Annotated in this window: 209 protein-coding genes, 5 tRNA genes, 1 other RNA gene and 3 riboswitches (2 of these 218 cut by a window edge); of the genes, 131 read left to right on the top strand and 84 right to left on the bottom strand. The window is 68.4% G+C overall.

Translation table 11 applies throughout. From position 1 onward, the window contains the following. Positions 1-81: 81 nt before the first annotated feature. From AC5RVV_RS13370 to AC5RVV_RS13390, 5 genes are all read right to left on the bottom strand, one after another. Positions 82-1,008, bottom strand: coding sequence for an alpha/beta hydrolase (locus AC5RVV_RS13370; protein ID WP_494001889.1), 927 nt, complete (start codon positions 1,006-1,008; stop codon positions 82-84). Further along, a complete protein-coding gene (locus AC5RVV_RS13375) occupies positions 1,005-2,126 on the bottom strand; it encodes an FAD-dependent oxidoreductase (protein WP_494001890.1) in 1,122 nt (373 codons plus the stop codon). The genes AC5RVV_RS13370 and AC5RVV_RS13375 overlap by 4 nt, the downstream gene beginning before the upstream one ends. A 125-nt stretch (positions 2,127-2,251) precedes the next feature. Further along, positions 2,252-3,205 carry a phosphotriesterase family protein gene (locus tag AC5RVV_RS13380; RefSeq protein ID WP_494001891.1) on the bottom strand — a complete coding sequence of 318 codons (954 nt, stop codon included), beginning with the start codon at positions 3,203-3,205 and terminating at the stop codon, positions 2,252-2,254. 48 nt (positions 3,206-3,253) lie between these two features. After that, positions 3,254-4,243 (bottom strand): phosphotriesterase family protein, encoded by a 990-nt coding sequence (locus tag AC5RVV_RS13385; RefSeq protein ID WP_494001892.1) that lies wholly within the window; start codon positions 4,241-4,243, stop codon positions 3,254-3,256. A 289-nt stretch (positions 4,244-4,532) separates the two neighbouring features. Next, entirely contained in the window at positions 4,533-5,276 is a 744-nt protein-coding gene (locus AC5RVV_RS13390; protein WP_494001893.1) for a GntR family transcriptional regulator, read from the bottom strand. A gap of 147 nt (positions 5,277-5,423) precedes the next feature. Here AC5RVV_RS13390 and AC5RVV_RS13395 point away from each other — a divergent pair, with 147 nt between their 5' ends. Then, positions 5,424-5,666 (top strand): DUF2630 family protein, encoded by a 243-nt coding sequence (locus tag AC5RVV_RS13395; protein WP_494001894.1) that lies wholly within the window; start codon positions 5,424-5,426, stop codon positions 5,664-5,666. 79 nt (positions 5,667-5,745) lie between these two features. Here the strand turns inward: AC5RVV_RS13395 and ku are convergent, their stop codons facing one another. Then, complete coding sequence (ku, locus tag AC5RVV_RS13400; RefSeq protein ID WP_494001895.1) at positions 5,746-6,600, bottom strand: non-homologous end joining protein Ku; 855 nt, start codon at positions 6,598-6,600, stop codon at positions 5,746-5,748. 82 nt (positions 6,601-6,682) lie between these two features. Between ku and AC5RVV_RS13405 the strand changes: the two genes are divergently transcribed. The 5 genes from AC5RVV_RS13405 (at position 6,683) to AC5RVV_RS13425 (ending at position 13,067) form a co-directional block, all read left to right on the top strand. Then, positions 6,683-9,226 carry an ATP-dependent DNA ligase gene (locus tag AC5RVV_RS13405; RefSeq protein ID WP_494001896.1) on the top strand — a complete coding sequence of 848 codons (2,544 nt, stop codon included), beginning with the start codon at positions 6,683-6,685 and terminating at the stop codon, positions 9,224-9,226. Positions 9,227-9,360: 134 nt separating this feature from the next. Continuing rightward, positions 9,361-10,440, top strand: a complete 1,080-nt coding sequence (locus AC5RVV_RS13410) for a LacI family DNA-binding transcriptional regulator (RefSeq protein ID WP_494001897.1) — start codon at positions 9,361-9,363, stop codon at positions 10,438-10,440. Positions 10,441-10,463: 23 nt separating this feature from the next. Continuing rightward, positions 10,464-11,249: an alpha/beta hydrolase gene (locus AC5RVV_RS13415; protein WP_494001898.1), complete on the top strand. Its 786-nt coding sequence runs from the start codon at positions 10,464-10,466 to the stop codon at positions 11,247-11,249. Between the two features lie 41 nt (positions 11,250-11,290). Next, positions 11,291-12,205, top strand: a complete 915-nt coding sequence (locus AC5RVV_RS13420; RefSeq protein WP_494001899.1) for a carbohydrate kinase family protein — start codon at positions 11,291-11,293, stop codon at positions 12,203-12,205. 37 nt (positions 12,206-12,242) lie between these two features. Then, the gene (locus AC5RVV_RS13425) at positions 12,243-13,067 is read left to right on the top strand and encodes an HAD family hydrolase (RefSeq protein WP_494001900.1); all 825 of its coding nucleotides are present in this window, start codon (positions 12,243-12,245) and stop codon (positions 13,065-13,067) included. A 20-nt stretch (positions 13,068-13,087) separates the two neighbouring features. On the opposite strand, the gene AC5RVV_RS13430 is transcribed toward AC5RVV_RS13425, so the two are convergent. Continuing rightward, a complete protein-coding gene (locus tag AC5RVV_RS13430; RefSeq protein WP_494001901.1) occupies positions 13,088-13,768 on the bottom strand; it encodes a hypothetical protein in 681 nt (226 codons plus the stop codon). A 48-nt stretch (positions 13,769-13,816) separates the two neighbouring features. Between AC5RVV_RS13430 and AC5RVV_RS13435 the strand changes: the two genes are divergently transcribed. From AC5RVV_RS13435 to AC5RVV_RS13445, 3 genes are read left to right on the top strand one after another with little or no spacing between them, the layout of a single operon-like run. Further along, positions 13,817-14,620, top strand: coding sequence for a glycerophosphodiester phosphodiesterase family protein (locus tag AC5RVV_RS13435; protein ID WP_494001902.1), 804 nt, complete (start codon positions 13,817-13,819; stop codon positions 14,618-14,620). Then, the gene (locus AC5RVV_RS13440; RefSeq protein ID WP_494001903.1) at positions 14,617-15,738 is read left to right on the top strand and encodes a glycerate kinase; all 1,122 of its coding nucleotides are present in this window, start codon (positions 14,617-14,619) and stop codon (positions 15,736-15,738) included. The genes AC5RVV_RS13435 and AC5RVV_RS13440 overlap by 4 nt, the downstream gene beginning before the upstream one ends. A 28-nt stretch (positions 15,739-15,766) precedes the next feature. Beyond that, on the top strand, positions 15,767-16,273 hold the full coding sequence (locus tag AC5RVV_RS13445; RefSeq protein ID WP_494001904.1) for a hypothetical protein: 507 nt from the start codon (positions 15,767-15,769) through the stop codon (positions 16,271-16,273). 24 nt (positions 16,274-16,297) lie between these two features. Here AC5RVV_RS13445 and AC5RVV_RS13450 read toward each other — a convergent pair whose 3' ends face one another. The 6 genes from AC5RVV_RS13450 to pgm all read right to left on the bottom strand — a co-directional run bounded on the left by AC5RVV_RS13450 (position 16,298) and on the right by pgm (position 22,321). Next, complete coding sequence (locus tag AC5RVV_RS13450; RefSeq protein WP_494001905.1) at positions 16,298-17,953, bottom strand: SulP family inorganic anion transporter; 1,656 nt, start codon at positions 17,951-17,953, stop codon at positions 16,298-16,300. Beyond that, on the bottom strand, positions 17,950-18,354 hold the full coding sequence (locus tag AC5RVV_RS13455; RefSeq protein ID WP_494001906.1) for an ArsR/SmtB family transcription factor: 405 nt from the start codon (positions 18,352-18,354) through the stop codon (positions 17,950-17,952). The genes AC5RVV_RS13450 and AC5RVV_RS13455 overlap by 4 nt, the downstream gene beginning before the upstream one ends. A 257-nt stretch (positions 18,355-18,611) precedes the next feature. Continuing rightward, positions 18,612-18,866: a hypothetical protein gene (locus AC5RVV_RS13460; RefSeq protein ID WP_494001907.1), complete on the bottom strand. Its 255-nt coding sequence runs from the start codon at positions 18,864-18,866 to the stop codon at positions 18,612-18,614. Positions 18,867-18,873: 7 nt separating this feature from the next. After that, positions 18,874-19,083 (bottom strand): dodecin, encoded by a 210-nt coding sequence (locus AC5RVV_RS13465; protein WP_494001908.1) that lies wholly within the window; start codon positions 19,081-19,083, stop codon positions 18,874-18,876. A gap of 135 nt (positions 19,084-19,218) precedes the next feature. After that, on the bottom strand, positions 19,219-20,544 hold the full coding sequence (locus AC5RVV_RS13470; RefSeq protein ID WP_494001909.1) for a uracil-xanthine permease family protein: 1,326 nt from the start codon (positions 20,542-20,544) through the stop codon (positions 19,219-19,221). 130 nt (positions 20,545-20,674) lie between these two features. After that, a complete protein-coding gene (gene pgm / locus AC5RVV_RS13475) occupies positions 20,675-22,321 on the bottom strand; it encodes a phosphoglucomutase (alpha-D-glucose-1,6-bisphosphate-dependent) (RefSeq protein WP_494001910.1) in 1,647 nt (548 codons plus the stop codon). A gap of 145 nt (positions 22,322-22,466) precedes the next feature. Between pgm and AC5RVV_RS13480 the strand changes: the two genes are divergently transcribed. Further along, entirely contained in the window at positions 22,467-22,910 is a 444-nt protein-coding gene (locus AC5RVV_RS13480; protein ID WP_494001911.1) for a DUF4190 domain-containing protein, read from the top strand. Positions 22,911-23,101: 191 nt separating this feature from the next. Here AC5RVV_RS13480 and AC5RVV_RS13485 read toward each other — a convergent pair whose 3' ends face one another. The 3 genes from AC5RVV_RS13485 to AC5RVV_RS13495 form a co-directional block, all read right to left on the bottom strand. Beyond that, complete coding sequence (locus AC5RVV_RS13485) at positions 23,102-24,595, bottom strand: peptide MFS transporter (RefSeq protein ID WP_494001912.1); 1,494 nt, start codon at positions 24,593-24,595, stop codon at positions 23,102-23,104. 103 nt (positions 24,596-24,698) lie between these two features. Further along, positions 24,699-26,081 carry an amidase gene (locus tag AC5RVV_RS13490; protein WP_494001913.1) on the bottom strand — a complete coding sequence of 461 codons (1,383 nt, stop codon included), beginning with the start codon at positions 26,079-26,081 and terminating at the stop codon, positions 24,699-24,701. Between the two features lie 51 nt (positions 26,082-26,132). After that, entirely contained in the window at positions 26,133-26,876 is a 744-nt protein-coding gene (locus AC5RVV_RS13495; protein WP_494001914.1) for a Type 1 glutamine amidotransferase-like domain-containing protein, read from the bottom strand. Positions 26,877-27,007: 131 nt separating this feature from the next. Here AC5RVV_RS13495 and AC5RVV_RS13500 point away from each other — a divergent pair, with 131 nt between their 5' ends. From AC5RVV_RS13500 to AC5RVV_RS13510, 3 genes are all read left to right on the top strand, one after another. Beyond that, positions 27,008-27,334, top strand: a complete 327-nt coding sequence (locus tag AC5RVV_RS13500) for a rhodanese-like domain-containing protein (RefSeq protein ID WP_494001915.1) — start codon at positions 27,008-27,010, stop codon at positions 27,332-27,334. Continuing rightward, positions 27,334-28,260, top strand: a complete 927-nt coding sequence (pheA, locus tag AC5RVV_RS13505; protein ID WP_494001916.1) for a prephenate dehydratase — start codon at positions 27,334-27,336, stop codon at positions 28,258-28,260. The genes AC5RVV_RS13500 and pheA overlap by 1 nt, the downstream gene beginning before the upstream one ends. Positions 28,261-28,342: 82 nt before the next feature. Further along, positions 28,343-28,672, top strand: a complete 330-nt coding sequence (locus tag AC5RVV_RS13510; protein ID WP_494001917.1) for a hypothetical protein — start codon at positions 28,343-28,345, stop codon at positions 28,670-28,672. A 97-nt stretch (positions 28,673-28,769) separates the two neighbouring features. Here the strand turns inward: AC5RVV_RS13510 and AC5RVV_RS13515 are convergent, their stop codons facing one another. Further along, the gene (locus tag AC5RVV_RS13515; protein WP_494001918.1) at positions 28,770-29,864 is read right to left on the bottom strand and encodes a diacylglycerol/lipid kinase family protein; all 1,095 of its coding nucleotides are present in this window, start codon (positions 29,862-29,864) and stop codon (positions 28,770-28,772) included. Positions 29,865-29,962: 98 nt separating this feature from the next. Between AC5RVV_RS13515 and serS the strand changes: the two genes are divergently transcribed. Together serS and AC5RVV_RS13525 are read left to right on the top strand one after the other, a co-directional pair. Further along, positions 29,963-31,252 carry a serine--tRNA ligase gene (serS, locus tag AC5RVV_RS13520; RefSeq protein ID WP_494001919.1) on the top strand — a complete coding sequence of 430 codons (1,290 nt, stop codon included), beginning with the start codon at positions 29,963-29,965 and terminating at the stop codon, positions 31,250-31,252. Positions 31,253-31,377: 125 nt separating this feature from the next. Next, entirely contained in the window at positions 31,378-32,283 is a 906-nt protein-coding gene (locus tag AC5RVV_RS13525) for an HAD family hydrolase (RefSeq protein WP_494001920.1), read from the top strand. 94 nt (positions 32,284-32,377) lie between these two features. On the opposite strand, the gene AC5RVV_RS13530 is transcribed toward AC5RVV_RS13525, so the two are convergent. The 3 genes from AC5RVV_RS13530 to AC5RVV_RS13540 form a co-directional block, all read right to left on the bottom strand. Next, positions 32,378-32,803: a DUF1761 domain-containing protein gene (locus tag AC5RVV_RS13530; protein WP_494001921.1), complete on the bottom strand. Its 426-nt coding sequence runs from the start codon at positions 32,801-32,803 to the stop codon at positions 32,378-32,380. Between the two features lie 101 nt (positions 32,804-32,904). Then, complete coding sequence (locus tag AC5RVV_RS13535) at positions 32,905-33,531, bottom strand: hypothetical protein (RefSeq protein WP_494001922.1); 627 nt, start codon at positions 33,529-33,531, stop codon at positions 32,905-32,907. A gap of 200 nt (positions 33,532-33,731) precedes the next feature. Beyond that, positions 33,732-34,217: an inorganic diphosphatase gene (locus AC5RVV_RS13540; RefSeq protein ID WP_494001923.1), complete on the bottom strand. Its 486-nt coding sequence runs from the start codon at positions 34,215-34,217 to the stop codon at positions 33,732-33,734. 166 nt (positions 34,218-34,383) lie between these two features. Between AC5RVV_RS13540 and dacB the strand changes: the two genes are divergently transcribed. The 21 genes from dacB to AC5RVV_RS13645 all read left to right on the top strand — a co-directional run bounded on the left by dacB (position 34,384) and on the right by AC5RVV_RS13645 (position 55,996). Next, positions 34,384-35,799, top strand: coding sequence for a D-alanyl-D-alanine carboxypeptidase/D-alanyl-D-alanine endopeptidase (gene dacB, locus AC5RVV_RS13545; protein ID WP_494001924.1), 1,416 nt, complete (start codon positions 34,384-34,386; stop codon positions 35,797-35,799). A 174-nt stretch (positions 35,800-35,973) separates the two neighbouring features. Continuing rightward, on the top strand, positions 35,974-37,137 hold the full coding sequence (locus AC5RVV_RS13550) for a zinc-dependent metalloprotease (protein ID WP_494001925.1): 1,164 nt from the start codon (positions 35,974-35,976) through the stop codon (positions 37,135-37,137). Continuing rightward, positions 37,134-38,246 (top strand): tRNA lysidine(34) synthetase TilS, encoded by a 1,113-nt coding sequence (gene tilS / locus AC5RVV_RS13555; RefSeq protein WP_494001926.1) that lies wholly within the window; start codon positions 37,134-37,136, stop codon positions 38,244-38,246. Before AC5RVV_RS13550 ends, tilS begins: the two co-directional genes overlap by 4 nt. A 15-nt stretch (positions 38,247-38,261) precedes the next feature. After that, complete coding sequence (gene hpt / locus AC5RVV_RS13560) at positions 38,262-38,813, top strand: hypoxanthine phosphoribosyltransferase (protein ID WP_494001927.1); 552 nt, start codon at positions 38,262-38,264, stop codon at positions 38,811-38,813. A gap of 156 nt (positions 38,814-38,969) precedes the next feature. Next, complete coding sequence (ftsH, locus tag AC5RVV_RS13565; RefSeq protein ID WP_494001928.1) at positions 38,970-41,009, top strand: ATP-dependent zinc metalloprotease FtsH; 2,040 nt, start codon at positions 38,970-38,972, stop codon at positions 41,007-41,009. A gap of 10 nt (positions 41,010-41,019) precedes the next feature. Next, positions 41,020-41,628, top strand: coding sequence for a GTP cyclohydrolase I FolE (folE, locus tag AC5RVV_RS13570; protein WP_494001929.1), 609 nt, complete (start codon positions 41,020-41,022; stop codon positions 41,626-41,628). A gap of 25 nt (positions 41,629-41,653) precedes the next feature. Next, complete coding sequence (folP, locus tag AC5RVV_RS13575) at positions 41,654-42,559, top strand: dihydropteroate synthase (RefSeq protein WP_494001930.1); 906 nt, start codon at positions 41,654-41,656, stop codon at positions 42,557-42,559. An 8-nt stretch (positions 42,560-42,567) separates the two neighbouring features. After that, positions 42,568-42,951, top strand: a complete 384-nt coding sequence (gene folB / locus AC5RVV_RS13580; RefSeq protein ID WP_494001931.1) for a dihydroneopterin aldolase — start codon at positions 42,568-42,570, stop codon at positions 42,949-42,951. Beyond that, entirely contained in the window at positions 42,948-43,457 is a 510-nt protein-coding gene (gene folK, locus AC5RVV_RS13585) for a 2-amino-4-hydroxy-6-hydroxymethyldihydropteridine diphosphokinase (RefSeq protein WP_494001932.1), read from the top strand. The genes folB and folK overlap by 4 nt, the downstream gene beginning before the upstream one ends. Positions 43,458-43,479: 22 nt before the next feature. Then, on the top strand, positions 43,480-43,977 hold the full coding sequence (locus tag AC5RVV_RS13590) for a DUF3180 domain-containing protein (protein WP_494001933.1): 498 nt from the start codon (positions 43,480-43,482) through the stop codon (positions 43,975-43,977). Further along, complete coding sequence (locus AC5RVV_RS13595) at positions 43,970-44,482, top strand: PH domain-containing protein (protein ID WP_494001934.1); 513 nt, start codon at positions 43,970-43,972, stop codon at positions 44,480-44,482. Before AC5RVV_RS13590 ends, AC5RVV_RS13595 begins: the two co-directional genes overlap by 8 nt. Beyond that, positions 44,479-46,122 (top strand): PH domain-containing protein, encoded by a 1,644-nt coding sequence (locus AC5RVV_RS13600; protein WP_494001935.1) that lies wholly within the window; start codon positions 44,479-44,481, stop codon positions 46,120-46,122. Before AC5RVV_RS13595 ends, AC5RVV_RS13600 begins: the two co-directional genes overlap by 4 nt. Further along, a complete protein-coding gene (locus AC5RVV_RS13605) occupies positions 46,106-47,023 on the top strand; it encodes a Rossmann-like and DUF2520 domain-containing protein (RefSeq protein ID WP_494001936.1) in 918 nt (305 codons plus the stop codon). The genes AC5RVV_RS13600 and AC5RVV_RS13605 overlap by 17 nt, the downstream gene beginning before the upstream one ends. Next, entirely contained in the window at positions 47,020-47,925 is a 906-nt protein-coding gene (panC, locus tag AC5RVV_RS13610; protein ID WP_494001937.1) for a pantoate--beta-alanine ligase, read from the top strand. The genes AC5RVV_RS13605 and panC overlap by 4 nt, the downstream gene beginning before the upstream one ends. Positions 47,926-47,991: 66 nt before the next feature. Further along, on the top strand, positions 47,992-49,509 hold the full coding sequence (gene lysS, locus AC5RVV_RS13615) for a lysine--tRNA ligase (protein WP_494001938.1): 1,518 nt from the start codon (positions 47,992-47,994) through the stop codon (positions 49,507-49,509). A gap of 2 nt (positions 49,510-49,511) precedes the next feature. Beyond that, positions 49,512-49,670 (top strand): hypothetical protein, encoded by a 159-nt coding sequence (locus tag AC5RVV_RS13620; protein WP_493978318.1) that lies wholly within the window; start codon positions 49,512-49,514, stop codon positions 49,668-49,670. A 224-nt stretch (positions 49,671-49,894) separates the two neighbouring features. Continuing rightward, positions 49,895-50,227 carry a histone-like nucleoid-structuring protein Lsr2 gene (locus tag AC5RVV_RS13625; protein ID WP_493978319.1) on the top strand — a complete coding sequence of 111 codons (333 nt, stop codon included), beginning with the start codon at positions 49,895-49,897 and terminating at the stop codon, positions 50,225-50,227. A gap of 165 nt (positions 50,228-50,392) precedes the next feature. Continuing rightward, positions 50,393-52,891: an ATP-dependent Clp protease ATP-binding subunit gene (locus AC5RVV_RS13630; protein ID WP_494001939.1), complete on the top strand. Its 2,499-nt coding sequence runs from the start codon at positions 50,393-50,395 to the stop codon at positions 52,889-52,891. Positions 52,892-53,045: 154 nt separating this feature from the next. Further along, on the top strand, positions 53,046-55,166 hold the full coding sequence (locus AC5RVV_RS13635) for a S9 family peptidase (RefSeq protein WP_494001940.1): 2,121 nt from the start codon (positions 53,046-53,048) through the stop codon (positions 55,164-55,166). Between the two features lie 9 nt (positions 55,167-55,175). Beyond that, positions 55,176-55,685 carry an amino-acid N-acetyltransferase gene (locus tag AC5RVV_RS13640; protein WP_493978321.1) on the top strand — a complete coding sequence of 170 codons (510 nt, stop codon included), beginning with the start codon at positions 55,176-55,178 and terminating at the stop codon, positions 55,683-55,685. A gap of 98 nt (positions 55,686-55,783) precedes the next feature. Then, positions 55,784-55,996, top strand: coding sequence for a hypothetical protein (locus AC5RVV_RS13645; protein WP_494001941.1), 213 nt, complete (start codon positions 55,784-55,786; stop codon positions 55,994-55,996). Between the two features lie 61 nt (positions 55,997-56,057). Here the strand turns inward: AC5RVV_RS13645 and AC5RVV_RS13650 are convergent, their stop codons facing one another. Then, positions 56,058-57,023 carry an HhH-GPD family protein gene (locus AC5RVV_RS13650; protein WP_494001942.1) on the bottom strand — a complete coding sequence of 322 codons (966 nt, stop codon included), beginning with the start codon at positions 57,021-57,023 and terminating at the stop codon, positions 56,058-56,060. Between the two features lie 86 nt (positions 57,024-57,109). On the opposite strand from AC5RVV_RS13650, the gene AC5RVV_RS13655 reads away from it, so the two are divergent. Beyond that, a complete protein-coding gene (locus tag AC5RVV_RS13655; protein WP_494001943.1) occupies positions 57,110-57,739 on the top strand; it encodes a hypothetical protein in 630 nt (209 codons plus the stop codon). Between the two features lie 16 nt (positions 57,740-57,755). Here AC5RVV_RS13655 and disA read toward each other — a convergent pair whose 3' ends face one another. From disA to AC5RVV_RS13670, 3 genes are all read right to left on the bottom strand, one after another. Then, complete coding sequence (disA, locus tag AC5RVV_RS13660; RefSeq protein WP_494001944.1) at positions 57,756-58,829, bottom strand: DNA integrity scanning diadenylate cyclase DisA; 1,074 nt, start codon at positions 58,827-58,829, stop codon at positions 57,756-57,758. A gap of 103 nt (positions 58,830-58,932) precedes the next feature. Then, positions 58,933-60,300, bottom strand: coding sequence for a DNA repair protein RadA (gene radA / locus AC5RVV_RS13665; protein ID WP_493978326.1), 1,368 nt, complete (start codon positions 60,298-60,300; stop codon positions 58,933-58,935). Positions 60,301-60,329: 29 nt separating this feature from the next. After that, a complete protein-coding gene (locus AC5RVV_RS13670) occupies positions 60,330-61,457 on the bottom strand; it encodes an FUSC family protein (protein WP_494001945.1) in 1,128 nt (375 codons plus the stop codon). A 313-nt stretch (positions 61,458-61,770) separates the two neighbouring features. On the opposite strand from AC5RVV_RS13670, the gene pstS reads away from it, so the two are divergent. The 4 genes from pstS (at position 61,771) to pstB (ending at position 65,879) form a co-directional block, all read left to right on the top strand. After that, a complete protein-coding gene (pstS, locus tag AC5RVV_RS13675) occupies positions 61,771-62,883 on the top strand; it encodes a phosphate ABC transporter substrate-binding protein PstS (protein ID WP_494001946.1) in 1,113 nt (370 codons plus the stop codon). A gap of 149 nt (positions 62,884-63,032) precedes the next feature. Continuing rightward, complete coding sequence (pstC, locus tag AC5RVV_RS13680; RefSeq protein WP_494001947.1) at positions 63,033-63,959, top strand: phosphate ABC transporter permease subunit PstC; 927 nt, start codon at positions 63,033-63,035, stop codon at positions 63,957-63,959. Continuing rightward, positions 63,959-65,074, top strand: a complete 1,116-nt coding sequence (gene pstA / locus AC5RVV_RS13685; RefSeq protein ID WP_494001948.1) for a phosphate ABC transporter permease PstA — start codon at positions 63,959-63,961, stop codon at positions 65,072-65,074. Before pstC ends, pstA begins: the two co-directional genes overlap by 1 nt. Positions 65,075-65,099: 25 nt before the next feature. Then, positions 65,100-65,879 carry a phosphate ABC transporter ATP-binding protein PstB gene (gene pstB, locus AC5RVV_RS13690; RefSeq protein WP_494001949.1) on the top strand — a complete coding sequence of 260 codons (780 nt, stop codon included), beginning with the start codon at positions 65,100-65,102 and terminating at the stop codon, positions 65,877-65,879. Positions 65,880-65,976: 97 nt separating this feature from the next. On the opposite strand, the gene AC5RVV_RS13695 is transcribed toward pstB, so the two are convergent. From AC5RVV_RS13695 to AC5RVV_RS13705, 3 genes are all read right to left on the bottom strand, one after another. Continuing rightward, on the bottom strand, positions 65,977-66,987 hold the full coding sequence (locus AC5RVV_RS13695) for an inorganic phosphate transporter (RefSeq protein ID WP_494001950.1): 1,011 nt from the start codon (positions 66,985-66,987) through the stop codon (positions 65,977-65,979). Next, a complete protein-coding gene (locus AC5RVV_RS13700) occupies positions 66,988-67,605 on the bottom strand; it encodes a nuclease PIN (protein ID WP_494001951.1) in 618 nt (205 codons plus the stop codon). A 450-nt stretch (positions 67,606-68,055) separates the two neighbouring features. Beyond that, the gene (locus AC5RVV_RS13705) at positions 68,056-68,703 is read right to left on the bottom strand and encodes a hypothetical protein (protein ID WP_494001952.1); all 648 of its coding nucleotides are present in this window, start codon (positions 68,701-68,703) and stop codon (positions 68,056-68,058) included. Positions 68,704-68,894: 191 nt separating this feature from the next. Between AC5RVV_RS13705 and AC5RVV_RS13710 the strand changes: the two genes are divergently transcribed. From AC5RVV_RS13710 to AC5RVV_RS13725, 4 genes are all read left to right on the top strand, one after another. Further along, positions 68,895-68,967, top strand: a tRNA-Lys gene (locus AC5RVV_RS13710). A 705-nt stretch (positions 68,968-69,672) separates the two neighbouring features. Next, on the top strand, positions 69,673-70,182 hold the full coding sequence (ectA, locus tag AC5RVV_RS13715) for a diaminobutyrate acetyltransferase (RefSeq protein WP_494001953.1): 510 nt from the start codon (positions 69,673-69,675) through the stop codon (positions 70,180-70,182). Positions 70,183-70,316: 134 nt separating this feature from the next. Further along, positions 70,317-71,588: a diaminobutyrate--2-oxoglutarate transaminase gene (ectB, locus tag AC5RVV_RS13720; RefSeq protein ID WP_494001954.1), complete on the top strand. Its 1,272-nt coding sequence runs from the start codon at positions 70,317-70,319 to the stop codon at positions 71,586-71,588. 51 nt (positions 71,589-71,639) lie between these two features. Then, positions 71,640-72,038 (top strand): ectoine synthase, encoded by a 399-nt coding sequence (locus AC5RVV_RS13725; RefSeq protein WP_494001955.1) that lies wholly within the window; start codon positions 71,640-71,642, stop codon positions 72,036-72,038. Positions 72,039-72,243: 205 nt separating this feature from the next. On the opposite strand, the gene AC5RVV_RS13730 is transcribed toward AC5RVV_RS13725, so the two are convergent. Beyond that, the gene (locus AC5RVV_RS13730) at positions 72,244-73,272 is read right to left on the bottom strand and encodes a LacI family DNA-binding transcriptional regulator (protein WP_494001956.1); all 1,029 of its coding nucleotides are present in this window, start codon (positions 73,270-73,272) and stop codon (positions 72,244-72,246) included. A 147-nt stretch (positions 73,273-73,419) separates the two neighbouring features. Here AC5RVV_RS13730 and AC5RVV_RS13735 point away from each other — a divergent pair, with 147 nt between their 5' ends. The 9 genes from AC5RVV_RS13735 (at position 73,420) to AC5RVV_RS13775 (ending at position 83,352) form a co-directional block, all read left to right on the top strand. Next, positions 73,420-75,066 carry an ABC transporter substrate-binding protein gene (locus tag AC5RVV_RS13735; protein WP_494001957.1) on the top strand — a complete coding sequence of 549 codons (1,647 nt, stop codon included), beginning with the start codon at positions 73,420-73,422 and terminating at the stop codon, positions 75,064-75,066. Between the two features lie 13 nt (positions 75,067-75,079). After that, positions 75,080-76,021: an ABC transporter permease gene (locus AC5RVV_RS13740; RefSeq protein WP_494001958.1), complete on the top strand. Its 942-nt coding sequence runs from the start codon at positions 75,080-75,082 to the stop codon at positions 76,019-76,021. Continuing rightward, positions 76,018-76,893, top strand: coding sequence for an ABC transporter permease (locus tag AC5RVV_RS13745; protein ID WP_494001959.1), 876 nt, complete (start codon positions 76,018-76,020; stop codon positions 76,891-76,893). Before AC5RVV_RS13740 ends, AC5RVV_RS13745 begins: the two co-directional genes overlap by 4 nt. Further along, positions 76,893-77,783 (top strand): ABC transporter ATP-binding protein, encoded by an 891-nt coding sequence (locus AC5RVV_RS13750; protein WP_494001960.1) that lies wholly within the window; start codon positions 76,893-76,895, stop codon positions 77,781-77,783. The genes AC5RVV_RS13745 and AC5RVV_RS13750 overlap by 1 nt, the downstream gene beginning before the upstream one ends. After that, on the top strand, positions 77,780-78,640 hold the full coding sequence (locus AC5RVV_RS13755; protein WP_494001961.1) for an ABC transporter ATP-binding protein: 861 nt from the start codon (positions 77,780-77,782) through the stop codon (positions 78,638-78,640). Before AC5RVV_RS13750 ends, AC5RVV_RS13755 begins: the two co-directional genes overlap by 4 nt. After that, complete coding sequence (locus AC5RVV_RS13760) at positions 78,633-79,751, top strand: C45 family autoproteolytic acyltransferase/hydrolase (RefSeq protein WP_494001962.1); 1,119 nt, start codon at positions 78,633-78,635, stop codon at positions 79,749-79,751. The genes AC5RVV_RS13755 and AC5RVV_RS13760 overlap by 8 nt, the downstream gene beginning before the upstream one ends. Next, positions 79,751-80,986, top strand: a complete 1,236-nt coding sequence (locus AC5RVV_RS13765; RefSeq protein WP_494002336.1) for a saccharopine dehydrogenase family protein — start codon at positions 79,751-79,753, stop codon at positions 80,984-80,986. The genes AC5RVV_RS13760 and AC5RVV_RS13765 overlap by 1 nt, the downstream gene beginning before the upstream one ends. Positions 80,987-81,211: 225 nt before the next feature. Next, positions 81,212-81,787, top strand: coding sequence for a hypothetical protein (locus AC5RVV_RS13770; protein WP_494001963.1), 576 nt, complete (start codon positions 81,212-81,214; stop codon positions 81,785-81,787). A gap of 107 nt (positions 81,788-81,894) precedes the next feature. Then, complete coding sequence (locus tag AC5RVV_RS13775) at positions 81,895-83,352, top strand: glycosyltransferase family 2 protein (protein ID WP_494001964.1); 1,458 nt, start codon at positions 81,895-81,897, stop codon at positions 83,350-83,352. Positions 83,353-83,390: 38 nt separating this feature from the next. Here the strand turns inward: AC5RVV_RS13775 and AC5RVV_RS13780 are convergent, their stop codons facing one another. Continuing rightward, on the bottom strand, positions 83,391-84,293 hold the full coding sequence (locus tag AC5RVV_RS13780) for a LysR substrate-binding domain-containing protein (RefSeq protein WP_494002337.1): 903 nt from the start codon (positions 84,291-84,293) through the stop codon (positions 83,391-83,393). Positions 84,294-84,475: 182 nt separating this feature from the next. Between AC5RVV_RS13780 and AC5RVV_RS13785 the strand changes: the two genes are divergently transcribed. Further along, entirely contained in the window at positions 84,476-87,904 is a 3,429-nt protein-coding gene (locus AC5RVV_RS13785) for a bifunctional proline dehydrogenase/L-glutamate gamma-semialdehyde dehydrogenase (protein ID WP_494002338.1), read from the top strand. A gap of 65 nt (positions 87,905-87,969) precedes the next feature. After that, positions 87,970-88,272 carry a GNAT family N-acetyltransferase gene (locus tag AC5RVV_RS13790; protein WP_494001965.1) on the top strand — a complete coding sequence of 101 codons (303 nt, stop codon included), beginning with the start codon at positions 87,970-87,972 and terminating at the stop codon, positions 88,270-88,272. Positions 88,273-88,313: 41 nt separating this feature from the next. Here the strand turns inward: AC5RVV_RS13790 and AC5RVV_RS13795 are convergent, their stop codons facing one another. After that, complete coding sequence (locus AC5RVV_RS13795; RefSeq protein ID WP_494001966.1) at positions 88,314-88,769, bottom strand: hypothetical protein; 456 nt, start codon at positions 88,767-88,769, stop codon at positions 88,314-88,316. A 276-nt stretch (positions 88,770-89,045) separates the two neighbouring features. Here AC5RVV_RS13795 and AC5RVV_RS13800 point away from each other — a divergent pair, with 276 nt between their 5' ends. Further along, the gene (locus tag AC5RVV_RS13800; protein ID WP_494001967.1) at positions 89,046-89,276 is read left to right on the top strand and encodes a hypothetical protein; all 231 of its coding nucleotides are present in this window, start codon (positions 89,046-89,048) and stop codon (positions 89,274-89,276) included. A gap of 208 nt (positions 89,277-89,484) precedes the next feature. After that, entirely contained in the window at positions 89,485-89,886 is a 402-nt protein-coding gene (locus AC5RVV_RS13805) for a hypothetical protein (protein WP_494001968.1), read from the top strand. A gap of 67 nt (positions 89,887-89,953) precedes the next feature. Here the strand turns inward: AC5RVV_RS13805 and AC5RVV_RS13810 are convergent, their stop codons facing one another. Then, positions 89,954-90,202, bottom strand: a complete 249-nt coding sequence (locus AC5RVV_RS13810) for a DUF6458 family protein (RefSeq protein WP_494001969.1) — start codon at positions 90,200-90,202, stop codon at positions 89,954-89,956. Between the two features lie 176 nt (positions 90,203-90,378). Between AC5RVV_RS13810 and AC5RVV_RS13815 the strand changes: the two genes are divergently transcribed. From AC5RVV_RS13815 to AC5RVV_RS13830, 4 genes are all read left to right on the top strand, one after another. Then, on the top strand, positions 90,379-91,314 hold the full coding sequence (locus AC5RVV_RS13815; protein WP_494001970.1) for a hypothetical protein: 936 nt from the start codon (positions 90,379-90,381) through the stop codon (positions 91,312-91,314). 68 nt (positions 91,315-91,382) lie between these two features. Beyond that, positions 91,383-92,204, top strand: coding sequence for a LamB/YcsF family protein (locus tag AC5RVV_RS13820; protein ID WP_494002339.1), 822 nt, complete (start codon positions 91,383-91,385; stop codon positions 92,202-92,204). A gap of 1 nt (position 92,205) precedes the next feature. Then, on the top strand, positions 92,206-92,814 hold the full coding sequence (locus AC5RVV_RS13825; protein ID WP_494001971.1) for a 5-oxoprolinase subunit B family protein: 609 nt from the start codon (positions 92,206-92,208) through the stop codon (positions 92,812-92,814). A gap of 3 nt (positions 92,815-92,817) precedes the next feature. Further along, entirely contained in the window at positions 92,818-93,792 is a 975-nt protein-coding gene (locus tag AC5RVV_RS13830) for a 5-oxoprolinase subunit C family protein (RefSeq protein ID WP_494001972.1), read from the top strand. 107 nt (positions 93,793-93,899) lie between these two features. Here AC5RVV_RS13830 and AC5RVV_RS13835 read toward each other — a convergent pair whose 3' ends face one another. Beyond that, complete coding sequence (locus AC5RVV_RS13835) at positions 93,900-95,105, bottom strand: DUF445 domain-containing protein (RefSeq protein ID WP_494002340.1); 1,206 nt, start codon at positions 95,103-95,105, stop codon at positions 93,900-93,902. Positions 95,106-95,361: 256 nt separating this feature from the next. Here AC5RVV_RS13835 and AC5RVV_RS13840 point away from each other — a divergent pair, with 256 nt between their 5' ends. The 4 genes from AC5RVV_RS13840 to AC5RVV_RS13855 all read left to right on the top strand — a co-directional run bounded on the left by AC5RVV_RS13840 (position 95,362) and on the right by AC5RVV_RS13855 (position 99,783). Further along, a complete protein-coding gene (locus tag AC5RVV_RS13840; RefSeq protein ID WP_494001973.1) occupies positions 95,362-96,228 on the top strand; it encodes a glycerophosphodiester phosphodiesterase family protein in 867 nt (288 codons plus the stop codon). Positions 96,229-96,271: 43 nt separating this feature from the next. Continuing rightward, positions 96,272-98,554, top strand: a complete 2,283-nt coding sequence (locus AC5RVV_RS13845) for a glycoside hydrolase family 15 protein (RefSeq protein ID WP_494001974.1) — start codon at positions 96,272-96,274, stop codon at positions 98,552-98,554. Positions 98,555-98,665: 111 nt separating this feature from the next. Continuing rightward, entirely contained in the window at positions 98,666-99,475 is an 810-nt protein-coding gene (locus AC5RVV_RS13850; protein ID WP_494001975.1) for an AzlC family ABC transporter permease, read from the top strand. Then, the gene (locus AC5RVV_RS13855) at positions 99,472-99,783 is read left to right on the top strand and encodes an AzlD domain-containing protein (RefSeq protein WP_494001976.1); all 312 of its coding nucleotides are present in this window, start codon (positions 99,472-99,474) and stop codon (positions 99,781-99,783) included. Before AC5RVV_RS13850 ends, AC5RVV_RS13855 begins: the two co-directional genes overlap by 4 nt. A gap of 139 nt (positions 99,784-99,922) precedes the next feature. On the opposite strand, the gene AC5RVV_RS13860 is transcribed toward AC5RVV_RS13855, so the two are convergent. Continuing rightward, positions 99,923-100,873: a zinc-binding dehydrogenase gene (locus AC5RVV_RS13860; RefSeq protein ID WP_494001977.1), complete on the bottom strand. Its 951-nt coding sequence runs from the start codon at positions 100,871-100,873 to the stop codon at positions 99,923-99,925. Between the two features lie 232 nt (positions 100,874-101,105). Here AC5RVV_RS13860 and AC5RVV_RS13865 point away from each other — a divergent pair, with 232 nt between their 5' ends. From AC5RVV_RS13865 to AC5RVV_RS13875, 3 genes are read left to right on the top strand one after another with little or no spacing between them, the layout of a single operon-like run. Then, positions 101,106-101,435: a thiamine-binding protein gene (locus AC5RVV_RS13865; RefSeq protein WP_494001978.1), complete on the top strand. Its 330-nt coding sequence runs from the start codon at positions 101,106-101,108 to the stop codon at positions 101,433-101,435. Continuing rightward, positions 101,432-102,139, top strand: coding sequence for an O-methyltransferase (locus tag AC5RVV_RS13870; RefSeq protein ID WP_494001979.1), 708 nt, complete (start codon positions 101,432-101,434; stop codon positions 102,137-102,139). The genes AC5RVV_RS13865 and AC5RVV_RS13870 overlap by 4 nt, the downstream gene beginning before the upstream one ends. Before the next feature lie 3 nt (positions 102,140-102,142). Next, complete coding sequence (locus AC5RVV_RS13875; protein WP_494001980.1) at positions 102,143-103,000, top strand: spermidine synthase; 858 nt, start codon at positions 102,143-102,145, stop codon at positions 102,998-103,000. A gap of 269 nt (positions 103,001-103,269) precedes the next feature. Here AC5RVV_RS13875 and AC5RVV_RS13880 read toward each other — a convergent pair whose 3' ends face one another. Continuing rightward, entirely contained in the window at positions 103,270-104,193 is a 924-nt protein-coding gene (locus AC5RVV_RS13880) for a LysR family transcriptional regulator (RefSeq protein ID WP_494001981.1), read from the bottom strand. A 158-nt stretch (positions 104,194-104,351) separates the two neighbouring features. On the opposite strand from AC5RVV_RS13880, the gene AC5RVV_RS13885 reads away from it, so the two are divergent. Beyond that, a complete protein-coding gene (locus AC5RVV_RS13885; protein WP_494001982.1) occupies positions 104,352-105,740 on the top strand; it encodes an MFS transporter in 1,389 nt (462 codons plus the stop codon). Between the two features lie 94 nt (positions 105,741-105,834). Here the strand turns inward: AC5RVV_RS13885 and AC5RVV_RS13890 are convergent, their stop codons facing one another. Both AC5RVV_RS13890 and AC5RVV_RS13895 read right to left on the bottom strand, forming a co-directional pair. Beyond that, positions 105,835-107,304, bottom strand: a complete 1,470-nt coding sequence (locus AC5RVV_RS13890; RefSeq protein WP_494001983.1) for an NCS2 family permease — start codon at positions 107,302-107,304, stop codon at positions 105,835-105,837. 288 nt (positions 107,305-107,592) lie between these two features. Next, the gene (locus AC5RVV_RS13895) at positions 107,593-108,240 is read right to left on the bottom strand and encodes an FAD-binding protein (RefSeq protein ID WP_494001984.1); all 648 of its coding nucleotides are present in this window, start codon (positions 108,238-108,240) and stop codon (positions 107,593-107,595) included. A 196-nt stretch (positions 108,241-108,436) separates the two neighbouring features. On the opposite strand from AC5RVV_RS13895, the gene AC5RVV_RS13900 reads away from it, so the two are divergent. Next, positions 108,437-109,453, top strand: a complete 1,017-nt coding sequence (locus AC5RVV_RS13900; protein WP_494001985.1) for a universal stress protein — start codon at positions 108,437-108,439, stop codon at positions 109,451-109,453. 69 nt (positions 109,454-109,522) lie between these two features. Here AC5RVV_RS13900 and AC5RVV_RS13905 read toward each other — a convergent pair whose 3' ends face one another. Next, positions 109,523-111,103 carry a C40 family peptidase gene (locus tag AC5RVV_RS13905; RefSeq protein WP_494001986.1) on the bottom strand — a complete coding sequence of 527 codons (1,581 nt, stop codon included), beginning with the start codon at positions 111,101-111,103 and terminating at the stop codon, positions 109,523-109,525. Positions 111,104-111,488: 385 nt separating this feature from the next. Continuing rightward, positions 111,489-111,860 (bottom strand): metallopeptidase family protein, encoded by a 372-nt coding sequence (locus tag AC5RVV_RS13910; protein ID WP_494001987.1) that lies wholly within the window; start codon positions 111,858-111,860, stop codon positions 111,489-111,491. A gap of 146 nt (positions 111,861-112,006) precedes the next feature. Here AC5RVV_RS13910 and AC5RVV_RS13915 point away from each other — a divergent pair. From AC5RVV_RS13915 to AC5RVV_RS13960, 10 genes are all read left to right on the top strand, one after another. Further along, a tRNA-Glu gene (locus AC5RVV_RS13915) sits at positions 112,007-112,079 on the top strand. An 85-nt stretch (positions 112,080-112,164) separates the two neighbouring features. After that, positions 112,165-112,238 (top strand) — tRNA-Asp (locus tag AC5RVV_RS13920). Between the two features lie 58 nt (positions 112,239-112,296). Continuing rightward, positions 112,297-112,372 (top strand) — tRNA-Phe (locus tag AC5RVV_RS13925). A gap of 96 nt (positions 112,373-112,468) precedes the next feature. Then, positions 112,469-113,239 (top strand): MBL fold metallo-hydrolase, encoded by a 771-nt coding sequence (locus AC5RVV_RS13930; protein WP_494001988.1) that lies wholly within the window; start codon positions 112,469-112,471, stop codon positions 113,237-113,239. Between the two features lie 221 nt (positions 113,240-113,460). Further along, positions 113,461-114,027 carry a hypothetical protein gene (locus AC5RVV_RS13935; protein WP_494001989.1) on the top strand — a complete coding sequence of 189 codons (567 nt, stop codon included), beginning with the start codon at positions 113,461-113,463 and terminating at the stop codon, positions 114,025-114,027. A 47-nt stretch (positions 114,028-114,074) separates the two neighbouring features. Continuing rightward, positions 114,075-114,605 carry an Asp23/Gls24 family envelope stress response protein gene (locus AC5RVV_RS13940; protein WP_494001990.1) on the top strand — a complete coding sequence of 177 codons (531 nt, stop codon included), beginning with the start codon at positions 114,075-114,077 and terminating at the stop codon, positions 114,603-114,605. Positions 114,606-114,636: 31 nt separating this feature from the next. Beyond that, on the top strand, positions 114,637-114,828 hold the full coding sequence (locus AC5RVV_RS13945; RefSeq protein WP_494001991.1) for a hypothetical protein: 192 nt from the start codon (positions 114,637-114,639) through the stop codon (positions 114,826-114,828). After that, complete coding sequence (locus tag AC5RVV_RS13950; protein WP_494001992.1) at positions 114,825-115,286, top strand: hypothetical protein; 462 nt, start codon at positions 114,825-114,827, stop codon at positions 115,284-115,286. The genes AC5RVV_RS13945 and AC5RVV_RS13950 overlap by 4 nt, the downstream gene beginning before the upstream one ends. Then, positions 115,283-115,897: a hypothetical protein gene (locus tag AC5RVV_RS13955; RefSeq protein ID WP_494001993.1), complete on the top strand. Its 615-nt coding sequence runs from the start codon at positions 115,283-115,285 to the stop codon at positions 115,895-115,897. Before AC5RVV_RS13950 ends, AC5RVV_RS13955 begins: the two co-directional genes overlap by 4 nt. Beyond that, positions 115,894-116,505 (top strand): hypothetical protein, encoded by a 612-nt coding sequence (locus AC5RVV_RS13960; protein ID WP_494001994.1) that lies wholly within the window; start codon positions 115,894-115,896, stop codon positions 116,503-116,505. Before AC5RVV_RS13955 ends, AC5RVV_RS13960 begins: the two co-directional genes overlap by 4 nt. On the opposite strand, the gene AC5RVV_RS13965 is transcribed toward AC5RVV_RS13960, so the two are convergent. After that, on the bottom strand, positions 116,502-118,355 hold the full coding sequence (locus tag AC5RVV_RS13965) for a glycoside hydrolase family 13 protein (protein WP_494001995.1): 1,854 nt from the start codon (positions 118,353-118,355) through the stop codon (positions 116,502-116,504). The two genes, AC5RVV_RS13960 and AC5RVV_RS13965, sit on opposite strands and share 4 nt — an antisense overlap. A 242-nt stretch (positions 118,356-118,597) precedes the next feature. Here AC5RVV_RS13965 and AC5RVV_RS13970 point away from each other — a divergent pair, with 242 nt between their 5' ends. From AC5RVV_RS13970 to AC5RVV_RS13985, 4 genes are all read left to right on the top strand, one after another. Then, positions 118,598-119,947, top strand: a complete 1,350-nt coding sequence (locus tag AC5RVV_RS13970) for an ABC transporter substrate-binding protein (protein WP_494001996.1) — start codon at positions 118,598-118,600, stop codon at positions 119,945-119,947. A gap of 97 nt (positions 119,948-120,044) precedes the next feature. Next, on the top strand, positions 120,045-121,010 hold the full coding sequence (locus tag AC5RVV_RS13975; RefSeq protein WP_494001997.1) for a carbohydrate ABC transporter permease: 966 nt from the start codon (positions 120,045-120,047) through the stop codon (positions 121,008-121,010). Beyond that, the gene (locus tag AC5RVV_RS13980; protein ID WP_494001998.1) at positions 121,007-121,963 is read left to right on the top strand and encodes a carbohydrate ABC transporter permease; all 957 of its coding nucleotides are present in this window, start codon (positions 121,007-121,009) and stop codon (positions 121,961-121,963) included. Before AC5RVV_RS13975 ends, AC5RVV_RS13980 begins: the two co-directional genes overlap by 4 nt. 7 nt (positions 121,964-121,970) lie before the next feature. After that, positions 121,971-122,981 (top strand): LacI family DNA-binding transcriptional regulator, encoded by a 1,011-nt coding sequence (locus tag AC5RVV_RS13985; protein WP_494001999.1) that lies wholly within the window; start codon positions 121,971-121,973, stop codon positions 122,979-122,981. A gap of 36 nt (positions 122,982-123,017) precedes the next feature. Here AC5RVV_RS13985 and AC5RVV_RS13990 read toward each other — a convergent pair whose 3' ends face one another. Both AC5RVV_RS13990 and AC5RVV_RS13995 read right to left on the bottom strand, forming a co-directional pair. Then, positions 123,018-123,842 (bottom strand): DUF8083 family protein, encoded by an 825-nt coding sequence (locus AC5RVV_RS13990; protein ID WP_494002000.1) that lies wholly within the window; start codon positions 123,840-123,842, stop codon positions 123,018-123,020. Position 123,843: 1 nt separating this feature from the next. Next, positions 123,844-124,647, bottom strand: a complete 804-nt coding sequence (locus tag AC5RVV_RS13995) for an exodeoxyribonuclease III (RefSeq protein ID WP_494002001.1) — start codon at positions 124,645-124,647, stop codon at positions 123,844-123,846. Positions 124,648-124,856: 209 nt separating this feature from the next. Between AC5RVV_RS13995 and AC5RVV_RS14000 the strand changes: the two genes are divergently transcribed. After that, complete coding sequence (locus tag AC5RVV_RS14000; protein WP_494002002.1) at positions 124,857-125,399, top strand: uracil-DNA glycosylase family protein; 543 nt, start codon at positions 124,857-124,859, stop codon at positions 125,397-125,399. A 116-nt stretch (positions 125,400-125,515) separates the two neighbouring features. On the opposite strand, the gene nadE is transcribed toward AC5RVV_RS14000, so the two are convergent. The 8 genes from nadE to AC5RVV_RS14040 form a co-directional block, all read right to left on the bottom strand. Next, on the bottom strand, positions 125,516-126,340 hold the full coding sequence (gene nadE, locus AC5RVV_RS14005) for an NAD(+) synthase (RefSeq protein WP_494002003.1): 825 nt from the start codon (positions 126,338-126,340) through the stop codon (positions 125,516-125,518). Positions 126,341-126,684: 344 nt separating this feature from the next. Then, positions 126,685-127,680: a sugar phosphate isomerase/epimerase family protein gene (locus AC5RVV_RS14010; RefSeq protein ID WP_494002004.1), complete on the bottom strand. Its 996-nt coding sequence runs from the start codon at positions 127,678-127,680 to the stop codon at positions 126,685-126,687. Then, the gene (locus tag AC5RVV_RS14015) at positions 127,670-128,863 is read right to left on the bottom strand and encodes a Gfo/Idh/MocA family protein (RefSeq protein ID WP_494002005.1); all 1,194 of its coding nucleotides are present in this window, start codon (positions 128,861-128,863) and stop codon (positions 127,670-127,672) included. Before AC5RVV_RS14015 ends, AC5RVV_RS14010 begins: the two co-directional genes overlap by 11 nt. Positions 128,864-128,950: 87 nt before the next feature. Beyond that, complete coding sequence (locus AC5RVV_RS14020; protein WP_494002006.1) at positions 128,951-129,799, bottom strand: sugar phosphate isomerase/epimerase family protein; 849 nt, start codon at positions 129,797-129,799, stop codon at positions 128,951-128,953. A gap of 206 nt (positions 129,800-130,005) precedes the next feature. Continuing rightward, entirely contained in the window at positions 130,006-131,181 is a 1,176-nt protein-coding gene (locus AC5RVV_RS14025) for a substrate-binding domain-containing protein (RefSeq protein WP_494002007.1), read from the bottom strand. Between the two features lie 61 nt (positions 131,182-131,242). Beyond that, positions 131,243-132,349, bottom strand: a complete 1,107-nt coding sequence (locus tag AC5RVV_RS14030; protein ID WP_494002008.1) for an ABC transporter permease — start codon at positions 132,347-132,349, stop codon at positions 131,243-131,245. After that, entirely contained in the window at positions 132,346-133,395 is a 1,050-nt protein-coding gene (locus AC5RVV_RS14035; RefSeq protein WP_494002009.1) for an ABC transporter permease, read from the bottom strand. The genes AC5RVV_RS14030 and AC5RVV_RS14035 overlap by 4 nt, the downstream gene beginning before the upstream one ends. Continuing rightward, a complete protein-coding gene (locus AC5RVV_RS14040) occupies positions 133,392-135,212 on the bottom strand; it encodes a sugar ABC transporter ATP-binding protein (protein WP_494002010.1) in 1,821 nt (606 codons plus the stop codon). The genes AC5RVV_RS14035 and AC5RVV_RS14040 overlap by 4 nt, the downstream gene beginning before the upstream one ends. 116 nt (positions 135,213-135,328) lie before the next feature. On the opposite strand from AC5RVV_RS14040, the gene AC5RVV_RS14045 reads away from it, so the two are divergent. The 4 genes from AC5RVV_RS14045 (at position 135,329) to AC5RVV_RS14060 (ending at position 138,820) form a co-directional block, all read left to right on the top strand. Next, positions 135,329-136,531, top strand: a complete 1,203-nt coding sequence (locus AC5RVV_RS14045) for an ROK family transcriptional regulator (RefSeq protein WP_494002011.1) — start codon at positions 135,329-135,331, stop codon at positions 136,529-136,531. A gap of 95 nt (positions 136,532-136,626) precedes the next feature. Then, entirely contained in the window at positions 136,627-137,046 is a 420-nt protein-coding gene (locus AC5RVV_RS14050) for a hypothetical protein (protein WP_494002012.1), read from the top strand. Positions 137,047-137,204: 158 nt separating this feature from the next. Beyond that, positions 137,205-137,783 (top strand): orotate phosphoribosyltransferase, encoded by a 579-nt coding sequence (gene pyrE, locus AC5RVV_RS14055; RefSeq protein ID WP_494002013.1) that lies wholly within the window; start codon positions 137,205-137,207, stop codon positions 137,781-137,783. Positions 137,784-137,809: 26 nt separating this feature from the next. Next, positions 137,810-138,820 (top strand): thioesterase domain-containing protein, encoded by a 1,011-nt coding sequence (locus AC5RVV_RS14060; RefSeq protein WP_494002014.1) that lies wholly within the window; start codon positions 137,810-137,812, stop codon positions 138,818-138,820. Positions 138,821-139,087: 267 nt separating this feature from the next. Here AC5RVV_RS14060 and AC5RVV_RS14065 read toward each other — a convergent pair whose 3' ends face one another. After that, entirely contained in the window at positions 139,088-139,579 is a 492-nt protein-coding gene (locus AC5RVV_RS14065) for a YciE/YciF ferroxidase family protein (RefSeq protein ID WP_494002015.1), read from the bottom strand. A gap of 376 nt (positions 139,580-139,955) precedes the next feature. Between AC5RVV_RS14065 and AC5RVV_RS14070 the strand changes: the two genes are divergently transcribed. After that, on the top strand, positions 139,956-140,618 hold the full coding sequence (locus AC5RVV_RS14070; RefSeq protein WP_494002341.1) for a TrmH family RNA methyltransferase: 663 nt from the start codon (positions 139,956-139,958) through the stop codon (positions 140,616-140,618). Positions 140,619-140,896: 278 nt separating this feature from the next. Here AC5RVV_RS14070 and AC5RVV_RS14075 read toward each other — a convergent pair whose 3' ends face one another. Then, positions 140,897-141,979: an NUDIX domain-containing protein gene (locus AC5RVV_RS14075; protein WP_494002016.1), complete on the bottom strand. Its 1,083-nt coding sequence runs from the start codon at positions 141,977-141,979 to the stop codon at positions 140,897-140,899. Positions 141,980-142,165: 186 nt separating this feature from the next. Between AC5RVV_RS14075 and fbaA the strand changes: the two genes are divergently transcribed. The 3 genes from fbaA to AC5RVV_RS14090 all read left to right on the top strand — a co-directional run bounded on the left by fbaA (position 142,166) and on the right by AC5RVV_RS14090 (position 144,548). After that, positions 142,166-143,188 (top strand): class II fructose-bisphosphate aldolase, encoded by a 1,023-nt coding sequence (fbaA, locus tag AC5RVV_RS14080; protein ID WP_493977221.1) that lies wholly within the window; start codon positions 142,166-142,168, stop codon positions 143,186-143,188. After that, positions 143,188-143,610, top strand: coding sequence for a DUF3151 domain-containing protein (locus AC5RVV_RS14085; RefSeq protein WP_494002017.1), 423 nt, complete (start codon positions 143,188-143,190; stop codon positions 143,608-143,610). The genes fbaA and AC5RVV_RS14085 overlap by 1 nt, the downstream gene beginning before the upstream one ends. A 191-nt stretch (positions 143,611-143,801) precedes the next feature. Beyond that, positions 143,802-144,548: a cyclodeaminase/cyclohydrolase family protein gene (locus AC5RVV_RS14090; RefSeq protein ID WP_494002018.1), complete on the top strand. Its 747-nt coding sequence runs from the start codon at positions 143,802-143,804 to the stop codon at positions 144,546-144,548. Between the two features lie 30 nt (positions 144,549-144,578). On the opposite strand, the gene AC5RVV_RS14095 is transcribed toward AC5RVV_RS14090, so the two are convergent. Both AC5RVV_RS14095 and AC5RVV_RS14100 read right to left on the bottom strand, forming a co-directional pair. Further along, complete coding sequence (locus AC5RVV_RS14095; protein ID WP_494002019.1) at positions 144,579-144,971, bottom strand: VOC family protein; 393 nt, start codon at positions 144,969-144,971, stop codon at positions 144,579-144,581. Beyond that, on the bottom strand, positions 144,968-145,261 hold the full coding sequence (locus AC5RVV_RS14100) for an ArsR/SmtB family transcription factor (RefSeq protein WP_494002020.1): 294 nt from the start codon (positions 145,259-145,261) through the stop codon (positions 144,968-144,970). The genes AC5RVV_RS14095 and AC5RVV_RS14100 overlap by 4 nt, the downstream gene beginning before the upstream one ends. 106 nt (positions 145,262-145,367) lie before the next feature. Here AC5RVV_RS14100 and AC5RVV_RS14105 point away from each other — a divergent pair, with 106 nt between their 5' ends. Both AC5RVV_RS14105 and AC5RVV_RS14110 read left to right on the top strand, forming a co-directional pair. Then, positions 145,368-145,796, top strand: a complete 429-nt coding sequence (locus AC5RVV_RS14105; RefSeq protein ID WP_494002021.1) for an SRPBCC family protein — start codon at positions 145,368-145,370, stop codon at positions 145,794-145,796. A gap of 204 nt (positions 145,797-146,000) precedes the next feature. Further along, entirely contained in the window at positions 146,001-146,621 is a 621-nt protein-coding gene (locus AC5RVV_RS14110; RefSeq protein ID WP_494002022.1) for a thymidine kinase, read from the top strand. Positions 146,622-146,708: 87 nt separating this feature from the next. Here AC5RVV_RS14110 and AC5RVV_RS14115 read toward each other — a convergent pair whose 3' ends face one another. Further along, positions 146,709-147,572 carry a DUF72 domain-containing protein gene (locus AC5RVV_RS14115; protein ID WP_494002023.1) on the bottom strand — a complete coding sequence of 288 codons (864 nt, stop codon included), beginning with the start codon at positions 147,570-147,572 and terminating at the stop codon, positions 146,709-146,711. Positions 147,573-148,080: 508 nt separating this feature from the next. Between AC5RVV_RS14115 and AC5RVV_RS14120 the strand changes: the two genes are divergently transcribed. From AC5RVV_RS14120 to AC5RVV_RS14130, 3 genes are all read left to right on the top strand, one after another. Continuing rightward, on the top strand, positions 148,081-149,370 hold the full coding sequence (locus AC5RVV_RS14120; RefSeq protein WP_493977214.1) for an adenylosuccinate synthase: 1,290 nt from the start codon (positions 148,081-148,083) through the stop codon (positions 149,368-149,370). Positions 149,371-149,659: 289 nt separating this feature from the next. Further along, entirely contained in the window at positions 149,660-151,057 is a 1,398-nt protein-coding gene (locus AC5RVV_RS14125; RefSeq protein WP_494002024.1) for a pyridoxal phosphate-dependent decarboxylase family protein, read from the top strand. 260 nt (positions 151,058-151,317) lie between these two features. Then, positions 151,318-152,124, top strand: coding sequence for a carbon-nitrogen hydrolase family protein (locus AC5RVV_RS14130; protein WP_494002025.1), 807 nt, complete (start codon positions 151,318-151,320; stop codon positions 152,122-152,124). Between the two features lie 279 nt (positions 152,125-152,403). Here the strand turns inward: AC5RVV_RS14130 and AC5RVV_RS14135 are convergent, their stop codons facing one another. The 3 genes from AC5RVV_RS14135 to AC5RVV_RS14145 form a co-directional block, all read right to left on the bottom strand. Further along, on the bottom strand, positions 152,404-158,259 hold the full coding sequence (locus AC5RVV_RS14135) for an Ig-like domain-containing protein (protein WP_494002026.1): 5,856 nt from the start codon (positions 158,257-158,259) through the stop codon (positions 152,404-152,406). 252 nt (positions 158,260-158,511) lie between these two features. Beyond that, positions 158,512-159,009 carry a CoA-binding protein gene (locus tag AC5RVV_RS14140; protein WP_494002027.1) on the bottom strand — a complete coding sequence of 166 codons (498 nt, stop codon included), beginning with the start codon at positions 159,007-159,009 and terminating at the stop codon, positions 158,512-158,514. Then, positions 159,006-160,481 carry an O-acetylhomoserine aminocarboxypropyltransferase/cysteine synthase family protein gene (locus tag AC5RVV_RS14145; RefSeq protein WP_494002028.1) on the bottom strand — a complete coding sequence of 492 codons (1,476 nt, stop codon included), beginning with the start codon at positions 160,479-160,481 and terminating at the stop codon, positions 159,006-159,008. Before AC5RVV_RS14145 ends, AC5RVV_RS14140 begins: the two co-directional genes overlap by 4 nt. A gap of 92 nt (positions 160,482-160,573) precedes the next feature. Then, positions 160,574-160,668, bottom strand: a riboswitch (SAM riboswitch). A 323-nt stretch (positions 160,669-160,991) separates the two neighbouring features. Here AC5RVV_RS14145 and malQ point away from each other — a divergent pair. Beyond that, positions 160,992-163,193, top strand: a complete 2,202-nt coding sequence (gene malQ, locus AC5RVV_RS14150) for a 4-alpha-glucanotransferase (RefSeq protein ID WP_494002029.1) — start codon at positions 160,992-160,994, stop codon at positions 163,191-163,193. A gap of 88 nt (positions 163,194-163,281) precedes the next feature. Continuing rightward, complete coding sequence (locus tag AC5RVV_RS14155) at positions 163,282-164,223, top strand: endonuclease domain-containing protein (protein WP_494002030.1); 942 nt, start codon at positions 163,282-163,284, stop codon at positions 164,221-164,223. 196 nt (positions 164,224-164,419) lie between these two features. Here the strand turns inward: AC5RVV_RS14155 and acs are convergent, their stop codons facing one another. From acs to AC5RVV_RS14175, 4 genes are all read right to left on the bottom strand, one after another. Then, positions 164,420-166,495, bottom strand: coding sequence for an acetate--CoA ligase (gene acs / locus AC5RVV_RS14160; RefSeq protein ID WP_494002031.1), 2,076 nt, complete (start codon positions 166,493-166,495; stop codon positions 164,420-164,422). Further along, entirely contained in the window at positions 166,471-167,394 is a 924-nt protein-coding gene (locus AC5RVV_RS14165) for an ABC transporter permease (RefSeq protein WP_494002032.1), read from the bottom strand. The genes acs and AC5RVV_RS14165 overlap by 25 nt, the downstream gene beginning before the upstream one ends. Next, entirely contained in the window at positions 167,394-168,437 is a 1,044-nt protein-coding gene (locus AC5RVV_RS14170; protein ID WP_494002033.1) for an aliphatic sulfonate ABC transporter substrate-binding protein, read from the bottom strand. Before AC5RVV_RS14170 ends, AC5RVV_RS14165 begins: the two co-directional genes overlap by 1 nt. A gap of 106 nt (positions 168,438-168,543) precedes the next feature. Further along, positions 168,544-169,383 carry an ABC transporter ATP-binding protein gene (locus AC5RVV_RS14175; protein ID WP_494002034.1) on the bottom strand — a complete coding sequence of 280 codons (840 nt, stop codon included), beginning with the start codon at positions 169,381-169,383 and terminating at the stop codon, positions 168,544-168,546. 361 nt (positions 169,384-169,744) lie between these two features. Between AC5RVV_RS14175 and AC5RVV_RS14180 the strand changes: the two genes are divergently transcribed. Next, the gene (locus tag AC5RVV_RS14180; protein ID WP_494002035.1) at positions 169,745-170,110 is read left to right on the top strand and encodes a VOC family protein; all 366 of its coding nucleotides are present in this window, start codon (positions 169,745-169,747) and stop codon (positions 170,108-170,110) included. Positions 170,111-170,279: 169 nt separating this feature from the next. On the opposite strand, the gene AC5RVV_RS14185 is transcribed toward AC5RVV_RS14180, so the two are convergent. Then, positions 170,280-170,822: a helix-turn-helix domain-containing protein gene (locus AC5RVV_RS14185; protein ID WP_494002036.1), complete on the bottom strand. Its 543-nt coding sequence runs from the start codon at positions 170,820-170,822 to the stop codon at positions 170,280-170,282. A 66-nt stretch (positions 170,823-170,888) separates the two neighbouring features. On the opposite strand from AC5RVV_RS14185, the gene AC5RVV_RS14190 reads away from it, so the two are divergent. Then, complete coding sequence (locus tag AC5RVV_RS14190) at positions 170,889-172,241, top strand: alpha/beta hydrolase (RefSeq protein WP_494002037.1); 1,353 nt, start codon at positions 170,889-170,891, stop codon at positions 172,239-172,241. Between the two features lie 138 nt (positions 172,242-172,379). Further along, positions 172,380-172,796: a CoA-binding protein gene (locus AC5RVV_RS14195; RefSeq protein ID WP_494002038.1), complete on the top strand. Its 417-nt coding sequence runs from the start codon at positions 172,380-172,382 to the stop codon at positions 172,794-172,796. A gap of 63 nt (positions 172,797-172,859) precedes the next feature. Here AC5RVV_RS14195 and AC5RVV_RS14200 read toward each other — a convergent pair whose 3' ends face one another. Next, entirely contained in the window at positions 172,860-173,816 is a 957-nt protein-coding gene (locus AC5RVV_RS14200; RefSeq protein WP_494002039.1) for a zinc-binding dehydrogenase, read from the bottom strand. Positions 173,817-174,142: 326 nt separating this feature from the next. Continuing rightward, positions 174,143-174,257, top strand: a riboswitch (SAM riboswitch). Positions 174,258-174,332: 75 nt separating this feature from the next. On the opposite strand from AC5RVV_RS14200, the gene AC5RVV_RS14205 reads away from it, so the two are divergent. From AC5RVV_RS14205 to AC5RVV_RS14220, 4 genes are all read left to right on the top strand, one after another. Next, positions 174,333-175,571, top strand: a complete 1,239-nt coding sequence (locus tag AC5RVV_RS14205; protein WP_494002040.1) for an acyl-CoA dehydrogenase family protein — start codon at positions 174,333-174,335, stop codon at positions 175,569-175,571. A gap of 195 nt (positions 175,572-175,766) precedes the next feature. After that, on the top strand, positions 175,767-177,092 hold the full coding sequence (locus AC5RVV_RS14210) for an acyl-CoA dehydrogenase family protein (protein WP_494002041.1): 1,326 nt from the start codon (positions 175,767-175,769) through the stop codon (positions 177,090-177,092). 14 nt (positions 177,093-177,106) lie between these two features. Then, complete coding sequence (locus AC5RVV_RS14215; RefSeq protein ID WP_494002042.1) at positions 177,107-178,570, top strand: APC family permease; 1,464 nt, start codon at positions 177,107-177,109, stop codon at positions 178,568-178,570. 102 nt (positions 178,571-178,672) lie between these two features. Next, a riboswitch (SAM riboswitch) is annotated at positions 178,673-178,762 on the top strand. Positions 178,763-178,850: 88 nt separating this feature from the next. After that, complete coding sequence (locus AC5RVV_RS14220) at positions 178,851-180,272, top strand: LLM class flavin-dependent oxidoreductase (RefSeq protein ID WP_494002043.1); 1,422 nt, start codon at positions 178,851-178,853, stop codon at positions 180,270-180,272. Between the two features lie 78 nt (positions 180,273-180,350). On the opposite strand, the gene AC5RVV_RS14225 is transcribed toward AC5RVV_RS14220, so the two are convergent. Further along, entirely contained in the window at positions 180,351-181,190 is an 840-nt protein-coding gene (locus AC5RVV_RS14225) for a DUF1206 domain-containing protein (protein ID WP_494002044.1), read from the bottom strand. 253 nt (positions 181,191-181,443) lie between these two features. On the opposite strand from AC5RVV_RS14225, the gene AC5RVV_RS14230 reads away from it, so the two are divergent. The 4 genes from AC5RVV_RS14230 to AC5RVV_RS14245 all read left to right on the top strand — a co-directional run bounded on the left by AC5RVV_RS14230 (position 181,444) and on the right by AC5RVV_RS14245 (position 183,660). Beyond that, the gene (locus tag AC5RVV_RS14230) at positions 181,444-181,848 is read left to right on the top strand and encodes an MmcQ/YjbR family DNA-binding protein (RefSeq protein WP_494002045.1); all 405 of its coding nucleotides are present in this window, start codon (positions 181,444-181,446) and stop codon (positions 181,846-181,848) included. A 3-nt stretch (positions 181,849-181,851) separates the two neighbouring features. Next, a complete protein-coding gene (locus tag AC5RVV_RS14235; RefSeq protein ID WP_494002046.1) occupies positions 181,852-182,397 on the top strand; it encodes a DUF1990 domain-containing protein in 546 nt (181 codons plus the stop codon). Between the two features lie 85 nt (positions 182,398-182,482). Next, a complete protein-coding gene (locus AC5RVV_RS14240; RefSeq protein ID WP_494002047.1) occupies positions 182,483-182,803 on the top strand; it encodes a putative quinol monooxygenase in 321 nt (106 codons plus the stop codon). Positions 182,804-182,859: 56 nt separating this feature from the next. Further along, entirely contained in the window at positions 182,860-183,660 is an 801-nt protein-coding gene (locus tag AC5RVV_RS14245) for an SDR family oxidoreductase (RefSeq protein ID WP_494002048.1), read from the top strand. A 29-nt stretch (positions 183,661-183,689) separates the two neighbouring features. Here AC5RVV_RS14245 and AC5RVV_RS14250 read toward each other — a convergent pair whose 3' ends face one another. Continuing rightward, a complete protein-coding gene (locus AC5RVV_RS14250; RefSeq protein ID WP_494002342.1) occupies positions 183,690-184,682 on the bottom strand; it encodes a LacI family DNA-binding transcriptional regulator in 993 nt (330 codons plus the stop codon). 208 nt (positions 184,683-184,890) lie between these two features. Between AC5RVV_RS14250 and uriH the strand changes: the two genes are divergently transcribed. From uriH to AC5RVV_RS14270, 4 genes are all read left to right on the top strand, one after another. Further along, entirely contained in the window at positions 184,891-185,934 is a 1,044-nt protein-coding gene (uriH, locus tag AC5RVV_RS14255) for a uridine-preferring nucleoside hydrolase UriH (protein WP_494002049.1), read from the top strand. Next, positions 185,931-187,355 (top strand): uridine transporter UriT, encoded by a 1,425-nt coding sequence (uriT, locus tag AC5RVV_RS14260; protein WP_494002050.1) that lies wholly within the window; start codon positions 185,931-185,933, stop codon positions 187,353-187,355. The genes uriH and uriT overlap by 4 nt, the downstream gene beginning before the upstream one ends. Continuing rightward, entirely contained in the window at positions 187,352-188,311 is a 960-nt protein-coding gene (locus tag AC5RVV_RS14265) for a ribokinase (RefSeq protein WP_494002051.1), read from the top strand. Before uriT ends, AC5RVV_RS14265 begins: the two co-directional genes overlap by 4 nt. Positions 188,312-188,914: 603 nt before the next feature. Continuing rightward, positions 188,915-189,517, top strand: coding sequence for a putative endonuclease domain-containing protein (locus AC5RVV_RS14270; protein WP_494002052.1), 603 nt, complete (start codon positions 188,915-188,917; stop codon positions 189,515-189,517). A gap of 161 nt (positions 189,518-189,678) precedes the next feature. Here AC5RVV_RS14270 and AC5RVV_RS14275 read toward each other — a convergent pair whose 3' ends face one another. From AC5RVV_RS14275 to purS, 4 genes are all read right to left on the bottom strand, one after another. Next, positions 189,679-190,080, bottom strand: coding sequence for a VOC family protein (locus AC5RVV_RS14275; protein ID WP_494002053.1), 402 nt, complete (start codon positions 190,078-190,080; stop codon positions 189,679-189,681). Positions 190,081-190,210: 130 nt separating this feature from the next. Then, complete coding sequence (gene purL, locus AC5RVV_RS14280) at positions 190,211-192,625, bottom strand: phosphoribosylformylglycinamidine synthase subunit PurL (protein ID WP_494002054.1); 2,415 nt, start codon at positions 192,623-192,625, stop codon at positions 190,211-190,213. Further along, positions 192,626-193,408 carry a phosphoribosylformylglycinamidine synthase subunit PurQ gene (gene purQ, locus AC5RVV_RS14285; protein ID WP_494002055.1) on the bottom strand — a complete coding sequence of 261 codons (783 nt, stop codon included), beginning with the start codon at positions 193,406-193,408 and terminating at the stop codon, positions 192,626-192,628. It abuts the gene before it with no gap. Beyond that, positions 193,408-193,680: a phosphoribosylformylglycinamidine synthase subunit PurS gene (purS, locus tag AC5RVV_RS14290; RefSeq protein ID WP_494002056.1), complete on the bottom strand. Its 273-nt coding sequence runs from the start codon at positions 193,678-193,680 to the stop codon at positions 193,408-193,410. The genes purQ and purS overlap by 1 nt, the downstream gene beginning before the upstream one ends. A 223-nt stretch (positions 193,681-193,903) precedes the next feature. On the opposite strand from purS, the gene AC5RVV_RS14295 reads away from it, so the two are divergent. After that, positions 193,904-194,074, top strand: a complete 171-nt coding sequence (locus tag AC5RVV_RS14295) for a hypothetical protein (protein ID WP_494002057.1) — start codon at positions 193,904-193,906, stop codon at positions 194,072-194,074. Positions 194,075-194,133: 59 nt separating this feature from the next. Here AC5RVV_RS14295 and AC5RVV_RS14300 read toward each other — a convergent pair whose 3' ends face one another. Next, complete coding sequence (locus AC5RVV_RS14300; RefSeq protein ID WP_494002058.1) at positions 194,134-194,721, bottom strand: hypothetical protein; 588 nt, start codon at positions 194,719-194,721, stop codon at positions 194,134-194,136. A 2-nt stretch (positions 194,722-194,723) separates the two neighbouring features. Further along, positions 194,724-195,764, bottom strand: coding sequence for a 3-methyladenine DNA glycosylase (locus AC5RVV_RS14305; RefSeq protein ID WP_494002059.1), 1,041 nt, complete (start codon positions 195,762-195,764; stop codon positions 194,724-194,726). 319 nt (positions 195,765-196,083) lie between these two features. Between AC5RVV_RS14305 and AC5RVV_RS14310 the strand changes: the two genes are divergently transcribed. Then, a complete protein-coding gene (locus tag AC5RVV_RS14310) occupies positions 196,084-199,245 on the top strand; it encodes a S8 family peptidase (RefSeq protein WP_494002060.1) in 3,162 nt (1,053 codons plus the stop codon). Between the two features lie 113 nt (positions 199,246-199,358). Here AC5RVV_RS14310 and AC5RVV_RS14315 read toward each other — a convergent pair whose 3' ends face one another. Next, positions 199,359-199,820 carry a MarR family winged helix-turn-helix transcriptional regulator gene (locus AC5RVV_RS14315; protein ID WP_494002061.1) on the bottom strand — a complete coding sequence of 154 codons (462 nt, stop codon included), beginning with the start codon at positions 199,818-199,820 and terminating at the stop codon, positions 199,359-199,361. Between the two features lie 95 nt (positions 199,821-199,915). Here AC5RVV_RS14315 and AC5RVV_RS14320 point away from each other — a divergent pair, with 95 nt between their 5' ends. Both AC5RVV_RS14320 and AC5RVV_RS14325 read left to right on the top strand, forming a co-directional pair. Beyond that, positions 199,916-200,128 carry a hypothetical protein gene (locus tag AC5RVV_RS14320; RefSeq protein WP_494002062.1) on the top strand — a complete coding sequence of 71 codons (213 nt, stop codon included), beginning with the start codon at positions 199,916-199,918 and terminating at the stop codon, positions 200,126-200,128. A gap of 74 nt (positions 200,129-200,202) precedes the next feature. Next, positions 200,203-200,415 carry a hypothetical protein gene (locus tag AC5RVV_RS14325; RefSeq protein WP_494002063.1) on the top strand — a complete coding sequence of 71 codons (213 nt, stop codon included), beginning with the start codon at positions 200,203-200,205 and terminating at the stop codon, positions 200,413-200,415. Between the two features lie 166 nt (positions 200,416-200,581). Here AC5RVV_RS14325 and AC5RVV_RS14330 read toward each other — a convergent pair whose 3' ends face one another. The 5 genes from AC5RVV_RS14330 to AC5RVV_RS14350 form a co-directional block, all read right to left on the bottom strand. Continuing rightward, positions 200,582-201,871: an aspartate kinase gene (locus AC5RVV_RS14330; RefSeq protein WP_494002064.1), complete on the bottom strand. Its 1,290-nt coding sequence runs from the start codon at positions 201,869-201,871 to the stop codon at positions 200,582-200,584. 241 nt (positions 201,872-202,112) lie between these two features. Next, on the bottom strand, positions 202,113-202,709 hold the full coding sequence (gene recR, locus AC5RVV_RS14335; protein ID WP_494002065.1) for a recombination mediator RecR: 597 nt from the start codon (positions 202,707-202,709) through the stop codon (positions 202,113-202,115). A gap of 24 nt (positions 202,710-202,733) precedes the next feature. Continuing rightward, positions 202,734-206,417, bottom strand: a complete 3,684-nt coding sequence (locus AC5RVV_RS14340; protein WP_494002066.1) for a DNA polymerase III subunit gamma and tau — start codon at positions 206,415-206,417, stop codon at positions 202,734-202,736. Between the two features lie 69 nt (positions 206,418-206,486). Then, positions 206,487-206,582, bottom strand: an RNA gene (gene ffs, locus AC5RVV_RS14345) — signal recognition particle sRNA small type. A 46-nt stretch (positions 206,583-206,628) separates the two neighbouring features. Then, positions 206,629-207,642: a prenyltransferase/squalene oxidase repeat-containing protein gene (locus AC5RVV_RS14350; protein WP_494002067.1), complete on the bottom strand. Its 1,014-nt coding sequence runs from the start codon at positions 207,640-207,642 to the stop codon at positions 206,629-206,631. A gap of 383 nt (positions 207,643-208,025) precedes the next feature. Between AC5RVV_RS14350 and AC5RVV_RS14355 the strand changes: the two genes are divergently transcribed. Further along, positions 208,026-208,113, top strand: a tRNA-Ser gene (locus AC5RVV_RS14355). A 321-nt stretch (positions 208,114-208,434) separates the two neighbouring features. Here AC5RVV_RS14355 and AC5RVV_RS14360 read toward each other — a convergent pair. The 3 genes from AC5RVV_RS14360 to AC5RVV_RS14370 form a co-directional block, all read right to left on the bottom strand. Next, a complete protein-coding gene (locus tag AC5RVV_RS14360; RefSeq protein WP_494002068.1) occupies positions 208,435-209,349 on the bottom strand; it encodes an oxygenase MpaB family protein in 915 nt (304 codons plus the stop codon). A gap of 186 nt (positions 209,350-209,535) precedes the next feature. Continuing rightward, entirely contained in the window at positions 209,536-210,567 is a 1,032-nt protein-coding gene (locus AC5RVV_RS14365) for an isopenicillin N synthase family dioxygenase (protein ID WP_494002069.1), read from the bottom strand. 160 nt (positions 210,568-210,727) lie between these two features. Beyond that, a complete protein-coding gene (locus AC5RVV_RS14370; RefSeq protein WP_494002070.1) occupies positions 210,728-211,639 on the bottom strand; it encodes a Cof-type HAD-IIB family hydrolase in 912 nt (303 codons plus the stop codon). A gap of 112 nt (positions 211,640-211,751) precedes the next feature. On the opposite strand from AC5RVV_RS14370, the gene AC5RVV_RS14375 reads away from it, so the two are divergent. The 5 genes from AC5RVV_RS14375 (at position 211,752) to AC5RVV_RS14395 (ending at position 216,610) form a co-directional block, all read left to right on the top strand. After that, entirely contained in the window at positions 211,752-212,468 is a 717-nt protein-coding gene (locus AC5RVV_RS14375) for a hypothetical protein (protein WP_494002071.1), read from the top strand. 109 nt (positions 212,469-212,577) lie between these two features. After that, positions 212,578-213,999 carry a multicopper oxidase domain-containing protein gene (locus tag AC5RVV_RS14380; RefSeq protein ID WP_494002072.1) on the top strand — a complete coding sequence of 474 codons (1,422 nt, stop codon included), beginning with the start codon at positions 212,578-212,580 and terminating at the stop codon, positions 213,997-213,999. Further along, on the top strand, positions 213,999-215,501 hold the full coding sequence (locus tag AC5RVV_RS14385; protein ID WP_494002073.1) for a multicopper oxidase domain-containing protein: 1,503 nt from the start codon (positions 213,999-214,001) through the stop codon (positions 215,499-215,501). Before AC5RVV_RS14380 ends, AC5RVV_RS14385 begins: the two co-directional genes overlap by 1 nt. Before the next feature lie 139 nt (positions 215,502-215,640). Beyond that, the gene (locus tag AC5RVV_RS14390; RefSeq protein WP_493977152.1) at positions 215,641-215,940 is read left to right on the top strand and encodes a type II toxin-antitoxin system VapB family antitoxin; all 300 of its coding nucleotides are present in this window, start codon (positions 215,641-215,643) and stop codon (positions 215,938-215,940) included. Continuing rightward, positions 215,933-216,610, top strand: a complete 678-nt coding sequence (locus AC5RVV_RS14395; RefSeq protein ID WP_494002074.1) for a LytR C-terminal domain-containing protein — start codon at positions 215,933-215,935, stop codon at positions 216,608-216,610. The genes AC5RVV_RS14390 and AC5RVV_RS14395 overlap by 8 nt, the downstream gene beginning before the upstream one ends. 142 nt (positions 216,611-216,752) lie before the next feature. Here the strand turns inward: AC5RVV_RS14395 and AC5RVV_RS14400 are convergent, their stop codons facing one another. Further along, positions 216,753-217,943 carry an MFS transporter gene (locus tag AC5RVV_RS14400; RefSeq protein WP_494002075.1) on the bottom strand — a complete coding sequence of 397 codons (1,191 nt, stop codon included), beginning with the start codon at positions 217,941-217,943 and terminating at the stop codon, positions 216,753-216,755. Positions 217,944-218,189: 246 nt separating this feature from the next. Here AC5RVV_RS14400 and AC5RVV_RS14405 point away from each other — a divergent pair, with 246 nt between their 5' ends. Continuing rightward, complete coding sequence (locus tag AC5RVV_RS14405; RefSeq protein ID WP_494002076.1) at positions 218,190-218,831, top strand: dihydrofolate reductase family protein; 642 nt, start codon at positions 218,190-218,192, stop codon at positions 218,829-218,831. A 67-nt stretch (positions 218,832-218,898) separates the two neighbouring features. Here AC5RVV_RS14405 and AC5RVV_RS14410 read toward each other — a convergent pair whose 3' ends face one another. From AC5RVV_RS14410 to AC5RVV_RS14420, 3 genes are read right to left on the bottom strand one after another with little or no spacing between them, the layout of a single operon-like run. Continuing rightward, on the bottom strand, positions 218,899-219,603 hold the full coding sequence (locus AC5RVV_RS14410; RefSeq protein WP_494002077.1) for a DsbA family oxidoreductase: 705 nt from the start codon (positions 219,601-219,603) through the stop codon (positions 218,899-218,901). Between the two features lie 28 nt (positions 219,604-219,631). Then, positions 219,632-220,888, bottom strand: coding sequence for a M20 family metallo-hydrolase (locus AC5RVV_RS14415; RefSeq protein ID WP_494002078.1), 1,257 nt, complete (start codon positions 220,886-220,888; stop codon positions 219,632-219,634). Next, the gene (locus AC5RVV_RS14420) at positions 220,885-222,570 is read right to left on the bottom strand and encodes a thiamine pyrophosphate-dependent enzyme (protein WP_494002343.1); all 1,686 of its coding nucleotides are present in this window, start codon (positions 222,568-222,570) and stop codon (positions 220,885-220,887) included. The genes AC5RVV_RS14415 and AC5RVV_RS14420 overlap by 4 nt, the downstream gene beginning before the upstream one ends. A 117-nt stretch (positions 222,571-222,687) precedes the next feature. Here AC5RVV_RS14420 and AC5RVV_RS14425 point away from each other — a divergent pair, with 117 nt between their 5' ends. Then, entirely contained in the window at positions 222,688-223,845 is a 1,158-nt protein-coding gene (locus AC5RVV_RS14425; protein ID WP_494002079.1) for an RsbRD N-terminal domain-containing protein, read from the top strand. Positions 223,846-224,037: 192 nt separating this feature from the next. Beyond that, positions 224,038-225,399 (top strand): MFS transporter, encoded by a 1,362-nt coding sequence (locus tag AC5RVV_RS14430; RefSeq protein WP_494002080.1) that lies wholly within the window; start codon positions 224,038-224,040, stop codon positions 225,397-225,399. Continuing rightward, a protein-coding gene (locus tag AC5RVV_RS14435; protein WP_494002081.1) for a RidA family protein crosses the window boundary here: on the top strand, positions 225,396-225,786 show its 5' portion. It continues 5 nt past the right edge of the window; only the first 391 of its 396 coding nucleotides appear in the window; it begins with the start codon at positions 225,396-225,398; its stop codon lies beyond the right edge, outside the window. The genes AC5RVV_RS14430 and AC5RVV_RS14435 overlap by 4 nt, the downstream gene beginning before the upstream one ends. Further along, a protein-coding gene (locus AC5RVV_RS14440) for an RraA family protein (protein WP_494002082.1) crosses the window boundary here: on the top strand, positions 225,784-225,786 show its 5' end (the start). The gene runs 618 nt beyond the window's last position; only the first 3 of its 621 coding nucleotides appear in the window; the start codon lies at positions 225,784-225,786; the stop codon falls past the right edge of the window. The genes AC5RVV_RS14435 and AC5RVV_RS14440 overlap by 8 nt, the downstream gene beginning before the upstream one ends.

The following is a 225,786-nucleotide window of genomic DNA, read 5'->3' on the forward strand; positions in this document are numbered from 1 at the left end:
CGCGGAAAAGAGGCATCGACACCATGGCCGAGAACAACAGCAGCCGCGACGACGTCGTCGCTGCGTTCGGGGCGGGTGGGGTCAGCCCCGGTTAAGGAACTCGCCCGTTTCCTGGTAGGCCCGGTACATGTCCGGGATCCAGAAGAAGTTCTGGACGAAGCCGTGGTTGGCGCCCGCGTAGCGGCTGACGGTGGTGTCCACGCCGGCGTCCTTCAGGCGCCGGCCGTAGAGTTCGCCCTCGTCGCGCAGGGGATCGTACTCGGCGGTGATGATCAGGGCCTTCGGCAGGCCGGTGAGGTCCTCGCGCTTGATCGGGGAGACCAGCGGGTCGGCCGGGTCCGCGCCGCTCTCGAGGTAGAAGGAGTTCCACGGCTTCAGCGCCGGGGTCTCCAGGCCGTAGCCGGTGGCGTTCTCCCACAGCGAGGCGTAGCGGTCCTCGTCGAAGTCCAGGTCCAGCGACGGGTAGTACAGGACCTGGTGCGTGATCCGGTCGAAGCCCTCGTCGTGTGCCATCGCCGTCACCGCCGCCACAAAATTGGCGCCCGAGCTGTCGCCGGCCAAAGCCAGGTTCTGGCCGTCCCAGGCCAGGCTCCCGCCCTGCTCGGCGGCCCAGCGCACCACGCCGTAGCACTCCTGCAGGCTGGTCGGGAAGGGCGCCTCCGGTGCCAGCTGGAAGCCGACGGAGATGACCTTGTAGTCGCTCTCCTTGGCCAGTGCCCGCGCGACATGGTCATGCGTTTCCAGGCTGCCGGAGAAGAATGCGCCGCCGTGGAAGTACACCAGCAGCCCGTAAGACTCCGCCTCCGCCGGGGTGTAGATCCGCACCGGGACCTCGCCCGCCTCGGTGGCCGCAACGGTGTCCTCGACGGCGTGCAGGGGCAGCCGTTCCTCCAGGGGCGCGACGAACTGCAGGTCGCCCGCGCGCTTTGCCTCCGGGTCGGGCCGCGTGCCGTGGTCGAACGGCGGCAGCGTGGCGAGGAGTTTGCCGATCTCGGGGTGGATTGTCACTCGACACCAGCCCCCTTCTCGAAGGACGTGGTCTCCGGGAAGGAGTCACCGATGTCGAACGGCTTGCGGGAGATGTCCTGCAGCACGTCGGTGATGGGCTTGCGCTTGGCCTGGTAGGTGCGCAGGGCGTCCTGCAGGTCGGAGCCGTCCTTGATGGCCTCGGCCAGCCAGGCGGCATCCTGCATGGCGGAGTTCGCGCCCTGGCCCTGGTGGTGCAGCATGGCGTGCGCGGCATCGCCCACCAGCGCAACGCTGTCGGTGTGCCAGGTCGGCTGCTTGTCGATGTCGTAGACACCGCGGTTCGTCATCGAGGCGATGTCCAGTTCCTGGCCGATCTTCTGCAGGCGCTCGTCGAAGCCCTCCAGCAGCGCCCCGATGTACTGATGCGTGACCTCCGGGGCCCAGGCGGTGTCGTCGCTCGGGGCGGTGATGTCGAAGGACACCTGGTTGCGGTGGCGCAGCGGCAGGAAGTACACGGTAGTGCCGTTCTGGCCCACGTAGACGCGGAAGTTGTCATTCTCCACCAGGCCGTAGGCATCGTCGGCGGAGATGACGGCGCGCATGGCAATCGTGTGGGAGAACACCGGCTGGACCTCCCCGAAGATCTGGTTGCGGACGCTGGACCGGATGCCGTCGGCGCCCACTACCAGGTCGGCGGTGACCTCCACGCCGTTCTCGAACTTCACCGTGGCGGAGTTGCCGTTGTCGGCGATGCTGATCATCTTGTGCCCGATGTGAACCCGCTCGGCCGGCAGCAGGCGCAGGAGGGTCTCGATGACGTCCCCGCGGTGGACCATGCGGCAGTGGTTGGTCTGGGCGTACTCGTTGATGCCCGGCCACGGGTCGCGGGCGATGAGCTCGCCGTTGGCCTGGTAGACCTCGATGGCCTCGGAGGGAGCGGAGACCTTCTCGAACTCTTCGAACACGCCCCACTTGCGCAGCACCTCCACGGTCGGCGGGCGCAGGCCGATGCCGGCCCCTACTTCGCCAAGCTCGGGGGCCTGCTCGTAGACGTGCACGTCGGCGCCGAGCTGCAGCAGTGCCAGGGCAGCGGAAGCGCCGGCGTAGCCGCCGCCCACGACGGCCACCTTCAGGTTCTGGATGTCGGAAGTCTGCATTGTTCTGTTGTTCCTTCACTGGGCGCCGGTGCAGGCGTCCTCGGGGTGAGTGTTGGGTTGGAGTCGCCGCCGTCGTCGTAGGCGGCAGCGGAGCCGGCGCGTGACGCCGGATGGAGTGATGCGGGTCAGGCCTTGATGGAGAGGAAATCGGCCGGGTTGTCCTCGAGGAGGAGCTTGATGGTGGCGTCGTCGATGCCGGCGGCGCGCATGTCCGGGAGCATGTCGTCGAAAATGTAGTTGATGGTGTGGCCCTTCACGCCCGGCCAGCCCAGCGGGCTGCAGTTGGCGTCTGCCGAGACGAGCAGCTTGTCCGCGTAGCCCTTGTTCACCAGCTTGACGAAGTGCTCCATGCGCTCGGCGCGTTTGCGGCCCCAGAACGGCGGGTCGGGCAGTTCGAGGTCGTACCCGAAGGTGTCGAAGCCGATGCGGCCGCCCTGCTCGTAAATCCAGTCGTGCGGCGTGATCGGTGCGTTCAGGCCGTCGTCGGCGTGGCCGAAGAGGACGCGATCCAACGGGAGGCCCTCCTCGTTGAAGATGTTCACGGCGGGCTCGGGGTCGATCGCCAGATGCGTGAGGATCGGGACCCCGGTGAGGACGGCGGCGCGGGCGGCGGCGCGGTAGATCCGCTTGTCGAGTTCGGTCATCTTGCCGCCGCGGCTCACGCCGACCTTGATGACGCCGGCCTTGGCGCCCGTGTCGCCGATCCCCACTGTGATTTCGTGGATGAACACCTTCGCCAGGTAGTCCACCGACGCCCGTGCAAAGTGCGGCAGGGCGGTGTCGCCGCCCACGAAGCCGGTGCAGGCCACGATGTGGACGCCGGTCTTGGCCGAGAGGGACTTGTAATAGTCGACGTCGCGGCCGTTGCAGATGCCGGTGGCGTCCACGAAGGTGCCGCCGCCGTTTTCACGGAACCTGCGCAGCTTCGGCACGGTTTCTTCGTAGGCCTGCTCCGGCGACTTCCACCATCGCGTGTCGAGCTCGGAGCCGGGCATGCCGTAGCCGATGTGTTCGTGGACTGCCACGATTTCCAGTTCTTCAGCCGGGATTGTTCCCAGCACGGTGTTGACCTTGGTCATTCCTTCACCTCAGGGTTTCGAAAGCTTGTTGATGGCGGGCCGCGGTGCTCAGCGCACAGCCAGCAGGTTGCGCGGATTGTCCACCAGGATGCGGCGGGCGTCGTCGTCGCCCAGGCCCAGTGATTTCAGGAAGGGGACAAAGGTGGTCAACACGTGGCTGAACGGCAGGTCGTAGTCCGGCTGCCCCTTGGCCACGCCGATCGCGTTGGACGAGAGGATGACCTGGTCCGTGTGGCCGGCCCCGACCAGCTCGAGCACCAGTGAGGCCCGCTCGCGGTCGCTGAGGTAGCCGCCGTCGTCGTCCAGTCCCACGTGGTCCAGGCCCACGAAGGCACCGCGGCGGGCCACCTCAAGCGCCGCACCGGCGGCCGCGGCGTCCTGGCGGTCCAGGCCGCCGACGAGCACCCGCCCGGCGGGCAGTCCCTCGTCCAGGACGACGTCGAGGTCGTGCAGGGCGTCGGCGCCGTAGCGGATGGAGACCGGGATGCCGGTGGCCAGGGCGGTCCGGGCCGCCCCGCGGAACAAGCTCTCGTCGGTGGGGGTCATGCCCTCGCGGGTTGCGGTGCTGGTGACCAGCCCGGCGGCTCCGCGGCGCTCGACCCGCGGGACCACCATGCCCTCGCTGACTTCCTTCGAGAAGAGGTCGGCGAACTTTTCGGCCGGCCACGGGGTCGGCGGGTTGGTCTGCGGGGTGAGGAAGTAGCCGCCGAGCATTTCCTCCGGCCCCATGCCGGTGGAAGCGATGATGTGCACGCCGGTCGAGCGCGAGAGCGCCTCGTACAGCTTCACGTCGCGGCCGTGGAACATGCCGGTGCTGTCCACGATCGTCTGGCCGCCGGCCGCGCGGAAGTCGGTCAGCTTTCCGGCCAGGACCTCGAAGATCTCCGCCCGGTCCATGCTGATGTCCGGGGCGTACTGGGCTCCCGGGACCACCGAGAGCAGGGCCTCGTGGACCGCGACCACACCCAGTTCGTGGGCGGGAACGGGGCCAAGAACGGTATTGGCCGTCGGGTGGGGGGTTGTTGTTGTATCCGTCATTGGCACAACCTTTCGTCTGACGCCACGCCATGCAGACGTCACGCGGGGAAGGATCATGCACCGCGACCTCTGGATTCATTCCTCGCCGAAACCGGTGCAGGCGGCAGTAAACGAAGGAGGAGCCCATCGGGAGGCCCGGCGTCCGCTAACGGCCGCGGGCTCCCGCTGATGTGACCTTGATTACCTGTCAACTAGGTTTACATGATGTAGTGCCAAAGTCAAGGCAATTGACCGGAAAACATCTCGGTTCGTTTTGGCTGACGGGGTGGATTTCCCGCGCGGTCGCGGCCTACTGCCCGGTGCTGAACCGGTACTTAAATTTGTCTGCCTGGTGCACTGCGGAGCGCCATCCGGCGGGCAGGTCGCCCGTGGTGAAGAAGACCGTCTCGATGACGAGCAACGGGCTCCCCGCGGCGACCCCGAAGGTCGCGGCCTGTTCGGCGGTGGCCGCGGTTGCCCAGGCTTCGTGCTCGGCGCGGACGTGTGCGATGCCGAACTCTTTCTTGAGGAGTTCGAAGGCGGAGCCAACGCGTTCCAGTTCCGCGGCGGTGGGGCTGAAGTCCCCGGGCGCCCGAATGTAGACGTCGGCTTCGACGAGGGGCTCATCCTCGACCGAGATCAGGCGGGTGAAATGCAGGAGCCGCTCGTGCGCTTCGAGTCCCAGGAGGTCCCGAATCCGGCCGGGCGGTTCCACCCGTTCGATGCCGGCGACCTTCCCCGTCGGATGCAGTCCGCTCTCGGCGAGGTATTGGTACAGGGCCCCCGAGCGCACGTCGGCCGGCCGCTGGACCCTGGTGCCGATGACCGGGAACGTCCCCTTGCCTTGTTTCCGGTAGATGTACCCCTCGCTGGCAAGCTCCTGGAGTGCCTGCCGGATGGGCGCCCGGCTGACCTCGAACCGGCTGAGCAACTGCGCCTCGGTCATTGGCTTCCGTGGATCAGCGATCCCCTCGGCTATTTCCCTGCGCAGAATTTCCCTGATCTGGCGATACAGGGGTACCCCGGACGAGGTGTCGAGCTCGCCATATGCCATGAGTCTTCTGTTCCTCCACGTCGCCCGCCACCGGGATTGCCCTGCAGGAAGTCAACCACAGAACTCAGTCCATTGAGGAGGCGGCGGCCCTAGCCTGCCGATGGCGTGCGACGTAGCCTGAGGTGACTACCGCCGGAGGGGCGTGCCATGGACCAGGACATCCAAAAGTACATCAGCGCGTTGGTCGAGAAGGAACAACAACTGCGCGACTCCGCGCCGGAGGAGCCGGACAAGGCCGCCGCCCGCGCCGCCGAGCTGCGCCGCCTGGAAGAGCAGCTGGACCAGTGCTGGGACTTGCTGCGCCAGCGCCGTGCCAAGCGCAAGGCCGGCGAGGACCCGGGCGAAGCTGAGACCCGGCCGGCCGGGGAAGTGGAAAACTACCGGCAGTAGCGGAGCGGCAGGCGGTCCCGGCGGGCTGGGCCCCGCCCCGCCGGGACCGCCTGCCCCGTCGTCGTCCGTTTACCGCGCGTCAGGCGCCCTTTGACGCCTCGGACTTGGAGCCTGACTTCTTCTTCTTCGAGGAGCCGGCGGAAGACTTGGCCTCCCGGTTCTGCTCGACGCTGCGGCGCAGCGCCTCCATCAGGTCCAGGACCTTGCCGCCTTCTTCCTCTTCGTCCGTGCCGAAGGTCTTTGCCGTATCCAGCGCCTCGCCCTGCTCCAGCTTCGCCTCGATCAGGGTCCGCAGCTGTTCCTGGTACTCGTCGGTGTAGTCCCCGGGCGTGAAGTCGGAGGAGAACGACTCCACCAGCGCGGCGGACATCTCCTTCTCTTTCGCCGAGATCCGCACGGTTTCCTCGAGCGACGGGAAGCTGGCCTCCCGTACCTCGTCCTCCCACAGCAGGGTCTGCAGCATCAGGACCTTGCCGCGGACCCGCAGCGCCGCCAGCCGGGTCTTCTGCCGCAGCGCGAACTGCACGATGGCCGTGCGGTCCGTCTCTTCCAGGGTCCGCCGGAGCAGGACGTAGGCCTTGGACGACTTCGAATCCGGCTCCAGATAGTAGCTGCGGTCGAACATGATCGGATCGATCTGGTCGCTCGGGACAAACTCGACGACTTCGATCTCGCGGCTTTTTTCGACCGGCAGGGACTTGAAATCCTCGTCCGTGATCACCACGGTGTGCTCACCGTCGTCGTACGCCTTGTCGATGTTCTGGTAGTCAACGGTCTTGCCGCAAACTTCGCACCGGCGCTGGTAGCGGATGCGCCCGCCGTCCTTGTCATGGACCTGGTGCAGGCTCACGTCGTGGTCTTCGGTGGCGCTGTAGAGCTTGACCGGCACGTTGACCAGACCGAACGCCACCGCGCCTTTCCAGATGGCTCTCATGCCACTAGTGAACACCCGCGGGCGGTACAAAGCCAGAGGCGAGGGCCTAGCCAACCGGCCGCGCGGCGGACAGACTGGCGGTATGGCCAGCCAGAATTCCAGCCGGATATCCAGCCAGAAGGAGACCGTAGACGTCGACGGGCGCCGGCTCAGGCTGACTAATTTGGACAAGGTGCTGTACCCGGAAACCGGGACCACCAAGGCGGAGGTGATCGCCTACTATTCGGAGATCGCCGAGTTCCTGGTTCCGCATGCCGCCGACCGGCCGGTGACGCGCAAACGCTGGGTTCACGGCGTCGGCACGGCGGAGGAACCGGGCGAGGTGTTCTTCCAAAAAAACCTGGACAAGTCCGCGCCCGACTGGGTCTTGCGGCACACCATCGAGCACAAGAGCAACATCAACGTCTACCCGTTGGCCAATGACCGGGCCACCCTGACGTGGCTGGCGCAGATTGCGGCCTTGGAAATCCATGTTCCGCAGTGGAAGTTCGGACCGCGCGGCAAGATCAACAATCCCGACCGGATGGTGCTGGACCTGGACCCGGGGGAAGGGGCCGGGCTGGCCGAGTGCGTCGAAGTCGCCTTCCTGATCAAGGACATCCTCGAGGGGATGGGGCTCGACCCGAGGCCGGTGACCTCCGGTTCCAAGGGCATTCACCTTTACGCCGGGCTGGACGGCAAGCAGACCTCGGAGGACGTCAGCCAGGTGGCCCACGAACTCGCCCGCCTGCTGGAGGCCGACCATCCGGACCTCGTGGTCAGCGACATGAAGAAGTCCCTGCGCACGGGCAAGGTGCTGGTCGACTGGAGCCAGAACAACTGGGCCAAGACCACGATCGCCCCGTACTCCCTGCGCGGCCGGCCGCACCCCACCGTGGCGGTGCCGCGAACCTGGGCCGAGCTGGAAGACCCGGACCTGGCTCACCTCGACTTCAGGCAGGTGCTCGAGCGCGTCAAGGAGATCGGCGACCCGCTGGCCGGCATGGCGGGCGGCACCGCCGACGAGCAGTCCCTGCCGGAGCCGGGACCGGACCGGCTCAGCACGTACCGTTCGATGCGCGACCCGGACCGCACGCCCGAGCCGGTGCCTGCGGTGATCGAGCGGCGCGAGTCGGACGATGAACCGGTTTTCGTCATCCAGGAGCACCACGCACGCCGGCTGCACTACGACGTCCGCCTGGAGCATGACGGGGTGATGGTGTCCTGGGCCGTGCCCAAGGGACCGCCGGTCACGACCGGTAAGAACCACCTGGCCGTCCACACCGAGGACCACCCCATGGAATACGCCACTTTCGAGGGCACCATCCCCAAGGGCGAATACGGCGCCGGGGTGATGACCATCTGGGACAGCGGCACCTACGAAGTGGAGAAGTGGCGCGAGGGCAAGGAAGTCATCATCGTGCTGCACGGGCGACCCGACGGCGGCCTGGCGAACGACGGCGGGCCCCCCGGTCCGCGTCGCTACGCCCTGATCCGCACCGGCGGCGAGGACGGCAAGGACAATTGGCTGATGCACCTGATGAAGGACCAGCCGCGTCCTGCTGCGGGGACGGCGGACGGCCGCGGGTCCGGGCGCGCCGGGCGGGCGGTCGTCACCGCCGCGCCTGCGGATGATACCGGCTCCGCACTGCACGACGCCGGGCCGCCGCAAGCGGTGAAACCGATGCTGGCCGTGCAGGGCACCGAGGCCTCCATCGACGAGGAGGAGGGCTGGGCCTACGAAATGAAGTGGGACGGAATCCGGGCCGTCGCCGTCGTTGCCGACGGGTCCGTGCGCTTGGTCAGCCGCAACGGCATCGACATGACCAAGACCTACCCCGAACTGGCCGACCTGCCAGACCACGTCCTGGCCCAAACCGCGGTGCTGGACGGCGAGATCGTCGCGCTCGATGCCGAAGGACGGCCGGATTTCGGCCGCCTGCAGAACCGCATGAACCTCACCAAAAAAGCGGATATCGAGCGCGCGGCCGCGAAATACCCGGTGGAGTACTTCCTCTTCGATTTGCTGGAACTGGACGGAACACCAACACTTGGGCTGGAATACTCCCAGCGGCGGGAAATCCTCAAGGAAGCGGTGGAGACGCCGGACGACGGACATATCCAGGTGCCGCCGGAGCTGGATGCCAGCGCGGCCGAAGCGGTCGCAGCCAGCCGGGAGGTCGGCCTGGAAGGCATTATCGCCAAGCGCACGGACAGCAACTACGCGCCGGGCCTACGGACGAGGAGTTGGATCAAGATCAAGAACCAGCTGACGCAGGAAGTGGTCATCGTGGGCTGGCGGCCGGGCAAGGGCTCGCGCGCCCGCAAGGTCGGCTCGCTGCTGGTGGCCGTGCCCGACGGCGTGGAGCTGAGCTACCTCGGCCGCGTCGGGTCCGGCCTGACGGAGCGCGAACTGGCCGAAATCGGTGCACGGCTGAAGAAGATGTCACGCAAGACCCCGCCGCTGGAGGGCGTGCCGGCGGCAGACGCCTCCGACGCGAACTGGGTGCGGCCCGCGCTGGTCGGCGAGGTCCAGTTCAGCGAACGCACCGGGTCCGGAAAGCTCCGCCACCCGGTCTGGCGCGGCTTTCGGCCGGACAAGAAGCCGTCGGATGTCGTCGTCGAAATCCCGCAGATTCAGGCCTGACCCGCGGAGCTGCCGCTCAAAAATTTTGACCCTACCCCTATCATTCTGCCGATGAATCGTTAGTCTTTACCAAGGGGAACTTCTGGGGGGAAGTTTCGGGGGATGATTCTTGGGGAAGAAGGCAGAACTGCATCATGGGGAGTTCATTTAAGCCGACTATTCGCGACGTCGCCGAGCGGGCCGGCGTTTCGCTGGCAACGGTCTCATACGTCTTGTCCGGCCGGCACGGGGGTTCAACGAGGATCAGCGAACCGACCAAAGCCCGGGTAATCGAGGCGGCCAAGTCGCTGGGATATGTGCCCAACCACGCCGCCCGGGGCATGCGCCGCGGGCGGACGGACACCGTGGCCGTCGTGGTGGAAAACCTGGATTCGGCCTGGGACCGGCAATTGGCGGAGGTTGCCAACCGTGTGCTGCCGGAGCACGGGTACCGCGTGGTGGTCCTGCTGGGCCAGGAGGCATGGCGGAACTTCATGCTCTCCGGCGGCGCGGACGGGGCCATCCTGGGTTTCAGCACCGAAACGCCCGAGGAAGACCACACCCTGCGCGACCTCGCCGACCGGGGCGTGGCGCAGGTGGTCGTGTCACAGTTCCTGCAGCCTGACGGCTTCGACGTGCTGAAAGTGGACGCGGAGGTCGGCATCGCCGAGGCGGCTGCGTATCTTGCAGCCAGGCACCGCCGCATCGCCGTGCTGCACCGGGGCGGGCCCGCCCCGGGTCCCCGGGGTTCCCGGCTGGGGTTGTTCCGGCAGGCGATGGCCGACCTCGGCGCAGAACTGGACGAAAACCTGGTGCGTGCGACGCACGGGTCCTGGCGTGAATCCTACGAGGAGACCGGCACGCTGCTGAAGTTGTCCGATCCGCCCACGGCGTTCTTCACCACTGCGGATCTGGAGGCCCTGTGCGTCTCCGGCTCCGCCACCGCGGCGGGACTCCGGATCCCGGAGGAGATGGAGATCATCGGCGTGGACACCTCGGATCTGGGACACCACTCCGAACCGCCGCTGAGCTCGGTGGGACCGGAGCCGCTGGTGGGTACCGTGGTGGACCTGCTGATCGACCGGCTGGAGGGGCGCGCCTCCGCCGGCGGGCGCCTGGTGCCGGCGCCGTGGAAGCTGAACCACCGGGGGACCACCGTGGCGGGGATGTCCGGTGATGGCAGCGCCGAAGGCTCGGGCGAGGTGGAGGACAGCGTCTCCAACGGGGCTCCCTAGCGGCGGGCGGCTACAGTGCAGGGATGGAGTACACCCGGCACAGCTACGGCCCGGATCCCAGCCAGTACGCGGAACTGTATGTGCCCGCCCGGCGGCGGCACACCGCCGTCGTCGTCATCATCCACGGCGGGTACTGGCGCGCTGCCTACGGTGCCGAGCTCGGACGCCCGCTGGCCCGGGACCTCGCCAGCCGCGGGTGGATCTGCTGGAACATCGAATACCGGCGCGCGGGCAATGGCGGCGGCTGGCCGGAGACGTTCGACGACGTTTCCTCCGGCATCGACCGGCTCGCCGACGTTGCGCCTGAGTCTGGATTTGCGCTCGAGCGGGTGGTGGGGCTGGGCCATTCGGCCGGCGGCCAACTGGCGGTGTGGGCGGCCGGACGGGGCCGGTTGCGGTCGGAGGAGTCCGGGGTGCGGGTGCCCGGCGCGGCCCCGCGGGTGGAGCTCGCTGCGGTGCTCAGCCAATCCGGGGTGCTGGATGTGGCGCGCGCCCACGAGCTGGGCCTGAGCGACGGCGCCGTCGAAAACCTGCTCGGGCGGCCGGAGGACGCTGATCCAGGTGCCGCGCATCCCTACCGGCTCGCCGATCCCATGCGGAACGTGCCGCTGCCGGTCCCCGTCTACGCGTTCCATGCCGACCGGGACGCCGACGTGCCGAGGGAACTGTCCGAGCGCTACGTCGACGCCGCCCGGACCGCCGGCGGGACGGCCGAACTGGTGCTCGTTCCCGGGGACCACTATGCGCTGATAGATCCTGCCTCTGTTGCGTTTGCGCGCATCCGCGGGGTGCTGGCCGGCCTGGGCTGATGCCGGTGCCGCAACCGGGGGCGCTCTGCTACGTTGGCACTGTGCTCACGGTCATAGGCGAAGCCCTGGTGGACGTCGTCCGCTCCGACACGATGCCGCCGCGGGTGCACGTCGGCGGCAGCCCGATGAACGTGGCGGTGGGTCTGGCCCGGCTGGGCCATCCGGTCCAGTTCGTCGGCCGGTACGGCAAGGACCGGTTCGGGGACCTGGTCCACGGCCATCTGCGCCGCAACTCGGTGCTGGTGCCGCTGGATCCGGATGCGTCGCCGACCAGCGCTGCCACCGCTACCCTGGATCCCGCCGGTGCCGCCCATTACTCTTTCGACCTGCTCTGGGAACTGCCGGACCTCGAAAAGGTCCGGCCCCGGCTGCTCGACGAGACGGTCTGGCTGCACACCGGCTCCGTCGCGGCCATGCTGGAGCCGGGCGCGCACACGGTGTACCGGACCGTCCAGCGGGCCCATCCGCGGGCCCTGGTCAGCTACGACCCGAACTGCCGGCCCACGCTTATTACGGATCGGGACTTCGCCCGGCGGCAGGCCGAGAAGTTTGTGGTCCTGGCCGATGTGGTCAAGGCGTCCGACGAAGACCTTCGGTGGCTGTACCCGGACCGTACCGTCGAGGAGACGGCCCGTGCGTGGTTGAAGCAGGGGCCGGCCGCGGTGGTGGTCACGCGGGGGGCGAAGGGCAGCTGGGGAGTGGTCCGTGCCGGGACGGCAGAGGTCGCGGCACCGGCGTCGGCCGTCGTTGACACCGTAGGCGCCGGCGACGCGTACATGTCCGGGCTGCTCGATGCGCTGCTGAACGCGGGATTCTCCGGTTCGGCCCGGCGCGGCAAGCTGCGCGACATGGGCTCCGCCACGCTCGAAGATGTGATGGCGCACGCTGCCCGTGCCGCGGCCATCACGGTATCCCGGGCAGGGGCGAATCCGCCGCGCCGCGACGAGCTGGGCTAGCCGCCTGCGCCGCCGGAGGCATCCCTAGACTGGTGCAATGCGCCTTATCGCCAGCGACCTCGACGGAACCATCATCGGCCGGGACGGCAAAATCAGCCCCCGCACCGTCCGGGCGTTTCGCAGCGCGGCGGCCGCGGGTGTGGAAATTGTCTTCGTGACCGGCCGGCCGCCGCGCTGGCTGACTCCGCTGGCCGAACAGATCGGACACCGTGGCCGGGTGATCTGCTCCAACGGCGCCGTGGTCTACGATCTGGTGGCCGAGCGGGTGCTCTCGGCGCAGACGCTGCCCCACGCGAACATTCTCGAGGTGCGCCGGATCATCCTCGGCCTGCATCCGGCGGTGACGTTCGCGGCGGAAACGACCGAGGGATTCCTGCTGGAACCGAACTTTCTGCAGCCCGGCTCGGTGGAGCTTCTGGACGGCACCGTGCCCAAACTGTTGCCGGAAAGCCTGCGCCGCTCCGACTCCGTCGTAAAACTGCTGGCCCGGGGGACGGACATCGACCCCGACGCCTTCCTAGCCGAGGTTGGCCCGGCGGTGGGGCATCTGGCCGCCGTGACGCATTCTGCCCCCGGCAACCCGCTGCTGGAGATGGCGCGGCCGGGGCTCAACAAAGCGGTGACCCTGGCCGAGTACGCCGGTTCGTTGGGCATCGGCCCCCAGGACGTGGTGGCCTTCGGCGACATGCCGAACGACATCGAAATGCTGCGGTGGGCCGGGGCCGGCTACGCGATGGCCTCCGGCCACCGCGCCGCGCTGGAAGCAACCCCGTTCCGCGCCCCGGCGTTCGCCGAGGACGGCGTCGCCCAGGTGATCGAGGAACGGCTGGCCGGCCGAAGTCAGGCCTCGCGCGGGGCCTGACCCCTGCGTGGGTCCCGGGGTCAGGAGCCTCGCGCCGCTCCGGCGGGCGCCGCCTCGCGCCGCGTTTCGGGGCGCTCGGCCAAATACCGGCGGGCGAACCAGCTGGGGCCGGTGCTCCGGCTGCGCCGGGGCGGTTCTATATCCGCAACGATCAGCTCTTCATACAGGCCGGCCTCGGCCACCACTCCCGTCTCCGGTGCAGCGATGAAGCTGTGGCTCGGCCCGCTCCAGGCCACCGCCGGTGCAGATGCTCCCCGGCGGGCCAGTGCACGGAACCAGCCGTCCCGGCCGCTGCTGCCGCCGGGCACCACGAGCAGTTGCGCGCCGTCGTCGGATACCGACCGGCGGGACGTGCCGGCCGCCGGCAGGGCGACCGCGCCGGCGTCGTCCTCCGCAGCCAGCCCGATGAGCAGCCCCTCCAGCGGCACGACCGCGGCGGCGTCGGTGCAGGCCTGAAGCCCGCCGTATGCATCGAACAGCCACAGTTCGGGGCCGTTGCCGTGGCTGCTGCAGCCGGCCGCCACGGCGACCCTGTGTTCCGCCGCGAACCCGCCCAGTTCGCGGCGGAAATGCGGGGCGAACCCGGCGGGCAGCACCAGCAGCCGTGCCCCCAGCCCGGCCGCCTGTTCCAGCCACATCCGGCACCGTGGCCGGGACCCGTCGCCGAGCAGCCCGGCAGCCTGCACCACGGCGAGACGCATGGATTCCTCCTCATCGGCAGTCGTGGTGGGGCCGGTAGAGTACCGAAGGTGAGCAGCGCCAGCCCGTACCTCAATCCTACGTTTCCCGGTTCCGGGCAGGGCCGGCCCCTGGCCATGTCGCACCGGGGTTTCTCGTTGGACGGTCGGGAGAATTCGATGGCGGCCTTCCGCGCGGCAGTCGATCTCGGCTACGCCTACCTGGAGACCGATGTCAGGTCCACCCGCGACGGCGTGCTGGTGGCCTTCCACGACCGGACGCTGGAGCGGACTACCGACGGCCGCGGAGAGCTGGCTGAGCACACGGCCGGCCAGCTGGCGCAGGTCCGGATATCCGGCGAGCCGATCCCCACGTTCGAGGAGTTGCTGACCGCGTGGCCGGACGTGCGGCTGAACGTGGACGTGAAGGACATTGCTGCCGCCGACGAATTGGCCCGGCTGATCGAAACCTACGACGCGCACGACCGGGTGCTGGTGGCTTCCTTTTCCGACCGCCGCCGTTTCCGTGTGCTGCGCGGCCTGAGCCGCCCCGTCGCGGGATCCGCCGGCGTATATGCGACCTTGGCAATATACCTGCTGGGTTATATAGGTCTGGCGGGCCTGATGGCCCGGCTGGTCCGCATCCACGCGGTGCAGGTGCCCGTGAAGTACGGTCCGTTTACGGTGGTCACGCCCGGGTTTGTGCGGCGCTGCCGCCGGGCCGGACTGCACGTGCACGTGTGGACCATCAACGACCGCGCAGAGATGGAACGGCTGCTGGCGCTGGGAGTGGATGGAATAGTCTCCGACCGCGCCGATATTCTGGCCGAAGTGATGGCTGAACGCGGCAGTTGGCCGCAGAGGGAGTCCGCATGAAGGTCTTGATTGCACCGGACAAGTTCAAGGGAACCTTATCGGCCGCCGAGGCGGCCGCCGCAATGGCCGAGGGCGTGCTGCGGGTCTACCCGGACGCCCACGTGCAGCTGCTCCCGGTTGCCGACGGCGGAGAGGGCACCTTGGAGGCTGCCCTCTCCGCCGGTGCGGCCGAGCACACGGAGCGCGTGGTGGGGCCGCTGGAGCGTGAGGTCACCGCATCCTGGGCCATGTTGGAACGGCCGGAGGGCAAGACCGCCGTCATCGAAACCGCGCGGGCGTCCGGCTTGCTGCTCACCGAGCCCAGCGTGCAGTCGGCGCTCACGGCCCACTCCTACGGGTCCGGCCAGCTGATTGAGGCGGCGCTGGACGCGGGCGCCACCGAGATTGTGCTCGGGGTGGGCGGCTCGGCCATGACCGACGGCGGGTCCGGGGCCCTCCGCGCGCTCGGCCTGAAGGTCCTTACCGGCGGCGGCGCCGAAGTCCTGCTCGGCGGCGCGGCCCTGGCTACCGCGGACCACCTGGACACCTCCGGCCTGGACCCGCGCCTGGCGGAGACCGTGATCCGGATAGCGGCAGACGTCTCGAATCCGCTGTACGGGCCAGACGGGGCGGCGCACGCTTTCGGTGAACAGAAGGGCGCCGACGCGGTCTCGCGGCGGTTGCTCGACGAGGCGCTGCAGCGCTGGGCCCAGTTGCTGCTGAAGGCAACAGGCCGCGACGTCAACGTGGCGGGCGCCGGCGCGGCCGGCGGCTTCCCCTCCGGCTTCATGGCGCTGGCCGGGGTCCGGGTGGAGCCGGGGTTCGACGTCGTCGCGGACCTGGTGGGCCTCGAGGCCGCCCTGGCGGATGCAGACCTGGTCCTGACCGGCGAGGGGTCGCTGGATCGGCAGTCCGAATTCGGGAAAGCGCCGCTGGGCGTCGCCGGGCGTGCCCAGGCCCGGGGCATCCCCGCCGTCGTCGTCGCCGGACAGATCGACCTGGCGCCGGACCGCCTGGCCCAACACGGGGTGCACGCGGCCGCCAGCGTGGTCGAGGCGGCAGGCAGCCGGGAACAGGCCATGGCCCAGGCCGCACGCTATGTCACGTTGGCCACGCAACAGGCGCTCGAAGGGGCTTGAGCCCGGGAAGCACGCCTATCATGAGGGCATGAGCAGCACCGTCGTCCCGCCGCCCTCGGCCGTCCGCCAGGGTTTTCTCCGCACCTTGGTCCTTTGGCTGGCGATTCCGATGGCGGTGCTGGTGCCGCTCTGGGTGGTGGCCGGACGGGTGCTGTTTGGCATCGGCGGGCAGATGGTGCTCTGGCTGGGCATCAGCCTGGGCCCGGTGCTGCTGGTCTTGCTGTTGCTGACCGGCGTGAAGCTCCTCGAGACCGCCCGCCGCGGCCTGCTGCTTCCGGTGCGGGCCGTCGTGGCGCCGGCGCTGGCCTGGCTGCTGGCGTTCGCCTTCGGCTTCACCGTCCCGGACTTCGGCGGCGGCGCCGGAGAGGGCGCGTCCATCATGTCGCTGCTGGCCGGTCCGTCCGCCTTGGGAATGTCCACCGCGCTGTGCAACCCGTTCGGGATCATCGCCGTCGGGCTGGCCATCGCGGCCACGGTTTTCGCCTACCGGGCCGCGGGCCATGCGCGTCGCGGCGTCACCGCCGACGGCCCCTGACGCAGGCGGGCCTGATGGTGCGCCTTAGGCCTGCTGTGTGTACCGGGCCTCACCGTTGCGCCGGACGTGACTGCGGGCATGCTCGACCGCCGCTTCCAGGTCGCCGAACAGGTGCCTGTCGTGGCGCAATGACTCCAAGACCCCGACCCGGCGGGCCAACTCCACATGGCGTTCCTGGATCCCCTTGATGAGCACGGTGACGCCGCGGCGCTCCAGCGCCGTGACCAGGTCGGCCACGACTTTGGCCCCGGTCGCGTCGAGAATCTGCAGCTGGGACATCCGGATGATCACCACCTGCACATTGCGGATGGAAGAGACTCGCTCCAGCACCCGGTCGGCCACGCCGAAGAACAGGGCGCCGTCGAGTCGGAAGACTGCGATCTGCTCGTCGCCGTCTGCGGCCGGTCCGGGGATCTCCTCCCGGTGGACACCGCTGGAATTCCCCAACGCCCTCAGCGCGAAGAACCCGGCGAAGACGATGCCGATCACCACGGCCTGGATCAGGTCGAAGGACACCGTGACGACCGCGGTGACGATGAAGACCGTGGTGTCCGCCCGGGTGGAGCCGAAGACGCTGCGCAAGGTGTTCAGCGAGACCATGCGGACGGCGGTCACCATCAGCACGCCGGCCAGCGCCGCCAGCGGGATCTGCGAGACGGGCCCGGTCGCCAGGTACACGACGCCCAGCAGCACCAGGGAATGCACGACGACGGAGGCCCGGGTCCGCCCGCCGGCGCGGATGTTTACTGCCGTCCGGGCGATGGCCCCGGTGGCAGGCATCCCACCGAAGAAGCCGGAGGCAACCGAGGCCAGGCCCTGGCCCACCAGCTCCCGGTCCGCGTCGTAAGGGCCCGTGTCGGAGATGGATGCGGCCACCCGGGCCGGGAGCAGGGATTCGATGGCAGCAAGTGCCGCGACGGTGAGGGCAGGCCCGGCCAATGCGCCCATCAGGGCCAGGTCGACGGCGGGCAGGGACGGGGCCGGCAAGGAGCCGGGTAGCTCACCGATCCGTGCAACGTCCAAATTCATCAGTTGGGCCACAAGCGTGGCGACGATGATCCCGATGATGGAGCCGGGCAGCTGTGGATTGATCTTCGGCGCAGCCACCATGATGCCGGCTACGATCAACGCCAGGATGACGGGCCAGAGCAAGCCCGCCATGGATGCGGTGCCCAAGGCCTCGACCGCCGACACGGCCGCGTTGGAGCTGGGCCCCGGTGCGGTCCCGAAGGCGGCCGGCACCTGCTGCAGGAAGATGATGACGGCGATGCCCAGCGTGAAGCCCTCGATGACCGGCCACGGTATGAAGCTGACGGCACGGCCCAGTTTCAGCACACCGGCGGCGGCCACCATGACGCCGGCCATGAGCGTCAGCAGCGCGAGCGACGATAACCCGTGGCTCGCGATGACCGGCGCAAGCACCACCACCATGGCGCCGGTGGGTCCCGACACCTGGATGTTGGAACCACCGAAAACGGCAGCGACGATGCCGGCGACGATCGCGGTGATCAATCCCGACGCGGCGCCGGCACCCGAACTGACACCGAATGCCAAGGCCAGCGGCAGGGCGACGATACCCACGGTCACGCCCGCCACCAGGTCGTTCCGCCAGGTGCGCGGCAGCTGCGCGTAATCGGCCTTGCCGGGCAGCAGCGCGGCGGCAGCCCTCCCCGACTTCATGGCGCCGGTTCCGGCTCGGTGCCCGCGTCCCGGGCTGATGCCGTCGGGCCGTTGTCGGCCGCACCGAAACCGGCCAGTTGCTGCGTTGCCGTGTGCAGGAGCTGCTGCAGGAGGCTGCGCGCAACGGTCAGCAGGTCGGCCACCTGAGGGTACGCGAGACGGTAGAAGACCTGAACGCCCCGGCGTTCGGCCAGAACGAGGTTGTGCCGGCGCAAGACGGACAGGTGCTGGGACAGGTTGGAGGCCTCTTGGCCCGTCTCGTTCATCAGCTCGGTCACGGTTACCTCGGGAGCGTCCGCGAGCAGTTCCAGCACCCGGATCCTGACCGGATGGGACAGTCCCTTGAACAGGTTGGCCTTGACTTCGTACAGCGGGGCGTCGGCAGCGGCGAACGGGTTCACGAGGGCTCCCTAGAGTTCATTACTTTAGGAAACCATCATATAGCGGGAATGAGGGGCTGCGCGAAGAATCCGCGCACGGCCCAAGCCGCGCCTTGCAGCGCCACGCCGCTCGCGCCCGCCGCTCGCGCCCGCCGCTCGCGTTCCCGCGGCCCCGCGCATGGCCCACGCGTCGCCTCACCAGCCAAGCGTCGCTCGGGCAAGGCCGCGCGGGCCCCGCCGCACGAACCCGCGTCTTGCGGTGCCTCGTGCCCGCCCTGCTATCCGCCGGTTGGGGCGGACGGGGGAACGAATCCGTCCTGTCCGGGTTCGTTCTCGTGCTCCGGGTCCTCGCTCTGTCGGTATTCGCCGTCCGGGCTCAGGCCCGGTACCCGCTGCCCCGCATTGAGCAGGCTGGACGTGAAGTGCTCGCCGTCGAACGTGGCGGCAGAGTCGTTCTCCGGCTCCGGGGCGCCGATGTCGTGGCGCAGATGCTCGTCGTCGGGCAGTTTGTCCTCATCGCGTGGCTGGCTCATGGATCGGTCAGCTTTCGTGGCGGAAACCGAGCTTGATCGTCACCTGCCAGTCGGCGACCCTGCCTTCGTTAAGGTGGCCGCGAACGGACTTCACTTCGAACCAGTCGAGGTTGCGCAGTGTCTTGGAGGCCTCGTTGATGGCGTTGGAGACCGCGGCATCGATCCCGTCGGGCGACGTACCCACAATCTCCGTGACGTTGTAGACGTGGTTGGCCATGCTTTCCTCCTCGAGAACGTCCCGGGCCGGACGCCGCGGGAGATGGCTGCAACGCTAGCCTCCGATGTCCCCGCGGTCTAGGGCACGGCGGCCCGGAGCACGCCCTCGCTTCCAGGCGGACGCCATGCCCGGCGGTCAGCCGAGCTTGGACGGCCTGACGCCCTCGTCTTCCACGGAATCCACGGGCTCGGTGTGGCGCCAGCGGGCCACCGCGCTCATGCCGTGGAAAATCAGCAGTGCCGCTGCCGAGCCCAGCGCGATGCCTTCAAACTGCAGCTCGCCTATCGCCCACTTGAAATTGGCGATGCCGATGACCAGGGCCACCCCCGCCACGGAGAGGTTGATGGGGTTGGCGAAGTTCACCCGGTTCTGGACCCAGATCCGCACCCCCAAAATGCCAATCATGCCGTAGAGCACGACGCCGGCGCCGCCCAGGACGCCGACCGGAACGGTGGCGATGGCGGCCCCGAACTTCGGGAGCAAGCTCAACAGGACGGCGACAATGCCGGCCACCCAGTATGCGGCGGTGGAGTAGACCTTGGAGGCCGCCATCACGCCGATGTTCTCGGCGTAGGTGGTGGTGCCGGAGCCGCCGCCGCTGCCGGCCAGCACGGTGGCCAGGCCGTCTGCCATCAACGCGCGGCCGGTGACGGGGTCAAGATCCTGCCCGGTCATCGCGGACACAGACTTCACATGCCCGATGTTCTCTGCCACCAGGACCAACACCACGGGGAGGAACAGCCCGATCAGGGAGATGTGGAATTCCGGCGCGTGAAATTCGGGCAAACCGATCCAGGCCGCGTCGTTGATCTTGGAAAAATCCACCTCGCCCCGCAGGATGGCCACCACGTAGCCGACCAGCACGCCCAACAGGATGGACAACCGGCCCAGCAGCCCGCGGAACAACACCGTGACGAGCAGGATCGCGACGACGGTGACCAGCGCCGTCACGGGCCCCTTCTCGAAGTTCTGCTTGGCGGCCGGCGCCAGGTTGAGCCCGATCAGCGCAACAATGGCGCCGGTGACCACCGGCGGCATCACCACGTTGATCCAGCGCGTGCCGGCCTTGTGCACCACCGCACCGACCAGGAAGAGCAAGGCACCGGCCATGACGAGGCCGCCGAGCGCTCCGCCCATTCCGTGCTGGTTCATGGCGGCGCCGATCGGGGCGAGGAACGCGAAGCTGGAGCCCAGGTAACTGGGGACCCTGCCTGCCGTAATGATCAGGAACAGGATGGTGCCCACGCCGGAAAACAGCAGCGTGGTCGACGGTGGGAATCCGGTCAGCAGCGGGACCAGGAACGTGGCGCCGAACATGGCGACCACGTGCTGTGCCCCGATGCCGATGGTGCGCGGCCAGGTGAGGCGCTCCTGGGGACCCACTACCGTGCCCGGTGAAATGTTCTTGCCGTCGCCATGCACGGCCCAACGGAACGGGGAAGATTTTGCAGGCGTGCTCATGGGGGCCTCTTCGGGGGGAGTCAGCGGGAAAATGTCCGGGGGACATCCTACCGCCGGAACGGCGCGCCGGCTCGCCCGACCGGTTGCGGAGACCGGGCGGGACCGCCCGGCCTCCGCCGTCGGGCGATCATCAAGCGATCACGGCGTCCACGATCGCCTTCGCCTCGGCCTGCACTTGCAGCAGATGGTCCTGGCCGCGGAAGGATTCGGCGTAGATCTTGTAGACGTCTTCCGTGCCCGAGGGCCGGGCCGCGAACCACGCGTTGTCGGTGGTGACCTTGAGCCCGCCGATCGGGGCGCCGTTGCCGGGCGCTTCGGTCAGCTTGGCGGTAATCGCCTCGCCGGCCAGTTCGGTGGCGGCCACGTCGGCGGCGGAGAGTTTCGCCAGCGCGGCTTTCTGCTCCCGGGTGGCCGCCGCGTCAATCCGTGCGTAGGACGGCGCCCCGAACTTCTCGGTCAGCCCCGCATAGAGTTCCGACGGCGAGTTTCCGGTCACCGCCACGATTTCGGAGGCCAGCAGCGCCAGCAGGATGCCGTCCTTGTCCGTGGACCACGGCTTGCCGTCGAACCGCACGAAGGAGGCGCCGGCCGACTCCTCGCCGCCGAAGACGCCTTCGCCGGAGAGCAGCCCGGGCACGAACCACTTGAAGCCCACGGGAACTTCCACCAGCTGCCGGCCCAAGTTGGCCGCTACCCGGTCGATCATCGAGGAGGACACCAGCGTCTTGCCCACGGACGCGCCGGCCGGCCAGTCCGGCCGGTGCCTGTAGAGATAGTCGATGGCCACGGCAAGGTAGTGGTTCGGGTTCATCAGCCCGGCATCAGGGGTCACGATTCCATGCCGGTCCGCGTCGGCGTCGTTGCCGGTGGCGATGTCGAAGGCGGCGCCGCCGCCGCGCACTGCGTTGATCAGCGAGGCCATCGCCGACGGCGACGAGCAGTCCATCCGGATCTTCTCGTCCCAGTCCAGGGTCATGAACGCCCATTGCGGGTCCACCGCCGGATTGACCACGGTCAGGTCCAGCCGGTGCCGCTCGGCGATGGCGGCCCAGTAGTCCACCGAGGCCCCGCCCATCGGGTCGGCACCGATCCGCACGCCGGCGGAACGGATGGCGTCCAGGTCCAGCACCTTCGGCAGGTCGTCCACGTACGCGGCCAGGAAATCGTACGTACCGATGGACCCGGAGAACCGGGCCTGTCCCAGCGTGATCCGCTTGACGCCGCGCAGGCCCGCCTCCAGCAGTTCGTTGGCGCGGGCGGCAATCCACCCGGTGGCATCCGAGTCGGCCGGGCCGCCGTGCGGCGGGTTGTACTTGAAGCCACCGTCGCCGGGCGGGTTGTGCGAGGGGGTGATCACGATGCCGTCGGCCCGGGCATCCGGATGGGCCGCGTTATGGGTGAGGATTGCGTGGCTGACCGCCGGCGTCGGGGTCCACCCGGTCCGTGAATCGACCAGCACTGCGACACCGTTTCCGGCCAGCACCTCGAGTGCGGTGTCCTGGGCCGGATCCGAGAGGGAATGCGTGTCTTTGCCGACGAACAGCGGTCCGGCGATGCCCTGCCCGGCGCGGTACTCCACGATCGCCTGCGTGATGGCGGCGATGTGGTCCTCATTGAAGGATGCCTTCAGGCTGGAGCCGCGGTGCCCGGAGGTGCCGAAAACCACGCGCTGGGACGGGTCGGCCGGATCCGGCTTGACGTTGAAGTACGCGTCGCGGAGCGCGGTCAGGTCAACAAGGTCGCTGGGAAGGGCCACTGTGCCCGCACGGTTTGCCATCCCTCCAGCATGCCAAAAAACTACCGATCCGTGGCGATCGGGTGGCGGATCCGACCCGATGGCTCCCGATCTTCCCGCGCGCCTAGACTGGTAGGTAGCACCGAAGCTGCGCAGCAGCGAATCAATCTCAGGGGGAATCAACAGTATGTCCGGCACGGAGAACAGGCCGCCCTTCAACGACCCGAAGCATCCGGGGTGGTACACCGATCCCAATGCGGGCCAGGCCTTGCCGCAGCCGCCGGCGCTGCCCGAGGCGGGAAACCCGTACTCCTACCAGCCCGGCCCCGGCGCGCAGCCGTATACCGGGCAGCAGCCGTACGGCGGACCGGACTACAACCAGCCGATGTACTACACGCCGCAGGTCGAGCCGAAGGGGCTGAGCATCGCGGCGCTGGTGCTGGGCATCGTCTCCGTGGTCACGTTCGGCTTCATGCTGGTCCCGCAGGTCCTGGCCATCGTGTTCGGCCACATCGCGCTGGGGAAGGAACCGGCCGGCCGCAGCATGGCGCTGGCCGGCCTGATCATGGGCTACGCGGTCACCGGCATCTGGTGCCTGCTGATCTTCATCGGCGTCCTCGCCGGAGCGTAGGTCCGTCCGGCGCCTCGCTACATCGCTGGTCGGCTTCCCAGCTTCCCCCGTCGACTATTCAGCACCCGCCCTGCTGAACGCTCAGAAGGGCCGAAGCTGAAAGGCGGATGAGGAAAAGGCCCCTCACGACGGCGATGCCCGGGCCGGAGTGAATCTCCGCCCGGGCATCGCCGTCGTTGTGAGGGTCCGTCCTAGCGGATGCCGCCCATCAGTTTCTTCAGCGACGGCACGGCCGCGGCCAGGCCGACGCCGAGGATGATCGCCGTCACCCCGATGAAGCCGAAGTACGGGGCTTCATTGGCCGGGTCGTAGTAGCCGGCCAGGATGCCCGCCAGCGTGGTGCCCAGCGAGATGGAGAGCAGGAACAGCGCCACCATCTGGGTCTGGAAGGCCTTCGGCGCCAGCTTGGTGGACACCGAGGAGCCGGTTGGGGAGAGGAACAGTTCCGCCATGGTGAACAGGAACAGGATGCCGACCATGGCCAGCAGCGGGGTGGAGTTGGCGCCGCCGCCGGTGAGCGGGATGAACGCCAGGAACGCCAGGCCCATCACGACCAGGCCCAGGGCGAACTTCAGCGGCGAGCTGGGCTGCTTGGGGCCGAGCTTGGTCCACAGGGCGGCGAAGATGCCGGCGAAGATGATGATGAACACCGGGTTGATGGACTGCACCCAGCTGGCCGGCATTTCCCAGCCGCCCAGCGTGCGGTCCAGCTGCTTGTCCGCGTACAGGGCCACCACGGTGAACTGCTGCTGGAACAGCGCCCAGAACGCGGCGGAGGCGATGAACAGCGGGATGAAGGCGTAGACGCGCTTGCGCTCCACGGCGTCGACCTGCTTGCTGGAGAGGATCACCACGAAGTAGGCCACGGCGGCGATGATCGCCAGCCAGGCCATGATCGGGGCCAGGTTCGAGGCGGTCACCAAGCCGAAGGCCACCAGCAGCACCATGACGACGACGGCGGCCACGGCCGCGGCGGCGACCTTGCCGTAGTTGCCCCGCGGCAGCGGGTTGGCCACATGGTGCGCGGCCTCGGGCAGGTTCTTGCGGGTCAGGGCGTACTGGGTCAGGCCGATGGCCATGCCCAGCGCCGCCAGGCCGAAGCCGTAGTGGAAACCGAGCTGCACCTGGGCCAGGCCGGTGAGCAGCGGGCCGAAGAGGCCGCCGATGTTCACGCCCATGTAGAAGATGGAGAAGCCGGCGTCGCGGCGGTCGTCCTTCAGGCTGTAGAGCGAGCCGACCAGCGAGCTGGCGGTGGCCTTCAGGCCGCCGGAGCCGATGGCCACCAGGATCAGGCCGATGGCCAGCCCCACGCCGCCGGGGATCAGGGCCAGCGCGATGTGGCCCAGCATGACCATGATGCCGGTGTAGAACAGAACCTTCTCGGACCCCAGGAGGCGGTCGGCCACCCACGCGCCAAGGATCGAAGAGAGGTACACGCCGCCGCCGTAGGCGCCCACCAGGCCGGTGGCAATTCCCTCGTCGATCCCCAGGCCGCCCTCGGCGACCGAGTAGTACATGTAGTAGAGCAGGATGCCCTGCATGCCGTAGAAGGAGAAACGCTCCCAGAGTTCTACGGAGAAAAGGTTCGCCAGCATCCGTGGATGCCCGAAGAAGGTTTTGCCGGTTTGGGTGGACTGTTTTGTTGTTTCCGGCTGCGGATTCCCGGACTGCACGGTATTGCTCACGGTGTTCTATTCTGACAGTCCCCTACATGAAATGTCATATTCTGCGCCCGTGACCGGGCGGCGTGTTAATGCAAATCCGCAGGTCAGGCCGGGGTTGCAGGATTCATCGCACGCCCTCCAGTTGCGCGGCGGCGGCCAGCAGCATGGCCTCCGAGCCGGGCTTGCCGATCAGCTGGACGCCCATGGACAGGCCCTCCTCGGTGGTGCTGACGGGAACGGCGACCGCGGGCAGCCCGCACACATTGACCAGCGAGGTGTACGGCGAATACTGGCACTGGCGCATGTAGTCCACGTCTGCACTGTTGGAGGTGTACCAGCCCACCGGCCGGGGGGTCTGGGCCAGCGCGGGCGTCAGAACCAGGTCGTACCGGCCGAACTGTGCCCGGGTGTCGTCCTGGAAACGCGCCAGCGTGGCCAGAGCGTCCGGCAGCGCCTCCGGCCCGCGCTTCAGGGCGCGGCGGCGGAAGGAGCGGGTGAGCGGCATGAGCTGCGGTTCGTGGCCGGCCGGCAGCTCCAGCCGGACCAGGCCGGAGGTCCACACCGTGGCAAACGCCTCCGGGTAGCGGTTGTCGTAGCGGATCTCCGCTTCGTCGAGCGCGTGGCCCATCCCCAGCAGCAGCTCCACCGCGGTATCCAACGCCTCGCGCGCCTCCGGCTCCAGCGACAGCGGGTAGGCGGACTCGAACGGAGAGTCGGTGCTGACGCCGATCCGAAAGCGCCCTTCGGCGCGAAGCGCGGCGGCCAGGAAGCCGGGTTCCCCCGGGAAGGCCGCGCGGGCCAGCTGCTCGTCCGCCATGGCGTCCATCAGCAGCCCGGCATCGGCCGCCGTGCGGGCGAGGGGCCCGGCGACCACCAGCCGGCCCGGGTCGTCTCCGATGCTGCCGGCCGGGAGTCGGCCGCGCCCCGGTTTCAACCCCACCAGCCCGGTGGCGGCCGCCGGAATCCGGACCGAGCCGCCGCCGTCCGAACCCGGGGCGAAGGGCAGCAGGCCGGCGGCCACGGCGGCCGCGCTACCGCCGGAGGAACCGCCAGGGCTCAGCGCCGGGTCCAGCGGGTTGCGGGCCGGCGGCGCCACACGGTTCTCGCTGTAGGAGGTCAGGCCGAATTCGGGGACCTGGGTCTTGCCGAGGCTGATGCTGCCGGCGGATTCGAGGACGTCCACCAAGGGGTGGTTGGCCAAGGCGGGCCGGTGCTCCACGGCCGCGCTGCCGTGGGTGGTCGGGACGCCGGCCACATCCGTGAGGTCCTTGTAGGCCACCGGCAGCCCGTGCAGCCGGCCCAGGGTCCCGCCGCGTGCCTGGTGGTCGTCCGCGGCACGTGCCTGCTTGAGCGCCTGGTCGGCGGTGACGGTGATGAAGGCGCCGAGCCTGGGATTCAGGGCATCGATACGCTGGAGGTAATGCTCCGTCAGTTCGAGGGCGGACAGTTCGCCGCGGGCCACGGCGTCGCGCTGGGCGACGGCCGTCAAGTCATGCAAAGCAGTCATCGCCCGTAAGCGTAGCCCCGCCCGGCGGTGCGGGCTAATCCGCGCGCCGGGTCAGCCGAGGAACCTGGTGTCGATCGGTTCCTCCACCGCGATGGCGTCGGGCCCGTCCCCGGCCTGGGCTGTCACGCGGTAGGCGAGTTTCCCGTCGGTCTCGCTGACCGCCTCGGCCAGATGGGTGCCGCGGTAGACCAGTCCGACGCCGTCATCGGTGCAGTGCGTTTCGCCCAGGATGCCGTCCGCCACGAGCCGGTGCACCAACGGCCGGCGCTGCGGTTCCGAGTCGTAGTGGACGCCGTTGTCGTAGGGCAGCAACGCCAGCCCGTTCGTGACCGGCCGCAGCTCGGGGCCGAAGGAGTCGGTGGTGCCGCCACGGAACCAGCAGATGGAACCGGCGGAGACCCCTGCCAGCACCACGCCGGCCTGCCAGACCCGCCTGAAAATGGCGTCCAGGCCGTGGACCCGCCACACCGCCAGCAGGTTCGCCACCGAACCGCCGCCCACCCACACCACATCCTGGCCCAGCAGGTGTTCCTCGATGTCCGCCACATTGGGCATGGTGAACAAGTTCAGATGGCTCAGGCCGTAACCGGCAACCCTGGCCGCCTCGTCCAGCTCGGCCTGGAGCCAGCGCTGGTCGCCGCCGGCGGTGCCCACGTGAACCAGCCTCGGTGCCCGCCCCGTGGGCCCCGCCAGTTCGACGGCGTGGTGCACCAGGTGGTGGAACGCGATCCGGCTGCGAACGCCGGCCGTGATTCCGCCGGACGTAGCAAGGATGGTCGGCTGGTCTGCGGCCATGGGTGCCCCTGTCTCATTACGGTGCGGCGGACGATCCCACTATAGGCTTGGAAAGGGGGCAAATCACGGGTGCGCCCGGAGCAGGAATTCACCAGCGGCGGCACGGCCCGCCGCGGATCACGGAGGTTGCCATGAGCGATATCGAGAATGTGGATGTCAACAGCATCGGCGGCGACGCCACCATTCTGGACGTGCGCGAAGACTATGAATGGGAAGCCGGACACATTGCGGGCGCCGTGCACATCCCGCTCAACGAGCTGCCGCTGCGCCTGGAGGAACTGGACCCCGACGTGGACCTGCATGTGGTGTGCCGCAGCGGCGGTCGGTCCTTCCGGGCAACCGAATGGCTGAACGGGAACGGGTACTCGGCGGTGAACGTCGACGGCGGGATGGGTGCCTGGCTGGACGCCGGCAAACCGATCGTCTCGGAGAACGGGCAGGAGCCCCGGGTCCAGTAATGGCAGGCGTCTACACCTTCCTGGGGCCGGAGGGAACCTTCACCGAGGCCGCCCTCCTCCAGGTTCCCGGGGCGGCTGCCGCGCGCCGGATTCCGGCCGCGAGTGTCGACGCCGCCGTGGACGCCGTTCGCGCGGGCGAAGCCGGCGCGGCCATGGTCCCGATCGAAAACTCGGTCGAGGGCGGCGTCAGCGCCACGCTGGATGCCATCGCGGGAGGCGAGCCGCTGCGCATCATCGGCGAGGAACTCGTGCCCATCCGCTTTGTGCTGGCGGTCCGGCCCGGAACCGAGCCGGGAGACGTCGCGGTGGTGTCCACCCATCCGCATGCCTGGGCGCAATGCCGTGCCTGGGCCGCCGCGAACATTCCCCAAGCGGAATATCTGCCGGCGTCCTCGACGGCGGCGTCCGCGGTGGGACTGCTGGAGCCCGGGGCCGGCTACGAGGCGGCGATCTGCTCGCCGCTGGTGGCCCGGCAGCGCGGGCTGCGCGTGCTCGCCGAGGATATCGGCGATATTCCGGACGCCGTCACCCGGTTCATTCTGGTGAGCCGCCCCGGTGTCCTGCCCGCTCCGACCGGCGCCGACAAGACCACCCTGGTGGTCCCGCTGCCGCAGGACCGTCCGGGGGCGCTGGGGGCAATCCTGGAACAATTCTCCAGCCGGGGCGTGAACCTGAGCCGGATCGAGTCCCGCCCCACCGGCCAGTTCTTGGGAGATTATTTCTTCAGCCTCGATGCCGAAGGCCACCTCGCCGAGGAGCGGGTGGCCGACGCCGTCCGCGGGCTGCACCGGATCAGCCCCGGCATCCGGTTCTTGGGCTCCTACCCGCGCGCCGACCGCCGCGGACTGACTGTTCCGCGCCGCAACCAGGACGAGGCATTCCGGGAGGCCGACCGCTGGGTGCAGGACCTGCTGTCGGCCCGCTGACCGGCCCTGCCGGACTGTCGACCCGCGGTTATGGTCAGTATGCTGAGGAAAACCGCACCTGCGAACCAAGGATCGGAGCACCATGACGCAGCAGAACGACAGGGACCAGTACCAGGACGGGGAGCCGACGCCGGTGGAGGCGCTCAACCAGACCCCGAGTGAAAACCGCGCGGGCGACCTGGGGGACCAGGGCAACGACCTGCGCTTCGCCGAGGAGCAACAGCTGATCGACCAGCAGGCGGCCGGCGAATTCCCGGTTCCCCGGGACGAAGACCTGCAGCAGCCGGATGCGGATGTCCCGGCGCTCGAAGCAGACGAACAACCCATCGACATTCCGGGCGAGGAACTGCACAACACCGACCGGGCCGATGCCAGCGACGATCCGCTCAACACCGGGGGCGACGACACGTAAACACCTCCGTTCCGGGCGGCCGCCGGCCCAGGTGGCCGCCCGGCCGCTGCAGGCCCAAGCCCGCCCGCCCTGACTGGCCGCCCGGCCGCGGCAGGCCCTAGCCGGCCGCCCGGTGACTGCCGGCGGAGGGGGCCGACTCGGTGCGCACCGCCAGCGACCGCGGCCTGACCTGCACGGTCACCGACGTGACCGGCCCGGAGGGATCGCCGTCGAGCTGGCTTCCCATCGGCTCGTGCGCCGTGATGCGGACCTTCCGCCCGCGGTGGTACTCGATCACCGGAATCGGCGCGCTGTGCCGCACCAGCGTCTTGGCGGCGATCCACAGCCAGCCGATCGCGCTGCGCGGACTGAGCACCACGATGTCCAGTTCGCCGTCGTCGATTTCCGCGGTGGGGATGAAATCGATCCCCGCCGGCAACTTCCCGCAGTTGGCCAGCAGGATGCTGCGGACGCGGCGGGGCCGGGCGGGCCCGTCGTCGATGCTGACCATGACACGCTCCCGCTGGCCGGCAAGATGGCGGACTCCGGCTTCCGAATAGGCCATCCAGCCGAACCGGCGCTTCAGGTCGTCGCGGGTGTCCGCCAAGACATCCGCATCCACGCCGATGCCGGCGATCACCAGGAAGCTGTCCTGCGACCGTTCGCCGGTCGCCTCGTTCTCCAAGATGATGTCGGCGGTGTCGATCTTGCGGATGATCCCGTGCAGCGCCACATGGATGTTGGCCCGCAGGGCCGCCGGATCCAGACCCAAATTGCGGGCCAGCAGGTTGCCGGTGCCCAGCGGCAGCACCCCCATCGGCACTTGGGTGCCCGCCAGCTCAGAGGCCACCACCCGGATCGTGCCGTCCCCGCCGCCGGCGATCACCACGTCCGCACGCTCGGCGATGGCCCGCCTCGCTTGGCCGTGACCCGGGTCCTCGGGCGTGGTTTCCAACACCAGGGGCGGGCTCCAACCGGCCGCCGCGCAGGCTGCCTCCACCTCGCGGCGGGCCTCGGCAGCCGCGTTCTTGACCGGGTTCAGGATGAAGACCACGCGCTGGTCGGGCAGGCCCGGGGACGGCGCAAGCGCCGCCGGCACCGCTGTCCGGCGGCGCCCCAGCATGCCGCGGAGGCCCGGCCATCCCACCGCCAAGGCGGCCACCGCTAGCAGGATGATGAGGGCGGGCATCCATTCGGCAGTCATGTTGGTCATAGACTATCCAGCCCCGCCGCTTTGGCCCATTGAGGCCCGCTACCGGCTGCGGCGGGCGCGGAGCGAGGCCGGAAAGCCTTTTTCGGTACCCTTAGCAGGTGATCGATGTAAACGAACTCCGCGCCAATCCAGAGATTTTCCGTGCCTCCCAGCGCGCCCGCGGCGCCGACGAGTCGGTGGTCGATGCCGTGATCGCCGCCGATACGGCCCGCCGGGAAGCGATCAACCGTTACGAGGGACTGCGCGCCGAACAGAATCTCTTCGGCAAAAAGGTGGCCCAGGCCACGGGCGGGGAGAAGGCAGAGCTCCTGGCCCAGGTCAAGGAGTTGGCAGCATCGGTCAAGGAAGCCCAGGCCGCGTCGGATGCCGCCCGCAACCAGCAGGAATCGCTGCTGCGCAGCATCCCCAACCGGATCGAAGACGGCGTTCCCGCCGGCGGCGAGGACGACTTCACCGTGCTCAAGACGGTCGGCGAGCCCCGGGACTTCGCCCGGGACGGGTTCGAGCCGAAGGACCACCTGGCCATCGGCGAGCTGATCGGCGCCATCGACATGGAACGCGGGGCCAAGGTTTCGGGCTCCCGCTTCTACTTCCTCAAGGGCGTGGGCGCCCGGCTGGAGATTGCCCTGATGAACATGGCGCTGGACCAGGCCGTGTCCAACGGCTTCATCCCCATGATCACCCCCACCCTGGTCCGCCCCGAAACCATGCAGGGGACCGGCTTCGACGTGGAGCACGACGACGAGATCTACCGGCTGGAACGGGACAACCTGTACCTGACGGGCACCTCGGAGGTGGCCCTCGCGGGCTACCACGCGGACGAGATCCTGGACCTGTCCGCCGGGCCGACGCGCTACGCCGGCTGGAGCTCCTGCTACCGCCGTGAGGCCGGGGCCGCCGGCAAGGACACCCGGGGCATCATCCGCGTGCACCAGTTCAACAAACTGGAAATGTTCATCTACTGCCAGGTCGAGGAGGCCGCCGACGAGCACGCCCGCCTGCTCGCCTGGGAAGAAGAAATGCTGGCCAAGGTGGAGCTCCCCTACCGGGTGATCGACACCGCTGCGGGAGACCTGGGCATGAGCGCGGCCCGCAAGTTCGACTGCGAAGCCTGGGTGCCCACCCAGGAGGCCTACCGGGAGCTGACGTCCACCTCCAACTGCACGACCTTCCAGGCCCGCCGGTTGAACATCCGCGAACGCCAGGCTTCGGCGGACGGCGAAAAGAAGGGCACGAGGGCGGTGGCCACCCTGAACGGGACCCTTGCCACCACGCGCTGGATCGTCGCCATCCTCGAGCACCACCAGAACGCCGACGGCTCCGTGAACGTGCCGGCCGCGCTGCGGCCCTACCTGGGCGGCATGGACGTCCTTCCGGTGCTCTCCTAGCGCGCGGTTCCGCCCCGCCGCCGGCACCTCAGGTGCCGTCGCGGCGGGGCCGCGTTCACCGGCACTTCATTCGCCCGTAGAAAATTTCCTACCCGGGTGTCTGCCCCCCATGCTTGACTAGGGACATGACAACTACAGCTGACAAGGCTAACGCTGGCATCGACGACCAGCGGATTGCTACGAAAGATATGACAAACAATAAAAACGCAGCCCGGCGCCACAACTTCGTGGAGAACGGGTCCCGCAAACTGGTCGCGCTGGATGTGGACGGCACCCTGGTCAACCACGACGGCCACATGAGCGATCCCGTGCGCGAAGCAGCGCGCGCCGTCGTCGACGCCGGCCACGAGGTGGTCGTCTCCACCGGACGGTCCCTGAACGCAACGCTGCCGATCATCCAACTGATCGGCGTCACCAAGGGGTACGCCGTCTGCTCCAACGGCGGTGTCACCCTTCGGATCGACACGTCGCTGGAGGACGGCTACGAGGTGATCGACCGGGTGACGTTCAACCCCGGACCGGCCCTGCGGGTGATGCGGTCCAAGCTGCCCACCGCCAAGTTTGCGCTCGAGGACGAAGAGGGCAATTTCCTGGCCACGGAGCGCTTCCAGGACGCCAGCTTCGGCATCGAGGCCAGGGGCGTCGACTTCGAGGCGCTGCTGGAGTCCACGGCCGTGCGCGTGGTGGTCTCCAGCGCCGAAAACACTCCCGAGGAGTTCAAGGAAGCCATCGACACGGCGGGGCTCAAGGGCGTGACGTACTCGGTGGGCTGGACCGCGTGGCTGGACATCGCGGCCAACGGCGTGACCAAAGCCAGCGCGCTGGAATCCCTGCGCCGGAAGCTGGACGTCGAGCCGTCGCATACCGTCGCCATGGGCGATGGCCGCAACGACATCGAAATGCTGGACTGGGCCGCCCGCGGCGTCGCGATGGGACAGGCGCCCGAGGAGGTCCTGGCCGTCGCCCACGAGGTCACGGGAACCGTCGAGGAAGACGGGGCAGCAGTCGTGCTGCGCAGCCTGCTGGACTGAGGCGTGCCCGGCTGATCCACCCGGAGGAGGTGCCCGGGTGAATCCCGGGCACACCTGTTGCCGCCGGCTGCCTCGATAGTGGGGGCTGCGGTTCTCAGGCTCCGCTGATCCCGAAGAGGCCGATGACCAGTGCCATGACCAGGAACGTCACGAGTTCGTGCACGATGTTCAGGACGGTCAGTCCGACCGGCCGGCCCTCGAAGGCATCGTGCGTGGCGAAGCGGGCGGCGGTGAAGCCGGCCCAGAGGATGATGGCGGTCAGCACCGTGTTCCACAGGAAGTTGCCGCCGTAGAAATCCTGCGCGATGGCCGCCGAACCCGCCAGCACCCACGCGCTGATCAGGCTGACGATCACCGTGATGATGATCGGGCGTACGGCGCTTTTGCCGTCGCCGGGGCTGACGTTGGCGACCCTCATCCAGTAGTTGCCGAAGACCTTCGGCGTGTACCAGACAGATCCGACGATCAGGGTCGAAAGGGTGGCCACGATGACCGCCCAAATGTTGATCTCCGGAACCATATTGAACACTCCTTGTGTCGTTGACCCGCGGGCGGAGGCGGGCGCCGTCTCCCTCGGAGTCTAGACGCCGCCCGCCGGTATTGCCGTAGCTTCCGGGGCCGTCAGCGCGGCGGGGCGACGGCGGCCGGGGAGGCGGGCCCGTGGACAAGGTCCAGCAGCCGGGCGGCGGCCGGACGGCAGGCCCACTCCTCCACCCAGTGCGAGCGGACCACCGCCTTGCTCACGGCCTGGCTGGTGATGCCCAGTTCTTCGGCAACGTACTTTTGCTGGCCGCGCGCTCCCGGCGTCATCAGGTCCAGCACCTTCCACTCCGCGTCGGTGCGGGTGGCGACGATTTGGCCGATGAGCCGCAGCACGGCTTCTGCTTCGGCGGCGACCTCAGCATCGGGCCCGGACACGGCCAGCGGAACGCGGTCACCGGTTTTCCGGGCCCGGTTCACCGCGCGCCGTGCGTAGACCAGGCCGTACCCTTCGGCGTCCTTGATGTCCTCCGGAAGCGGCGGCCGCAGTTCGCCCACGCCGATTCCCACATGCCAGCGCCTGGCGCGCAGCGCGATCAGGGCGGCGTCGATGGCCGTGGACGGCTTCTCGACCGCGCCGATCGCTTCGTCGCCGACAGACCGCTGAAAGGGGATCGCCGCGGTCAGGTGGCGCAGCGCCTTGATCAGGGCGGGCACCTGGTCGCCCGCCTCGCGGGAATCGCGCTGGTTGATCGTGAGCACGTACATGGCACCAGTATTGCGCCCGTCCGGGCAGGAACAACCGATTCCGGTTGGCTGGTGTGTCCTGCCGCCGGTCGCCCCCGGGGAAGGCAAAAGCGGCCCGGACCTGAAGGGTCCGGACCGCCGTCGCTGTTCCTGCCGGTTTCGAGCGGCAAGGCTCGGTTCAGGCCGGGCGTGGCTGCTCGGCCGTTCGTCGCCGGTTGGCCTTAGCCCTGGGCGGCGAAGCGCCGGATGGAGGCTTCCAGTTCGGCCTCGGCGGCGGCGCGGTCGGCCCAGCCCTCGGCCTTGACCCACTTGCCCGGCTCCAGGTCCTTGTAGCGGGTGAAGAAGTGCTCGATTTCCTTGACGAGGAACTCCGGCACGTCGGACAGCTCCTGGATGTGGTCGAAGCGCTTGTCGGCCGGAACGCACAGCACCTTGGCGTCGCCGCCGCCGTCGTCGGTCATGTTGAAGACGGCGATGGGGCGGGATTCGACCACGACACCGGGCAGCAGGTCGTAGTCCTGCAGCATGACCATCGCGTCCAGCGGATCGCCGTCCTCGCCCAGCGTGTCCTCGAAGAAGCCGTAGTGGGTGGGGTACTGCATGGACGTGAACAGCACCCGGTCCAGGCGGAGGCGGTGGGTCTCATGGTCGATTTCGTACTTGACGCGCGAACCCTTGGGGATCTCGATGGTGACGTCATGCTGCATGGCTTCGCTCCTTGGAGACGTTCGGAAAATTGGCTTCGGCGCCGCCGATGCACGGCCGTGGCCCGGCGCCGGACTACGCTTAACGATATAGGTCTTGCCCTTCCGTACCGGCATCGGGGTTGGCGCGGGGCGTTCCCAACACTTCAAGATCCTCAGGAGGGGCAGCATGGGGCGTGGCTTCCGCGTGCTCACCTCCGGGCTGCTGGCAGTCGTCTTCGCCGTGCTGGCCGTGCCCGCCGCCCTAAACCTCGGCCAGGCCATCGATTGGCCGGAGCCGGAGCCGGTTATCAGCACCCCTGCGGCGCAATTGCCGCCCACCGAGCTGGCGGAGCCGCAGCCGCTCAAGCCGGCCGGCGAGGCGCCGGTGCCGGATCCGGCCGTGCTGGATGCGGCCCTGGACCGGGCCTTGGCGTTCGACGGCGCCGGCGGCTTCACGGGGATCGTCACCGACGCGGCCAGCGGCGACGTGCTGTACGACGAGGCAGCCGGCGAGCCGCTGGTGCCGGCATCCAACCTGAAGCTGCTGACCGCCGTCGCCGCCCTGGACACCATCGGTGCCGGCCACCGGTTCACTACCTCGGTCAAGCGCGGCGGCAAGCCGGGCGTGGTCTATCTGGTCGGCGGCGGGGATGCCTTGCTGGGTGCCGGGGAATCCAAGCCCGGCGCGGTCTGGGGCGAAGCCGGGCTGGCAACGCTGGCAGCAGAAGCGGCCGGGCAGCTGGCCGCCGACGGGTACACCGGTGAACTCTCGGTGGCGGTGGACGATTCCCTCTACTCCGGGGCCGTCATCAGCGCCGCTTGGGACCCGGGCGACGTGAAGAACGGCGAAATTTCCGCCGTGTACCCGCTCGCCCTGTACGCCGGGCGGGAACAGGCCGACGGCGGCGGCGACCTGGTGGCCGACGCCGCCGCGCTGGCCGGGGCGGCGTTCCGCGACGCGCTGGCCGAAGCCGTGGCCGGGCAGGGACTCACGGTGAAGGCCGCGGTGGCACGGGAAGCGGCACCGGCTGACGCGGACGTGTTGGCCGAGGCGGATTCCGCGCGGGTGGCCGATCAGGTGGCCTACATGATGCAGCATTCGGACAACTATGTGGCGGAGGTCCTCGCGCGCAACACGGCCGTGGCGGCGGGCAAGCCCGGCTCCTTCGCGGGCGGCACCGAAGCCATCCGCGAGGCGGCGGGCCTGGCGGGCATTCCCGTGGAGGGCATGGTGCTGGCCGATGCCAGCGGCCTGTCGATGGAGAACCGGGTCAGTCCTGCCCAGCTGGCCGCGGCGGTCAGGCTGATGGCCTCCTCCGAGGACGCGGACCTGCGGGCCGGGATCGGCTCCCTGCCGGTCGCCGGCCTGACCGGCACCCTGTCCGGGCGCTACCTGGAAAACAACCCCGCCGGCGCCGGGCTGGTCCGGGCCAAGACCGGCACCTTGAACACCGTGACGTCGCTCAGCGGCTATGTGGCCAGCGCCGACGGACGCCTGCTGGTGTTCGCCTTCGTGGCCAACGGCCTGAAAGGCTCGACCGACGCCGCGCGCGTGGCCGCCGACCGGGCGGCGACCGTGCTGGCCGGCTGCGGCTGCCGCTGAGCCAGGCCCGGAAGCCGCGGCCGCCGGCTACTCTTCCGCCGACCTTGGCTGCTGAGCCCCGGCCGCCGGCTACTCTTCCGCCGACCTTGGCTGCTGAGCCCCGGCCGCCGAGCCGCTTCAATCGATGCCCGCCGGTAGTGACCGGCTCGCCGCTGATGTGATCTGATGGGACGCATGGACAGTAGCGCACCGACCCCCAGTGAATCCGGCGCCACCCCAGGCCCCGCCCCGCGGTTGGTCAACTGGGAACTGGCCGCGTCCACGGCAGCCACGCTGACCCCCGCCGGCCCCCGGATGAAGGCCGCGGAAATGCGCGCCGCCGTGGCCGAGATGCGCCGGCTGGCGGAAGAGTCGGTGGACCACGTGCACCGCATCACCGGGTTGGAGGCCGCCCGCGACCTGCGCGACTCCGATGTGCTGATCGTGGACCGCGCCGCTTGGTCCAGGGCAAACGCCCGCAGTTTCGAGGTCATGCTGGCCCCGGCTATCGCCGCGCTCGCCGAAAAGCGCCCGGATCAGCTCAAGAACGCCACCACGGCCGTGGGCAGCGTGCTCACCGGCACCCAGATGGGCGCCATCCTCTCCTTCCTCTCCAGCAAGGTGCTGGGCCAGTACGACCCCTTCTGCTCCCTGTTGCCCGGGGGCCCGGCCGCCGGGCGGCTGATGCTGGTGGCGCCGAACATCGTGACCGTGGAGCGGGAACTGAATGTGGTGCCCGCCGACTTCCGCCTCTGGGTGTGCCTGCACGAGCAGACCCACCGGGTGCAGTTTGCCGCGGCCCCCTGGCTGCGCGACCACATGATGGAGCAGATCGGCGGGCTGTCGTCCTCGCTGGTGGAAAAGGCGGACACCCTCGGCGAGCGGCTGCAGCAGACGGTCAAGGCGGCCGTCGCCGCGGCCAGGGACAGCGGAAAGGACGACGGCGGAGGGCCGGGTTCCGCGCTGAAGGGTTCCCTCCTCGATCTGATCCAGGGGCCGGAAGAGAAGGCCGTCTTCTCACACCTGACCGCCGTGATGAGCCTGCTGGAGGGCCACGCCAACGTGGTGATGGACGCGGTCGATTCCTCGCTGGTCCCGACGGTCAAGACCATCCGCCAACGTTTCAACGCGCGCGGCAAGAGCCGCGGCGCGCTGGAAAACTGGATCCGCAAACTCATGGGCCTCGATGCCAAGGCCCGGCAGTACTCCGACGGCGCCAAGTTCGTCCGTGCGGTGACCCGGCAGATCGGCATGGAGGGTTTTAACCAGGTGTGGGAGCGTCCCGAAAACCTGCCCACGGAAGAGGAGATCCACCACCCCGACCTGTGGGTCAGCCGGATGGACCTCAGCCGCGCATGAGCGGTGTTGCAGCGGACCGGCGCAAGCCCCGGTTGCATCCGCGGGTGGCAGACGCCCGGCACCAGCTGCGCCAGGCGCTGGAACAGTTCGGTCCGCCGGCAGCGACCGCCGGGGGCGCCGAACCGCAGCTGTTGCTGGTGGCCTGCAGCGGGGGACCGGATTCGCTGGCCCTGGCCGTCGCGGCGGAATTCTTCAACCGGCCGGCCCGCAACGGTGTCCGTCCCTATCGGGTGGGGGCCGTCGTCGTCGACCATGGCCTGCAACAGGGCAGCGCGGCGGTGGCCGAGGGTGCCCGGCTGCAGCTCGAAACGCTGGGGCTGGCCCCGGTCCAGGTCCGCCGGGTGGCCGTGGAATTGGCCGGCATGGGGCCGGAGGCGGCCGCCAGGACGGCACGCTACGCGGCGCTGGATGCCGCCGCGGCGGAACTCGGGGCCGCGGCGGTGCTGCTGGGGCACACCCTGGACGACCAGGCCGAGCAGGTACTGCTGGGCCTGGGCCGCGGCTCGGGCACGCGGTCGTTGGCCGGCATGCCGGTGAAGCGGGGCCGGTATCTGCGCCCGTTCCTGTCGCTGCGCCGGCAAGACACCGAGGAGGTGTGCGCGGTTGCCGGGCTGCAGCCCTGGCACGACCCCGCCAACAGTGATCCGCAGTACATGCGCTCCCGCATCCGGATGCGGGTGATGCCGTTCCTGGAGGACGAGATGGGTCCCGGCGTCGCCCAGGCGCTGTGGCGGTCGGCACAGATTCTGGCCGCCGACGCCGACTACCTGCAGGCACAGGCGGCCGAGGAATACCGCCGGCTGCGGGTGGTCACACCGGACGGGCTGGAGCTGCCACGGGGAGGCATGGAACAACTCCCGGCCGCCATGAAGCACCGCGTGCTCGCCCTGGCCGCCGCCGAACTGGGCGGCGAAAACCCCAGCTACGAACGGCTGCAGGCGGCCGAATCGCTGCTGCGCCGCCAAGGCTCGGCCGGCCCGGTGCAGCTGGCCGGATTCGTCAGTGTCTACCGCCGGACTGCTGCCAACGCGGTTCACCAAGATGGCACCGGCTATGGCAATCTTGTGTTGAGAACAACTGGCCGCAGCCCCGGCCAGACAGACCGCTAGACCCGGGAGCATGTGGTGGATTCCAACGACGTCCAGGCAGACCTCAAGCACGTCCTCTACACCAAGGAGCAGATCCAGCAGCGCGTCGCCGAGCTGGCTGCCGAAATCGACAGGGACTATGAAGGGCGCGACCTGTTGATCGTCGGCGTCCTCAAGGGCGCGGTGATGGTCATGGCGGACCTGGCCCGGGCACTGCACAGCCACGTCAAGATGGACTGGATGGCCGTATCCTCCTACGGCTCCGGCACCCAGTCCTCCGGCGTCGTGCGGATCCTGAAGGACCTCGAGACGGACTTGATGGGCAAGCACGTGCTCATCGTGGAGGACATCATCGACTCCGGCCTCACCCTGTCCTGGCTGAAGACCAACCTGATTTCGCGCGGCCCGGCCAGCGTGGAAATCTGCACCCTGCTGCGCAAGCCCGACGCCGCCAAGGTGGAAATCGACGTCAAGTACGTCGGCTACGAGATCCCGAACGAATTCGTGGTGGGCTACGGGCTGGACTACGCCGAGCGCTATCGCAACCTGGACTTCATCGGCACCCTGGCACCGCACATCTACGAATAACCGCCGCACCGTCCGCCGCAGGCTAGGCTACGCCCAGAGGGAACTAATGCCCTCCCTTGAGCGTGAAGGAAGACGGACAGTGTATAGCTGTAGTAGCCGAAGGGCTGCCATCACGCGCGGACAAGCAGGAGGGACGGGCGCAAGCCCCCAAGTCGCATGAAATTGAAGAACCTTTTCAAGGGACCGATCATCTGGATTGTCCTGGTCCTGGTCATCCTCCTGATCGCCGTGCCCAATTTGGCCGGTCCGCAGTCTTCACGGGTCGACACCAGTGTGGGACTTGAACTGCTGCAGGACAACAAGGCGGAACAGGCCCGGATGAACGACGGCGCCCAGAGCGTCGACCTGACGTTGCGCGAAGACCTGGTCATCGACGACGCCAACAAGGGCAAGTCGATCACCTTCTTCTACAGCCGCGACCGCGGTCCGGACATCGTGGACGCGATCAACGCCTCGGACGTGGACACCTTCACCGACCAGCCGGTGGAAAACAACTGGTTCATGAGCTTCATCAGCCTGATCCTGCCCATCCTGATCATCGGCCTGATCTTCTGGTTCCTGCTCTCGCGCATGCAGGGCGGCGGTTCCAAGGTCATGCAGTTCGGCAAGTCCAAGGCGAAGATGATCACCAAGGACATGCCGCAGGTGACCTTCGCCGACGTCGCGGGCGTGGACGAGGCCGTGGAGGAACTGCACGAAATCAAGGAGTTCCTCTCCGAACCGGCCAAATTCCAGGCCGTCGGGGCGAAGATCCCCAAGGGCGTGCTGCTCTACGGCCCGCCCGGTACCGGCAAGACCCTGTTGGCCCGCGCCGTGGCCGGCGAAGCCGGCGTCCCCTTCTTCTCGATCTCCGGCTCCGACTTCGTCGAAATGTTCGTCGGCGTTGGCGCCTCCCGCGTCCGGGACCTGTTCGAACAGGCCAAGACCAATTCGCCGGCCATCATCTTCGTGGACGAAATCGACGCGGTCGGCCGGCACCGCGGTGCCGGCGTGGGCGGCGGCAACGACGAGCGCGAACAGACGCTGAACCAGCTGCTGGTCGAGATGGACGGCTTCGACGTCAAGACCAACGTCATCCTGATCGCCGCCACCAACCGTCCCGACGTGCTGGACCCGGCGTTGCTGCGCCCGGGCCGGTTCGACCGGCAGATCGCCGTCGAGGCCCCCGACCTGGAAGGCCGCCACCAGATTCTGCAGGTGCACGCCGCCGGCAAGCCCATGGCCCCGGGCGTGGACCTGCGTTCCCTGGCCAAGCGTGCGCCCGGATTCACCGGTGCCGACCTGGCCAACGTGCTCAACGAAGCCGCCCTGCTGACCGCCCGGTCCAACGCCCAGCTGATCGACGACCGGGCGCTGGACGAAGCCATCGACCGCGTGATGGCCGGGCCGCAAAAGCGCTCCCGCGTCATGAAGGAACACGAGCGCAAGATCACCGCCTACCACGAAGGCGGACACGCCCTGGTCGCGGCCGCGCTGCGTTACTCCGCGCCGGTCACCAAGGTCACAATCCTGCCCCGCGGCCGCGCCCTGGGCTACACCATGGTGGTGCCGGAGGACGACAAGTACTCCGTGACCCGCAACGAACTGCTGGACCAGCTCGCCTACGCCATGGGCGGCCGGGTGGCCGAAGAGATCGTCTTCCACGATCCGTCCACCGGCGCGTCCAACGACATCGAGAAGGCCACCAGCACCGCCCGCCAGATGGTCACCCAGTACGGCATGAGCGAACGCGTGGGTGCCGTGAAGCTGGGCCAGGGCGGCGGCGAGCCGTTCCTGGGCCGCGACATGTCGCACGAACGCAACTACTCCGACCACGTCGCCTTCGTGGTGGACGAGGAAGTGCGCCGGCTCATCGACGACGCCCACGACGAGGCCTACGCGATCCTGACCGAGAACCGCGACGTGCTGGACCGGCTGGCCCTGGCGCTGTTGGAACGCGAGACGCTGAACCAGCGTGAGATCGCCGAGATCTTCCACGACCTGCGCCGCCGCGAGCTGCGGGACGTGTGGCTGTCCAAGGAAACCCGGCCGGTACACAACATCCCGCCGGTGGTCTCCCGCCGGGAGCGGGAAGCGGCCGCCAACGGCCAGCAGCAGGAAGGAAGCCACGGGGCCGTGATCGTGGACCCGAATCCGGCCGGCGGAGACCTTCCCGGGGATGACGGCCGAAGCGGCGTACCCGGCGCCAGCAGCTAGGATCACAGACGTGACCGAATACGATGACGTTGTCGCCGAGCTGGAGTTCGACCCGCTGATCGACCTGCCCAGGATCGAGAAGGCGGTGCGCGAAATCCTCATCGCCGTCGGCGAAGATCCTGACCGCGAAGGCCTGCGGGAAACCCCGCAGCGGGTCGCCCGTTCGTACGCGGAGGTGTTTGCCGGCCTGCATCAGGACCCGGCGGACATTCTCGGCACCACGTTCGACATCAACCATGAGGAAATGGTGCTGGTCAAGGACATCCCGTTCTATTCGACCTGCGAGCACCATCTGGTCCCGTTCCACGGCACCGCCCACATTGGCTACATTCCGTCCCATGACGGTAAAGTGACCGGGTTGAGCAAGCTCGCCCGCCTGGTGGAAATCTACGCCCGGCGCCCGCAGGTGCAGGAACGCCTCACCACGCAGATCGTCGAGGCCATGGTCAAGTACCTGGAGCCCAAGGGCGCGATCGTCGTCGTCGAATGCGAACACATGTGCATGTCCATGCGCGGGGTCCGCAAGCCGGGGGCGAAGACAGTCACCTCGGCCGTGCGCGGCCAATTGCGCGAGCAGGCCACCCGAGCCGAGGCCATGAGCCTGATTATCGGACGATAGCGAAGAGAAGAGACGGTACAGATAGATGGATTCACTCGCCGCAGTCCCCGGAACCGGGCCCGCCACGTCGCCGCTGCCCGTGCTGCGCAAGGCGCGTGCGCCGAAGAAGTTCGCGGACCTGCCCACCGACCGTGCCGTCGTCATGGCCATCCTGAACGTCACCCCGGACTCGTTCAGCGACGGCGGCGACCACGCCAACAAGGAAGCGGCGATCGCCTACGGGCTGAAGCTGCTGTACGGCGGCGCCGACATCATCGACGTCGGGGGTGAATCCACCCGCCCCAACGCCGACTCGATCACCCCCGAGGAAGAGCAGAAGCGCATCCTCCCCGTCATCGAGGCACTGGTCAAGGCCGGCGCCCTGATCAGCGTGGACACCATGCACGTGGACACGGCGGCCAAGGCGCTGGACGCCGGGGCAGCCATCGTCAACGACGTCTCTGGCATGACCCACGACCCGCACATGCCCGCCCTGGTGGCCGAGCGCCAGGTCCCCTACATCCTGATGCACCGGCGCGGGGACGCCCGCGAGGTCGACCCCAAGGCGGACTACCAGGACGTGGTGGCCGAGGTCCTCGCGGAGCTGACCGAATTGCGGGACAAGTTCGTCGCCGCCGGCGTGGCGCCGGAGCAGATCATCCTGGATCCGGGACTGGGCTTCTCCAAGAACGCCGAACACAACTGGGAGCTGCTGCGCGCCACGGACCGGATCGCGCAACTGGGCCACAAGGTGCTGGTCGGCGCATCCCGCAAGCGGTTCCTCGGTTCCCTGCTGACCACCGCCGGCAAGGCCGCCGCACCCAAGGAACGCGACGAGGCCACGCTGGCGGTCTCCGCGCTGGCCGCCGCCAACGGCGCCTGGGGCGTGCGCGTGCACGACGCCGGCGCCTCGCTGGACGCGGTCAAAGTCGCCGCCGCCTGGACCAAGTAGGCCGGGACGTGACGCCAGCATCTCCGGCACGGCCGGACCTCATCAGGGTTTCCGGCATCAAGGCCACGGGCTATCACGGCGTGCTGGAGCATGAGCGCCGCGACGGCCAGCCGTTCGTCGTCGACGTCACCCTCCACACCGACATTCGGGCCGCCGCGGTCGACGACGACCTGGCGAAGACCGCAAACTACGCCGAGCTCGCCGACCAGGTGGACGCGATCATCGCCGGCGAGCCCCTGCAGCTGATCGAAACACTGGCCGAACGGATAGCCGACCATGTGCTGCGCACGTTCGCCGTGGAGGCGGTCGAGGTCACGGTGCACAAGCCGCAGGCACCCATCCAGGTGGAGTTTTCCGATGTCACGGTCAGCATCTACCGGGAGCAGCCATGAGCGTCCGCGCGGTCCTGGCGCTGGGCAGCAACCTCGGCGCACGCAGCGACACCCTCTCGCACGCGGTGGCGGACCTGGTGGACACCCCCCACGTGCGGCTGCGCGAAGTCTCGGCCGTGGTGCAGACGAAGCCGGTGGGCGGTCCCGAGGACCAGCCGGACTACCTGAACATGGTGCTTGAGGTGGAGACCGACCTGGACCCGCACCAGTTGCTGGCCCATTGCCAGGCCGTGGAAAACAAGCACCACCGCACCCGCGAAGTGCGGTGGGGGCCGCGGACGCTGGATGTGGACATCATCACCTACGGCGACCTGGTGCTCAACGACGAGGACCTGGTCATCCCGCACCCGCGCGCGCACGAACGCGCCTTCGTGCTGGCGCCCTGGGCCTGGATGGACTCGAACGCCACGCTCAACGGCGTCCCGGTCGGCGAACTGGCCAAGGCGGCCGGCGACCTGGACGGCGTGGAACCCTACGAATCCGAGCCGTTCGAAGCCGGTCAATAGTGTCCGGCGGGGTGGGGGCTTCGTGAGGACCATCAGATACCGCTGGCTGGCGACCATCGCCGTCGTCACGGCCGTGCTGGGCTGGCTGGGCAACCTGCTCGCCGGGCGCGGCGGGCTGCCGGTGCCCGTCCTGCACCTCTCCTCGCTGGCGACCATGGCCGCCATCGCCGTCTTCACCCTGGTGCTCGGCCTCAAAGTGCGCCGCTGGCGCAACGGCAACCGGGACAAGGAGCTGAATCCGGTACTCGCGGCCCGCACCCTCGTGCTGGCGCAGGCCTGCGCCTATGCCGGGTCGCTGATCTTCGGCTGGCACAGCGGCATCATGGTGGACCAGCTCATGCTGCTGCTGTACCGGCCCGGCCTCGGGGCGCTGCCGGCCGTGCTGGCTATGATGGGCGGTGGCCTGGTCATGGTGGTGATCGGGCTGGTGGTGGAGCGTTTCTGCAAACTTCCGCCCGAGGACACCGAAGCGGCCCAGGACAACGGTACCGAGGCCCAAGGCGAGGGGGAGTATGCCTAGCGAAGCGATCGATCCGGCCGGCATCAGCTGGATCCGGGTCTCGCCCAAGTACGTCACCGTACGACTGGTCAGCTGGGCCATTTTCACGGTCGTCGCCGTCGCCCTGCTGTCCACCCCGCTCGTCCTGGCGCTGACCGGCCTCTGGCCCGGCTTCCCGGCGTGGCTCGGCTGGCTGCTGAGCCTGGGCACGCTCGCGCTCTGCGTCTGGGCCGGGCTCTTGATCCCGCGCCAAGTCAGGGCCATCGGGTATGCCGAACGCGACGAGGACCTTTTGATCCGGCGCGGACTGTTTTTCCAGCGCGTCATGGTGGTCCCCTACGGCCGGATGCAGTACGTGGATGTTGGCGTGGGGCCGCTGGAGCGGGCCTTCGGCCTGTGCTCGGTGAAGCTGCACACCGCCAGCCCGCAGACCAACGCCGGCATTCCGGGGGTGCCGGCGGCAGAAGGAGCCCGGCTGCGCGAACAACTCTCCGACCGCGGGCAGGCAAGGCTGGCCGGGCTATGACCGTACCCGGCAGCAACGGGCAGGCCCCGCTGCCCGGGCAGGGGCCGGATGCGCCCGGCGAAGTAGTGCCGGCCTCCCAAGGGGTGCCCCTGGCACCGGACGCCACCGGCACCTGGCACCGGGTTCACCCCGTTTCGCCGCTGGTCCGCGGCTGGATTGCGCTGGCGGCGATCGCCTACTTCTTCGGCCGGGACTGGTTCGAGGCCATGTTCCGGGGCGACGAGTTCTGGGGACTGAGCGGCGGCCGCGCCGTCTGGACCGTGCTGGTCATGGTCGTGGTCGCGGTGCTGCTGGTGGGCGGATTCTTCCTCTCCTGGTGGTTCACCCGGTACCAGGTCACCGACGACCATGTCCGGGTGAACTCCGGCGTCCTGTTCCGCCAGCACCGCCAGGCGCGGCTGGACCGGGTGCAGGCGATCGACGTCATCCAGCCGCTGCTGGCACGGATCTTCGGCCTGGCCGAACTTAAATTCGAAGTGGCCGACGCCGGAGAATCGGCCGTGCGGCTCGCCTACCTGCCGCTGGCGTCGGCGCAGCAGCTGCGCGCCACCATCCTGGCCCGGGCGGCCGGCCTGCGCGGCGATCCCGCGCACCCCCAGGAAGCGGTGGCCGAAGCCCCCGAACAGCAGATCCTGGCCATCCCGGGCGGACGTATACTCGGCGCGGCGCTGCTGTCCGGAACCACGCTGTTCCTGCTCATCATGCTGATCGCGGCCGGGCTCTCGACCTTTGTGTTCGGTGCCGCGTTCGGCCCGGCCTTTCTGGTCCCCGCGGCGTTCGGCGTGGTGGCCGGCTACTGGTCCACGTTCAGCACCGGCTACAACTTCCGCGCCGCCATCTCCCCGGACGGCATCCGGCTCCGCTACGGCCTGCTGGAGACCCGGGCGCAGACCGTCCCGCCCGGCCGGGTGCAGGCCGTGGAGATCATGCAGTCGCCGCTGTGGCGCCTCAAGGGCTGGTACCGGATGCGCGTGAACGTGGCCGGCTACGGCCTCAGCGCGGAAAACGCGGGCGCCCGCACCACGTTGCTGCCGGTGGGCACGCAGCAGGAAGTGATGCAGATGCTTGCGCTGGTGCTCCCGGACCCGGGCACCGAGGACCCGTTCACCGTCTTCGGGGCGGGCCTTGACGGAATCGCGGGCAAGGACAGGGACGACGCCGGCGCCTCCGACGGCGGATTCGTCACCTCGCCGCGGCGGGTGCGGTGGCTGTCCTGGCTGACCTGGCGGCGCAACGGCTTCGCCGTCACCGGGACCGCCCTGCTGGCCCGCAGCGGCAGGCTCTGGCGCAGCCTCTCGGTGGTGCCGCACGAGCGGACCCAGTCCATCGCGCTGCACCAGGGCCCGCTGGCCCGCCGCCTGCGCGTGGCGGACCTGCGCCTGCATACGACCGCCGGACCGGTCACGCCGGTGATCTACCAGGTCGACGCCGACACCGCCCGCCAGCTCTTCGACGAGCAGTCGGTCCGGGCCGCCGCGGCCCGGCGCCGCAGCGTCCCGGAACGCTGGCTGGAAGCCCGGGAGTCCGGGGCCGGTCCCGTCCCCGGGGCAGCCGAGGGGCCCGCGGGCGGCGTCCGCGGGCCGGCGCAGCAGGACGAACCACAAGGAAGCAAGGAGGGCCGCGATGGCCGGCAGGAGTAGGCCCGGACGGTTGGGCATCGGCGTGATCGGTGCCGGCAAGGTCGGCGCCGTCCTCGGTGCCGCGCTGCGCGGCGTGGGGCACGCCGTCGTCGGGGTGTCAGCGGTTTCCGAGGACAGCCGGGAGCGGGCGGAGAACCTGCTGCCCGGCGTCCCGGTGCTGCAGATCCCCGAGATCGTGGAACGGGCCGAACTGGTGCTGCTGGCGGTGCCGGACGATGCCCTGCCGGAGCTGGTGGACGGTCTGGCCGCGGCCGGGGTCTGGCAGCCGGGCCAGCTCGTGGTGCATACCTCCGGACGCTACGGCACCGCCGTGCTGGGGCCGGCCCGGGCCAAGGGTGCCATCCCGCTGGCCATCCACCCGGCCATGACGTTCACGGGCATGAGCTTGGACCTGGCCCGGCTCAATGACTGCAGCTTCGGGGTGACGGCCGAGGCCACGGTGCTGCCGATCGCCCAGGCGCTGGTCGTGGAGATGGGCGGCGAACCGGTGGTCATCGCCGAGAAGGACCGCACGCTCTATCACGCCGCCCTGGCGCACGCGTCGAACCATCTGGTGACCATCGCGGCCCAGTCGGCGCAACTGCTGGCCGAGGCCGGCGTGGAGCAGCCGGACCGGGTGCTCAGCGGGCTGATGCGGGCCTCCCTGGAGAACGCGCTGGCCTCCGGGGAAGCGGCCCTGACCGGGCCGGTGGCCCGCGGCGACGCCGGCACCGTCCGCAGCCACCACGAGGCGCTGCTGCGCCGCGAGGTGGATTCGGGCGGCACCGACATCCGGCTGGCCTACGAGGAGCTGGCACGGGCAACGGCCCAGCGTGCCCTGCAACGCGGCCTGCTCAAAGAGGCCCGCGCAACCGAAATCCTGGACATCCTTGCCCAGTCCCGTCCGGAGGAGAACGCGTGACGACCCGCCCCCGCCTGGTGAAAACCCATGCCGAATTGAAGGACGCCACGGCCGGCCTGCTGGCGGCAGTCGGGACCGCCGGGCGGCCTTCGCTGGGGCTGGTCCCGACCATGGGAGCGCTGCACGCAGGCCACGCTGCGCTGGTGCGGGCCGCGCGGCAGGCGTGCGACGTCGTCGTGGTTTCCGTGTTCGTGAATCCGCTCCAATTCGGCGAGCAGCAGGACCTGGACCGCTACCCCCGCACCCTGGAAGCCGACCTGGACCTGCTGGCGACGTGCGGGGCGGACGTGGTGTTTGCCCCCGCAGTCGAAGAGGTCTACCCGGACGGCGAGCCGCTGGTCAGGATCGACGCCGGTGCGCTGGGCGCGAAGTTCGAGGGCGCCTCCCGGCCGGGCCACTTCGACGGCGCCCTCACTGTGGTGGCCAAGCTGCTCCATTACGGGCTGCCCGCGGCGGCCGGCGCGGCCGGCTACCGCGCCTACTTCGGCCAGAAGGATGCGCAGCAGCTTGTGCTGGTCAAGCGGATGGTGGCCGACCTGAACTTCCCGGTGGACATTGTGGGTGTGCCCACGGTGCGCGACGACGACGGGCTGGCACTCTCCAGCCGCAACCGTTTCCTCAACGACGCCGAGCGGGAAGCGGCGCTGGTGCTTTCCCGCAGCCTGGCGTACCTCCGCGGACAGGCCGACCGGCACGAACCCTTGGACGTGGACGGCGCGCTGGCCATGATCGAGTCGGTGCCGCCCGTCCGGCTGGACTACCTGGAAGTGGTGGATCCCCGCACGCTCGAGCCGCTGGCCTTCAACTGCAGGGAGACCCCGTTCACCGGCGAGGCCCTGGTGCTGGTCGCCGCGCAGGTCGGCCCGGTTCGGCTGATCGACAACGCGCAGCTCGGCTACTGACGTCCGCGGATGGAAGCTCCGGGACGTTTGGCTGGCCCGGCCCCGGTACCGGTACCCTTAACTACCGTGACCCGCGATAATTCCCCCACCCCACTTCCCGCAGCCGAGGCTGCCGACGCCTCCGAGCAGATGCACGTGCGCATGGCCAAGCGCGCCAAACTCTTGGAGCGCGGCGTCGAGGCGTACCCGGTGGGCGTGGACCGGACCCATACGCTGGCCGAGGTGCGCGAAAAGTACGGCCACCTCGAGGCAGACGAGACCACCGGCGACGTCGTGGGAGTGTCCGGGCGCGTGGTCTTCATCCGCAACACCGGCAAACTCTGCTTCGCGACCCTGCAGGAAGGCAGCGGCGTCCGTCTGCAGGCAATGTTGAGCCTGGCGAACATCGGCGAGGAAGCGCTCGCGGACTGGAAGGCCCTCGTGGACCTGGGCGACCATGTGTTCATCCGCGGCGAAGTCATCAGCTCCAAGCGCGGCGAGCTGTCCGTGATGGCCGACAGCTGGCAGATGGCCTCCAAGGCGTTGCGTCCGCTGCCCGTGCTGCACGCCGGCCTGAGTGAAGAGACCCGCGTGCGGCAGCGGTACGTGGACCTCATGGTGCGCGACGAAGCACGCCAGATGGTTTACACCCGCGCCGCCGTCATTCGCTCCATCCGCGAAACCCTGCACTCCCACGGCTACGTGGAAGTGGAAACCCCCATGCTGCAACTGGTGCACGGAGGCGCGACGGCCCGTCCCTTCGAGACACACCTAAACGCCTTTGACCAGGACATGACCTTGCGCATTGCCACGGAGCTGTACCTCAAGCGCGCGGTGGTCGGCGGCATAGACCGGGTCTTTGAGATCGGCCGGATCTTCCGCAATGAAGGCGTTGACTCCACCCACAGCCCCGAATTCACCACGCTGGAAAGCTACGAGGCGTATGCCGACCAGTTCGTCATGGGGGAGCGCATGAAGGAAATGATCCTGAATGTGGCCGACACCATCGGCACGCGCGTCATTGAAACCCCGCAGGGCACTATTGACCTCAATGGGGAATGGCGCTGGCTCGGTGTCTATCCCGGTTTGTCCGAAGCGGTGGGCCGGGAAATCACCCCGCAGACGGGCGGTGAAGAGCTGCGCGACATTGCCGAACAGCACGGCGTGAAGATCGACCCGAAGTGGGATACCCAGAAGGTGGTCGTCGAGCTGTTCGGTGAAATCGTCGAACCGACGCTGCTGCAGCCGACCTTCGTTTACGACTACCCGCCGGCAGCGCAGCCGCTCGCGCGCAACCACCGCGACAATCCGGAGTTGATTGAGGCCTGGGACCTGATTATCGGGGGCATGGAACGCGGCACCGCTTTCTCCGAGCTGATTGATCCGGTGATTCAGCGCGAACGCCTGACCGAGCAGTCGCGAATGGCGGCGGCCGGAGACGAGGAAGCGATGCAACTGGACGAAGACTTCCTGCGTGCCCTCGAATACGGCGCGCCGCCGATGGGCGGTATCGGACTGGGCATCGACCGATTGGTGATGCTTTTCACCCAGGCGGGAATCCGCGAAACGATTCTGTTCCCGCTGCTGAAGCCGGAGCTGGGCTGAGCATGGAATATCTGTGGGTACTTGCGCCGTCGCTGGGTGTCGGGCTTTTGTTCTATTTCGTGATGAAAGCCATATTCAACGCCGACCGGAAAGAACGCGAAGCGCTGGCCGAGGCCGAACGCGAGGCCGAAAGGCGCGCGGCCGAAGGCCGCGAGGAATAGGGGAAGGCCCCGGACAAGCATCAATTTGTCCGGGGTTTTTCCTTTAATCAGATTCGCCCGCGCTATACCGGTATTTCCCACCTGGTCAAATCGGATCTGATCCATGGCGGGATTGCAGGACGATCGAATCCGGCTGTATTGCCATGAAATGGAGTGTAGGACATAATAAGTATGGTTCGGATTATACCGGACATATAGATCCACCCACCCAAAAGGAGCCTTCTGTGGCGCAAGAAGTAAAAATCATTCTGGTTGATGATCTGGATGGTGGCTCGGCCGATGAAACGGTCCGGTTCAGCCTGGATTCCAGCAGCTACGAAATTGATCTTTCTTCATCGCATGCCGAGGCGCTTCGCGACGCGCTCAAGCCGTACATTTCTTCCGGCCGGAAGATTCCTGCCCGGGGCTCCAAGGCCGCCAAGCCGGCCGGCGGCACACGCAACCAGGACGCCTCGGCGATCCGCGCGTGGGCACGGGAGAACGGTTACAACGTTAGCGACCGCGGACGTGTGCAATCCGAAATCATCGAGGCCTACAAGGCCGCCCACGGGGGATAACGGGCGGCCCGTTCCATCACGGGCAGATCGATCGGCGGGGCGGACAGGCAACTGTCCGCCCCGTTTGCCGTCCTGCAGGGGGGCATTACCCCTAGGGCGAACAGAACGCACAACAGCCATCCGGGCACGTAGCATCAAAGTACGCAGTAGCTAGGAGTGTGCGAGATGTTTGAGAGATTTACCGACCGTGCCCGTCGCGTTGTCGTGCTGGCTCAAGAAGAAGCCCGCATGCTCAACCACAACTACATCGGCACCGAACACATCCTCCTCGGATTGATCCACGAGGGTGAGGGCGTTGCCGCCAAAGCACTGGAGTTCCTCGGCGTCTCCCTGAACGGCGTTCGTGAGCAGGTCCAGGAGATCATCGGCCAGGGCCAGCAGGCTCCGAGCGGCCACATTCCGTTCACGCCGCGTGCCAAGAAGGTTTTGGAGCTGTCGCTGCGCGAGGCCCTGCAGCTCGGCCACAACTACATCGGCACCGAGCACATCCTGCTGGGCCTGATCCGCGAAGGCGAAGGCGTGGCCACGCAGGTGCTGGTCAAGCTGGGCGCCGACCTCAACCGCGTGCGCCAGCAGGTCATCCAGCTGCTCTCCGGCTACCAGGGCAAGGAGCCGGTCACCGCCGGCCAGCAGCAGGAAGGCACTCCTGCAGGATCGGTGGTGCTGGACCAGTTCGGCCGGAACCTCACACAGGCTGCGCGTGAATCCAAGCTCGACCCGGTCATCGGGCGCGAGCACGAGATGGAACGCGTCATGCAGGTGCTCTCCCGCCGCACCAAGAACAACCCGGTGTTGATCGGTGAGCCCGGCGTCGGCAAGACCGCCGTCGTCGAGGGCCTTGCCCAGGCGATCGTCCGCGGCGACGTGCCGGAGACCATCAAGGACAAGCAGCTCTACACGCTGGACCTGGGGTCCCTGGTGGCCGGGTCACGCTACCGCGGTGACTTCGAGGAGCGGCTGAAGAAGGTCCTGAAGGAAATCCGGACCCGTGGCGACATCATCCTGTTCATCGACGAGATCCACACCCTGGTGGGTGCGGGTGCCGCCGAGGGCGCGATCGACGCGGCCTCCATCCTGAAGCCGATGCTGGCGCGTGGCGAACTGCAGACCATCGGTGCCACCACCCTGGACGAGTACCGCAAGCACATCGAGAAGGACGCCGCGCTGGAGCGCCGGTTCCAGCCGATCCAGGTGGAAGAGCCGTCCGTGGAGCACGCCGTGCTGATCCTCAAGGGACTGCGGGACCGCTACGAGGCGCACCACCGCGTGTCCATCACCGACGGCGCCCTGGATGCCGCCGCGCACCTGGCCCACCGGTACATCTCCGACCGCTTCCTGCCGGACAAGGCAATCGACCTGATCGACGAGGCCGGGGCGCGGCTGCGCATCCGCCGGATGACCGCACCGCCGGAGCTCAAGGACATCGACGAGCGCATCGCCGAGCTGAAGAAGCAGAAGGAATCGGCCATCGACGCCCAGGACTTCGAGGGCGCCGCGACGCTGCGGGACCAGGAAGGCAGGCTGCAGGACGAGCGGGCCGAAAAGGAACGCGCCTGGAAGTCCGGGGACCTGGATGAGATCGCCGAGGTGGACGAGGATCTGGTGGCAGAAGTGCTGGCCAACTCCACCGGCATCCCCGTGTTCAAGCTGACCGAGGAAGAATCCAGCCGCCTCATGCACATGGAGGCCGAGCTGCACAAGCGCGTGATCGGCCAGGACGAGGCGATCAAGGCCATCTCCCAGGCGATCCGCCGTACCCGTGCCGGCTTGAAGGACCCCAACCGTCCCTCCGGCTCGTTCATCTTCGCCGGCCCCACCGGCGTCGGCAAGACCGAGCTCGCCAAGGCCCTGGCGGAATTCCTCTTCGGCGAGGAAGACGCGCTGATCACCCTGGACATGTCCGAGTACTCGGAGAAGCACACGGTCTCGCGGCTGTTCGGTGCCCCTCCGGGCTACGTGGGCTACGAGGAAGGCGGTCAGCTGACCGAAAAGGTCCGCCGCCGCCCGTTCTCCGTGGTGCTATTCGACGAGGTGGAGAAGGCGCACGCCGACCTGTTCAACTCGTTGCTGCAGATCCTCGAGGACGGCCGCCTGACGGACAGCCAGGGACGCGTGGTGGACTTCAAGAACACGGTGATCATCATGACCACCAACCTTGGCACCCGCGACATCTCGAAGGGCGTCATGACCGGTTTCCAGTCCGGCACGGACACCAAGACCGGGTACGAGCGGATGCGCGCCCGGGTCCAGGATGAGCTCAAGCAGCACTTCCGGCCCGAGTTCCTGAACCGCGTCGACGACACCGTGGTCTTCCCGCAGCTGAGCGAGGAAGAAATCGTCCAGATCGTGGATCTGTTCGTCGAGCGCCTGCGGAAGCGGCTCGCCGAGAAGAACCTCAAGATCGACCTGACCGACGCGGCCAAGGTGCTGCTGGCCACCCGCGGCTACGATCCCACCATGGGTGCCCGGCCCCTGCGCCGGACCATCCAGCGGGAGATCGAGGACCAGCTCTCCGAGAAGATCCTCTTCGGCGAGTTCCACCCGGGCGAGACCATCCACGTGGACGTCGAGGGCGAAGACGACGCCGCGACGTTCGTCTTCAGCAGCACCGGGGCGCCCAAGGCAATCGAGGGAGTCCCGGACACCCCGGCACTGTCCCAGTAGCCTGCACCGTACTGCGCAGGGAGAGCCCCGGCTTCGGCCGGGGTTCTCCCGCTTAACCGGAGGGCGTTGACCCCGGGGCCGGAGGCGGCGTAGCAAAACCGCGTATTGCCGCCATCTCCTGTGATCCGGCACACAAGTAGTGTTTACTTACTCCATGCGTTCTGAAGCAATCACTTCCGAAATGCGGCCCGAGCTGCCCCTCCAGCAGGGTGCCGCCACCCCGTTCCACGACCTGGACCGCTTCATCGCGTTGCCGCGGCTCGGCTCCCTGGCCCTCAGCCCGGACGGCAGCCGCCTGGTAACCTGCGTCAGCGTGCTGAACCCCGCCTGCACCGACTACGTCTCGTCCCTCTGGGAGGTCGACCCGGCCGGTCAACGCCCGGCACGCCGGATGACGCGCAGCTCCAAGGGCGAGTCCGGCGCGGCTTTTGCCCGCAACGGCGACCTGTACTTCACGTCCGCCCGCCCGGACCCCGAGGACCCGGAGAAGGAACCGATTCCGGCCCTGTGGCGCTTGCCGGCCGCCGGGGGCGAAGGCCGCATGGTGCTCTCCCGCCCGGGCGGAATCGCGGCGGTCCGCTGCGCGCGGGCGGCCGACACCGTGGTGGTCGACGCCCAGGTGTTGGGCGGGGCCGTCGACGAAGAGGACGACGCCGACCGCCGTGCCGCACGGAAGGACAAAAAGGTCTCGGCGGTCCTGCATTCCGGGTACCCGGTGCGCTTCTGGGACCACGATCTGGGGCCGGGACAGAAGCGGCACTTCGTACTGGAGGACAATGCGGAGGAGGCTGCCCGAACCATAACCGTGGACGACGAGCCGCAAGGCCGGCTGCGCAACATCACCGGCTGGGCGGGCAACGCCTTGCTGGAAACCGCCGCGGAGCTGAGCCCGGACGGCGCCACCCTGGTGGTCAACGTCCGCCGGCCGCTGGCGCGGGGCGACGCCCGCAGCGTGCTGGCCGCCGTGGACACGGCCACCGGCGTGCAGCGGATCCTGCTGGAGAGCCCGGACACCGACTATGCGCCGGGCCCGGTCAGCCCCGACAACCGCACCGTTGTGGTGGTCTGCGAGACCGTCTCCGGGCCGCAGACCATTCCTTCCGTGACCCTGGGCCTGCTCCCGCTGGCCGGCGGCGAGTTGCGGCCGCTGGCAGCCGACTGGGACCGCTGGCCCAGCCCCGCAGCCTGGCTGCCCGACGGTTCGGGCCTGCTGGTCACCGCAGACGACGGCGGCCGCACCCCGGTGTTCTGCATCGACGTCGTCACCGGTGCCGTGCGCCAGGTGACGCGCGACGATGCGGCCTACACCGACGTCGTGGTCAGCCCGGACGGGCAGTTCGCCTACGCGCTGCGCAGCTCCTACCTGTTTCCGCCCGAGCCGGTGCGCATCGACCTGTCCTCCGGCGAGGCCACGGTCCTGCCCTCGCCCGCGCCCCGCCCGGAGTTGGGCGGGAGGCTGGAAGAGATCACGACGACGGTGGCCGCCGGGGGCGCGAACATCCCGGTGCGTGCCTGGCTGGCCCTGCCCGCTGAAGCGTCCGCGCAAAAGCCGGCGCCGCTGGTGCTGTGGGTGCATGGCGGCCCGCTCGGCTCGTGGAACGCGTGGAGCTGGCGCTGGTGCCCTTGGCTGCTGGTGGCGCAGGGGTACGCGGTCCTGCTGCCGGACCCGGCCCTGTCCACCGGCTACGGCGACGACTTCATCCGGCGGGGCTGGGGGCAGTGGGGGCAGGCGCCCTATGAGGACCTGATGGCCATCACCGACGCCGCCGTGCAGCGTGATGACGTCAACGGGACGCGGACGGCCGCGATGGGCGGTTCCTTCGGCGGTTACATGGCCAACTGGATCGCCGGGCATACCGACAGGTTCCGGGCCATCGTGACCCACGCCAGCCTCTGGGCGCTGGACCAGTTCGGGCCGACGACGGACGTCTCCCCGTACTGGGAGCGGGAGATGACGCCGGAGATGGCGCTGGAGAACTCCCCGCACCTGCACGTGCAGAACATCAACACACCCATGCTGGTGGTGCACGGGGACAAGGACTACAGGGTGCCGATCGGGGAAGGGCTGCGGCTCTGGTACGAACTGTTGTCGCGCTCGCAGTTGGCCGCCGGAGCGGACGGGAAGACACCGCACCGGTTCCTGTACTTCCCGGACGAGAACCACTGGGTGCTCTCACCGCAACATGCCCGGATCTGGTATTCGGTGGTGTGCAACTTCCTCGCCCGCCACGTGCTGGAGCAGGAGACGGAGTTGCCGGCCGAACTGGGGCTTTAGACTGGCTGGGTGACCGACGCCTTCAGTATCCGCCCCGCCCGCACCTCCGACGTCGTCCAGATCCGCCGGCTGGTCAAGCCGCTGGCCGACAAGCGGGTGCTGCTGGAGAAGGAGGCGGTGGCATACTTCGAAGGCATCCAGGAGTTCCGGGTCGCGGAGACCCCGGCGGGCGAGATCGTGGGCTGCGGGGCCGTGCACGTCATGTGGGAGGACATCGCCGAGGTGCGCACGCTGGCCACCGCCGCGCACTGGCGGGGCAAGGGAGTGGGCCGGGCCCTGCTCGACGAGCTGATCGCCGCCGCCAAGGACCTGGGCGTCAGCCGCGTGTTCTGCCTGACCTTCGAGGTGGACTTTTTCACCCGGCACGGGTTCGAGGTGATGGCCGACCAGTCGGTGGTGGACCCCGAGGTATATTCCGAGCTGCTGCGTTCCACGGACGAAGGCGTGGCGGAGTTCCTCGACCTGGCCCGGGTCAAACCCAATACCTTGGGCAACACGCGGATGATCCGCAGGCTTTGATCGCCCGTCCGTCGACACGTTCCGCCCGGGCCCCTAAGGTGGAGGCGTTGGGGAGGGAACAGCCGGCCCCTCGCGCCGGCGCGACGGTAAGGATGACCATGGGTGTGGAAGATGTCCCCGGCGGCGGCAAGGCAGAGCAGCAGGACGGCTCAGCCAAACTGCAGGGAGACAAGCTGGACGGCCTCAAGGACAAGGCCGGTGATGCCGACGGCGACCAGCAGGAGCAGAGCGGCGGCCCAGACGGACCGGGCGGCCAGGCCGACGGGATTGTCGGGGGCCGGCAGGAGCCTTTCGGCGGCGGGGACAACTAGCGGACCCGCCGGGCCGCAGCGCGGGCTGCGCTCCCACCCGCCGGCTGCAGGAACCGGTTTCCTACCCCGGCAGGCCGACGCCCCCGCCTGATGCGACGGCCAAACCGTCCGCGATCAGCCCGTCCAGGGCGCGGCCCAGTTGTTCGTCCCCGGCAGGCAGTGCGCGCAGTGCCGCGAGCGGCGTCCGGTAAGCCGCGGGCAGATCGGCCAGGTCAACGCTGCCGAGCAGGACCTCGCGCGGAACCGAGGACTCGGCCTCGCGCAACACGGCCATCATGGCCCCGCGCACCTGCCGGTCGGTGCCCGCCCAGGCCTGGCCTTTGGGCACGTAATGGGCCTCGGGCCGGCCGGCCCTGACCCAGGCACAGCGGTCCAGCACCGGGCAGGCATCGCACTGCGGCGACCTCGCCGTGCAGATCAGCGCGCCGAGTTCCATGACGCCGGCATTCCAGTCTTTGGTGCCCTGGGCCGGCATCAGCTGGTGCGCCGTGCGCATTTCGGCGGCAGTCAGCGACGGCGCGGGCAGCGCGGCTCCGGTGACCAGCCGGGCGTGCACGCGGCGGATGTTCGTATCCACCACGGTTTCCGGCAGCCCGAACGCGAAGGAAGCGACGGCGGCCGCGGTGTAGGTTCCGACGCCGGGGAGCTGCAGCAAGCTGGCATGGTCATCCGGCACGCGGCCACCGTGCCGGTCCACGATGGCGGCAGCTGCGGCATGCAGGCGCAGTGCACGGCGCGGATACCCCAGCCTGCCCCAGGCCCGGACCGCTTCCCCGGCCGGATCGGCGGCGAGGTCGGCCGGGCGCGGCCAGCGCCGCATCCACTGCTCCCAGACAGGCAGCACCCGGACCACGGGGGTCTGCTGCAGCATGAATTCGCTGACGAGGATGCCCCAGGGGCTACAGTCCGCGCGGCGCCAGGGCAGGTCCCGCGCGCTGGCCGCGAACCAGGTCCGGATACGCGAATGCAGCAGTTCGGCTTCTGCCGGTTCTATGGACGGTGCCGGTGCGGCGGCGGGGCGGGGCATGGAACTCCTACGGTGTGACCAACCAATACTGTACTGCCCGGCGTGGTGGTGACGGCACGGGCCGCCGCTGTCCTTAGCCTTAAGGCATGGCAGGCAACGGCACATCCGGCACCCGCGGGCAGGCTCCCGTCCGGCGGCCCAGCCCTGCCGTTTACCGCCGCCGTCGTCTGGTGGTGCTGGCCCTGGCCGTGCTGCTGCTGGCCGCCCTCGTGGCCGCCGGATGGTGGGTCGCCGGTTTGCTGGGCCGGGGAGATCCCGAAGCAGCGGCGGAGGCGCCGGAACCGGCGGCCTCCAGTCCCGCGTCCGCCAGCCCGGCATCGCCGGGCCCGGCAGGCTGCGAGGACCAGGACGTCGTCGTCCGGGCGGAAACGGACGCCCCGGCCTACGGCAGCGGGGAGAACCCCACCCTCATCCTGGAGGTGGCCAACGAGGGCAAGGGGCCGTGCGAAGTCAACGTCGGCACCGACGCCATGGAATTCCTGGTCACCAGCGGAGAAGACCGGATCTTTTCCTCCAAGGACTGCCAGGTGGACCCCGAGCCGTTGATGATGACCCTTGAACCGGGCAAGGCCGAGCAGGCCCGTTTCGTTTGGGAACGGAACCGCACCGCACCGGGCTGCACCCCGGTGGAAGCCAACCCGCAGCCGGGCACCTACGTCCTGGTCACCAAGCTGGACAAGAAGACCAGCGACAAGACGGTGTTCGAACTGCGATAGCGCACGCCCGAAGGGATCAGAGGAACCGGTCCAGCAGGCTGGTTTCGGCGATGCGGGACAGGCCCTCGCGTATCACGCGGGCCCGCTGTTCGCCGATGCCGTCCACCGCCATCAGGTCGTCGATATTGGCCGCCATCAGCGACTGCAGTCCGCCGAAGTGGTCGACCAGCCGGTCCGCCACCGCCCGCGGCACCGACTTGACTGCGGCCAGCAGCCGGTAGCCGCGCGGCTGGACCACGGCGTCGAGGGAATCCTGCCCCACCTGGATGCCGATCACGCTGGCGACGCGGCCCAGGTCGATCAGGTCGTTCGAGGTGAAACCGCGCAGCGTGTGCAGGGCGGCGTCGACGTCGATGCCGCCCTTGATGTCCGCGTAGTCGCGCAGGATCATCTCGCTGTCCGGGCCCAGCCCCGAGGTCAGTTCATCCAGCTGCAGGGAGAGCAGGCGCCCGTCCACGCCGAGCTCCAGCACGTACTGGGAGATCTCGTCCGAGATGCGGCGGACCATTTCCTGCCGCTGCAGGGTGACCGCCACGTCCCGCACGGTGACCATGGCCTCGATCTCCAGCGCGGACAAGGAGCTCGTGACCTGGTCCAACCGGGCGCGGTACCGCTCCAACGTGGCCAGCGCCTGGTTGGCGCGGGCGAGCACCGGCTCCGAGCCCTCCAGCACGTGCCGGATGCCTTCCACATACAACGCGATGATCTGCATGGACTGGCTGACCGAGATGACCGGAAGCCCGGTCTGAATGGCGACCCGTTCGGCGGTGCGGTGGCGCGTGCCCGACTCCTGCGTGGGAATCGACGGGTCGGGGACCAGCTGCACGGCGGCCTTGAGGATGTTCGCCGCGTCCTTGTCGCAGACGATCGCCCCGTCCATCTTGGCGAGTTCGCGCAGCCGGGTGGGGGAGAAATCGATCCCGATGTCGAAGCCGCCGCTGCTGATCTTTTCCACCTGCTGGTCGTAGCCGAGCACGATGAGCGCGCCGGTGCGCCCGCGGAGAATCCGTTCCAACCCGTCGCGCAGCTGGGTTCCCGGAGCTACACGGGCCAGGGTCGCCTTAAGGGCGTCCTCGGGGCTCTTGACCATGGGGGAGTTTCCTTAGGGCCGGCGGGCATGGGGACGAGGCCGCCGTCCTGACAGCCCCAGGGTCCATGATAAGGCCGGACCTCGGCTAATCCGCTCCCGGCGCTCAGCGGAACAGCGTGGACAGCGCTTCGGAGACCGTGTGTACTTCCTTGACCGTGAAGCCGGCCGGCACCTGGCCTGCCCCGTCGGGGGACGCCGGCACGATCGCGTGCGTGAACCCGAGCCGTTCGGCCTCCTGGATCCGCCGCAAGATTCCCGGTACCGGCCGCACTTCACCGGCCAGGCCGACCTCGCCGAAGGCGATCAGCTGGGCCGGGAGCGGCTGGTTGGTCTTGGCCGAGGCGATGGCCAGCACGGTGGCCAGGTCCGTGGCGGGTTCGCTGAGCCGGACGCCGCCCACCGTCGCCACGTAGCTGTCGTCCTTGTGCAGCGACATGGAGGCGCGGCGCTGCAGCACGGCCATCATCATGGCCACACGGGAAGAATCCAGCCCGCTGGTGGCGCGCCGCGGCTGCGCATTGGAGGTCTCGGCCAGCAACGCCTGCACCTCGGCCACCAGCGGCCGCCGACCCTCCAGCGTCACGGTGATGCAGGTGCCGGAAACCGGATCCTTGGTCCGGGACACGAACAGGCCGCTCGGGTCCGTCAGGCCTTCGATGCCGGCCTCGGTCAGGTCGAAGCAACCCACCTCGTCGGTCGGGCCGTAGCGGTTCTTGACCGCACGCACCAGCCGCAGGCGCGAGTGCCGGTCGCCGTCGAACTGGCAGACCACGTCCACGAGATGCTCCAGCAGCCGGGGCCCGGCGATCGAGCCGTCCTTGGTTACGTGCCCCACCAGGATGGTGGTCATGCCCTTGCGCTTGGCGGCGTTGATCAGCGAGGCGGCGACCTCGCGCACCTGCGTCACCCCGCCGGCGGCTCCCTCCACCGCGCTGCTGCTGAGCGTCTGGACCGAGTCCACGATCAGCAGCGCCGGCTCCAGCTGCTCCACATGCCCCAGCGCTATGCCGAGGTCTGTCTCGGCGGTCAGGTACAGGTTGTCCGCCACCGCCGAAATCCGTTCGGCCCGCAGCTTCACCTGGGCCGCCGACTCTTCGCCGGTGACGTAGAGCACGTCGCGGTCCAGCCGGGCCACCCGGGCGGCAACGTCCAGCAGCAAGGTGGACTTGCCGATGCCCGGCTCGCCGGCCAGCAGGATGACTGCACCGGGGACCAGGCCGCCGCCGAGCACCCGGTCGAGTTCGCCCACGCCGGTGGCCCGAAAGGCCGCGGTGGTGGCATCGACGTCGGCGATTCGTTCCGCGGGCCGCGAGACGGCGGCCGCGGCCGTGGTGCGCGCCACCACTTGGGTGGCCTCTTCAACCGTTCCCCAGGCCTGGCACTCGCCGCACCGGCCCACCCATTTAGCCGTGCTCCAGCCGCACTCGGCGCAGCGGTAGGCGGGGGCCTTAGAACGGGTCTTGGTGCTCATGGACCCACAGTAACCGGGGCGCCGGACAATCAGAGCCTGGGCAGGTAGGACGTGGCGTCGTCCTGGCTCAGCCCGGCGGCCTTGAGCAGGTCCACCATGAGCGGCCGGAAGACCAGGATCAGGCCCTCGCCCTCCAGGGTGATGACGCCGAGGGTCTTGGGGTGCAGGCGCGTGGCAATCTCTGCCAAATCGTTGCGGGCGCCGGAGAGCCGGCGTTCGCGGGCGCCCGGGTCCCGGTCGGAAAGCCCGGCAGCGAGGATTTCGACGGCGTCGGCGGTCTCCTGGAGCACCTCGGAGAAGCTTGCGATCGCCTCGTCGGACATGGCCGCGTGGTTGATCACGGACGTCAGGCGCCGGGAGAAGACCCGGCTGTTGCGCATGGCCAAATCCGCCATCTCCGCAGCATCCTGCAGGTCCCCCACCTCGTCCCGGTGGCGGCGGTGCGCCGGCGAAATCCGGGCCACTTCCCGCGCCGAGCTGAAGCTGCCGCGGATGTCGTCGATCAGGTTCTGGCTGCCCCGCGCCCTAACCAGGGCGTGCCAGGCCTTGGTGGAGTCGCTGTGGGCGAGGGCGACGGAACACTCGCGCAGCACCGAGGCAAGTTCGTCGAGGAGCGTCTGCAGCTTGGATCGCGGTTCGGAGCGCGGGTCGCCGGGGATCAACATGGTCACGAGCATCGCGAAGGCGCCGCCGATGACGGCATCGAGGCTGCGGGTGAACGGCCCCCCGTCCGGGGCGGGCAGCAGCACCACCAGCACCGACTGCAGCGCCATCTGCGTGGTGAAGATGGTGCCGCTGTCCAGGAACCGGGCCAGGAGGATGGAAACCAGCAGCACCAGGGCTGCCTGCCAGATGCCCGGCCCGAGGAAGTGCAGCAGCAGATCGCCCACCGCGATGCCCAGCGTGCAGCCGATGGCCACTTCGAGCACTTTGCGCGCCCGGGGCCCCGTGGAGAAACCGAGCGCAATGATGGACGAGGTGGCGGCGAACAGCGGGCCTTCGTGGCCCAGGACCTGCTCGGCCACGACGTAAGCGGCAACGGCGCAGAAGGTGATCCGCACCGCGGGCATGACCGAGGACTTGCTGCGGCTGAAGCCGGCGCGTCCGCGTTTGCGCAGGAACGACCGGGCCTGTGCCAACGGGGTGCCTGCGCTCATGTTCCCAGTCTAGGCGGGGCTCGCCCGGCCCCGTCCGGCCCCGTCCGGGCCCACGGCGTCGGCACAGGCCGCCCCCGGGCCCCCGTCCGGCCTGCAAGACCCCGGCCCGGCCCCCGCCCCTAGTATGAGTGCGCTCACAAAGGCAAGGCCTGCACGCCGTCGGTTAGTAAACCGTCCGGTCTTGTTCACCTTGCGTTCACTTTGGCCGTGCACATTCTTTACGTGGCGCCCATAGCCTCGAGGGAGCACGACGCCAGGGCGAAAACACGTCCGGTCGTCCTGATCCGTTCTCACCCTGAAAGGGACCATACACGTGAAGGCACTTCGCATCGGCCGCGCGGCCGCCGTCCTCTCCGTTGCAGCGCTGGCGCTGACGGCCTGTGGCTCCGACAACGCCACCGGCAGCCAGGCCGCCGCAGGCAGCACCGAGACCGCAGCAACGGTTTCGGGCACGCTCTCCGGCGCGGGCGCTTCCTCGCAGGATTCCGCCATGCAGGCCTGGATTGCCGGCTTCGGCGCGCAGAACCCCGAGGCCAGCGTGCAGTACTCGCCGGACGGCTCCGGCGCCGGCCGCGACGCCTTCCTGGCCGGCGGCGTGCAGTTCGCCGGCTCGGACGCCTACATGGACGAGGAAGAATGGGAGCAGGCCAAGGAGGTCTGCGGCCCCGACGGCGCCATGCACATCCCCGGCTACGTCTCCCCGATCGCCGTCGCCTTCAACCTCGAAGGCGTGGACTCCATCAACATGGACGCCGAGACCATCGCCAAGGTCTTCCGCGGCGAAATCGCCACGTGGAACGACGAAGCCATCGCTTCGCAGAACGAGGGTGTGGAACTGCCCGACACCCCCATCACCGTGGTCCACCGCTCCGACGAGTCCGGCACCACCGAGAACTTCGTGGAGTACCTGGCTGCCGCCGCCGGCGACGTCTGGACCGACGAAGTCTCCGGGGAATGGCCCGCCAAGCTCCAGGCCGAGAACGCCCAGGGCACCTCCGGTGTGGTTTCCGCCACCACCGCGACCAACGGGGCCATCACCTACGCCGACGCTTCGGCCGTCGGCGACCTGGGTACCGTGAAGGTCAAGGTCGGCGAGGAATACGTCGAACTGAGCCCCGAGGCCGCGTCCAAGGCCGTTGAGGCTGCCACCCCGGTCGAGGGCCGCGGCGAGCTTGACATGTCCCTGGACCTCGACCGCGACACCACCGAATCCGGCGCCTACCCGATCGTGCTGGTTTCCTACCACATCTACTGCTCGACATATGCTGATCAGAACACCGTTGACCTGGTGAAGGCCTTCGGCAACTACGTGATCAGCGAAGAAGGACAGCAGGCCGCGCAGGACTCGGCCGGCAACGCGCCGATCTCCGAGACCCTGCGCGAGCAGGCCAAGGCGGCTATCGACTCCATCTCGGTGAAGTCGTAGCCCACACGAAGTCCGGTTGGCCCCGCGCCGTCGCAGTTTGACGCGCGGGGCGCAGCCGTGTTCCGGCCGGGGCGAAATTGCCCGGACGGAACGAAGCCGCAAGACTGGCAGAACAGCTAGACGAAGTACAGAACCCGAAGGGTTATGAAGTGTCCCAAACATTGACCGAGACCGGCCAGGGCCGCGCCGGCGACAAGGTCTTTTCCGGCCTTGCGCTTGCCGCGGGGTGCCTGATCCTCTTCGTGCTGTTCTGCGTGGCGGCGTTCCTGCTGTGGCAGGCCCTGCCGACGTTCGGGGCAGACCCGGCCGCCATTTCCGGCGGGAACGGCTTTTGGGGCTACATCTGGCCCATCGTCATCGGCACGCTGATCGCCGCGGCGATCGCCCTGCTGCTGGCGACCCCGGTCGGCGTGGGAGTCGCACTCTTCATCTCCCACTACGCACCGCGGAGGCTCTCCCAGGGCCTCGGCTACGTGGTGGACCTGCTGGCCGCCATCCCCTCGGTGGTCTACGGAGCTTGGGGCATGACCGTGCTGGCTCCCGCGCTCGTCGCTCCCTACACCTGGCTGGCGGAGAACGCCGGCTGGATCCCGATCTTCGAAGGCCCCGCCAGCCAGACCGGCAAGACCATGCTGACGGCCGGAATCGTGCTGTCCGTGATGATCCTGCCGATCATCACCTCGCTCAGCCGCGAAATCTTCCTGCAGGCGCCCAAGCTCCACGAGGAAGCGGCCCTGGCTATGGGCGCCACCCGGTGGGAAATGATCAAGATGGCCGTCTTCCCGTTCGCCCGCCCGGGCATCGTCAGCGCGGTGATGCTGGGCCTCGGACGCGCGCTCGGCGAGACGATGGCCGTGGCCATGGTGCTCTCCGGCGGCGGGCTCATCGCCAGCCTGATCAAGTCGGGGAACCAGACGATTGCCGCCGAGATCGCCCTGAACTTCCCTGAAGCGTACGGGCTGCGCTTGTCCGAACTGATCGCCGCCGGCCTGGTGCTGTTCGTTATTACCCTGGCCGTGAACATGGTCGCCCGCTGGATCATCAGCCGGCACAAGGAATTCTCGGGAGCCAACTGATGTCCAAACTGCTCACTGAAACGCCCGCCCCGACCAAGCGCAACACGCTCACCAAGAACCAGATGCCCGGCTGGGCCATCTGGGCCGTCGCTGCCGGCTCGCTCATCCTGGGCGCCGCGGCCTCGTCGTTGATCGGTTTCGGCCTCGTCTCCTGGGCCTTGTTCTCGGCCGTAATCTTCGTGATTGCCGGCTACATCGTGACGCTCTCCGTCGAGGGGGCGCGCAAAGCCAAGGACCGCTTCGCCACCAACCTGGTCTTCGCGGCGTTCATCATCGCGGTCGTGCCGCTGATCTCCGTGATCTGGACCGTGCTGCAGAACGGCGTCGCCGGGCTCAGCTACAACCTGGTCTTCACGTCGATGAACGGCATGACCGGCATGATCGACAACGAAACGACCGCCAACGGAACCGACGTGCTCGGCGGCGCCTACCACGGCATCGTCGGTACCGTGCTGATCACCCTCTGGGCCACCATCATTTCGGTGCCGATCGGGCTGCTCACCGCGGTCTACCTGGTCGAATACAGCAAGGGCGGACCGCTCTCGCGCGGCATCACCTTCTTCGTGGACGTGATGACCGGCATCCCCTCGATCGTCGCAGGCCTGTTCGCTGCCGCACTGTTCGGGCTGATTTTCGGGCCCAGCACCCGCACCGGCTTCGTGGCCGCCGTCGCCCTCTCCGTGCTGATGATCCCGGTGGTGGTCCGCTCCACCGAGGAAATGCTCAAGATCGTCCCGAACGAGCTCCGCGAAGCGTCCTACGCGCTGGGCGTGCGCAAGTGGCGCACCATCCTGAAGGTGGTGGTGCCGACGGCGATCTCCGGCATCGCCTCCGGCGTCACCCTGGCCATCGCCCGCATCATCGGCGAGACGGCGCCGCTGCTGGTCACCGCGGGCTTCGTGAACAGCATCAACTGGAACGTGTTCGGCGGCTGGATGACCACCTTGCCCACGTTCATCTACCGGCAGCTGATGAACCCGACCTCGCCCACCAACGTGGACCCCAGCATGCAGCGTGCCTGGGCCGCTGCGCTGATCCTGATCATCTTCGTCATGCTGCTGAACCTGATCGCCCGGCTGATCGCCCGCATCTTCGCCCCCAAGACCGGCCGCTGAGCCAGAACCAAAGAGAAGGAACCCCATGTCCAAACGCATCGACGTCAAGGACCTGAACGTCTACTACGGCAACTTCCGGGCCGTGGAGGACGTCAACATCAACATCGACGCCCGGTCCGTCACGGCTTTCATCGGCCCCTCCGGCTGCGGCAAGTCCACCTTCCTGCGCACGCTCAACCGCATGCACGAAGTGCTGCCCGGCGCCCGGGTGGAGGGCGAAGTCCTGCTCGACGGGGACAACCTCTACGGCCAGGGCGTGGACCCGGTGACCGTGCGCAGCCAGATCGGCATGGTCTTCCAGCGCCCCAACCCGTTCCCCACCATGTCCATCCGCGACAACGTGCTGGCCGGGGTCAAGCTGAACGACAAGCGCATTTCCAAGTCGGACGCGGACGCGCTGGTAGAGAAGTCGCTGACCGGCGCCAACCTGTGGAACGAGGTCAAGGACCGGCTGAACAAGCCCGGCTCCGGCCTTTCCGGCGGCCAGCAGCAGCGCCTGTGCATCGCCCGGGCGATCGCGGTGTCGCCGCAGGTGATCCTGATGGACGAGCCCTGCTCGGCGCTGGACCCCATCTCCACGCTGGCCATCGAGGACCTGATCGAGGAACTCAAGACGGAGTACACCGTGGTGATCGTGACCCACAACATGCAGCAGGCGGCGCGCGTGTCCGACAAGACGGCGTTCTTCAACATCGCCGGCACCGGCAAGCCGGGCAAGCTGATCGAATACGGCGATACCCCGTCGATCTTCAGCAACCCCACCCAGAAGGCCACGGAAGACTACGTCTCCGGCCGCTTCGGGTAAGACGGCGGCAGCACGACGGCGGTGCCTCCCCTCGCGGGAGGCGCCGCCGTCGCTGTTTAAAGGCGCCAGGGAAGGGCCAGGGACGCCCATGGCCCGGCTAGAGCATCGGATCCAGGGCCAGCAGCAGGATGGCTCCGACGAGCGAGGTTGCCAGCAGGGTCAGCACCCACGTGGCCAGCACGCGGATGGCCACCCGCCAGCGCACCGCATGCATCCGCTGGGTGGACCCCGCGCCCAGGATGGCCGCCGTCATGGTGTGCGTGCTGGAGAGCGGCATGTGCAGCCCGATGGCCCCGACGAACAGCATGGCGGAGCTGACGCCCTGTGCGGTGGCGCCGTGCAGGGGATCGATCCGCACCAGCCGCGACCCGAGCGTGTGCGAGATCCGCCAGCCGCCGAAGAGCGCGCCCACGGCCAGCAGCACCGCCGCGAACAGCTGCACCCACAGCGGCATCCGGTCGCCGGAGGCATAGCCGGCCGCTGCCAGTCCCAGCAGCACCACGGCCATGGTGCGCTGCCCGTCCTGCAGGCCGTGGCCCAGCGAAAAGGTACCCGCAAAGACCGCCTGGGCCAGCCTGGTGGTCCGGCCGACCTCGCGCGGGGTGCGGTAGCGGGCCAGCCACGTCAGGGGGACGATCGCCAGGTAGGAGAGCACGAACGCCACCAGCGGCGACAAGAGCAGCGGCAGGATCAGCTGGCCCCAGATCGGGTTCTCCGTGGCACTGATGTTCTCGCCGCCCAGCAGGGTGGACGCCGCCCCCGCCCCGATCAGGCCGCCCAGCAGCGCATGCGTAGACGACGACGGCATCCGCTGCCACCACGTGAAAACTCCCCACGCGCAGGCGCTCAGCAGCCCGGCCAACAGGATGCCCAGGCCCGACCGGCCCTCGGGCAGGCCGATCCAACCGGTACTGATTACCAGGGCCAGGGTGCTGGAGATCAGCGCACCGGCCAGGTTGCAGACGGACGCGAGCACGACGGCGACATTCGGGGTGAGCGCGCGCGTGCGCACCGAGGTGGCGACGGCGTTGGAGACATCATGGAAGCCGTTGATGAAGGCAAAGCAGCCGGCGAAAGCGACCACCAGCACCAGGAGGAACAGCTCCACCTACGATTCCTTGACCAGGATCTGGCCTACGTGGTGGGAAGCCTGGCGCAGCGTCTTGGTGGCGGCGATCAACTGGTCGGCCACGTCGCGGTGCCGGGCCAGCGTGGCGCCCTTGTGTTCCGACAAAAGCTCCGAGACCCACACGCGGTGGGTGCGTTCGGCCCGCTTGGCCAGCCGGACCATCTCGATGCAGTACTCCTCGAGGTCCTCCAGGGAGTTCAGCCGCGGCATGGCGTCCCGGGTCATCTCCGACATCCGGCCGATGACCTCCAGCTGCTCCGAGGCCCGGCTAGACAGACGCTTCACCCGGTTGAGTGCGATAAGTTCCGCGGCGCCGTCGAGGTGTTCAAAGGTGTGCACCAGGTGCAGCGAGAGCTGGAACATGTCCTCGCGGGGGAGGGGATTGACGAAGCTGGTCCGCAGCGTGGTCAGCAGGGCGTTGCGCAGCCGGGAGACGTTCGCGTCGCGGTCGTGCAGTTCTTCGGAGAGCTTGTCGTAGTCGTCCGCAGGCGCCCCGAGGATCTCCGAGAGGGTCTTGACTCCCGCCATCAGCTCGGCTGCTGTGAGGGCGAGCAATTCGAGGCTCTTGGTGTCCTGGGGGAAGAGGCTTAGCTTCATGTCACCGGCGGTTTCTCACTGGTCCGTACGGCGGAAGGGAAGCATCCGCCGTGCCTAGATTAGCGCCTCTTCGCGAACAAAAATTAATGGTGCCGAACTGGGAGCGCCTCTCGGCGGAAGGCCGCTCGAGGCGGCTAAGAGTTGGAGCCCGGGGCTGCCACAGTTCGACACCACCTTCAGTTTTCTACGCCTCACTGCGGATGTCAACAGCCGCGAAAATACGGGGAAAAACGTGTCAGCAGAGGCTATCTGTGGTACACGCGCGCGTCGTTCCGGGAGGGCCTTCTCCGGACCGTCCTGCTGCTGCGGGCACCACCGCGGGGCCGTTGGCCCGGGTTCGGGGCGGGGTGCAGTCGGGCGGCTGGTCGGTGGTGGGTCGCCGGCGGGCGGCTGGTCGAGCTCGCCACGCCGCCATGCGACGGCGTTTCGGGCCGTTGGCCCGTCCGGCCGCTAGTCGAGCTCGCCGCGCCGCCAGGCGACGGCGGCCGCTTCCAGATCCTCGGCGGTCTTCACGAGCCGGTGTGAATTGAGCGTCAGCTTGGTGGCATGGTTCTCGTTGGCGGACTCGGCAGAGTCGGCGTGGTGGGTCTGGCCGAGCGCTACGATCCGGCAAAAGGCCGCCGACCGGTCAAGGGCCACATCGAAATCACCGTCGAAGGCGCCGGAGAGAATCGTGTCGGCCATGGCCCGGACTTCGTCGGCGCCGGGCGGTTCAGCTACTCCGGCGATGACCTTGGACACTTCTGCCGATGCCGTCCCCGCCTTGAAGTAGGCTGCCAGCTTGTCCGGATGGGACTGGGCCGCGGCGCGCAGGGCGTAAAGGCGCCAGAGCGCCCCCGGCAGGGAACGGGCAGGGCTTTCAGCCCACATTTCAGCAATGGCCTCGAGCCCCTGTTGGTCTGCCAGTTTGACCAGCCTCGCGGTCACCTCGGGATCGTCGGAGCCGCGCCCGCGGTGCACCAGGGCCTGTGCCGCGAGGTGGGCGGCCTCGGAGACGCGTGCCGGGTCGGCACCCCCGGCGAAGTCCTCAAAATCCACCGGGGCGAAAGGCTTCGGCTTATGCGGCCGGGGGACATCGTTTCCGTTGTTCGGGCTCATGCCTCGACCTTACTCCCGCCCCTGACGCCGGTACAGAGAGGCGTGGCCCCCGGCGACGGGACGTTCCGGGGCAGCCCGGCAAGGCGCGCGCCCGGCGGATTCGGGCGCGCGGTGGTGGGTGGGATAAACTGGGAACTGGCCAAATCCGACCTCGCATGGGTTTCTACCTAGGGCAGGGTGGACAGGCTGGCGGGCCTTTAGCTCAGTTGGTAGAGCATCGGACTTTTAATCCGCGGGTCGCGGGTTCGATCCCCGCAGGGCCCACCGCGAAAGCGGCTTCGACCGGTTTGCCGGTCGGAGCCGCTTTTTTCATGGGACGCCCCGGCTTGCAGGCCGAGTCAACCGCCCACGTCATGCAAACTTGTCCACGTTCAGGCCGAACTGTCCACGTCTTGGCTATCCACAGGCGCGTGACCTGCGCTTATATCTACGGGCGCTCCAAAACATGGACAATGGCACGACGGCGCTTTACCCCGGCGCCCTCAATGCCTGCACCCTGCTCGACTCACCCGATAGGGCGGGCTCCAGTGCGCCAGGTAACGGCGTCCGGGGCTTCCCGGCGTGGAGAAGCGCGGCCACGGGCGGTGCCGAGCGCGTAACGGCCTCCGTGGCTTTTCGGCGTGGAGAAGCCCGGCCGCGGGTCGTGCCGAGGCGCCGCGTAACGGCCGGGACTTCCCGGCCGTAGAAGCCCGGCCGCGGGTCGTACCGAGGCGCGGGTAACGGCCATACCGGCGCTCCTCGCACGGCTGAGGCCACACTTCCGACCGGTCGTCACACAACAAAGGTCACGAAATGGTAACGATAAAAACGCGCCCGGGCACCGCCGTGGTCATTCCGCCGGAGGGCAACTGGCACAAGGGATCCGGCGGAATTCGGCCGGGGCGGCAGGGGCGGCGAAAGCGTCCGAACCGCTGTCAAGTCGGCAGGTTTCGAGTTGATAACGGCTCTGATCTCGTTACGTTTGAAGGGATGGTTGAAGAACTAGCAGAAACCCAGACCAGACCGAGGATTGAAGCAAGCTTCCGTAAACCAACCCTGAACGACGGGCAGTCCCTGTGGCGCATGGCCAGGGATTCCCAGGTCTTGGACCTGAACTCGTCCTACTCCTACCTGCTGTGGACCCGCGACTTCGCCGAGACGTCGATCATCGCCACGGTGGACGGCGAGCCGGCCGGTTTCATCACCGGCTACATGCGCCCCGACGAACCGGGCACCTTGATGGTGTGGCAGGTGGCCGTGGACCGGCGGTTCCGCGGCCGCAGGCTGGCTGCGGACATGCTGGACCGCCTGGCCGGACAAGTCCTCGCCGAGCGGGTGGAAACCACCATCACGGCGGCCAATGTGGCATCCGTCCGGCTGTTTGCCGGCTTCGCGTCGCGCCGCGAGGCGCCAATGGAACGCGAACCGCTCTTCACGGAAGAGCTCTATCCGGACGGGCACGACACCGAATACCTGTTCCGGATCGGGCCGCTCAATTAATCCCGCCGGCCCGCCGCGGCCGGCCAAGCACCACCTCCACCAACGCACATCCGCATGAATTGACCTGCGGCTGCTGTGGTGCTGCCCCCTACCCGGGGCCGCCCGCTGCCGCACTGAGGAAGGAAGCGTATTCCATGACTGACATTTTCGAGACCCTCGAGTCCGAGGTTCGCGGCTACTGCCGCAGCTGGCCCGCCGTGTTCACCCGCGCCGAGGGCAGCACCATGACCGCCGAGGACGGGACCACCTACCTGGATTTCTTCTCCGGCGCCGGGGCGCTCAACTACGGCCACAACAACCCGAAGCTGCTGCAGCCGCTGCTGGAGTACCTGGCCAGCGGCGCCGTCGTGCACTCGCTGGACATGAAGACCCCGGCCAAGCGCACGTTCCTGGAGACCTTCCAAGAGGTCATCCTCGAGCCGCGGAACCTCGACTACAAGGTCATGTTCCCCGGCCCCACCGGCACCAACACCGTTGAGGCCGCCCTGAAGCTGGCCCGCAAGGTGACGGGACGCCAGCACATCCTCTCCTTCACCAACGCGTTCCACGGCATGACGCTCGGTTCGCTGTCGGTGACCGGAAACTCGATGAAGCGCCGGGGCGCGGGCATCCCGCTGACCAACAGCTCCAAAATCCCCTACGACGACTACTTCTCCGGCGAAACCGCCGACTTCCTGTGGCTGGAGCGCGTGCTGGAAGACAGCGGCTCGGGCGTGGACAAGCCGGCGGGCATCATCGTGGAGACCGTCCAGGGCGAAGGCGGCCTCAACGCCGCCCGCGCCGGCTGGCTGCGCGGCCTGGCCGACCTGTGCAAGAAGCACGAGATCCTGCTGATCGTCGACGATGTGCAGGCCGGCTGCGGCCGCACCGGAACGTTCTTCAGCTTCGAGGAAGCCGGGATCACCCCGGACATCGTCTGCCTGTCCAAGTCCATCTCCGGCTACGGCCTGCCGATGGCGCTGACCCTGTTCCGCCCGGAGCTGGACGTCTGGGGAGCCGGCGAGCACAACGGCACCTTCCGCGGGCACAATCCGGCGTTCGTGACGGCCACGGCGGCGCTGGAGACCTACTGGCGGACCGGCGAGTTCCAGAAACAGATCCAGGCCCGGGCGGTGCAGCTGCACGAGGGGCTGGAGCGGATCGCCGGGCTGGTGGAGGGCGCCAGCGTGCGCGGCCGCGGCCTGCTCGCCGGGGTGAAGTTCCCGGAGAACGAGACCGCCGGCAAGATCGCCGCCGAGGCCTACGACAACGGGCTGCTGGTGGAAACATCCGGCCCCGAGGGTGAAGTGGTGAAGCTGATGCCGGCCCTGACCATCAGCGCCGCCGAACTGGACCGCGGCCTGGACATCCTGATCGACGCGACCCGCGCCGTTACCGCGGTGCCGGAACTGGTCGGAGCCCTCTAGCGCGGGGCGCCCCCCAACGAAACTTCCCGACTTTCTATCCAAGGAGTACCGATGCTTGTTACCAACCTGAACGACCTGAACGACACCGATCGCGACGTTAAGTCCGAGACGTGGCGGAGCCGGCGCATGGTGCTGGCGGGAGAGGGCGTGGGCTTTTCCTTCCACGACACGGTGATCTACGCGGGCACCACCTCCACGTTCCACTACGCCAACCACATCGAGGCCGTCTACTGCGTCCAGGGCGAGGGCACGCTGACCAACGAGGTCACGGGCGAAGTACACGACCTGCGCGACGGAACCATGTACCTGCTGGACGGGCACGAGAAGCACACGGTCCGCGCCACCACCGAACTGCGCATGGCCTGCGTGTTTAACCCGCCCGTCACCGGCCGGGAAGTCCACGACGAGAACGGCGTGTACCCGCTTATCGAGGCCGAGCCGGCAAGCTGACTCCGACAGCCGAGGCCCGGCCGGCAACCTCGCCAACCGGGTCTCGGAGCGTTTGCGGCCAACTCCCCGCGCCCGGAGTTCATCCGCGCCCGGGAATTCGCCCCGGCCGGCGGTAGCACCGGAATGCCGTCACGGAATCGACGGCAGACAACGACGACGGCGGTGGCCCGCCTTCGGCAGGAATCCTGCGGAAGGGGGGCCATCGTCACGTCCGGTCGCTGCCGGAATCGAGTGTGCTCTCGCGCAGGATCAGCCTGGCGGAAAGCTTCGCCGGGATACCGGACTCCCCGAGCATTTTCCGGGACAGATGGCTGACCGCGGCCGCCGCGATGAGCTCCGGTTCCAGATCGATGGCGCTGATCGCGGGGCTGCTGTTGCGCGACTGTTCTGAATCCGAACCGGCGATCAGCTGGACCTGCCCGGGCACGGCGATGCCCCGGGCCGTCAGTTCCTCCAGGGCGCCGCGCGCGTGCCGCCCGGTCAGGCAGTAGACAGCGTCCGGCATTTCCCCGCCGGCGTCCAGCAGTTCCTGCATGGCTGCCCTGCCGCCGTCGACGCCGTCGGACTCCGGCCGGATGGCGATGCGTGGCTTCATCCCGTGACGCGCTGCCCAGCTGCGGTAGGCCGCCGTGGAGTCGAGGTTCCAGGCGTTGCGGTCCATGCCGGTGATGAGGCAGATGGAGCGTGCCCCGGATCGGTGGAACCTGGATAGCACTGCCTCCGTCTCTTCCGAGTCGTGGGAACCGACCCAATCGAGAAAGTCGGGCCGTGCAGGATCGCGTCCAATGGTGACGAAAGGAGCGGCCAGCCCCATTAACAGGTCGATGACCGGATCCTCCTCGAGCGGATCGTCAATGATGTAGCCATCCAGCGACAAGGCGAGCGGGGAGCGCGGCAACCGCGTCAGGTCCCGGACGAGCATGACGCTCAGCCCGCGCTCCAGGCACTCCACGGCAACGGCCCCGGAGAGCCTGGTGAAGTAGTCCACGCCGTGCGGGCGATACGTTCCGAGCGAATCCAGCGGCCGGAGCATGAGTCCAATGACCCCGATCGGGCTGTTGCGCAGTCCCCGCGCCATAGGATCGGGCTGGTACCCCAGCCTTTCGGCCGTCTGCCGCACGCGCTCGCGGGTTTCGGCCGACAGCGTGCCCTTGTTGTTCAGGCTGTGTGAGACGGCGGTGATGGACACGCCGGCTTCCCGGGCCACATCGTGGATGGTGACTCGCTGGCGCATGTCCGCCCTCCGTGATTGAAGTCATAACGGTTGCATAACAGAACAGCTAAAACGTTATATAAAAGGTTTTATCCCCGTAGCTTACTGGAATACGCAGAGCAAGCGTCCCATCGGAACCACACACTGTGAAGCAAAGGGGATTGCAGGATGAAGAAAGTCACGCTGGCCACGTCGGTGGCCCTCGCGATGCTGCTGACCGCGTGCAGCAACGGCGGCGGCAAAGCGGCCGCGCCGGATGCGGAGGCAGGCAGCGGCCTGGGGGAACTGCAGACCACCACCGAACCGGCGGCGGGCGAACTGGATACCGTCACCTGGAACCTGCCGTTCGGCGAACCGGCGTCACTGGATCCGATCAAGGCCTTCAACTACCCGGAAAACACCGTCGTGGCCAACCTGTGCGAAGGCCTGATGGTGATGGAACCGGACTACACGATCGCACCCAACCTTGCCGAATCATTCGAGAACGTCGGCGGCAAGACGTACATCTACAAGCTGCGGGATGACGTGACCTTCTGGGACGGCACGCCGATGACCGCCCAGGACGTGGTCTTCAGCCTGAACCGGCACCTGGACCCTGACGAGGGCAGCTACTGGGCCAGCGACGCGGTCAGCGGCAACGTCGAATCGATCAAGGCCACGGGCGAGTACGAAGTGACCGTAAGCCTGAGCTCTCCGGACGTCACGTTCAACTCCTACATGGCCACTCCGCTGGGCGTCATCGTTCAGGAGGCACAGCGCAAAGAGGCAGGCGAAGCGTACGGCACCCCGCAGGAGGGCGTGATGTGTACGGGGCCCTTCTCGGTTGACCAGTGGGACAGCGGCCAGAGCATCTCCCTGGCCAAGAACGATGCTTACTGGAACAGCGACCGCATGCCCAACGTACAGAACCTCGACATCCAGTTCATCGTGGACCCCGCGGCCATCACCAACGCGCTCGCGTCCGGAGCAGTGGACGGGTCCTACGACGTCCCGCTCAGCGCGGTACCGCAACTTCAGTCGGCGACCAACGGCGAGCTGATTCTCGGCAAGTCCCTGCAGCTCTCGGCCATCATCGCCACAGGCGACGGCCCGCTGGGCGATCCTGCTGTGCGGAAGGCACTGTGGACCGCCGCGAACACTTCGGCGTTGGCGGAGACGGTGTACGAGGGCACGGCCATGCCGTCCCGGTCCCTGATTCCCGACGGCGGCTGGTCTTACGGCGACGACGTCTTCAGCGCAGCGCGCGAAAAACTGCCGCCGGTTGAAGCGAACGTCGAGGAGGCCAAGAAAATCCTCGCGGAGGCAGAAGCTGACCTGAGCGAGCCGATCACCATCGTGTACCCGAGCGAACGGTCCTTCTACGCGGACATCATTTCCGAATTGGCGCGTGCCGGCCAGGAAATCGGGCTGACGGTCAAGCCCCAGGGCGTGCCGAGCGCACAATTCGGCGCCTTCTTCTCGGATCCCGAGGCCCGTGCCGGGCACGGCGCCTTCGTCACCACCAATTACATGGACGTTCCGGATCCCCTGGTGTTCCTGCGCACCATTGTGAAGGAAGGCGGGTCGCAGAACTTCTCCGACTACAGCAACCCGGAGATTGAGAAACTCATCGCCGAGGCGGAGGTTCTGACCGACGACACGGAGCGTGCCGCGAAGGTCGCCGAAATCGAGGCGTTGGCCATGGCCGACCTGCCCTGGCTGCCCATCGTCGATCCGGCAGGACGGCTCTTCCTGAATGAGCGGGTGACGGGCGTACCGGCGTCCTTCGTCTATCTCTACTACCCCTGGGGTGCGGACCTGGGCGCCGCGGAGTAACGAAAAAGCCGTCATGATCTATATCGTCAAAAGGCTCTTGGCACTGGGAACGATCCTGTTGGCCTCCAGCTTTGCGGTCTTTGGCGGACTGTACCTTGCACCAGGAAGCCCCGAGCAGTTCCTGGTGCAAGGCCGGACCGTGACGCCGGAGGTACTGGCATCCATCAGGGCGCAGTACTCCCTGGACGACCCGTTTCTGGTCCGCTACTTCAACTGGCTGTGGGGTGTTGTCCAGGGGGACTTCGGCCAGTCGCTGGCCAACCGCCAGGAAGTCGCCGATCTCATCGCGGGCCGCTTGCCCACCACACTGTCCCTCACCCTCTACGCCGCGCTGATCATCGTGATTGGCGGCATCGGACTCGGTTGCCTGGCCGGACTTCGGCCGGGCTGGCTGGAGAACGTGGTGCTTTTCGGATCGAATCTCGGCTTTGCCGTACCGACATTCTTCGCGGCCCTGCTGCTGATGAGTGTCTTCGGGGTCATGCTCGGCTGGTTTCCGGTCTTCGGCTCCGGCGAGGGCCTGGCCGGCAGGCTCCATCACCTGACCCTGCCGGCGTTGGCGTTGGCGCTGCCCTCGCTGGCGGTGGTCGCGCGCATTACCCGCACCGCGGTTAAGGAAGAGCGCGAGTCCGAGCACGCCCAGACGGCGCGGTCCCGGGGAGTGCTGGAACGGATCGTCATACGGCGCCACGTCCTGCGCAATTCGATGCTTCCCGTATCAACGGTTTCCGGCGTCCACGTCGCCGCCTTGCTGGCCGGCGCCTTCGTGGTCGAGTACGCGTTCACACTCGACGGCATCGGCGCACTGCTGGTGGCGGCCGTGCAGCAGAAGGACTTCGCGGTGGTGCAGGCAGTGTCGTTGATCATGGTCGTGGCCTTCGGCCTCATCAACCTGGCCGTCGACTTGCTCTATGTCGTGATCGATCCGAGGGTGCGTTTGGGGGCGGCGTCATGAGCACGCTGGAAGAAACCGGACGCTCCGGGGCACTGAAGCGGAGCCCGTCCCGGAAGACCCGGTCGAAGCCGGATGTCCTGACGGCCATCTGCCTGGGCTGGGTGGTGCTCATTGGACTGTTCGCCCTGATCGGGCCGGCCCTCACACCGTTCGATCCGACGGCCGGCAACGTCGTGGAGCGCTATCTTCCGCCCGGGGTCGAGCATTGGCTCGGAACGGACCAGGCCGGACGGGATCTGTTCTCCCGGCTCGCCACAGGCGCCCGCTCCAGCATTCTCGCCGCCCTCGCCGTCGCCGTGCTCACCGCCGTGATGGGCGGCACCCTCGCCCTGGTCGCCGTCTGGTTCGGCGGCTGGGTGGACAACCTCATCAGCAGGGTCCTGGATTTCCTGTTCGCGTTTCCAAACCTGCTGCTGGCCGTGCTGGCGGTGGCGGTGTTCGGCGCGAGAGTGGAGACCGCCGTGATTGCCCTGGCGATCGGCTTCACCCCGTATACCGCCCGGGTGATCCGCAGCGTGGCCCTGCGCGAGCGGAATCTGCCGTATGTGAAATCGGCGGAGCTGCAGGGAATTTCCGGGTTTTCCATCACCGTGCGGCACCTGCTGCCGAACGTGAAACAGCAGGTCATGACGGGAATGAGCATCAACTTCGGCTACGGCATGATCGACCTCGCCGCCCTGTCCTACCTCGGCTTTGGTGTGCAACCGCCCGACGCAGACTGGGGCCTCATGGTTTCCTCCGGCCAGTCCTCACTTCTGGCCGGCTACCCGCAAGAGAGCCTCTACGCAGGCCTGCTCATTGTGCTGACCGTTGCCGCGCTGGGATTCCTGGGCGAAAAGCTCGGCGGGCGCCGGGCAGCAGGGAGGATCTGATGCTCGAACTGTCGAACGTCACCGTCAAGATCGGGCCGGAGCACCGCCAGACGACGCTGCTGTCCGATATCAACATCGTGGTGGAGAAGGGCGAGTCCGTCGGCCTGGTGGGGGAGTCCGGCTCCGGAAAATCCATGACCATGCGGACGATCCTCCAGACCCTGCCGCCGCGGACGGACATTGCCGGCAGGGTCCTCTACAAGGGGGAGGACACGCTGGCGTACTCCGGCGAGCGGCTCCGCGCCTTCCGGGCCGGTGCCGTCTCGATGATCTCCCAGAATCCGCAGGCCGCCCTGAATCCGGTGCTGCCGGTCAGCAAATTCCTGGTGGAAGGCATCCAAGCCGCCAGGCCTGCAGCGACCGCCCAGGAAGCCCTGCGGCTTTCCGGGGAAGTGCTCGAGCAGGTGGGCATCCACAACGTCGCCCGCTGCCTGCGTTCCTACCCGCACCAGCTCTCCGGCGGCATGCTCCAGCGGGTCGTCATTGCCGGCGCGGTTGCCCGGGGCACCGAGCTGCTGCTGGCGGACGAACCGACCACGGCGCTCGATGTCACGACGCAGTCCGACGTCATGGCCATCCTGGACGAGGCTCGGACCGAGGCAGGCATGGCGATGATCTTCGTGACCCACGACCTGGACCTGGCCGCGGCGGCGTGCGACCGTATCGCCGTCATGTCGGGCGGCCGGATCGTCGAATCCGGCCCCGCAGACCGGGTGCTGAACCGGCCGGAACACGAATACACCCGGAAGCTGGTCGCGGCCAAGCCCAGCCTGGATCACCGCATCGACGCCGGGCCAGGCGCCGACCCCCAAACCCAGGCCGGACCTCGTGCCGGGACAAGCGTCCCCGGTCCACCAAGCCGCGAGGCATCCCGAGAGGTGAAGCAATGACCGGCGTGCAGACGCAGCCCACGGCCCCCGCCGTCGTCATAAGCAAACTCAACAAGAAGTTCACCGTTGGTTCCGGCCGTAACCGCACGCACGTCCACGCCGTCAAAGACGCGTCCCTGGCCATCGAGCGCGGACACTGCCTGGCGGTGGTGGGGGAATCGGGTTCGGGAAAGAGCACGTTGGCCAGGATGCTCGTTGGGCTGGAAACCCCGGACAGCGGGTCCGTCTTCCTCAACGGCAAACCGGTCAACCCTCGGACCAGCCGCCGAATCCGGCGGGAACGGTCAAAGGACGTCCAAATGGTCTTCCAAGACCCGCAGGGGTCGTTGAACCGCCGGCTACCGGTCTCCGAGGCGGTTGCCGAGGTGTTGAAGGCCCACACCTCCCTGGACCCGGCAGCACGACGCAGACGCTGCCTCGAGTTGTTCCGGGAAGTCGGACTGACCGAAACCCACATGTCCGCGCTCCCGGACGAACTCTCCGGCGGGCAGAAGCAGCGCGTGGCCATAGCGCGGGCGCTGGCGGCATCGCCTGGGGTCATCGTGCTCGACGAGGCCGTCTCCGCGCTGGACGTCACCGTCCAGGCGCAAATCCTGCGGATGCTCGAACAGCTGCGGCGGGAAAAACAGCTGACCTATCTCTTCATCACGCATGATCTGGCGGTGGCGCGCCAGATAGCCCACTCCATCGTGGTGATGCGCCGCGGGGTCATCGTCGAAGCCGGCACTGCCGACCAGATCCTCGACAGCCCGGCACACCCGTACACCCGACGGTTGATCGACAGCGCGCCGCGGCCCGGCTGGAAGCCGCGGCGCCGCGACAGCGAGACATTGAATGAGGAGCACGACATTGACTGACCCCGCAGGCACGATCCCGCAGGTGCTGACGCTTCGAGGCGGGGACCCCCGCCAGCTGGGCGTGCAGCGCGGCACCGAAGGACGCAGCGGTATCGCCGACTGCTGGGACGTTTACCGCCAACTGTTCGAGGCCCACGGCATCAGCGAAACCATCGTGGAGCGGGAAGCCACCCGCAGCCTGGCCGCCACTGAAGCCTGGGCGACGCACCTGGCGGCCGAGATCCGCGGCACCGCGGAGGGAGCGGGCCTGCCCGTCTGGAAGGTCAGCGCCCTTAATGCCCGGACCGAAATCCTGTCCCTCTCGGAACGGGCCCGGCCGGGGGAGTGTTCTACCGTCGTCAGCGCCGGAGCCCGGCCTTTCTCCTTGCAGACCTGGGACTGGCATGAAGAACTCGCCGCCGCCTGGCACCTGCAGTCGGTTGAAACCAGTCAGGGCCGGTTCGTGGGACTGACGGAGTACGGAATCCTCGCCAAGATCGGGCTAAACGACGCCGGCGTCGGCGTGCACCTGAACGTGCTGGGTCACAGGCAGGACAGTCCGGGGGCGGTGCCCGTCCACATCGCAGCCGCGCAGGTACTGCACGCGGCAGCTACGCTGGACGAGGCCGTGGACATACTCCTCGACGCACCGGTCAAGACTTCCAGCGCCATCACCGTGGTCACCAGAGCCGGCGCAGCAATCGTGGAGCTCAGCCCCGAGGGGGCCGAGGTGATCAAGCCGACCGGCGGTCACCTGCTGCACACCAACCATTTCCTGGCCCCAAGGCTGGCGAAGGGGGAGAAGACCGAGCTGTACCAGCCGGACTCCCAGCAGCGGATCGACTTGCTGGACAGGCGGGTCAGCGCTGCGTTCCAGCCCCGTCAGCCGCAGGATCTCGTGCCCTACCTGTGCTCGGTTCCCGGTGACGGGGCCGAACTGTGCTGCGTGCCGATCCCGGGTGCCGGCCTGGGCTCCCGCTGGGCGACCCTGGCAACCGTGGGCATTGACCCGGCGGCCGGCACCCTGCTCGCGTCACCGGGCGCGCCCACCGACGTGACGGCGAACAGCTGGTTCCGCCTGAGTCCCGAGCCTGCCGGCAGCAACAGCCAAGACACCCCCAAGGGAGCATGATGCGGATTCTGTGTATTGGAGCAGGCGGAGTGGGCGGCGCCGCCGCAGGCATTGCCGCCCGGCGGGAATTCTTTGAGGCCTTCGTCCTGGCGGACTACGACCCGTCACGGGCCCGAGCCGTAGTCGAGGCACTGCCGCAGGGCCGGCGCGGACGGTTCAGCGCGATTGCCCTGGACGCGTCAAGCAGGGAGGCCGTTGCCGGTGCCATCAGGGACCACGGCATCACCCACGTGCTCAACGCCGTTGACCCCCGTTTCGTCATGCCGGTCTTCGAGGGTGCCGCGGACGCCGGAGCCACCTATCTGGACATGGCAATGTCACTGTCCACGCCGCACCCGGAACGACCCTATGAGCTCACCGGCGTCAAGCTGGGAGACCAGCAGTTCGAGCGGGCCGCTGAGTGGGAGGAAGCCGGGCGGCTGGCTCTGGTCGGGATAGGCGTGGAACCGGGACTCTCCGACGTCCTGGCCCGGTACGCCCAGGACTACCTGTTCTCCGTCATCGACGAGATCGGCGTCCGCGACGGCGCCAACCTGAAGGTCGAGGGATACGATTTCGCGCCGTCCTTCTCCATTTGGACCACCATCGAGGAATGCCTCAACCCGCCGGTTATCTATTCCGCCGAGACCGGTTGGAGCACCACAGAGCCCTTCAGCGACCCCGAAGTCTTCGACTTTCCCGAAGGCATCGGCCCCGTGGAGTGCGTCAACGTGGAACACGAGGAAGTCTTGCTGATGCCCCGGTGGCTGGATGCCGGCAAGGTCAATTTCAAGTACGGGCTGGGCGATGAATTCATCGAGGTGCTCAAGGTCCTGCACAAGCTGGGCCTCGATTCCACCACGCCGGTCAACGTCAAGGGAACATCCGTGAGCCCGCGGGACGTCGTGGCCGCCTGCCTGCCGGATCCGGCCACGCTCGGGCCCAGGATCACCGGCAAGACATGCGCAGGCGTCCTGGTGACAGGCGAGGACAAGGACGGCGCCCCGCGGCGGACCTACCTCTACCATGTCGCCGACAACGCCGACACCATGGCCGAATACGGCAGCCAGTGCGTGGTGTGGCAGACGGCGCTGAACCCGATCATCGCCCTGGAACTCCTGGCCTCGGGCCTCTGGAGCGGAGCCGGCGTCCTGGGCCCGGAGGCGTTCGACGCCAAACCCTTCCTGGACCTGATGTCGGCGCCCGCACCCGAGGGCTACGGTTCCCCGTGGGGGATGCGGGAGGAAGCGGTATAGGAGTTCTACATGCCGGCCGCAGGTGAACCCGTTAGAGACGGGAATTACCCGCCCGGTTTGGGACAAGTCCATGGGCAACGCCCGCGATCCGCGGCGGCGTGCATGCATCGGCGAGAGGGATGGCAGAATGCAGTAACGGCAGCAGTCAAAGGGGACGGGGCATACCGGATGGCAACAAACTCACGGACCGAGCCAAAGCGGAGCGTGCTCAAGGAAAAGTCGGCCATGTGGACAGCAATCCTGATCTGGGTCTCCGCTGCGGCGGCGCTCGTGTTGCTGTTCGCCCAGGCGCAGGAAGAATCCCTCCTGCGATGGATAGTGTGGCCTTTGCTGGCGGCTTCGTTCGCCTACATTTTCCTGTGGATTCCACGCCTTGCCTATGATGACGACTCCGTTCTCATCACCAATAGCTTTCGGTCCCACGCCATTCCCTTTGCCGTCGTTGATGACGTCAGCGTACGCAGTGCCGTGAGGATCAGGACCGGGGCCAAGACCTACACAAGCTGGGGTGCACCCTTTCCTCAAAATGCGCGGGCCGCCGGCAACCAGCACAGTGCGTCAGTGGGACCGGCCACGGTAACCCCATGGGACCGCACTACCTCTTTGGGCCAACGGCAGGGGCTGGAGCAGCATCCGCTCGTCCGCGTGTGGACAAGATCCAGGTCCAGCCTCCTGCTTTCCGAACCGCCACTGGGACCCGCAGTCGTCACCAGTTGGAACAAATCGGCCGTTGCGATGGCTGTCCTGTGCGTCCTCTTGATCTGCGGACAGCAGGCCGCGCTCTTGGCGCTCTACAGCTGAGAGCAGTACTTACCACCCTGTCCCCCCGTCACGATTCGCCTCTCACCGTCATTCAGCTCGATCACAGTGGCAGAATGCATTAACTGCTGCCGATCGAAGGGGACCGCGTGGCCATCAAGGACAAACTGGCAGGCGCACGGCGCAAGCTGAAACGGATCGCCGCGCGCGCGGGGCAGTTTCGCGTGCGCGAGAGTGACTCCGGGCCGACGGCCAGTGCGCAGACCGCGCGGGTGGCCGTGGTGATCCCGGTCTTCAACGCGTTGCCCTACCTGAGGGAACTGCTGGAATCGCTGGTTGCACAGGACCTGGACCAGGCGCTCTTCGAGGTGATCGCAGTGGACGACGGCTCCACCGACGGCGGAGGCAAACTGCTGGACGAGTACGCCGCGCGGCATCCGAACTGGCGGGTCATCCACCAACAGAACAGCGGCTGGCCGGGAAAGCCCCGCAACGTAGGGATCGCCGCCAGCAGCTCCGATTACGTCTTCTTCTGCGATGCGGACGACAAGCTGGGGCCAGAAGCGCTGCGCCGGATGGTCGACTTTGCCGACAAGCACCAGGTCGATGTGCTGGCCCCGCGGATGGTCGGAATCGGCGGCCGGCGCGTGCAGTCTTCGCTGTTCACCGAGACCGTGCCGGACGTGCCCGTGCGCAAGATCCTGGGCACGCTCTCACCGCAAAAGCTGATCCGGCGTGAGCTGCTGGACACACACGGCATCCGCTTCCCGGAGGGCAAAGTCCGGCTGGAAGACGGCATGATGCTCACCCGCTGCTATCTGGCCTCCCGGAGGAACGCGATCGCGGCCGACTACGACTATTACTTCATCCGCACCCGCGACGACGGAACCAACATCAGCTCCGAGCGCGCCATCCCTGAGGGGTACACCGGATCCGTCGCCGAAATCGCGCGGATCATCAGGGAGAACCATCCGGACCCAGAACAGGCCGAACTTCTGGTGCTGGACCTGTACCGGCGCAAACTCTTGCGTTTCTACGTGCCCGACCGCTACCGGTCCATGTCCCCGGGCACGCGGCAGCGGTGGGTGGCGGCCCATGCCGCCTTCGTGGACCAACACATTCCGGAACGGCTGGAGGAGCAGCTGTCATTTCCCTACCGGCAGCGCTCGCAGCTGGTCCGGGCACGGGATGCGGAAGGCCTGCTCAAGCTGTCCGCCACCGAGGAAGCGCTGAAACCGACGCCGCGGGCCCTGCGGCCTCGGCTCGACGGGGAGTCCGTGTCGTTCGGGTTGGTGTTCGAACCGGCGGCGGAGTACGAATCGGTCAGGCTGGTGGCACGCGCCCGCGGGACAGACACCGAGCTCGGCTGTGACGTCAGGGACGACGACGGCGGCTACCGTGCCGTCCTGCCCCGGAGTGAACTGGCAGGCCTGGGCCCGGTGCTGGTGGACCTGTTCGTGCAGCTCCGGTTGGACGGCATAACAGGTCCGGCCCGCAGGATCCTGGCACCGGAGCAGGGCTTGCCGCTCATTGCCGCAGGCCTGCGCGCCTACGCCACGGTGCATGGAAACCTCAGCTTGGACCAGCGCAAACAGCCCGCGGCGTAGGGCGCGGGACTAGCGGAGATGCCGGAGCGGCCCGGACCTCAGGCCGCGATCTCCCGGGCCGTTGCCTCCAGGACTGCCCGGAACGCCAGGATGGCCGGTCGGTTGGCAGAGCCGCGGCGGACCGAGGTGAAGACCGTGCGCCGCGGCAGGCCCGGCAGGTCCAGCAGCAGGCAGGTGGTGTCCCGGCCGGTCCAGACCAGGTCCGGCATGAACGCCACCGCATTGCCGGATTCAATCAGCCGGATCTGCGCCTGCAGGTCGGCCGTCTCATACCGCACATCCGGCTCGAATCCGGCCTGGCGGCACGCCTGTTCCGCCCAATGCCGGGAAGCTGCGCCATGCGGCTCCATCACCCACGGCAGCCTCCGGGCGTCGTCGACCGAGGTGACGGCGGTTCCGGCCACGGCGGCGGGCGGTACCGCGAGCCGGATGGCGTCGCTGGTCAGTTTCTGGCGGTCCAGCTCCGGATGGTGCGGCGCCGCGTGGCCGGGGTACTGCTCGGCGATGACCAGGTCGAAGTCGCGCGCCCAGGTCTCGTAGAGCGCCGTCTCCGGTTCACGCTGGACCATCTCGATCCGCACGTCCGGGTGCCGCTGCCGCATGGCGGTGAGGGCCTCCGGCAGCAGGGCCAGCGCCGCCGATTGGAACGCCGCCAGCCGGACGGTTCCGGTCACCGCGGTCAGCGACGCCGCCAAGTCCGTTTCGGCCTGCTCGAGGGTGGACAGCAGCGACTCGGTGTGCACCACGAGGATCTCGGCCTGCGGCGTGAGCTGCACCCGGCGTCCGGCCTTTCGCAGCAGCGCCACCCCGGCCTCCTTTTCCAGCAAGGTCAGCTGCTGGGAGACGGATGACGGGCTCAGGCTCAGCGCGGCGGCCGCCTCCGCCAAGGTGCCGCGGACTTTGACCTCGCGCAGCAAGCGCAGTCTCCGGACATCCAGCACGGCAACTCCATTCATCAGGAAAACCGATGATTATCGGTTGGAAAAGATCGCTTTTGCTTCACGAAGTCTAGTTCCATACTGGTCTGAGGGAACATTGCAATTTCGTTGAAGGGACAGATGCTGCCGTGAACGATGCCCTGAAGGAGGCTCCGGTGCAGACCACTAACCTGCCCGATGAGCAGATGGCCGACCTCGCCGCCGACTCCATCAAACTGGTCCGCCACTGGCTGACCGAGGCCGAGAAAGTCCCCGCCGACGCCTCCGCCCGCCAGCTGGCCGGCGTCCTGAATGATCCGAACGGGCTGGGTTTCACCGTGGGATTCGTCGACGGCGTGATCCGCCCCGAGGACCTGCGCGTTGCCGCCCGCAACCTGGCCGCACTGGCACCGAAGGTTCCGGCCTTCCTGCCCTGGTACATGCGGGCCGCGGTGCGCGTGGGAGGCACCATGGCCCCGGTCCTCCCGCACGTGGTCATTCCGGCGGCCCGGCGGGTGCTGCGCGAAATGGTGGGCCACCTGATCGTGGACGCGACCGATGCCAAGCTGGGCCCGGCCATCGCCAGGATCCGCCGGGAAGACGTCCGGCTGAACATCAACCTGTTGGGCGAGGCCGTCCTGGGCAGCCGCGAGGCGGAACGCCGGCTCGAAGGCACCAAACGCCTGCTGGCCCGCGACGACGTCGACTACGTGTCCATCAAGGTCTCCTCCACCGTGGCCCCGCACTCGCACTGGGCCTTCGACGAGGCCGTGGAGCACGTCGTCGATAGCCTGGCCCCGCTGTACCGGCAGGCGGCCAACTCCCCGAAGCCCAAGTTCATCAACCTGGACATGGAGGAGTACAAGGACCTGGAGATGACCATGGCGGTCTTCACCAAGATCCTGGACAAGCCGGAGTTCGAGCAGCTGGAGGCCGGCATCGTGCTGCAGGCCTATCTGCCGGACGCACTGAAGGCCATGATCCGGTTGCAGGAGTGGGCCGCGGCCCGCCGTGCCCGCGGCGGCGCCGCGATCAAGGTGCGTGTGGTCAAGGGAGCCAACCTGCCCATGGAGCAGGTGGAGGCGTCGCTGCACGGCTGGCCGCTGGCCACCTGGGGAACCAAGCAGGACTCGGACACCAACTACAAGCGCGTGATCAACTACGCCTTGCACCCGGACCGGATCGGCAACGTGCGGATCGGCGTCGCCGGTCACAACCTGTTCGACGTCGCCTTCGCCTGGCTGCTGGCCAAGCAGCGCGGCATCGCACACCTGGCGGGGGCCATCGACTTCGAGATGCTGCTGGGCATGGCCCAGGGCCAGGCCGAGGCGGTGAAGAAGGACGTCGGGTCGCTGCTGCTCTACACCCCGGTGGTCCACCCCGGCGAGTTCGACGTGGCCATCGCCTACCTGATCCGCCGGCTCGAAGAAGGCGCCAGCAGCGAGAACTTCATGTCCGCAGTCTTCGAGCTGAGCAAGAACGAGCACCTCTTCGAGCGCGAGAAGCAGCGCTTCCTCGCCTCGCTCGAGAACCTCGACGACGACGTCCCGGAACCGAACCGGCAGCAAGACCGCACCAAGCCCGAGCCGGCCCGGCCCGTCGATTCCTTCGACAACATCCCGGACACCGATCCGTCCCTGCCCGCCAACCTGGCCTGGGGCCGGGAGATCCTGTCCCGCGTACCCGGTTCAAGGCTTGGCATCGACACCGTTGCCGGCGCCGAGGTCAAGGATGAGGCGCAGCTGGAGCAGGTGATCGCCACGGCCGTCGAGCAGTCCAAGAGCTGGGGCGCGATGAGCGGCGCCGAACGTGCCGAGGTGCTGCACAAGGCCGGCGACAAACTGAATGCCAGCCGCGCCCGGCTGTTGGAGGTCATGGCCGCCGAGGCCGGCAAGACCCTTGACCAGGGCGACCCGGAAGTTTCCGAGGCCGCCGACTTCGCGCACTTCTACGCCGAGCTGGCGCGCATGCTGGACACTGTGGACGGCGCCGAATTCGTTCCGTCCAGGCTGACCGTGGTCACCCCGCCGTGGAACTTCCCGACGGCGATCCCCGCCGGAGGCGCCCTCGCGGCGCTGGCCGCGGGCTCCGCCGTCGTGATCAAGCCTGCCAAGCAGGCGGCCCGCACCGGGGCCGTGATGGTGGAAGCGCTGTGGGAGGCGTTCGATGAAGCCGGGGTGCCGCGCGATGTGCTGCAGCTGGTGCAGCTGGGCGAGCGCGAACTGGGCCGGCAGCTGATCTCGCACCCGGAGGTGGACCGCGTGATCCTCACCGGCGCCTACGAGACCGCCGAGCTGTTCCGCTCTTTCCGCCCGGACCTGCCGCTGCTGGCCGAGACCTCGGGCAAGAACGCCATCATCGTCACCCCCAGCGCCGACTTCGACCTGGCCGCCAGGGACGTCGCCTACTCCGCGTTCGGCCATGCCGGGCAGAAGTGCTCCGCGGCCTCGCTGGTGATCCTGGTGGGATCCGCCGCCACGTCGCCGCGCTTCCGCAACCAATTGGTGGACGCGGTCACCTCGATGAAGGTGGGCTATCCGCAGGATCCGGCCACCCAGATGGGCCCGGTCATCGCCCCGGCCGACGGCAAGCTGCTGGACGGGCTGACCACGCTGGGCGCCGGCGAGAGCTGGCTCATCCGGCCCGAACAGCTGGACGAGACCGGCAAGCTCTGGAGCCCGGGCGTGCGCACCGGGGTGAAGCGCGGCTCGCGCTACCACCTGACCGAGTTCTTCGGCCCGATCCTCGGGGTAATGACCGCTGAAACGCTCGAAGAGGCTGTCGCCATCACCAACGACATCGAGTACGGCCTGACCTCGGGCCTGCATTCACTGGATCGGGACGAGCTGGACTACTGGCTGCAGAACATCCAGGCCGGCAACCTCTACGTGAACCGGGGCATCACGGGCGCCATCGTGCGGCGCCAGCCCTTCGGCGGCTGGAAGAAGTCCTCGGTGGGAGCCGGAACCAAGGCCGGCGGACCGAACTACCTGATCGGGCTCGGCGACTGGGAGACCGCCCCGTCGACGGCCACCGCCGAGATCACGGGCGCGGCCGCGAAGCTGTTGGAGGCGGCCCGGCGCGCGGGCCCGGCGCTGCCCGCGGACGAGCTCGCTGGGCTGGAACGCTCGCTGCACTCGGACGCGGCCGCCTGGGCCGCGGAGTTCGGCGCGGCCAAGGACGTGTCCGGCCTGACCGCCGAGCGCAACGTGTTCCGCTACCTGCCCGTGCCGGTCACGGTCCGGCTGTCCGACGGCGAGCCGCTGGCCAAGTTGGTCCGCGTGCTGGCCGCCGGCGTACGGGCCGGATCCCAGGTCACGGTGTCCACCGCCGTCGAGCTCCCCGCGGCACTGCGGGCCGTGGCCACGGAGTTGGACCTTGCCGTGGTGGTGGAGGACGACGCCGACTGGCTGGCCAGGGTGCCACGGCTCGGAGCCGGGCGGATCCGGCTGATTGGTGGCGACGCCAAGGCGCTTGCCGTCGCCACCGGCGGACGCCCGGATGTGGCGGTCTACGCCCACGACGTGACCGAAGCCGGCCGGGTGGAAATGCTGCCGTTCCTGCACGAGCAGGCCGTCAGCATCACCGCACACCGCTTCGGCACACCCAACCACCTGGCCGACGGCCTGGTCTAGCCGGCGGCAGCCGATGTGGGCGGCGGTGTATTTGCACCGCCGCCCGCGTGTGTCAGGCTCGGGCTATGGCTGACGACCTCTCTTTCCGGCTGAACGAGGACCTCAGGCGCTACGAGGTGCTGGCCGCCGGATCCTTGGCCGGGTACACCGAGATTCAGGCGCACGGCGGGACCGTGGCGTTCACCCATACGCGCGTGTTCGATGACTTTGCCGGCCAGGGCCTGGCCGGCAGGTTGGTCGGCCATGCGCTGGAGGACGTGGTCGCCGGCGGGAGGAAGATCGTGCCGTACTGCGAGTACGTCGCGGGCTGGCTGCACCGGCACCCGGAGTACGAGCCGCACGTCGAGTGGCCCGAAAGCCCAGAATAGGATCCGGCGCGCCAGCCCGGATTTCCGCTGCCGGGCTGGGGTCAGGGGTGCCGGCGCATCCAGCTCACGGCATGCAAGGCCAAGGTGCCGACGACGGTGAGCAGCCCGGCGACCAGGATCATGGGCGCGACGGAGCTAAAGACGAAAATCCAGGGCGGCCCGTAGATGCCGGTGGTCCCGAGCAGGGCGTCCATCTCAATGAAGTGGGGTGCGATCGAACCCCAGACCCCGAACCCGACCAGCCCCACGCCCAGCAGCCACATCGCGGCTAGGAACGGATTGACCGTCCCGCGGATCGGTGCCGCACCTGCCGGCCCCGCCGTCACGACGGCGTCGGGCGGAATGACTTCGGCGATGCCCGTCGACTGGGCTGTGGGGTTGTCGCCGCGCGGGTCCGTCGCTGGCGCCGCCAGCGTCGCGGTCCGTGGGGTGCCGGCCGATTCGCCGCCGCGCTGGTAGATCGAGTCGTACCGCTGGTCGAACTGTGATGCGGACATGGTCCCCCTTCTCGCCGGCCTTTGCTTGAATCTACCGGATGCCCGGCGGCGCTGTTAGGCTGTGCGCCATGGGAATTCTGATTTTCGAGTAACCAGGTCTTGGACCGGTCAAGCCGACAACCAAACAAGGCTTGCTGAGGCTGTACCTCGCGAGTGGTTCCCTGATCCCACCCCCGCTCACGCCCGGATGATGCTCCGGGTGTTGTGGCGTCCCGTCTTGACGACCGGTGCGGCGACCAGTTCCCGGCAGGCTCCTGAAAATACCAAAGGAGAGCCATGACTGACATCGATCCGCGGGCAACACAACCCGCCGAATCCCGTGAACCAACCATCCACCTCGCTCCGGCCGCCGCGGCCAAACTGACCGAGGACCAACAGGCGAGGCTGGCTTCCCGCCGTGCGGTCAACGTCGGCGACCTGGCCGGCTGGCACAGCATCGGCAACAGCCACAAGCCGAAGCACGCCAGCGGCCGGCAGGGTCCGCCCGAGAAAAAGGTCCGCTGGTAACACCTGCCCGCGAGGGCGCCGGCCGGTGCCCCGGTGGAAGTTTCCGCCGGGGCACTGCCCTGTCCAACCGGGCCACCGTGTATGCGGCAGGCCGGTCCTGAAGGCAACGCCCGCTGGGCGGCGCCCTGGGCCTGATATCGCCCTGTGCCTTATATAGGGTGGCAGGAGAGGGCGCCCTGAGCGGGCGGAGCGACGGGAGGAAAACGGCATGAGGCCCGACGTGCGGCGGATGTTGCTGATCCAGGCCGGCAACGTCCTGCAGTTCGCCACCGCCGTGGGCGTCATCGTCGTGGCCATCGACACCATGACGGCCTTCTCGCTGGGCTCGCGGCACGACCCGGAGGGCGGCGGCACGTTGGCGGGCTTCGCCCTGGCCGGAGCCATCGCCGTCGTTGTCCTCGCGGTTTTTGCCTACCGCTGGACGGCGCGCGGCGAGCGGTATGCCCCGTTGTTCGCAGTGCTCGGCTGGGCGGTGCTCTGGCTGCCGCTCAGCCTGACGCTGGGCATGGGCGGCGAGGACGGCGTGGGCCTGGCGTACCTGGCCACGCTGGTGTGCGGTGCGGGCATTGTCCTGTCGCTCGTGGCGCTGGGCAGCAAAAAACCGCGCTGACCGTCGAGGCAGGGCCGGCACGCGGGCCGTGGAGGCCCTCGTGCAGCGGCTGCCTCAGCCTGTGGGCCTAGAGGCCGCGGGTTTCGTCCCGCCGGATGGTTTCGCCCGTGTTCGGGTCCTCGATGCGGCGGCTTTCCGTCACGCGGTGCTCGCGGCGCGGCATGGCCATGATGATGGAGATGATCAGGCCGAGCACGCCTACACCCATCAGGATCCAGCCGATCAGCGTCAGGTCGATGAAATCCACGACGTCGGCAACGGCGAAGGCCAGGATTGCGCCGATGGCAATCAAGGCAATTGATGATCCGATTCTCATAGCCAGCAACTCCTTTAGGTTGGGCGGCCGGCGCAGCAGTCGCTGCGTCCGGCCGTCGTACAGGAAGTACGCGGTGCTTTGTCAGCATACTTGGTGTTTTGGGGAACGTCCCGCAACCCGTGACTTACGCTTAAGGCCGGAACACCATCACGGTGCTGATTGCTCCAGGAGGGTTTGTGGCCAGAGGACGAAAGATTAACCCAGCCATGCGCGTCGCCGCCGATGCGGCTTTCGACAAGCACGGCAACCCAAAGCCCGGCGTGACGACCGGCATCATGAAGGCGCTGGACGTCCAGCGGCCGCTGGTGCTGGCCAACTTGGACCGGCTGCGGCGCAAGAACCCGGACGCGACGCCGGCCGAGCTGGCCGCGAAGTTGGAAAAGAAATACCTGGCGGCGGTGACCACCGGCGGTGCGGCGGTGGGGGCATCCGCCGTCGTGCCGGGCGTGGGCACGGTGGCGGCACTCGGCCTCTCCGCGGCGGCTACCGTGGGCTTCCTGGAAGCCACCGCCCTGTTCGCCCAGTCCATCGCCGAACTGCATGGCATCGATACCGAGAACCCCGAACGCTCCCAGGCCATGGTGATGGCCATCCTGATGGGCGACGAGGGCAGCTCCCTGATCAAGGAGTTCGCCGGGCAGGCCGGCGGGCGCGGCGGAAACCCGTCGCGGGCCTGGGGAAACGCAGTCGGCAGCAGCATGCCCTCCGGCATGGTCAGCTCGCTGGTGGACAGCCTGAAGAAGCGCTTCCTGACCAAACTGCTGGCCAAGCAGGGGACGGCGATGCTCGGCCGCGCGGTCCCGTTCGGCATCGGCGCGGCCGTCGGTGGTGCCGGCAACCACGTGATGGGCCGGCGCGTCATCGACGCCACCAGGACAGCCTTCGGGGAACCGCCGCTGGTGCTGCCGATGTCCTTGGTGGAGGACCTGACCGACAACCGGTACCGGCTGGGCGAGCTGCCCGCGGTGCCCGGCCGGGTCGCCGCCCGGATGCTGGAGAGGCTGCCCGGCCGCAGGCGGACGGCGCCGCCGGCCCTCGAGGCGTCCGGGGACCAGGACGGCGATGCCCGCAGCCGCTCCACCGGTGGACCCGACGACGGGACCGGGCCGTGACGGTATCCGGCACCGGACCTGCCGGCCACGGCGATGTGGTCCGAGCTGAATCGGGGGGCCGGCCGGGGATCGACCTGAACAGCGATCTCGGAGAATCGGTCGACGGTCGGCTGATGGGCGATGACGCCGCGATGTTTCCGCTGATCACCAGCGCGAACATCGCCTGCGGCTACCACGCCGGCGACGACGGGACGATGCTGGCCGCCTGCCGCCGCGCCGTGGAGCACGGGGTGGCGGTGGGCGCGCACGTTTCCTACCGGGACCGGGCCGGGTTTGGCCGCCGAAGCCTGGAGGTCGCCGCGGCCGACCTGAACGCCGATGTCGCTGACCAACTGGCAGCCCTCGACCGGATCGCCAGGCGTGCGGGGGCGCGGGTGGCCTACGTGAAACCGCACGGCGCGCTCTATAACCGGATAGTCCACGACCGCAGCCAGGCCGCGGCGGTGGTCGAAGCCATCGGCGCCTTCGAGCCGCGGCTTCCCCTCCTCGGGCTGCCCGGATCCGCGGCGCTCGAACTGGCGGCCGCCGCCGGACTGCCGGTGTTCCGGGAGGCTTTCGTGGACCGCGGCTACCGGGCGGACGGAACGCTCATTCCGCGCGGCGAGCCCGGCGCCCTGCTGGAAGACCTGGAGGAGATCGCCGACCGGGCCGTAAACTTCGCCCGCGCCGCGGCAGCGGATTCGCTGTGCGTCCACGGCGATACCCCTGGCGCGGTGGCGATGGCACGGCTGGTCCGGGAACGGCTGGCCGCGGCCGGAATTCCGCTGCGTCCCTTCACGGGTGCGGCCGGCAACGCTGCCGGCCACCGCCCGCCCGCCGCCGGGGATCCCCGCGCCGCCGGCGCGGCAGCCGTTCCCTCTCCGTCCGGGCCCCGCACCACAGGACGGTAGGGTGCGGATCCTGCCCTTCGGCGCGGGCGCCCTGCTCGCCGAATTCGACACCCTCGACGACGTCCTGGCGCACTACAGCGCACTCTCGGTTGCGCCGCTGCCAGGCGTGACGGAGCTGGTTCCCGCGGCCCGCACCATCCTGGCGACCTTCGACGACCCGGCGGCCGCCGCCGTCGTCCGCCGCTGGCTGGAACAGACCCCGCCGCACGACGGCGGCGCACGCACCACCGGGGACGAGGTCACGGTCGAGGTGGGCTACTCGGGGGAGGACCTGCCGGCGGTGGCGCGGATCCTGGGCGTGAGCGAGGCGGACGTCGTGCGGCGCCACCAGCAGTGCGAATGGATTGCCGCTTTCACCGGCTTCGCGCCGGGCTTCGCCTACCTGGCGGCACCCGGGAACCCGCTGCAGGTACCGCGGCTGGCCGAACCGCGGACGCGGGTGCCGGCCGGGTCGGTGGGTTTGGCGGGCGAGTTCACCGGCATCTACCCCTCCGCGTCGCCCGGCGGCTGGCAGCTGATCGGCAGGACCGATGAGCGGCTGTGGGACTCCGCGCGGGAGCGGCCGGCGCTGATTGCGCCGGGAACGCGCGTGCGGTTCAGGGCGGTGTAGCCGGTGATCACCGTTGTCACGGCGGGGCCGCAACTCCTGGTGCAGGACCTCGGCCGGCCGGGTCATGCCGCGATCGGGCTGAGCCCGTCCGGCGCACTGGACGCCCGGGCACTGCGCATGGCCAACCGCCTGGTCGGTAACCCCGACACCGCGGCGGGGCTGGAGTTGCTGCTGGGCGGCGCTGTGCTGCGGTTCGACGCCGACACGGTGGTGGCGGTGGCCGGGGCCTCGGGCAAACTTTCGGTGACGGGCCCGGGAAGCGGGGCGGCGAAGTCCACGGGCCCCGGCCGGCCGCGGAAGGACCAACCGGATCTTTACCGGCCCATCCGCGTCCGTGCCGGCCAGCGGCTGGAGATCGCCCCCGCCGCGTCCGGGCTCAGGTATTACTTGGCGGTGGCCGGCGGCATCGTGGCCGAGACCCTGATGGGATCGGCGGCCACGGATCTGCTCTCCGGCATGGGACCGGCTCCGCTGCGGGACGGGGACGTGGTGCAGACCGGGGCTGTTCCACCGGCCGGACGGACCGGCTCGAACCCCGCCGCCGCGTTCGCCGGCGGGGGCCGAGGACCCGCCACCCAACGACGGCCCGCCGTCGATTCCCGGTGGACGCCGGTGCCGCTGCCGCCCGCCAGTGTTGTGACCGTGCGGCTCCGCCCCGGACCGCGGCTGGACTGGTTTACCGCCGACGCCCGCCAGCGCCTGGTGCTGGGCCATTGGGCGGTCAGCCCCGAGAGCAACCGGATCGGACTGCGCCTGCTGGGCCGGCCGCTGCAGCGTGCGGTCGACCGGGAACTGCCCAGCGAAGGCATGGTTACCGGCGCGGTGCAGGTGCCGCCGTCGGGCCTGCCCACCGTGTTCCTGGCCGACCATCCGGTGACCGGCGGCTATCCGGTGCCGGCCGTGGTGGAAGCGGCCGACCTCCCGGCGCTGGCCCAGGCCCGCCCCGGCCAACGAATCCGCTTCCTCTGGGCGGGCTAGGCCCGACGTCGTCCTTGCGCTCCGTTTCGGGCTGGTGCTCCGGTTCAAACCGGAGCACCAGTCACGAACTGGAGCGGATGCTCATAGGGCGGCGCCCAGCCGCGCGGCTAACCGAAGGCGGCGGTGGCCACCGTGAAGATCGCCAGCCCGGCCAAGGAGCCCACCACGGTGCCGTTGATTCGGATGAACTGCAGGTCCCGGCCCACTTGGAGTTCGATCTTCCGCGACGTCTCCTGCGCGTCCCAACGCTCCACCGTTTCGGTGATGACCGCGGCAATCTGGGACCGATAGGTGCGGACCAGATACCCGGCGGCCTCCTCGATCCAGCCGTCGATCTTGGCCGCCAGCTCCGCATCGGTGGCCAGCCGGTGGCCGAAGTCTCCGACCGCCCGCTTGAACGTCAGGCTCAACCCGCTCTGGGGGTCCTCCACCGCCTCCAGCAGGGCGGTTTTCAGCGTCTCCCATGTGCGGGCCGCCAGTGAACGCACTTCGGGGTCGCCCAGGGCGTTGTGTTTGATGGCCTCCACCCGGGCCATCATCTCGGGATCGTGCTGCAGGTCCTGCGCCAGGGAGTTCAGGTACCCGTCCAACTGCTGGCGCATCGGATGATCCGGGTCGGCCTGCACCGCGATGATGAACTTGTACAGCTCCAGATGCACCTTGTCGCCGACCAGCGAATCCAGGAACGGCGGGACCCAGGTCGGTGAGCGGTCGGACACCAGCCGCGCCACCGTGTCCTGGTTGTCCAGTACCCAGTCGGCGGCGCGGTCCAGCAGCAGATCCACCAGCTTCAGGTGGTGGCCGTCGCGCAGCACGTGCTCGGCCAGCCGGCCCAGCGGCGGTCCCCACTGCGGGTCGATCAGATGCCGGCGGGCCAGCGACTCAATCAGTTCCTGCACGTCCTCGTCATTGAGGACCGTCAAGGCTCCCCGGATGGCCGTGGCACCCTCGCGGGCAATCCGTTCGGTGTTTTCCGGCCGTTCCAGCCAGAGGCCGGCCTTGGCAGTGATCCCAAGGGACCCGATCTTGGCCTTGACCACGTCCTCGGCCAGGAAATTCTCTTCCACGAACTGGCCCAGGCTGGCGCCGATCTGATCCTTGCGGCGCGGGATGATCGCGGTGTGCGGAATCTTCAGCCCCATCGGGTGTTTGAAGAGTGCGGTCACGGCGAACCAGTCCGCAAGCGCACCCACCATTCCGCCCTCGGCCGCGGCCCGGACATAGCTCAGCCACGGGTAGCGGTCCTGCAGCGCGAACGACACCACGAAGACCACCGCCAGAACCAGCAGCAACCCCGTGGCCAGCAGTTTCATCCGCCGCAGTCCTGCGGCACGGACGCTGTCGGGCAGCACGGCAAGCCGGCTCGTTCCGCCACCGGGGAGGTTATTGGGGGCGTTGTGCGCCGCGTAGCCGACCGTCCGCCCTTCCGCCGTGTCAGGTGCGACGCCGCCGCCCGTCTGAGTGCCCATGTTGCCTCCGAAACCGAATTGCTGAACGATCATCGTTCGTTCACCCACCAGTCAACCCTACGGCGGGTCCGTATGTCCGGTCATCGCGTACGGTGAATTCATGCACCAGAGGATCTACGCCCACCGTGGTTCCAGTGAGCAGTATGCGGAGAATACGCGGGCCGCTTACCTGCAGGCGATCGCCGACGGCGCCGATGGGATCGAGTGCGATCTCCACCTGACCAAAGACCGCCGGCTGGTCTGTTTCCACGACTTCACGCTGGACCGCACCTCCACCGGCACCGGCAACGTGTCCGATCACACGCTGGACGAACTGCTGCAACTGGACGTCAGTTCGTGGAAGGGCACGCCGATTCCGGTCGAGTACGGCGGCACCGCCGACCAACTGGTGACACTGGACGACCTGGTGGATCTTATGCGCGACGCCGGCCGGCCGCTGGGCCTGGCCGTGGAGCTTAAGCACCCCAGCCCGTACGGGCAGGAGCTGGAGGACGAGGTGCTCAGGTACCTGATGGCGGAGGGCTGGGACCCGGAAACCTCCCGGCTGGACAACATCCAGCTGTCCTTCATGAGCTTCCACCCGGACGCCGTGAACTACTTGGCCGACCACATCCCGGGCCAGTATCTCTGCCAACTCCTGGATGACATCGACGCCGAAGAACTCAAAGCCAGCCTGCTGATGGGCGAGTTGACCGTCGGCGCCGTGGCGGTACTGCTGCGACGCGCACTGTCTGAAGGCGAAGGCCTGATCGAATCGCACCGCGTGGGCTGGGCCGGACCCGGCATCGATTACGTGCGCTCGCATCTGCCGCTCGTCCGGCGCTGGCTCGACGCCGGCACGCAGTTCCGCGTCTGGACGGTGGACGATCCACAGGACGTGGAACTGTGCCGCGAGTTGGGTTTCGGCGAAATCACTACCAACCGGCCGGCCGCGGTCCGCCGGCAGCTGCAGGCTGCACCGGCCTGAACAGCCGCTGCCGTAACCGGGTCCGTTGTGATTGAGTGGAGAGATGGCATCTCCAATTGAGGACTACGCACTCATATCGGATCTGCATACGGGGGCGCTGGTGTCCCGGTCCGGGAGCATGGACTGGCTCTGCCTTCCCCGCTTCGACTCGCCCAGCGTCTTCAGCGCGCTTCTCGGGCACCCCGGACACGGCCGCTGGCTGCTGGCGCCGGACGGTGCGCATCCGCAGAGCGGGGAAGCGATGGGGACGGGTGTGCACGGCGGCCTGAGCAACGACCCGTTGGAAGTCCAGCGCAGCCAGCCGCCGGTCTCGACGCGCGAACAAGATGATGCAGTCTCGGCGGCCCCGGAGAACCCCGGGCGGTCTGCGACGGACGAGGCGAAAAAGACTGCCGGAGTGCAGCCGGGGGCCGGGGAAGCCGGACAGTTTGGCGACGCGGCCGGCACCGCCGAAGCCGGCGCATCCCCGGCCGCCACCGGTGCCACCGAGGCGGGCGTATCCGTGGCTGCCACCGGCGTACGCGTGCCTTCCAGCGGCGGTCCGACGTCCGCCGAGTCGACGTCCGCGCGCTCCACCCTTACGGACACCCTGCCCCGCGGCGACCTTGAGCCGGCGCCGGCCGGAACCGAGACTGCAGGGGTCCGCACCGGCACCCCGCCGGCAGTAGAGGCAGCAGGGGCGGCAGAAGCAACGGAGGCGCCGTCCGCCGTCGTCGTTGAACGCTCTTATGTTCCGTCGACGTTTGTGCTGCAGACCCGCTGGAAGAGCGAAACAGGCGAGGCACTGGTGACGGAGTTCATGCCGGTGGGCGACCGCCGGGCGTCACTTGTCCGCCGCGTCGAGGGCCTTTCCGGCGAAATGACCATCCGGCAGGAACTGATCATGCGGTTCCACTACGGGGACGTGGTGCCGTGGGTGAACCGCGTGCACGACGAAGCCACCGGCCGGGAATCGATCGTCGCCATCGCCGGCCCGGACGCGCTGGTGCTGCACGGTGAGCGCCTGCCGCGCGCCGCGAACCGCCGGCACGAAGGCGAATTCACGGTTAAGGCCGGCGAGACGGTTGATTTCGAATTGTGCTGGTTCCCGTCCCACCGGACGGTGCCGCCGGCGATCGACGTCGACACCGCGCTGACGGAAACGGTGCACTACTGGCAGACCTGGTGCTCACGGTTCCCTCCCCAGGGGGATTACCACGGCATCGTCAAGCGTTCCCTGCTGGTGCTGCGCGCCATGACGCACGAGACCACCGGCGGGATCGTCGCCGCGCCGACTACCTCGCTGCCGGAGTCCTTCGGCGGGGAACGGAACTGGGACTACCGCTACGTCTGGCTCCGCGATGCCGCGCTGACGCTCGAATCGATGATGACCCACGGCTACGAAGACGAGGCGCTGCAGTGGCGCAACTGGCTGCTGCGCGCGGTGGCCGGAGACCCGGAAGACCTGCAGATCATGTACGGGGTGGCCGGCGAACGCGACCTGGAGGAACGGATCATCCCGCACCTTCCCGGGTATGAAGGGTCGGCGCCGGTGCGGGTGGGAAACGGCGCGGTGGGCCAGTACCAGGCGGACGTGATCGGCGAGGTCATGGTCGCGCTGGAGAAGCTGCGCAACATGGGCGGCACCGAGGACCACTTCTCCTGGCCGCTGCAGAAGGCCATGCTGCACTACATCGAGAAGCACTTCGACCAGAAGGACCAGGGCATCTGGGAGATGCGGGGCGAACGGAAGTACTTCACCCACTCGCGGGTGATGATGTGGGCGGCGTTCGACCGCGGCGTGCGGGCGGTGCAGGAGCACGGCCTGGACGGCGAAGCCGAGCACTGGGCGCAGCTGCGGGACAAGCTGCGCGAAGAGATCATGGAGCACGGCTTCAACCGGGAGATCAACTCCTTCACCCAGAGCTACGACACTACCGAGGTGGACGCGTCGCTGCTGGTGCTGCCGCAGGTGGGCTTCGTGAAGTACGACGACGACCTGATGCTGGGTACCGTCGCCCGCCTGGAGCGGGAACTCGTGGATGCGGACGGACTGATCCTGCGCTACCGGACCGAGTCGGGGGTGGACGGGCTGGCTCCGGGCGAGCACCCGTTCCTGGCCTGTTGCTTCTGGCTGGTGGAACAGTACGCCCGGTCCGGGCGCATCGGCGACGCCCGCGACCTGATGGACCGGCTGGTCGGTTACGCGAACGACCTGGGGCTGATGGCCGAGGAGTACGACACCGCGAACAAACGCATGGCCGGCAACTTCCCGCAGGCGTTCTCGCACCTGGCGCTGATCCGTGCGGCGGACGCGATCAACGGCCACGCGCAGGAAGCGGTGTAGCCGCAGCCGCTTAGCCGCAGCCGCTTCCAGGGACCGTTTCCACAGTTTCCACAGCGATATCCACGGTTGGTGCGGCGGCGGGGCGGCTGCCTTCCCGGCTACTGTAGACGGGTGAAGTTTCTCCAGTCCCCGGCCGTGAAAGTGGGGCTGTCCATCTCCATCGCCACCGGGCTGTACGGGGTGTCGTTCGGCGCCTTGTCGGTGGCATCGGGGCTCGACCTCTGGCAGACCATGGCGCTGAGCCTGCTGCTGTTCAGCGGCGGCTCCCAGTTCGCGTTCATCGGGGTGATCGGCGGAGGCGGGACCGGTCTGGCCGCGATGACCGCTTCTGCCCTGTTGGGCATCCGCAACGGCATCTATGGCATGCAGATGAACGCGCTCGTCTCCCCGTCCCGCTGGTGGCGGCCGCTGGCCGCCCACGTGACCATTGACGAATCCACCGCGACGGCGTCCGGCCAGGACAACCCCGGCGAGCAGCGGCGTGGATTTTGGACCGCCGGCGTGGGTATATTCCTGCTCTGGAATCTATTCACGCTGGTGGGGGCGTTGGCCGGCAACGCGTTGGGCGATCCGAGGCAGTGGGGGCTGGACGGAGCCGCCGTTGCCGCGTTCCTGGCGCTGCTGTGGCCGAGGCTGAAAGGCAAGGAACCGGCCGCCATTGCGGTTGCCTGTGCTCTGGCCACGCTGCTGGCCGTGCCGTTCGTGCCCAGCGGAGTGCCCATCCTGGTGGCGGCGGCGGTCGCGGCCGCCATCGGCTGGTTCACCCACAAACCCATTCCCGCCGGGATGGCGCCGGACATCGAGCCCTATGACGAGCCGTATTCCGAGCACGACGGGCCCCACACGCTCGCCGGGTCCGAGCGCCGTGCGGCGGGCCGCGACGATCCGGCCGGCAGCGGGGACGGAAGGGAGGCGTTATGAGCCTGTGGATCTGGATAGTGGCCGCCTGCGTCATCTCCTACCTCACCAAGCTGGCCGGCTATCTGGTGCCCGCCAGGTGGATGAAGAACCAGCGCATGTCCCGGGTCGCCGCCACCATGACCATCGGCCTTCTCGCGTCGCTGACCGTCGTCAACGCCTTCTCCACCGGCCAGCACCTGGCGTTCGACGCCCGGGTCGGGGCGCTGCTGGCCGCTGCGGTCGCCCTGCTGCTGCGCGCCCCGTTCCTGGTAGTGGTTATCGCCGGTGCCGCGGCGGCCGCACTGCTCCGCCTGGCCGGCTGGGGATAACAGTAATCTGCTGGGGGACGGCGGCCGGCTGGGTAACGGCGCCGACGATTGTGCCGCGGGCGGCGCACCACGGCGGTGCGGCTTAAGGCAGGTTGACGACGGCGGTTCGCACCGCCGTCGTCAACCATCCGGTAAGGGGTCAGTCAGCGATCTTGGCGACCAGCCGGCCGACGACTTCGCCCCTCTTCAGCTTCTCCAGGCCCTCGGGGATGTCCTCGAAGGTGATCTCGGTGATGGTCGGAGTGAGCTTGCCGGTGGCGAAGTAATCGTAGACGCCCTGCACGTCGTCGCGGGTGCCGCCCTGCGAGCCGACGAGGGTGACCTCGGAGAGAATCAGGGCCTTGGTGCTGATGGTCGACTCCAGCCGGCCCATGCCAACCTGGACCACGCGGCCGCCGCGGCGGACCGTCTCGATGGCCTCGGCGGTGGTTGTGCCGAAGCCGGCAAAATCGACGACGACGTCCAGGCCGATCTCCTTGAACTCGGCGATGGACTTCGCCACGTCCTTGGCGCCGGTCTCCTTGGCCTGGTCCCAGATCTTCTCGTTGACCTCGGCGACGTAGACCTCCGCGCCGGCCAGCACGGCCACGCGGGCGCCAATGGAGCCCAGGCCGCCGAAGCCGATGATGCCGACCTTGTCGCCGGCCTTGACCTGGCCGTTGGCGATGACGGCGTGGTGGCTGGTCATGCCGGCATCGGTGCCGGCCGCACCCTGGGCGAAGCTGACGTTGTCCGGAATGCGGACCAGAGCCTGCTGGTCGATGGCAGTCTTAAAGGAGAAGCCGCCGTCGAAGGCGTAGCCGGGAGCGCCGGCCGGAGTCGTGGGGCAGCAGCCCACGCGGTCGCCGACCTTCCAGTCGCTGACGCCTTCCCCGACCTCGGTGATGACCCCGGCCACCTCATGGCCGAGGGTGATGGGGCGCTTGGCCAGCGTCGAGAGCCAGCCCTCGTCCTCAAGCATGCCGACATCCGAGTGGCACAACCCGGCCGACTTGATGTCGATGACGACGCCGCCGGGTGCGGCGGTCGGCTCCTCGACCTCATTCAGTTCAAGCGGCTCGTGGGTGTTGGTAAATTGCCAGGCTTTCATGGGGTCTCCTGTGGCTCGGCGCGGATGGTGGCATTCCGCGGGCGACCGGTGGAACGGACCGGCGGAACGGTGCGGGTGCGAAACCCGCATGTCCAGCCTAGCTCCGAAACCCGGCGTTTTTTATGCAAATGCATGTAAAGTCCGTCACGTCCGGTGCTGCAGAAGGCCCCGTGGTTGCGGCAGGTGACACCGGACCTGTGCGCCGGCACGGGTGCTGTGGAAGACTGAAGCCATGCTTGTAGCCTTCTCTGTTGCACCCTCCGGGGTGCCCGTCGCCGGTCCCGCACCCCACGATGCCTCGGTCCATGACGCGGTTGCCGAGGCCGTCCGGATCGTCCGCGAATCCGGGCTGCCGAACCACACGGACGCGATGTTCACCACCATCGAGGGCGAGTGGGACGAGGTAATGGACGTGATCAAGCGTGCCACCGAGGCCGTAGGCCGTCACGGATCGCGCGTGTCCCTGGTGCTCAAGGCGGACATTCGTCCGGGATACTACGGCGAGCTCAACGGCAAGGTGGACCGCCTGGAGGCTGCCATCGCCGAGCAGGAGCAGCAGTGACCGTCCAGCCGGGCCTGCCGGACGTCGATCCGGAAGCGGCGTGGACCGCCGTCGAAGACTACCTGACCGTCACCTTGGTGGGGGAGGACCAGTCCCAGGTCGCAGCCAGGGAGGGTGCCGCGCAAGAAGGCCTGCCGGCGATCGAGGTGAGCGCAACCCAAGGCAAGCTGCTGATGCTGCTGGCCCGGCTGCGCGGTGCCCGCAAGGTGCTGGAGATCGGCACGCTGGGCGGGTACAGCACCATCTGGTTGGCCCGCGGACTGCCGGACGACGGCGAAGTGGTCAGCTGCGAGTACGAACCGCGGCACGCCGAGGTGGCGCAGCGGAACCTGGAGGCAGCCGGCGTCGCGGACAAGGTCAGCATCCGGGTGGGCGCGGCACTGGATACCCTGCCGCGGCTGGCCGAAGCGGGCGTCGGGCCGTTCGACCTCGTGTTTATCGACGCGGACAAGGAAAACAACCGGAACTACGTGGAGTGGGCCCTGCGGCTGACTCGTCCCGGCAGCCTTATCGTGGTGGACAACGTGGTCCGGTCGGGCAAGGTGCTGACCGACGGCGGCGACGCCGGCGCGGAGGACCGCGACATCCGCGGCACCCGGGATGCGCTGGCGCTGCTGGGCTCCGACCCGCGCCTGGACGCCACGGCGATCCAGACCGTGGGCGGCAAGGGCTGGGACGGCTTCGCGCTGGCGCTGGTCAAGTAGCCGATGGCGCGGCGAAGCACCCGTGCCGAGGCGGCACGGGAGCCGGAGGCGTCCGGCGGGCCGGCCGAGGGACGCTATGAGATTTCCTCCGGGACAGCCGAGCTGGTCCGCGAGCCCGACTCGGCGGACAGCTGGCTGCTCAAGATCAACGGCGTCCAGTCCTCCCACGTGGTGGTCGGAGATCCGCTGCGGCTGGACTTCGAATACATGCGCTGGATGGCGGCGCTGATCGCATCCCGCTGGGGACCCGGGGCCAAGCTTCGGGCCCTGCACCTGGGCGGCGGGGCGTGCTCGATGGCCCGCTACCTGGCGGCCGCGTACCCGGAGGCGCGCCAGGTAGTGGTCGAGATCGACGCGAAGCTGGCCGACCTCGTGCGCCAGTGGTTCGACATCCCGCGTGCGCCGTTGGTGCGCATCCGGGTGGGTGAAGCAAGGGAGGTCACCGAATCACTGAGCGAGGACAGCCGGGACCTGGTGGTCCGCGACGTCTTCTCCGGCAGCGAGACCCCGTACGGACTGACCACGCTGGAATTCACCCGGGCGGTGCGGCGAGTCCTCTCACCCGGCGGGGTCTACCTGGTGAACTGCGGCGACACGCCACGGCTGATCGGTGCCCGCGAGGAGGCGGCGACCATCGGCGAGGTTTTCGAGCACCGGGTGATCATCGCCGACCCGCCGATGCTCAAGGGCCGCCGGCACGAAAACGTGGTCATCGCTGCCAGCGACCAGCCGCTGGAAACCGGTCCCGGACTCGTCCGGGAGTTGCTGCACGGTGCCATGCCGGCACAGCTGTGGGACGGGCCGAGAGTGGAGAAGTTTTGCAGAGGATCGGCGATCCGGCAAGACCGGCCGGCCAATTAGGACCTTTCCCGGAACGTTATGACTTCGGCCGGAATTTGTTTGTAAGATGGACAAGAACGGCCGTGCAGCGGCCGTACCAGGCCCGGGAGCGAGCCGCTTGCGGCTGGCTCTCCGGAGGCAGGCATGGAAAGAACGGCTTCGACACTATGGATGGTGGCTGGAGCGCTATGTCTGCTCAGCCGGATTCGATCCGGCGCCGGATGCCGGGTGCTGAGAACCTAATCCCCCCAAGTTAGGTCCAGTGCCCGGCATCTCGGTCATTAATCCTTTCACCGGATGCCGGTTCCCTTCCCCATCAGCTCGGCTTCCCTGCTGCGGGTCTCGCGCCTGAGCGCATCGACGACCGCCGCCACCGCCGGTTGCCGCAGCGACTCCGGCCGCGCCACCAGCCAGTAGCCGAGCCGCTCCTCCAGTTCCCCCGGCAGGATCCGGACCAGGTCCGGATGGCGGTTGGCCATGAAGCACGGCAGCAGGCCGAGGCCGGCACCGGCACGGGTTGCCTCGACGTGGACGAACACGTTGGTGGAACCCAGGGCCGTGGACATCGCCGGCAGCAAACGGCGCGGGGCGTCGAGGTCGTCAACCTGCAGCATGGAGTCGACGAAATAGACCAACGGGTGGTTCATGGCCAAGCGCACGCTGTCCGGTACTCCGTGTTCGGCCAGATAATCACGGGAGCCGTAGAGACCCAGGACATAGTTGCCCAGCCGGATGGATCGCGCGCGGATCACCTGCGGCCGCCCGACGACGACTTCGAAGTCCAGGCCCGGCCGGTGTTGCGTGGCCCGGCGGGCGGCGGTAACGATCTCCACGCTGAGCCTGGGATGGCGCTGCTGCAGGCGGGCGATCGCCGGGGCGGCGACGAACGCGCTGAAACCGTCGGTGGCCGACATCCGCACCACCCCGGCCAGCCGGTCCGCCTGATCCGGTGTGCGGCCAAGCTCCGTGAGCGATTCTTCGATCCGCTCGGCGACCGCTGCCGCCTTGCGGCCCAGGTCGGTCAACTCCCAGCCGCCCGGCGCCCCGGAGAACACGCGGCCGCCCAGGGCCTTTTCGACGGCGGCGATGCGGCGCGAGACGGTGGTGTGGTTCAGGCCCAGGTTCTCGGCCGCCACGGTATACCGGCCGGTGCGGGCGACGGCGAGGAGGATGATCAGGTCGTCCGGCTTGGCGGACTGCGGCGCAGGAGGCATATCTGCATCTTTGCAGACCATGCCTGCAAAGTTTGTCATTGATGCACATGCGGGAGCGGGGAATACTCGGCTACGTCTGATTGTGACCACACTCACAGCGTGCGGGGGGAGTCCCGGCGGCGAACGCCGCATTAACCGCACGCCATGCAAGGAGAATGATGAGCGCCCACGCTACCCCCACCGGACCCGGATCCGGCGCGACGCACGAGTCGCCGCCGTCGGTCCTGCGCAAGGTCGTCACCGCTTCCATGGCCGGCACGGTCGTGGAATGGTACGAGTTCTTCCTCTATGCCACCGCGGCCACGCTGGTGTTCGGCGCCCTGTTCTTCCCGAATGCTGGCACCGAACTGGACGCGATCATCGCCGCCTTCGTCACGTTCGCCGTCGGCTTCATTGCCCGGCCGCTGGGCGGGATCGTGTTCGGCCACTTCGGTGACAAGCTGGGCCGGAAGAAGCTGCTGCAGGTGAGCATCATCCTGATCGGTGCCGCCACGTTCCTGATGGGCTGCCTGCCAGGGTTCGACCAGATCGGGTATTGGGCGCCGGGCCTGCTGGTGGTGCTGCGGTTCGTCCAGGGCTTTGCCATCGGCGGCGAATGGGGCGGCGCGGTCCTCCTGGTGGCCGAGCACAGCCCGGCAGCCAAGCGCGGCTTCTGGGCATCCTGGCCGCAGGCGGGTGTGCCGATGGGTAACATGCTGGCCACGGTAGTGTTGTGGGTGATGTCCGGCATCCTCTCCGAGGCCGAGTTCCAGGCCTGGGGCTGGCGCGTCGCCTTCTGGCTCTCTGCGGTCATCGTGCTCGTCGGCTACTACATCCGCACCAAGGTCACCGAGGCGCCGATCTTCCTGGAAGCCCAGGCCGAGTCCGCCAAGGTGAAGTCCACGTCTTACGGCGTCGTGGAAGTGATGAAGAAGTACCCGCGCGGCGTGTTCACCGCCATGGGTCTGCGCGTGGCGGAGAACATCATCTACTACATCGTGGTGGCCTTCTCCATCACGTACCTGAAGACCGTTCACGACTTCGACGTCACCACGGTGCTGGGCCTGCTGATCCTGGCGCACGCCTTCCACTTCGTCGTGATCCCGTTCTACGGGCGCCTGTCGGACAACATTGGCCGCCGCCCGGTCTACATGGCCGGCGCCGTGCTGTCGGGGGTCTGGGCCTTCGTCGCCTTCCCGATGTTCGACACGCAGAACCCGATCATCATCCTGGCCGCGATCTTCATGGGCCTTGCCGTGCACGGGCTGATGTATGCGGGGCAGCCGGCCATCATGGCCGAGATGTTCCCGACCCGGATGCGCTACTCCGGTGTCTCGCTGGGCTACCAGGTGACGTCGATCTTCGCCGGTTCGCTCGCCCCCATCATCGCTTCCACGCTGCTGAAGGACTTCGAGCACTGGCTGCCGGTTGCCCTGTACCTGGTGGTCGCGTCGGCCATCACCGTCGTGGCGGTGATCTTCACCCGCGAAACGAAGGGCGCCTCCCTGCGGGACCTGGACCGGGCCGACCTGGCACGCACGGAAGCAGAAGTGCGGGCCCAGGCCTAGGCGCGACGGCGCAAGCCAAGCGAGTAAAACCGAAAGGGACCGGTACCACCCGTTGCGGGCGGTACCGGTCCCTTTCGCCTCGGCGGACCTAAGGTCAGCGGAAGCCGATGAGCTGCTCGACCGGGCCCATGCCGAAGAAGAGCACGAAGGCCGCGGCCACCGCCCACATCAGCGGGTGGATGTCCTTGGCCCGGCCTTGGAACGTGCGCACCAGCACGTAGGCGATAAAGCCCGCGCCCAGGCCGTTGGCGATGGAATACGTGAAGGGCATGAGCGTAAAGGTCAGGAAGGCGGGGATGGCCACGCCCCAGTCGGACCAGTCGATCTTGCCCACCTGCGACACCATCATGAAACCGACGACGACGAGCGCCGGCGCCACCGCCTCGAACGGAACCAGCGAAATCAGCGGCGTGAAGAACATGGCGATCAGGAACAGCAGGCCGGTGACAACGTTGGCCAGGCCGGTGCGCGCGCCCTCGCCGATCCCGGCGCCGGACTCGACGTAGATCTGGTTGGACGAGACGGATCCCGCGCCGCCGGCGATGGCGCCCACGGCGTCGACCATCAGGACGCGGTCGACGTTCGGGATGTTGCCCTCTTTGTCCGTCAGCCCGGCCTCGTTGGCCAGGCCGACCATGGTGCCCATGGCGTCGAAGAAGATGCTCAGCAGGATCGCAAACGCCAGCAGGGAAGCGGCGGTGACGCCCAGCGTCCCGAAGGCGCCGAAGAGGCTGGCCTGGCCGATCAGGCTGAGGTCGGGCAGCCCCACCCAGCTGCCGCTCGGCAGCTCGGGCACCACCAGGGACCATCCCAGCGGATTGGGGCCGTCGGGACCCATCGACGGCCCGACGTCGGCCACCGCTTCGATGACCACCGCGAGCACGGTGGCGGCGATGACGCCGATCAGGATGCCGCCCTTGACCTTCTTGACCACCAGGGCGATTGTCAGGATGAGGCCGACGACGAAGACGAGGATCGGCCAGCCCAGCAGCACGCCGTCGAACCCGAGCCCCACCGGAACGGTGGTGCCCGCCGCGTCCGGAATGCGGCGGATGAAGCCGGCATTGACCAGGCCGATCAGGGCAATGAACATGCCGATTCCCACCACGATGGCGGTCTTGAGGCTTTGCGGCACGGCATTGAACACCGCGGTCCGGAAACCGGTCAGGACCAGGATCAGCATGGTGATGCCGGAGAGGATCACCAGGCCCATCACGTCTGGCCAGGTCAGGCCCGGGTTGGTCGCAACGGTGATGGCGATGAAGGCGTTGACGCCCAGGCCCGTGGCGAGGGCGAACGGGTACTTGGCCCACGCCCCCATCACAATCGTCAGCACTCCGGCCACGAGGGCCGTGACCGCCGCGACGCGTTCGGCGCCGAGCATGGCGCCGGTTGAATCGGCGCCGCCCAGGACCAGCGGGTTCAGCACCACGATGTAGCTCATCGCGAAGAACGTGGCCAGGCCGCCGCGGATTTCGCGCGAATAGTTGGAGCCGCGCTTGGTGATCTCGAAATAGCGGTCGAGCACCGAAGTCTTGGCGGCTACTGCTCCCTTTTGGGGCATGGGGGATGTCCTCCACAGGTAAGTGGTATGGTCAGGGATTTCCCCAAAATTCTAGCCCCTGCGGCACGCGGCGGCGTACGGTGCCGCTGTTTCCCGCCTGCCCGGCGTCAGGCGACTAGGGTACGGCGCCGCTGTTTTCCCGCCCGCCCCGCGTCTAGCGACGAGCGTACGGCGCCGCTGTTTTCCCGCCGCCCCGCGTCAGGCGACGAGCGTACGGCGCCGCTGTTTTCCCGCCCGCCCGGGGTCTAGCGACGAGCGTATGGTGCCGCTGTTACCGTCCGCCCGGCGTCAGGCGACGGCCGGCCGGGAGGTGGAAGCGATGGCGCTGCCGGCCACCTTCGCCTGCCGGATGATCTCCCGTGTGCTCGGCGCCAGCAGATCCGCCACGCCGACCAGGTAGAGGCCGATCGCTTTCAGGACGGAGGCGAGGTTTTCGCCGGCCGCGATGCCCAGGCTCCGGAGCAGCCGGCGCATCTGGTTCTGCGCGCAGCCCGTCAGCACGACGGAATCGGCGACCAGCAAGCCGTTTTCGGTGCGGATGACCCACTTCTGGTTCTTGTCCCTGCTCATCGCGGGTGCGTGGGCCACAGAGGCAGCCGTCGGCCTGGACGCCTCCGCCGGTGCCGCCGACGCTGTTTTCTCCGACGTCTTGGTGACACCGCAGACATGGGTGCTGTGGCGGATGTCCAGCGCATGGCTGGCGGCGTACGCCTGGAGCAGCCGCAGCAGGTCGTTGCGCTCGCTCCGGTGCGTCGAGTCCGCCAGCGGGGACCTGCGTCCTTGGTCGGCCGGCTGGGGGAGCAACCCCTCAACGACGATCGACGACACGCCCTGGCGGCTGAGCTCGCTCGCCACGGCTAGTCCGGGCAGCCCGGAACCGATGACCACCGTGGTGGTGTATTCGGTAGGCACTTCTGGTACGGAAACGCCACTCACTGCACGGACTCCTTGTACGGTAGCGAGAACCTCGGGCGGCGAACGGACCGCCCGCACACGCATTGTGAAACTGTTATTCAACACAATTTTCATCGAAGCCTACATAACTTTTCGGCCACTGAGAAGCGCTTTGTTGCAGAGTAAGCTGAGGGTAGCGGGCGAGGATGCCCGTGCGACGTTGAGGGAGGCGGAACGAATGACAGAAGCCACAGGTTCAGACGCCGGACAGGGCGCGGCACCCCGCGGCATTGTCGTCGGAGTTGACGGCTCCGATCAGAGCATCTGCGCGTTGGTTTGGGCTGCGGAGGAGGCGCAACGGCGCAGAACCCCGCTGCACGTCGTGACCGCCTACACCGTTCCGGTCTTCGCTGCCTCCAGCATGGACGCCGGCTATGCCACCCTGGACGATTCGGTGATCCGCGAAGGCGCCGAAGCCGTGCTCGAGCAGGCGGTGTCCAAAGTTACCGGTTACGGCCTGGACATCGATGCGCGGGTGGAAACCGGCGACGCCGCCGGGGTGCTGCTGGAGCTCTCGGAACAGGCCGAGCTGGTCGTGGTCGGTACGCGCGGCCGCGGTGGTTTCATGGGCCGGTTGCTGGGCTCCGTGAGCAGCGCCGTCCCGGCCCACGCTTCCTGTCCGACGGTGACGATTCCGCTGGCCTGCGCGCCGCGCCTCGGCGACCTGGACATCGAGCTTCCCCGGTCCAAGGACCAGGCGATCCGCCCCGAGGACGTCCAGAAGGTCGTCGTGGTCGGGGTCGATGGTTCCGAGCAGGCCCGCAACGCCACCCTGGTCGCCGCGGAGCAGGCCGAGCGGCTCGGCTATCCGCTGAAGGTCATCTGCGCCATGCCGCCGTTCACCGGCTCGCTGGCGTGGGTGCCGGCACCGCTCGACCGTGAGGCGCTCTATGCGGATATCCGTGAGCAGCTCGACGCCGGCGTGGCGTGGCTCAAGAGCCACTTCCCCGATCTGCGCGTCACCGGTGAAGTGCAGGACGGCTCCCCGGTAGAACTGTTGATCGAGGCGTCACGCACCGCCGAACTGCTGGTGGTTGGTACCCGCGGCCGCGGCGGCTTCGCCGGCATGCTGCTCGGCTCCACCAGCCAGGGCGTGCTGCACCATGCCAAGGGCCCCGTCATGGTGGTGCCGGACAAGCATGACCCTCGCCTGGACGACCGCCGCAACTTCGGCCCCCTGCCCGACGCCGAATAACCGCAGGTAGCAAAAGGGCGGGCCCGGAACCTCAAAGGTTCCGGGCCCGCCCCTTTTAAGCAGTGCAGGCTAGACGGCCCAGCGGGCGCCGACCGTGTGCAGCTTGCCGTACATGTGGCTGATATTCGTGACGGTCAAGCCGACGTCCGGGTTCAGTGCGTGGACTACCTGCCAGTTGCCGATGTAGATCGCCACGTGCCAGATGGCATTCGGCTCGCCCCAGAAGACCAGGTCGCCGGGCTGAAGCTGGGAAAGCGGCACCTTGTGCGGCGCGGAGTCGAGCTGGTCCTGCGCCACGCGGGGCAGGTAGCGACCGGCGCTGCCAAAGGCCGCCTGCGTCAGTCCCGAGCAGTCGTAGCCCCACGGGCCGCTGCCGCCCCAATCGTAGAAGCTCTTGTTGTTCGCCTGCTTGGCCATCGCGAAGTTGATGGCAGCGTTGGCGATGCCCGCGTTGCTGCCGGGGGCCGGTGCCGGTGCCGGCGGTGCCGGATCCGGCTTGGGCTTCGGGGCCGGTTGCGGGGCCGGCGGCGGGGGCGGGGCCGGGGCGGGCGTCGAGGGCCGGGACGGCGTGGGCGTCGAGGGCCGTGACGCCGGTGGCGGGGTTGAGGGTGCGGCCGGGCGGGAGGTTGCCGGCGGGGTCGACGGTGCGGCCGGGCGGGAGGTTGCCGGCGGCGCTGCAGGGCGGGCCGGCGTGATGTCTTCACTGGCCGCTGCAACCGTGGAGCCCTGCGGGTTTGAACTGCCACCGGCGGGCCGCTGGGCGGCGGCGGCCTCCTGTGCCGACTGCTCGACCAGGGCCTGGAGCTGTCGATCCTGCTCGGCGCGCTCCAGCGCGGTGATGCGTGCGTCCTCTTCACCGGTGCTGGTTCCGCGCAGTTCGGCCAGATGTTCCAGCAGCGCCTGCCGCTGTTCCTCGTAGCGGACCACGAGCTGCTCCTGCGCGGCGCTGGCAGCCTTCGCGTCCGACTCCGCCGCCTCCGCGGCTACTGCCGCATCCCGGGCGGCCTCTTCGGCCTGGGTGACATAGAGCTCCCAGGCTGCCCACAGCTGGGCGGCCTGCTGGGATTCGCTCAGGGTTTGCGAGCGGTTGGCCGTCAGCGCATCGAGCGTGGAGGCCTTGTACAGCACGTCGCCGGCGTCGTTGCTGTCCAGCAGCGAGCTGAGGCCGGGGTTGACGCCGCCGTTCCGGTAGAGTTCACCGGCCAGCTGTCCCACCTGGTTCTTGACCGCCTCGAAGTACTGCGCGGCCTGCGACGCCTTGGCCTTGGCGTCGGCGAGTTCAGCGGTTCGCTCCTGCTGCTTCAGCAGGGACTCGCTGTAGGCGTTCTGGGAACGCATGGAATCGAACTGCGCGTTGGCAAGGTTTCCCGAAGCCGCCTTGAGCTGCTCCTCGATCCGGTCCACCAGGGTCTGGGTGGCCGCTGCATCGCCCTTGGCGTCGTCGATCTCCTCGCCGGAAGGCAGCGTGGGCGCCGCCGGCAGGATGATCCGCTGCGATGTCACCTGCGGCAACTGTCCGGCCGGTGCGGCGACGGCCGGCGCCAGGGCCGAAACGCAGATTAAGAGGGCGGTAGCCGAGAAGAGCGCGACGGCGCGCCGCGGCGTCGTCGATCGATGCGGGGCGGGACGCCCCGAGGGAAGCAGCCTCATCCGAACGGGTCCTTACTAGGAGCGCGGTAAATGCACGCGCCCTTTCGGGACGGCCGGCCTTGGGGCCGGAACGGTCAAATGTGCGAACGGGTGGCACCCCAACTAGACCGAACTGCATTCACACAGCACGTTGAGGATATGCAACATCAGTCACAGTTGCAACATTTGTCCCACTAATAACATAAACAACACCAGTGTCATTTGAACAGCATTGGCGAGGAACCGGCGTGTCACGAGGTGGTTCAGGGCAGTTGAAGCGTGCGGCCGCGAGCCGTGCCTGCGTGGGCCCGCTGTGCCGGCTTCAGCCAACGAGCCTTTTGTCCCGCGGGCAATGGGTCCTGCTTTATGTGGCCGCCAAGTGTGTCCCGAACGGGCGAGGCGGGGGTCAGCCCCAGCCCAGTTCGTGCAGGCGGGCGTCGTCGATGCCGAAGTGGTGGGCGACCTCGTGGATCACGGTCACCAGGACCTCGTGGACCAATTCTTCGCGGGAGGAGCACATCCGCTGGAGGGGGCCGCGGAAGACGACGATGCGGTCCGGCATGGACCCGGCGGCCCACCAGTGGTCCCTCTCGGTGAGCGGCGTGCCTTCGTAGACGCCCAGCAGTTCCGTCTCGGGGTCTTCCCAGGGCTGCGGGGTGTATTCCTCTTCGACGAAGATGCCCACGTTGGTCATCTCGCGCATGATGTCTTCCGGGATTTGGTCGATCGCGTCGTTTACCGCGTCCTCGAATTCCGGCAGGGACATCTCCATCGGCATACAGCCGACTTTACCCGCGGGCTGCGGCCTCGAAAGCGCCCGGGTGGAGGCCGCGGCAGGCCTCGTCGGCCGGTTTTGGTTTTTCCCGGAGCAGGCCCTATAGTTTTATAGGTCCACAGCGGGGAAATGAATCCCAAGTGGTCCTGGCCCCCATCGTCTAGCGGCCTAGGACACCGCCCTTTCACGGCGGCGGCACGGGTTCGAATCCCGTTGGGGGTACGCGAGACGTCATGAATGGCAGCCCGCTGGAGTGGTCAGAACCGCTTCGAAAGGCTGGTAGGATTGAGTCTCGTAAAAAATGCAAGGCCCTGTAGCGCAGTTGGTTAGCGCGCCGCCCTGTCACGGCGGAGGTCGCGGGTTCAAGTCCCGTCAGGGTCGCTTTGGTTTCCGGAGCGATTTCGGAACGCCATCGGTGATCATCGCAAGATGTTGCCACGGCTCTGTAGCTCAGTTGGTAGAGCGTTCGACTGAAAATCGAAAGGTCACCGGATCGACGCCGGTCGGAGCCACCAGCAAAAACGAAGCCCCGCAGTCCTGGTTCAGGGTGCGGGGCTTCGTCGTGTCCGTCCGCTCTGTCCCCCTCCGGCTTCGTCGGGCACCATGGGTGCATGAGCGAAACCGCAATCACCCACATTGGCGGTCCGACAGCCTTGCTGGAGTTCGGTGGCTGGATGTTCCTGACCGACCCCACCTTTGATGAACCCGGCGAGTACCCGGCAACAGCCGGAACGCTGGTGAAAACCTCCGGGCCCGCCGTCCACGTCGCAGACCTGCCGGTGGTGGACGCCATCCTCCTCTCGCATGACCAGCACGCGGACAACCTGGATAGGTCCGGCCGGCGCCTGGTGGAATCCGGCGACACCAAGGTACTCGGCACCCTGGAGGCAGCGGACCGGCTCACGACGGTTACCGGGATGGCCCCGTGGGAGCGGACAGTCCTCGAGGCCGCCGATCGGCCCACTGTCACGGTCACCGCCGTCCCGGCCCGGCACGGACCCGAAGGATGCGAACCGGTGACCGGCACCGTGACCGGATTCGTCCTGACAGGGTTCGACCTCCCGACTGTTTACATCAGCGGCGACAACGCCTCGCTGGACGTGGTCGACGCCGTCGGGGCACGTTTCGCGCCGATCGCCACGGCGGTGCTCTTCGCCGGAGCCGCCCGGGTGGGAGCCTTCGACAACGCCCCGCTCACCCTCACCGCCGACGCCGCGGTCGAGGCGGCGCGCACACTGGACGCGGCCACCGTCGTGCCGGTCCACGCCGAGGGCTGGAAGCACTTCAGCGAAGGCCACGAAGAACTCCGCGCCCGGTTCTCCGCCGCCGGCCTCGAGGACCGGCTCCGCATCCCCACCCCGGGGCGGAAGCTGGCCCTGTAGCTGACACGGGCTGCCCGATCCGCCGGCCATTGGACGCTACCGCCGAACTGGTCGCCGAACTCATCGAGTCGACCACCGACAAGTCGGTCCACGTCCCGCGGCAGCCGCTCCCGGCTCCCAGTTTCCACTCAGGCTCACTGGCCTACCATGGAAGGGATTTCCCGTGCCGCCTGCACCTGATGAGGCACCGGACCAGGGGGACGATTGGAGCGAGGAGCATCGTGCAGGCCCTTTTGAAGGCGACGGCCGTCGGCATGGCAACCGCCGTCCTGCTAACGTCCTGCAGCGACGCGGGCCCAACGCCGGAATCGGCGACGACGGCGCCCGCCCCCGTCGCTTTGGACGACACCGAAGCGACGGCGCCCGCGGAAACACCCCCCGCATCTGTCCCCGCCACCGACCGACCGGCCACGTCGCCGCCCGGCCAGGCGCCGACGTCGGACTCGGCTGGTCCCGCTGACGTGAGCGGGGGAGCCGGAGGAGGCGCCGCTGACTGGGGCAGCTATAAGAGCCGGGACCACGCCTGCGCCGCCGTGGCCGCAAACGTCGCCTCCCTGCTGCTGGTCCCGCTCGGCTTCATGACCGGCGTGGAGGACTCCGACCTGGAGGCGCTGCAGGATGAGCTGGACGAATTCAGCCGCGACGTTCCGCCGCGGCTGGGGGACCACCTGGACAGGGTGGAGGACCAACTGGATCACGCGTCCGCAACCGGCCGCTTCGACGCCGCCGGGTTTGCCCGGGCCGTGCAACCGGTGAAGGACTGGCTGTCCGAACACTGCGGGGAATGAGGCGTTAGGCTTGCCCTGAGAGTCATCACAGCGTCAGGGGAGAACAGATGCACAACGAGGATCGGCCGGCTGCCCCGTCCGCGGGCGAATCGCCCGGGGCACACCCGGTGACCGCCCCTGTCGGCGCGCCGGCGCCGGCCCCGGCAGCGGTTGACCCGCATCAGCCTGCAGGCCTTGGCATCCCGGACGCCCCCGGACGCACCACCATCTCCGAAGCCGCCGTGGCAAAGGTCGCGGCCGTCGCCGCCCGCTCCGTCCCGGGGGTCTACGCGCTGGGCAGCGGCACGGCAAGGGCGCTGAGTGCGCTGCGGGATGTCGTGGGCGGCAGCGACGCCGGCCAGGGCGTACACGTGGAGGTCGGCCAGACGCAGGTTGCCGTGGACATCAGCCTCGTGGCCGTTTACGGCAAGCCGCTGCAGGAGTTGGCGGGCGCCGTGCGCGCGGCGGTGTACACCGCCGTCGGGCAATTGGTGGGGCTGGACGTGATCGAAGTGAACGTGGAGATCAACGACGTCCACGTGCCCGGCCTGGATGCCAAGGCTCCGGCGGAGAAGCCGGTGCGGCAGGCGGCCCAGTAACCGGATGTTCGGGACGGCGAGAGGAACAAGGATGAGCTACACGGTAGTCGGCATGGGCGTCGGCGCGGTGCTGGCGTGGGCCGCGCTGGTGTTTAACTTCTGGGGCTTCCTGCTGATGGCGGTCTTCCTGATGGTGGGGGCGTTGCTGGGCCGCGCCGCGGAGGGCAAGCTTGACTGGCGCAGCATCCGGGATGCGCTGACCGGACGCCGCTCGTCTTCATGACGGAACCCGTTGTGGACGCGGACGAATTGCCTCCCCGCCCGGAAGGACCGCCGGCCGGGCGACCGGACGGGCCGCCCCCGGCGTCGCTCCCCGCCGCGCCGCCCGGGCAACACTATGCCGGACATACCCGGGTCAGCACGCAGGCGTTGACCAGCACCGCGCAGGGGGTTGCGGCGGAGGTGCTGGGCATTTCACCTTCCCTGGTCCGTGCGACGTGGCGGGACGATGCCGGTTCCCTCGCGTTGTACCTGGCCCTTCCCGTCGGCATTCCCTCGCTGAACCGGGTAGTGCGGGACCCGCACCTGGTGGACGGCTTTGGCGGATCGGTCTGGGACCGGGCGCACGCCTCCAAGGGAGCCATCCTGGAGAGGATCTCCTGGATCAGCGGTTCGAGGTTGAGCCGGGTGGACATCAGGGTCACCGGCATCCGCGTGCAGGAAGGAGGCCGGGTCCGGTGAGCACCGACGTCAAAACCGGCGGGGGACCGGCTGACTTGCGCCCGGGCGACGAGCGCCTGGCGAGCCGGGAACTGCGCAGTTCCCGCGCCATCGCCGCGGTGATCGCGGCCGTCCTCGTCGGGCTGGCCTGCCTCTACCTGCTGCTCGAAGCGGCGCTGAAGGCGATCGGGCAGCGCCCGTGGCTGGCCACGCCGGAAGAGATGGCGGGCTGGATCCACCAACTGCCGGGAAACGTCGCGCCGACCGTCTTGGGCGCCTCCGGAGCGCTGATCCTGTTCCTCGGTCTGCTCTTCTTCCTGCAGGGCGTGCTCCCCGGACACCTGCACCGGCACCGCATTCCCGGCCGCCGCGGCGTCGTGGTGGTGGACGATGAGGTCATCGCCGCCTCGCTGGCGCGACGCGCGCGCATCGAGGCGCAGGTGACGCGCGAGCAGGTGCTGGTGGTCGTCTCGCGCGGGCTGGTGGATGTCCGGCTCCGGCCAACCTCCGGCCAACCGGTGGATGCCGAGGCCGTCCAGGCCGCGGTGGAAGACGAGGTCCGCAGGGCGCGCATCAGCCCGATTCCGCAGGTGCGCGTGTTCGTTTCCAGTTCGGGGGTGGTGGGACAGTGAACCAAACGCCCCGGACATTGAACCGCATCCTGATCACCCTTTTGGGGCTGCTGCTCATGCTGGCCGGCGGCACCGCGCTGGCGCTGGCGCTGGTTCCCGCGCTCGCCGGCCGGTGGCAGGCCGCCACGGAGCAGGCCGGCGCCAACCTGCGGACGGTTTTGGACGCCACCACCCTGCACGGCCAGCGGGACAGCTGGCTGTGGATTGTGGTGGCGCTGGTGCTGCTCCTGATGGTGCTGCTGATGATCGCGTGGGCCGCTCAGCAGGGCAAGGGCCGCACCGGTACCATCGCCGCGGATTATGACGGCGCGGGCGACCCCGGCGCCGTCTGGCTCAGTGCCGCCGTGGCCGAGCAGGCGCTGCGCGATGCGCTGCGCGAACGCGACAGCATCCTGCAGGCAACGGTCACCGCCTACGACTACGAGGGCGGCGGCGGCCTGCGCGTTCGGGTGGCTCCGCGCCTCGGGGTGTCCCCGCAGGCCGTGGCGGACGAAGTCTCCGACCTCGTGGAGGCGTTGGACCTGACCGTCGGGGTCAGCTTCCCGGTGGTCATCCACCTGGTGGCAGGCGCGCGCTCGCGGCTGGTCCGCGCCGACCGCGTCCGCTAGCCTGACTGCCCGTCGGCGGCAGGGGTAAGCCAGACGGCCCCGTTGGGCTGCAGCATCCCGTCGGAGACTGCTCCCTCCTGCGACTCCAGTACCAGGGAGGCGCCGTCGGGCAGCCGGATCGCGGAACTGCCCATGTTGGCCAGTACCTGCAGTGTCCCGTTGCGGTAGCTCAGGATTCCAGATCCCGGATTATGCTCCGCGGCCCATTCCAGGCTGCCGTGGCCTAGCTTTTGTTCCGCCCGCAGGCGCAGCGCCGCCCGATACAGCTCGTAGGTGGAAGCGGCTACTCCCACCTGCCGATCCACCGCATAGCGCGCAAAGCTCTCGGGCTGCGGCAGCCACGGCTCATGCTGGGTGGAGCCCCACCCGTAGCCGTGCGCCTCCGCGCGCCAGGGGATTGGCACCCGGCAGCCGTCGCGGCCACGCTCTTCGCCGCCGGTGCGGAAGAACGCGGGGTCTTGGCGCACTTCGGCCGGCAGGGCGGTGTGCTCCGGAAGGCCCAGCTCATCGCCTTGGTAGAGGTAGGCGGAGCCGGGCAGCGCCAGCATCACCAGCGCCGCGGCACGGCCGCGCGCGTGGCCGAGTTCCTCATCGGGCTGTTCGTCGCCGGGGCCAATGCCCTTGGGGTAGGTGGTGGGGTCCGCCAACCCGTACCGGGAGCTGTGGCGGACGGTGTCGTGATTGGACAGCACCCAGGTGCTTGGCGCACCCACCGATGATGCAGCGGCGAGCGAATCGTCGATGCTGCGGGCCATCCGTCGGGCATCCCAGCCGGCGAGCAGGAAGTCGAAGTTGAAGGCCTGCTGCATCTCGTCGGGCCGGACGTAGGCAAAAAGCCGCTCGGCGGGCTCGACCCAAGCCTCGGCGACCAGCATGCGGTCGCCGTCGTACTCGGCCAGGACCTTGTGCCATTCCCGGTAGATCTCGTGCACGCCGTCCTGGTCGAAGTAGGGCGGGGTCTCCGGATGCAGGCGCTCCTCCTCCCGGGCAACTGCCTGCTGTGCCGCCGCTTCGCGGGCATCCGCCGCGGCGGGTTCCAGCACCTGTTCCTCGGACGCACGGGCATCGGGGGTGGGCGAGGCGCCCGCGGGCCGGCCGACCGCCGTTTCGTCACCGTCGGGCAGTGCGTCGTCGCCCGGGAGCCGCTCGCTGCCGGCCACCATCGAGGTCTTGGCCGCCCAATCCGGCAGGCCCTCGGCCTTGACCAGGCCATGGGCCACGTCAATCCGGAAGCCGTCCACGCCGCGGTCCAGCCAGAACCGCAGGACGGAGACCATTTCGGCCCGGACTTCGGGGTTCTCCCAGTTCAGGTCCGGCTGCGAGGAGTCGAACAGGTGCAGGTACCACTGCCCGGGCGTGCCGTCGGGTTCGGTGATCCGGGTCCAGGCATCGCCGCCGAACACCGACTGCCAGTTGTTGGGCGGCTCGTCACCGTCCGGGCCCTTGCCGTCCCGGAAAATGTAGCGGGCACGTTCGGGCGATCCGGCCTCGGAGGCCAGCGCGTCCACGAACCATTCGTGCCGGTCGGACGTGTGGTTCGGCACCAGATCGACAATCACCCGCAGGCCCAGCTCGTGGGCGCGTGCCAGCAACGAGTCAAAGTCGTCCAGGCTGCCGAACAGCGGGTCGACGTCGCGGTAGTCTGCCACGTCGTAGCCGGCATCGTTTTGCGGGGAGACGTAGAAGGGCGACAGCCAGATGGCGTCCACCCCCAGGTTCTTTAGGTAAGGGATCTTGGCGCTGATTCCGGCCAGGTCGCCCATTCCGTCGCCGTTGTGGTCGGCGAAGGAGCGCGGATAGATCTGGTAGATGACGGCGTCGCGCCACCAGGGAGCGTTTGCTGCGGTCATTGGCTCTCCTCGATTCGGGGGGTCAGGACCACTTCCAGCCTAATGATCTTTGAAGCCGAACAGACAGCGCGGGCCGCGGATGCGGCACACATCACGATTCGGCATCGAACGCCACCGCCTCGAAAATGTGCCTTGCGACACACTGTGTAAGCGTTTACGTTACGAGTTATCAGATGGGTACTTGGTGGGTTCTTCCTGACCAGCTCAGCTCTGTCGGGGCCACCGGACAAAGGAGTCACAACATGCACTATGCACGCTCCAGAAAGGCCGCCCTGCCGGTGGCCGCGCTCGGCGCCATGGCACTGACACTGTCCGCCTGCGGGGGAGGAACAGAATCCGAAGAGTCGCCGGCGCCCGCCGCAGACTGCGCCGCCTATGAGGCCTACGGCACCTTCGACGGCGCCGAGGTCAGCGTCTACTCGACCATCACCGATGCCGAGCAGGATCTGCTGGAGAATTCCTGGGTGGACTTTGAGGAGTGCACCGGGATCGACGTGGTGTACGAGGGGTCCAACGAGTTCGAGACGCAGATCGGTGTCCGCGCCCAGGCGGGCAACCCGCCGGACGTGGCGATCTTCCCGCAGCCCGGACTGCTGGCCGCCCAGGCCCAGGCCGGCTACCTGAAGCCTGCGCCCCAGGAGGTGTCCGACCTGGTCGACGAGAACTGGTCCGAGGACTGGAAGACCTACGGCACCGTGGACGGCACCTTCTACGCCGCCCCCATGCTGGCCAGCGTGAAGGGCTACGTCTGGTACGTTCCGGCCACGTTCAAGGAGAAGGGCTGGGAAGTTCCGAAGACCTGGGACGAGATGATGGAACTCACCCAGACCATCGCCGACGAGGGCACCATGAAGCCGTGGTGCGCAGGGTTCGAGTCCGGCGAGGCCACGGGCTGGCCGGGCACCGACTGGATCGAGGACGCGCTGCTGCGCCAGGCCGGACCGGATGTTTACGACCAGTGGGTCAACCACGAGATCCCGTTCAACGATCCGCAGGTGGCCGAGGCCTTCGACGCCGTGGGCGACATCCTGAAGAACGAGGACTACGTCAACGGCGGCATCGGCGACGTCCGCTCGATCATCTCCACCTCGGTGGACGACGGCGGCATCCCGGTGATCGACGGCACCTGCGCCATGCACCACCAGGCCACGTTCCAGGCGGCCAACTGGCCGGAAGGCACCAACGTGGCCGAGGACGGCGACGTCTGGGCGTTCATCACTCCCGGCCAGGAGGCCGGCGCCAGCGCCATCACCGGTGGCGGCGAGTTCGTGGCAGCCTACACCGAAAGCGATGAGGTCTCGGCCTACCTGCAGTTCATGGCCTCGGCCGAGTTCGCCAACAACCGCGTGAAGCAGGGCGCCGCGATCAGCGCCAACAAGGGCCTCGACCCGGCGCTGGCCGCCAGCGACCTGGACCGCCAGTCCATCGAACTGCTGCAGTCGGAGGACACCACCTTCCGGTTCGACGGATCGGACCTGATGCCGGGCGCGGTCGGCGCCAACTCCTTCTGGAGCGGCATCGTGGAGTGGATCAACGGCAAGTCGACGCAAGAGGTCGTGGATTCCATCGAGGCCAGCTGGCCCAAGGACTAGGCAGCCGCCGGCAGCCCGGCCGCACCGCCTGCGACCCGATGCAGGCGGTGCGGCCGGGCACGGCCTGTCCCTTCCACGCACCAAGGAGGTAAGTGCCATGGAGGACGTTGGCGAGAAGCTCGTGCAGGTGGCGATCGCATTGGCGGTCTTCGCCGCGATCATCGCCCTGATCATGCTGTTGGTGGACCGGGCGCCGAAGTCGTTCCGCGATAAGGCGACGATCATCGGGTTCCTGGCCCCCGCCGTCGTGCTCCTCACCATTGGGTTGGTGTGGCCGGCCATCCAGACCACGTACCTGGCGTTCACGGACCGCACCGGAACGCCGAACGGCCTGGACAACTTTGTGTGGATGTTCACCCAGCCCGAAGCGCTGGTCACGCTGCGGAACACGCTGCTGTGGGTGATCCTGGTGCCGCTGCTGTCGACCGGCATCGGCCTGGCTTACGCGGTGTTCATCGACCGGGCGCGCGGCGAGAAGGCGCTCAAGGCGCTGGTGTTCATGCCGATGGCCATCTCCATGGTGGGCGCCGGCGTGATCTGGAAATTCATGTACACGTACCGCGGCGGCGAACGCGAACAGATTGGCCTGCTGAACCAGGTGTTGGTGTGGTTTGGCGGCGAACCCAAGCAGTTCCTGCTGGACGCGCCGGAGAACACGTTCTTCCTGATCGCGGTCATGGTCTGGATCCAGACCGGCTTCGCCATGGTGATCCTCTCCGCGGCGATCAAGGGCATCCCCACCGAAATCGTGGAGGCGGCCCGGCTGGACGGGGCCAGCGCCTGGCAGCAGTTCCGTTCCATCACCATCCCGTCCATCCGGGGGGCACTGATCGTGGTGGTCACCACCATCACGATCGGCACGCTGAAGGTCTTCGACATCGTGCGGACCATGACCGCCGGAAACTTCGAAACCTCGGTGGTGGCCAACGAGATGTACACCCAGGCGTTCCGCGCCAACGAACCCGGACGCGGCGCCGCGCTGGCCTTGATTCTGTTCCTGATGGTGCTGCCGATCGTCGTCTACAACGCCCGGCAGCTGAAGAAGCAGAGGGAAATCCGATGAGCGCAACGCCTGCCATCCCCACCGCTCCCGACGCCGTCCTGGCCAGCACCACCGAACAGCAGATCCCGATCACCCGGCGGGTCAAGCAGCGCCTGACCTCGCGCGGAGCCACCGTGGCAGCGATCATCATCGCCGTCATCTGGACCGTGCCGACCTTCGGCCTGTTCATTTCCTCGCTGCGCCCGGAAGACAACATCCAGGCCAACGGCTGGTGGAACATCCTGGGCGACCTGCAGTTCACCACCGAGAACTACACCGACGTGCTGGCCTCCAAGGGCGGGTCCGCGTCCAACCTGGGGCAGTACTTCATCAACTCGCTGGCGATCGTCATCCCGGGAACCCTGATCCCCCTGGTGATCGCCTCGATGGCGGCCTACGTTTTCGCCTGGGGCAGGTTCCGCGGCAAGGACACCTTGTTCATTGTGGTGTTCGCGCTGCAGATCGTGCCGCTGCAGATGGCGCTGATCCCGCTGCTCTCGCTGTTCATCAACCTCAAGATCGGCGAGTTCCAGCTGCTGCCGGCCGGAACCTACGCCCAGCTGTGGATCGCGCACACCATCTTCGCGCTGCCATTGGCCATCTTCCTGCTGCACAACTTCATCTCGGAGATCCCCGGGGAGGTCATCGAGGCGGCTCGGGTGGACGGCGCCGGGCACGCGACAATCTTCTGGCGGATCATCCTGCCGCTGTCCGTGCCGGCGATCGCCTCCTTCGGAATTTTCCAGTTCCTGTGGGTCTGGAACGACCTGCTGGTGGCCCTGGTGTTCTCCGGAGGCACCGCCGACGTCGCGCCGATTACCCAGCGGCTGGCCGAACTGACGGGCACCCGCGGCGACGAGTGGCACCGGTTGACCGCCGGCGCGTTCGTTTCCATGATCGTGCCGCTGGCGGTGTTTTTCGGCCTGCAGCGCTACTTTGTCCGCGGCCTGCTGGCTGGTGGCCTTAAGGGGTGAGCGCGCCGTGACCGGGATCGATGACGTCGCGCGGGCCGCCGGCGTCTCGACCGCAACGGTTTCCCGTGCCCTGCGCGGATTGTCCGGGGTCTCCACGGCCACCCGCGAACGCGTGCTGGCGACCGCCGACTCGCTGGGCTACGTGCCGTCGTCGTCGGCGGCCCACCTGGCCTCGGGCCGCACGAGGGCCATGGGCGTGCTGCTGCCGGTGATCGACCGGTGGTACTTCGCGTCCGCGCTGGAAGGCGTGGACCGGGTGTTGCGGGCGGCCGGCTACGACCTGGTCGTGTTCAGTCTGGGCGGCACCGGCACCAACCGCGAACGGGTGTTCCACCGGTCCATGCTGCGCAAGCGGATCGACGCGCTGTTGGTGATGTGCATGGAGCTGACCGCGGACGAACTGGCAGCACTGCAGGCGCTGGAGTATCCGAACGTGATCGTCGGCGGGCAGGTGGACGGTTTGCGCAGCGTGAGCGTGGATGACACCGCCGCGGCCGCCGAGGCGGTCGAGCATCTCATCGGGCTCGGGCACACGCGGATCGCGCACCTGCAGGGCGGCGGCGCCTACGGGATCGACTTCGACGTACCGCGCCGCCGCGAGCTGGCCTTCCGGGACACGATGGCCCGGCACGGGCTGCGGGTACGGCCGGAATGGCTGGCGATGGGCGACTTCCGGTTCGCCGGCGGCAGGGCTGCCGCCGGCGCGCTCCTCGACACGCCCGGGGAACGGCCGACGGCGATCTTCGCCTCCGCGGACGAGATGGCCTTCGGCGCCCTGAGGGCCGCGCAGGAGCGCGGGCTGCGGGTGCCCGAGGACGTCTCCGTGGTGGGCATCGACGACCACGAGTTCGCCGAGCCGATGGGGCTGACGACCGTCCGGCAGCGGCCGGACCAACAGGGGGCATACGCGGCCCGGCTGCTGCTGGCCGAACTGCAGGGGAAGGCGCGGCTGGACGTGCCGCGGGTCCAGCCCCACGAACTGGTGGTCCGGGCCTCGACCGCCCCGCCGTCGTCGTGATTGCCGGTTGGCGCGCTCCGGGCCGGCGGTCAGCGGTCAGGAAGCGCGGGCCAGTTGGCGGATCTTGATCCAGCGGCCGGCGAGGCGGCGGTAGGCGGCGGCGGCTCCGGTCATGTCACCGTCGGCCAGCGATTCGATGCCGGCGTGCACGTCCGAGGGCGATTCGTCCGGGTAGACCAGCTCGGCCACACGGCCGTAATCCAGCTCCACGATGCCGTCCGCGGTGAAGGTTTCCAGCCACTCGGTCAGCTCGGTCAGTTCTTCCAGCAGGTCCAAACCCGGGGCGGCCAGGGCCAGGGAAGCCGCCGCGTAACGGGCCCGGTCGATGCACTGCGGGACCGGGGCAGCCAGGCGGACCGTCTGCAGCGTGTGGTCGCTCTCCACCTTTTCGGTGTGGTCGTCCTCGCGGAACAGCACGAACCAGCCGAACGGGATGCCCCAGGTGGAGCTGCGCGTGTGCAGCTTGGCCAGGGCGTCCACAAAGTTGTCCGGGTCCAGCCGGGACTGCTGGGCGTCCCTCGCCGCTTCGGGCACCAGCAGCCCCAGCAGCGGATCACGCAGGCTGCTGGAGAGCGATTCCGCGGCCAGGGTGCTGCGGACGGCCAGCTGGTTGGGGCAGTACCGCGGCGTGGTGATGCCCTCGGGCGTCGGATAGTGGAGGACCCGGATCAAGTCGTCGCTGGAGTGCGGAAACGGGTCCGACACGGTGCGGGTGATCCGGCGCAGCGAGTCACCGCGGTCCAGGTCCTCCGTGACGTCCCTGCCGCGGCCGCGCTGGCTCATGATGAGCAGCTGCTGGTCGTCGTCGAACACATCCAGTGGTTCGAAGACCCGCAGGTAGGAGACGTACGGGAACTTCATCTCAGTCCAGCTCCGCGATGACCGGCGCGTGGTCCGAGGCGCCCTTGCCCTTGCGCTCTTCGCGGTCGATCATCGCCCCGGTGACGCGGGAGGCCAGCGCGGGGGAGCCGAGGATGAAGTCGATGCGCATGCCTTCCTTCTTGGGGAAGCGCAGCTGCGTGTAGTCCCAGTAGGTGTAGACGCCCGGCCCGGGGGTGTGCGGGCGGACGACGTCGACGAATCCGGCCTCTTCGAACGCGCGGAAGGCCGCGCGCTCGGGTTCGGTCACGTGGGTGGCGTTCTGCGCGCGGAACCAATCGATGTCCCAGACGTCGTCGTCGGTGGGAGCGATGTTCCAGTCGCCCATCAGTGCGACGGGGAGCGTCGGGTCCGCCTGGATCCAGCCGGCGGCCTCTTCCTTGAGGGCCTTGAGCCAGTTCAACTTGTAGGGCATGTGGGGATCGTCGACCGTGCGGCCGTTGGGGACATACAGGCTCCACACGCGTACGCCGTCGCAGGTCGCCCCGATGGCACGGGCCTCGGCGGCAGTGGTGGCCTCGGTCTTGCCGAAGTGCGGCTGCCCGTCGAACGTCCGTTCCACGTCATCCAGGCCCACCCGCGAGGCGATGGCCACGCCGTTCCATTGGTTCAGGCCAAAGTGCGCCACCTCGTAGCCGTTCTTCTCGAACAGGTCCCAGGGGAAGTTCTCATCCTTGGCCTTGGTCTCCTGGATGGCCAGCACATCCACGTCGGAGCGCTGCAGCCAGGACTCAACGCGGTCGGCGCGGGCACGGATCGAGTTCACATTCCAGGTAGCAATCTTCACAACAGCTACGTTACCCAACGGCGGCAGGCTGTGCTCGCCGCTCGGGCGGCTCGGGCCCGTCGTCGGCTCAGGCTGTGCTCGCCCCTCGGGCGGCTCGCCCCGCCGTCGGCTCCCTCACGGCCCCAAGGCTTCAGGGGTATGTTGGATAGATGTTTGCTGATAAGCCGCAGTCTTTAGCAGATCCACTCGAACGGCAGCGGCGGCAAGCCATGCTGTCATCCGAGCCGGCCATACAGAAGCTTGAGGAATGGCGGGACGCCTACGCGCGGACCCGCACCGAACCCGTCCCGCACTTTGATCCGGCGGATGCGGGCGTTGAGGCGCGGGTGCTCTTTCTGCTCGATAGCCCGGGCAGCCAGACGGTCACCGCTGAGGGGCCGGGATTCGTCTCGGTAGACAACCCCGACCAGGCGGCCGAGCGGTGCTGGAACGAACGCCAGGAAGCGGAGCTGCACGAGGGCGTTCTCCTCTGGAATACGGTGCCGTTTTTTTTGGACGGCGGCGAGCCGACTCCGGTCCAGACGATAGCCGGCGTCAAGGCCCTCAAGTCCGTCCTGGGGCTGCTGCCTCGGCTCCAAGCCGTCGTGCTGTGCGGGACCTTCACCAAGACCCAGTGGGCGAAACACATGGGTGCGTTCACCCGCCCGACCGTCATCAAGGCGCCCAGCCCCGGTGGCAGGGCGATGATCAGCCGGAAGAACCAGGATGAGTTCCGCAAGGCAGTGATGCGGGCGAAGAGCCTGGTCGGCTGACGGTTCCGCCGCCCGGGCGGTGGCAGATCCTCAGGCGGGCTGTGCTTCACCTGGCCAGATGGCGGTCAGCGGGAGGCCGGCCGGCCGCGCCTCGCCTGGCCGAGTGACGGTTCAGCCTAGCCCTGCCACCACTTGTCGAGGATGGACACCGGGGTGGTCCGCTTGTGCCGGGTCATCAGGTAGCGCTGCTCGATCTTTTCGGCGACCTCGTCGGGAATGGTGCGGCCCTCGAGGTAGTCGTCGATGTGGTCGTAGCTGATCCCCAGTTCGTCCTCGTCGGTGCGGCCGGGCGTGGTGTCCAACAGGTCTGCCGTCGGCACCTTGTGTGCCACCTGGTCGCTGGCACCAAGGTGCACCAACAGTTGCCGGTTCTGCCGCTTGTTGAGTCCGAACAGGGGCAGCACGTCGGCGGCGCCGTCGCCGAACTTGGTGAAGAAGCCGGTCACCGACTCGGCGCCGTGGTCTGTGCCCAGCACCAGGTAGTTGTGCTGGCCGGCCAGCGCGTACTGGGCCATCATCCGTGCCCGGGCCTTGATGTTGCCCTTGTTGAAGTCGGTGATCTCTTCGCCGGTCGTCGTCGTGAATTCGGACTCGAAGCCGTCCACGGCCGACTTGATGTTGAACGTCCACGAGGTTTTCGGCCGGATGAAATCCATGGCTGCCTGCGCGTCTGCTTCATCGTGCTGGACCCCGTACGGGAGGCGCACGGCCACGAAGGTGGCTTCGACGCCTTCTGCCTCGAGTTCGTCGACCGCCAGCTGGGCCAGCTTGCCGGCAAGGCTGGAGTCGACGCCGCCGCTGATGCCCAGCACAAAGCCTTTGCTGCCGGTGGTCTTGAGGTACTCCTTGAGGAATCCGACGCGCCGTGCGACTTCCTGTGACGGGTCGATGGAGGGCTGGACACCCATTTCGTCAATGATCGTGGCCTGGAGTTCGCGCATGGCCACAGCCTACTAAAGGTCCTGGCCAGCTGCAGGAGTTCGGCGGGCAGGTCCGCACGGCTCAGCCCAGGGGCCCCGGTTGTCCTTGTTTTGGGCGGCCGTTCGGCATCGCCGCAGGTCAGGGCCGCATCGGTTTCCAGAACGTGGACAATTCCTGCAGAACTTGGACAGCCCAGCGTGTTCGGGCAGGCAGGAAGCACTTTCGCTCCCACGTCTTGGATGGATCTCCGGCATCGCCGCAGGTCAGGGGCTTAAGACCTCCCGAAACGTGGGAAGTTAGGCCCATACGTGGGAGCGTACCTGGGAGCGAACGGGTCCGCCACGGTGCCCCGCCCCGCCGCCCCCTACTGCTTGAACGCGGCGTCAAAGGAAGCCTGCGGCGGATCGAAGTCGAACCCCTTGAGGAACCGGAGGGCTTCCGGCGCCCCCTGCAGCCGGTCCATCCCGGCGTCTTCCCACTCCACCGAGATCGGCCCGTCGTAGCCGATCGCCGCCAGCGCCCGGAAGCTGGCCTCCCAGGGCACGTCGCCGCGCCCGGTGGAGACGAAGTCCCAGCCGCGCCGCGGGTCGCCCCACGGCAAATGCGATCCCAGCCGCGTGTTGCGCCCGGTGATCCGCAGCTTCGTGTCCTTGCAGTCCACGTGGTAGATCCGGTCCTTGAAGTCCCAGATCAACGAGACCGGGTCGATGTCCTGCCACATCATGTGGCTGGGGTCCCAGTTGATGCCGAACGCCTCGCGGCGCCCCAAAGCCTCCAGCGCCCGCACGGTCGACCAGTAGTCGTAGGCGATTTCGGAGGGGTGGATCTCGTGCGCGAACCGGACCCCGCACTCGTCGAACACGTCCAGGATCGGGCTCCACCGGTCGGCGAAGTCCCGGTAGCCGCCCTCGATCACGTCCGCGGGCACCGGCGGAAACATCGCCACGTACTGCCAGATCGAAGACCCGGTGAATCCCACCACCGTCTTCACGCCGAGCCGCTGCGCCAGCCGCGCCGTGTGCTTCATCTCCTCGGCCGCCCGCGCCCGCACGCCCTCCGGCTCGCCGTCGCCCCACACGCGCTCGCCGACGATTGCCTGATGCCGGAAGTCGATCGGGTCGTCGCACACCGCCTGGCCCTTCAGGTGGTTGGAGATCGCCCATACCCGCAGGCCGTTGCGCTCCAGGATGCCGAGCCGGTCGGCGATGTAGTCGTCGTCGTCCCAGCGCCACGCATCGAGGTGGTCGCCGGACACCGCGATCTCCAGGCCGTCGTAGCCCCAGCCCGCGGCCAGTTCGGCCACCTTCTCCAGGGGCAGGTCCGCCCACTGGCCGGTGAACAGCGTGAAATTACGGGCCATCGGTTGCTCCTGCATAGTCGGCGCGGGTGTCGGTTTCGGCAAGTACGACGGCGGTGCCCGCCTGCCCGGCGCTGCGCACCATCGCGTCCAGCACCTTCTGCACGGCCAGGCCGTCCTCGAAGCTTGGGCTCGGTGCCCGGCCGGTTGCCACCGCGGCCAGGAAATCGGCGGCCTGGCTGGTGAACGTGTGGTCCCAGCCGAGCACGTGGCCCGGCGGCCACCAGGCCTGCACGTACGGGTGCGCCTCCTCGGTGACCAGGATCCTCGCCGCGCCCGCGAGCCCCGGCGGGGCCCCGGCGTCGTAATAGGAGAGCTCGTTGAGCCGCTCCAGGTCGAAGCCCAGGTGCCCGGCGGACCCGTAGACCTCGATCCGCAGCGCGTTCTTGCGGCCCGCGGCCATCCGGCTGACCTCCAGGCTGGCCACGGCGCCGGAATCGAGCCGCAGGGTCGCCCACGCGGCGTCGTCCACCGTCACCGGTTCGGGGCCGCCCGGGCCCTGCCGGGTTTCGACGAACGTGTTGAGCGTGGCGGAGACCGACGTGACCCGCGCACCGAGCAGGAAATGGATCTGGTCCACCGCGTGCGAAGCCAGGTCGCCGAGCGCCCCGGAGCCGGCGGTCTCGCGTCGGAGCCGCCAGGTCATCGGGGCGGTGTCGTCGGCCAGCCAGTCCTGAAGGTAGGCGACCCGCACCTGCCGCACGGCGCCGATCCTGCCTTCGGCGATCAATCGGCGCGCCAGGGCCAGCGCCGGCACCCGCCGGTAGTTGAAGCCGACCATCGACTGGACGCCGGCCTCCCCGGCGGCGCGGGCCGCGGCGGCCATGCGCTCGGCTTCGGCCACCGAGTTGGCCAGCGGCTTCTCCACCAGCACGTGCTTGCCCGCCTGAAGCGCGGCGACGGCCAGGTCGGCATGCAGGTGGCCGGGGGTGCAGATGTCCACGATCTGCACATCGTCGCGCTCGAGGACGGCCTGCCAGTCCGTAGAGCCCTCCGCCCAGCCGTACCGGGCCGCGTCCCTTGCCACGCCGTCGGCATTCCGGCCGACCAGCACCCGCCGGGCCACCGCGGGCCCGCCGGGATAGAAGGCGGACACGTTGCGCCAGGCATTGGAGTGGGCCTTGCCCATGAAGGCATGTCCCAGCACCGCCACGCCCAGCGGCGGCGACTCCGGATTGGCGGTCATCGTCTTCTCCTTCGTGCTCGTCGGTCGGTGGTGCGGCGGGATGGGCTGCCCTCCCGGGCCCGGGCTGCACCTCGAGGCGGGAACGGGCTAGAGGCTGCGCAGGAATGCCAGCCCGTCCTCTGCCAGTTGATCCTGGTTCGGCGCCAGCGGCCGCCAGATCGATGCGGCCGTCGCGATGGCCGCGTTCTCCGCGGTGAAACTCTCGATGTTCAACGGGCCGGCGTAGCCCACCTCGTCCAACGCCTTGACCAGCGCCGGCCAGTCGGTCTGGTCGCCGCCCGGCGCGCCGCGGTCGTTGCCGCACACCTGCAGGTGGACCAGGTGTTCGCCGGCCGCACGGATGGCGGCGGCGCTGGAGCGTTCTTCGATGTTCAGGTGGTAGCTGTCCAGCGCCAGCCCCACCCCGTGGCCGAGCAGCGGTCCCAGCGCGTCGAGCGCTTGTTCCACGGTGTTGACCAGCGAGGTCTCGTACCGGTTGAGCGGCTCGATTCCCAGTACGACGCCGGCCGCCTCGGCTTGGGCGGCCAGCGGCGCCAGGTTCTCCCGGAGCTGGCGGTACGCTTCGGCGCGGTCTGCGGCGTCGATCCGCCACACCCGCCCCGTGCTGGAGTAGAACGGACCGCACACCGTCGGCGCGCCGACGTCGTGCGCCAGGTCGATGCAGGCCGCCAGATAGTCCTGGGTTGCCTGCACCGACCCGGCGTCGGCCAGGACCAATTCGCGGCCGGGTGCCATGGCGCCCACGATGTAGGGCAACAGGTGCGTGGCCGCGAGGGCGTCCCGGGCGGTGCCGGCGGTGAAGTCGCCGACGTTCTCCAGCGGCAGTTCGACGCCGTCAAAGCCCATGCCTGCGATCTTCTCCAGCAGCCCGGGCAGCTGGGCGTCGCGCAGCGGCGACTGCCACACCCAGGTGTTGACGCCGATCGGCCGGTCCATTGATCCTTCTCCTTTGTCTGCCGCTGCTGGTGGGGACATCGTCCGGTCCGCGCTGCTGGTGGCAGCTCGCTCGTCCGGTTGCCGCCGGACGCCGCGCCGCGGTCCCGCCCGGCTGACCGCCGGACCCCGGACCGGCGGTCACCTTTCCCCGCCGGAGTTGGCGGGCCGGCCGGGCACCCTCCCCGGGCCCGGCCGGCCCGCACGTTCTACGGAATCTGACGTTCCTGCCAGACCTCCGGATAGCCGGGCAGGTCTTCCCCGCCGAACTTCGCGTAGTGGCCGTCCGGCATGCCGTCGTTGCGTTTCAGCCAGTCGTCCAGCTCGTCGGCAGGGATCGGAACCTGAGGCAGCACCCACTCGGCCGGGATTTCCTCGCCGGCGAAGATCTTCTGCACGGCCAGCAGCGGCGTGCGCCACTGGAAGTTGGAGTAGACCGGAGCCAACGCGTCGATGCCCGTGTCCTTCCATTTGCGCAGGAAGCTCAGCTCGTCTTCGCCGGTCATGACCGGCAGGTCCTTGCCGGCGTCCTCGAACGCTTCGATCGCGGCGACCGCGCCGTCCCCGGCGTCCATCCAGACACCCTGGACATCGCCGGTGGCGAGCTCGTCGGAGATGATCTTCTTGATCTCGGTCGGGTCGGCGCCGGTGAAGTAGTCGGTGGCTTCGATGCCGTTCTCCTTGAAGATCTTCTCCGCCGCCGCCCAGCGCTGTTCCAGCACATCCACGCCGGGCAGGATGCGCAGCGCCACCACCTTGTCGCCTTCCTGCAGCCGTTCGGAGAGGAAGTTGGCGGTGTCGATGCCCCAGGCGAAACCGCCGATCGGGTGGATGAACGTGGTGGCGCAGTCGGTCTCCACGCCGCGGTCGAACACCACCACGGGCTTGCCCGTGTCGCAGGCCCGCTCCACCGCAGGCGTCAGCGCCGCAGTGGCGTTCGGCGAGATGACAAACGCGTCGCATTCGCCTTCGCTGATGAAGTAGTCGATGTCGGCAATTTGCGTGTTCGAGTCGTCCTGCGCGTCGCGGGTCTCCATTTCGGAAATAACCCCCTCGTCCTGCAGCACCTTCAACTGCTGGTTCATGGTGATCCAGCCAGTCTGCCGCCACGGGTTGGAGATCGACGCGTTGGCGAAGCAGACCTTTTTGGCGCCCTCGGAGGCGAACTTCTTGGTGTCCGTCATCTTCCCGTCGATGTACTGAAGCCACGGCTGCTCCGGGTCGCCCTCGAATTCGGCGGTCCGCTGTTCGAACTGCTCGTCGTAGACGGCCTGGTCGAACCATTCCGTGGAGGCCTCCGCAGTTTCCGCCGGTGACGGGCTGGCCGCGCCGCCGGGGCCGCCGGTCTCCTCGGTGATCGACGGATCGGTGGTACAGCCGGTCATGGCCACTAACGACGCGGCCGCTGTGAGCGCGACCGCGGTACTTAGACGTTTCCTCGTCATGTCAGTTCCCTCCCTTGTCGGTGCCCTCAGCGGGCTCTGGTGCCGCGATGATGTGTTGTTCGGACTGCGCGGCCGCAGAGCCCCCGCGCCGCTTGCGCTGCCACGACTTTGCGGCGGCAGCAACAGCGACGATGATGATGGCGCCCTGCACGGTGTCCCGCCAGGTGGATGCCACGCCCAGGAAATTCAGCAGCGTGAACAGCAACTCCAGGGCGAACGCTCCCGCCGCGGCAGAGAGTACCCAGCCGCGGCCGCCGCCGAGCACCACCCCACCCAGTACGACGGCGGTGATCGCCGTGAACTCGTAGCCTTGGCCCACCGACGGGTGGACCCCGGCATACCCGACCAGCAGGATCCCCGAGACGGTGGCGGCCAGCGACGACAGCATGAAGGCCCGCGTGCGCACCCACCAGACCCGGGCGCCGGTCAGGGCTGCGGCCACGTCGTTGTCGCCGACGGCGACCAGCGTGCGCCCGTAGGGCCGGCGCATCATCCAGACGGCGGGCACGGCGACGGCAGCCAGGATGATGACCGGGTAGGGGATGACCTCCAGCACCGGCACGTTGTCGATGCCGCCGCGGCCTATCTGCCGGAAGCTGTCCGCCGGGTTGCCCTGGGCGGCGCCGCCGGTCCAGTTGAGCACCAGGCCCAGCAGCGCCAGCATCATGCCCAAGGTGACAATGAAGCTGGGAACCTTGAGCAGGGTGGTGATCAGCCCGTTGATGAGCCCGATGACCGCCCCGACGACGAACATCAGCGCCAGCACGGGGATGACCTTGGCGTCGTCCTGGCCGATCAGGTTGCCGGCCACGATCACCTGCATGGTCACTACCGATCCCATGGACAGGTCGAACTCGCCGGAAACGATCACGAAGTACTGCCCGATGGCGGCGATCGCAATCGGGGCGGTCCGGCCTATGAAGCGAATGAAGGACCCGGGCTCGCCGAACGACGGGTTCAGGACGATGATGGCCACCAGCAGCGCGGCCAGGAGCACGAAGATGCCGCCGCCGGGAGTCCGCAGGCTGCGCAGGAAGCGCTGGCCGCGTCCGGCCCGGTTCTGCTGCAGCACCCTGCCGCCGGCCTCCGAATCCAGAACTGTGCTCATGCCTGCACCTCCTGCTGTTGTCCGCCGTGCCCGTAGCGCGGCGGCCGGGCGACGATGGTGCGGCGGGCATAGACGGCGACGGCGACCACGATCACCACGCCGCGGACCACGTCCTTCAGGAACGGGTTGACCTGGAGCACGGACATGATGTTGTCCAGCATCGCGAAGATCAGGACGCCGCCCAGGGTGCCGGTGACGGATCCCTTGCCGCCGGCCAGCAGCGTCCCGCCCAGGACGACGGCGGCGATCGAGAGCAGGTCGTAGCCGCCCTGCGAGCCCACGGTGGGGCTGCCGACGCCAAGCCGGCTGGCCAGCAGCAGCCCGGCCATGCCGGAGAGGGTGGAGCAGATGACGTGGGCGGTGATCACGGCGCCCGGGACGCGGATGCCGGACATCCGTGCCACGTTGCTGTCGCCGCCGACGGCATAGATGTGGTGCCCCATGCGGGTGCGGTGCAGCATCAGCAGCACGAGGGCGGCGCAGGCGAGCATGATGAGCGTGGAAATCGGCACCGGCCCTATCCCGGTGGCGCCGATCAGCCGGAAGGAGAACGGGGTCTGGCCGAAACTGCCCTTGTAGTTGGTGCCCAGGTAGCCGCTGATCACCAGGCCCATGCCGAGCGTGGCGATGAACCCGTGCACCTTGAGGCCGGCAACAATCAGTCCGTTGACCAGACCGATGACGGCGGAGACACCCAGTGCCAGCAGCACGGCGGCCGGCACGTTTTCGCTCCGGTTGGCCATCACCCCGGCCGCTATCAGGCTGGCCAGGCTGGTCACGTAGGGCACCGAGAGGTCCAGGCTGCCGACCAGGATCACCAGCGTCTGGCCGATGGCGATGAAGCCCAGCACGCTCGTACCGGTCAGGATGGCGGAGATGTTGCCCGGGCTGAAGAAGTTCCGGCCGGCGGTGGCCACCAGGATGCTGCCGGCGATCAGGGTCAGCAGGGCCACCAGGTACACGATCTGGGTGGAGGTCAGCCGCGCGAAGAATCCGCCGCCCGCCCGTGCCCGCCGGGTGGGGACCGTGGTTTGCGTGGTCGTCATGGTGTCCCTCCCGCGGTGCCGCGGTCCTCTGCCAAATGTGACCCGCCGCCGTGCCCCGCGTCCCCACTGCGCCCCGCGTCACCAACGCGCCCCGCGTCCCCGAGGCGGGCATCGCCGTCGTGCCCTGTGTCCCCAACGCGCCCCGCGTCCGCGAGGCGGGCGCCGTCGTCGTGCCCCTCGTCCCCAAGGTGGGCACCGCCGTCGTGCCCCGCCACCGCGAGGTGATCGCCTCCGTCGTAGTCCGGAGCCGGCGGCGTGCCGTCGGAGGCCGTCCCCGGTACGCGCGCGCCGGTGGCCAGCCGCAGGATTTCCTCCTCGGTGGCGCCGGCCGGCAGTTCGCCGGCGATCTGCCCGTCGCGCATCACCAGGATCCGGTCGGACATCCCGATCACCTCGGGCAGTTCGCTGGAAACCATCAGGACGCCCTTCCCCTCGGCCGCCAGCTGGCGCATCAGCCGGTACACGGCGACCTTGGCCCCGACGTCGATGCCCCGGGTCGGTTCGTCCAGCAGCACCACGCCCGGGGACACCGCCAGCCACTTGGCCAGCACGATTTTTTGCTGGTTCCCGCCGGAGAGGTACTGCACCTCCTGGTCCAGGTCCCGTGCGACGACTTCCAGCGCGCTGAACGAGCCGGCGACGGCGCGGCGTACGGTCGCGGTGCGCTTGGGGAACACGGCGCGGACCACGCCCAGCGCATTGTCCAGCAGGGACTGGTTCAGGCTCAGGCCCTGCGCCTTGCGGTCCTCGGTGATCAGCGCGATGCCGTGCCGCACCGCCTGGCGGGGAGAATGCGGACGGACCGGACGGCCCGCCAGCTGCATGCTGCCGCGGTTGAACGGCGCGGCGCCGAAGATCGCCTGCAACAGTTCGGTGCGGCCGGACCCCTGCAGGCCGGCGACGCCGACGATCTCGCCGGGCATCAGGCGCATGCTGATGCCGTCCAGCTGGTCGTTGCCGGCGTCGGCCAGTTCGAGCAGCGGGGCATTGCGGTCGGTGCTCTGTGCCGCGGGCGCGGGCGGGAGCTTGTCCGGGAAGTACGCGGAGATGGGGCGGCCGACCATCATCCGGACCAGCGAGGCGTCATCGAGTTCGGCGGCCGGTTTGGTACCCACGACCCGCCCGTCTTTGAGCACGGTGATGGTTTGGCAGAGGTCGAAGACCTCGCGCAGCCGGTGCGAGACGTAGAGGATGCCGGTGCCGCGTTCGGCCAGTCTCCCCACGATCCCGTACAACAGGGACACTTCCGGCCCGGACAACGCGGCGGTCGGCTCGTCCATGGAGATGATCCGGGCCTCGTAGCTGACGGCCTTGGCGATCTCGACGATCTGCTGCTCGGCCACGGAGAGCGATCGGACCAGCGCCGAGGGCCGGATGGAGCCGATGCCCAGCGACTCCAGCAGTTCCGCGGTGGCGGCGTTCATCTTGGCCCGGTTGACCAGCAGGCCCTTGCGGGGCTCGCGGCCCAGGTAGATGTTCTCCGCCACCGTGCGGTCCGGCAGCAGGTTGAATTCCTGAAAGACGGTGGACAGCCCGGCTTCGTGTGCCTGGGTGGGATGGCTGAACTGGACGCTTTCGCCGTCCAGGAGCACAGTTCCCGAGTCCCGCTGGTACACGCCCGCCAGGATCTTCATCAGCGTCGACTTTCCTGCGCCGTTCTCCCCGACGACGCCGTGGACCTCGCCGGCGTGCAGCGTCAGTGACGCGTCCTGCAGCACGGGATTGCCGAAGAAGCTCTTGGTCAGGCCGCGGACCTCGAGAACGGGTTTCCCCCGTCCGGCGCCGCTGTCGGCCACAGTGTTGCTCGTCTGCTCCACCCACTCACTGTGGCACGCGTCACATAGTTTTGTCGAGGGTCAGGCAAAAGTTGTTTGACCATGAATTGTTAGCTTCGGTAGAGACAAACAGAAGTGGTGCGTGCTGTACTGAAAGCGTGTTGAAGTCCGATGTCGCCCCGCCGCAGCGCCTGGCCGCCCAGCCGGCTGCCGGAGCAAGCGAGGTATTCCAACTGCTGCGCGACGGCCAGCCGCGCACCCGGGCGGAGCTGGCGCAGTTGACCGGCTTGGCGCGGTCCACGGTGACCGCCCGGGTGGATTCGTTGATGCGGCTGGGGCTGATTGCCCCCATTGGGGGAGCGACCTCGACCGGCGGAAGGCCGCCGTCGTTGTTTGCGCTCAACCCGGCCGCCCGCCTGGTGGTCGGCGCAGACCTCGGCGCCACGCACGCCCGGGTCGTCGTGGCCGACCTCTCCGGCGATGTCCTGGCCGAGGAGCGCGCCGAGCTGAGCATCGCCAGCGGCCCGGACATCGTGCTGGGTTGGCTGACCGACGCCGTGGCGCGGCTGCTGAAGGACGCGGGGCGGGGCGCGGCGGACCTGGGCGCATTCGGCATCGGGCTGCCCGGACCGGTCGAACATGACACGGGGCGGCCGATCAATCCGCCGATCATGCCCGGCTGGGACCGGGTGGACGTCCCGGCGCTGGTGCAGCAGCATTTCGACGTGCCGGTGCTGGTGGACAACGACGTCAACATCATGGCGCTGGGCGAGCAGGCCATGGCCTGGCCCGACACCGCCGACCTGATGCTGATCAAGGTGGCCACGGGGATCGGGGCCGGCATCATTTCCTCGGGGCAGCTGCAGCGCGGCGCCCAGGGTACCGCCGGGGACTTGGGGCATGTGCGGGTGCCCCGTGGCGACGACGTGGTGTGCCGGTGCGGGAACACCGGCTGCCTGGAAGCGCTCGCCGGCGGGCCCGCCCTCGCGGCCGTGCTTGCGGCCGGGGGAAAGAAGGCCGAAAGCAGCCAGGACGTGATCGAACTGGTCCGCTCCGGCGACCCGCAGGCGATCCAGGCGGTGCGCCAGGCCGGTCGGGACATCGGCGACGTGCTGGCCACCTGCGTGAACCTGATTAACCCGTCGGTCATCGTGATCGGCGGGCGGCTGGCGCAGGCGGGCGAGCACCTGTTGGCCGGGATCCGGGAAGTGGTCTACCGGCGCTCGCTGCCGCTGGCGACCGAGCATCTGCGGATCGCCCCGTCCGTAGCCGGGCAGCGCGCCGGCGTGCTGGGAGCAGTGGCGCTGGCGATCGGGCACGTGCTCTCGCCAGAAGCGATCGAAGCGGCCGCGTCGGCCTAAATACGAAGTTATCGCTTCGTAATGGAGTGGGCGTCCCTTCGGTATGCTTCCGCGGCTAGCGTGGGACAAACGTACTTCGGGAGAGGCAGGGCGTCATGCGCAGATTGGCCACGCTCGCGGCTGGCGTCGTCCTGCTGGCGCTCGCCGGTTGCGCCGGGGCGACGTCCGGGATCGGCGCGCTGGAGGCGCCGGCCGGCCCGGACGACAAGCTAGTGGGCGGAGCCGAGGTCCTGCGCGTGGCACCAGGCAGCGTCCGGTCCTTGGCGGAAACGAGCGACTTCGCCTTCTATGCCGCAGTCCCGGACAACCCGGCCGACCACGGCGTGTGCGTGATCATCGTGGAGGTGGGAGCCTCCGGGGCATCCAGCGGTTGCGGCGGTACTGGGCGCGAGCCGGTCGAACTCGGCACGTCCGGGGTGTGGGCCAAGCTGGTCCAGGATCACTACGACGCGGGCAAGGACCTGGCCGAGGGCTGGGAGCAGCTGCACCCGAACCTGCTGGTCCGCGGGCTCTGACTGGCACAGGGCGGTCCGGCGGCGTCCGGCGGCGCCTGACGGTGTCGGATCTGGGGGTCGGCGGCGTCCCGCGGCGTTCGGTTTGAGGGCTCCGGTGGGGCCGCGAGGCCTGTCATGGATTCCCGGTGCGGCGGGGGCAACCCCATAGACTAAGAGCCATGACCCAGACTCCCGTGGCCGATCCAGCGGCCGACCGCGCCCGCCTGCTCGAACTGATCAAGGAACTGGCCGTGGTGCGCGGCAGGGTCACCCTCTCCAGCGGCGCCGAAGCCGACTACTACATCGACCTGCGCCGGGTCACCCTGCACCATGAGGCGTCCCGGCTGGTCGGCAGTGTCATGCTGGCCATGCTCGACGAGGCCGGCATCGAATTCCAGGCAGCAGGCGGCCTGACCATGGGGGCCGATCCGGTGGGGACGGCGCTGATGCACGCGGCCGGAGACGACGGACGAGCCGTCGACGCGTTTGTGGTGCGCAAGGCGCAGAAGTCCTACGGCATGGGCCGCCAGGTGGAGGGTCCCGAGGTGAAGGATCGCCCCGTCGTCGTGCTGGAGGATACTTCCACGACCGGCGGATCCGCGCTGACCGCGGTCGAAGGCGTGCGCCAGGCCGGCGGGCAGGTTCAGGCCGTGGCAGTCATTGTGGACCGCGACACCGGAGCGAAGGAACGCATCGAGGCCGAAGCCGGCGTGCCCTATTTGTTCGCTTTCAGCAAGGACGAACTGGAGCTGGACTAGCCGCCGGTGGCCGGCCAGCTCGAATGATGGATCTCCGCAGGAACCACGCCTTCCGCCAGCTGCGCCTGGCCAGCAACCTGCACCGGGTTTCGCGCCGCTCGTTCCTGATCGGTGCCGCCTTCGGGCTGGGCACCGCCGCCGACCTGGCGGCCACCAGGGCCATCCAGGAGATGCGCAACGAAGCGCAGATCCTCACGCTGGACGACGAACGCGCGGACCGGCGCTTCCCCCGCAGCAGCTGGGTGCTCTTCCCCGGGTACAAGACCAGCTGGGAAGAGGGGCTGTGGATTTTGAACTCGTTGCGCGACGGCCTGGTGGATCGTGGCCGGCTGGCGGTGGCGGGTTATTCGAACCGCGGCCTGGACCTGGCCGAATTGACCGAGGTGCTGCAGAAGCACATCCAGGACAACGACCTGCAGCGGCTCTACTTCTACGGGCACAGCTTCGGCGGCATGGTGGCCGTGGAAATGACCGCGCGGCTGCGCGCCAAGGGCTTCCCGGTGGAACTGATCCTGATGGATTCGTCGCCGTACAGCCGCTTTGACGTGCTGGACAAGACCATGTTCGAAGGCGTGGTCTTCCTCTACGAGGCCGGCTACCGGGTGCCCAGCTACTTGCGGGGCGGATACGAGCTGGGCGAGCGTATTGTGCACAAGGACGAGCGCACCTGGCGGCAGATCGTAGAGCAGACCATGGAGCAGCTGTCGCCGCTGGCCGTGTCCAGCACGCTGATCCAGTCGCAGTCCTCGTACATCTATCACTTCGACGCGTATCGCTTCCGCCACAGCATCGGCGACACCCGCATCGCCTGGATGGGCAACCCCGGGGACCAGACGGTCAACTACGCAACGGCCCGGCGCAGCTGGCTCGTGAACTATGAGGCGAACTTCCTCACCAACAACCTGGTCACCGAAGGCGCCCGGCCGGCCCACGCCAGCCCGCAGTGGAATTCAGCGATCTACGTGCCGATCGTCCAGCAGGTGGCGGACGAATTCTTCCCGCTGCCGGTGGTCGGCGGGCGCAAAACCTACTACTAGTAGGGGGACCGGCGGCTGGTTACTTCCGCTGCGGGCGACGGGAAGCGGAGCGGCCAGGCGCGCGAGTCGGAGTGGGGCCGCCGGCATCGAAAGGGAGCGGCAGACACGCCCAGCGAAGCGGCAGGCACGCGAAAGGGAGCGGGCCGCCCATGCAGCTCCGCTCCCTTTCGCTGTTTATCCCGTGCGCCGGCCAGACCATCGCGCCTGCCGGCCGCGCTCCGCCGCGCTACTTGGCGTGCGCCGGCGGCCATCGCGCCGGCCGTCGCCCTACTTGGCGGCGGCTTCCTGGGCGAGCTTCCGGCCAAACTCGATCAGCTTGTCCCGAGTGCTTTCTTCCTGGCCCAGGATCTGCTGAAGCAGCTCCACGACTTCGGTCTGGCCCTGGGCCTCCGCCGACGTGATCAACGTGGTGTAGCAGGCGACCTCATGATGTTCCGTGTCCAGCGCCCCGGCCACGATGACCATGTCCACCAGGCTGGGATCCACCTTATCCAAGGCGGCCTGCGCTTCCTCGGCCAAGCCCTTGCTCACCGGGGAGCGCTGCTCCTTGGCCTCCAAGCCCAGAACCTGGAAGCACTTTTCGATATACGTAATCTGTTCACGCGTCTCGTCCTGATGGTGGCTGAGCATGTCCTTCAGCTCTTGGCTCCGTGCAACCTTCTGGTTCTCTTCGAGCATCTTGAGCACGTCATGTTCCGATCGCAGCGCAACGCCCAGCTTGAAAGCGAAAAGTTCCTCGGGGGTGGTCAATTCAGCCATTGATACTCCTTTTCTTGAGGGTGGTTATCAGTATGCTTATCATCTTGGTTAATCGTGCACAACCCGCTGCAGCTCCGTCGGCGGGCTCCCGCCGCGGCCGTTCCGCACTGCGGTGCGCCGCCCCTCCAGGCCACGGTGCCTGAGGCTGCGGTCTGTCCCCTAGGCTTGTGGGGTGGAAGAAAAAGCAGGTGAAACCGGGGCCGGACCGAGGTTGACCGGTGGGGTTGGCGAACGGCCGGAAACCCCCGCGGCGACCCCGAACGGATCCGAAACCTCGGTGCGGGAGGCTGCCCAGAACGGATCCGAAACCTCGGTGCGGGAGGCTGCCCAGAACGGCTCCGAGACCGGTGCGCGGGAAGCTGCCCCGAACGGCTCCGTGGCCGACGTGCGGGAAGCTGCCCCGAACGGCTCCGAGGCGGACGGACCGGAGCCGGCCATCGGCGTCGGACCGTGGGAGGGGCCGTTGCCCGATGGCGACCATTGGGACCCGCAGCTGCTGGCCGACGGCGACCGGCGCAACGTGACCGACCAGTACCGCTACTGGAAGCACGAGGCGATCGTCGCGGACCTGGACACCCGCCGGCACAACTTCCACGTGGCCATCGAGAACTGGCAGCATGACCTCAACATCGGCTCGGTGGTGCGCTGCGCCAACGCCTTTCTGGCCAAGGAAGTGCACATCATCGGACGACGGCGGTGGAACCGGCGCGGCGCGATGGTCACCGACCGCTACCAGCACGTCCGGCACCATCCCACCGTGGAGGACTTCGTGGCGTGGGCGCAGGGCGAGGGCCTGCGGATCATCGGGATCGACAACTTCCCCGACTCGGTGCCGCTGGAGACCTACGACCTGCCGGAGAACGCCGTGCTGGTGTTCGGGCAGGAGGGGCCCGGGCTGACGCCGGAGGTGCACGCCGCAGCCGACGCCACGCTGTCCATCGCGCAGTTCGGCTCGACCCGGTCGATCAACGCCTCTGCCGCCGCGGCCATCGCGATGCACGCATGGATCCGGCGCCACGTTTTCGCCCAGCCGGTCTAGCGGCAAGGACCGCCTGTGCGGTGCGCCGTTGTCCCGCCGCTGTCCCGCCGCTGTCCCGCCGCGCCTAACTTCCCAGCTTTAGCTGTAACTTCCCACGTTTCGTTTGTCCACAGGCCCCTGACCTGCGGCGATGCTTCAGGCCCCGTCGAAACGTGGGAAGTTAGTGCGCGGGAAGGCGCCCATCATGGAAAGGCGCCCAACATGTCGATGGGTCCGGTCGACGGTCGGTCGGCGTCCACCAACTGTTTCAGGAGTGGCGCGGGAGCTGGAGCCAGCAGTCAGCCGATCAGGTCCAGCAACGCTCCGGCGCGGACCGTCCGGGCGCCGAGGGCTTCAACCCGCTCGCGCAGCCCGCGGTCGGAGCTGACCACGGTCACCGGCGCCTCCGGATCCGTGCCAAAGGCCTTCTCCACCTGGGCCACAATCTCGTCGTCGCCCGAATCCGCAGCATGCACCACTTCCAGCTCCACCCCTCGGCGGCGCGCTGCCGAGGCCTGGGCTGCTGTTTCGCCGTCCTGCGCCGTCGCCGGGAAGCTCGCCCGGGAGTCCGTGCCGACGCCGGCCCGTGCCCGGTTCGCCCCGCCGTCGTGCCCATCCGGGTTTGCCATGTCCACGTGGCGTGCCTGCCCGTCTGGGCTCCCCGCGAGTGCCGGGCTTGCCAGACCGGCGGGGGCGGCCTCCTTCGCGGCGCCTTCCAGGACGACGACGGTGCGCGGCCACACGGTGCCGGCGGGAACTTCCAGCAGGGCTGCGGGAAGCCCCGCCGCCAGGGTGGCGTGCAGCGATGCGAGCAGCCGGCGGGTGGCGCCGGGGCGGTCCTTCCACCAGCCGTCCGGCCGGGAGCCGACCACGTTAGCGGCGTCGACGACAAGCACCGGCGGGTGCTCCAGGAGCGTGCGGAGCCGCGGCCAGGCGTCGCCGAAGTGCGGATGCAGCGGCAACTGGTCCACTTCGTCCAGCGGGACCCAGGCCAGGGCCAAACTCTCGGCGTCGGTGATTTCCGGCTCGAACGGGCGAACAGTCCTGGCGGCGGCGGTTGTGTAGGACCAGAAGCCCAGGTCCAGGACGGTAGTGAACAGCGGCGCCAGCGCGTCGAGCGGGACGTCGGCTTCCTCGTTGGCCTCGCGCAGGGCGGCATCGACGGCCGGTTCGCCCTGATGCCTCGCCCCGCCGGGAATTCCCCAGGTGCCGCCGAAATGGCTCCACTGGGCGCGGTGCTGGAGCAGGATGCCGCGCTCGCGGTCCACCGCCAGCAGCCCGGCCGAGCCGAACCGGCCCCACATCCGGGTACCGTCCGGCCCCTCCACCCAAGCGTCGCCGGGATCGCGCGGACCGTGGAATGGCGGAGGGGTTTCAGTCATGATTCCAGCTTGCCACGGTCGGCGGGCGGGATCAGGTGGAAGCGAGCGACAGAGCCGTGACTCCGCCAGCAGACGGGGGGTAACCCGGCTTCACAGTTGTCGCGGCAACTGCTGCCCGGACACGAGTCGATAGGATGGGCTCAGAGGCAACGCCTTCGAATCCGTATCGCTAGCCAAGGAGTCAGCATGCCCGTTGCAACCCCTGAGATCTACGCCGACATGATCGACCGCGCCAAGGCAGGCGGCTTCGCCTACCCTGCGATCAACGTGACCTCCTCGCAGACCCTCAACGCTGCCCTGCAGGGTTTCGCGGACGCCGGGTCCGACGGCATCATCCAGGTGTCCACCGGCGGCGCCGCCTACTGGTCCGGTGCCGGGGTCAAGGACATGGTTGCCGGCTCGCTGGGCTTCGCCGCCTTCGCCCGCGAGGTGGCCAAGAAGTACCCGGTCAACGTGGCGCTGCACACCGACCACTGCCCGAAGGACAAGCTGGACGGCTTTGTGCTGCCGCTGCTGGCCGAGTCCGAGGCCGCCGTGAAGCGCGGCGAGGACCCCATCTTCCAGTCGCACATGTGGGACGGTTCGGCCGAGACGCTGGAGGAGAACCTGCGCATCGCCGAGGACCTGCTGGCCCGCACCGCCGCGGCCAAGATCATCCTGGAAGTGGAAATCGGCACCGTCGGCGGCGAGGAAGACGGCGTCGAAAACGAGATCAACGAAAAGCTCTACACCACGGTTGACGACGGCCTGAAGACCATCGAGGCACTCGGGGCGGGGGAGAAGGGCCGCTACATCACCGCCCTGACCTTCGGCAACGTGCACGGCGTGTACAAGCCGGGCGGCGTGAAGCTGCGCCCCGAACTGCTCAAGCAGATCCAGGCGGAGGTCGGTGCCAAGATCGGCAAGACCAACCCGTTTGACCTGGTATTCCACGGCGGCTCCGGCTCCTCCGAGCAGGAGATCGCCGACGCCGTTGCCTACGGCGTCATCAAGATGAACGTGGACACCGATACCCAGTACGCCTTCACCCGCCCGGTCGCCGGCCACATGTTCAGCAATTACGACGGCGTGCTGAAGGTGGACGGCGAGGTCGGCAACAAGAAGGCCTACGACCCGCGTGTCTGGGGTGCCGCCGCCGAGAAGTCGATGGCCGCCCGGGTCGTGGAGGCCGCCGAGCGCCTGGGCTCGGCCGGAAAGTCGGTGAAGTAATGACCGAGCCCTTCCGCACCAACTTGCTGGGCCCCGAGCCGACCTACCTGCCGGAGGAGACCGACGTCCTGGCCCGGTTGGAGGCCGGCGACGAAGCCTTGGACCTGGCCGCGAAGTTCCCCACCTCCTCCCTGGTCTGGGCGATCCTCGCCGACGAGGCGTACTCCGAGGGCCGGACCATCGACTCGTACGCCTACGCCCGCGTGGGCTACCACCGCGGCCTGGACGCCCTGCGGCGGGCGGGCTGGCGCGGAGCCGGCCCCATCCCCTGGGAGCATGAGCCCAACCGCGGTTTCCTGCGCGCGCTCTACGCCCTGGGCCGCGCCGCCGGAGCGATCGGCGAGGCGGAAGAAGTGGACCGGATCGGCAAGTTCCTGGCCGACTCCGACCCGAACGCCCGGGCGGCCATCGAAGGCGCCTGATCTGCAACAAATTCCTTGAAGGGAAACGGGAGCTCGCCGCACGGCAGCTCCCGTTTTCAGTGCCCGGGTGGTGGCTGTCCTGCCTACACCAGCCCGACGGGCACTTTCCTGCCGACCCGTTGTTGGGCATGATGCAGACAGGGAGCAGGCAGCGGCGGCACGGCCGCAGGATCCACGGAAGGAGCCGGAGCATGAGCGGATCGGAGACCATCGACGAGTACCTGGGGCGGCTCGGTTCCAACCAGCCGACGCCCGGCGCCGGAGCGGTCGGAGCGATCCACGCGGCGCAGGCGGCGGCGCTGATCGGCATGGTGACGCGGTTTACCGAGCGGAGCGCGGCGAAGAACAACGACGGCGGTGCCTCTGCAGGTGCGGCGCGCGACGACGGCGGTGCCTCCTCAGCCACGGACCGCAGCGGCCGCTCCACAGGCTCAGCCCGCAACGACGGCGGTGCCTCCGCCGGCTCCGGCGCGGATCCGGACCTGGAGGCCATACTGGCCGAGGCCGGCGACCTGACCCGGGCGGCGGTGCACGCGGCGGTGTCCGACGAGGAGAAATTCCGCAGGGTCGTTGACTGCTACAAGCTCCCCAACACAACAGACGACGAGCGCAGCCGTCGCAGCGCGGCCATCCGGGAGTCGCTCGTGGAGGCGACACTCCCGGCGAGGGCCCAACTGGACCTGGCCTCCGCCGTCGTGCGTCTGGGCACAGAGCTGGTGGGCGTGTGCAATCCCAACGTGCTGAGCGACATTGCCGTGGCCGCCGAAGCGGCGCGAGCCGCCGCGGCGACGGCGCGGATCACGGTCGAGGCCAACCTGACGTCCATCCGGGAGGAATCCATCCAGGAGTCGCTGCAGGACCACACGCGGAAGGCGGACGACGTGGTGCGCCGTGCCGAGGAGTTGTCAGCGTCGGTCCGGCGCCGCGTCCTGGACTGAACGAGCGCCATCGACAGGGCGCGGCCCCGGCTACGCCTCCTTCATGCTGGCGATTTGAAGGAGGTTGCCGCAGGTGTCGTCAAACACGGCCGTGACGACCGGTCCCATGTCGGCGGGCTCCTGCACGAACTGCACTCCCAGCGCTGACAGGCGCTCGTACTCGGCTTGCACGTCGTCCACCCCGAAGCTGTTGAAGGGGATGCCGTCGGCGACCAGAGCTTCCTTGAACGGCTTTACCGCCGGATGGCCGGACGGTTCCAGGAGCAGTTCCACGCCGTCCGGGGCCGAGGGTGAGACAACAGTCAGCCAACGGTCCTCGCCTACGGGCACATCGTTCTTTAGCTGGAACCCCAGCTTCTCGGTGTAGAACTCCAGGGCTTTCTGCTGGTCGTCAACAAAGACGCTGGTGGTGGTGATGATCATGGTGATTCCTTAGAAGACGGCGGGAGATGGGCTAGCCATTCCCTCGCAGGTGTGAGCGGGGCAGTATTCAGATGGTGGACGGTAGTGCGTCCACGATTGCTGGCGGTCACCAAGCCGGCCTCTCGCAGGATCGCGAGGTGCTTGGTGACAGCCTGACGGGTGATCGCGAGATGGTGGTTGTTGATCAGGCGCACGGTCAGCTCGAACAGCGTCTGGCCGTTGTGCGCGGCCAGTTCGTCCAGCAGAATCCGCCTAGTCGGATGACTTAGGGCCTGGAAAACCGTGTCCACCCGTCCATAATAGGCAACCTATAGGTTGCCAATCAAGGGTGGGGGGTTTCTTGGCGCTCGGCCGCGTGGTCTTTCGCCGCGGCAGCCGGGCAGGCATGATGCAGGTATGGGTGCGACCACGGCATTCACGGTCTCCGAGCAGGTCTTTGTGCCGCCGGCGCGGGCCTGGGCGCTGTTGACGGATTGGGCCGCGGCGCCTACATGGATGCCCGGCGTGAACGAGATGCACGCCGAGGGACCGCTGGCAGTCGGCCAATCCATCAGCTTCCGCTCCCAGGGGCACAACCGCAGCAGCACGGTGACCGAGCTCGACGTCGGCCGCAGCATCACCATCACCTCCTCGCAGGGGGACGTGCGGGCCGACTACCGCTATGAACTGGACGGAGAGGCCGGGGCGACCCGGCTGACGCTGACCGCCGACGTCGTGGTGAGCGAGGAGTTAGCCGCCATGGCAGAACAGATCCGGCGGGCGATCGCCGAGGCCGACTCCGGCCAACTGGCCGACTTCAAGCGATTTGCGGAAGCTGCGCCGTGATCCCGGTCGTGTCCTTCGCGGGAGCCACGTTGACTCCGGTCGTGTCTATGGCGGGAGCCGCGGGGTCCCGGTCGTGCGCTGCGATGAAGCTGCACCGCGATCCACCCCGGAGCGCTGCGGGGGAGCCGCGCGCCGCCCTTGCTGCCGCCCACCCGGCTTCCGGCTCAGTAGAATCGACTGCTGGGACCGCTTGAAAGGACTGCGTTGGCCAAGCTCTACTTCCGCTACGGGGCGATGAACTCCGGCAAATCCACCGGACTGCTCCAAGTAGCCTTCAACTACGAGGAGCGCGGGCAGCGCGTACTGCTGGCCAAGCCGCAGATGGACACCAAGGGGGACAGCAAGATCGTCTCCCGGCTGGGCATGGCCCGGGACGTGGACTTCCTGATCCGTCCGGGTGAATCCGTGCGCCAACACTTCGGCCGGGTGGCCGCGGGCGAGGACCCCGAAGCCCTCCTGGAACATGTGGATATGCAGCCGGTGGCGTGCCTGCTGGTGGACGAGGCCCAATTCCTGGAACCGGAACAGATCGACGACCTGTTCCGCATCGCGGTGATGGACAACGTGCCGGTGCTGGCCTACGGCATCCGCACCGACTTCCGCACCCAGGCCTTCCCGGGGGCCCGGAGGCTCCTGGAAATCTCGCACTCCCTCGAGGAGCTGAAGACCATATGCCGCTGCGGGCGCAAGGCAGTCTTCAACACTCGCCGCGTGGGCGGGGAGATTGTGTTCGACGGCGAGCAGGTCGCCATTGACGGCGAGGACGTCTGGTATGAATCGCTCTGCGGCACCTGCTACCTCGAGGCCTCCGGCGGCGCGCTCTAGCGTTTGACGGCGGCCGGCCGCAGTCCATGTGCAGACCCGGGCAGCGGAGGATCTCCGTGAGCGGGCACGTGTCGGCGCAGCCCCGGGTCACGTGCCGGCTGGAATACCCAGCCGTTCGGCCAGCCCGATCGCGTTGAACGGTGCGTGGACCTTGACGTCGTTGTCGAAGTACACGTAGGCATCCCGGCCCGCGCCGTCGGGGCAGCCCGAACCGTCCAGCCATCCGGTGACCATCGAGGCCAGCCGGTCCAGGTCTGCGTCCCGGTAGCCGCTGACGTAGAGTTCGTCCTTTCCGTGCAGCCGGACGTAGGCGAAGTCGGCCGTGATCTCGTCCAGCATCGGCCACTTTCCGGCGCTGTCGGCCAGCACCAGGGCCGTGTTGTGCCGGCGCAGCTGGTCGTAGAACTCCTCGTTGATGAACGTGGTGCTGCGGATCTCGAGGGCGTGGCGCAGCGGCCGGTCGGCGCCGTCGTCGGGGATCCAAGTCCTGTCCTTCATCAGTTCGGTGTGCCCGGCAGCCAAGGCGGCGGCCGCGTGCGTGCTGCGCGGCAGCTGGACCAAGAACTTCTCCATCACCTCGGCGTCGTAGTTGGCGCGTTCGGGCAGCTGCCACAGAAACGGTCCGAGCTTCTCGCCCAGGCCCAGCACCCCCGATGCGTAGAAATTCGCCAAGGCGTCCCGGACGTCCTTCAGGCCCTTCATGTGGGTGATGTACCGCCCGCCCTTGACCGCGAACACGAAGTCCGGAGGCGTCTCGGCGTGCCACTGCCGGAAGCTGGAGGGGCGCTGCAGCGAATAGAACGTGCCATTGATTTCGACTGAATTCAGGTGGCCGGAGGCATACTCCAGCTCGCGGCGCTGGGGCAGGCCCTTCGGGTAGAACGTGCCGCGCCAGCGCGGGTATCGCCAGCCGGAAATGCCGATCCGTGCCATCGGTTGAGAGGCGGCCATGTCCCGCACGCTACCCGGCCCCGGCGGTGCAGGCCAGAGCAGGCCGCGCTCCGAAGTCGTGCTGTGGGGCGTTGTGCATCCTTGAAGTGCTGCCGCAACCGGGCACGAGAGCCATGGCCGCATCGAGTGGCGAGAAGATGCAGCCAAACGCCCGGTTTCGCTGCATCTTCCCACCACTCGAATCTGGCGTCCCGGTTTCGACCCCGGCGCGACGCCGAGCGACGTCGGGGTCCCGGGGAGTCGGAGGGCTGCGGCCGCGTTCCAGGCGCGACCGGTCGAGCGACATCCCGCTCCCAGGAGCCGCAGGGTCCGCCACCACCCACCCGTTTCGGCCCCAAAACCGCATCCGACGGCCCGGATTCCGGTCGACTGAGGCCCATCCGCTAAACTTGGCGGGTAAGAGCCCCAAATACTCCATCCGGAGTGAGGGGCGTTCTCATGCGCGGCAGCGGCTCCTTGATGTGCAGTCTGTCCGGGGCTTCCGCCGCATCGAATGGGGGAGGATCCCATGCCAGCAATTGTGATCGTCGGAGCCCAGTGGGGCGACGAAGGAAAAGGCAAGGCTACCGACCTGCTCGGCGGCCGCGTGGATTACGTGGTTAAGCCGAACGGCGGCAACAACGCCGGGCACACCGTGGTCGTCGGCGGGGAGAAGTACGAGCTGAAGCTGTTGCCGGCCGGCATCCTGTCCCCCAACGCCACCCCGATCATTGGCAACGGCTGCGTGGTCAACCTGGAAGCCCTCTTCGAGGAGATCGACGGGCTCGAGGCCCGCGGCGCGGACACCTCGCGGCTGCGCGTCTCCGCCAACGCCCACCTGGTGGCCCCGTTCCACCAGACCATGGACAAGGTAACCGAACGCTTCCTGGGCAAGCGCGCCATCGGCACCACCGGCCGCGGCATCGGCCCCGCCTACATGGACAAGGTGGCCCGGTTGGGCATCCGCGTCCAAGACGTGTTCGACGAATCGATCCTGCGGCAAAAGGTCGAAGGCTCGCTGCGGCAGAAGAACGAACTGCTGGTCAAGGTGTACAACCGCCGGGACGTGCACGTTGAGGAGGTCGTCGAGTACTTCCTCTCCTTCGCCGAGCGGCTGCGCCCGATGGTCATCGACTCCACCTACGTGCTGAACAAGGCGCTGGACGAGGGCAAGGTCGTGCTGATGGAGGGCGGCCAAGCCACCTTCCTGGACGTGGACCACGGCACCTACCCGTTCGTGACCTCCTCCAACCCGACCGCCGGCGGCGCGTCCGTGGGCTCGGGCATCGGGCCCACCCGGATCAACCGTGCCGTGGGCATCATCAAGGCGTACACCACCCGCGTGGGCGCCGGTCCGTTCCCCACCGAGCTGTTCGACGACATGGGCGAGTACCTGCAGAAAAAGGGCGGGGAGTTCGGCGTGAACACCGGCCGGCCGCGGCGCTGCGGCTGGTACGACGCCGTGCTGGCCCGCCACGCCGCCCGGGTCAACGGCTTCACGGACTACTTCGTGACCAAGTTGGACGTCCTCACCGGCATCGAACAGATCCCGGTCTGCGTCGCCTACGACGTGGACGGCATCCGGCACGACGAGATGCCGATGACCCAGACCGAGTTCCACCACGCCAAGCCGATCTTCGAGTACTTCGAGGGCTGGACCGAGGACATCACCGGCGCCAGGACCCTGGAAGACCTGCCGGAGAATGCCCGCAACTACGTGCTGGCGCTCGAAAAGCTCTCCGGCACCCGGTTCTCCGCCATCGGCGTTGGCCCGGACCGCGACCAGACCATCGTGGTGCGGGACCTGATCAGCGAATAGCAGGACCAACGACGGCGGTGCGTCCGGTTCGCCGTCGGGCCGTCACCGCTGGATGACGACGGCGGGGCGCGGGGCTAAGGCCTCAACGGACACCAACAGATGACGACGGCGGGGGCCCGGGCAGCGATGTCCGCGCCCCTGCGCCCGCCTCGGGCCGCGGATCGCCGACGCCATCCTGGCCGGCCCATGAGTGCCGGGATCTGCCCTGCTGGCTACGGGATGTCTTCGCGGCAAGCGTGTTCCTGCCCCCGCCTGTCGCGGGGCAGGGCCGCGGCGTAACATGCTCGTCATGGCGGACGACGAACTTCTCCACCGCACGGCCGAGCTGGCGGCAAAATACCTGCAATCCCTGCCCGGACGACCCGTGAAATCGGGGCTGGATGTGGATGCCCTGCGCCGCGAGCTGGCGGGAAAACTGCCGCGGCAGGGCGAAGATCCGCAGGCGGTCATTGAGCACCTGGCCGACGTCGGCGGGCGGGCTGCCGTGGCGATGGCAGGTCCGCGTTACTTCGGCTTCGTGATTGGCGGCGCCCAGCCCGCAGCGCTCGCCGCCGACTGGCTGACCTCCACCTGGGACCAAAACGCCGGGCTGTATGTGGCCGGCCCGGCCGCCTCCGTGGTGGAAGAGGCAGTGGGCGCCTGGCTGCTGGACCTGTTCGGGCTGCCCGCGGATTCCGGCTTCGGCCTGGTGACCGGCTGCCAGATGGCCCACTTCACCTGCCTGGCTGCGGCACGGACGGCAGTGCTGGAACGGATGGGCTGGGACGTGGTGGGCGACGGCCTGTTCGGCGCGCCGGAGATCGCCGTCGTCGTAGGGGAAGAAGCCCACAGCACCGTGCTGACCGCGCTGCAGTACCTGGGCTTGGGTCGCCGCAGGGTCTACTCGGTGGCCACCGACGCGCAGGGCCGCATCACGCTGGACTCGCTCGACGCCGTGTTGGACCGGATTCCCGCCGACATGCCGCTGATCGTCAACCTGCAGGCCGGCAATGTGAACACCGGGTCCTTCGATCCCATGCGGCCGGCGGTGGACCGTGTACGACGCCGGGACGGCGCCTGGATCCATGTCGACGGCGCGTTCGGGCTGTGGGCAGCCGCCAGCCCGGAGCACCGGCACCTGCTCGACGGCGTGGACCTGGCCGACTCGTGGGCCACCGACGCGCACAAGTGGCTCAACGTCCCGTACGACTCCGGCGTCGCCATTGTCCGCGACGCCGAGGTGCACCAGCGCACCATGTCCCCGCCGCATGCCGCCTACCTGGAGTACGGGGCCGAACGGGACGAGGTTGCGTGGGTGCCGGAGTTCTCCCGCCGTGCCCGCGGCTTCCCGGCCTACGCCGCGCTGCGGACGCTCGGCCGCGAGGGGGTGGCGGACCTCGTGGGGCGCTGCTGTTCGCTGGCATCGCGGATGGCCAGGCGGCTGGCCGAGGCGGACGGCGTGCAGATCCTCAACGAGGTGGTGCTCAACCAGGTGCTGGTCCGGTTCACGCCGGAGGACGGCTCGGACCCGGACGACTTCACCCGCGAGGTGGTCCGCCGGGTGCAGGAGGACGGAACACTCTGGCTCTCGGGGACCACGTGGCACGGCCAGGCCGCCATGCGGATCAGCGTCAGCAACTGGTCCACCACGGAAGAAGACGCCGACCGCTCCGTCGAGGCGATCCTGCGCTGCGCCGCTAGCCGCTGACGCCGACCGGAGTGCCGGATAACTCGGCAAGCCGCCGGCATTGCAGGGCAGGCCCGGATTGCCGGGGCACTCCGCGAGTCAGCAAAAGGGGTGGCGCCGGTAACCACTGAGCCGGTGCGCCGCCGTCGGGCTATGGATCCTCTGCGTTCCTCGAAGCGCCGCCGTCGGGCTGTGAATCCTCCGCGTTCCTCGAAGCGCCCGGCGAGTTGGTCTTAGGTAGGCTGGAAGGACATACACCGCCATCAAGACGGGAGCGCATCATGAAGATCAGCGTCGGACAGCTTAACCCCAGCGGGGACGTGACCGAGAACCTCCAGACGGTGCGCTCGCTCGCGGAAGAAGCCAAGGCCGACGGCGCCGAGCTGGTCGTGTTTCCGGAGGAATCGATGTTCACCGTGCGCCACGTCGAGGGCGACCTGGCCGCGGCCGTGGACGCCAACTGGACCAAGTTCGTGCAGCAGCTGTCCTTCATCGCCGCCGAAGTCGGCATCGCGATCATCGCCGGCGGCTACGAATCCAGCGGCGAGGAACGGCCGTACAACACGCTGGTGATCGTCGACGCCACCGGCCGGATCGTCGACACTTACCGCAAGCTTCACCTCTACGACGCGTTTTCGTATCAGGAGTCCAAGCGCATCAAGCCCGGCGACGGCGGCCTGAAGATCGTGCAGCTGGGCGACCTGAACTTCGGGGTGCTCACCTGCTACGACCTCCGATTCCCCGAGCTCGCCCGCGCGCTGGCATCGGAGGGCGCCGACGTACTGTGCGTGCCGGCCGCCTGGTTCAAGGGTGACCACAAGATCGACCACTGGGAAACGCTGCTGCGCGCCCGTGCCATCGAGAACACCTGCTGGGTGGCCGCGGCCGGCACGTCGAGCACCAGCACCGTGGGCCATTCGGCGATTTTGGACCCGATGGGCATCCCGAAGGGCTTCCTGGACGACGAACTCCGCGGCGTGGTCACCGTTGACGTGACCAGGCGCCGGATCGACGAAGTGCGCGAGTTTTTGCCGGTGCTGAAAAACCGGCGGCTCACCAGCACGGTGGAGATCGTCTCGGCGCACTGATGCTGCGGGTCGGGCGGCGGCAGGGGGGGGCGGCCGGGGGCGGCCGAAAATATTTTCGAGAAAGTTTTCTCCCAACCCGTAACTTTTCCGTATCCGGCCGCGATTACGTAGATGAGGAAGCCGCGCCAGAGCTTAACCCCCCAACAAGCTCTGGCGCGGCTTCTGTCACCCAGTGGCCGTGATGTGTTGGCGGCGGTGAGCCTCCGGCTCGTGGGTGCGAAAAGAGTCCAGGCCCCGGATTTCTCCGAAGCCTGGACTCTTACTGGTTGAGGCGGTTATTTACCGTCCGGTCCGAAAGGACCAGTTGGTGGCCGACAGCCGGTTGCCCGAGGCATCCTTGATGCTGCTGCTCAGCTGAACCTTGTAGCTGGCATTGGCCTTCAGGTTGCTCGACGGGTTCAGGGTTGCCGTCTTGGTGCTCGAGTTGTAGCTGATCCTGGCCGAAACGGTCTTGCCCTTGCTGTCGACCAGCTTGAAGCTGGACCCGCTGACTCCGGAGACAGCCTCGCTGAACTTCACGTACACGTTGCCGCTCCGGCTGACCGACGTGGCTCCGGCTGCCGGCGTCCGCTTGGACACCGTGGGGCGGCTTTCCGTCGTGAAGCTCCAGCTGGAGGCCGCCAGGCGGTTGCCGTTGACGTCCGTGATGCCGTTGCTGAGGCTCACCGTGAAGCGGGTGCTGCTCGGCAAAATCGCCGTGGGAGTCACGGTGACCGTGCGCTTCGCAGAGTTGTAGCTGACCGTCGCCGGTACAACCGTGCCTGCGGCGGTCTTCAGCGTGACCGTGCTGGTGCTGACGCCTCGGACCGGTTCGCTGAACGTCACCGTCAGGTTCCCATTGGTGGCCACGTTGGTGCCGTTCACCGCCGGGGTCCTTCCGGCGATGGCCGGTGCGGCTTCGGTGGAGAAGCTCCAGGTGGTGGCCGTGATCGGGTTACCCGAAAGGTCCCGGATGCCGCCGGTCAGCTGCACCGTGTAGGTGCGGTTGGCCAGCAGGTTGGCGGGGTCGAGGGTAGCCGTCCGGGTCGCGTCGTCGTAGCTGACGGTTGCGGTCACTGCCGTGCCGGCCGCGTTGGTGACCCGGAAGGCGGTGCCGTTGACTCCGGTGACCGGTTTGCTGAACGTGGCGGTGATGTTGCTGTTGGTGGCCACGTTGGTGGCGTTCGCCGCCGGGGTCCGTTCGGTGATAACCGGTGCGGCCTCGGTGGTGAAGCTCCACGTGGTGGCCGTGATCGCGTTACCCGAAAGGTCCCGGATGCCGCCGGTCAGCTGCACCGTGTAGGTGCGGTTGGCCAGCAGGTTGGCGGGGTCGAGGGTAGCCGTCCGGGTCGCGTCGTCGTAGCTGACGGTTGCGGTCACTGCCGTGCCGGCCGCGTTGGTGACCCGGAAGGTGGTGCCGTCGACTCCGGTGACCGGTTTGCTGAACGTGGCGGTGATGTTGCTGTTGGTGGCCACGTCGGTGGCGTTCGCCGCCGGCGTCCGTTCGGTGATAACCAGTGCGGCCTCGGTGGAGAAGTTCCACGTAGTGGCCGGCAGGGCATTGCCCTGCAGATCCCGGATGCCGCCGGTCAGCTGCACGGTATAGGTGCGGTTGGCCAGCAGATTGGCGGGGTCGAAGGTAGCCGTGCGGGTCGCGTCGTCGTAGCTGACGGTTGCGGTCACTGCCGTGCCGGCCGCGTTGGTGACCCGGAAGGTGGTGCCGTCGACTCCGGTCACCGGTTCGCTGAAGGTGGCGGTGATGTTGCTGTTGGTGGCCACGTTCGTGGCGTCCGCGTCCGGGCTGCGCCCGGTCACCGATGGAGCCGGTCCGGCAGTGGTGAACGACCAGCTGGTGGCAGCGAGTGGGTTGCCCGCCGCGTCCCGGATGCCGCTGGTGAGCGCAACGGTGTAGACCGTGTCGATCGCCAGGTCCGCCACCGGGTCGAGCGTCGCCGTTCGGGTCACCGGATCGTAGGTCACGGTGGCGGCGGTCGGTGCCGTTGCTTCCGCGGCCGTCAGCGTGGCCGTCGTCCCGGAGATCCCCTGGACGTCCTCGCTGAAGGTTGCCGTGATGTCGACCCCGACGGCCACGCCGGTTGCCCCGTCAGCAGGAGCGCGGTCCGTCACCGTGGGGGCTTCGGTATCCGTCAGCTCGATGGTCTGGTCGGCAAACCGGAGGCGCTCGACATTGGTGATGGTGTCGGTGCCGTCGTCCCCGCCGCCGCGGACGTGCGCGACGGTCGTGACTCCGTCGACGGTGGTGATGTCGTATTCATCGAGCGCGCCGGAGAAGTTGGCGGTGTCGACGTCGGTCGAAGCCGCACTGTTGAGAATTTCCCGCACGATGGCGACGTCGCCCGGGTCGATCCGGCCGGCCATAATATCGGCCTGGATGGTCTTCAGGCTGGTGACTGACCGCAGTTCAGCGCCCTGAGCGTCGCGTACGCTGAGCCGCACGTTCAGCCACTTGTCGCCGTCGATGACGTCATCCGCGCCGTTGCCCCAGATCTGGTCGCTCCCGGAGCCGCCGATGATGATGTTGCCGGCGCCGAACTCGGTGGCACCGGCGGGCAGCAGCTCGGCCAGGCCGGTAATCCGCTTGATGCCCTCGGCGTCCAGCACATTGCTGAGGCCGGGGACCGCCACCTCGTTGTCGGGCTCGGCCGGAATCACGTCATCGCCGCGCAAGACGTCGTCCTTGTCCCAGCCGGAGAGGGCCTCGACCAGCAGGAACCGGTCCTTGAGCGCGTTCGGACCCTCCACGACGATCATGCGCATATCGGAATCGGCTGCTTCGACCGACCGGGCGTGGGTCACCCAGTCGAAGCCGTAGACGCCGTGATTGCGCTCGATCCCGGGACCGGCGACCATGACGTCGTTACCGCCCTCGGCATCGTAGTCGTCCTCGCCGCTGTCGCCGATGAGGACGTCGTGGCCGGGGTTGTTGATGTCGTCGAAGAACGGGGCACCGCTGTCGCCCTGGAGCAGGTCGTTCGCGTTGCCGCCTTCTTGCCAGTCATCGCCGCCGCCGCCGAACACCGTGTCCGGTCCGTCGCCGGCTATCACGAGGTCATTGCCCTCGCCGGCGAAGGTCTGGTTGCCGTTGAGCCCGCCGTTGGAGAAGTCGTCTCCGTCGCCGGACATGATCCCGTCGAGTCCGGGACCGGCGTCCATCGCGTCGTTGCCCGGCCCGCCCTTGATCACGTCGTCCCCGTGGGAGTCGGTGATCCGATCGTTGCCGGCGCCGCCCAGGAGGGTGTCCGCGCCGTCGTTGCCTTCGATGATGTCACTGCCGCCGTTGCCCCAGACGGTGTCGTTGTCGACGCCGGCCCAGATCCGGTCCGTCCCGTCTGCGCCGCCGGCATCGTCCTTGCCGTTGTAGGTCGCCTGGGCGTTGAGGCCCGGGCGGTCCACGCTGTTGGAGACGCGGTAGCGGATGGTGCCGTCCGCCATGCGGAGCAGCAGTGCTGACTCGTCGCAGGCCGAGGCGGGATCATCGGCCACATTGTTGCCCGTGGTGCCGGTGATGTTGCCCATCTCGAACTCACAGTCGGCGACGCCGAAGACGTCGGCCTTGAGCGCGGAAGCGTCGGTATTGCGCATCACCAGCTCGGCCATGGAGTTGCCTTCGAGCTGGGCCCGCAGGTTCAGGCCCGAGGTGCGGGACAGGTAGTAGAGACGGTCACCGTCCTGCAGGTCCGTCATCTGGCGTTCGAAGATGTAGTTGAAGGTGGAGCCGAGCAGCCCGCCGAAGAGATTCTGGGCTTCGGCCAGGCCCCCCACCCACAGATCGACCGTGTCCAAACCGGTCCTGGAGGCGGCGCCGTCGTTCTCCCACTCCCCGTTGCTGTTGACGAAATCGTAGGCATCGGCCGGAGTTTCGGCCGCCGGGTCGGGGCTCATGTCGAAGAGTTTCTGCGCCGCCGCGCGCTTGGCCTCGATGCTCGTCGCCCCGGTGATGCTGGGGTGCGTGCCGTAAGCGGCCATAAAGTTGACCACCGAATCCGGATGCTTCAGCGCCTGCCCGAAGTCCACCCAGCTGCTGTAGGGCTTCAGGGACGACTCGCTGGTCTTCGCGTAGAGGTCCTTGCGGAAATTGTTCAGCGCCGGGACGCCGGTCTCCCGGCCGCGGGCGATGTTGAGCGCGGCCAGGTCCAGGGGCAGCCCGAGCACGCTGTTGCGCAGCGTGTCGGTGACGAACTCGTCGAGCTCTGCGCCCACCTGGTCGGTCATGCCCATCGCGATCGCGCCCGCCGCCTGCTCCGGGGTCATCGTGCTGTTCCCGTTGGCGTAGTAGGCCGGCGGATTCAGGAACGCGTCCAGCAGCGGGAGGCCGATGTCCGCTCCGCTGTTGGTCTTCCGATCCACGGTGTCCGTCAGCATGGAGTGACCGAACCGGTAGGTCGCGTGGGCGAACTCCGCCTCGATCGCCGGGTCGATGGCCGTGTCCGACTGGGTGAAGACGTTGAACGGATTGATGCCCGGCTGGATCTTGCGAGCGAAGTCCTCGAAGACGATGTGCTGGTACTCCATCTCCGTCACGAACCGTGCGGCCTGGAAGAGGCGCTCCCCGTTCCATTCGCCGTTGGGCAGCTTCCACTCGTTCAGGTCCAGGTTCAGGGACGTCAGCAGTTCTTCCATGTAGGTGACCAGCCGGTTGTGCTCCGAGTGGAAGACCTGGTGGACGGCGGTGAGGCCGATGTTCTCGTTCAGGCGGCCGTCGCCGCCAACGAAGTGCGCGTCGAGCATTTCGTCGTCGTAGGTGCCCGGGTCCTGCCGGCCGCTGGTGGGCGTGATGCCGCCGTCCCCGTCGGGTGTCAGGGCCGCGCCCCGCGAGTCGAACGGTGCCGCGAAGTGGGAGATGTCGTCCAGGAACGCGATGCCGATCCGCTGGACATCCGCCGGCGGCGCGACGGGGTTCTCCAGGTTCCCTTCCACGAACTGCTTGTCCTGCGTGATGTACTGCGGCAGCCCGTTGGGGCCGCGCAGGAAGCGCCCGTACTGGTCGGTGGCCAGCATCGGGATGTTCACGACGTCGGCGTCGGAGAGCTTCAGGCCGAGCATGGACTCGGCCTGTGCCTTGATGTCCGCCCAGGTGGCCATGCCGCCGGGTTCGCCTTCGGCCAGTTCGCCGGTCGAGACCGGGTCGCCGTCCTCGTTGAGCTCGTACTCCCGGAGAAAGACGTGATGGGACGGATTCGAGGAGTAGGTCTGGCTCTGGTCAACCCACGGAGAGTCCGTGTTCGTGGCGTCCTGGACGTCGTCGTCGGTGCCGAGCTTGCCGTCGGGTCCGGGCTGGTTCTCCGCCCGGTTGAGCAGCATGAAGTTCGTGGGCGATCCCTCGACGTACAGCGGATCGTCCTTGGCCAGCGGCATCATGACGACGTTGCTGGTCTTCTTGGTGAAGTCGATCCCGTGGTCGAAAAACTGGCCGAAGAGGGCAAAGAAGCCGTTGTATGGCGGCGAGAGCCCGAAGTCGGTGGTGACATTCGGGATGTCGAGTGTCTCGCCGTCGGGAACACAGTTCAGGGGCAGCCCCTCGTCGTCGCAGGGGACGGCCGTGGGGCCGTCGTTCACCGTCCGGTGCGCCTTGCCCGCCGCGGCGATCGCGGCCGGATTGGTGGAGGTCTGGTCCACGATGACGTTGCTGACGAAGCGCGGGTCCGCGTCCCGGATCATCGGAACATTGACCGACTTATACGACTGCCCGCCGGCGGTGGTCCGCCATTCCGGTTCTGCCAGCCGCGGGAAGGGCAGGCTGGCGGCGCCGAAGTGCCCTTGGTTGGGCATCAGGTTGTTGTCGGACCCGTCCACCGTGCGCAGCCCGTAGGGCAGCAGCGGATTGGCTATCTGGTTGGGGCCGGGGCCGAGGAGCGGCTGGCCCGGCACGGGTTTGCCCTCGGCGTCTTCCTTGGTGGCGTGGTTTTCCGCGATCTTAATTTGCTTCAGGATGAACCGCATGTCCCCGGCATTGAGGGTCAGGCCTTGGCCTACCGGCGCTGCCAACGCCGCGGGGGCGAGGGCGGAGGGCAGCACGCCCGCGCCCAGCACCAGCGCGGCGAGCCCGGCCGTGACTTTCCGGGGGAAGGATGGCCTCCCCTTGTGGGCACGTTCGGTGCCCCTCCTCGGTTGTAAATCGGTTGGTGCAGTAAACACGGTGACTCCCCCTAGTCGAGTGATGTGTGGCTGGCCACAGCATCCGACGAGGACCTTGGGGAAATCCTTGAAGGCTCTTTCCGTCTACTTCCGGGCAGGAAAAAACCCGCCCCTTGTCCCCGGGCCTCCACGTGGAAGGCCGGGGGACAAGGGGCGGGCTTTTCGGGGCGGGCGCGGCCTCGCGCAGGCCGGCCCTCCGCCGTCGTTAGTACAGTGGGGCTCTGCCGGTCGGGGAAGCGGCCTCGCGCCCGCCTAGGCGGTCAGCTGCCGCTTGGAGGAGATCACTCCGGTGTCGAAGCCGGCCAGGTGCAGGCCGCCGTGGAAGCGTGCGTGCTCGATCTTCACGCAGCGGTCCATCACCACGTTCAAGCCGGCGGCCTCGGCCTGGGCCGCGACCTCCTCGTGCCAGGAGCCCAGTTGCAGCCAGAGCGTCTTGGCGCCGACGGCCAGGGTTTCCTCCAAAACGGTGGGCAGGTCGTCGTGCCTGCGGAAGACATCCACCAGGTCCGGCACCTCGGGCAGGTCCGCCAGCGACTTGTACACCGGCTGACCCAGGATCTCCTTCGCCACCGGGTTCACGAAATACACCTTGTACGGCGAGCTGGACAGCAGGTACGTGGCCACGAAGTAGCTGGCCCGGCTCGGCTTGTCCGAGGCGCCGACAATGGCGATGGATTTGGTGTTGCGCAGGATGTTCAGACGCTCCGCGGCGGACGGGCCGATCCAGGTGCGTTCCGGTGTCGCGGTCACTTGGCGGCTCCTTCTTCGGCTTCGATCAGTTCTTCGACGGACTCGACTACGCGCGTTCCGGGCTCTGTCCGGGGGGAGCGCTCCGCCGGGATCGTGCAGGACTCGCCGGCATAGCTGGGCGAGGCGAACTCGGAGCTGTCGAACGCGGCGTCCTCATGGTCGCGGCTGGGGCCGTGCTCGGCGCCGGCCTGCTGCGAGGCGGCCAGCGCCTGGTCCAAATCCCAGAGAATGTCGTCCACGTCTTCCAGACCCACGGAGATGCGGATCAGGTCCTCGGGCACGCCGGCAGCCACCAGCTGGTCGGCGGTGAGCTGCTGGTGGGTGGTCGATCCCGGGTGCAGCACCAGGGTGCGGGCGTCGCCGATGTTGGCCAGGTGGCTGGCCAGCTGCAGCGATTCGATGAACTTCTGGCCCGCGGTGCGGCCGCCCTTGACGCCGAAGCTGAACACGGAGCCCACGCCCTTGGGCAGGTACTTCCGGCCCCGCTCGTAATGCGGGTGGGCGGGCAGGCCGGCGTAGCTGACCCAAGAGACGCGCTCGTCGGCTTCCAGCCACTCGGCCACGGTGCGGGCGTTGGCCAGGTGCTCGTCCATCCGCTGCGCCAGCGTTTCCACGCCCTGCAGCAGCTGGAACGCGGACTGTGCCGACAGCGACGGGCCGATGTCGCGCAGCTGCTCGGACCGGAGCTTGGTGAGGAAGCCGTACTCGCCGAAGTTGCCCCACCAGGACACGTTGCCGTAGCTGGGCACCGGCTCGGTCATCTGCGGAAACTTGCCGTTGCCCCAGTTGAAACGGCCGGATTCGACGACGACGCCGCCCAGGGTGGTGCCGTGGCCGCCCAGGAACTTGGTGGCGGAGTGGATCACGATGTCCGCGCCGTGCTCGATCGGGCGGATCAGGTAGGGCGTGCTCAGGGTGGCGTCCACGACCAGGGGGAGCCCGGCGTCGTGCGCCACCGCGGCCAAACCGGCGAGGTCCGCGATGTCGCCGGACGGGTTGGCCACGATCTCGGTGTAGACGGCCTTGGTGTTCTCCCCGATGGCCGCGGCGAAGTCGGCCGGGTCGTTGGAGTCGACGAACGTGGTCTCCACGCCGAACCGGCGCAGCGTCACGTCCAGCTGGGTGATGGTGCCGCCGTAGAGCTTGGACGAGGCCACGATGTGGTCGCCCGCCCCGGCCAGGGCCGCGAAGGTGATGAACTCGGCGGCCATGCCCGAGGATGTGGCCACCGCGCCGATGCCGCCCTCGAGCGAGGCGATGCGCTCCTCGAACGCGGCGACCGTGGGGTTGCCGATGCGGGAGTAGATGTTGCCGTACTTCTGCAGCGCGAAGAGGTTCGCGGCGTCGTCGGTGTCTTTGAACACGAACGACGTGCTCTGGTAGATCGGTACGGCCCGGGCACCGTGCTCGGCGTCGGGCGTGCCGCCGGCGTGCAGGGCACGGGTGCGGAAACCGAATGTGCGTTCAGCCATCAGGCGGTTGCTCCTTCAAAACTTGGGTTCCCGGAATGACGGTCCTGGCGGCACCGTGCAGGCACCGTCCGGATCAAAGATTGCTTGCGCTCTCTCCATCGCTTCTGGCGGTAGCACCTTTCCGGTGGCGTCCGGATGGTTGCTGCGGTGTCAAAGAGCCAGATCTCTCAACCGCTCGGGATGGTCTCGTCCATTCTCGCAACCAACGGCCGCGGCACCAAAAAATGTTGAGCCGCGTTGCGTCCGGGCTGTGGGCGCCCGGGCCCTGAGGCGGCACGCCGTGCGGTTGCCCGGGCTTGCGGCGGCCCGGTACGACGGCGGTGCTCGCCTTCGCCGCCCGGCCTCGCGAACGCTTTGGACGTTCGGAATTGCGGACGACGCCTCGCTGTTTGTCCGGCCTGCGAATGCCCGGCACGACGGCGGTGCTCGCCGCGCGTCGGAGCCACGACCTTCGCCGTACCGGCGTGACGAACGTTCCCGGGTCCGGACAGTTCACCGTAGATTGGGTCTATGGCTGAACTTTCGGCGCTGCAGCGCCTCGCGGGAAAACATGGCGTTGGCATTACCTTCCGCGGCTGGGATGGCGACGAGAAAACAGTCAGTGAGGCAACGCTGGTTTCCGTCCTCACCGCGCTGGGCGTCCCCTGTGCCACCGACGACGACGTGACGGCTTCCCTCCGGGCCGCTGAACTGGCACCGGTGCAGCGCACGCTGCCGCCCGCCGTCGTCGTCCGCCAAGGCACTGCCACCGAGGTTCCGGTCAATGCGCGGCGCGGCGTCCGTCCGCGGGTCCGGATCCTGCTGGAGGACGGCTCCCGGCGCGACGTCGAGGTGCTGGCCGGCGGGTCGGAGGATGCGGAAGGTGCCCCGCCTGTTCGTTTCACGGCGGTGGTGCCGGCGGACATCCCGCTGGGCTGGCACACGCTGGAGGTCGTGGAGCGGTCCGAGCCGATGGAGGCCGGGACCGGCGCGGCCCCGGAAATGCCGGAGGTGATGCAGGCCGGGACCGGCGCGGCCCCGGACCGGTCGGAATCGATGGAGCCCGGAACCGGCGCGGCCCCGGAGCCAACCGACAGCGAGGCGCGGTGCGCCCTCGTGGTCACCCCGCGGCGCCTGACCACCGCGGACCGCCTGCCCCGGACGTGGGGGTTGATGGCACAGCTGTACTCCGTGCGCTCGCGGTCCTCGTGGGGCATCGGTGACCTGCATGACTTGGCCAGCCTCGCCGAGACGGCCGCCGCGAAGGGCGCGGGCTTCGTCCTGATCAACCCGCTGCACGCGGCCCAGCCGAAACCGCCGGTGGAGCCCTCGCCCTACCTGCCCTCCACGCGCCGGTTCGTCAATCCGCTGTACCTGCGGGTCGAGGACGTGCCCGAAGCCCGCGGCATCCCGCTGGCCAACAACTTCCACGACGCGAACCTGGACGCCGGCATCCTGGACCGCGACCTGGTTTTTGCGGCCAAGCTGCAGGCGCTGGAAACGGTCTTCGCTGTGCCCCGGTCCGCGGAACGCCAGCAGCGGTTCGAGGCCTTCCGCGCGCAGGAAGGCGAGGGGCTGGAGCGCTTTGCCCTGTGGTGTGCCATGGCCGAAACTGTTCCGGCCGGGGCACCGGAGTGGTCGGATGCCGTGTTCATCGAAGCGCAGCGCAGCGAGCTGAAGGACCGCATCGAGTTCCATCAATGGCTGCAGTGGCTGTGCGACGAGCAGCTCGAGGCGGCGCAGGCCAGCGCCCTCGATGCGGGAATGAACATCGGGATAGTGCACGATCTCGCCGTCGGCGTCCATCCCACCGGCGCCGACGCCTGGACGTTGCAGGATGTGCTGACCCCCGGCATCTCCGTGGGCGCGCCGCCGGACATGTTCAACCAACAGGGCCAGGACTGGTCACAGCCCCCGTGGCATCCGCACCGCCTGGCCGAATCCGGCTATGTTGCCTACCGGGACATGCTGCGGACCGTCCTGCGGCACGCCGGCGGCATCCGGGTGGACCATATCCTCGGGCTGTTCCGGCTGTGGTGGATTCCCGCCGGCAGCCCTCCCGGCGAAGGCGCCTACGTGTACTACGATCACGAGGCCTTGATCGGCATCCTCGCCCTGGAAGCGGAACGGGCCGGCGTCGTCGTCATTGGTGAGGACCTCGGGGTGTTCGAGCCGGGCGTGCAGGACTACCTGGCCGAGCGCGGCATCCTGGGGACCTCCATCCTGTGGTTTGAGTACGAGGACGGCAGCCCCCGCGCACCCGAGCGCTACCGCCGTTCCTGCCTGACCAGCGTCACCACGCACGACCTGCCGCCTACCGCCGGCTACCTGGCGGGCAAGCACGTGGAGTTGCGTGAATCGCTGGGCCTGCTGAACCGGCCCGTGGAGGAGGAACGGGCTTTGGATCAGGCAGCCCAAGAGGCAGTGCTCTCCACGGTGCGCTCGCGGGTGCCGGCCGCGCCACAGCACGACGACGGCGCCGGCCCCGCCGCCGAACAACGCACCGTCGAGGCGCTGCACGCGTTCATCACGCAGACCCCGTCGGTACTGCTGGGCGTTGCGCTCACGGACGCTGTGGGGGAGCTTCGGACCCAGAACCAGCCGGGCACCGCCGACGAATACCCGAACTGGCGGATCCCGCTGGCCGGGCCGGACGGGGCGTCGGTCCTGATCGAGGACCTGGCCGCCAACGAGCGGTTCAACTCGCTGGTGCGCGCCCTGCGTCAGGACTAGGCGGGTCCACGCCGAGCCGGGAAGCCTCTCGCGGCCCCGCCGGAGGACTGGCAGGTTCAACTGGGCCGGGAAGTCTTCGGCGCCGGCGATGCAGTCCGTTCGCAGGTGTTCGGCGCCGCTTTTCATTGCCGGTCATCCGATGTCCACAATTTCGGGCCGGCAATGGTGGCGGCCGAAGGGCGCGGTCATCCTCGATTACATGCAGACTCCCGAAATGATCGCCAACTGGGTGGCGAAAAGAGGAGGAACAGCCCTCGTTAGGGACCTGCGCCGGGCGGGCATCGGACCGGATGCGATCAAGGTGGCGATCGCGTCGGGCGCCGTGACGTCCCTTCGACGGGGGCTAGTAGCCACTGCCAATGCGGATGCCGATCTGCGCATCGCGATGATGGCTGGCGGGCTCATCACCTGCGTCTCGGCCGCCGGGGAGCTGGGACTCTGGACAGTGAAAGACCCGCCCCAATTGCATCTCTGGGCGGACCATGGCAGACAACCTGAGACCGTGATCAAGCACCGTGGCAGGCTCGCAGCCGAGGGGAGGTGGGGTTACGTAGGGACCCTGGATTGTGTGCTGCACGCAATCCGCTGCCGGCCGCGCTTGGAGGCGCTGGTTATAGCCGAGTCAGCGGTACGCCTAAGACGGGTTTCGAAGGCAGAGCTTATGCAGCGTCTGCCGGGAACACGAAACAGCTTGCGGCGGCAGTTGGTGCAGGGCATAGGCCATGACGCCGACTCGCCGTTGGAGGTCATTGCCCGGGAACTCTTTCGCGCTGCCGGGCTCCACGTGGAAACACAGGTGCTGATCCGGGGACTCGGGCGGGTGGACATGCTGGTGGAAGGCTGCCTCATCATTGAGCTGGACGGATTCGACTTCCACTGGGATCGCGCGACCTTTCTCAAAGACCGGAGACGGAACAATGCGGGCATGCTCAGCGGGCTGCCTACCCTTAGATACGTTTACGAAGACTTGGTCTTCGCGCCGGAACGCGTTGTCGCGGAGGTCCTGACGATGCTGCGGAGGTCGGCCTGACGGACCAGCCTGGGTTCGCTCCCACGTATAGGACTAACTTCCCTCGTTTCGGAAGGGTCATATCGCCCTGACTAGGAGAAACGTCGTGAGCCTCCGCTGAGACGTGGGAGCGAACGGCCGGTGACGCCAAGCGGCCGGCCAAAACCTGGGGAGTTTTGGCCGGCCTCGGTGGCACGGCTGGTGAAGGCGGAAAACTTTACCGTGCGGCGCAGATGGCCTGGATCTGCACGATGCACGGTTCGTTCTGCAGGCTGGTCGTGTCGCCCAGCTCCGTCCCCTCGAACAACTGGGTCAGCAGCCGGCGCATGATCTTGCCGCTGCGGGTCTTGGGCACGTCGGGGACGAACACCACGTCGCGGGGCTTGGCGATCGGCCCGATCTGCGTGGCCACGTGGTCCCGCAAGGCCTTTACGGCTGCGGCCTCCGCGGCCGTCGGTCCCGCAACCCTCGTCCCGATCAGCGACTTGTCGCGCGGCACCACGAAGGCCGTGGCGGCATGCCCGGTCTTGGCGTCGTAGGTCGGGCAGACGCCGGCCTCCACCACCGCCGGGTGTGAGACCAGCGCGGACTCGATCTCGATCGTGGACAGCCGGTGCCCCGAGATGTTGATGACGTCGTCGGTCCGGCCCAGGATCCAGGTGTCGCCGTCGGCGTCGAAGCGGGCGCCGTCGCCGGCCAGGAACCAGCCCTGCGCCGCATACTTTTCCCAGTAGGACGTGAAGTAGCGTTCCGGGTTGCCCCACACGGTCCGGGCCATCGCCGGCCCGGTGCTGGTGACCACAATGTTGCCCTGCTCCCCGGCACCCACCCGGGCGCCGCCGTCGTCCACGATGTCCGTGGCCAGCCCCGGCAAGGCGCGGGTGGCGCAGCCGGGTTTGAAGGACGCATCGGTCTGGCGCGGCGAGAGCACGGTGGCCCCGGTCTCCGACTGCCACCAGGTATCCACCATCGGCACGCCCGACGAGGGGTCCCCGGCGACCAGCGAATCCCGCCCCACCTGGGTGCGCAGCCAGCGCCAGGCCTCCGGGTTCACGGCCTCGCCCACCGTGCCGCACAGGCGGATGGAGCTCAGGTCGTACTGGGCCGGAATGCCGTCGGGGAACCAGCCCATCAGCGACCGGACCAGCGTGGGCGCGGTGTAGTAACTGGTCACGCCGTAGCGCTCGATGACCTCGAAGTGCCGGCCGGGGTGCGGGGCGTTCGGCACGCCCTCGTAAATCACCTGCGTGACGCCGTTGCTCAGCGGCCCGTAGATCTCGTAGGTGTGCGCGGTGACCCAGGCCAGGTCCGCGGTGCACCAGTGCACGTCGTCCGCGCGCGCGTCCGGGTCCGGGTTGCTGAACAGGTACGAGTGGCTGAACGAGGCCTGGGTCAGGTAGCCGCCGGTCGTGTGGACCAGGCCCTTGGGCTGGCCGGTGGTGCCCGAGGTGTACATGATGAACAGCGGCGTCTCGGCGTCGAACGCCTCGGCCTCGTGGACGCGCGGCTGGGTCTCGACGACGTCGTGCCACCACACGTCGCGGCCTTCCACCCAGTTGATGTCCGTGTGGCCGGTGCGGTTGATCACCAGCACGTGTTCGATCGCGTTCTCGCCGGAAACCGCCGCATCCGCGTTGGCCTTGACCGGGACGGCGGTGCCCCGGCGGTACTGGCCGTCGGTGGTGACCAGGAGTTTGGCGCGGGTGTCCTCCACCCGGAACTTCAGGGCCTCCGCGGAAAAGCCGCCGAAGACCAGCGAATGCACCGCCCCGATCCGCGCGCAGGCCAGCGTGATCACGACGGTTTCCACCAGCACCGGCAGGTAGATGACCACGCGGTCGCCCTTGCCGACGCCCAGCGCCAGCAGCGCGTTGGCGGCCTGCGAGACCAGCTCCTGAAGCTCGCGGTAGGTCACCGTCCGGCGGTCGCCGGGCTCGCCCTCGAAGTGCAGCGCCACCTTATCGCCCAAGCCGGCTTCGACGTGACGGTCGGCGCAGTTGACCGCGGCGTTCAGCGTGCCGCCGTCGAACCAGCGCAGCTCGGGCCCCCGCCGCGCGGCGCTGTCCACGGAGGTGGCGGAGTGCGCGGTGTGCCACGGCTCGGCCCACTGAAGCCGGGCCGCCGCGCGCTCCCAGAACTCAATCCGCTCGGCCTCGGTCTGCGGCTCCGGCCATTCGGTCACCCGGTCGCGGTACGGCGCCGGCCCTTCCGGACCGACGACGGCGGTGCTCCCGGCGGCGCGGCGGCCGCCGGCGGTTTCGGCTACTTCTATGCCCATCTCTTGACTGCCCATTTCTCCGCGACTCCCAGGAGCGCGTCGGTGATCTTGCCGATGATGGCCAACAGGACGATGGCCAGCAACAGCCGGTCGGTGCGGCCGTTGTTCTGCGAATCCGTGAGCAGGAAACCCAGGCCCATGGAGGAGGCGATCAGTTCCGCCGCCACCAGGAACAGCCACGCCTGTGCCAAGGCCAGCCGCAGGCCGGAGAACACGGCGGGCACCACGGCCGGCAACTGCACGGTGGTCAGCAGCTTCACGCCCTTCAGCCCGAACGCGCGGCCGGCTTCCACCAGGTTCTTGTCCACGTGCCGCAGCGCCAGCGAGACGGTGGTGAACACGGGGAAGAACGCGCCGATCAGGATCAGCGTGACCTTGGAGTCCTCGCCGATCTTCATCCACAGGATCAGCAGCGGCACCCAGGCCAGCGACGGCACCGCGCGCAGCGCCCCGATGGTGGGGGAGAGCAGCACATCGGCCACCTTGGACAGCCCGATCAGCGCGCCGAAGACCAGGCCGAGGGCGGCGCCGAAGACGAAGCCGAGCAGCACGCGCTGCGTGGAGATGGCCACGTGCTGGGCCAGTTCTCCGCGCTGGATCAGGTCGACCGCGGCCTCGACGACGGCCGCCGGTGCCGGCAGTTGGACCGAGCTGAACAGGCCGGCGGAGGTGCTCCACTGCCAGGCGGCGAGCAGGGCGGCGGGCAGCAGCAGGCCAAGGAGCAGGCGTGCCCAGCCGTTGCCGAGCACCCCGGTCGGGGACCAACCGTTGGCGGGGGACTGCTGGGGTGAGGGGCCGTCCTGGTTCGGCCGCGGCACGCTTGCGGTTTTGAGGACGCCGGTGGCCGCGAGGCCTTCCTGGCTAGTGGCGTAAACGCTGGCGCCGGATGCTCCGGGATTGCCGAGGTGCGTCATCAGGATTCCTTGATGGCCGACGGATCGGCCTTCTTCACCAGCGAGTCGTCGAGCAGGGTGGCGAGGGCGTCGTCGATGTCGGCCTGGCTCTTCACGTCTCCGGTCTCGACGAACGCCGGGCCGACCTTCGCCAGCACCGCGCGCTGCTTCTCGCCCGGGGCCGCTTCAACGTTTAGGTTGCCGCGCTCTGCGATCACCTTGTTGGCGACCTCGAGGTCCAGGCCGGCGACATCGGCGAGGATCTGGGCGGTTTCCTCCGGGTTCTCGGCGGCCCAGGCTCGGGCCTTCTCGTACGCGTTCACCACGGCCTGGGCGACCTCCGGTTCCTCCTCCAGGAAGGACTCGGTAGCGTTCAGGAAGCCGTAGGTATTGAAGTCCAGGTTCCGGTAGAACAGTTCGGCGCCGTCTTGTTCGGCGCCGGCCATGATCGGATCCAGGCCGGACCAGGCGTCGACCGAGCCCTGCTTCAGCGCGGTCAAACCGTCGGCGTGCTGCAGGTTCTCGACGGTGACGTCGTCGGCGGAGAGGCCGGCCTCTTCCAGCGACTGGAGCAGGAAGAAGTAGGGGTCAGTGCCCTTGGTGGCGGCCACGGACTTGCCCTTGAGGTCCTCGACGGACTCGATGCCGGAGTCGGGCAACGCCACCAGGGCGGCCCATTCCGGCTGCGAGTAGAGGCTGATGGTCTTGATCGGCGAGCCGTTGGCACGGGCCAGCAGCGCCGCGGAACCGGCGGTGGATCCGACGTCGACCGCTCCGGAGCGCAGCGCCTCGTTGGCCTTGTTGGAACCGGCCGACTGCACCCAGTTCACCTCGACGCCGTCGTCGGCAAGGGTGGCCTCCAGCCAGCCCTTTTCCTTGATGACCAGGCTCAGCGGGTTGTAGGTGGCGAAGTCGATGTTGAGCACGCCATCGCCGCCGCCTTGGGCCGCGGTGGCTTCGGAATCCTCACCGGCAACGCAGCCGGTCAGGGCCAGCGAGACGGTGGCGGCAACGGCGGCAGCGCCGAGGAGCGGGCGGCGGGAGAAACGGCTGGCAAGAGACATGGTGGTTCCTTTGGACGGGGTGCGGAACAGGAGAAATTCCGCTACGGATGACTTTCGGGCGCGAACGGCCCAGGCATTGCGTGATTTGTGGGTGGCGAGGGCGGCCCTAATGGCCGTCGACGCCGAGGCTTTCGAGCAGCGAGCGGCGCATTCGGGCCAACTCGACCGAACCGCGGTCCCGCGGGCGGCTGCCGGGAACGTCGACGGTGCGCACGATCGTGGCGCCGTCGTCGTCGCGGCCTTCTTCCGTGCCGAGCACGATGATCCTGTCCGCCAGTTGCAGGGCCTCGTCCACGTCGTGGGTCACCAGCAGCACGGTGGTGGGTTCCGCCGCGTGGATATCGAGCAGCAGGTCCTGCATCTTGATCCGGGTCAGGGCGTCCAGCGCGCCGAACGGTTCGTCCAGCAACAGCACGCCCGGATTGCGGGCCAGGGCCCGGGCCAGGGATGCCCGCTGGGCCATGCCGCCGGAGACCTCGCGCGGCCGGTGCTTGGCGAAGGCGGCCAGCCCGACCAGGTCCAGCAGCCGAGCGACCTTGGACTTGCCCTGCTTGGCGCTGGAGCTCTTGGGCAGGCCGATGGCCACGTTGGCCTGCAGGGTGTGCCACGGCAGCAGCCGGGGTTCCTGGAACGCGACGGCGCAGCGGGAGTCGATGCCCTGGACCGGTGTGCCGTCGATTTCCACGGCGCCGGCGCTGGGCGCGTCGAGGCCTGCGGTGGCGCGGAGCAAGGTGGACTTGCCGCAGCCTGACGGGCCCAGGATGGCCAGCACCTCGCCGGGACGGACCTCGAAGTTCACGTCGCGCAGCACGGTGTGGGCCTGTGCTCCCGTGCCGAAGGTGCGGTTCAGGGCGCGAAAGGAAACGGCCAGCGCGGAGTCGGAACGGGCCGCGGGTGCAGCGGCAACGGGAGCCGCGTGGCGGGACGACGACAGTACGGCAGTCATGGGATCACTCCATCGATCCTGGCAGTAGCACCCTACGGATCAAGCCGTGCGGCCCGGCAATCGCCGGCCGTACCCGTGGCTTGTCACCTCGTTATCACCGGCAGCCTGGGTGGGCTTCCGATGACCAGGGTTGCTGCGGCGTCGTCGATCCAGGTCTCTCGGCCGCTCGGGATGGTCACCACCAACTAAACGGCACGGGCAGGGCTCCCGGCAAACTGCCCGTAATAATGACCCGTAACAAAGGCGGAATGACAATCTGCCGTAACAAAGACGGGAACCACTCGTGGGGGAACCCGCCGGGGAAACAGGCGCATCCCCGCTAACCATGGACGCAACTTCGGCTCAGTGGCAGGATGACCGCATGAAAATCAGCAGACAGATCATCGTGTTCGACGCCGCCGACCTCGCGGCGGAGAGCACCTTCTGGGCCGGCCTCTTGGACGGGACGGTCGAGGCCGAAGACGACTGGCACACGGTCATGGTGGACGGCGAATCGCGGCTGGGATTCCAGCTTGCGCCCAACCACATTCCGCCCGACTGGCCGGACGGGACGCCGCAGCAGATCCACCTGGACCTCTACATAGACGATCTCGCGGCCGCCCATGAACAGGCGACGTCCCTGGGTGCCAAGCTGCTGAAGCCGGCCGATGACCCGGCGTCCGCCTCGGGGTTCCAGGTGTACGCCGACCCCGCCGGACACCCCTTCTGCCTCTGCTGGGACGCGTAACGCCGGCCCGCCCTCTCGGGGTCATCACGACGGCGATGCCCCCGTTCGCTAGGGTGTCGCCGGCGTCGCTGCCTCCTTTCATAGCCAGCCGACGACGCCGCCGTCTCCTCCCGCCCATGTGCCGCCGATGTGGACGTTGCTCCCGGTGCGGGCCCGGCGGGGCGGTCAGTCAGGCGGGCGGATCCGCCGGGATGAGGACCGTGGAGAACAAACGGCGGTGCCGCCCCTCTTCAGGGCCGTTGGCCGCCACCTTCTCTGCGGCAGCCCTGATGGCGGAAGTGAAATCCTCGAACTCTTCGTCCGTCATCCAGAGGGCGGTCTGCCGGTAACCGGCCCCGTCGCGCACGAAGTCCGGATTCCCGCCGGCGATGTATTGGTCGAAGGCCCCCAGCAGCCCGGCCGCGAAGGCCATGAAGCCGCGCCGGTGGTCATCGGCCGTCATGGACGCCAGATCGTCCTCGGCCACTGAACTCCTGGCCACGTCCAGTCGAAAGGTGCGTTCGGTGGTGCCGCGAACCGGCCTCTCCTGGGCCACCGCCAGCACGCCGGCCTTGGAGAGGGTGCCTATGTGCCGGTAAAGCGTCGCGGTGGGAACGTCGGGGAGTTCGGCGGAGATCTCCGCCGTGGTCAGCTCACGGTTGCCCAGCAGCGTCTGGACGATCCGCAGGCGTACGGGGTGCAGGATCAGGTCGGCGCTCTGTGAGGAGGACATGGCTCCATGTTCTCACAGTTGACATTGTTCCTACAACTGATAATAATCGTACTGTCCGGTAACCCAGTGGGCGACCAAACGACCAAGACACGAGCAATAAACGACCCGAAGGGAGGCGCGGTGGCGGCGATAGTGGTGGAGAACAAGGAGGTTCTGCTGGAGCTGGACCGGTTCGAGAAAGTTGCGGGGCTGCTCGGCGACCAGCGATTCCCGCTGTCCGCGGTGACCTCCGTCCGGGTGCTCGCGGATGCGTTCGACGGCGTCCACGGCCTGCGGGCTCCCGGGCTTGCGATCCCGGGACGGACTCGGGTGGGAACGTGGCGCGGCCGCGGCAAGACCCTCGCCGTCGCCCGCCGCGGCACCCCGGCAGTGCAGCTTGACCTGGACGGGCAAAAGTACGCCCGGGTGGTCGTGTCGCTTCCCGATGCCGAGGATGTTGCGGCCCGGATCCGGAAGGCCGCCGGCCTGCCCGCCGGTCAGGCGTTCACCGAAGAAGTGGTCAGCTTTTCGTCCGGGACCGTTCAGCTGACGGGAACCTGGGCTGAACCGGCCGGAACGGTCCGCGGCGCCGCGCTGATCCTGCCGGGCTCGGGACCGATCGACAGCAATGCCGACCACAAACGGATGCCGTTGGGCATCAGCCGTGACTTGGCGACGGCACTTGCCGGCCACGGAATCGCTTCCCTGCGCTACGACAAGCGCGGTACCGGCGACTCGGAAGGCACCTTCTGGGCGGCCGGCTTCCGTCAGAACACCGACGACGCCGCGGCCGCCCTCCGCTGGATGGCCGCCCGGAAGGCCGCGGGCCTCCCGGTATTCCTGGTCGGCCACAGCGAAGGCAGCTACCACGCGGCGGCCGTGGCGGCAGAGCCCGGTACCCGGGTGGACGGGGCTGTGCTGCTTTCAGCCTCGGCGCAGACAGGCTTTGAGACAGGCAGGTGGCAGACGGCCCAGATCAGCGACTCGCTGCCCGCCTTCCCGCGCTTGCTGCTGAAGCTTTTCCGCCAGGACCTGGTCAGGGTGCAGGCGAAGTCGGTGGAAAAGCTTCGGGCCACCACCGAGGACGTGGTGCGCATGAAGGGCCGTAAGATCAATGCGCTCTGGCATCGGGAGTTCCTCGACTTCGACCCCGTTCCGAACTTGGAGCGCCTGCACATGCCTGTGCTGGCCATCACGGGCGCCAAGGACGTGCAGGTGGACTCGGCCGACCTGGACATCATCGCGGCCACCGTCCCCGGCCCGGTGACCACGAGGAAGATCGAGGACCTGTCGCACCTGCTGCGCCGCGACCCGAAGGTTCCGACCCTCTCCGACTACAAGCGCCAGATCCGCGAGCCCGTGGACGCTGAAGTGCTGGAACTGGTGGGGAACTGGGTGGCGGAGCACGCCGACGCAGCGGCGGCCCGGTTGGCCGGCTAGCCCCAAACCATCGACTGTTCAGCTGACGCCCTTAAACCGACGGTTTAAGGGCGTCTGCCCACTCCTCGATGAGGGCGGCTGAGGGGGAGAGGGCCAGCGGCGGTTCCGGTGCCGAAGAGTCGCGGGTAGGGTCGAGCCATGGCACACCAGAATGACCCTGAAGTCGTCCGGCGGCTGCTGGAAACCCCCGGCCGCTGGGCCGTCGTCGGCCTGTCCACGAACCCGCACCGGGTGGCCATGCGCATCTCCCGGTACCTGATGGACCAGCTGGACATGGAAGTCGTCCCCGTCAACCTGCAGGGCGACGACGTCCTCGGCCTGACCGGTTACCAAAAGCTCGGGGACATTCCCGGCGATATCGACGTGGTGGACTGCTTCGTGAACTCGCAGAAGGTCGGCCCGGTGGTGGACCAGGCCATCGAAGTCGGTGCCAAGGCGGTGTGGCTCCAGCTGGGCGTGATCGACGAAGCCGCCGCGGAAAAGGCCAAGGCGGCCGGGCTGGACGTCGTCATGGATACCTGCCCGGCCATCGAGGCCCCGCGCTTCGGTTTATAACAGCAGCTCACGGGCTGCGGTCAGCCCTGCCCCGCCTTCGGACGGCCGCCTCGAGTCCCCGCATCACTCGTACACAGCAATGAAGCGGCCGACGACACCTCCCTCGCGAAGCTTGTCGATTGCGCCGGGAATGTCGGCATGCTTGATGTGGTTCATGGGTGGCTTGAGCTGACCGCTCTTCATCAGCTCGTAGATGCCGGCAAGATCCTCCTTGGTACCGGACTTTGAGCCCCTGATGGTGAGCTGGTTGATGATGATCGGGTACGTATTGATGGTCGATTCCAACCGGCCCATGCCCACCTGAACCAGGGTGCCGAACTCCGCGAGTGTTTCGATGGCAGCCGAGGTCGTGGTGCCGAAGCCGGCGTAGTCCACGATCAGCTCCAGGTTCTTGTCCTTGAACTCTTCGATCGAGGCGCCGACGCCAGCCAATCCGATCTCGTCGGCCAGTTTCTGGGTTTCCGGATTGACCTCGGCGCCGTACACCTCGGCGCCGACCAACGCGGCACAGCGTGCACCGATGTAGCCCAGTCCGCCCAGGCCGATGACGCCGACCTTCATGCCGTTCTTAGCCCCGCCGACCGCCATCATGGCATGGTAGGCGGTCAAGCCGGCGTCGGTCGCCATGGCGCCGAGGTCGAACGGCACTTCGTCGGGCAGGGCGACGAGATTGTCGTCGGTCGCGCGAAGCTTGGCGGCGAAGCCTCCATCCCACTTCCCGTAACCCAATGCGTCCCCGTCCGACATCACCGGAGAGAGGCCTACGCGGTCGCCAATCTTCCAATGGTCCATGCCCTCGCCGACCTCGCTGATAACGCCGGCGGATTCATGGCCCATGGTGCGGGGCAGGCCGTGCTGGAACAGCGCCATCCATCCCGGATCATCGAGCGTCGAGACGTCCGAGTGACAGACCCCCGACGCCTTGACGTCGACGACCACTTCACCGGGGCCAGCGTGGGGTTCCTGAACCTCATTAAGCTCCAGCGGCTTCTTCGTGCCGACAAATTGCCATGCCTTCATGATGAACCTCCCGTACGACGGCCAGCGGACGGTGCCCGTCCCGGCCCGGCCATATTGGCAGTGCACCTCCACGGTAGTCCCCTCGTAACCAGGCCAGTAGGGGACAGCCGCACAGAGGGTTGCACCCGGCTCAATGCGCCGGGCGGAAGTCTGCAGCCCCGGCCCGCGGAGCCGGGCGGAAGCGTGCAGCCCCAGCCCGTGGAGCCGGGCGGGGCGACGGGGCGTCGTCGTCATCCGAAGCGGATTCCGTAACAAACGGCAGCAGAATGTCACGGCCTGTCACGTGCTTCCCTGCGCCGGATCGGCCCCGGCATACTCGACTCCAAGATCAAGAGTCCCAACGACAAGCTCTGGCTGGTTGGGCGGCAACCCTCTCCCGTAGCGGGGTGCCCCAGATGAGGATCCGGCCGCGCACAACACCGTGCCCGGCAAGTACGGCCCCCTCCGGGCTGCGCCTCAAACCGTGACGGTTGCTGCGCCGCGGCCCAGGCGGGAGCCCCGCCGTGAGGAGCCAACATGACCGCCGTCGTGACCGACAACAACCCGCAAACCCGCCGATCCCCGTGGAGCGGACAGGCTACCGCCGAGGAACTGGCCCATTGGCAGCAGATAGCCGAAGGCGTTGCCGCCGCGCTGGCCCTGGACGTGCTGGAGCGCGACCGACGCAACGCCGACCCGCACGCCGAGGTGGAGCTGCTGCGCAACTCCGGCCTGCTCAACCTGATTATCCCGGCCGAATGGGGCGGCGAGGGCGGGCATTGGGAAAGCGCGCTGCACGCCGTGCGCATCCTGGCCCGCACCGACGCGTCGATCGCGCAGATACTCGGTTACCACTACGCCAACCTGGGCGCCGTCGTGTTCTACGGTGATGCGCAGGTTCAGGAACGACTGCTCCGCCGCTCCGCGCGGGGCCGCTGGTCCTGGGGCGACTCCGTGAACCCGGTGGACCCGAATCTGGAACTGGTTCCCGACGGCGATGGCTTCCGGCTGAACGGCACCAAGCACTTCTCCACCGGTGCTTCCGTCGGCGACGCCATCCTGGTCAACGCCGTGATCGCGGCCGGACCCGAGCAGGGCAAGTTCCTGGCCCTCGCGCTCGAGCATGACCGAACGGGCATCGGATACCTCGGGGACTGGGATGCGCTCGGCCAGCGGCTCTCGGCCAGTGGTTCGGTGAAGTACGACGGCGTGCAGGTCACCGCCGCGGACATCATCGGCGAGGTGGGGGAGGAGCCTTTCTCCACCCTGGTCACCCCGTACATCCAGCTGGCCTTCGGCAACCTCTACCTGGGCATCGCGCAGGGGGCGCTGGACCGCGGGCGCCGGATCACGCTGGCGCGCCGGAACTCGTGGTTCCTCAGCAAGCAGGAGACCTATGCCCAGGACCCGCTGACCCAGCGGGTCTACGGCGAGCTGGTGTCGCGGGTTGCCGCGGTGGAGGCCCTGGCCGACCGGACGAACGCCAGGTTCGACGCCGTTATCGCCGCCGGCGCGCAGTTGAGCGCGGAAGCCCGGGCGGACCTCGCGCTCGAGATTGCGCGGCTGAAGGTCGTGTCCACCGAGGTGGGCGTGGACGTGGCGAACCGGATCTTCGAGACCACCGGCTCGTCCTCCGCTAAAACCGAGGTCGGGCTGGACATTTTCTGGCGCAACATCCGCACGCACACCCTGCACGACCCTGTCGACTACAAGAAGGTCGAGGTCGGCGCCAACTACCTGCTCGGCGACGTCCAGCCGATTTCGCTCTACACCTGAGCCGAGCAGGACGCCGCCCGCTCTGGCCGCAGCCCGCGGGTCACCTCATGACTGCCGCCATCAGCGGGGCCCACCGCTGCCCCCAACCCGCAGGGCCCGATCACCCCTGCCCCCAACCCGGGCACCTCATCACCACTGCCCGCAACCTGCGGGCACATCTGACGCCCTCAGGGCCGAACCTCCAGGAGAACCACCATGACTGAAACACTCGACAACCTCACCACGGCCTTCGACGCCGCGGCCGTCAAATACCGCCCGATCTTCGCGCGCATCGCCGCCGGGGCGTTAAGCCGCGAGCTCACCCGCGAGCTGCCGTTTGACCAGATCGGTTGGCTGAAGGACGCAGGCTTCGGCGCCGCCCGGATTCCGGCCGAGTTCGGCGGCGACGGGCTGGACTGGGAAGAGTTCACCCGGCTCCTGATCGAGCTGGCCGCCGCGGACAGCAACATTCCGCAGGCGCTGCGTTCACACATTGCCTTGGTGGAGGAGAACCTGTACCACCACGGCCGCACCTCGGACCGCAGTGTTTGGCTGCGGCGCTTCGCGTCCGGCGAGCTGGCCGGCAACGCCTGGACCGAACCGGGCGCCGGGGGAACCGCCACCGTGCTGTCCGAGACCGGCGGCAAGCTGCTGCTGAACGGCCGCAAGTTCTACACCACCGGCACCATCTTCTCGGACTGGATCGATGTCACCGCCAAGCGCCCGGACGGCTCCGATGTCTCGGTGATCATCTCCACCAAGACGCCGGGCGTGGAAACCTTCGACGACTGGGACGGTTTCGGCCAGCGGCTCACCGGCAGCGGCACCACCGTGTTTACCGACGCGGTGGTGGACCCGGCCAACGTGTCCGCCTTCGCCGACCGCTTCCCGTACCAGACGGCGCTCTACCAGCACATCCTGCTGGTGACTCTGGCCGGCATCGCCCAGGGCGTCACCAGCGAAGCCGCAGAGAACGTGCGGGACCGCAAGCGGGTGTTCGGCCACGGAAACGCCCCGCTGGTCCGGCACGACGCGCAGGTCCTCCAAGTGGTCGGCGAAATCAGCGCCACATCCTATGCCGCGAAGGCAACCACCCTCGGCGTTGCCCGCAGCCTGGACCGCGTCTTTGCCTCGCGGCAGTCAGGCGCCGATGCCGAGAAGGCGGCCAACATCGCCGTCGAACTGGAATCGGGCCGGGCGCAGATTGTGCTCAGCGCCTTGGTCCCGGACGCCGCGGGCGCCCTCTTCAACGCGCTCGGCGCCTCCTCCACCAGCACCGGCAAGGCGCTGGACCGGCACTGGCGCAACGCCCGCACAGTCGCCACCCACAACCCGTTCATCTACAAGGCGCGGATCGTCGGTGACTGGGAAGTCAACGGCGCCGAGCCCCCGTACGTCTGGTCGATTGGCGAGGCCAATGCCGACGCCGCGCGTCAGCCACAGAGCGACGGCGCCAGTCAGTCACCCACCGACGTCACGCGTCAGCCACAGAGCGACGGCGCCCGTCCAAACAGCCAAGCCGCCCGCTCCGCGGCCCTCTAGGAAGAAGCCAAACCATGTCTGTATCCGTCAATAACCCAATCCTCGCCGCACGCGCGGCCGCCGCGGCCGCCAATGCCGGTGCACCGCGGCTCTCCGGCCGGCTGGGCGTCGCCAGCATCGTGCTCATCGTGCTGGCGGCCGCGTCGCCGCTGGGAGTCATCGGCGGAACCGTCCCGCTGGCCATCGTCAGCGGCAACGGCGCCGGCCTTCCCTTCATCTACCTGCTGGCCATGGCCATCCTGCTGTTGTTTGCCGTCGGCTTCACCACCATGACACCGCACGTGCCAACGGCCGGCGCGTTCTTCAGCTACGTCGACAAAGGCCTCGGCCGCAGGGCTGGCCTGGGGGCGGCCTTCGTGGCCCTGCTCTCGTACCTCGCGCTGGAAGCCGGCGTCTTCGGCCTGCTGGCGCCGGCCGTCGACGATGTGGTCCGCGCCTACGGCGGGCCGGCACTGCCATGGTGGGCATGGGCCGCTGCCGCCCTGGCCGCCGTCGCCTGGCTGGGCCACCGCAACATCGAGCTCTCCGGCAAGGTGCTGGGGGTACTGCTGGTCGCCGAGGTGCTGATCGTGCTGGTTTTGGACGCTGCCGTAATTTTTGGCGGCGGCGGCCGCGAGGGCCTGTCCACCGGGTTCGTCACCCCGTCCACCGTGCTGTCCGGGGCGCCCGGCATCGCGCTGTTGTTCGCCATCCTGAGTTTCATTGGCTTCGAGGCCACCGCCGTGTTCCGCGACGAGGCACGCGACCCGGACAAGACGATCCCGCGCGCCACCTATGTCGCCCTCATCGTGGTGGGCGGCTTCTACGCGCTCTCCAGCTGGCTGCTGATCAGCGTGTGGGGCGACGAGGGCATCGTCCAAAAGGCCACGGAGGCGCCCGGCACCTTGCTCTCGGAGACTACCGCGCTCTACCTCGGAACCGCGGGCAGCCACGTCATCCAGGTACTGCTGGCCAGCAGCCTGTTCGCCTGCATCCTGTCCCTGCACAACATCAGCTCACGCTATTTCTTCCAGATCGCCGGACAGGGCATTTTCCCCGCCAAGCTGGCCGGCACGCACACCCGGCACCACTCGCCACATCTGGCCTCGGCCGCTTCGACCGGAGTGGTGGCCCTGTTCCTGCTGGCAGCCGTCGTGGCCGGCTGGGACCCGATCGTGCAGTTCTACACCTGGTTTGCCGGTTTCGCCTCCCTGGGCGTGGTGGTGCTGATGACGCTCACCAGCATCGCGGTGCTGGTCTTCTTCCGCCTGCAGGGCGCACCGGCCCGCGACTGGAAGCGCTCCGTCGCACCGGCTCTCGGACTCCTCGGGCTGCTGGCCATCCTGGGCCTGATCCTGCAGAACCTGCCCACCCTGGTCGGCAACAGTGTGCCGCTGGCCATCGCCGTCGTCGTCCTGATCCTTGTCTGCCTGGGGGCCGGAGCGGTGGCGGGATGGAAGCGTCCGCAGGTCAAAGCCGGCTCCGCCCCGGCGTCGTGATTCTTACCCCGCGTGACGGAGGGCGCCCCGGCGTCGTAATTCTTACCCCGCGTGACGCGGAACATTTCCCTCCGGGGCGCCCGCGGGTGTCCAATGGAGGGGTACCCATCCAGAGCGGCCGAGAGACCTGGCTTGTTGACGCCGCAGCAACCCCCTCCCTGAGGAAGGTGCTACCGCCAGGACCGATGGAGAAGCTCGATCTCTCGTTGGTCTTCCGTTGGCAGCCGCATGCCCGACGGAGGGCCGGCGCGGGCTCTTCTCATCAGAAAAGGAGCCTGACATGACCGTAAACAACCCGCAGCCCAACCCCCGGCGCCAGATTCGTTTCAACGCCTTCGACATGAACTGTGTGGGCCATCAGTCGCCCGGACTGTGGCGCCACCCGCAGGACAAGTCCGCCACCTACAACACCATCGGCTACTGGACCCACCTGGCCAAGGTGCTGGAAAAGGGCCTGTTCGACGGCCTGTTCATCGCCGACGTGCTCGGCACCTACGACGTCTTCGGATCCTCCAACGAGACGACGCTGCGCGCCGGCACGCAGGTCCCCGTGAACGATCCGTTCATGCTGGTCTCGGCGATGGCCGCGGTGACCGAGAACCTCGGCTTCGGCGTCACCGCCGGCACAGCCTACGAGCACCCCTACCCGTTCGCCCGCCGCCTGGCCACGCTGGACCACCTGACCAACGGGCGGGTCGGCTGGAACGTGGTCACCGGTTACCTGCCCTCGGCGGCGCGCAACATGGGCCAGGAAGACCAGTTGGAGCACGACGAGCGCTACAACCACGCGGACGAATACCTCGAGGTCATCTACAAGCTGCTCGAGGGCTCGTGGGAGGACGACGCGGTGGTCAAGGACGTGGAGACCGGCGTCTTCACCGACCCGGCGAAGGTCCACGAGATCCGGCACGAGGGCAAGTACTTTAAGGTTCCCGGCATCGCCATCACCGAGCCGAGCCCGCAGCGCACCCCGGTCATCTTCCAGGCCGGGGCTTCCAAGCGCGGCACCGAGTTCGCCGCCGGGAACGCCGAGGCGGTGTTCGTGACCTGCCCGACCAAGGAGATGCTGGCCGCATCGGTGAAGAAGATCCGCGACGCCGTGGAGGCGGCCGGGCGCGACCGCTACGACGTCCGCATCTACGCGATGCAGACCGTGGTGACCGGGCCCGACACCGCCGCCGCGCAGGCCAAATTCGCGGACTACAAGTCCTACGCGGACATCAACGGGGCGCTGGCGCTGATCTCCGGCTGGATGGGCGTGGACCTCTCCACCTACGGCCCGGACGACGTGATCGGCGGGAACGTGAAGTCCAATGCCATCCAGTCCTCGGTGGAGACCTTCCAGAAGGCATCCGGCGACAGCGGCAAGCCGTGGACCATCCGCCAGCTCGCCGAATGGGTCGGCGTCGGCGGTTTCGGCCCGATCACCGTCGGCTCCGGCGCGGAGGTGGCCGCCAAGCTCGTGGAGTGGGTCGACGAGACCGACGTGGACGGGTTCAACCTGGCCTACGCGATCACCCCGGGAACGTTCGAGGACATCGTGGAATTCGTCGTGCCGGAACTGCAGAAGCTGGGAGCCTACCCCACGGAGTACGCGCCGGGGACCCTGCGCAACAAGCTCTTCGGCCGCGGCGACAAGCTGCCGGAGAACCACCGGGCCGCCGGCTTCCGCCTGCAGAACGCGCTGGCCCACCGGGCGTAGGCATCGGCAGAACCATCTAAACAACGACGGCGGTGCGCCTGGCCCACGGGGAGGCGTACCGCCGTCGTTCTCCGGTGCCTACATCTTCGCGTAGCGCGCCCGGGCGCCCATGTAGAGGCCGTAACAGATCAGGCCAACGGCGACGACGGCGAGTGCGGCCGGGCCGAAAGCCTGGTCGCGCAGCGCCTTGAGCGCCCCGTCCAACCCCTTGACCTCCTGCGGGTCGTGCTGCACCGCGGCCACCGCCAGCAGCAGCCCCAGCACGAACAGTGCCAGCCCCTTGCCCGCATAACCCACGACGCCGGTCCACGTCACGGCGGTGCCGGTGCTGCCTCCGGGGAGCCGTTTGAGGTCGTCCAGGAACTTCTTCTTCAGGCCCTTGTAGACGTAGAAGACGCCGGCGCCCATGATCACGGCGCCAATCAGGAACAGGACAACGGCACCGCCGGGCCACTGCATCAGCCTGGTGCTGGCGTCCTGGGAGCTCTGGCTGCTGTCGGCGCCGGAACCCAGCGCGAAGCTGCCGAACGACACCGCCACCACCGTGTAGGCGATGGCCAGTCCCACGGACTTCGCCCGGTAGCCCCATTTCTTCTTTGCCTCCCGGCCGCGGCCGCCGAACACCGCCTCGCTGATCTGCCACAAGGCCAGGGCGGCGGCGGCAAGCATGCCCGCCCACAGCAGGAACATTCCGCCCGGAGTCTTCGCCAGGCTGGAGGCGGCCCCGGTCTGGTCCGCCTCGCCACCTCCGCCGAAGGCGAGCCGGAGCGCGATCGCGCCGATCAGCACGTGCAGCAGGCCGCTGGCCACATAACCGAACCGCGCCACCCGCTCGAACACCTTGGAATTGGCGGCGACCTCGGTCTTGTCCTTGGCCCTGCCGGCCGCCCGCTTCGCTTCCCTGCCGGTGTCTGCCATGGGTCTCCTCTCCAAAGCCGTCGCCCGTTCCGAAACCCGCCGGCGGCACGGAAGCCCGCCGTCGTTCCCCGTGAAACAGCTGTGAAACCATCCTGCCACCGAAGTAGCCGCCGCGCACCGGGCGGAATCGGGCGGGATGCCGGTCCAGGGGGCCGCGGCGAGGCTCGCGCGGGGCGGCGCGGGAGGCCGGGTGGGCACGTCGATCTCCGCAAAACCGTGACCGGCGCGGGCCGGGAGCAGTAGGCTCGTGCCCATGGACGCAACCGCCCTGCGCGCATTCTGCCTGTCCCTGCCCGGGGCGTTCGAGGACTTCCCGTTTGGGCCCGAGTCGTCGGTGTTCAAGGTCCGGGCGGCAGGGCGGGCGGCGAAGATGTTCGCGCTCTCGGACCTGCAGGCGCCGCAGCTGAGTATCAGCCTCAAGTGCGAACCGGTGCTGGCGCAGCAGCTCCGCGCGGCGCATCCGGAGATCACGGGTGCCTATCACATGAACAAAACGCACTGGAACGGCGTGCGTTGCGACGGCGGGCTGCCCGATGACATGCTCCGGGACATGATCGAGGACTCGTACGACCTGGTGGTGGCATCGCTGCCGCGCCGCGACCGCGAGATGCTGGGCTGGATGGGCCTGTCCAGGGGTGACGATGCGCGGCAGGACTGAGCGGTGAGGGCGAAGGACCTCGGCGGGGTTCCGCTGACGTACGACGGCGTGGGGTTGAGCCGGGAGCGCACCTCGCCGCCGGGATACCGGGTCGTCGACGAGCGGGTCGGTGTCGGTGAGGGGGAAGACGCTTTTCACCGGCTGGCCGAGGGGCTGATGGGGTGGGAAGTGCATCGGCTGGCCGGGCTGCGGGTCGATGCCACGGGGCCGGTGGCCGCCGAAGGCGCGGAGGTGGTGTGCGGGTTGGGCGTCGGGCCTTTGCGGCTCGCCATCCCGTGCCGCGTGGTGTGGACGGAACGAACGCCGACCCGGACGGGCTTCGGCTACGGCACCCTGCCCGGGCATCCGGAGTCGGGGGAGGAAGGCTTTGTGGCTGTGCTGGAGGGGAGCGGGCGGGTGGTCTTCGAGGTGTTCGCGTTCAGCCGGCATGCCAACTGGTTCTACCGGGCAGGAGCACCGGTGGCGGAGGCCGCACAGCGGCTGGTCACGCGGCGCTATATTGCCGCGGCCAAGGCGCTCGCCGGCGGGCAGGCCGGGCACCGCCGCTAACTGATTGGCCGCACCTGACCTGACGGACCGCGCGGTACATGACAGGATGAAAAGACACCCCCAACAGAAGAAAGGCTGATGCCGCGTGATTTTCATTGTGGTCAAGTTCAAGGTCAAGGACGAGTACGCCGATAACTTCCCCGAACTCGTCCGCGAATTCACCGAGGCGACGCGTGCCGAGCCGGGCAACCTGTGGTTCGACTGGTCGCGCAGCGTGGAGGACCCCAATGAGTACGTGCTGGTCGAGGCCTTCCGGGACGACGCGGCCGAAGCGCATGTGAAGAGCGACCACTTCAAGAAGGCCATGCAGGAGCAGCCGCAGTACCTGCAGGAAACGCCGCGGATCATCAGCCGCCAGGTCGAGGGCGACGACTGGGACCTGATGGGCGAAATGACCGTCGCGTAGCGGCCCGCGCGGCCGGTGGGGCTGGCAAGCGGCCGGTTCTTCGCCACAATAGGCCCATGGAAAATTTCACGCCGCGCACCGCCATCGTCACCGGTGCCGACTCCGGCATCGGCCGGGCCACCGCCGTCGCGCTCGCCCGGGCAGGGCTGGACGTGGGGATCACCTGGCACTCGGACGAAAGCGGGGCTGAAGAGACCGCGCAGGAGGTGCGCGCGCTCGGCCGCAGCGCCGCCGTCGCCCAATTGGACACCACGGACCTGCCCGGCTGCGGCGACGTGGTCGATTCGCTCGCGGAGCAGCTCGGCGGACTGGACGTGTTCGTCAACAACTCCGGCACGGGCGCCTCGGAGCCGTTCCTGGAGCTGGACTACGAGACCTGGCGCCGGGTGGTCGCCACCGACCTTGACGGCGCGTTCGTGTGCATGCAGCGGGCAGCCCGGCGGATGGCGGATGCCGGCCGCGGCGGCCGGATCATCGCCGTGACCAGCGTGCACGAGCACCAGCCGATGATCGGGGCCGCCCCGTACGACGCCGCGAAGCACGGCCTCGGCGGCCTGGTGAAGAACATGGCGCTGGAGCTCGGCCGGCACGGCATCACGGTCAACTCCGTCGCGCCGGGAGAGATCGCCACCGCCATGACCGGCAACGAGGACGAAGACCCGCACCGCATCGACCGGCCGGGCATTCCGCTGGCAAGGCCCGGCGACGCCCGCGAGGTCGCAGCCGTGATCGCCTTCCTCGCGTCGGCCGAAGCCGGCTACGTCACCGGGGCGTCGTGGGTGGTGGACGGCGGCATGCTGCAGATGGGGCCGCAGGCCGGGGCGGCCGTGACCGGGCACGACTGGCGCAAGGTGTAGCCGCGACGGCCCGGACCGCGCCGTCGTTGTTAGTTGGCGGCGATCCGATCCGTGGAGCCGCGCACAATCAGCGAGGCCTCCAAGGTGAGCTGGGGTTGCTCGAGGTCGCGGCCTTCGATCAGGCCGCGCAGCTGTTCGCCGGCCTTGAGGCCCAGGCGGGCGGCGGGAAGGTGGACGGTGGTGAGGCCGGGGTTGCTGGTGGCGGAGTAGGGCAGGTCGTCGAAGCCGGCGACGGCGAGTTCGTCCGGGATCCGCACGCCGGCAACGCGCGCTTGCTGCAGCACGCCGTACGCGTGGGTATCGGTGGCGCAGACGACGGCGGTGACACCCGCTTGCTGCCACTGGGGCCAGGCGGCGCCAAACGCGTCGGCCGACGCGCCGACGTCGATCGTGGTGCTGATCAGGTGGGCCGGGTCCGCGGTCAGCCCGCGAGCGGCCGCTTCCTCCAGGAAGGCCGTCCGGCGAATGGTGAAGGTGGCTGTGCCGGTCACGCTGTCCAGGTACGCCACCCGCTGGTGGCCGGAGGCGGCCAGATGCGCCGCGAGTTCGCGGGCGCCGTGGGCCACGTCGAGGTTGACGGACGGCGCATAAGCCTCCAGCCCGGGCGCGTCGAGCAGCACCAAGGGGCCCGTGGGGGAGAGGTCCTCGAGGAACGCGGCATCGGGGGCATCCACCAGCAGGCCCGCCGGGCGCAGGGCGAGGAGCCGGCGGATGTCATCCGCGCGGGGGAATTCGCCGGCTTCGGTGACGGAGAGCAGCAGCTGGAAGTCCGCGCCGAGGGATTCGCGCACGCCGGCAACGACCTTGGCGAAGAACGGGTTGGAAATGTCCGGCGCCACCAGCACCACAATGGAGCTGACGCCCTTGGCCAGCGAACTGCCCACGCTGTCCACCACGTATCCGAGTTCGGCGATTGCCTGGCTGACCCGGGAGATGTTGTCGGCGGACACCCGCCCGCGCGTTTTGCCGTTCGCCACCAACGAAACCGTCGCGGGGGAGACGCCGGCGCGTGCCGCCACCATCGCCGCGGTCACTCGCCGACCGATGCGCGGCGGGTGCTGGGGAGGGCGGGCGGAATCCATGAGCCCCATGATAAGCGCAATCAAGCGCAACAAGGCATCAAGCGCTTGACGCGTGCTACGTCAAGCGTTTGACGTGGACAGGAAGGGGATGTCAAACTCGCTGTGACAATTTCCCCGCTGCGGGGCCCCGATGACGTGGAGAGAAAACATGGACGCCACTTCCGCGACGCCCGGACCGAAGAAGATCATCCTGGACTGCGATCCGGGGCACGACGACGCCGTGGCGCTGCTCCTGGCCCACGGCAACCCGAACATCGAACTGCTCGCCGTGACCACCGTTGTCGGCAACCAGACCCTGGCAAAGGTCACCAAGAACGCCCTGGCCGTGGGGACGATCGCCGGAATCACCGGTGTCCCGTTCGCCGCCGGCTGCGACCGCCCGCTGGTGCGCACCATCGAAACCGCGCCGGATATCCACGGCGAGTCCGGCATGGATGGCCCCGCGCAGCCGGAGTCCGCCATCGAACTGGACCCGCGGCACGCCGTTGATCTCATTATCGACACGATCATGGCGCACGAACCCGGCACCGTAACCCTGGTCCCGACCGGCGGCCTGACCAACATCGCGATGGCCGCCCGCAAGGAGCCGCGCATCGTCGAGCGGGTCAAGGAAGTCGTGCTGATGGGCGGCGGCTACCACGTGGGCAACTGGTCCGCCGTGGCGGAATTCAACATCATGATCGACCCCGAGGCCGCCCACATCGTCTTCAACGAGAAGTGGCCCCTGGTCATGGTGGGACTGGACCTCACGCACCAGGCGCTGGCCACCCCCGACGTCGTCGAGCAAATCGAAGCCGTCGGCACCGGCCCGGCCCGCTTTGTCCGCGAACTGATGGACTTTTTCGCCCAGACGTACAAGGATGCACAGGGCTTCGACTACCCGCCGGTCCACGATCCGTGTGCCGTCGCCTACGTCATCGACCCCACGGTGATGACCACCCGCAAGGTCCCGGTCGACATCGAACTGCAGGGCAAGCTGACCCTCGGCATGACCGTCGCCGACTTCCGCGCCCCCGCGCCGGCCGACTGCCACACCTCCGTGGCCGTGGACCTTGACCGCACCAAGTTCTGGAACCTGGTGACCGATGCGCTGGTCCGCATCGGCGAGGTAGAAACGGGAACCGCCACCACAACGACGACAGCGGCGCCCGCCTCCGCGGCGTCGGTCGCCACCGGGGAGGCAGCGAAATGAGCGCCGTTCTCCACGACACCAAGGCAACCCGCGGCGGCACCACCGCCCTCATGGTCGCCCTGCTGACGGCCTGCGTGGCCTTCCAGCTCAATGCCTCCATGCTCAGCCCCGCCCTGGTCACCATGGGCGAGGAACTGCAGACCGACCAGGCCTCGATCGGCCTGTCCCAGACCTGGTTCTTCACCACCGCCGCGCTGTTCTCCCTGTTCCTGCCCCGGCTGAGCGATATCGTCGGCCGCAAGCGGATCCTCGTCGGCATGATGCTGCTGACGGCCGTCGGCTCCGTGATCGCGGCGCTGGCCCCGGACGTTACGTGGCTCTTCGTGGGCCGGATCATCCAGGGCGTCAGCGGCCCCACCGTTCCGCTGTGCCTCATCATGCTGCGCACCGCCGTGCCCAACCCGCGCACCTACGGCACGCTGATGGGCGTCATCCTCGCGGTCAACGGCGGCGTGGCCGGCGTCGATGCCTTCCTCGGCGGCTACATGGCCGAGCACTACGGCTTCCGCAGCATCTTCTGGTTCATGGTGGTGCTCGCCGTGCTCGCCGCGGTTCTTGTCGCTGTCCTGACGCCCGAGAGCAAACCGCAGGCCGGGACGCGGATGGACTGGACCGGCGTCGTCTTTATTGTTGTCGCAGTCGGTGCCCTGCTCACCGCGCTGAACGAGGCCGCCAAGCTGGTCGGCGCGTTCTCCACGGGAACCCTGATTCTCTCGCTGGTGTTGATCGCCGTGGCCGCCGCAGCGTTCGCCGCCTTCTGGGTCACCGAAAAGCGTACGAAGGAGCCGATGGTCGAGATTGTCCATCTGCGCCAGCGCTCCACGTGGGCGCCGCTGCTGACCACAATCCTGACCATGACCGGCATCTTCGCCGTGATCAACGGGATTGTCCCCGCTTACGTACAGGCCGCCGCACCCGGCTTCGGCCTCGGCCCCACCGAAACGGCGCTGCTCATCCTGACCCCCTACGCGCTGCTGGGCTGGGTCTTCGGCCCGATCAGCGGGCGGCTCGCCCCGGTCCTGGGCTACACCAATGTCCTGCGCATCGGCATGATCGGCAGCATCGTCTCCCTGGTGATCATTGCGCTGTTCGGCCTGAACAGCCTGCCGGTGATGGTCGCCGCCACTGCGCTGCTCGGCATCATGTACGCCGGCACCGCGAACATCATGCTCAACGGGCTCGGCGTGGTGCTCTCGCCCCCGGGCAACCCCGGCTTCCTGCCGGGCATGAACGCCGGAGCCTTCAACCTCGGCGCCGGGCTGAGCTTCCTGGTGCTGCCGGCGGTGCTCGTGGGCACCTCGGCGCTGGGCGACCGCGGCTCTTACCTTACGGTGATTGTGGTCGGCCTGGTCATCACGGTCGCGGCCTTCGCCGCCTCGCTGCTGATCCCCAAGCCCGTTGAGGCCGAGGTGGAAAAGTGAGTCCGCAGGCCGGACGCATCGTCGTCGTTGGTTCACTGAATGCGGACCTGACCATCTACACCGAGCGGCTGCCCAACCCGGGCGAAACCCTCCGTGGCGAAGGCTTCACCGTGAACCCGGGCGGCAAGAGCGCCAACCAAGCCGTGGCCGCTGGTCGGCTCGGCGGCAACGTCGCCCTGATCGGCGCCGTGGGCGAGGACTCCAACGGAGACATGCTGCTGGCCTCCGTGGCAGGGGCCGGCGTGGACGTTTCCCGCGTGCGCCGCGCCGCCGGCGTCGAGACCGGCGTCGCGGTCATCACCGTTGACGCAGCGGGGGAAAACAGCATCGTCATTTCCCCCGGCGCCAACGGCACCGTAGTTCCGGATGATGTCGCCGCAGCCGGGGACGTTTTCGATGGCGCCGCCGTCGTTTGCCTCTGCCTTGAGGTCGGCCTGGACGTCGTGGAGGCGACAGCACGAGCAGGGCACGACGCCGGAGCAACAGTGCTGCTCAACCTCTCGCCTTACGCGCCCGTGCCAAGAAGCCTGGCCGAACTCACCGACGTCCTGCTGGTCAACGCGCACGAGGCTTCGCTGTTCCTCGGCGGCGGCGAAATGCCCTGCGCCGATGCCGCCGTTGCCGACTGGGAGCAGGTGCGCTTGCAGTTTGCGGCGCAAGGGCTGGACCGCGTCGTGGTCACCCTGGGCGCCGACGGCTCCATCGTGCTGGATGGGCATGCCGAGGAGGGGCGCCGTTTCACCCGGATCGCCCCCACCAAGGTTAACGCCGTGGACACCACCGGCGCCGGCGACGCCTTCACCGGGTCCCTCGCGGCACGGCTTGCCGCAGGGGAGACACTGGCCGAGGCGGCGGCGTTCGCTTCGGTCGCTGCCGCCTTGGCTGCCACGAAGAAGGGAACCCAGGCCGCATATCCGCGGCTGGCGGACGTGGAGCGTCTGCGGACCGGCGCCTGACGCCAGAAGCCGAATACGACAACGAACCGCGCTGCTGCACCCGAAGGTGGGCGGCGCCGAACGCGACGTAACAAACGAACGGCGCCGTGCATCGGAAGGTGCGCGTCGTCGTCGTCGTTGGTGGGAGCCGCCTGCTGCTTTCCCCATGGCCCCGCCTTAGACGACCCTTTACAATCCCGGGTGTGGATAACTACGGCGGCCGGCTGGCCGTGCCCCAAGAATGGAGGCATGAGGTATCCCCGGGAACTTCCGACAGCGGTGTCAGGTTCCTCTTTTGTTTGGCGGGAAGGACTCGAGGCGGGACTCAGCGAGAAACAGCTTCGGAGCTCGAGGGTGCTGCGGCCGAGCCGCGGCATCAGGATCCCGTGCCGCGAGGACCTCATCTTTGCGCAGCGGGTCCGGGCCTTCCAACTGGTCACCCCCGGGTCGGTCTTGTCCCACATCACAGCGGCCAGGCTGTGGGGCTTCCCCCTTCCGCCGTCGGCTGCAGCGGACGATTCCATTCACGTAACACGGCCTGAGCACCTCAACGCGCCGCGCCGTATCGGAGTTGTGGGGCATCGGGCCAGACTTGGTCCCCAGGAAATCGTTGAGCTGGACGGGATGGCGGTGACATCCCGGCTCAAGACCTGGCTCGACCTCGCAGTCGCACTCACCGTCCCCGAGCTGGTGGTCATCGGAGACCATTTGGTCCGTATTCCCCGCCCAAGGTTCGAAAACAGGAAAGAACCATTCGCGACGGTGGCTGACCTGCTGGACGTCATAAGGCGCCACAAGGGCAAGCGCGGTGTGGTCAAAGCGGCTGAGGCTGCCTCGCTTGTTCGGGTCGGAGCGGATTCCGCACCGGAGACCAGGCTGCGGCTTGCCCTGGTTGATGCAGGGCTGCCGGAACCAAGCCTCAACGAACCCATCGTGGATGGATGGGGAAGAAGCTGGCACTCGCCGGACATGCAGTACAAGGAATATAAGCTCGCGATCGAATACGAAGGCGGCCACCACCGGACGGCTGAGCAGCTGGCCCGCGACATCAGGCGAGGCGAGAATACGGCCGCTCTGGGGTGGCTGGAGCGTCGGGTTTCCCAGGCTGATATGTACGACGGCGCACGTGCCGCCGTGGCGAAGATACGCAGGGCCCTGCTGGCTCAAGGGTGGCGGCCGGGAGCCAGCCGAGGAACCACCGTGGGAACGGAAACGACTATTCCGTAGGTGCCCTTTTCGCAAGCGAAGAGGGCACCTGCTGAATAGTCGATGGAGCGGGGGGTATGGGAGGGGCGCGGCTAACCCAGTTCCTTCCGGCTTATCTGGTGCCCGGCTTGCGGCTTATCCGGCTCGCGCCCTCGCGTCCGGTGCCCCGAGCGGCGCTTCGCTCACGGCACCGGTTCGTAGCCGACGAGCCAGTGGAGTCCGTGACGATCGATCACCTGGCCATCGGAGGCGCCCCACGGCTTCGGCGCCAGGGGATCGACCACCCGGCCGCCAACGGCGAGCTTGTCGAACCACTCGTGCAGCACCTCGGGCTCGGCCGTCCCGAGCAACGAGAGCATGACGCCCTCGAGCCGGACGGTCTTCTCGCCGGGTGCCGCATCCGATCCGGCCAGGGCGACCACGCCGTTCAGCATTCCGTGGGCTATCTGCCCCGGCGGTCCCGCACTGTTGCCGAAGTCGTCATTGGTGTGCAGGGAAAGCTCTCCGCCAAAGATTTCTGCATAGAAACCGAGAGCTTCGCGGGCAGTGCCGGGGAACCTGATATAGATCTGCGGTGCCGTCATGGGCACAGCCTACAGACACGGATTGCCCGCACCGGCGGGTTCCGGTCCTCGGAGATAAGACGAAGAGGGATGTTCCCCGCACCGCGGTGCAGGGAACATCCCTCTTTCGCTCGCCCGTGGGCGGCGGAACCTACCCGAAGTACTTCGGCAGGGTGCCCTCGTGGGCTTCCTTCAGTTCAGCCAGCGGCACGGAGAACTCGCTCTGGAAGTCCAGCGCGCCGTTCTCGGTGTCCACCACGCCGATGCGCATGAACGGGAAGCCCCGCGCGCCGCACATGTCCTTGAAGCGGACCTCTTCGCTGCGCGCCACGGACACGACGGCGCGGGCCTGGGACTCGCTGAACAGCAGCGTGAACAGGTCGACGCCGTCACGTTCACAGACCTCGCCCAGGCCGATCCGGGCACCGACGCCGAAGCGCAGCGCCATCTCGGACAGGGCAGCGGCCAGGCCGCCTTCGGAGAGATCGTGGGCGGCGTCGATCATGCCGTCCCGGGAGGCGTTGATCAGCAGCTCGCCCAGCAGCTTCTCGGCCGCCAGGTCCACGGCCGGGGGCTTGCCGCCCAGGTGTCCGCGCAGGTTGGCCCATTCGGAGCCGTCCAGCTCGTCGCGGGTGGTGCCCATCAGGTAGATGGCCTGGCCGTCCTCGCGCCAGCCGGACGGTGTGCGGCGGCCGACGTCGTCGAGCTTGCCGAGCATCGCCACGACCGGGGTCGGGTGGATCGGGGTGTTGCCGGTCTGGTTGTACAGCGAGACGTTGCCGCCGGTGACCGGGACGCCCAGTTCCATGCAGCCGTCGGAGAGGCCGCGGATCGCTTCGGCCAGCTGCCACATGACGTCCGGGTCCTCCGGCGAACCGAAGTTCAGGCAGTCGGACACCGCCATCGGGATAGCACCCACGGTTGCGACGTTCCGGTAGGCCTCGGCCAGGGCCAGTTGCGCGCCCTGGTAGGGATCCAAGTAGGTGTAGCGGCCGTTGGCGTCGGTGGCCAGGGCAACCCCGAGACCGGTTTCCTCGTCCACCCGGACCACTCCGGCGTCGTCGGGCATGGCCAGTGCGGTATTGCCGCCCACGTAGCGGTCGTACTGGTTGGTCACCCAGTCCTTCGAGCACATGTTCGGGGACGCCATCAGTTCCAGCACGGCTGCCTTGAGGTCTTCGGCGCTGGCCGGTGGGTTGGCGCCGGCGGCGGAGGCGCGGAAGCCGTCTGCCTGGACCCTGTCCTGCCATTCCGGGCGGGCGTAGGGCCGGTTGTAGACCGGGCCGTCGTGGGCGACGGTGCGCGGGTCGACGTCGACGATGGTCTCGCCGTCCCACTTGATGACCAGGCGGCCGGTGTCGGTGACCTCGCCCAGCCAGGAGTATTCCACGGCCCACTTGGCCATGACGGCCTCGAACGCCTCGACGTTCTCGGGCGAGACCACGGCCATCATGCGTTCCTGCGACTCGGACATCAGGATTTCGCCCGGCGTCAGGGTCGGATCGCGCAGCAGCACGGAGGTCAGCTCGACGTCCATGCCGCCGTCGCCGTTGGAGGCCAGTTCCGAGGTGGCGCAGGAGATGCCGGCGGCCCCCAGGTCCTGGATGCCCTCGACCAGCGAGCCCTTGAACAGTTCCAGGCAGCACTCGATGAGCACCTTCTCCGAGAACGGGTCGCCGACCTGGACCGCGGGACGCTTGGAGGGCTTGGTGTCGTCGAAGGACTCCGAGGACAGGATGGACGCACCGCCGATGCCGTCGCCGCCGGTGCGCGCGCCGAACAGCACCACCTTGTTGCCCTTGCCGGAGGCGTTGGCCAGCCGGATGTCCTCGTGGCGCATGACGCCCACGGCCAGGGCGTTCACCAGCGGGTTGCCCTGGTAAACGGAGTCGAAGACGACCTCGCCGCCGATATTCGGCAGGCCCAGCGAGTTGCCGTAGCCGCCGATGCCGGCGACCGCACCGTGGACGACGCGGGCGGTGTCCGGGTGGTCGATCGCGCCGAAGCGCAGCGGGTCCATCACGGCCACCGGGCGCGCGCCCATGGAGATGATGTCGCGCACGATGCCGCCGATGCCGGTTGCGGCGCCCTGGTACGGCTCGACCATGGTGGGGGAGTTGTGTGACTCGATCTTGAAGGTTACGGCCCAGCCGTCACCCAGGTCCGTCACGCCGGCGTTCTCGCCGATGCCCACCAGCATGTGCTTCTTCATGTCCTCGGTGACCTTGTCGCCGAACTGGCGCAGGTGGACCTTGGAAGACTTGTAGGAGCAGTGCTCGGACCACATCACCGAATACATGGCCAGCTCGGCGGCGGTGGGGCGTCGGCCCAGCACCTTGACTACCTCGTCGAACTCGTTGCGCTTCAATCCCAGCTCGGCCCAAGGCAACTCGGTGTCCGGGGTCTGCGCGGCATGCTCCACGGTGTCGATGTTGAACTGACGCCCTTCGGCGCGTTCGACGGCGTCGGCCGCCCCGCCGTAGCTCTGCACGTGCTCATTGCGTGCCTCGGCCTCGGTTTCCAGCCGGGTATCCACTGTTGCGCTGGTCGGATTGGTCTCGGTCATTTACTTGGCACCTGCCACAATCTTCGTCAAAACGGAGGTGAAAATTCCCAGGCCGTCGGTGCCGCCGCGCAGCTCGACGTCGCCGAAGGCGGAAGAGTCCGGGCCGAAGCCGGCTTCCACGGCGTGTTCGGGGTGCGGCATCAGGCCCACCACGTTGCCCGCGGCGTTGCTGATTCCGGCGATGTCGCGGCGCGAGCCGTTCGGGTTGCCGTCCGAGTAGCGGAACACCACGCGGTTCTCGGCTTCCAGCTCGTCCAGGGTCTTCTCGTCGGCGACGTACTGGCCGTCCTGGTTCTTCAGCGGCACCACGATTTCCGCGCCGGCTTCGTACTGGCTGGTCCAGGCCGTGGTGTTGTTCTCCACGCGCAGCCTCTGGTCGCGGCAGAGGAAGTGCAGGTGGTTGTTCTTGATCATGGAGCCGGGCAGCAGGTGTGCCTCGGTCAGCACCTGGAAGCCGTTGCAGATGCCCAGCACCGGCAGCGGATCGTGCGGCGCGTTGGCGGCGTCGGCAATCTGCTCCATCAGCGGGGCAAAGCGGGAGATCGCGCCGGCGCGCAGGTAGTCGCCGTAGGAGAAGCCGCCAGGGATGATCACGCCGTCCACGCCCTGCAGGTCATGGTCGCCGTGCCACAGGCTGACGGCGGTGCCGCCGGCAATCCGGACGGCACGGGCCGCGTCGCGGTCGTCGAGCGTGCCGGGGAAGGTGACGACGCCGATGCGCGCGCCCGAGAGGCCTGCGTCCGGTGCGGGCGAGAAGTCGCCGATCAGGGGAGTCTCAGTCATTATTCGCCGGCCCCGATGGTCGCCTCGGTGATGACCTCCACCCGGGTGACGTCTTCGATCACGGGGTTGGAGAGCAGCGTGGCGGCGGCATGCCGGGCCTGTTCCAGGAGTTCCTCGGTCACCTCGCCGTCAACAGTCAGCTCGAAGCGCTTGCCCTGGCGGACTTCGCTGAAGCCGGCCAGGCCCAAGCGGTTCAGCGCGCCGGCAATGGCTTTGCCCTGCGGATCAAGGATTTCGGGCTTGGGCATGACATCAACAACGATCCGGGGCATCCGGCCACTCCTGTGCTTGGATTGTGCTCTTCAAACGAAGCGAGGCGCGCGGAACTCAGTGCAGTGTCAATCCAACAATTGGTGCCGTCTCACGCTGACCCAGCGCTCCGCGAGCTTGCAGCACTATTCTACCGGCATCGCGGGGCGCTGATTTTACGGGACGACGACGGCGGATCCCGGCAAAACCGTGCCGTCGGCCAGCGGGGCTCGTAGCATGGGCTTCATGACGGAGAAGCCGCAGTCCATGCTGCTGCCCATCTTGGCCGCCGTCGTGCTGGGCGGCCTCGGGCGGATGGTCATTCGGAAGAAGCGCGACGACCGGCGGGCCGCCCGAGCCGCACGCCGGGATCTTGACCGCCGCGTGAGCGAAGTCATGCGCGACGGCCGGCGCTGACCCGGTCGGCCACGACGCCGCTGACCCGGGCGGCCACGGCGGCGCTGACCAGGTCGGCACTAAACTTCGCCGGCGCGGCCGCCCAGCAACGCGGCCATGGCGTTCCACTCGGAGATCTTGCACCCGTCGGTGAGGGAGAAGTGCTTGTTAACCTCGCGGCCGTTGAAGGTGCCGGTGACGTGGGCCTGCTGCGGACCGCCGTATTGCTGGGTGCAGAGGCGGTTGGGATCGGGCAGTTCGAAAAAGACCTTGTCCCCGTGCTTGGCCAGCGCCGCGCAAGCGCCCTCCGGGTCCCTGACCGTGGAGCCTTCGGCGGGATGGGAATCCCGGCACACCAGCAGTTGCTCAAACCGCGAGGTGCTGTCGGCGGAGGTCAGCATGATGGACAGTTCGGCATCCACGGCCACGCCTTTCTGGTCGTCCGTCGGGGATTCCGACGTCGGGGGTCCCGAGGGAGCGGGTTCCGATGGGGAAGGGGTCCCGCCGTCGCCCGGGGAAGCGGGAACGGCGATGCCGGGGGAAGGCTGCGGCTGGTCGCCCTGGCCGCAGGCCGCCAGCCAGGGCAGGAAGAGCAGGCAGGAAAGGAGCACCGCCGCTTGGCGGCAACGGGCCCGCCGCCGCCCTGGACGCTCCGCCTCAACGGCCATGGTCAGTCCTCCGTTCGAATGTTTCCCGGAGCGGAGCGACGCGCGGCCGCAGGGTGCGACGACGAGTTCCCCTCCGTCCCACGGTCCTGCACATCAGGTGCCTTGAGCACATCCAGTGCCTCCAGCACGTCCAGGGCTTCCAGGAGCCGGAGGCGCAGCGCCTGCGCCTCCTCGGCAAACGCCCGCTGGGCCGCCACGTACTGGGCGCGGCCCTCGGTGGTCTCGATCCTGACCGGTTCGTAGCCCCAGCCCGAGAGGTCGTAGGGCGAGGCCCGCATGTCCAGCTCGCGGATCCGCCAGGACAGCTCGAAGCAGTCCATCACCAGTTCGCTGGGCAGCGCCGGGGCCAGCTTGTACGCCCACTTGTACAGGTCCATGTTGGCGTGCAGGCAGCCGGGCTGTTCCATCTGCCGCTGGTTTTCCCGGGTGGGCTGCAGCGTGTTCAGCGGTACGGCCTGCGGCGTGTAAAACCGGAAGGCGTCGAAGTGCGAGCAGTTGATCCGGCTGCCCTCCACCACCTGGTCCGTTCCCTCCGCGCCGAGCCGCAGCTCCAGGTAGTCGTGCCGGACGCCGTTGAGCCGTGACTTGTAGGCCATGGCCCACTCGTGCAGTCCGAAGCAGCCGAACCGGGCCGGCCGCGACGCGGCGCCGGCCAGGATTTCCCGCGAAAACGCCACCGCCGTTCCACGCGCCGCCAGGAAGGCTTCGGCGTCGAACGTGACGGCATCGGCGTCGTGCCCCACACCCGCGGTGCGGCACTCGGCGGCGGTCAGCGCCCTGTAGAACTTCCACCCGCGGCGCTCGCCGGCGTCGGCGCCGGTCAACACCACGCCCGCGCCGGGATGCCAACGCGCCAGCTGCCCCGGCTTCAGGCTGTAATACGTGAAGAGGAAGTCTTCCACCGGGTGTTTCAGCCCGGCCGAGCGGCGCTGCAGGTAGGGCTGGATGAAGCGCTCGGCGCGCTCGCCGTGGGCCCGGGCGCGCGGCAGCCACTGCTCCGGTTCGAGCACCCGGAGCCGGTCGAGGAGAACCTGCGGCGCCATGGTTCCATTGTCCCAGCCGCCGCGTCAGATTGGCACCCGGCTTATAGCACCGCCGGCCCCGGCAGGGAAGTACGCGCAGGGAATTTCCGCGGCGGCGCACCCAAGAAGGGTGAAACGGTTCTTTCAGACCTTCCGGTGCGGTACTTTGATCCCACAGACGCACCAATGTGGCTGTTGTCACAGATGGGGATGGGGCCGGCCTCGCACGCCGGGGAAATCCAATACCCTGCGGCCGCACGGCCTGCAGGATAGGCATTCGGCTGCGTCTGCGGGCCGACCAAAGCGGTCGCGCCCACCGGATGAAAGGCATTTCCTTCTCATGACACAGCAAAGCAGCAGCTTTGTGCACCGGCAGGGATTGCGCTCTGCCGCGGCACTCGCACTGGGGATACCGCTGATCCTCTCCGGGCTCGCCGGCCCGGCGGCGGCCGCACCCGCCGACCTCGCCCGCACCATCACATCGAATCCGGACGGGCAGCAGGCCGTCTACGAGGACGGCCGCTACATCGTGATGCTCTCCGGCGATCCGCTGGCCACCTATGAGGGCGGCGTGTCCGGCATCGCGGCAACGAAGCCCGCGCCGGGCGAAAAGCTGAATGGAAACAGCGCCCACGCCAAGAAGTACCGGGCACACCTGCAGGAGCAGCAGAACGACGTCGCCGCCTCCCAGGGCGTCAAGATCGGGAAGAGCTTCACGACGGCGGTGAACGGCTTCGCGGCGGAGCTGACCGGGCTGCAGGCGGCCGAGCTGGCCAAAAAGCCGGGCGTGGCGGCGGTAGCTCCGGACGAGCAGCACCACCCGGACTACTCCAGCACCGATTTCCTGGACCTGCCCGGCGGCAACGGCGTCTGGGCCGAACAGTATGGCGGCGCACAGAACGCCGGCAAGGGAACCGTGGTCGGCGTGATCGACACCGGCTACTACCCGGACAGCGACTTCCTGGCTGGCGAGGAGGTCAAGCCGCTGACCGGCAAGGCCAAGGTCGGCGAACCCTACCTGACGCCGGACGGCAAGATCGCCATGCTCAAGGCAGACGGCAGCACCTTCCTGGGCGAATGCCAGCCGGGCCAGGAAGGCTCCGGCTTCGACGGCACCGAATGCAACTCCAAGGTGCTCAGCGCCCGCTACTACGCCGACGACTTCCTGGCCTATGTGCCGCCGGAAGACCGGCATCCGCAGGAGTCCATCTCCCCGCTGGACATCGCCAGCCACGGCACCCACACCGCCACCACGGCCGCCGGCAACAGCGGCGTGACGCAGACCGTTGACGGCCGCGACTTCGGCACCGGCAACGGCGTGGCTCCCGCCGCCAAGGTGGCCGTCTACAAGATCTGCTGGGAGGACAACGACGACGCCACCGGCGGCTGCTACACCTCGGCCTCCGTGTCCGCGATCGAGCAGGCCATCCTCGACGGCGTCGACGTGCTGAACTACTCCATCTCCGGCAACAACAACTCCGTCCTGGACCCGGTGTCGGTGGCGTTCCTGAGCGCGGCCGAGGTGGGCGTTTTCGTTTCCGCCTCCGCCGGCAACGCGGGTCCGGCTCCCGCCACCGTCAACCACAGCGCGCCCTGGGTGACCACTGTGGCCGCCAGCACGTTCTCCAACGAACTGCAGGGCACCGTGGAACTCTCGGACGGCACCAAGTACCGCGGCACGTCCATCATGAACCGCGAGGTTCCGCAGACCGCGCTGATCCTTTCCGCGCAGGCCGGTGCGGCCGGCGCCACCGGTGACGAAGCACGCTTGTGCTACCCCGGCAAGCTTGATCCGGCCAAGGTCGAAGGCAGGATCGTCATCTGCGACCGCGGCGTGATCGCCCGCGCGGACAAATCGGTCGCCGTCGAGCAGGCCGGCGGTGTCGGCATGGTGCTCGTCAACGTGACCCCCGGGTCGCTCGACCTGGACCTGCATGCCGTCCCCACCGTGCACATCGACGACCCGTCCATCAAGGACAAGGTCGCCGCGGACCCGTCGCTGACCGCGGCGCTGCGCGACCGTGACACCACGGGGCTGCCGCAGAGCCCGGTCCCGCAGGTTGCCGAGTTCTCCTCGCGCGGTCCGTCCACGGCGGTGGACTCGAACCTGCTGAAGCCGGACGTCGCGGCCCCCGGCGTGAACGTCCTCGCCGGAGTTTCCCCGGTGGTTGGCGGCGAGACCAGCGGCTTCATGTCCGGCACCTCGATGGCCGCGCCGCACGTAGCCGGCCTCGGCGCGCTGCTGCTGGCCAAGAACCCCAAGTGGTCCCCGGCCACCGTGAAGTCGGCGATGATGACCACCGCCGGCGACCTCGTCACGGAGGACGGCTCGGTGAACGAAGACCGCTTCGCCACCGGCGCCGGCCACGTGGATACCGCCCGGATGGGCGATCCCGGCCTGGCCTACGATGCCGATATCAACGACTGGCTCGGATTCATCCAGGGCACAGGCCTGGATCTGGGCCTGAAGAAGCGGGACACCGTCGAGTCCAAGGACATCAACGTGCCGTCGTTTGCCCTCGGGAAGCTGGCCGGCAAGGTCACCGTGGAGCGCACGCTCACCGCCCTGAAGCCCGGCACCTACTCGGCGGACGTGGACCTGCCGGGCGTGAACGTGAAGGTCTCGCCCGCCAAGCTGACCTTCAAGAAGGCCGGCCAGGAACGCACGTTCAAGGTCACCTTCGAGAACGCGGCTGCCCCGCTGGATCAGTTCACCATGGGTGAGCTGGTCTGGACGGAAGAGGGCAAGGGCGCCGGCGGGCAGCACTCGGTTGCGTCGCCCATCGCCGTCCGGCCGGTCACCGCGGTGGCCCCTGCCAGCGTGGCGTTCGCTTCCGACGGCGGCGACGGCACCGGCACGATCGAGGTCACCTCGGGCACCAACTCGCCGATCGACCTCGCGGTCGAGGGCCTGGCCAAGGCCAACGCCACCGCGGTGGAGAAGGTCCCCGGCCAGCCCGCCGTGATCGGTTCCAACGGCAGCACCGGATACGCGCCGCAGGCGGTCCCGGCAGGAGCCACGCTGGCGCAGTTCTCCATCACCGCGGCCGACCCGGGGGCGGACTGGGATCTGTATGTCTACACCCCCGCGGGTACCGTGATCTCGGCGGCCACGGCGTCGGCGAGCGAGTCCCTGGCCATCAACAATCCGGCCCCGGGCACCTACTACGCCATCGCGCACCTGTACAGCAGCCCGGACGGCAAGGCCAGCAAGGGGACCATCGACACGGTGGCGCTGAGCGGTGACGCCGGCAACCTGGCGGTCAGCCCGGATCCGCTGCAGTTGGCCAACGGCGAGACCGGCACGGTGACCGCCGCCTGGTCCGGCCTGGCGGCCGGCAGCTGGGTAGGTCTGGTCAAGTTCGGCGACGGCGCGGCCACGGCGGTGACGGTCAACGTCTCCGGCAACGGCGCCACGGCGCAGGCGCCGGCAGCTGAAGGTACGGCCGTGATAGTCGACGGCAGTGCCTCGGAGCAGCCCGGGCAGCGCTCCGGCCGCTAACGGCGCCGGCGGCCCCGGCCGCTGACAGCACCTGAACAAGCGGGAGGGTGGCCGGTGGATACAACCACCGGCCACCCTCCCGCCGGATCTTCCGGCGGCTCCGTGCGTTGTCGCTAGTCCTTGGCTTCCCGTGCGGCCTTGATCAGCGCATGCATCGAGGCGTTCAGTTCGCGCAACTGCTCGCGTTCAAGCCCCAGGCGCGCCAGCATGGTTCCAGGCACGGCCAGTGCCTCCTCCCGCAGCGCCTGGCCGGCAGCGGTCAGCCCCACGGCCAGCGCCCGCTCGTTGCCTTCCACCCGCTCCCGGGTCACCAGGCCGGCCTGCTCCAGCCGCTTGAGCATGGGGGACAGGGTGGCGGGTTCCTGCTGCAGCGCCTCGGACAGGTCCTTAACCATCCGCGGGCTCTGCTCCCAGAGGGCGAGCATCATCAGGTATTGCGGATGCGTGAGGCCCAGCTTCTCCAGCACCGGCTTGTAGGAGGCCACCACGCTGCGCGACGCCACCGACAGCGCGAAGCACAACTGGTGCTCCAGCAGCAGATCGTCCGTCGTCCCCGCTGTGGCTGTCACGGCCATCACCATCCATCAGTTCGTGCGCTAATTGTTCGTGCCTTATTATGGGGTTGCATGCCCACCAGAGTCCACCGGGCACCGGAAGAAGGATCACGCCCATGACCGAGAAGAAGTCCCGCGTCAACGCGTTCATGCGGGCGACCGGCAAGTTCCGCATCGTCTTCGGCCCGGCCCAGAAAAGCGGCGTCGACCATCCCATGACCGAGGAGAACAAGGCGCTGCTCCAGCAGCGCGAGGCCGAAGCGTCGCAGTGGGAAACGGTCACCCGGGCGGACGGCAGCACCTACATCGTGCCGAAGAAGCCGGCCTAGCCCCGCCCTGTTCTTCCGTACCGGGCCTCGTTAAACTGATGCCACGGATTCTTCTGAGCAAGAAGGTGATTCAGATGGCTGGAAATCGGCGTTTCATGGACCGCTTCATGCGAGCCACGGAGAAGGCGGCGAAGGTCTGGGGCCCTGCCGATCGCATCGAAGCCGACACCCCGGTGGTGCACCGGCACGACGCGGCGGAGAAAGCGGCGGAGGAACAACTGGCCGAGATCGAAGTGGAGCGCGGTCCCGGCCACGCCTACGCCTACCGCAAGCCGCGCAAGGCCTGACACGCGACGAGGCCGCGCAAGGCCCGGCACATGACCAGGCCGCGCAAGGCTGGTACGCGATGAGGCCGCGCAAGGTACGCCTACCGCAAGCCGCGCAAGGCCTGACACACGAAGAGGGGCTGCCAGCCAACTGCTGACAGCCCCTCTCCGGTTCCGCCCCGCGGCGTCAGCGGCCGGTGCCGCCGTAGACCGTGGCTTCCTCATCGGTGTCCAGGTCGAATGCCGCGTGGACAGCGCGGACCGCGGTGTCCAGCAGATCGGCGTGTGTGACAATCGAGATGCGGATCTCGGAGGTGGAGATCATGTCCACGTTCACGCCGGCCTTGTGCAGGGCTTCGAAGAACTTGTAGGAGACGCCGGGGTTGGAGCGCATGCCCGCGCCGATCAGCGAGAGCTTGCCGACATTTTCGTTGTAGAGAATGCCCTCGAAGCCCACCACGTCCTGGGCCGCGTTGAGTGCCTCCAGGGCTTCCTTGCCCTCCACCATGGGCAGCGTGAAGGAGATGTCCGTCTTGCCGGTCCCGCGGGTGGAGATGTTCTGCACGATCATGTCGATGTTCGAGTGCGCGCCGGCGACGATACCGAAGATTTCCGCGGCCTTGCCGGGGATGTCGGGCACGCCCAGGATGGTGACCTTGGCTTCGGAGCGGTCGTGGGCAACGCCGGAGATGATGGGCTGTTCCAAGGGTTCTCCCTCTTGAATCTTGATCTTGTCGTCGGGGTTGGGCAGTACCCAGGTTCCCTCGTTCGTGCTGAAGGACGAGCGCACGTGCAGCTTCACGCCGAAGCGGCGGGCGTACTCGACGCAGCGCAGGTGCAGGATCTTGGAGCCGGAGGCCGCCATTTCCAGCATCTCCTCGCTGGAGATGGCGTCGATCTTGCGGGCGGTGTGCACCACCCGCGGATCGGCGGTGTAGATGCCGTCCACGTCAGTGTAGATCTCGCAGACGTCGGCGCCCAGGGCCGCCGCCAGCGCCACCGCGGTGGTGTCCGAACCGCCGCGGCCCAGCGTGGTGATGTCGTTGCTCTCCCGGCTGATGCCTTGGAAGCCGGCGACAATGGCGATCTCGCCCTTTTCGATGGTCGTCATCACCCGGTGCGGCGAGACGTCGATAATCCGCGCCCTGCCGTGGATGGCGTCGGTGACCATGCCGGCCTGGCTGCCGGTGAAGGACTGGGCCCTGGAGCCGAATTCCTGGATGGCCATGGCCAGCAGCGACATCGAGATGCGTTCGCCGGCGGACAACAGCATGTCCATTTCGCGGGCACTGCTGCTGCTGGAGGAGACCTGGTTGGCCAGATCCAGCAGTTCGTCGGTGGTGTCTCCCATGGCGGACACGACGACGACAACCTGGTTGCCGGCGGCCTGGGTGTCGACCACGCGTTGTGCCACGCGTTTGATCCCCTCCGCGTCCGATACTGAGGAACCGCCAAACTTCTGCACTATCAGGCTCATGTGTTCTCTAAACAACTCCTGGGTTGGGGCCCGGACCGCGGCCGCCAGGGCGCGCATGCGGGCTCATGGATTTGCTGCCACGCATCCCGGCTGCGCACCGCGCGGCAACCGCCATTCTAGCGCCGTAGTGGTTAGGGCGGAGAATGGGGCGGGCAGTATGACCGGCCAGGGTAATAACGACGACGGTGCCTGGCCTGCGTCCGACTCGCGCGACGCACCGCGTGGCTGGGCCGCCGCTTTGCTACGTGAGCATGCGGCGGCCTTCGAAGGCGCGGCCCAGTGTAACTTCGTCCGCGTACTCGAGGTCGCCTCCCACCGGCAGGCCGGACGCCAATCGGCTGACGGGAATGCCGATGGTCTTGAGCATGCGGCCCAGATAGGTCGCCGTCGCCTCGCCTTCAAGGTTCGGATCGGTGGCGATGATGATTTCCTCGATCTGTCCGTCCGAGAGGCGGCCGAGCAACTCGCGGATGCGCAGTTGCTCCGGACCCACGCCGCCAATTGGATTGATGGCGCCGCCGAGCACGTGGTAGCGGCCCTTGAAGGACCGGGTGCGCTCAATCGCGATGACGTCCTTGGACTCTTCCACCACGCAGATGGCCGTCGGATCCCGGCGCGGGTCGCGGCAGATGTTGCAGGTGTCCTGTTCGGAGACGTTCCCGCAGATGGAGCAGAACTTCACCCGCTCCTTGACGTGGGTGACGGCGTCAACGAGCCGCTTCATGTCGGCCGGATCGGACTCCAAGATGTGGAACGCGATGCGTTGGGCGGACTTCGGGCCGATTCCAGGCAAGCGGCCGAGCTCGTCGATCAGCTCCTGGACAGCACCTTCGTACACTGAACCTTCAATCTCCGCGGGCGGTTAGGAACCGTCGAGGCTTCGTTCCTCGATCAGGCGTCCGCCGAGGAGCCTTTCAATGGCAGCGCGGCCCACCAGTCCGGAATCTTCGATGGCCTCGTCGTCTTCGCTGGGGATGTCCTCGACGTACTTCAAGTTTAGGTCACGGGCTGCCGGGGACGGCGCCGCGGCGGCCGATGTCGCCCGTGTGGCCTTCGCCTGGTCCAGCAACTGCTGGTAGCGGCTGCGCTTTTGCCCAGGCATCTGCCGGTCCGGCGTCGTTTCCCATTCCTCGGCGGGTGGTTCGTCGTTCGCGTACGGGATGTCGTCGTACGGAGAAGCCTGTGCCGGGGCGGAGGGGGCGGGAGTGCTTGGTGGTGCCGACAGGGCGCCGGCGGGCTGGCTGTTCGGTGGGGCGGCAGCCCCGGGGATTCCCCCTGCTGGAGAGGCAGGAGCTGCTGGACCTGTTGGAGCTGCGGGTGCTGTGGGGGCGGGGGCGGGGAAGCCGGCCAGCCCCGAGCCGGAGTGGTTCGAGGCCGATGGCGCACCGGCTGCCACGGGGACAGCGGTGGGAGCCCCCGGGGCGGCCATCCGCTCGGCCAGCTTCGCAAACACCGGCTTCTCCCCGGGCAGGGCAGGCGGCCGCTGGCCGTTGCCGGAGGCGCTGTTCGGCGATTCGGCCGACGGCGCTGACGCTGCGGTGGCCCCGGAGAAGCCGCTGGGGGCTGATGCCCCCGACGCGGCGGAGGTAGCGCTGGGTGCCGAGGGGCTAGAGCCCGCGGACATGCCGCTTGGGGCTGAGGCGGCGGTGGGCGCCGAGAGGCTTGAGCCCGCGGACATGCCGCTTGGGGCCGAAGCGGCGGTGGGAGCCGAGAGGCTTGAGTCCGCGGAGGGACTGCTGTGGGCCGAGGCGGCGGTGGCCGCCGACATCCCGCTTGCGGCTGAAAGGCCGGTGGACGCGGAGACCCCGCTGGGGGCAGACGGACCGGAAACAGCCGAGGCAGGGGATACACCGGATCCCCCCGACATCGCAGAACCACCGGACAAGCCGGACGTTGCGGAGCCAGTCGACATCTCCGACCCGGCCGGGTCGGCCGGCATCGCCGGTGCAGCCGAAGACGGAGAAGGCGCCGAGCCCGAGCCAGCCATCCCGGCTGCGGCCTGTGCCGACTGCCGATGATCAGATTGCCCAACAACCTGTCCTGAAACCGGCGCGGGCGCACCTACCGCAGCGGTGTTGGCGGACCAACCTCCGTCTGCCGGCTGCGGCCGGCTAGTAGGTACTTTTGGGTTTGACTCACCCGCTGTCACCGACGCGTCTTCGACGGTTTGTATCTGCAGGTCGATGCCGAGCACTTGCTGGATGGCCTGGCGCACGTTGTCCGCGTGGTCGCCGTTGTTGAAGTTGGTGGCGGACCCCTGGTTCTTGAAGCCGAGCGTCAGCGCCGTGCCGTCGAGGCTGAGCGGCGAGGCATTCGTGCTGACGTTCATCCACGTCACCTTGCGGATGCCGCTGAGCGTGGTCAGGATCTCCGGCCAGGCGCGGCGGATCATCTCGATCTGCCCGGACGCCTGGGGGCCGGACTGGCCCTGACGAGGAGCGTGCGCCGGCGGTGCGGCCTGTTCCGGACGCGCCGGAGCCTGTTGTCCCGGGGTCGGTGCCTGTGGTGCAACCGGTTCCGGTCGGGCCGGCGGCTGGGCCGGGGCCGGGGCCTGCGCCTGTGGTGTCACCGGTTCCGGGCGGGCCGGAGCCTGCGGTGCTGCCGGTGCCTGCGGATACGAGCCGGGCTGCCGCGCCGGCTGGCCCTGTGCCTGCGGCTGCTCGTTGGCTGCCGCTGCCGGCACTGCCGTATTCCGGGGAGATTGAGCCGGCTGGCCCGATCCACGGGCGTGGTCTCCGGCCGGCGGGGCGGGGCGCCGGGCTTCGGGTGTCGGAGCCGGCTCCGGCATGGCGCCCCAGGTGCCACCCCAGTCGGCCGCGCTTTCGCCGGAGGAGCCGGCAGCAGCGTTCTGCTGGCCGGCCGCATCGGAGGGGACCTGCACGCCGGCGTCCTGCCTGCCGCCGTCCCGCGGATTCCCGAACACCGACGACGGGACGGTCGGACGGCTGGAATCCTTGGCGGATGCCGGAGCGGAAGGCGGCTGGGCGGGAGACGCTTGAGTTTGGGTGCCGGCCTCGGCTGCGGCCGCGGTGCCGGTCCCATCCGGAGATCCGGAAGTCCCCGCCGCCGCAGGTGCCGTACCCCCGGAGGCAGCGGGAGCTCCGCCGTCGTGCTGTTGGGCAGGCTGGCCTGAAGTTTGGGAGTTGTTGGCGGCGGGGGAGGCGGGACCCTGCTGGTCTTCGCGGGGCCAGTCGGTGGTGCTCACCCGCGGGGGAGTGAGGCGCTCGGCGTCCGGGCGGGCGGGCTCGGCCTTCTGCGCGTTGGCTCCCCGGAGCGCGGCGCGCGCGGCTTCGGGCCCGGAGAGCGGGGGCTCTGCGGCGGCGTGCACGGCGGGCGCCTGCGCCTGGCCGGCTGCCGGTGCGGAAACCGGGGCCCCGCCGTAGCTGAGCCGGCGCTCGATCCGGTCCACCCGAGCCGCGACGCCCTGCTCGCCCTGGTCGGCGGCGGGCAGCAGGATCCGCGCGCACAGCAGTTCAAGGTGCAGGCGCGGGGAGGTGGCGCCGGTCATCTCGGTCAGCGCCTGGTTGGTGATGTCCGCGGCCCGGGAGAGCTCGGACGCGCCCAGCTGGTTGGCCTGGGTCTGCATCCGGGCGATCTGGTCTTCCGGGACGCCGCGCAGGATCGCCTGGGCGCTTTCCGGCATGGCGCGCACGATGATCAGGTCGCGGAAGCGCTCGAGCAAATCCTCGACGAAGCGGCGCGGATCGTGGCCGGTCTGCACCACGCGGTCCACTGCGCTGAACACGGTGGACGCGTCGCCCGCGGCGAAGGCGTCGACGACGTCGTCCAGCAGGGAGGCGTGCGTGTAGCCGAGCAAGGAAACGGCCAGTTCATAGTCCAGCCCGTCGGGTCCGGCGCCTGCCATCAGTTGGTCCAGCACGGAGAGCGAGTCGCGGACCGAACCGCCGCCCGCCCGGATCACGAGCGAGAGGACGCCCGGAGCAACCGGAACGTTCTCCTGCCGGCACAGAAGTTCCAGGTACTGCATCAGCGGTTCCGGCGGGACCAGCCGGAAAGGATAGTGGTGGGTCCGGGAGCGGATGGTGCCGATGACCTTGTCCGGCTCGGTGGTGGCGAAGATGAACTTGATGTGTTCCGGCGGCTCTTCGACGATCTTGAGCAGGGCGTTGAAGCCGGCCGACGTGACCATGTGGGCCTCGTCGATGATGAAGATCTTGTAGCGGTCGCGCACCGGGGCGAAGGTGGCCCGCTCGCGCAGGTCGCGGGCGTCGTCCACGCCGCCGTGGGATGCGGCGTCGATCTCGATGACGTCGAGGCTGCCGGGTCCGCCGCGGCCGAGCTCGACGCAGGAGTCGCAGGTGCCGCAAGGGGTGGGGGTGGGGCCCTCCGCGCAGTTCAGGCAGCGGGCCAGGATGCGGGCCGAGGTGGTCTTGCCGCAGCCGCGCGGGCCGGAGAACAGGTACGCGTGGTTGACGCGGTTCTTCTGCAGCGCCGCCATCAGCGGATGGGTGACGTGTTCCTGCCCGATAACGTCCGCGAAAGTGTCCGGGCGGTAGCGACGGTAAAGGGCTGTACTCACGATCAAACCCTATCGGTTGAAACTGGGCCGGTGCACGCCGGAGCGGCCGGGCTGGGGATAGGCAGCATGGGGGTAAGTAAAGACCCCTCATGCACCTGACAGAGCCCGCTTACCCTTGCTACCTTCCGGTCCTGGGGGAGTTCACAGGATGACACCGCATGAGGGGCCGACGAACAGTCTACCTGACGTCGGACGGCGGCCCGAAATCAGGCGCCCGTCACCCGCCGGGGGTCGTCGGGGAGCCGGCGGCGGAGTCGGGAACGGGGTCGGGAGCATCCCACCAGCGCAGCACGCGGGAGCACCGCAGCGTGGCCCAGCGGCCGATGTCCTCTGCCGTCCAGCGGAACCACATCCGCCCCGGATACGGGCGGTACCCGCCCCAGTTGCCCGGGCTGCGCCGTCCGTGGGCCACTACATTGATGGCGGGCGACATCCGGTCATCGTGCGGGCAGCCCTCGGCCCGAAAGTACTCGAGGCCGCGCAGGATGTCGTAGTGCCACTGCGGCGGGAACCGGAACTGGGACAGCGAAGGATGCGCCACGGCCCCGGTCCGGTGTGACCGGTAGAGCGAATGCATCAGCAGGAATTCGCGGCCGCGTGCCTCGGCGACCTCCACCTTGATCGCACCGCCGCTGTGCCGGTAGGCAGCCAGCGCCTCCAACGTGCTGATGGTGGTGTGGAACGAGGCGTGCTTGGTCGGTGAGCTGTGGGGCTCGCAGTTCCAACCGCCGTCGTCCAGTTCCTCGGCCAGCAGCCACGACACTGCCTTGTCGATCCGTGGATCGCCGCCGAGTCGCTGGCCCAGCTCGGAGCCGACCAGCACAGCCATGGCCGTGACGCAGTTCTCGGCCCGGTCCTGGTGCCGGCCGTAGGTCAGCCCGCCGTCGAAGTACTCTGCCCCGTCCAGCAGCCTCCGACAGCCGGCCACGGCCTGCGGGTGCCCCGGGGCGAGTCCGAGCCAATGCAGCAGCAGCAGGGTGAACATGGTGGAGGTCCATTTGGGGTTGTAGAGGCCGCCGCCCCAGCTGCCGTCCGAATCCTGCGCCTCGAGCAGCAGGGCACCCCAGCCGGAGTCGGCGATTTGGGCTTGCGCGGCCGCCACTTCGCCTCCGGGCGCGTCGCAGAGATCACGCAGGGTCTGGAACCGGATTGACGCATCCCCGGCCAGCAGCCAGTCCACAATGCGTGCCGGTGGCACGCTGCCTACCGCTGACTCTGTACCGGTGGCCATGTTGTTTAGTCCCCTTAGAAAAGGGGCTGCCCCCAGCCCCTCACCTCACCCATGGCGTAAGTTTGCCACTGCCGGTCGCAGCCTTCCAGAGCTAAACGGCGGTGTTACCCGCGCGGTCTCGGATTCGATTTTTGGGCCCGTACAGAAGGGGTGGCGGCCGTCTCTGGAGGAGGCCAGGTCGCCCAACCTCAGGCCCCTTAGAGGCTTGGGTTGAGGTACATGGACTCCCGAATTCGGCTCCCTGGATTCCCGCGCCCCGGCCCCCTTGGAGTCCTCGGCCCCAGCTTTCTGGACTCCCGCGCCCACTTTCCTGCACTCCTGCCGATTCGGCACATGGGGCCGCTTTCGGGTACTCTGGTATCTGCTCTTGTGAGCAAGCATCTGGAGGATTCGCCTAGCGGCCTATGGCGCACGCCTGGAACGCGTGTTGGGTTCACGCCCTCGGGGGTTCAAATCCCCCATCCTCCGCCAGACCCAGCGGCCCCGATCTGCACTGCAGACCGGGGCCGCTGGCGTTGAAGCGCAAGGCCGATTATAAAGGCGCAGCGCCATGCCGGTCGGTCGCGAAGGCGCAGCGCGCGGGCGGTCGCGAAGGCGCAGCGCACGGCCGGTCGCGAGGCGCAGCGCACGGCCGGACGAGGGGTTCTTACCGGCTAACCAGCCGCGGATCGGTCAGCATCTGCCCATGTATAGCCCTAACTTCCCACGTTTCGGAGAACCCAAAAGCCCCTGGCCTGCGGGTCTGTTCAAGGGCCCGTTTGAAACATGGGAAGTTATTATCAGGGTCCTCCGTCAGGCCTGCTGCCCGAGCCGGGCGAGGCGGCGGCGCGCCGCGGCTTCGCTCGGCCCGGTCTTGCTCAGCCCCAGCCGGACGACGCTTAGGACGAGCCGGGTGGCGGGCTTGATGAGGACCCGCAGCGGCAGGGGAGTGGTCGGGCGCAGCCCCAGCAGGCGGCGGTGCTCCTCGGGAAGCGTTTCGACGGCGGCGGCGAACAGGATGCGGTAACCCAGCCGTTGCGAGCGGGGCAGCGGGGGCCGCCTGACAAACGCGACCGTCTCCTCCATGGTGGGCGACGCGGCTAGCTCCGGGGCGAAGCCGGCCAGTTGGGCGCGCAGTTCCGCATAAGTGCGGGGCGGGTCCGAGACCTGCATGAGCTCGCCGGCCTTGGCCCATTCGGCCACATAGCGGTCCGGACCACCCGGAAACCGTCGGCAGTAGGCAAGGTGCGCGGTGACGAAGGCGTCCGTGAAGGTCAGGTGCACCCACCGCAACAGGTGGGGGTCGTTGGCAAAGTACGGTTGCTGTCCGCCGGCCGAGTCGGTGTAGGTTCCGCGGACGCGTTCATGGAGGCGCAACACATGGTCGCAGGCGGAGCGGGCCGCCGCGGTGTCGCCGTAAGTGACGGTGAAAATCCACCGGATGGTATTGGCCAGGCGCCGCAGCGGATCATCCCGGTAGGCGGAGAAGTCATGCACGCCGGCCAGCGCGCCGGGATGCAGCGTCTGGGTAAGCAGCGAACGGATGCCGGCAACCAGAGTATGCATCGAGCCGTGAACCGCCCAGACGGCCGAATCGGGCGCGAAATAGCCCGCGTCGTCGCCTTTCTCCAAGTCCAGCTCCCACTGCGGGATCGTGTCGCTCTGCCCGGAAAATGTGCCCCGCAGTTCTTCGCGCCAGCGGGTCAGGATGTTGCCCACACAGCCCATTATGGGCGAGCGCGAACGGGCGCGCACCGGGTGGGCAGAGCCCGCACCGAGAAGAATGGGTTGTGCGACGCCGAGCGCCGCACACACCATGGGAAACATCAGCCGGCGGCCCGGAACCGGCGGCCCGGAGTCTTGGGGCCCGGAATTGGCGGGCCGGAGCCCCAGCCCCCCGGCGACCTGCCGCGCCTACTTCTTGGCGAGCAGCTCCGGATAGAACTTCTCGGTCACGTCCGGGTGGGCGCGCAGCCGGCCCTTGAGCATGTTGGCGCCGAAGCTGGAGAGCATCGGATTGGTCGGGTCGTCGGTGCGGCCGCGGGACTCGGCCTTGAGCTCGTCCGGCAGCGGGACCGGGTCGATCACGGCATCCAGGCGCGGCGACCAGAAGAACGGCACCGAGTAGCGGTCCACGCCGGGCGGCGGAGCCTGCACGCGGTGGACGGTGGCGGTGATGTAGCCGTCAGTGGCGACCTCGAGCATTTCGCCCAGGTTCACCACCAGGGCACCCTCGATCGGCTCGACCGGCAGCCACTCATCGGACTCCGGCGGCCGCACCTCGAGCCCGCCCACCATGTCCTGCAGCAGCAGGGTGACGAAGCCGTAGTCGGCGTGCACGCCCACGCCCTGGTCGCCGGCTTCCTCCACCACGCCGCCCACGTAGTGCACCAGCTTGCCCATCCAGTGCGGGGTGCCGGCGAACGGCTCGTCGAAGTAGTCTTCCGGCAGGCCCAGCCCGACGCCGATGGCCGAGAGCAGGTCATGGCCCACCGTGGACATCAGCTCGGCCCAGGCCATGGCCTTCTCGCGCAGGTCGGGCTGCACGGCATCCGGCCACTGGTTCGGGCCGCGCAGCAGCCAGTACTTCTGGTCCTCGGGGTAGTCGGCCACCGGCTCGCTCTCGGGCGAGTAGTCCAGCTGCTCGCGGGCATCGGCGCGGCCCTGGGTCCGCTCGGTGCCCATGCGGGTGTAGCCGCGGAACTGCGGGGAGTTTCGGTTGTCCAGCTTCAGCCGCTCTTCCAGCGGCAGGTCAAAGAAGCGCTTCATCGCGTCGAAGAGCTCCGCTACCTGGCCCTCGGCGGCGCCGTAACCGGTGATCTGGAAGAACCCGACGCGGTGCGCGGCGTCGCGCAACTGGTCGATGAAGACCGGGTTGAAGCTGCCGTCCGCAAGGCGGGCGGTGCTCATGTCGAGTACTGGAATGCTCCCCTGAAGTGCGTTCATGGAAGGCAGACTAGCATCGGGCCCGGAGTCAATTGTTACGGACGTTACGTTTTGCTGCGGCGGCACAGTTTCGCTTGACTCGCGGCCGGAATCGGCGTGGAATGCGCCCCGTATTTCGCCGTGTTACGGCTTGACGGCGGGACCGCCAACGCGGGAAGCCCTACAACGTCTGCGCGATCGCCGCCCACGTCCGCAGGAACGCGGCGCCGGCCTCTTCGTGCACGGCCTTTGGGAAGCCCAGGTGCGCCGCGGTCAGAACCGGGTACGGCTTCTGCGGGACCCCGTCGTCGGGGCGGACGTCCACGTGCAGCACCGCATGCCCGTTGTGGTGCAGCAGGTCGGACATCGCGTAGTCGGTGCGCGAATCGCCCATCGTCCGCCACGCGTGCGGCACCACGCCGTCCGCGGCCAGCATTTCCAGCGCCCGCTCGGCGCCCAGGTCCTTGCCCAGCTGCACCGACTCGATGTCGGTGGCGATGATGTTCGGGTCCACCCGGTAATCAATCTGGTCGTCGCTGTCCGGCAGGTGCTGATCCAGGCGCGTGGCACCCATGCCGAATCTGGACATCAAAGCCAGCACCTCGGCGTCGAACTTTTCCTGCACCTGGCGGTACTCCCGGTTTTCCGTCCCCACCACCTGCTCCACGGAGACCATGGCGCGCTTGGTTTCGTCGAAGAACATGTGGCTTGAATAGCCGGAGCGGACCAGCTCGCGCACCTCGGCGGCGAACTCCTGCGGCGGAGCCAGCGCATGGTCCACATGGATCGTGCCCGGGCCGGCCGCCGTGAAGCTGAACCAGACGGCGCCCTTTTCGCACACCGCATAGCAGCGCACCTCCGGCGGCATCCCGGCGGCCAGCATCGGCTCCATCACCTGCTCTTTGATGAACTGGTCCGACCGTCCGGTGTTGAACACGATCGGCCAGCCGCGTTTGGCCATCACGAGCAGTGAGTGGATGATCTCCGCCGGCACGGTCCGGGTCACCGTCGATGAAAGCGGGCCGTCGACGTCCAGCAGCAGGCCGATGGGCGGCTGCTCCGGGCGGGCAGGGAGACCGGCTGTGAGGCTCATGGTCCCAGTATGACGGGGTGGCACGGCCGTTCGCATCCCACCAGTTTTTCCCAAGCCCGCCCGGCAAGGATGGGTGCCTACAGGTTTGGGGGAGCGGGAAAGCGGTAAGGCAATGACGACGCTCTATGGGGATAGCGCGGTCGTGCCGGGGCCGGACAGCAGCGCGAGCCTGCCGTCCGGTCTCTCGCGGCGTGTTTTTGGGGTACTTGTTGGGGCCGGCATCGCCGGCGTGGCGGGAGGCGCGGGCCTGCTCACGGCCAGCCACCTGCAGGCCGGCACGGTCGGGTCGGGAGGCGTGCAGACGTCGTTCGGGAGCGTGCGGCTGGTGTCCGCGGAGCGCCAGCATCGGTTGGCGTACGACGGCGGTGTCCCCGCCACGGGCGCGGAGACCTCCGCTGCGGCGGGGCCGCCTACGGGCGGCGGGGCGGAAGGCCGGGGGAGTGCCGCGGGTGGATCCGGGCACGCCGGCCACGGCCCGATCATGGCGGTGGCGCCACAACCGGCGAACATGACGTGGGGCGACCACCTGCTGGTGGAGCTGGAGGTGCAGAACGCTTCGGAGGACGCGGTGCTGTTCGCCCCCGGGCAGCTGCGGCTGAGGGTCGGCGACGGCGGTCCGACGGTGACCAACCGGGACTCCGGGGAGGCCGTGGCGCTGGCAGCTTGGAGTGCCGAGCGCTTCTGGATCAGCTTCCTGGTGCCGGCCGACTCGCAGCGCTTGTCGGCGGAGTTTACGGATCCGTGGCTGCACGCGGCGCCGCTGCGGCTCGAACTGCCGCGGGTGGCGCTCAGGCCCGGCTGGCTGGACGAGGGCGGACATCATGGCTGAGCACGTGCCGGAGCCGGACCACGGCCGCACGATGAGCGCAGCCTCGAGTAGTTCTGCGTCAGGCAGCGCTGCCTCGGATGGGACCGGCACCGAAGGCGCGCAGCCCCGGATGCCAAAGAATTCCCAGGAGACAGCCGGCGTCGGGCGCTGGAACTTCCTGAGATACGGGGCCGCCGCCGGGCTCGGCGCGCTGGCCCTGGGCGGACTGGGCGGCGCGGCATCGGCCCAGGCGACCGTGGCTGGGCGGAGGAGCCCCGCCCGGGCCGTCGCCACCGGGGCGCGGCCCTCCGCCGTCGTGCCCGTCCCCGGCGTGCTGGACCTCTACATCAACGAGGGCTACCTGAAGATGGTGGACGACTCGCTGGTTTACCACCGCGGTTTCGGCGACCGGCCCACCGGCCTGCGGGACGCCTCGCCGAGCCTGGCCGTGGCGCCCGAGGTGTTTACCGCCGACGGGCGGCTGGTGGAGTCGCGGAGCTATCCGCTGGGGGCGGCGCTGCCGCCGCGCGGCACTCCGCAGCCGTACGGCCCGGACCCGGCGAACCCCGGGCAGTACTTCATCCGGCGCAACTACTGGGCCAGCTACTTCCCCGCGCGCACGATCATCGCGGAGGTGGGTTCGACGCTCCGCTTCCGGGTGCACAACCGGCTGGCCAGGGACCATGAGTTTGTCCTGCACGACGTCGGACCAGGCCACGAGGACGCGCGGACCGGTCCGATTGCGCCGGGCGGGAGGGCACTGCTGGAGCTGCCGTGCCCGCCGGCCGGCTCGTATATCTACAGCGACCCGACCAACGCGCCGGTCGAGCGGACCCTCGGGCTCTTCGGCGCGCTCTTGGTGATGGATCCCGGGCACCAGTGGGACATCACGCCCGGCCGGGCCAGCTTCGAACGGCAGTGGGTGTGGATCTGCCACGCGGTGGAGTCGAACTGGGCGGCCATCGAGGCCGCCGGCGGCACCGTCGACCCGCTGCAGACCAAGGCGGTGCCGCGGTACTTCACGCTCAACGGGCGCAGCGGCTACGAGTCGCTGGCCATGACCCGGAACGAGGCGCTCAACGTGGCCAGCGACGAGGAAACCCTGGTCTCCGGGTATCCGCGGCAGCTCGATGTGCGCCAGTTCGGCGAAGGCACCACGGCCGGCACCCTCCGCGGCGGCCAGCTGGTGCGGCTGATCAACCCCGGAATCGTGTACCACCAGATCCACTTCCACGGGAACCACCTGTGGACCGTGCGGCGGAACAACTACCACTGGCCGCGGCGCGAGGGGTACGTGGACAAGCAGGGCCACGTGGTGCTGCAGCAGTGGGAGGACGTGGTGGAGCTGCAACCGATGGACCGAAAGGACTGCATCATCCCGGTCAAGCGGCCGCCGGATGCCCTCGATCCGGTCTGGTACGCCCGGACCACCGACTGGGAGTACCCGATGCACTGCCACGCCGAGCCCTCGCAAACTGCCGCCGGCGGCCTGTATCCGGGCGGGCTGGTGGCTCACTGGAACTTGAAGGCACCGCTTCCCGGGGAGGGATGATGAGCAACCCGAGAGTGCCCCTGCGCTCCGACAGCCGCACGGCCGCGAAACGTGCCGAAGAGCAACGCAAGCGGGCCGAGGCCGAGCGCAAGCAGGAGGAAGCTGCCCGTCGGCGCGAGGAGGACCGGAAAAAGGGCAAGAAGAAGGACGACGACGACCGCACGGGCGGGGGCGGGGCCAAGCCCACGGCGACACCGAAGCCTACGGCGACGCCGCGACCGAGCGCGACGGCGGTGCCCACGGCTGAACCGACCGCCTCGCCCACCGGCACTCCCACCGCCGCACCGACGCCGTCCCCCACGGGCGAGCCCACGGAGGCACCGACGTCGTCCCCCACCGGGGAACCCACCCAACCCGCGCAGCCGACGCCGAGCCCGAGCCCCACTGACGACGACGGCCGCCCGCGCCACCGCTTTCGGAGCCAGGTCGACTTCAGCTCCGACCAGTTGGATCTGGACCGCCCGGTCACGGAATTCCGGCAGACGCCGCATTCGTCCGTCTACCTGGAGGTCTTCAACCGGGACCTGCGCTTCGACGACGGCGCAGTGTTCGAGATGTGGAGCTTCGACTCGCGGGAGTCGGGCCGCGGTTTTCCCGGCCCATTGATCCGGCCGTTGGAAGGGCAGATCTTCCACGCCACCGTGCATCCCTCGATGGGGCCGCACACCATCCACTGGCACGGGCTGGAACCCGACCCGCGCAACGACGGGGTCGGCCATACGTCCTTCGAGATCGGCGGCACGTACACCTACCAGTGGGCGCCGGAGCCGGGCCGGCCCGGAGATCCCAACTACGGCGCGGCCGGCACCTACTTCTACCACTGCCACGTCAACACCGTGCTGCACGCGCAGATGGGAATGTTCGGCCCCGTGATCGTGGATCCGGTGGTGCACCCCGACTACCCGGTGACGCCGGGAGCGCGGCGGGCGTTCGTGGACGGGCCGGAGTACGACGTCGACACCGAGTCCATTCTGATCCCGTATTCGCTGGATCCGCGCTGGCACGAAATGCACCATGCGGCCGGGCTCTCCGGCGAAGACGTGGGGCTGAACCGGTTCGAGCCCAAGCACTTCTACCTGATGGGCGGCGAGCTGGTTCGCCGGCGCTCCGGCGACAACCGGATGTGGAGCTTGTCGGCGCTGCGGGCCAACGTGGCCGGCGGCGAGAAGAAGCCGACGCTGCTGCGCATCCTGAACGCCAACTACCTTCCCAACCGCATGTACTTCACGGCCATGGACGGGGAGCCGGTGCGGATGGCCGAGCTGATCGCGCACGACGGACGGCCGTTCCGTGACACCTCCGTACCGGGGGCGCCTTCACCGACCTGCCGGGAGGCCGGATACCCGCTCATGACCGACGTGCTGGCCTTCGGCGCGGCCGAGCGGTACGACGTGATGCTGCACCCGCCGGAGCGGGGGGAGTACCGGCTGCGGGTCGAGTGGGAAGACTGGATCACCGGCGAGACCGTGGGCACCCGCGAAGTGCCCATCACCGCGGCCTGACAGGCGGGAGACGGCGGCCTGCAGCAGGCAGCAATAGCCCCGACACGAGCGGCAAACGGACAGTAACCTTTTGGCCACGGGTCCGCGGCACGCTGTGGCGCGCGTTTCCTTCGCGGGCCGACTTCCTTAGGCTGGGTTCGTGATCTTCAAAGCCGTGGGCGACAGCCGCCCCTACCCCGAACATGGCCACGTCAGCCCCAAGGATTGGGCCGAGGTGCCGCCGCGCCAAGTGCGCCTGGACGAGCTGATCACCACCAAGTCGACGCTCAACCTCGATGCCCTGCTGGCCGAGGACTCCACGTTCTTCGGGGATTTGTTCCCGCACGTGGTGCAGTGGCAGGGGAACCTTTATCTGGAAGACGGACTGCACCGCGCGGTCCGCACGGCGCTTCACCAAAGGGCCGTGCTGCATGCCCGGGTCCTGGTGGTCGATGACTGAACCCAGCATCCCGCCGCCACCCCGACGCAAGCCCAAGCAGATACTGAGCTGGCAGGGCCAGCGCGTCATCACCGAAGAGGATCTGGACCGCGTCTTCGTCGAGGACGGCAATGTGGAGAAGCCGCACAGTTACCAGCGGCGGATCCTGCATGGGGTGGTGTTGGTGCTGCTGGTCGGCCTGGTCATCGCCGCGGCGCTCGCGGCCCTGGCCGTCGCCCGCGGCGACCTGAAGGTTCCCGGCTGGGGCCCGCCGCCGCCCCTGGAAGCGGTCACCTGCCCGACCGGCACCTACGACTACCCGGACAACGGTTCGTTCCGGCTCAACGTCTACAACGGCACGCAGCTGGAGGGCCTGGGCAGCAAGGTGGCCGCGGCGTTGTCCGACCGCGGTTACGACATCGGTTCCGTCGGCAACAAGACCTTGAGCGTCTACGGGATGAGCGCCGTCGTCGTGTCAGGCAAGGCCGGCGAAGCCAACGCCTTCAATCTCCAACGGAATATTCCTGACTCGGAATACGTGGCCGACGACCGCGCCGATGACAGCGTGGACGTGGTGGTGGGCGCCGGCTACAAGGAACTCGTCCCGGCAAACCGGGTGGACCAGACGCCGGGGACGCTGAGCTGCCCGCGGCTGTCGCCCACCCCCAGCGAACCAGCGGAGCAGGAGTAGCGCTTCCAGCACGACGTCGGTGCCTGGCCAAGGCGAGTACCGCACCGTCGGCGACACGCAGCTCCCGCCGTGCCGCCCGCCCTCACCGCCGCGACGTCAGGCCCGCGGCACCGTTCTGCGGTACCGCCGCCGCGCTGCGCCCCTAGGCGCCGACGGCGCCGGCGGCACCCTTCCAACGGCCGTGCACGAAGAAGTAGAGCAGGGTGGTCAGCACCATCACCACGGCCAGCAGGGCGTACATGCCCGGGTAGTCGAGAACCGGAACCAGCGTGCCCAGGAGGATGGGGCCAAGCCCGGAACCGAGGTCGAGCGCCAGGAAGAAGGTGGACGTGGCCGTGCCAATGCGCATGGCCGGCGACACCTTCACCGCAATCGCCTGGGCGCCGGACATGATGGTGCCGAAGCCGATGCCGCTGAAAATCGCCGAGCCGATGATGGTCAGGAGGCTGGGGTCCGGGATCAGCAGCGCCAACCCCAGCACGAAGGAGATCAGGGTGGGGTACATGACGCTGTTGTCGCCGCGGCGGTCCTGGATCCGGCCGGCGAACAGGCGGGAGACCAGCACCGCCCCCGCGTAGACCAGGAAGAAGACGCTGGCCGCGGAGGTGGAGCCCCGCGACTCCGCGTAGGAGGTCAGGAAGATCAGGATGCCGGAGTAGGAAGTCCCGGCCAGCAGGATGATGCAGGAGATGGGCAGGGCCGCCGTCTCGAAAATATCGCTCAGGCTCATCCGGAACCGACCGGATCGCTTCACGGCCGGCAGTTCCGGCACCCGCAGGAACAGGGCCACCACCAGGGCAACCACGGAGGCGGCGGCGCAGAAGTAAAACATCGCGTCGTAGTTGCCCAGCCCCGCCAGCAGCACGCCCACGAAGGGACCCACCGCGGTCGAGAGCGTGGTGGACAGGCCAAAGTACCCGGTTCCCTCGCCGCGCCGGGTGTGGGGGATGAGGGTTTGCGCCGAGGCAGCCACCGCGGTGGTGCCCGCGCCGAAGGCCATGCCGTGCACGATGCGGAGCACCAGCAGCCAGGTCAGCGAACCGGTGGGAATGTACAGCAGCGAGGCGGCCACGAACACGGCCATGGTCGCCAGGATCATCTTCCGGCGGCCGACGACGTCCAGCAGCCGGCCGGCGAAGATCCGCGCAATGACCGAACCGAGCACGAACGCGCTGGACGTGAAACCGGCGGCGGTGTCGGATGCCTGGAAGCGGTCCACGGCGTAGAGCGCCATCGTGGTCATCAGCATGTAGAAGACCAGGGAGATGAACAGGTTGACGACGATGGCCAGAATAAAGTTCTTGGTCCACAGCCTCGTCGGTTGCTGATTCATCCCGCTATCGGTCCTCTCAATCGGGCCGAAGCGTCGGCCGGCCAATCAGTACATGCGCTGCACACGCGGATGGAACCGCAGGGTGCAGCCAGGGTGCTTCGCCGGTCGCCCAAGGGGACAGCGACCGCCACAGTTCAGGGAAGCGGACCTTCGCTCCGGGCGCTTGGGCGCCCGGAACACCCTCAACAACCTATCGCTTCGGGAGTAACATGTCGGCCAAGCGCCGGGCAGAGCGAGGAGCGTGCGATGGGCGAGACAACTGCGCAGGCGCGATCTGCGAACCTGATGGTGGACCTGATCATCTCGCTGGACGGCTATGCCTCGGCCGTGGGCTGGCCCGGCTGGTGGGGGCTGGAGGGCCCGGAGTATCTGGCCTGGCTCGAGCAGGAGGGGGAGAAGGACTACACCTTCCTCCTGGGCGCGAACACCTACCGGCTGATGTCGGGCATGTCCGAGCAGGCCGCGGCCGGGTCTTCGGAATTCTCCGAAGATGAGGGCGCCAGCCTGACCGGCCTCGCCGCCGTGCCCAAGGTCGTCTTCTCCTCCACGCTGCAGGCGCCGCTGACCTGGCCGAACTCGGAACTGGTCACCGGGAATGCCGTCGAGGCCGTGGCTGAGATGAAACGCACCGGGACCGGGCAGCTCAGCACCCTCGGCAGCCTCAGCCTGTGCCGGTCGCTGCTGACCGCGGGCCTCGTGGACCGGTTCCGGCTGGTCATCTTCCCCGTCATCACGGGCCGCACCGGCCGGGAACGGATCTACGACGGCTACCCGGACGTCGCGCTCGAGATGGTGGACAGCAGGACCTTCGACGGTCGGCTCCAGCTGCTCGAGTACGTCCCCACCGTGCTCGACGGCCCGCCCGGCAGCGCGCAAGGCACAAGATAAGGCATAGGACACAAGAAAACCGGCGGGCCGCTTCGGGAAGCAGCCCGCCGGTTCCGGTCCGGTTCGGTCAGTTGCAGCCGTCGGGGCCGCACACCGCGCCGTCGTCGGTCTTCGACTGCGGCAGCACGGTCAGCGGGCTGCGCTCGTTCCACGCCTGCCGAATCGCCTGCGCGAACGCCTCGGCCGGCTGCGCCCCGGAAATCCCGTACTTGCGGTCCAGCACGAAGAACGGCACCCCGTTCACGCCGAGCGCGCGGGCCTCGGCGATGTCGGCACGGACCTCCGCGGCAAAGCGGTCGCCCGCCAGCGTCTCGCGGATCTCCGTCTCGGGAATGCCCAGTTCGACGCCGATGCCCACCAGATACTCGGCGTCGCCAATGTCTTTGCCCTGCTCGAAATGGCCGGACAGCAGGGCTTCCTTGGCCTGGTCCATCACGCCGTGCTCCTTGGCCAGGTGCAGGAAGCGGTGCGCCGTGAAGCTGTTGGCCACCACCACGGAGTCGAAGTCGTAGTTCAACCCTTCGCCCGCGGCCTGCGCCGTGACGTGCCCGAACATCTGCTTGACCTGGTCCTGCGGCATGCCCTTCATCCGGGACAAGTACTCGGTCTCGGTGCCGTCATAGTGTTCCGGCAGGGTGGGGTCGAGCTGGTAGCTGCGCCATTCGACGTCGATCTGGTCCTTGTGTTCGAAGCCCTCCAGGGCCGTCTCGAAGCGGCGCTTGCCGATGAAGCACCAGGGGCAGGCAATGTCGGACCAGATCTCAATCTTCATGGACACGTCAACAAAGAGCGCGGGCCGACTATTCCGCGCGGTCCAACTCCCCGTGACACAGGCGCCGGACCACGTCCGTGAGCATGTGCAGGCCTGCCACGACGTCCTCGTCCCTGGTGTACTCGTGCTCGTTGTGCGAGATGCCCTCGACCGAGGGCACGAAGAGCATGATCGTCGGAACGATGTCCTTCATGTTCGTCGAGTCATGCCCGGCCAGGGTCTTCACCTTCCGGTAGGAAAGGCCGAGGTCGACCGCGGCCTTTTCGGCCAGTTCCACGCCCTCGGGCTGGTACGGCGTCACGGGCCAGCAGTGGGAGCCGCCCTTGTCGATCCGCACGTTCGCGGCCCGCTCGATCTGAAGCATCCGCTCGTGCAGCATCTGGTCGGCCTCGGCCAGTACCGCCTCGTCGGCAGACCGCAGGTCAAGCAACAGGTTCACCCGGGACGGCACGACGACGGGAGAATTCGGATACACGTCGAGCTGGCCCACGGAGGTGTGCAGGACGCCGGGAAACCGGTCCGCGATTTCCCGCGCCGCCACCACCAGCATCGAGGCCCCCAGCAGGGCATCCTTCCGGTCCGCAATCACCGTGGAGCCGGTGTGCGACTGCTCGCCGTGCACCACGAACTCGTATTTGTTCGCCGCCCAGTTCGAATCCACCAGGCCGATCGTCACGCCGTCGCGCTCCATGCTCCGGCCCTGCTCGATATGGATCTCGGCGCAGTAGGCCGCCGCCGGCCCCGTGCCGGACCCGAGGCAGCCGATGGATTGCAGCGCTTCCGCGACCGTAATGCCAGCCGGGTCCTCCACCGCCAACGCGGCGGCGGCGGTCATCTTTCCGGTGTAGACCGAGCTGCCCATCATCGAGGGCTTGAACCGCGCGCCCTCCTCGTTGAACCAGTTCACGACCGCCAGGTTGTGCCGCGGCACCGTGCCCGAGGAGCGCCATTCGGCCGCCAGCCGGAACGCGGCGTGCGCGGCGGCGAGGACCCCGTAGGCGCCGTCGTACTTACCCGCGGTCGGCTGGGAGTCCAGGTGCGAGCCCACCACCACATACGGCGCGTCCGGCACCAACTCCAGCAGGCCGAATTGGTTGCCTATCTGGTCGAACTCCACGCGGAAGCCCTTCGACTCCAGCAGTTCGGTGAACCAGCGCCGCTGTTCGCCGTCCGCCGCCGATCCGGCCAGCCGGTGGACCCCGCCGTTCTCCGTCGCCCCGAACCCGCTCAGCGCCTCGAAGTCCCGCAAGAAGCGTGCGTCGTCGTGTGAATCCAGCCCGCTCATCGCGCGTCCTCCTGTTCTCCGGTCTTCGGTGACCGCACGGATGGGTCCTGCAGCACGTGCAGCAGGGCGGGCTTGCCGCTGTCGACGGCGCGGCGGAAGGCATCGCGGAAATCAGCTGTCCGCTCCACCCGTTCGCCGTAGCCACCGAAGGACTGGGCCCACTGCGCGAAGTCCGGGTTGGTGAGCTCCGTGCCCGACGGCCGGCCCGGATAGCTGCGCTCCTGGTGCTCGCGGATGGTCGCGAAGCACCCGTTGTCCACCACGATGACCACCGGCGCGCTGCCGTACGCCGCGGCCGTCCCGAATTCCTGCCCGTTCATGAGGAAGCAGCCGTCGCCGGCCACGGAGACCACCTGCCGGCCGGGGAAGATCAATCCGGCCGCCACGGCGGCAGGGATGCCGACCCCCATGGCGCCGTTGCGCGGTGCCACGAGCGAGTCGGCTGCCGAGTGCGGCAGGTAGCGTGCCGGCCACAGCGCGTGGTTTCCCGCGCCGTAGGTGATGACGGCGTCGTCGTTCAGTTCCTCGCGCAGCACCGTCATGCACTCGTTCAGGTCCACGCCGCGGCCGCCGTCGAGCGGCACGGGGGAGCTGAAGCGCTCGTACTCGGCGCGGGCATCCGGCAGCCAGGACGGCTCGGCGGCGCCGGTCTCCGGCAGCCCGGACAGGGCCTCGGTGAACGCAATCGGATCGGCCACGATGTGCTGGTCGAGGCGCCCGAAGTGCCCCAGCGTGTCGCCGGGCATCACTACCACGGTCTCGGCATCCAGGCCGGCGGTGTACCCGTCGCTAAGGACGTCGGCGCGCGGGCAGCCGATGAACACCAGCAGATCCGACTTGTCGAACCGCGCTGCCAGCGCATCACTGCGGGCGTAGCCGAGCGACCCTACGTAGCTGTTGCCGCCCTCGAGCCGGTGCGGCACGGCATCGTAGGCGCGGAAGTCCGCGGCCACCGGGATTCCACGCCCGGCCGCCCACCTGGCCAGCGCCTCGCCGGACTCCTGCGTCCAGCTTTCGCCGCCCACCACGATCATCGGGCGGCTGGCCTGTGCCAGCCTCGTGCCGAATTCCTGCAGTGCCGACGACGACGGGGCCGTGCGGGCCAAGGCTCGCGGCGTCACCGGGACGCCGCCCGGGACCAGGTGGGTGAGGACGTCCTCGGGGAGACCGATGACCACCGGGCCGGGCCGGCCGCTGAGGGAGGTGTGGATGGCGTCGTCCACGACCGCGGCTGCCGAGGCTGCATGGTCGAGGACCAAGACCTTCTTGGCGGTGCTGCCGAACCAGGCGTTGATGTCGAACTCCTGGAACGACTCACGTCCGCGGTCGGCCACCGGGATGAGTCCGACGAAGAGCACCAGGGGAGTGGCGTCCTGGTAGGCGGTGTGGACGGAGATGAACGCGTTCGCCGCGCCGGGCCCGCGGGTCACCATGGCGATGCCGGGAAGGTCGGTCAACCGGCCCTCGGCCAGCGCCATGAACCCGGCGCCTCCCTCATGGCGGGTGACGACGGTGGTGATCGAGGAATCGTGCAGGCCGTCCAGGACGTCGAGGAAGCTCTCGCCCGGGACGCCGTAGACGCGTTTCACCCCGGCGGCCTCGAGCTGTGCCACGATCAGATGTCCCGCGCTGATACCGGCGCCGGCGCTGCCTGCGCTGCCGGACCTGCCGGCCTCCGGCATGGCTGTAGTGCTCACGCTGTTCCCTTCCTTCGGTCTTTGTCTCGTTCCATGCTGGCAGCCGCGAACTGCGAAGTAACTAGCTGAAGCCAACCCCTTTGGCGCGTTTAGACTGTGCTCATGCACACAGTCTTTGGCGAGACGTCCGACCGGGCCTGGGCCGGTCTGGTGGCGCGGCTGCGGCAGCAGGCCGGGGCGTTGAAGGCGGATTTCGTCCGGCGGGTTCGGAGCATCCCCGGCTACGCGCAGGATCTGGTCGGCCACGACGATCTGGAGTCGACGGCGGCAGGTTCCCTCGAGCTGATCCTGGACTGCCTGGAGGAACCCGCTTCCTATCCAGGCCTGCTGAGGTTTGCGGAGGAACTGGGCGCCCGCCGGGCACGCCAGGGTGTGCCGCCGGAGGCGCTGATTTCCGCCGTGCGTCTCGACTTTCCGGTGGTCTGGGGCAGCCTGTTGGAGCTGTCGGGCCCCGAGGACGCCGCCATGCTGACAAACCGGGTGGAAACCGTCTGGAAGGTGGTTGACGACTATGCCGCCGCCGCCCATTCCAGCTATCTCGCCGAGCGTATCCTCATGGCCCGGGAGGAAGCGGGCGTGCGGCACGAGTTCGTGGCCGCGTTGTTCGGGCCGGAGGGCCAGCTGCCGGAGACCCGGAATCGGTTCGCCACAGCGTTCGACGTGAATCCGGATGGCCGGTTCGGGATAGCCGCCGCGCAGGGGAAGGCCGCCGCGGCGCTGCGTCAGCTCGCGTCCTATTCACACCGTGGGGCGCCGGCCTTCCTCCATCAGGCGGACAAGTACACGTACGTGTTCTGGCCCGAAACGCAGGGGATGCAAACCCTGGGCGGCGTGCGGGTCCCGGCACCGCTGGCATCCGTTCCCTGCGGGGTGCACGGACCCGTGCTCGGACTCGGGGAACTGACGCCGGCGGCGAGGATCGCCGCGGTGCTCAGCGATCTGGTCAACAGCAGTGACAAGCAGCCGTTGACCGTAGGTGAGGACTGGACCCGCTTGACCCGCCTGCGGATGGCGGGGATCGGCATCGATGTCAGGGCCGGGCTCGAGGCACAACTGGCGGTTTGCCGGCCGGACGAACGCGACCGGCTGGAAGAAACCGTGCTCAGCTTCATGCGGAACGGGAGCGTCACCGAAACCGCCGAGCACCTCTATTGCCACCGCAACACCATCCTGAACCGGCTCAAGCGGTTCAAGGACCTCACCGGCATTGACCTGATGAAACCCGTGGAGGCGGCCCGCGCGGTTGTCGCCTGGGCCTGAGGCAAACCCCGGGGGCCTGTAGGGGTTGTCTCGGGGCGGGTGTGCAGATGCCCAGCCCCGGCGTCTGAAACGTGTGTGCTTAGCGATTGTGAGGCACACTACACGCCGGGATAGTGGGTAAACGATTCGAATGCGCTCAGCACGAGCATGCGGCCCTGCCGCCGACCACTTCGCACCCCTATTGGAGATGCAATGTCCCAGCATGTGACACCCACCAGCGCGGCCGCGGCCCGTTTGGACCGCCGGAAGATGCGGAAGATATCCACGGCAAGCGTCATCGGCACCACCGTCGAGTGGTACGACCTGTTTCTTTTCGGCACCGCGTCCGCGCTGGTGTTCAACCGGATCTTCTTCCCCGAGCTCGACGGCGCCGTCGGCACCATCCTGTCGTTCCTGACCTTCGCGTCGGCCTACCTGGCCCGCATGGTGGGGGCCATCCTGTTCGGTCACTTCGGCGACCGGCTGGGCCGCAAGTCCATGCTGCTCATTTCACTCATGACCATGGGCGCGGCGACCTTCGCCATCGGCCTGGTGCCGGACTACTACACCATCGGCGTGGCAGCGCCGCTGCTGCTGCTGCTGCTGCGGCTCATCCAGGGGCTGGCGCTCGGCGGCGAGTGGGGAGGCGCGGTGCTCATGACCGTCGAGCACGCACCGGAGAACCGGCGCGGCTTCTTCGGCTCCATGGTGCAGATCGGTGTTCCGATCGGAACCCTGCTGGCCAACGTCGCCTTCCTCATCGTGGCCTCGAGCATGAGCGACGAGGCCCTGCTCAGCTGGGGCTGGCGCGTCCCGTTCCTCCTCTCCGCCGTCCTGGTTGCGGTCGGAATCTACATCCGCCTCAACATCGAGGAGACCCCGTCCTTCCAGATGGTCCGCGAGACCGGGGCCAAGGCCAAGCTGCCGTTCGCCTACCTGATGAAGCGCTACTGGAAGCAGGTCATCCTGGGCGGCGTCGCCACCCTCTCCACGGGCAGCACCTTCACCCTCCTGGTCGCTTCCGGCGTCAACTACGGCACAGCGGAGCTCGGCTACTCCAAGGACAAGATGCTCTGGGTGGTCATGTTCGCCTGCGCGCTGGCGTTTGTTGCCATCCCCTTCTTCGGCCGGCTCTCGGACCGCGTGGGCCGGAAGCCCATCATCTTCGCCGGCATCATCGCCGAGGCCCTCCTGGCCTTCCCGTTCTTCTGGCTGCTCAACTCCGGATCCGAGCCGCTGCTCTTCGTTGCCTACGGCCTGATGATGCTCGCCTTCTCCGCCAACTACGGACCGATCGCGACCTTCCTCGCCGAGCTCTTTGGGTCCAAGGTCCGTTACTCCGGCCTGTCCGTTTCCTACATGCTCTCCGGCCTGCTGGGCTCCGCGGCGACTCCCGCGATCACCGTGGCGTTGCTGGCGGCCACCGGCCAGAGCACGTCCATCGCCTGGTACATCATGGGCGCCGCGGTCCTCTCCCTCATCGCGCTGTACCTCCTGACGGAGACCCGACACGGCGATATCGACGCCGTGGACAACACGGACACGGTGAAGGCATTTGCCAAGGCGGAATCGTGAGCATTCGCCGCATCACTGCAGCGCCGGGTGCGGTGGGGCCGGTGGGGCCCTACTCCCAGGCGGTGGTGGCGAACGGTTTTGTCTTCACCTCCGGGCAGATCCCGGCGGGGCCCGGCGGCCTGGCCGACCAGCCGGAGAACTTCTCCGACCAGGTGCGCCAGACCATCCGGAACCTCGAAGCGATCCTGATCGAGGCCGGCAGCGGCCTGCAGCACGTGGTCAAGGTGAACACCTACCTGACCAGTGCGGACCAGCTCGAGGAATACAACGCCGTGTACGACGAGTACTTCGGTCCGCACCGGCCGGCCCGCACCTCGGTGTGCGTCAGCCTGTGGGGCGTGTCCCTGGAGATTGAATGCGTGGCAGTGGTTCCAGGGGCAGACCATG

It is taken from the genome of Arthrobacter sp. MDT2-34-1, assembly GCF_059091365.1.

Bases quoted from the DNA above. Each gene is read 5' to 3' on its own strand.
- AC5RVV_RS13375 (WP_494001890.1), bottom strand. From the start codon at position 2,126: ATGCAGACTTCCGACATCCAGAACCTGAAGGTGGCCGTCGTGGGCGGC.
- AC5RVV_RS13380 (WP_494001891.1), bottom strand. From the start codon at position 3,205: ATGACCAAGGTCAACACCGTGCTGGGAACAATCCCGGCTGAAGAACTG.
- AC5RVV_RS13385 (WP_494001892.1), bottom strand. From the start codon at position 4,243: ATGACGGATACAACAACAACCCCCCACCCGACGGCCAATACCGTTCTT.
- AC5RVV_RS13390 (WP_494001893.1), bottom strand. From the start codon at position 5,276: ATGGCATATGGCGAGCTCGACACCTCGTCCGGGGTACCCCTGTATCGC.
- AC5RVV_RS13395 (WP_494001894.1), top strand. From the start codon at position 5,424: ATGGACCAGGACATCCAAAAGTACATCAGCGCGTTGGTCGAGAAGGAA.
- ku (WP_494001895.1), bottom strand. From the start codon at position 6,600: ATGAGAGCCATCTGGAAAGGCGCGGTGGCGTTCGGTCTGGTCAACGTG.
- AC5RVV_RS13405 (WP_494001896.1), top strand. From the start codon at position 6,683: ATGGCCAGCCAGAATTCCAGCCGGATATCCAGCCAGAAGGAGACCGTA.
- AC5RVV_RS13410 (WP_494001897.1), top strand. From the start codon at position 9,361: ATGGGGAGTTCATTTAAGCCGACTATTCGCGACGTCGCCGAGCGGGCC.
- AC5RVV_RS13415 (WP_494001898.1), top strand. From the start codon at position 10,464: ATGGAGTACACCCGGCACAGCTACGGCCCGGATCCCAGCCAGTACGCG.
- AC5RVV_RS13425 (WP_494001900.1), top strand. From the start codon at position 12,243: ATGCGCCTTATCGCCAGCGACCTCGACGGAACCATCATCGGCCGGGAC.
- AC5RVV_RS13430 (WP_494001901.1), bottom strand. From the start codon at position 13,768: ATGCGTCTCGCCGTGGTGCAGGCTGCCGGGCTGCTCGGCGACGGGTCC.
- AC5RVV_RS13440 (WP_494001903.1), top strand. From the start codon at position 14,617: ATGAAGGTCTTGATTGCACCGGACAAGTTCAAGGGAACCTTATCGGCC.
- AC5RVV_RS13445 (WP_494001904.1), top strand. From the start codon at position 15,767: ATGAGCAGCACCGTCGTCCCGCCGCCCTCGGCCGTCCGCCAGGGTTTT.
- AC5RVV_RS13450 (WP_494001905.1), bottom strand. From the start codon at position 17,953: ATGAAGTCGGGGAGGGCTGCCGCCGCGCTGCTGCCCGGCAAGGCCGAT.
- AC5RVV_RS13460 (WP_494001907.1), bottom strand. From the start codon at position 18,866: ATGAGCCAGCCACGCGATGAGGACAAACTGCCCGACGACGAGCATCTG.
- AC5RVV_RS13465 (WP_494001908.1), bottom strand. From the start codon at position 19,083: ATGGCCAACCACGTCTACAACGTCACGGAGATTGTGGGTACGTCGCCC.
- AC5RVV_RS13470 (WP_494001909.1), bottom strand. From the start codon at position 20,544: ATGAGCACGCCTGCAAAATCTTCCCCGTTCCGTTGGGCCGTGCATGGC.
- pgm (WP_494001910.1), bottom strand. From the start codon at position 22,321: ATGGCAAACCGTGCGGGCACAGTGGCCCTTCCCAGCGACCTTGTTGAC.
- AC5RVV_RS13480 (WP_494001911.1), top strand. From the start codon at position 22,467: ATGTCCGGCACGGAGAACAGGCCGCCCTTCAACGACCCGAAGCATCCG.
- AC5RVV_RS13490 (WP_494001913.1), bottom strand. From the start codon at position 26,081: ATGACTGCTTTGCATGACTTGACGGCCGTCGCCCAGCGCGACGCCGTG.
- AC5RVV_RS13495 (WP_494001914.1), bottom strand. From the start codon at position 26,876: ATGGCCGCAGACCAGCCGACCATCCTTGCTACGTCCGGCGGAATCACG.
- AC5RVV_RS13500 (WP_494001915.1), top strand. From the start codon at position 27,008: ATGAGCGATATCGAGAATGTGGATGTCAACAGCATCGGCGGCGACGCC.
- pheA (WP_494001916.1), top strand. From the start codon at position 27,334: ATGGCAGGCGTCTACACCTTCCTGGGGCCGGAGGGAACCTTCACCGAG.
- AC5RVV_RS13510 (WP_494001917.1), top strand. From the start codon at position 28,343: ATGACGCAGCAGAACGACAGGGACCAGTACCAGGACGGGGAGCCGACG.
- AC5RVV_RS13515 (WP_494001918.1), bottom strand. From the start codon at position 29,864: ATGACCAACATGACTGCCGAATGGATGCCCGCCCTCATCATCCTGCTA.
- AC5RVV_RS13525 (WP_494001920.1), top strand. From the start codon at position 31,378: ATGACAACTACAGCTGACAAGGCTAACGCTGGCATCGACGACCAGCGG.
- AC5RVV_RS13530 (WP_494001921.1), bottom strand. From the start codon at position 32,803: ATGGTTCCGGAGATCAACATTTGGGCGGTCATCGTGGCCACCCTTTCG.
- AC5RVV_RS13535 (WP_494001922.1), bottom strand. From the start codon at position 33,531: ATGTACGTGCTCACGATCAACCAGCGCGATTCCCGCGAGGCGGGCGAC.
- AC5RVV_RS13540 (WP_494001923.1), bottom strand. From the start codon at position 34,217: ATGCAGCATGACGTCACCATCGAGATCCCCAAGGGTTCGCGCGTCAAG.
- dacB (WP_494001924.1), top strand. From the start codon at position 34,384: ATGGGGCGTGGCTTCCGCGTGCTCACCTCCGGGCTGCTGGCAGTCGTC.
- AC5RVV_RS13550 (WP_494001925.1), top strand. From the start codon at position 35,974: ATGGACAGTAGCGCACCGACCCCCAGTGAATCCGGCGCCACCCCAGGC.
- tilS (WP_494001926.1), top strand. From the start codon at position 37,134: ATGAGCGGTGTTGCAGCGGACCGGCGCAAGCCCCGGTTGCATCCGCGG.
- ftsH (WP_494001928.1), top strand. From the start codon at position 38,970: ATGAAATTGAAGAACCTTTTCAAGGGACCGATCATCTGGATTGTCCTG.
- folP (WP_494001930.1), top strand. From the start codon at position 41,654: ATGGATTCACTCGCCGCAGTCCCCGGAACCGGGCCCGCCACGTCGCCG.
- folK (WP_494001932.1), top strand. From the start codon at position 42,948: ATGAGCGTCCGCGCGGTCCTGGCGCTGGGCAGCAACCTCGGCGCACGC.
- AC5RVV_RS13595 (WP_494001934.1), top strand. From the start codon at position 43,970: ATGCCTAGCGAAGCGATCGATCCGGCCGGCATCAGCTGGATCCGGGTC.
- AC5RVV_RS13600 (WP_494001935.1), top strand. From the start codon at position 44,479: ATGACCGTACCCGGCAGCAACGGGCAGGCCCCGCTGCCCGGGCAGGGG.
- AC5RVV_RS13605 (WP_494001936.1), top strand. From the start codon at position 46,106: ATGGCCGGCAGGAGTAGGCCCGGACGGTTGGGCATCGGCGTGATCGGT.
- AC5RVV_RS13620 (WP_493978318.1), top strand. From the start codon at position 49,512: ATGGAATATCTGTGGGTACTTGCGCCGTCGCTGGGTGTCGGGCTTTTG.
- AC5RVV_RS13630 (WP_494001939.1), top strand. From the start codon at position 50,393: ATGTTTGAGAGATTTACCGACCGTGCCCGTCGCGTTGTCGTGCTGGCT.
- AC5RVV_RS13635 (WP_494001940.1), top strand. From the start codon at position 53,046: ATGCGTTCTGAAGCAATCACTTCCGAAATGCGGCCCGAGCTGCCCCTC.
- AC5RVV_RS13645 (WP_494001941.1), top strand. From the start codon at position 55,784: ATGGGTGTGGAAGATGTCCCCGGCGGCGGCAAGGCAGAGCAGCAGGAC.
- AC5RVV_RS13650 (WP_494001942.1), bottom strand. From the start codon at position 57,023: ATGCCCCGCCCCGCCGCCGCACCGGCACCGTCCATAGAACCGGCAGAA.
- AC5RVV_RS13655 (WP_494001943.1), top strand. From the start codon at position 57,110: ATGGCAGGCAACGGCACATCCGGCACCCGCGGGCAGGCTCCCGTCCGG.
- disA (WP_494001944.1), bottom strand. From the start codon at position 58,829: ATGGTCAAGAGCCCCGAGGACGCCCTTAAGGCGACCCTGGCCCGTGTA.
- radA (WP_493978326.1), bottom strand. From the start codon at position 60,300: ATGAGCACCAAGACCCGTTCTAAGGCCCCCGCCTACCGCTGCGCCGAG.
- AC5RVV_RS13670 (WP_494001945.1), bottom strand. From the start codon at position 61,457: ATGAGCGCAGGCACCCCGTTGGCACAGGCCCGGTCGTTCCTGCGCAAA.
- pstA (WP_494001948.1), top strand. From the start codon at position 63,959: ATGTCCAAACTGCTCACTGAAACGCCCGCCCCGACCAAGCGCAACACG.
- pstB (WP_494001949.1), top strand. From the start codon at position 65,100: ATGTCCAAACGCATCGACGTCAAGGACCTGAACGTCTACTACGGCAAC.
- AC5RVV_RS13700 (WP_494001951.1), bottom strand. From the start codon at position 67,605: ATGAAGCTAAGCCTCTTCCCCCAGGACACCAAGAGCCTCGAATTGCTC.
- AC5RVV_RS13705 (WP_494001952.1), bottom strand. From the start codon at position 68,703: ATGAGCCCGAACAACGGAAACGATGTCCCCCGGCCGCATAAGCCGAAG.
- ectA (WP_494001953.1), top strand. From the start codon at position 69,673: ATGGTTGAAGAACTAGCAGAAACCCAGACCAGACCGAGGATTGAAGCA.
- ectB (WP_494001954.1), top strand. From the start codon at position 70,317: ATGACTGACATTTTCGAGACCCTCGAGTCCGAGGTTCGCGGCTACTGC.
- AC5RVV_RS13725 (WP_494001955.1), top strand. From the start codon at position 71,640: ATGCTTGTTACCAACCTGAACGACCTGAACGACACCGATCGCGACGTT.
- AC5RVV_RS13730 (WP_494001956.1), bottom strand. From the start codon at position 73,272: ATGCGCCAGCGAGTCACCATCCACGATGTGGCCCGGGAAGCCGGCGTG.
- AC5RVV_RS13735 (WP_494001957.1), top strand. From the start codon at position 73,420: ATGAAGAAAGTCACGCTGGCCACGTCGGTGGCCCTCGCGATGCTGCTG.
- AC5RVV_RS13740 (WP_494001958.1), top strand. From the start codon at position 75,080: ATGATCTATATCGTCAAAAGGCTCTTGGCACTGGGAACGATCCTGTTG.
- AC5RVV_RS13745 (WP_494001959.1), top strand. From the start codon at position 76,018: ATGAGCACGCTGGAAGAAACCGGACGCTCCGGGGCACTGAAGCGGAGC.
- AC5RVV_RS13750 (WP_494001960.1), top strand. From the start codon at position 76,893: ATGCTCGAACTGTCGAACGTCACCGTCAAGATCGGGCCGGAGCACCGC.
- AC5RVV_RS13755 (WP_494001961.1), top strand. From the start codon at position 77,780: ATGACCGGCGTGCAGACGCAGCCCACGGCCCCCGCCGTCGTCATAAGC.
- AC5RVV_RS13765 (WP_494002336.1), top strand. From the start codon at position 79,751: ATGCGGATTCTGTGTATTGGAGCAGGCGGAGTGGGCGGCGCCGCCGCA.
- AC5RVV_RS13770 (WP_494001963.1), top strand. From the start codon at position 81,212: ATGTGGACAGCAATCCTGATCTGGGTCTCCGCTGCGGCGGCGCTCGTG.
- AC5RVV_RS13785 (WP_494002338.1), top strand. From the start codon at position 84,476: ATGGCCGACCTCGCCGCCGACTCCATCAAACTGGTCCGCCACTGGCTG.
- AC5RVV_RS13790 (WP_494001965.1), top strand. From the start codon at position 87,970: ATGGCTGACGACCTCTCTTTCCGGCTGAACGAGGACCTCAGGCGCTAC.
- AC5RVV_RS13795 (WP_494001966.1), bottom strand. From the start codon at position 88,769: ATGTCCGCATCACAGTTCGACCAGCGGTACGACTCGATCTACCAGCGC.
- AC5RVV_RS13800 (WP_494001967.1), top strand. From the start codon at position 89,046: ATGACTGACATCGATCCGCGGGCAACACAACCCGCCGAATCCCGTGAA.
- AC5RVV_RS13805 (WP_494001968.1), top strand. From the start codon at position 89,485: ATGAGGCCCGACGTGCGGCGGATGTTGCTGATCCAGGCCGGCAACGTC.
- AC5RVV_RS13810 (WP_494001969.1), bottom strand. From the start codon at position 90,202: ATGAGAATCGGATCATCAATTGCCTTGATTGCCATCGGCGCAATCCTG.
- AC5RVV_RS13835 (WP_494002340.1), bottom strand. From the start codon at position 95,105: ATGAAACTGCTGGCCACGGGGTTGCTGCTGGTTCTGGCGGTGGTCTTC.
- AC5RVV_RS13840 (WP_494001973.1), top strand. From the start codon at position 95,362: ATGCACCAGAGGATCTACGCCCACCGTGGTTCCAGTGAGCAGTATGCG.
- AC5RVV_RS13845 (WP_494001974.1), top strand. From the start codon at position 96,272: ATGGCATCTCCAATTGAGGACTACGCACTCATATCGGATCTGCATACG.
- AC5RVV_RS13855 (WP_494001976.1), top strand. From the start codon at position 99,472: ATGAGCCTGTGGATCTGGATAGTGGCCGCCTGCGTCATCTCCTACCTC.
- AC5RVV_RS13860 (WP_494001977.1), bottom strand. From the start codon at position 100,873: ATGAAAGCCTGGCAATTTACCAACACCCACGAGCCGCTTGAACTGAAT.
- AC5RVV_RS13865 (WP_494001978.1), top strand. From the start codon at position 101,106: ATGCTTGTAGCCTTCTCTGTTGCACCCTCCGGGGTGCCCGTCGCCGGT.
- AC5RVV_RS13875 (WP_494001980.1), top strand. From the start codon at position 102,143: ATGGCGCGGCGAAGCACCCGTGCCGAGGCGGCACGGGAGCCGGAGGCG.
- AC5RVV_RS13880 (WP_494001981.1), bottom strand. From the start codon at position 104,193: ATGCCTCCTGCGCCGCAGTCCGCCAAGCCGGACGACCTGATCATCCTC.
- AC5RVV_RS13885 (WP_494001982.1), top strand. From the start codon at position 104,352: ATGAGCGCCCACGCTACCCCCACCGGACCCGGATCCGGCGCGACGCAC.
- AC5RVV_RS13890 (WP_494001983.1), bottom strand. From the start codon at position 107,304: ATGCCCCAAAAGGGAGCAGTAGCCGCCAAGACTTCGGTGCTCGACCGC.
- AC5RVV_RS13900 (WP_494001985.1), top strand. From the start codon at position 108,437: ATGACAGAAGCCACAGGTTCAGACGCCGGACAGGGCGCGGCACCCCGC.
- AC5RVV_RS13905 (WP_494001986.1), bottom strand. From the start codon at position 111,103: ATGAGGCTGCTTCCCTCGGGGCGTCCCGCCCCGCATCGATCGACGACG.
- AC5RVV_RS13910 (WP_494001987.1), bottom strand. From the start codon at position 111,860: ATGCCGATGGAGATGTCCCTGCCGGAATTCGAGGACGCGGTAAACGAC.
- AC5RVV_RS13930 (WP_494001988.1), top strand. From the start codon at position 112,469: ATGAGCGAAACCGCAATCACCCACATTGGCGGTCCGACAGCCTTGCTG.
- AC5RVV_RS13940 (WP_494001990.1), top strand. From the start codon at position 114,075: ATGCACAACGAGGATCGGCCGGCTGCCCCGTCCGCGGGCGAATCGCCC.
- AC5RVV_RS13945 (WP_494001991.1), top strand. From the start codon at position 114,637: ATGAGCTACACGGTAGTCGGCATGGGCGTCGGCGCGGTGCTGGCGTGG.
- AC5RVV_RS13950 (WP_494001992.1), top strand. From the start codon at position 114,825: ATGACGGAACCCGTTGTGGACGCGGACGAATTGCCTCCCCGCCCGGAA.
- AC5RVV_RS13965 (WP_494001995.1), bottom strand. From the start codon at position 118,355: ATGACCGCAGCAAACGCTCCCTGGTGGCGCGACGCCGTCATCTACCAG.
- AC5RVV_RS13970 (WP_494001996.1), top strand. From the start codon at position 118,598: ATGCACTATGCACGCTCCAGAAAGGCCGCCCTGCCGGTGGCCGCGCTC.
- AC5RVV_RS13975 (WP_494001997.1), top strand. From the start codon at position 120,045: ATGGAGGACGTTGGCGAGAAGCTCGTGCAGGTGGCGATCGCATTGGCG.
- AC5RVV_RS13980 (WP_494001998.1), top strand. From the start codon at position 121,007: ATGAGCGCAACGCCTGCCATCCCCACCGCTCCCGACGCCGTCCTGGCC.
- AC5RVV_RS13990 (WP_494002000.1), bottom strand. From the start codon at position 123,842: ATGAAGTTCCCGTACGTCTCCTACCTGCGGGTCTTCGAACCACTGGAT.
- AC5RVV_RS14000 (WP_494002002.1), top strand. From the start codon at position 124,857: ATGCTGTCATCCGAGCCGGCCATACAGAAGCTTGAGGAATGGCGGGAC.
- nadE (WP_494002003.1), bottom strand. From the start codon at position 126,340: ATGCGCGAACTCCAGGCCACGATCATTGACGAAATGGGTGTCCAGCCC.
- AC5RVV_RS14010 (WP_494002004.1), bottom strand. From the start codon at position 127,680: ATGGCCCGTAATTTCACGCTGTTCACCGGCCAGTGGGCGGACCTGCCC.
- AC5RVV_RS14015 (WP_494002005.1), bottom strand. From the start codon at position 128,863: ATGACCGCCAATCCGGAGTCGCCGCCGCTGGGCGTGGCGGTGCTGGGA.
- AC5RVV_RS14020 (WP_494002006.1), bottom strand. From the start codon at position 129,799: ATGGACCGGCCGATCGGCGTCAACACCTGGGTGTGGCAGTCGCCGCTG.
- AC5RVV_RS14025 (WP_494002007.1), bottom strand. From the start codon at position 131,181: ATGACCGGCTGTACCACCGATCCGTCGATCACCGAGGAGACCGGCGGC.
- AC5RVV_RS14030 (WP_494002008.1), bottom strand. From the start codon at position 132,349: ATGAGCACAGTTCTGGATTCGGAGGCCGGCGGCAGGGTGCTGCAGCAG.
- AC5RVV_RS14035 (WP_494002009.1), bottom strand. From the start codon at position 133,395: ATGACGACCACGCAAACCACGGTCCCCACCCGGCGGGCACGGGCGGGC.
- AC5RVV_RS14050 (WP_494002012.1), top strand. From the start codon at position 136,627: ATGCGCAGATTGGCCACGCTCGCGGCTGGCGTCGTCCTGCTGGCGCTC.
- pyrE (WP_494002013.1), top strand. From the start codon at position 137,205: ATGACCCAGACTCCCGTGGCCGATCCAGCGGCCGACCGCGCCCGCCTG.
- AC5RVV_RS14060 (WP_494002014.1), top strand. From the start codon at position 137,810: ATGGATCTCCGCAGGAACCACGCCTTCCGCCAGCTGCGCCTGGCCAGC.
- AC5RVV_RS14065 (WP_494002015.1), bottom strand. From the start codon at position 139,579: ATGGCTGAATTGACCACCCCCGAGGAACTTTTCGCTTTCAAGCTGGGC.
- AC5RVV_RS14075 (WP_494002016.1), bottom strand. From the start codon at position 141,979: ATGACTGAAACCCCTCCGCCATTCCACGGTCCGCGCGATCCCGGCGAC.
- fbaA (WP_493977221.1), top strand. From the start codon at position 142,166: ATGCCCGTTGCAACCCCTGAGATCTACGCCGACATGATCGACCGCGCC.
- AC5RVV_RS14085 (WP_494002017.1), top strand. From the start codon at position 143,188: ATGACCGAGCCCTTCCGCACCAACTTGCTGGGCCCCGAGCCGACCTAC.
- AC5RVV_RS14090 (WP_494002018.1), top strand. From the start codon at position 143,802: ATGAGCGGATCGGAGACCATCGACGAGTACCTGGGGCGGCTCGGTTCC.
- AC5RVV_RS14095 (WP_494002019.1), bottom strand. From the start codon at position 144,971: ATGATCATCACCACCACCAGCGTCTTTGTTGACGACCAGCAGAAAGCC.
- AC5RVV_RS14105 (WP_494002021.1), top strand. From the start codon at position 145,368: ATGGGTGCGACCACGGCATTCACGGTCTCCGAGCAGGTCTTTGTGCCG.
- AC5RVV_RS14115 (WP_494002023.1), bottom strand. From the start codon at position 147,572: ATGGCCGCCTCTCAACCGATGGCACGGATCGGCATTTCCGGCTGGCGA.
- AC5RVV_RS14120 (WP_493977214.1), top strand. From the start codon at position 148,081: ATGCCAGCAATTGTGATCGTCGGAGCCCAGTGGGGCGACGAAGGAAAA.
- AC5RVV_RS14125 (WP_494002024.1), top strand. From the start codon at position 149,660: ATGGCGGACGACGAACTTCTCCACCGCACGGCCGAGCTGGCGGCAAAA.
- AC5RVV_RS14130 (WP_494002025.1), top strand. From the start codon at position 151,318: ATGAAGATCAGCGTCGGACAGCTTAACCCCAGCGGGGACGTGACCGAG.
- AC5RVV_RS14145 (WP_494002028.1), bottom strand. From the start codon at position 160,481: ATGGCTGAACGCACATTCGGTTTCCGCACCCGTGCCCTGCACGCCGGC.
- malQ (WP_494002029.1), top strand. From the start codon at position 160,992: ATGGCTGAACTTTCGGCGCTGCAGCGCCTCGCGGGAAAACATGGCGTT.
- AC5RVV_RS14155 (WP_494002030.1), top strand. From the start codon at position 163,282: ATGCAGTCCGTTCGCAGGTGTTCGGCGCCGCTTTTCATTGCCGGTCAT.
- acs (WP_494002031.1), bottom strand. From the start codon at position 166,495: ATGGGCAGTCAAGAGATGGGCATAGAAGTAGCCGAAACCGCCGGCGGC.
- AC5RVV_RS14165 (WP_494002032.1), bottom strand. From the start codon at position 167,394: ATGACGCACCTCGGCAATCCCGGAGCATCCGGCGCCAGCGTTTACGCC.
- AC5RVV_RS14170 (WP_494002033.1), bottom strand. From the start codon at position 168,437: ATGTCTCTTGCCAGCCGTTTCTCCCGCCGCCCGCTCCTCGGCGCTGCC.
- AC5RVV_RS14175 (WP_494002034.1), bottom strand. From the start codon at position 169,383: ATGACTGCCGTACTGTCGTCGTCCCGCCACGCGGCTCCCGTTGCCGCT.
- AC5RVV_RS14180 (WP_494002035.1), top strand. From the start codon at position 169,745: ATGAAAATCAGCAGACAGATCATCGTGTTCGACGCCGCCGACCTCGCG.
- AC5RVV_RS14185 (WP_494002036.1), bottom strand. From the start codon at position 170,822: ATGTCCTCCTCACAGAGCGCCGACCTGATCCTGCACCCCGTACGCCTG.
- AC5RVV_RS14195 (WP_494002038.1), top strand. From the start codon at position 172,380: ATGGCACACCAGAATGACCCTGAAGTCGTCCGGCGGCTGCTGGAAACC.
- AC5RVV_RS14200 (WP_494002039.1), bottom strand. From the start codon at position 173,816: ATGAAGGCATGGCAATTTGTCGGCACGAAGAAGCCGCTGGAGCTTAAT.
- AC5RVV_RS14205 (WP_494002040.1), top strand. From the start codon at position 174,333: ATGACCGCCGTCGTGACCGACAACAACCCGCAAACCCGCCGATCCCCG.
- AC5RVV_RS14210 (WP_494002041.1), top strand. From the start codon at position 175,767: ATGACTGAAACACTCGACAACCTCACCACGGCCTTCGACGCCGCGGCC.
- AC5RVV_RS14215 (WP_494002042.1), top strand. From the start codon at position 177,107: ATGTCTGTATCCGTCAATAACCCAATCCTCGCCGCACGCGCGGCCGCC.
- AC5RVV_RS14220 (WP_494002043.1), top strand. From the start codon at position 178,851: ATGACCGTAAACAACCCGCAGCCCAACCCCCGGCGCCAGATTCGTTTC.
- AC5RVV_RS14225 (WP_494002044.1), bottom strand. From the start codon at position 181,190: ATGGCAGACACCGGCAGGGAAGCGAAGCGGGCGGCCGGCAGGGCCAAG.
- AC5RVV_RS14230 (WP_494002045.1), top strand. From the start codon at position 181,444: ATGGACGCAACCGCCCTGCGCGCATTCTGCCTGTCCCTGCCCGGGGCG.
- AC5RVV_RS14245 (WP_494002048.1), top strand. From the start codon at position 182,860: ATGGAAAATTTCACGCCGCGCACCGCCATCGTCACCGGTGCCGACTCC.
- AC5RVV_RS14250 (WP_494002342.1), bottom strand. From the start codon at position 184,682: ATGGTGGCGGCACGCGCCGGCGTCTCCCCCGCGACGGTTTCGTTGGTG.
- uriH (WP_494002049.1), top strand. From the start codon at position 184,891: ATGGACGCCACTTCCGCGACGCCCGGACCGAAGAAGATCATCCTGGAC.
- uriT (WP_494002050.1), top strand. From the start codon at position 185,931: ATGAGCGCCGTTCTCCACGACACCAAGGCAACCCGCGGCGGCACCACC.
- AC5RVV_RS14270 (WP_494002052.1), top strand. From the start codon at position 188,915: ATGGCGGTGACATCCCGGCTCAAGACCTGGCTCGACCTCGCAGTCGCA.
- AC5RVV_RS14275 (WP_494002053.1), bottom strand. From the start codon at position 190,080: ATGACGGCACCGCAGATCTATATCAGGTTCCCCGGCACTGCCCGCGAA.
- purL (WP_494002054.1), bottom strand. From the start codon at position 192,625: ATGACCGAGACCAATCCGACCAGCGCAACAGTGGATACCCGGCTGGAA.
- purQ (WP_494002055.1), bottom strand. From the start codon at position 193,408: ATGACTGAGACTCCCCTGATCGGCGACTTCTCGCCCGCACCGGACGCA.
- purS (WP_494002056.1), bottom strand. From the start codon at position 193,680: ATGCCCCGGATCGTTGTTGATGTCATGCCCAAGCCCGAAATCCTTGAT.
- AC5RVV_RS14295 (WP_494002057.1), top strand. From the start codon at position 193,904: ATGACGGAGAAGCCGCAGTCCATGCTGCTGCCCATCTTGGCCGCCGTC.
- AC5RVV_RS14300 (WP_494002058.1), bottom strand. From the start codon at position 194,721: ATGGCCGTTGAGGCGGAGCGTCCAGGGCGGCGGCGGGCCCGTTGCCGC.
- AC5RVV_RS14305 (WP_494002059.1), bottom strand. From the start codon at position 195,764: ATGGCGCCGCAGGTTCTCCTCGACCGGCTCCGGGTGCTCGAACCGGAG.
- AC5RVV_RS14310 (WP_494002060.1), top strand. From the start codon at position 196,084: ATGACACAGCAAAGCAGCAGCTTTGTGCACCGGCAGGGATTGCGCTCT.
- AC5RVV_RS14315 (WP_494002061.1), bottom strand. From the start codon at position 199,820: ATGGCCGTGACAGCCACAGCGGGGACGACGGACGATCTGCTGCTGGAG.
- AC5RVV_RS14320 (WP_494002062.1), top strand. From the start codon at position 199,916: ATGACCGAGAAGAAGTCCCGCGTCAACGCGTTCATGCGGGCGACCGGC.
- AC5RVV_RS14325 (WP_494002063.1), top strand. From the start codon at position 200,203: ATGGCTGGAAATCGGCGTTTCATGGACCGCTTCATGCGAGCCACGGAG.
- AC5RVV_RS14330 (WP_494002064.1), bottom strand. From the start codon at position 201,871: ATGAGCCTGATAGTGCAGAAGTTTGGCGGTTCCTCAGTATCGGACGCG.
- AC5RVV_RS14350 (WP_494002067.1), bottom strand. From the start codon at position 207,642: ATGGCCACCGGTACAGAGTCAGCGGTAGGCAGCGTGCCACCGGCACGC.
- AC5RVV_RS14360 (WP_494002068.1), bottom strand. From the start codon at position 209,349: ATGGGCTGTGTGGGCAACATCCTGACCCGCTGGCGCGAAGAACTGCGG.
- AC5RVV_RS14365 (WP_494002069.1), bottom strand. From the start codon at position 210,567: ATGAACGCACTTCAGGGGAGCATTCCAGTACTCGACATGAGCACCGCC.
- AC5RVV_RS14370 (WP_494002070.1), bottom strand. From the start codon at position 211,639: ATGAGCCTCACAGCCGGTCTCCCTGCCCGCCCGGAGCAGCCGCCCATC.
- AC5RVV_RS14375 (WP_494002071.1), top strand. From the start codon at position 211,752: ATGACGACGCTCTATGGGGATAGCGCGGTCGTGCCGGGGCCGGACAGC.
- AC5RVV_RS14380 (WP_494002072.1), top strand. From the start codon at position 212,578: ATGCCAAAGAATTCCCAGGAGACAGCCGGCGTCGGGCGCTGGAACTTC.
- AC5RVV_RS14385 (WP_494002073.1), top strand. From the start codon at position 213,999: ATGAGCAACCCGAGAGTGCCCCTGCGCTCCGACAGCCGCACGGCCGCG.
- AC5RVV_RS14395 (WP_494002074.1), top strand. From the start codon at position 215,933: ATGACTGAACCCAGCATCCCGCCGCCACCCCGACGCAAGCCCAAGCAG.
- AC5RVV_RS14400 (WP_494002075.1), bottom strand. From the start codon at position 217,943: ATGAATCAGCAACCGACGAGGCTGTGGACCAAGAACTTTATTCTGGCC.
- AC5RVV_RS14405 (WP_494002076.1), top strand. From the start codon at position 218,190: ATGGGCGAGACAACTGCGCAGGCGCGATCTGCGAACCTGATGGTGGAC.
- AC5RVV_RS14410 (WP_494002077.1), bottom strand. From the start codon at position 219,603: ATGAAGATTGAGATCTGGTCCGACATTGCCTGCCCCTGGTGCTTCATC.
- AC5RVV_RS14415 (WP_494002078.1), bottom strand. From the start codon at position 220,888: ATGAGCGGGCTGGATTCACACGACGACGCACGCTTCTTGCGGGACTTC.
- AC5RVV_RS14420 (WP_494002343.1), bottom strand. From the start codon at position 222,570: ATGCCGGAGGCCGGCAGGTCCGGCAGCGCAGGCAGCGCCGGCGCCGGT.
- AC5RVV_RS14425 (WP_494002079.1), top strand. From the start codon at position 222,688: ATGCACACAGTCTTTGGCGAGACGTCCGACCGGGCCTGGGCCGGTCTG.
- AC5RVV_RS14430 (WP_494002080.1), top strand. From the start codon at position 224,038: ATGTCCCAGCATGTGACACCCACCAGCGCGGCCGCGGCCCGTTTGGAC.